At 71.7% G+C, this 229,205-nt stretch carries 219 protein-coding genes, 3 tRNA genes and 6 pseudogenes (2 of these 228 running past the window's edge); 108 read left to right on the top strand and 120 right to left on the bottom strand.

Translation table 11 applies throughout. The annotated features are described in order from the left end of the window. Positions 1-912: the 5' portion of a type III PLP-dependent enzyme gene (locus O7615_RS02815; protein WP_278175609.1), read on the bottom strand. 381 nt of this gene lie to the left of the window's left edge; only the first 912 of its 1,293 coding nucleotides appear in the window; it begins with the start codon at positions 910-912; its stop codon lies off the left edge, out of view. A 188-nt stretch (positions 913-1,100) separates the two neighbouring features. Between O7615_RS02815 and O7615_RS02810 the strand changes: the two genes are divergently transcribed. Genes O7615_RS02810 through O7615_RS02775 form a run of 8 tightly spaced genes read left to right on the top strand, consistent with a single transcriptional unit; the run spans position 1,101 to position 9,749 of the window. Next, on the top strand, positions 1,101-1,466 hold the full coding sequence (locus O7615_RS02810; protein ID WP_278175608.1) for an acyl carrier protein: 366 nt from the start codon (positions 1,101-1,103) through the stop codon (positions 1,464-1,466). After that, positions 1,462-2,949 (top strand): fatty acid--CoA ligase family protein, encoded by a 1,488-nt coding sequence (locus O7615_RS02805; RefSeq protein ID WP_347405117.1) that lies wholly within the window; start codon positions 1,462-1,464, stop codon positions 2,947-2,949. Before O7615_RS02810 ends, O7615_RS02805 begins: the two co-directional genes overlap by 5 nt. Before the next feature lies 1 nt (position 2,950). Next, positions 2,951-4,294 (top strand): nucleotide sugar dehydrogenase, encoded by a 1,344-nt coding sequence (locus O7615_RS02800; RefSeq protein ID WP_278175606.1) that lies wholly within the window; start codon positions 2,951-2,953, stop codon positions 4,292-4,294. Then, positions 4,287-5,294, top strand: a complete 1,008-nt coding sequence (locus O7615_RS02795) for an NAD-dependent epimerase/dehydratase family protein (RefSeq protein WP_278175605.1) — start codon at positions 4,287-4,289, stop codon at positions 5,292-5,294. Before O7615_RS02800 ends, O7615_RS02795 begins: the two co-directional genes overlap by 8 nt. A gap of 14 nt (positions 5,295-5,308) precedes the next feature. Continuing rightward, positions 5,309-7,201, top strand: a complete 1,893-nt coding sequence (locus tag O7615_RS02790; RefSeq protein WP_278175604.1) for a beta-galactosidase trimerization domain-containing protein — start codon at positions 5,309-5,311, stop codon at positions 7,199-7,201. 49 nt (positions 7,202-7,250) lie between these two features. Beyond that, on the top strand, positions 7,251-8,291 hold the full coding sequence (locus tag O7615_RS02785; protein WP_278175603.1) for a methyltransferase: 1,041 nt from the start codon (positions 7,251-7,253) through the stop codon (positions 8,289-8,291). A 7-nt stretch (positions 8,292-8,298) separates the two neighbouring features. Continuing rightward, a complete protein-coding gene (locus tag O7615_RS02780) occupies positions 8,299-9,243 on the top strand; it encodes a hypothetical protein (protein ID WP_278175601.1) in 945 nt (314 codons plus the stop codon). Positions 9,244-9,293: 50 nt separating this feature from the next. Continuing rightward, complete coding sequence (locus O7615_RS02775; protein ID WP_278175599.1) at positions 9,294-9,749, top strand: MaoC family dehydratase; 456 nt, start codon at positions 9,294-9,296, stop codon at positions 9,747-9,749. Between the two features lie 49 nt (positions 9,750-9,798). On the opposite strand, the gene O7615_RS02770 is transcribed toward O7615_RS02775, so the two are convergent. From O7615_RS02770 to O7615_RS02745, 6 genes are all read right to left on the bottom strand, one after another. Next, positions 9,799-10,074 (bottom strand): phosphopantetheine-binding protein, encoded by a 276-nt coding sequence (locus O7615_RS02770; RefSeq protein WP_278175597.1) that lies wholly within the window; start codon positions 10,072-10,074, stop codon positions 9,799-9,801. Next, the gene (locus tag O7615_RS02765) at positions 10,071-11,267 is read right to left on the bottom strand and encodes a DegT/DnrJ/EryC1/StrS family aminotransferase (RefSeq protein ID WP_278175596.1); all 1,197 of its coding nucleotides are present in this window, start codon (positions 11,265-11,267) and stop codon (positions 10,071-10,073) included. The genes O7615_RS02770 and O7615_RS02765 overlap by 4 nt, the downstream gene beginning before the upstream one ends. 122 nt (positions 11,268-11,389) lie before the next feature. Next, positions 11,390-12,493, bottom strand: coding sequence for a glycosyltransferase family 4 protein (locus O7615_RS02760; protein ID WP_278175594.1), 1,104 nt, complete (start codon positions 12,491-12,493; stop codon positions 11,390-11,392). Further along, positions 12,484-13,287 carry a sugar phosphate nucleotidyltransferase gene (locus tag O7615_RS02755; protein ID WP_278175593.1) on the bottom strand — a complete coding sequence of 268 codons (804 nt, stop codon included), beginning with the start codon at positions 13,285-13,287 and terminating at the stop codon, positions 12,484-12,486. Before O7615_RS02755 ends, O7615_RS02760 begins: the two co-directional genes overlap by 10 nt. Before the next feature lie 72 nt (positions 13,288-13,359). Next, positions 13,360-14,262, bottom strand: coding sequence for a hypothetical protein (locus O7615_RS02750; protein WP_278175592.1), 903 nt, complete (start codon positions 14,260-14,262; stop codon positions 13,360-13,362). Positions 14,263-14,279: 17 nt separating this feature from the next. After that, positions 14,280-15,194 carry an SAM-dependent methyltransferase gene (locus tag O7615_RS02745; protein ID WP_278175591.1) on the bottom strand — a complete coding sequence of 305 codons (915 nt, stop codon included), beginning with the start codon at positions 15,192-15,194 and terminating at the stop codon, positions 14,280-14,282. 139 nt (positions 15,195-15,333) lie between these two features. Here O7615_RS02745 and O7615_RS02740 point away from each other — a divergent pair, with 139 nt between their 5' ends. From O7615_RS02740 to O7615_RS02725, 4 genes are all read left to right on the top strand, one after another. Next, complete coding sequence (locus tag O7615_RS02740) at positions 15,334-16,137, top strand: phosphotransferase (RefSeq protein WP_278175590.1); 804 nt, start codon at positions 15,334-15,336, stop codon at positions 16,135-16,137. A 265-nt stretch (positions 16,138-16,402) separates the two neighbouring features. Beyond that, positions 16,403-18,346 (top strand): ABC transporter ATP-binding protein, encoded by a 1,944-nt coding sequence (locus O7615_RS02735; protein WP_278175588.1) that lies wholly within the window; start codon positions 16,403-16,405, stop codon positions 18,344-18,346. Then, on the top strand, positions 18,343-20,118 hold the full coding sequence (locus O7615_RS02730; RefSeq protein WP_278175587.1) for an ABC transporter ATP-binding protein: 1,776 nt from the start codon (positions 18,343-18,345) through the stop codon (positions 20,116-20,118). Before O7615_RS02735 ends, O7615_RS02730 begins: the two co-directional genes overlap by 4 nt. Positions 20,119-20,207: 89 nt before the next feature. After that, positions 20,208-21,710, top strand: coding sequence for an alpha/beta fold hydrolase (locus tag O7615_RS02725; RefSeq protein WP_278175586.1), 1,503 nt, complete (start codon positions 20,208-20,210; stop codon positions 21,708-21,710). A gap of 15 nt (positions 21,711-21,725) precedes the next feature. Here the strand turns inward: O7615_RS02725 and O7615_RS02720 are convergent, their stop codons facing one another. Beyond that, positions 21,726-22,598, bottom strand: a complete 873-nt coding sequence (locus O7615_RS02720; protein WP_278175585.1) for a glycosyltransferase — start codon at positions 22,596-22,598, stop codon at positions 21,726-21,728. A gap of 283 nt (positions 22,599-22,881) precedes the next feature. Between O7615_RS02720 and O7615_RS02715 the strand changes: the two genes are divergently transcribed. After that, positions 22,882-23,352, top strand: coding sequence for a GyrI-like domain-containing protein (locus O7615_RS02715; protein WP_278175584.1), 471 nt, complete (start codon positions 22,882-22,884; stop codon positions 23,350-23,352). Here O7615_RS02715 and O7615_RS02710 read toward each other — a convergent pair. Beyond that, on the bottom strand, positions 23,345-24,232 hold the full coding sequence (locus O7615_RS02710; protein ID WP_278175583.1) for a glycosyltransferase: 888 nt from the start codon (positions 24,230-24,232) through the stop codon (positions 23,345-23,347). The genes O7615_RS02715 and O7615_RS02710 overlap by 8 nt on opposite strands. A gap of 237 nt (positions 24,233-24,469) precedes the next feature. Between O7615_RS02710 and O7615_RS02705 the strand changes: the two are divergent. From O7615_RS02705 to O7615_RS02675, 7 genes and pseudogenes are all read left to right on the top strand, one after another. Then, positions 24,470-24,643 (top strand): annotated as a pseudogene (locus tag O7615_RS02705) (aspartate aminotransferase family protein); the annotation flags it as partial. A 71-nt stretch (positions 24,644-24,714) separates the two neighbouring features. Beyond that, positions 24,715-25,908, top strand: a complete 1,194-nt coding sequence (locus tag O7615_RS02700) for an epoxide hydrolase family protein (RefSeq protein ID WP_278181957.1) — start codon at positions 24,715-24,717, stop codon at positions 25,906-25,908. Between the two features lie 406 nt (positions 25,909-26,314). Continuing rightward, positions 26,315-27,610: pseudogene (locus O7615_RS02695) on the top strand (FAD-dependent monooxygenase); the annotation flags it as partial. A 66-nt stretch (positions 27,611-27,676) separates the two neighbouring features. Then, a pseudogene (locus O7615_RS02690) lies at positions 27,677-28,972 on the top strand (FAD-dependent monooxygenase); the annotation flags it as partial. Between the two features lie 338 nt (positions 28,973-29,310). Next, a complete protein-coding gene (locus O7615_RS02685) occupies positions 29,311-30,462 on the top strand; it encodes an epoxide hydrolase family protein (RefSeq protein WP_278175581.1) in 1,152 nt (383 codons plus the stop codon). A 212-nt stretch (positions 30,463-30,674) separates the two neighbouring features. Then, positions 30,675-31,853 (top strand): acyl-CoA dehydrogenase family protein, encoded by a 1,179-nt coding sequence (locus O7615_RS02680; RefSeq protein ID WP_278181956.1) that lies wholly within the window; start codon positions 30,675-30,677, stop codon positions 31,851-31,853. Between the two features lie 59 nt (positions 31,854-31,912). Beyond that, the gene (locus O7615_RS02675) at positions 31,913-32,335 is read left to right on the top strand and encodes an SgcJ/EcaC family oxidoreductase (protein WP_278175580.1); all 423 of its coding nucleotides are present in this window, start codon (positions 31,913-31,915) and stop codon (positions 32,333-32,335) included. Between the two features lie 219 nt (positions 32,336-32,554). On the opposite strand, the gene O7615_RS02670 is transcribed toward O7615_RS02675, so the two are convergent. After that, positions 32,555-33,262, bottom strand: coding sequence for a 5-formyltetrahydrofolate cyclo-ligase (locus O7615_RS02670; protein ID WP_278175578.1), 708 nt, complete (start codon positions 33,260-33,262; stop codon positions 32,555-32,557). 32 nt (positions 33,263-33,294) lie between these two features. Between O7615_RS02670 and amcA the strand changes: the two genes are divergently transcribed. Both amcA and O7615_RS02665 read left to right on the top strand, forming a co-directional pair. Further along, positions 33,295-33,462 carry a multiple cyclophane-containing RiPP AmcA gene (gene amcA / locus O7615_RS34275; protein WP_347405064.1) on the top strand — a complete coding sequence of 56 codons (168 nt, stop codon included), beginning with the start codon at positions 33,295-33,297 and terminating at the stop codon, positions 33,460-33,462. Further along, positions 33,459-33,809, top strand: coding sequence for a hypothetical protein (locus O7615_RS02665; RefSeq protein ID WP_278175577.1), 351 nt, complete (start codon positions 33,459-33,461; stop codon positions 33,807-33,809). The genes amcA and O7615_RS02665 overlap by 4 nt, the downstream gene beginning before the upstream one ends. 98 nt (positions 33,810-33,907) lie before the next feature. Here the strand turns inward: O7615_RS02665 and O7615_RS02660 are convergent, their stop codons facing one another. Both O7615_RS02660 and O7615_RS02655 read right to left on the bottom strand, forming a co-directional pair. After that, positions 33,908-34,753, bottom strand: a complete 846-nt coding sequence (locus O7615_RS02660) for an alpha/beta hydrolase (protein ID WP_278175576.1) — start codon at positions 34,751-34,753, stop codon at positions 33,908-33,910. Then, on the bottom strand, positions 34,750-36,252 hold the full coding sequence (locus O7615_RS02655) for an FAD-dependent oxidoreductase (RefSeq protein WP_278175575.1): 1,503 nt from the start codon (positions 36,250-36,252) through the stop codon (positions 34,750-34,752). The genes O7615_RS02660 and O7615_RS02655 overlap by 4 nt, the downstream gene beginning before the upstream one ends. 169 nt (positions 36,253-36,421) lie before the next feature. On the opposite strand from O7615_RS02655, the gene O7615_RS02650 reads away from it, so the two are divergent. Genes O7615_RS02650 through tpx form a run of 3 tightly spaced genes read left to right on the top strand, consistent with a single transcriptional unit; the run spans position 36,422 to position 39,183 of the window. Beyond that, complete coding sequence (locus tag O7615_RS02650; RefSeq protein WP_278175574.1) at positions 36,422-36,607, top strand: hypothetical protein; 186 nt, start codon at positions 36,422-36,424, stop codon at positions 36,605-36,607. Beyond that, positions 36,604-38,625, top strand: a complete 2,022-nt coding sequence (locus O7615_RS02645) for an acyltransferase (protein WP_278175573.1) — start codon at positions 36,604-36,606, stop codon at positions 38,623-38,625. The genes O7615_RS02650 and O7615_RS02645 overlap by 4 nt, the downstream gene beginning before the upstream one ends. Before the next feature lie 36 nt (positions 38,626-38,661). Beyond that, positions 38,662-39,183, top strand: a complete 522-nt coding sequence (tpx, locus tag O7615_RS02640; protein WP_278175572.1) for a thiol peroxidase — start codon at positions 38,662-38,664, stop codon at positions 39,181-39,183. A 58-nt stretch (positions 39,184-39,241) separates the two neighbouring features. On the opposite strand, the gene O7615_RS02635 is transcribed toward tpx, so the two are convergent. The 6 genes from O7615_RS02635 to O7615_RS02610 all read right to left on the bottom strand — a co-directional run bounded on the left by O7615_RS02635 (position 39,242) and on the right by O7615_RS02610 (position 48,999). After that, positions 39,242-40,429 (bottom strand): acyl-CoA dehydrogenase family protein, encoded by a 1,188-nt coding sequence (locus tag O7615_RS02635; protein ID WP_278175571.1) that lies wholly within the window; start codon positions 40,427-40,429, stop codon positions 39,242-39,244. A gap of 24 nt (positions 40,430-40,453) precedes the next feature. Beyond that, positions 40,454-42,037 (bottom strand): GMC family oxidoreductase N-terminal domain-containing protein, encoded by a 1,584-nt coding sequence (locus O7615_RS02630; protein ID WP_278175570.1) that lies wholly within the window; start codon positions 42,035-42,037, stop codon positions 40,454-40,456. A gap of 104 nt (positions 42,038-42,141) precedes the next feature. Continuing rightward, positions 42,142-42,621, bottom strand: coding sequence for an SgcJ/EcaC family oxidoreductase (locus O7615_RS02625; protein WP_278175569.1), 480 nt, complete (start codon positions 42,619-42,621; stop codon positions 42,142-42,144). Positions 42,622-42,650: 29 nt separating this feature from the next. Next, positions 42,651-43,106, bottom strand: a complete 456-nt coding sequence (locus O7615_RS02620) for an SgcJ/EcaC family oxidoreductase (protein WP_278175568.1) — start codon at positions 43,104-43,106, stop codon at positions 42,651-42,653. A gap of 29 nt (positions 43,107-43,135) precedes the next feature. Further along, complete coding sequence (locus tag O7615_RS02615; protein ID WP_278175567.1) at positions 43,136-43,606, bottom strand: SgcJ/EcaC family oxidoreductase; 471 nt, start codon at positions 43,604-43,606, stop codon at positions 43,136-43,138. Between the two features lie 104 nt (positions 43,607-43,710). After that, the gene (locus tag O7615_RS02610) at positions 43,711-48,999 is read right to left on the bottom strand and encodes a type I polyketide synthase (protein ID WP_278175566.1); all 5,289 of its coding nucleotides are present in this window, start codon (positions 48,997-48,999) and stop codon (positions 43,711-43,713) included. Between the two features lie 245 nt (positions 49,000-49,244). Between O7615_RS02610 and O7615_RS02605 the strand changes: the two genes are divergently transcribed. Continuing rightward, positions 49,245-50,891, top strand: a complete 1,647-nt coding sequence (locus O7615_RS02605) for an AMP-binding protein (RefSeq protein WP_278181955.1) — start codon at positions 49,245-49,247, stop codon at positions 50,889-50,891. Between the two features lie 24 nt (positions 50,892-50,915). Here O7615_RS02605 and O7615_RS02600 read toward each other — a convergent pair whose 3' ends face one another. After that, on the bottom strand, positions 50,916-51,116 hold the full coding sequence (locus O7615_RS02600) for a ferredoxin (RefSeq protein ID WP_278175565.1): 201 nt from the start codon (positions 51,114-51,116) through the stop codon (positions 50,916-50,918). A gap of 11 nt (positions 51,117-51,127) precedes the next feature. Further along, a complete protein-coding gene (locus tag O7615_RS02595; protein ID WP_278175564.1) occupies positions 51,128-52,342 on the bottom strand; it encodes a cytochrome P450 in 1,215 nt (404 codons plus the stop codon). A gap of 223 nt (positions 52,343-52,565) precedes the next feature. Here O7615_RS02595 and O7615_RS02590 point away from each other — a divergent pair, with 223 nt between their 5' ends. The 3 genes from O7615_RS02590 (at position 52,566) to O7615_RS02580 (ending at position 56,087) form a co-directional block, all read left to right on the top strand. Next, entirely contained in the window at positions 52,566-53,447 is an 882-nt protein-coding gene (locus O7615_RS02590; RefSeq protein ID WP_278175563.1) for a glycosyltransferase domain-containing protein, read from the top strand. A gap of 63 nt (positions 53,448-53,510) precedes the next feature. Further along, positions 53,511-54,827, top strand: a complete 1,317-nt coding sequence (locus O7615_RS02585; protein ID WP_278175561.1) for a serine hydrolase domain-containing protein — start codon at positions 53,511-53,513, stop codon at positions 54,825-54,827. A 72-nt stretch (positions 54,828-54,899) separates the two neighbouring features. Continuing rightward, positions 54,900-56,087, top strand: a complete 1,188-nt coding sequence (locus O7615_RS02580) for a nucleotide disphospho-sugar-binding domain-containing protein (RefSeq protein ID WP_278175560.1) — start codon at positions 54,900-54,902, stop codon at positions 56,085-56,087. Positions 56,088-56,183: 96 nt separating this feature from the next. Here the strand turns inward: O7615_RS02580 and O7615_RS02575 are convergent, their stop codons facing one another. The 3 genes from O7615_RS02575 to O7615_RS02565 all read right to left on the bottom strand — a co-directional run bounded on the left by O7615_RS02575 (position 56,184) and on the right by O7615_RS02565 (position 58,750). Then, entirely contained in the window at positions 56,184-56,867 is a 684-nt protein-coding gene (locus tag O7615_RS02575) for a class I SAM-dependent methyltransferase (RefSeq protein WP_278175559.1), read from the bottom strand. 90 nt (positions 56,868-56,957) lie between these two features. Further along, positions 56,958-57,755, bottom strand: a complete 798-nt coding sequence (locus O7615_RS02570; RefSeq protein ID WP_278175557.1) for an ABC transporter permease — start codon at positions 57,753-57,755, stop codon at positions 56,958-56,960. Further along, a complete protein-coding gene (locus O7615_RS02565) occupies positions 57,752-58,750 on the bottom strand; it encodes an ABC transporter ATP-binding protein (protein ID WP_278175556.1) in 999 nt (332 codons plus the stop codon). The genes O7615_RS02570 and O7615_RS02565 overlap by 4 nt, the downstream gene beginning before the upstream one ends. Before the next feature lie 293 nt (positions 58,751-59,043). On the opposite strand from O7615_RS02565, the gene asnB reads away from it, so the two are divergent. The 9 genes from asnB (at position 59,044) to O7615_RS02520 (ending at position 69,859) form a co-directional block, all read left to right on the top strand. Continuing rightward, entirely contained in the window at positions 59,044-60,885 is a 1,842-nt protein-coding gene (asnB, locus tag O7615_RS02560) for an asparagine synthase (glutamine-hydrolyzing) (RefSeq protein WP_278175555.1), read from the top strand. Between the two features lie 63 nt (positions 60,886-60,948). Then, on the top strand, positions 60,949-61,392 hold the full coding sequence (locus tag O7615_RS02555) for a YciI family protein (protein ID WP_278181954.1): 444 nt from the start codon (positions 60,949-60,951) through the stop codon (positions 61,390-61,392). 10 nt (positions 61,393-61,402) lie between these two features. Beyond that, on the top strand, positions 61,403-62,677 hold the full coding sequence (locus O7615_RS02550) for an RNA polymerase sigma factor (protein WP_278175554.1): 1,275 nt from the start codon (positions 61,403-61,405) through the stop codon (positions 62,675-62,677). Positions 62,678-63,231: 554 nt separating this feature from the next. After that, a complete protein-coding gene (locus O7615_RS02545; protein ID WP_278175553.1) occupies positions 63,232-64,089 on the top strand; it encodes an ABC transporter substrate-binding protein in 858 nt (285 codons plus the stop codon). Continuing rightward, on the top strand, positions 64,086-65,204 hold the full coding sequence (locus tag O7615_RS02540; RefSeq protein WP_278175552.1) for an iron ABC transporter permease: 1,119 nt from the start codon (positions 64,086-64,088) through the stop codon (positions 65,202-65,204). Before O7615_RS02545 ends, O7615_RS02540 begins: the two co-directional genes overlap by 4 nt. Then, a complete protein-coding gene (locus tag O7615_RS02535) occupies positions 65,201-66,109 on the top strand; it encodes a heme ABC transporter ATP-binding protein (protein WP_278175551.1) in 909 nt (302 codons plus the stop codon). Before O7615_RS02540 ends, O7615_RS02535 begins: the two co-directional genes overlap by 4 nt. 13 nt (positions 66,110-66,122) lie before the next feature. Further along, a complete protein-coding gene (locus tag O7615_RS02530; protein WP_278175550.1) occupies positions 66,123-67,112 on the top strand; it encodes an LPXTG cell wall anchor domain-containing protein in 990 nt (329 codons plus the stop codon). A 14-nt stretch (positions 67,113-67,126) separates the two neighbouring features. Next, entirely contained in the window at positions 67,127-68,470 is a 1,344-nt protein-coding gene (locus O7615_RS02525) for a hypothetical protein (RefSeq protein WP_278175549.1), read from the top strand. Between the two features lie 144 nt (positions 68,471-68,614). Next, the gene (locus tag O7615_RS02520) at positions 68,615-69,859 is read left to right on the top strand and encodes a DUF916 domain-containing protein (RefSeq protein WP_278175548.1); all 1,245 of its coding nucleotides are present in this window, start codon (positions 68,615-68,617) and stop codon (positions 69,857-69,859) included. 50 nt (positions 69,860-69,909) lie between these two features. On the opposite strand, the gene O7615_RS02515 is transcribed toward O7615_RS02520, so the two are convergent. After that, the gene (locus O7615_RS02515) at positions 69,910-70,737 is read right to left on the bottom strand and encodes a DUF72 domain-containing protein (RefSeq protein WP_278181953.1); all 828 of its coding nucleotides are present in this window, start codon (positions 70,735-70,737) and stop codon (positions 69,910-69,912) included. A gap of 873 nt (positions 70,738-71,610) precedes the next feature. Between O7615_RS02515 and O7615_RS02510 the strand changes: the two genes are divergently transcribed. From O7615_RS02510 to O7615_RS02475, 8 genes are all read left to right on the top strand, one after another. Beyond that, the gene (locus O7615_RS02510) at positions 71,611-73,005 is read left to right on the top strand and encodes an ATP-grasp domain-containing protein (RefSeq protein ID WP_278175547.1); all 1,395 of its coding nucleotides are present in this window, start codon (positions 71,611-71,613) and stop codon (positions 73,003-73,005) included. Next, on the top strand, positions 73,002-74,699 hold the full coding sequence (locus O7615_RS02505; protein WP_278175546.1) for a carbamoyltransferase N-terminal domain-containing protein: 1,698 nt from the start codon (positions 73,002-73,004) through the stop codon (positions 74,697-74,699). Before O7615_RS02510 ends, O7615_RS02505 begins: the two co-directional genes overlap by 4 nt. A 52-nt stretch (positions 74,700-74,751) precedes the next feature. Further along, positions 74,752-76,488 carry a carbamoyltransferase C-terminal domain-containing protein gene (locus O7615_RS02500; RefSeq protein WP_278175545.1) on the top strand — a complete coding sequence of 579 codons (1,737 nt, stop codon included), beginning with the start codon at positions 74,752-74,754 and terminating at the stop codon, positions 76,486-76,488. A 77-nt stretch (positions 76,489-76,565) separates the two neighbouring features. Further along, positions 76,566-77,492: a diiron oxygenase gene (locus tag O7615_RS02495; protein ID WP_278175544.1), complete on the top strand. Its 927-nt coding sequence runs from the start codon at positions 76,566-76,568 to the stop codon at positions 77,490-77,492. A gap of 44 nt (positions 77,493-77,536) precedes the next feature. Next, positions 77,537-78,781 carry an ATP-grasp domain-containing protein gene (locus O7615_RS02490; RefSeq protein WP_278175543.1) on the top strand — a complete coding sequence of 415 codons (1,245 nt, stop codon included), beginning with the start codon at positions 77,537-77,539 and terminating at the stop codon, positions 78,779-78,781. Between the two features lie 26 nt (positions 78,782-78,807). After that, entirely contained in the window at positions 78,808-80,091 is a 1,284-nt protein-coding gene (locus O7615_RS02485; protein ID WP_278175541.1) for an MFS transporter, read from the top strand. A 135-nt stretch (positions 80,092-80,226) separates the two neighbouring features. After that, on the top strand, positions 80,227-80,499 hold the full coding sequence (locus O7615_RS02480; RefSeq protein ID WP_278175539.1) for a hypothetical protein: 273 nt from the start codon (positions 80,227-80,229) through the stop codon (positions 80,497-80,499). An 87-nt stretch (positions 80,500-80,586) separates the two neighbouring features. After that, the gene (locus tag O7615_RS02475) at positions 80,587-81,345 is read left to right on the top strand and encodes an alpha/beta hydrolase (RefSeq protein ID WP_278175537.1); all 759 of its coding nucleotides are present in this window, start codon (positions 80,587-80,589) and stop codon (positions 81,343-81,345) included. 103 nt (positions 81,346-81,448) lie between these two features. Here the strand turns inward: O7615_RS02475 and O7615_RS02470 are convergent, their stop codons facing one another. The 7 genes from O7615_RS02470 to O7615_RS02440 form a co-directional block, all read right to left on the bottom strand. Next, positions 81,449-82,195 (bottom strand): hypothetical protein, encoded by a 747-nt coding sequence (locus O7615_RS02470; RefSeq protein WP_278175536.1) that lies wholly within the window; start codon positions 82,193-82,195, stop codon positions 81,449-81,451. Between the two features lie 134 nt (positions 82,196-82,329). Next, positions 82,330-82,857, bottom strand: a complete 528-nt coding sequence (locus O7615_RS02465; RefSeq protein WP_278175535.1) for a ricin-type beta-trefoil lectin domain protein — start codon at positions 82,855-82,857, stop codon at positions 82,330-82,332. A gap of 192 nt (positions 82,858-83,049) precedes the next feature. Continuing rightward, positions 83,050-83,271: a hypothetical protein gene (locus O7615_RS02460; protein ID WP_278175534.1), complete on the bottom strand. Its 222-nt coding sequence runs from the start codon at positions 83,269-83,271 to the stop codon at positions 83,050-83,052. A 126-nt stretch (positions 83,272-83,397) separates the two neighbouring features. Beyond that, entirely contained in the window at positions 83,398-83,586 is a 189-nt protein-coding gene (locus tag O7615_RS02455; RefSeq protein ID WP_278175533.1) for a hypothetical protein, read from the bottom strand. Positions 83,587-83,652: 66 nt separating this feature from the next. Then, positions 83,653-84,516: a helix-turn-helix domain-containing protein gene (locus O7615_RS02450; protein WP_278175532.1), complete on the bottom strand. Its 864-nt coding sequence runs from the start codon at positions 84,514-84,516 to the stop codon at positions 83,653-83,655. A 153-nt stretch (positions 84,517-84,669) separates the two neighbouring features. After that, on the bottom strand, positions 84,670-85,182 hold the full coding sequence (locus O7615_RS02445) for a hypothetical protein (protein ID WP_278175531.1): 513 nt from the start codon (positions 85,180-85,182) through the stop codon (positions 84,670-84,672). A 14-nt stretch (positions 85,183-85,196) separates the two neighbouring features. Then, a complete protein-coding gene (locus O7615_RS02440; RefSeq protein WP_278175530.1) occupies positions 85,197-85,694 on the bottom strand; it encodes a hypothetical protein in 498 nt (165 codons plus the stop codon). Between the two features lie 225 nt (positions 85,695-85,919). Here O7615_RS02440 and O7615_RS02435 point away from each other — a divergent pair, with 225 nt between their 5' ends. Then, positions 85,920-87,116, top strand: a complete 1,197-nt coding sequence (locus O7615_RS02435; protein ID WP_278175529.1) for an IS110 family transposase — start codon at positions 85,920-85,922, stop codon at positions 87,114-87,116. 122 nt (positions 87,117-87,238) lie between these two features. Here the strand turns inward: O7615_RS02435 and O7615_RS02430 are convergent, their stop codons facing one another. The 46 genes from O7615_RS02430 to O7615_RS02205 all read right to left on the bottom strand — a co-directional run bounded on the left by O7615_RS02430 (position 87,239) and on the right by O7615_RS02205 (position 122,048). After that, positions 87,239-87,739, bottom strand: a complete 501-nt coding sequence (locus tag O7615_RS02430) for a SprT-like domain-containing protein (RefSeq protein WP_278175528.1) — start codon at positions 87,737-87,739, stop codon at positions 87,239-87,241. 370 nt (positions 87,740-88,109) lie between these two features. Beyond that, a complete protein-coding gene (locus tag O7615_RS02425; RefSeq protein ID WP_278175527.1) occupies positions 88,110-89,249 on the bottom strand; it encodes a DNA cytosine methyltransferase in 1,140 nt (379 codons plus the stop codon). Between the two features lie 77 nt (positions 89,250-89,326). Beyond that, on the bottom strand, positions 89,327-89,695 hold the full coding sequence (locus tag O7615_RS02420; RefSeq protein ID WP_278175525.1) for a hypothetical protein: 369 nt from the start codon (positions 89,693-89,695) through the stop codon (positions 89,327-89,329). Beyond that, positions 89,692-90,078: a hypothetical protein gene (locus O7615_RS02415; RefSeq protein WP_278175524.1), complete on the bottom strand. Its 387-nt coding sequence runs from the start codon at positions 90,076-90,078 to the stop codon at positions 89,692-89,694. Before O7615_RS02415 ends, O7615_RS02420 begins: the two co-directional genes overlap by 4 nt. Further along, the gene (locus O7615_RS02410) at positions 90,075-90,242 is read right to left on the bottom strand and encodes a hypothetical protein (protein ID WP_278175523.1); all 168 of its coding nucleotides are present in this window, start codon (positions 90,240-90,242) and stop codon (positions 90,075-90,077) included. Before O7615_RS02410 ends, O7615_RS02415 begins: the two co-directional genes overlap by 4 nt. 95 nt (positions 90,243-90,337) lie before the next feature. After that, positions 90,338-91,102: a hypothetical protein gene (locus O7615_RS02405; RefSeq protein WP_278175521.1), complete on the bottom strand. Its 765-nt coding sequence runs from the start codon at positions 91,100-91,102 to the stop codon at positions 90,338-90,340. Positions 91,103-91,334: 232 nt separating this feature from the next. Further along, entirely contained in the window at positions 91,335-91,694 is a 360-nt protein-coding gene (locus tag O7615_RS02400; protein WP_278175520.1) for a hypothetical protein, read from the bottom strand. A 402-nt stretch (positions 91,695-92,096) separates the two neighbouring features. Next, positions 92,097-93,926 carry a DNA polymerase gene (locus O7615_RS02395; RefSeq protein WP_278175519.1) on the bottom strand — a complete coding sequence of 610 codons (1,830 nt, stop codon included), beginning with the start codon at positions 93,924-93,926 and terminating at the stop codon, positions 92,097-92,099. A 513-nt stretch (positions 93,927-94,439) separates the two neighbouring features. Next, positions 94,440-95,093: a hypothetical protein gene (locus tag O7615_RS02390; protein ID WP_278175518.1), complete on the bottom strand. Its 654-nt coding sequence runs from the start codon at positions 95,091-95,093 to the stop codon at positions 94,440-94,442. After that, entirely contained in the window at positions 95,090-95,260 is a 171-nt protein-coding gene (locus O7615_RS02385; protein ID WP_278175517.1) for a hypothetical protein, read from the bottom strand. The genes O7615_RS02390 and O7615_RS02385 overlap by 4 nt, the downstream gene beginning before the upstream one ends. A 7-nt stretch (positions 95,261-95,267) precedes the next feature. Further along, entirely contained in the window at positions 95,268-97,763 is a 2,496-nt protein-coding gene (locus tag O7615_RS02380; protein WP_278175516.1) for a phage/plasmid primase, P4 family, read from the bottom strand. A gap of 131 nt (positions 97,764-97,894) precedes the next feature. Then, the gene (locus O7615_RS02375; protein ID WP_278175515.1) at positions 97,895-98,062 is read right to left on the bottom strand and encodes a histone-like nucleoid-structuring protein Lsr2; all 168 of its coding nucleotides are present in this window, start codon (positions 98,060-98,062) and stop codon (positions 97,895-97,897) included. A gap of 212 nt (positions 98,063-98,274) precedes the next feature. Next, on the bottom strand, positions 98,275-98,721 hold the full coding sequence (locus O7615_RS02370; RefSeq protein WP_278175514.1) for a hypothetical protein: 447 nt from the start codon (positions 98,719-98,721) through the stop codon (positions 98,275-98,277). Between the two features lie 91 nt (positions 98,722-98,812). Beyond that, positions 98,813-99,049: a hypothetical protein gene (locus O7615_RS02365; RefSeq protein WP_278175513.1), complete on the bottom strand. Its 237-nt coding sequence runs from the start codon at positions 99,047-99,049 to the stop codon at positions 98,813-98,815. Next, positions 99,046-99,453: a hypothetical protein gene (locus O7615_RS02360; RefSeq protein ID WP_278175512.1), complete on the bottom strand. Its 408-nt coding sequence runs from the start codon at positions 99,451-99,453 to the stop codon at positions 99,046-99,048. Before O7615_RS02360 ends, O7615_RS02365 begins: the two co-directional genes overlap by 4 nt. Beyond that, complete coding sequence (locus O7615_RS02355; protein WP_278175510.1) at positions 99,450-99,767, bottom strand: hypothetical protein; 318 nt, start codon at positions 99,765-99,767, stop codon at positions 99,450-99,452. Before O7615_RS02355 ends, O7615_RS02360 begins: the two co-directional genes overlap by 4 nt. Positions 99,768-99,867: 100 nt before the next feature. Then, positions 99,868-100,587 (bottom strand): hypothetical protein, encoded by a 720-nt coding sequence (locus tag O7615_RS02350; RefSeq protein WP_278175509.1) that lies wholly within the window; start codon positions 100,585-100,587, stop codon positions 99,868-99,870. 86 nt (positions 100,588-100,673) lie between these two features. Continuing rightward, positions 100,674-100,889: a hypothetical protein gene (locus O7615_RS02345; RefSeq protein ID WP_278175508.1), complete on the bottom strand. Its 216-nt coding sequence runs from the start codon at positions 100,887-100,889 to the stop codon at positions 100,674-100,676. Beyond that, the gene (locus O7615_RS02340; protein WP_278175507.1) at positions 100,886-101,257 is read right to left on the bottom strand and encodes a hypothetical protein; all 372 of its coding nucleotides are present in this window, start codon (positions 101,255-101,257) and stop codon (positions 100,886-100,888) included. Before O7615_RS02340 ends, O7615_RS02345 begins: the two co-directional genes overlap by 4 nt. Then, positions 101,254-101,442 (bottom strand): hypothetical protein, encoded by a 189-nt coding sequence (locus O7615_RS02335; protein WP_278175506.1) that lies wholly within the window; start codon positions 101,440-101,442, stop codon positions 101,254-101,256. Before O7615_RS02335 ends, O7615_RS02340 begins: the two co-directional genes overlap by 4 nt. Continuing rightward, entirely contained in the window at positions 101,439-102,248 is an 810-nt protein-coding gene (locus O7615_RS02330; RefSeq protein ID WP_278175505.1) for a hypothetical protein, read from the bottom strand. The genes O7615_RS02335 and O7615_RS02330 overlap by 4 nt, the downstream gene beginning before the upstream one ends. Before the next feature lie 225 nt (positions 102,249-102,473). Beyond that, complete coding sequence (locus O7615_RS02325; RefSeq protein WP_278175504.1) at positions 102,474-103,094, bottom strand: hypothetical protein; 621 nt, start codon at positions 103,092-103,094, stop codon at positions 102,474-102,476. A gap of 183 nt (positions 103,095-103,277) precedes the next feature. Beyond that, positions 103,278-103,889, bottom strand: a complete 612-nt coding sequence (locus tag O7615_RS02320; RefSeq protein ID WP_278175502.1) for a hypothetical protein — start codon at positions 103,887-103,889, stop codon at positions 103,278-103,280. Beyond that, entirely contained in the window at positions 103,886-104,230 is a 345-nt protein-coding gene (locus O7615_RS02315) for a hypothetical protein (protein ID WP_278175501.1), read from the bottom strand. The genes O7615_RS02320 and O7615_RS02315 overlap by 4 nt, the downstream gene beginning before the upstream one ends. Positions 104,231-104,268: 38 nt before the next feature. After that, complete coding sequence (locus O7615_RS02310) at positions 104,269-104,715, bottom strand: hypothetical protein (RefSeq protein ID WP_278175500.1); 447 nt, start codon at positions 104,713-104,715, stop codon at positions 104,269-104,271. 281 nt (positions 104,716-104,996) lie between these two features. After that, positions 104,997-105,311, bottom strand: a complete 315-nt coding sequence (locus tag O7615_RS02305; RefSeq protein WP_278175499.1) for a hypothetical protein — start codon at positions 105,309-105,311, stop codon at positions 104,997-104,999. A gap of 26 nt (positions 105,312-105,337) precedes the next feature. After that, the gene (locus O7615_RS02300; protein WP_278175498.1) at positions 105,338-105,673 is read right to left on the bottom strand and encodes a hypothetical protein; all 336 of its coding nucleotides are present in this window, start codon (positions 105,671-105,673) and stop codon (positions 105,338-105,340) included. 4 nt (positions 105,674-105,677) lie between these two features. Then, positions 105,678-106,631 carry a peptidoglycan-binding protein gene (locus O7615_RS02295; RefSeq protein WP_278175497.1) on the bottom strand — a complete coding sequence of 318 codons (954 nt, stop codon included), beginning with the start codon at positions 106,629-106,631 and terminating at the stop codon, positions 105,678-105,680. A gap of 70 nt (positions 106,632-106,701) precedes the next feature. Then, positions 106,702-108,078 (bottom strand): hypothetical protein, encoded by a 1,377-nt coding sequence (locus O7615_RS02290; RefSeq protein ID WP_278175496.1) that lies wholly within the window; start codon positions 108,076-108,078, stop codon positions 106,702-106,704. Next, entirely contained in the window at positions 108,075-109,511 is a 1,437-nt protein-coding gene (locus tag O7615_RS02285; protein ID WP_278175495.1) for a hypothetical protein, read from the bottom strand. The genes O7615_RS02290 and O7615_RS02285 overlap by 4 nt, the downstream gene beginning before the upstream one ends. Next, positions 109,508-110,461, bottom strand: a complete 954-nt coding sequence (locus O7615_RS02280) for a hypothetical protein (RefSeq protein ID WP_278175494.1) — start codon at positions 110,459-110,461, stop codon at positions 109,508-109,510. Before O7615_RS02280 ends, O7615_RS02285 begins: the two co-directional genes overlap by 4 nt. Before the next feature lie 14 nt (positions 110,462-110,475). Beyond that, positions 110,476-111,360, bottom strand: coding sequence for a hypothetical protein (locus tag O7615_RS02275; RefSeq protein ID WP_278175493.1), 885 nt, complete (start codon positions 111,358-111,360; stop codon positions 110,476-110,478). After that, positions 111,353-113,365: a hypothetical protein gene (locus tag O7615_RS02270; protein WP_278175492.1), complete on the bottom strand. Its 2,013-nt coding sequence runs from the start codon at positions 113,363-113,365 to the stop codon at positions 111,353-111,355. The genes O7615_RS02275 and O7615_RS02270 overlap by 8 nt, the downstream gene beginning before the upstream one ends. A 104-nt stretch (positions 113,366-113,469) precedes the next feature. Then, positions 113,470-113,652 carry a hypothetical protein gene (locus O7615_RS02265; protein ID WP_278175491.1) on the bottom strand — a complete coding sequence of 61 codons (183 nt, stop codon included), beginning with the start codon at positions 113,650-113,652 and terminating at the stop codon, positions 113,470-113,472. 179 nt (positions 113,653-113,831) lie between these two features. Further along, complete coding sequence (locus tag O7615_RS02260; protein ID WP_278175490.1) at positions 113,832-114,095, bottom strand: hypothetical protein; 264 nt, start codon at positions 114,093-114,095, stop codon at positions 113,832-113,834. Between the two features lie 109 nt (positions 114,096-114,204). Next, complete coding sequence (locus tag O7615_RS02255) at positions 114,205-114,747, bottom strand: hypothetical protein (protein ID WP_278175488.1); 543 nt, start codon at positions 114,745-114,747, stop codon at positions 114,205-114,207. A gap of 9 nt (positions 114,748-114,756) precedes the next feature. Continuing rightward, complete coding sequence (locus O7615_RS02250; RefSeq protein ID WP_278175487.1) at positions 114,757-115,155, bottom strand: hypothetical protein; 399 nt, start codon at positions 115,153-115,155, stop codon at positions 114,757-114,759. Then, complete coding sequence (locus O7615_RS02245; RefSeq protein ID WP_278175486.1) at positions 115,152-115,448, bottom strand: hypothetical protein; 297 nt, start codon at positions 115,446-115,448, stop codon at positions 115,152-115,154. The genes O7615_RS02250 and O7615_RS02245 overlap by 4 nt, the downstream gene beginning before the upstream one ends. 4 nt (positions 115,449-115,452) lie before the next feature. Then, complete coding sequence (locus O7615_RS02240; RefSeq protein ID WP_278175485.1) at positions 115,453-115,722, bottom strand: hypothetical protein; 270 nt, start codon at positions 115,720-115,722, stop codon at positions 115,453-115,455. Further along, positions 115,719-116,159, bottom strand: coding sequence for a hypothetical protein (locus O7615_RS02235; RefSeq protein WP_278175484.1), 441 nt, complete (start codon positions 116,157-116,159; stop codon positions 115,719-115,721). Before O7615_RS02235 ends, O7615_RS02240 begins: the two co-directional genes overlap by 4 nt. A 4-nt stretch (positions 116,160-116,163) precedes the next feature. Beyond that, on the bottom strand, positions 116,164-117,087 hold the full coding sequence (locus O7615_RS02230; RefSeq protein ID WP_278175482.1) for a P22 phage major capsid protein family protein: 924 nt from the start codon (positions 117,085-117,087) through the stop codon (positions 116,164-116,166). 16 nt (positions 117,088-117,103) lie between these two features. Then, positions 117,104-117,544 carry a DUF4355 domain-containing protein gene (locus O7615_RS02225; protein WP_278175480.1) on the bottom strand — a complete coding sequence of 147 codons (441 nt, stop codon included), beginning with the start codon at positions 117,542-117,544 and terminating at the stop codon, positions 117,104-117,106. Between the two features lie 149 nt (positions 117,545-117,693). Beyond that, positions 117,694-118,434, bottom strand: a complete 741-nt coding sequence (locus O7615_RS02220) for a hypothetical protein (protein ID WP_278175479.1) — start codon at positions 118,432-118,434, stop codon at positions 117,694-117,696. Next, positions 118,434-119,816 (bottom strand): phage portal protein, encoded by a 1,383-nt coding sequence (locus O7615_RS02215; protein WP_278175477.1) that lies wholly within the window; start codon positions 119,814-119,816, stop codon positions 118,434-118,436. Before O7615_RS02215 ends, O7615_RS02220 begins: the two co-directional genes overlap by 1 nt. 34 nt (positions 119,817-119,850) lie before the next feature. Beyond that, a complete protein-coding gene (locus O7615_RS02210) occupies positions 119,851-121,599 on the bottom strand; it encodes a terminase (protein WP_278175476.1) in 1,749 nt (582 codons plus the stop codon). Further along, complete coding sequence (locus O7615_RS02205; protein ID WP_278175475.1) at positions 121,596-122,048, bottom strand: hypothetical protein; 453 nt, start codon at positions 122,046-122,048, stop codon at positions 121,596-121,598. The genes O7615_RS02210 and O7615_RS02205 overlap by 4 nt, the downstream gene beginning before the upstream one ends. Positions 122,049-122,185: 137 nt before the next feature. On the opposite strand from O7615_RS02205, the gene O7615_RS02200 reads away from it, so the two are divergent. Next, complete coding sequence (locus tag O7615_RS02200) at positions 122,186-122,737, top strand: DUF4352 domain-containing protein (RefSeq protein WP_278175474.1); 552 nt, start codon at positions 122,186-122,188, stop codon at positions 122,735-122,737. 174 nt (positions 122,738-122,911) lie between these two features. On the opposite strand, the gene O7615_RS02195 is transcribed toward O7615_RS02200, so the two are convergent. The 9 genes from O7615_RS02195 to O7615_RS02155 all read right to left on the bottom strand — a co-directional run bounded on the left by O7615_RS02195 (position 122,912) and on the right by O7615_RS02155 (position 129,085). Next, positions 122,912-123,106 (bottom strand): hypothetical protein, encoded by a 195-nt coding sequence (locus O7615_RS02195; RefSeq protein WP_278175473.1) that lies wholly within the window; start codon positions 123,104-123,106, stop codon positions 122,912-122,914. Between the two features lie 857 nt (positions 123,107-123,963). Next, a complete protein-coding gene (locus O7615_RS02190) occupies positions 123,964-124,461 on the bottom strand; it encodes a hypothetical protein (RefSeq protein ID WP_278175472.1) in 498 nt (165 codons plus the stop codon). Positions 124,462-124,484: 23 nt separating this feature from the next. Continuing rightward, complete coding sequence (locus O7615_RS02185) at positions 124,485-124,901, bottom strand: hypothetical protein (protein WP_278175471.1); 417 nt, start codon at positions 124,899-124,901, stop codon at positions 124,485-124,487. Positions 124,902-125,013: 112 nt separating this feature from the next. Beyond that, complete coding sequence (locus tag O7615_RS02180) at positions 125,014-125,451, bottom strand: hypothetical protein (RefSeq protein WP_278175470.1); 438 nt, start codon at positions 125,449-125,451, stop codon at positions 125,014-125,016. Beyond that, positions 125,412-125,726 carry a hypothetical protein gene (locus tag O7615_RS02175; RefSeq protein WP_278175469.1) on the bottom strand — a complete coding sequence of 105 codons (315 nt, stop codon included), beginning with the start codon at positions 125,724-125,726 and terminating at the stop codon, positions 125,412-125,414. Before O7615_RS02175 ends, O7615_RS02180 begins: the two co-directional genes overlap by 40 nt. Continuing rightward, positions 125,726-126,595, bottom strand: coding sequence for a hypothetical protein (locus tag O7615_RS02170; protein ID WP_278175467.1), 870 nt, complete (start codon positions 126,593-126,595; stop codon positions 125,726-125,728). The genes O7615_RS02175 and O7615_RS02170 overlap by 1 nt, the downstream gene beginning before the upstream one ends. A 125-nt stretch (positions 126,596-126,720) precedes the next feature. Continuing rightward, a complete protein-coding gene (locus tag O7615_RS02165; RefSeq protein ID WP_278175466.1) occupies positions 126,721-127,812 on the bottom strand; it encodes a hypothetical protein in 1,092 nt (363 codons plus the stop codon). A gap of 67 nt (positions 127,813-127,879) precedes the next feature. Beyond that, positions 127,880-128,335 carry an HNH endonuclease signature motif containing protein gene (locus O7615_RS02160; RefSeq protein ID WP_278175465.1) on the bottom strand — a complete coding sequence of 152 codons (456 nt, stop codon included), beginning with the start codon at positions 128,333-128,335 and terminating at the stop codon, positions 127,880-127,882. A 342-nt stretch (positions 128,336-128,677) separates the two neighbouring features. Beyond that, on the bottom strand, positions 128,678-129,085 hold the full coding sequence (locus tag O7615_RS02155) for a hypothetical protein (protein ID WP_278175464.1): 408 nt from the start codon (positions 129,083-129,085) through the stop codon (positions 128,678-128,680). Between the two features lie 277 nt (positions 129,086-129,362). Between O7615_RS02155 and O7615_RS02150 the strand changes: the two genes are divergently transcribed. After that, positions 129,363-130,133, top strand: coding sequence for a DUF5753 domain-containing protein (locus tag O7615_RS02150; RefSeq protein WP_278175462.1), 771 nt, complete (start codon positions 129,363-129,365; stop codon positions 130,131-130,133). Beyond that, positions 130,130-130,315, top strand: coding sequence for a DUF397 domain-containing protein (locus O7615_RS02145; protein ID WP_278175461.1), 186 nt, complete (start codon positions 130,130-130,132; stop codon positions 130,313-130,315). Before O7615_RS02150 ends, O7615_RS02145 begins: the two co-directional genes overlap by 4 nt. 26 nt (positions 130,316-130,341) lie before the next feature. On the opposite strand, the gene O7615_RS02140 is transcribed toward O7615_RS02145, so the two are convergent. From O7615_RS02140 to O7615_RS02130, 3 genes are all read right to left on the bottom strand, one after another. Then, positions 130,342-130,944, bottom strand: a complete 603-nt coding sequence (locus tag O7615_RS02140; RefSeq protein ID WP_278175459.1) for a hypothetical protein — start codon at positions 130,942-130,944, stop codon at positions 130,342-130,344. Between the two features lie 244 nt (positions 130,945-131,188). Further along, positions 131,189-132,715, bottom strand: coding sequence for a recombinase family protein (locus O7615_RS02135; RefSeq protein ID WP_278175458.1), 1,527 nt, complete (start codon positions 132,713-132,715; stop codon positions 131,189-131,191). Between the two features lie 58 nt (positions 132,716-132,773). After that, positions 132,774-133,478 carry a glycoside hydrolase family 16 protein gene (locus O7615_RS02130; protein WP_278175456.1) on the bottom strand — a complete coding sequence of 235 codons (705 nt, stop codon included), beginning with the start codon at positions 133,476-133,478 and terminating at the stop codon, positions 132,774-132,776. Positions 133,479-133,637: 159 nt separating this feature from the next. Between O7615_RS02130 and O7615_RS02125 the strand changes: the two genes are divergently transcribed. Continuing rightward, the gene (locus O7615_RS02125; protein WP_278175455.1) at positions 133,638-134,366 is read left to right on the top strand and encodes a Clp protease N-terminal domain-containing protein; all 729 of its coding nucleotides are present in this window, start codon (positions 133,638-133,640) and stop codon (positions 134,364-134,366) included. A gap of 27 nt (positions 134,367-134,393) precedes the next feature. On the opposite strand, the pseudogene O7615_RS02120 reads toward O7615_RS02125, so the two are convergent. From O7615_RS02120 to O7615_RS02105, 4 genes and pseudogenes are all read right to left on the bottom strand, one after another. After that, a pseudogene (locus tag O7615_RS02120) lies at positions 134,394-134,714 on the bottom strand (hypothetical protein); the annotation flags it as partial. A 96-nt stretch (positions 134,715-134,810) separates the two neighbouring features. Next, positions 134,811-135,230, bottom strand: coding sequence for a PIN domain nuclease (locus tag O7615_RS02115; protein ID WP_278175454.1), 420 nt, complete (start codon positions 135,228-135,230; stop codon positions 134,811-134,813). After that, positions 135,230-135,484, bottom strand: a complete 255-nt coding sequence (locus tag O7615_RS02110; protein WP_278175453.1) for a type II toxin-antitoxin system VapB family antitoxin — start codon at positions 135,482-135,484, stop codon at positions 135,230-135,232. The genes O7615_RS02115 and O7615_RS02110 overlap by 1 nt, the downstream gene beginning before the upstream one ends. Before the next feature lie 63 nt (positions 135,485-135,547). Further along, the gene (locus O7615_RS02105) at positions 135,548-135,733 is read right to left on the bottom strand and encodes a hypothetical protein (protein ID WP_278181952.1); all 186 of its coding nucleotides are present in this window, start codon (positions 135,731-135,733) and stop codon (positions 135,548-135,550) included. Positions 135,734-135,909: 176 nt separating this feature from the next. Between O7615_RS02105 and O7615_RS02100 the strand changes: the two genes are divergently transcribed. Continuing rightward, a complete protein-coding gene (locus O7615_RS02100) occupies positions 135,910-136,569 on the top strand; it encodes a GNAT family N-acetyltransferase (protein ID WP_278175452.1) in 660 nt (219 codons plus the stop codon). Between the two features lie 214 nt (positions 136,570-136,783). Here the strand turns inward: O7615_RS02100 and O7615_RS02095 are convergent, their stop codons facing one another. After that, positions 136,784-138,244, bottom strand: coding sequence for a glycoside hydrolase family 3 N-terminal domain-containing protein (locus tag O7615_RS02095; RefSeq protein ID WP_278175451.1), 1,461 nt, complete (start codon positions 138,242-138,244; stop codon positions 136,784-136,786). 165 nt (positions 138,245-138,409) lie between these two features. On the opposite strand from O7615_RS02095, the gene O7615_RS02090 reads away from it, so the two are divergent. Continuing rightward, entirely contained in the window at positions 138,410-139,582 is a 1,173-nt protein-coding gene (locus O7615_RS02090) for an ROK family transcriptional regulator (protein WP_278175450.1), read from the top strand. Positions 139,583-139,635: 53 nt separating this feature from the next. On the opposite strand, the gene O7615_RS02085 is transcribed toward O7615_RS02090, so the two are convergent. Together O7615_RS02085 and O7615_RS02080 are read right to left on the bottom strand one after the other, a co-directional pair. Next, positions 139,636-140,649, bottom strand: a complete 1,014-nt coding sequence (locus O7615_RS02085; RefSeq protein ID WP_278175449.1) for an ABC transporter permease subunit — start codon at positions 140,647-140,649, stop codon at positions 139,636-139,638. Then, positions 140,646-141,659, bottom strand: a complete 1,014-nt coding sequence (locus O7615_RS02080; RefSeq protein WP_278175448.1) for an ATP-binding cassette domain-containing protein — start codon at positions 141,657-141,659, stop codon at positions 140,646-140,648. The genes O7615_RS02085 and O7615_RS02080 overlap by 4 nt, the downstream gene beginning before the upstream one ends. A gap of 134 nt (positions 141,660-141,793) precedes the next feature. Here O7615_RS02080 and O7615_RS02075 point away from each other — a divergent pair, with 134 nt between their 5' ends. Further along, the gene (locus O7615_RS02075) at positions 141,794-142,636 is read left to right on the top strand and encodes an ABC transporter ATP-binding protein (RefSeq protein ID WP_278175447.1); all 843 of its coding nucleotides are present in this window, start codon (positions 141,794-141,796) and stop codon (positions 142,634-142,636) included. Positions 142,637-142,700: 64 nt separating this feature from the next. Continuing rightward, positions 142,701-143,600 carry a ribokinase gene (locus O7615_RS02070; protein ID WP_278175446.1) on the top strand — a complete coding sequence of 300 codons (900 nt, stop codon included), beginning with the start codon at positions 142,701-142,703 and terminating at the stop codon, positions 143,598-143,600. A gap of 5 nt (positions 143,601-143,605) precedes the next feature. On the opposite strand, the gene O7615_RS02065 is transcribed toward O7615_RS02070, so the two are convergent. After that, entirely contained in the window at positions 143,606-144,586 is a 981-nt protein-coding gene (locus O7615_RS02065) for a helix-turn-helix domain-containing protein (RefSeq protein WP_278175444.1), read from the bottom strand. 72 nt (positions 144,587-144,658) lie between these two features. Here O7615_RS02065 and O7615_RS02060 point away from each other — a divergent pair, with 72 nt between their 5' ends. Beyond that, the gene (locus O7615_RS02060; protein ID WP_278175442.1) at positions 144,659-145,117 is read left to right on the top strand and encodes a rhodanese-like domain-containing protein; all 459 of its coding nucleotides are present in this window, start codon (positions 144,659-144,661) and stop codon (positions 145,115-145,117) included. Positions 145,118-145,179: 62 nt separating this feature from the next. Here the strand turns inward: O7615_RS02060 and O7615_RS02055 are convergent, their stop codons facing one another. From O7615_RS02055 to O7615_RS02045, 3 genes are all read right to left on the bottom strand, one after another. Then, entirely contained in the window at positions 145,180-145,851 is a 672-nt protein-coding gene (locus tag O7615_RS02055) for a hypothetical protein (RefSeq protein ID WP_278175441.1), read from the bottom strand. 38 nt (positions 145,852-145,889) lie between these two features. Beyond that, positions 145,890-146,369 (bottom strand): DUF6232 family protein, encoded by a 480-nt coding sequence (locus O7615_RS02050; protein ID WP_278175439.1) that lies wholly within the window; start codon positions 146,367-146,369, stop codon positions 145,890-145,892. A 61-nt stretch (positions 146,370-146,430) separates the two neighbouring features. Beyond that, positions 146,431-146,907 (bottom strand): DUF6232 family protein, encoded by a 477-nt coding sequence (locus O7615_RS02045; RefSeq protein WP_278181951.1) that lies wholly within the window; start codon positions 146,905-146,907, stop codon positions 146,431-146,433. A gap of 99 nt (positions 146,908-147,006) precedes the next feature. Here O7615_RS02045 and O7615_RS02040 point away from each other — a divergent pair, with 99 nt between their 5' ends. Next, complete coding sequence (locus O7615_RS02040) at positions 147,007-147,780, top strand: enoyl-CoA hydratase-related protein (protein WP_278175438.1); 774 nt, start codon at positions 147,007-147,009, stop codon at positions 147,778-147,780. 87 nt (positions 147,781-147,867) lie between these two features. Further along, on the top strand, positions 147,868-149,490 hold the full coding sequence (locus O7615_RS02035; protein WP_278175436.1) for an acetolactate synthase: 1,623 nt from the start codon (positions 147,868-147,870) through the stop codon (positions 149,488-149,490). Between the two features lie 11 nt (positions 149,491-149,501). Here the strand turns inward: O7615_RS02035 and O7615_RS02030 are convergent, their stop codons facing one another. Then, entirely contained in the window at positions 149,502-149,915 is a 414-nt protein-coding gene (locus O7615_RS02030; RefSeq protein WP_278175435.1) for a PLD nuclease N-terminal domain-containing protein, read from the bottom strand. Between the two features lie 107 nt (positions 149,916-150,022). Here O7615_RS02030 and O7615_RS02025 point away from each other — a divergent pair, with 107 nt between their 5' ends. The 15 genes and pseudogenes from O7615_RS02025 (at position 150,023) to O7615_RS01955 (ending at position 169,527) form a co-directional block, all read left to right on the top strand. After that, positions 150,023-150,430 (top strand): hypothetical protein, encoded by a 408-nt coding sequence (locus O7615_RS02025; RefSeq protein WP_278175434.1) that lies wholly within the window; start codon positions 150,023-150,025, stop codon positions 150,428-150,430. A gap of 137 nt (positions 150,431-150,567) precedes the next feature. Beyond that, the gene (locus O7615_RS02020; protein ID WP_278175433.1) at positions 150,568-151,347 is read left to right on the top strand and encodes an electron transfer flavoprotein subunit beta/FixA family protein; all 780 of its coding nucleotides are present in this window, start codon (positions 150,568-150,570) and stop codon (positions 151,345-151,347) included. A 12-nt stretch (positions 151,348-151,359) separates the two neighbouring features. Next, positions 151,360-152,319 carry an electron transfer flavoprotein subunit alpha/FixB family protein gene (locus O7615_RS02015; RefSeq protein WP_278175432.1) on the top strand — a complete coding sequence of 320 codons (960 nt, stop codon included), beginning with the start codon at positions 151,360-151,362 and terminating at the stop codon, positions 152,317-152,319. Between the two features lie 230 nt (positions 152,320-152,549). Further along, on the top strand, positions 152,550-153,725 hold the full coding sequence (locus tag O7615_RS02010; RefSeq protein ID WP_278175431.1) for a cysteine desulfurase family protein: 1,176 nt from the start codon (positions 152,550-152,552) through the stop codon (positions 153,723-153,725). Positions 153,726-153,822: 97 nt separating this feature from the next. Then, positions 153,823-154,896 (top strand): tRNA 2-thiouridine(34) synthase MnmA, encoded by a 1,074-nt coding sequence (mnmA, locus tag O7615_RS02005; protein WP_278175430.1) that lies wholly within the window; start codon positions 153,823-153,825, stop codon positions 154,894-154,896. Between the two features lie 58 nt (positions 154,897-154,954). Further along, the gene (locus O7615_RS02000; protein WP_278175429.1) at positions 154,955-155,956 is read left to right on the top strand and encodes a methionine synthase; all 1,002 of its coding nucleotides are present in this window, start codon (positions 154,955-154,957) and stop codon (positions 155,954-155,956) included. Between the two features lie 36 nt (positions 155,957-155,992). Next, complete coding sequence (locus O7615_RS01995; RefSeq protein WP_278175428.1) at positions 155,993-156,361, top strand: VOC family protein; 369 nt, start codon at positions 155,993-155,995, stop codon at positions 156,359-156,361. Between the two features lie 87 nt (positions 156,362-156,448). Continuing rightward, positions 156,449-157,140: pseudogene (locus O7615_RS01990) on the top strand (ADP-ribosylglycohydrolase family protein). 136 nt (positions 157,141-157,276) lie between these two features. Beyond that, positions 157,277-158,758: an ATP-binding protein gene (locus O7615_RS01985; RefSeq protein ID WP_278175427.1), complete on the top strand. Its 1,482-nt coding sequence runs from the start codon at positions 157,277-157,279 to the stop codon at positions 158,756-158,758. A 122-nt stretch (positions 158,759-158,880) separates the two neighbouring features. After that, a complete protein-coding gene (ligA, locus tag O7615_RS01980; RefSeq protein ID WP_278175426.1) occupies positions 158,881-161,016 on the top strand; it encodes an NAD-dependent DNA ligase LigA in 2,136 nt (711 codons plus the stop codon). Positions 161,017-161,165: 149 nt separating this feature from the next. Next, on the top strand, positions 161,166-163,673 hold the full coding sequence (locus tag O7615_RS01975) for an EAL domain-containing protein (RefSeq protein WP_278175425.1): 2,508 nt from the start codon (positions 161,166-161,168) through the stop codon (positions 163,671-163,673). A gap of 145 nt (positions 163,674-163,818) precedes the next feature. Beyond that, positions 163,819-164,124 (top strand): Asp-tRNA(Asn)/Glu-tRNA(Gln) amidotransferase subunit GatC, encoded by a 306-nt coding sequence (gene gatC / locus O7615_RS01970; RefSeq protein ID WP_278175424.1) that lies wholly within the window; start codon positions 163,819-163,821, stop codon positions 164,122-164,124. Further along, on the top strand, positions 164,121-165,596 hold the full coding sequence (gatA, locus tag O7615_RS01965; protein ID WP_278175423.1) for an Asp-tRNA(Asn)/Glu-tRNA(Gln) amidotransferase subunit GatA: 1,476 nt from the start codon (positions 164,121-164,123) through the stop codon (positions 165,594-165,596). Before gatC ends, gatA begins: the two co-directional genes overlap by 4 nt. A 14-nt stretch (positions 165,597-165,610) precedes the next feature. Further along, positions 165,611-167,104, top strand: coding sequence for an Asp-tRNA(Asn)/Glu-tRNA(Gln) amidotransferase subunit GatB (gatB, locus tag O7615_RS01960; protein ID WP_278175422.1), 1,494 nt, complete (start codon positions 165,611-165,613; stop codon positions 167,102-167,104). 66 nt (positions 167,105-167,170) lie between these two features. Next, positions 167,171-169,527 (top strand): annotated as a pseudogene (locus O7615_RS01955) (pyruvate dehydrogenase). Between the two features lie 33 nt (positions 169,528-169,560). On the opposite strand, the gene O7615_RS01950 reads toward O7615_RS01955, so the two are convergent. Beyond that, on the bottom strand, positions 169,561-171,168 hold the full coding sequence (locus O7615_RS01950; protein WP_278175421.1) for a metallophosphoesterase: 1,608 nt from the start codon (positions 171,166-171,168) through the stop codon (positions 169,561-169,563). Between the two features lie 65 nt (positions 171,169-171,233). Continuing rightward, a complete protein-coding gene (locus tag O7615_RS01945; protein WP_278175420.1) occupies positions 171,234-172,457 on the bottom strand; it encodes a PQQ-dependent sugar dehydrogenase in 1,224 nt (407 codons plus the stop codon). 38 nt (positions 172,458-172,495) lie between these two features. Here O7615_RS01945 and O7615_RS01940 point away from each other — a divergent pair, with 38 nt between their 5' ends. Beyond that, positions 172,496-173,422 carry a 2-hydroxyacid dehydrogenase gene (locus tag O7615_RS01940; protein ID WP_278175419.1) on the top strand — a complete coding sequence of 309 codons (927 nt, stop codon included), beginning with the start codon at positions 172,496-172,498 and terminating at the stop codon, positions 173,420-173,422. Here the strand turns inward: O7615_RS01940 and O7615_RS01935 are convergent. Further along, on the bottom strand, positions 173,416-173,793 hold the full coding sequence (locus O7615_RS01935) for a PH domain-containing protein (RefSeq protein ID WP_278175418.1): 378 nt from the start codon (positions 173,791-173,793) through the stop codon (positions 173,416-173,418). The genes O7615_RS01940 and O7615_RS01935 overlap by 7 nt on opposite strands. Positions 173,794-174,004: 211 nt before the next feature. On the opposite strand from O7615_RS01935, the gene O7615_RS01930 reads away from it, so the two are divergent. Beyond that, entirely contained in the window at positions 174,005-176,290 is a 2,286-nt protein-coding gene (locus O7615_RS01930) for a bifunctional diguanylate cyclase/phosphodiesterase (protein ID WP_278175417.1), read from the top strand. Between the two features lie 22 nt (positions 176,291-176,312). On the opposite strand, the gene O7615_RS01925 is transcribed toward O7615_RS01930, so the two are convergent. Continuing rightward, positions 176,313-177,329, bottom strand: a complete 1,017-nt coding sequence (locus O7615_RS01925; protein WP_278175416.1) for a LacI family DNA-binding transcriptional regulator — start codon at positions 177,327-177,329, stop codon at positions 176,313-176,315. 382 nt (positions 177,330-177,711) lie between these two features. Here O7615_RS01925 and O7615_RS01920 point away from each other — a divergent pair, with 382 nt between their 5' ends. The 6 genes from O7615_RS01920 to O7615_RS01895 all read left to right on the top strand — a co-directional run bounded on the left by O7615_RS01920 (position 177,712) and on the right by O7615_RS01895 (position 184,455). Then, positions 177,712-178,989 carry an extracellular solute-binding protein gene (locus tag O7615_RS01920; RefSeq protein WP_278175415.1) on the top strand — a complete coding sequence of 426 codons (1,278 nt, stop codon included), beginning with the start codon at positions 177,712-177,714 and terminating at the stop codon, positions 178,987-178,989. A 90-nt stretch (positions 178,990-179,079) separates the two neighbouring features. Beyond that, the gene (locus O7615_RS01915) at positions 179,080-180,072 is read left to right on the top strand and encodes a sugar ABC transporter permease (protein WP_278175413.1); all 993 of its coding nucleotides are present in this window, start codon (positions 179,080-179,082) and stop codon (positions 180,070-180,072) included. Next, the gene (locus O7615_RS01910; RefSeq protein WP_278175412.1) at positions 180,069-180,980 is read left to right on the top strand and encodes a carbohydrate ABC transporter permease; all 912 of its coding nucleotides are present in this window, start codon (positions 180,069-180,071) and stop codon (positions 180,978-180,980) included. The genes O7615_RS01915 and O7615_RS01910 overlap by 4 nt, the downstream gene beginning before the upstream one ends. Further along, complete coding sequence (locus tag O7615_RS01905) at positions 180,977-183,442, top strand: glycoside hydrolase family 2 protein (protein ID WP_278175411.1); 2,466 nt, start codon at positions 180,977-180,979, stop codon at positions 183,440-183,442. The genes O7615_RS01910 and O7615_RS01905 overlap by 4 nt, the downstream gene beginning before the upstream one ends. A gap of 153 nt (positions 183,443-183,595) precedes the next feature. After that, positions 183,596-184,000, top strand: a complete 405-nt coding sequence (locus O7615_RS01900; RefSeq protein WP_278175409.1) for an AraC family transcriptional regulator — start codon at positions 183,596-183,598, stop codon at positions 183,998-184,000. Between the two features lie 35 nt (positions 184,001-184,035). Beyond that, positions 184,036-184,455: a VOC family protein gene (locus O7615_RS01895; RefSeq protein WP_278175408.1), complete on the top strand. Its 420-nt coding sequence runs from the start codon at positions 184,036-184,038 to the stop codon at positions 184,453-184,455. A gap of 6 nt (positions 184,456-184,461) precedes the next feature. On the opposite strand, the gene O7615_RS01890 is transcribed toward O7615_RS01895, so the two are convergent. Beyond that, positions 184,462-185,706, bottom strand: a complete 1,245-nt coding sequence (locus O7615_RS01890; protein ID WP_278175407.1) for an endonuclease/exonuclease/phosphatase family protein — start codon at positions 185,704-185,706, stop codon at positions 184,462-184,464. 141 nt (positions 185,707-185,847) lie between these two features. Next, on the bottom strand, positions 185,848-186,630 hold the full coding sequence (locus O7615_RS01885; RefSeq protein WP_278175406.1) for a hypothetical protein: 783 nt from the start codon (positions 186,628-186,630) through the stop codon (positions 185,848-185,850). Positions 186,631-186,828: 198 nt separating this feature from the next. On the opposite strand from O7615_RS01885, the gene O7615_RS01880 reads away from it, so the two are divergent. Further along, positions 186,829-187,167 carry a metalloregulator ArsR/SmtB family transcription factor gene (locus tag O7615_RS01880; protein ID WP_278175405.1) on the top strand — a complete coding sequence of 113 codons (339 nt, stop codon included), beginning with the start codon at positions 186,829-186,831 and terminating at the stop codon, positions 187,165-187,167. 41 nt (positions 187,168-187,208) lie between these two features. Continuing rightward, positions 187,209-188,921: a SulP family inorganic anion transporter gene (locus O7615_RS01875; protein WP_278181950.1), complete on the top strand. Its 1,713-nt coding sequence runs from the start codon at positions 187,209-187,211 to the stop codon at positions 188,919-188,921. Positions 188,922-188,925: 4 nt separating this feature from the next. Here O7615_RS01875 and ilvD read toward each other — a convergent pair whose 3' ends face one another. Beyond that, positions 188,926-190,773, bottom strand: coding sequence for a dihydroxy-acid dehydratase (ilvD, locus tag O7615_RS01870; protein WP_278175404.1), 1,848 nt, complete (start codon positions 190,771-190,773; stop codon positions 188,926-188,928). 110 nt (positions 190,774-190,883) lie between these two features. On the opposite strand from ilvD, the gene O7615_RS01865 reads away from it, so the two are divergent. The 5 genes from O7615_RS01865 to serA all read left to right on the top strand — a co-directional run bounded on the left by O7615_RS01865 (position 190,884) and on the right by serA (position 198,897). After that, on the top strand, positions 190,884-193,244 hold the full coding sequence (locus O7615_RS01865) for a bifunctional diguanylate cyclase/phosphodiesterase (RefSeq protein WP_278175403.1): 2,361 nt from the start codon (positions 190,884-190,886) through the stop codon (positions 193,242-193,244). A 234-nt stretch (positions 193,245-193,478) separates the two neighbouring features. Further along, positions 193,479-195,353, top strand: a complete 1,875-nt coding sequence (locus tag O7615_RS01860) for an acetolactate synthase large subunit (RefSeq protein WP_278175402.1) — start codon at positions 193,479-193,481, stop codon at positions 195,351-195,353. Between the two features lie 58 nt (positions 195,354-195,411). After that, positions 195,412-195,927: an acetolactate synthase small subunit gene (ilvN, locus tag O7615_RS01855; RefSeq protein WP_137777000.1), complete on the top strand. Its 516-nt coding sequence runs from the start codon at positions 195,412-195,414 to the stop codon at positions 195,925-195,927. An 84-nt stretch (positions 195,928-196,011) separates the two neighbouring features. Continuing rightward, complete coding sequence (gene ilvC, locus O7615_RS01850; protein WP_278175401.1) at positions 196,012-197,025, top strand: ketol-acid reductoisomerase; 1,014 nt, start codon at positions 196,012-196,014, stop codon at positions 197,023-197,025. A 273-nt stretch (positions 197,026-197,298) separates the two neighbouring features. After that, complete coding sequence (gene serA / locus O7615_RS01845; RefSeq protein WP_278175399.1) at positions 197,299-198,897, top strand: phosphoglycerate dehydrogenase; 1,599 nt, start codon at positions 197,299-197,301, stop codon at positions 198,895-198,897. Between the two features lie 98 nt (positions 198,898-198,995). Here serA and O7615_RS01840 read toward each other — a convergent pair whose 3' ends face one another. Continuing rightward, positions 198,996-199,355: a hypothetical protein gene (locus tag O7615_RS01840; RefSeq protein WP_278175397.1), complete on the bottom strand. Its 360-nt coding sequence runs from the start codon at positions 199,353-199,355 to the stop codon at positions 198,996-198,998. Positions 199,356-199,665: 310 nt separating this feature from the next. Beyond that, positions 199,666-200,508, bottom strand: a complete 843-nt coding sequence (locus tag O7615_RS01835; RefSeq protein ID WP_278175395.1) for an FAD:protein FMN transferase — start codon at positions 200,506-200,508, stop codon at positions 199,666-199,668. 216 nt (positions 200,509-200,724) lie between these two features. On the opposite strand from O7615_RS01835, the gene O7615_RS01830 reads away from it, so the two are divergent. The 3 genes from O7615_RS01830 (at position 200,725) to O7615_RS01820 (ending at position 203,610) form a co-directional block, all read left to right on the top strand. After that, complete coding sequence (locus tag O7615_RS01830; protein ID WP_278175394.1) at positions 200,725-201,756, top strand: 3-isopropylmalate dehydrogenase; 1,032 nt, start codon at positions 200,725-200,727, stop codon at positions 201,754-201,756. A 166-nt stretch (positions 201,757-201,922) separates the two neighbouring features. Next, positions 201,923-203,020, top strand: coding sequence for a branched-chain amino acid aminotransferase (locus O7615_RS01825; protein ID WP_278175393.1), 1,098 nt, complete (start codon positions 201,923-201,925; stop codon positions 203,018-203,020). A gap of 113 nt (positions 203,021-203,133) precedes the next feature. Continuing rightward, entirely contained in the window at positions 203,134-203,610 is a 477-nt protein-coding gene (locus O7615_RS01820) for a hypothetical protein (RefSeq protein WP_278175391.1), read from the top strand. Between the two features lie 36 nt (positions 203,611-203,646). Here O7615_RS01820 and O7615_RS01815 read toward each other — a convergent pair whose 3' ends face one another. Then, positions 203,647-204,387, bottom strand: coding sequence for a tyrosine-protein phosphatase (locus O7615_RS01815; protein ID WP_278175390.1), 741 nt, complete (start codon positions 204,385-204,387; stop codon positions 203,647-203,649). A 71-nt stretch (positions 204,388-204,458) separates the two neighbouring features. Then, entirely contained in the window at positions 204,459-204,920 is a 462-nt protein-coding gene (locus tag O7615_RS01810) for a PRC-barrel domain-containing protein (RefSeq protein WP_278175388.1), read from the bottom strand. A gap of 340 nt (positions 204,921-205,260) precedes the next feature. Between O7615_RS01810 and cimA the strand changes: the two genes are divergently transcribed. Beyond that, positions 205,261-206,844, top strand: a complete 1,584-nt coding sequence (gene cimA / locus O7615_RS01805) for a citramalate synthase (RefSeq protein ID WP_278175387.1) — start codon at positions 205,261-205,263, stop codon at positions 206,842-206,844. 15 nt (positions 206,845-206,859) lie between these two features. Here the strand turns inward: cimA and O7615_RS01800 are convergent, their stop codons facing one another. Beyond that, positions 206,860-207,804, bottom strand: coding sequence for an endonuclease/exonuclease/phosphatase family protein (locus O7615_RS01800; protein WP_278181949.1), 945 nt, complete (start codon positions 207,802-207,804; stop codon positions 206,860-206,862). A 426-nt stretch (positions 207,805-208,230) separates the two neighbouring features. Between O7615_RS01800 and O7615_RS01795 the strand changes: the two genes are divergently transcribed. The 7 genes from O7615_RS01795 to arfB all read left to right on the top strand — a co-directional run bounded on the left by O7615_RS01795 (position 208,231) and on the right by arfB (position 213,740). Then, on the top strand, positions 208,231-208,725 hold the full coding sequence (locus O7615_RS01795) for a hypothetical protein (RefSeq protein ID WP_278175386.1): 495 nt from the start codon (positions 208,231-208,233) through the stop codon (positions 208,723-208,725). Positions 208,726-208,913: 188 nt separating this feature from the next. Continuing rightward, a complete protein-coding gene (locus tag O7615_RS01790) occupies positions 208,914-209,963 on the top strand; it encodes a MoxR family ATPase (RefSeq protein ID WP_278175385.1) in 1,050 nt (349 codons plus the stop codon). Between the two features lie 26 nt (positions 209,964-209,989). Beyond that, positions 209,990-210,997: a DUF58 domain-containing protein gene (locus O7615_RS01785; RefSeq protein ID WP_278181948.1), complete on the top strand. Its 1,008-nt coding sequence runs from the start codon at positions 209,990-209,992 to the stop codon at positions 210,995-210,997. After that, positions 210,994-211,953: a VWA domain-containing protein gene (locus O7615_RS01780; protein ID WP_278175384.1), complete on the top strand. Its 960-nt coding sequence runs from the start codon at positions 210,994-210,996 to the stop codon at positions 211,951-211,953. Before O7615_RS01785 ends, O7615_RS01780 begins: the two co-directional genes overlap by 4 nt. An 82-nt stretch (positions 211,954-212,035) precedes the next feature. Further along, the gene (locus O7615_RS01775) at positions 212,036-212,899 is read left to right on the top strand and encodes a trypsin-like peptidase domain-containing protein (RefSeq protein WP_278175383.1); all 864 of its coding nucleotides are present in this window, start codon (positions 212,036-212,038) and stop codon (positions 212,897-212,899) included. A 109-nt stretch (positions 212,900-213,008) separates the two neighbouring features. Next, entirely contained in the window at positions 213,009-213,305 is a 297-nt protein-coding gene (locus O7615_RS01770) for a hypothetical protein (protein WP_278175382.1), read from the top strand. 9 nt (positions 213,306-213,314) lie between these two features. After that, positions 213,315-213,740 (top strand): alternative ribosome rescue aminoacyl-tRNA hydrolase ArfB, encoded by a 426-nt coding sequence (gene arfB, locus O7615_RS01765; RefSeq protein WP_278175381.1) that lies wholly within the window; start codon positions 213,315-213,317, stop codon positions 213,738-213,740. Between the two features lie 128 nt (positions 213,741-213,868). Here the strand turns inward: arfB and O7615_RS01760 are convergent, their stop codons facing one another. Further along, positions 213,869-214,651 carry an aminoglycoside phosphotransferase gene (locus tag O7615_RS01760; RefSeq protein WP_278175379.1) on the bottom strand — a complete coding sequence of 261 codons (783 nt, stop codon included), beginning with the start codon at positions 214,649-214,651 and terminating at the stop codon, positions 213,869-213,871. Between the two features lie 15 nt (positions 214,652-214,666). After that, complete coding sequence (locus O7615_RS01755) at positions 214,667-215,161, bottom strand: hypothetical protein (RefSeq protein WP_278175377.1); 495 nt, start codon at positions 215,159-215,161, stop codon at positions 214,667-214,669. A 676-nt stretch (positions 215,162-215,837) separates the two neighbouring features. Between O7615_RS01755 and O7615_RS01750 the strand changes: the two genes are divergently transcribed. Beyond that, entirely contained in the window at positions 215,838-216,761 is a 924-nt protein-coding gene (locus tag O7615_RS01750) for a helix-turn-helix transcriptional regulator (protein WP_278175375.1), read from the top strand. A gap of 536 nt (positions 216,762-217,297) precedes the next feature. Here O7615_RS01750 and O7615_RS01745 read toward each other — a convergent pair. Further along, the gene (locus O7615_RS01745) at positions 217,298-218,677 is read right to left on the bottom strand and encodes a hypothetical protein (RefSeq protein WP_278175373.1); all 1,380 of its coding nucleotides are present in this window, start codon (positions 218,675-218,677) and stop codon (positions 217,298-217,300) included. Positions 218,678-218,845: 168 nt separating this feature from the next. Between O7615_RS01745 and O7615_RS01740 the strand changes: the two genes are divergently transcribed. The 4 genes from O7615_RS01740 to O7615_RS01725 all read left to right on the top strand — a co-directional run bounded on the left by O7615_RS01740 (position 218,846) and on the right by O7615_RS01725 (position 220,358). Then, positions 218,846-219,649 carry a fumarylacetoacetate hydrolase family protein gene (locus tag O7615_RS01740; protein WP_278175371.1) on the top strand — a complete coding sequence of 268 codons (804 nt, stop codon included), beginning with the start codon at positions 218,846-218,848 and terminating at the stop codon, positions 219,647-219,649. A 96-nt stretch (positions 219,650-219,745) separates the two neighbouring features. Further along, positions 219,746-219,817: transfer RNA gene (locus O7615_RS01735), tRNA-Gln, on the top strand. Positions 219,818-219,955: 138 nt separating this feature from the next. Beyond that, positions 219,956-220,028, top strand: a tRNA-Glu gene (locus tag O7615_RS01730). A 254-nt stretch (positions 220,029-220,282) separates the two neighbouring features. Further along, positions 220,283-220,358, top strand: a tRNA-Glu gene (locus O7615_RS01725). 123 nt (positions 220,359-220,481) lie between these two features. On the opposite strand, the gene O7615_RS01720 is transcribed toward O7615_RS01725, so the two are convergent. Continuing rightward, entirely contained in the window at positions 220,482-221,168 is a 687-nt protein-coding gene (locus O7615_RS01720; protein WP_278175368.1) for an IclR family transcriptional regulator, read from the bottom strand. A gap of 49 nt (positions 221,169-221,217) precedes the next feature. Between O7615_RS01720 and leuC the strand changes: the two genes are divergently transcribed. The 4 genes from leuC (at position 221,218) to O7615_RS01700 (ending at position 226,234) form a co-directional block, all read left to right on the top strand. Beyond that, a complete protein-coding gene (gene leuC / locus O7615_RS01715; protein WP_278175367.1) occupies positions 221,218-222,663 on the top strand; it encodes a 3-isopropylmalate dehydratase large subunit in 1,446 nt (481 codons plus the stop codon). 13 nt (positions 222,664-222,676) lie between these two features. Then, positions 222,677-223,264, top strand: coding sequence for a 3-isopropylmalate dehydratase small subunit (gene leuD / locus O7615_RS01710; protein WP_278175365.1), 588 nt, complete (start codon positions 222,677-222,679; stop codon positions 223,262-223,264). 172 nt (positions 223,265-223,436) lie between these two features. After that, the gene (locus O7615_RS01705; protein WP_347405063.1) at positions 223,437-224,063 is read left to right on the top strand and encodes an HU family DNA-binding protein; all 627 of its coding nucleotides are present in this window, start codon (positions 223,437-223,439) and stop codon (positions 224,061-224,063) included. A 146-nt stretch (positions 224,064-224,209) separates the two neighbouring features. Beyond that, entirely contained in the window at positions 224,210-226,234 is a 2,025-nt protein-coding gene (locus O7615_RS01700) for an endonuclease/exonuclease/phosphatase family protein (RefSeq protein WP_278175362.1), read from the top strand. Positions 226,235-226,317: 83 nt separating this feature from the next. Here the strand turns inward: O7615_RS01700 and O7615_RS01695 are convergent, their stop codons facing one another. The 3 genes in view from O7615_RS01695 to O7615_RS01685 are tightly spaced (at most 23 nt apart) and all read right to left on the bottom strand, a layout consistent with a single transcriptional unit that may run on beyond the window. Beyond that, positions 226,318-227,196, bottom strand: a complete 879-nt coding sequence (locus O7615_RS01695; protein ID WP_278175360.1) for an NUDIX hydrolase — start codon at positions 227,194-227,196, stop codon at positions 226,318-226,320. Further along, positions 227,184-228,716: a CYTH and CHAD domain-containing protein gene (locus O7615_RS01690; RefSeq protein ID WP_278175359.1), complete on the bottom strand. Its 1,533-nt coding sequence runs from the start codon at positions 228,714-228,716 to the stop codon at positions 227,184-227,186. The genes O7615_RS01695 and O7615_RS01690 overlap by 13 nt, the downstream gene beginning before the upstream one ends. Positions 228,717-228,739: 23 nt before the next feature. After that, positions 228,740-229,205, bottom strand: partial view of an RNA degradosome polyphosphate kinase gene (locus tag O7615_RS01685; protein ID WP_278175358.1) — the final stretch only. Its footprint extends 1,826 nt past the window's final position; only the last 466 of its 2,292 coding nucleotides appear in the window; its start codon lies beyond the right edge, outside the window; its stop codon occupies positions 228,740-228,742.

Raw genomic sequence — 229,205 nt, 5'->3', positions numbered from 1 at the left:
GCCGTCGGTGACCGCGAACCGTTGACCGACCGAGGTCTTGAGGTAGCGGACCCGGACCACGTAGATGCCGCCCGGGGCGGTCAGGTAACGCCCCAGCTCCATCACCAGCCGGGTACGGGGGTGCCGGGCCCGGAACTCGCCGAGCACCGGGTTGAGCCGCGCGGCGAGCGTGTCGACGTCGAGGTCCCGTTCGTTGTCGAAGTACGCGACTCCCAGACCACCGCCGACGTCGACCAGTTCCAGCGGGAAGTCGAGCCGGGTGGAGAGCCGCTGGGCCAGCTCGAAGATGCGCCGGCTGTTGTCGGCGACCACCCCCGGGTCGAGGATGCGGGTGCCCATGTAGACGTGCACACCCATCAGCCGGACACCGGCGTAGCGGCTGCCCAGCCCGGTCTGCCGCATCAGCTCGTCCTCGTCGATGCCGAACTGCCGGGGCCGCCCTCCCATGGTCAGGCCCGAACCCTTGACGGTGAAGTTCGGATTGACCCGTAGCGCCACCGGCGCGATCGTGCCCGCCGCCCGGGCCAGGCTGTCGATGAGCTGCAGCTCACCGAGGGACTCGCAGACGATCGCGTAGATCCGCTGGGCCAGGCATGCCTGCAACTCCTCGGCACTCTTTCCCGGGCCGAGGAAGATGATGTTCTCCGGGCGTACCCCGGCCCGGCGGGCGGTGAGCAGCTCCGTCAGGGACGAGACCTCGGCGTGGGCGCCGAGGCCGGCGAGGCGGGCGCAGATCGCCACATTGGGGTTTGCCTTCAGTGAGAAGAAGAACTCCAGTCGGGGATCCAGCGCCTCCCGGAGCCGGCTGAACTGGGCCCCCAGCACCGCCGAGTCGTACACATACAGCGGGGTGCCGTACCGCGCCGCGAGTTCCTCGAACCGCACGCCCTGCACGCCGACGTCGCCTGCCATGCCACCGCCTCCCGATTCTGCCGTCCCTGGCAATTCTTGGCGCTGCACAGCGCAGGACAAGCCGCCAACGGGCGCTCCGACGGTCAGGGCGGGCAGCTACCGGAACACCGGTCGACGCCCTGCGCCATACCCGTTCGCGCAGGGCACTGGCGCGCTCGGTCGCGCCTTCTGCCCTGGCCCGGCTCCGGGTGAACCTTGGTGGCACGGCGCACCGTGGCGGCCACCCACCACACGAACTGATCGGGGACGAGATGCGCAACGGACAATCCGACGTCAGCGCCACGATTGGTGAGCTTATGGGCGAGGCGCTGCTGCGCGGCCCGCTCGCCCCCAACGAGGACTTCTTCGACTGCGGCGGCGACTCGGTCCGCGCCGTCGACGTGCTGCAACGGCTCGTCGACATCTGTCGACCCACCGGGCCGGAGGCCGCCGAGGCGCTGCGATCCACCCTTCTGGAGACCATCTTCGAGGACGCGACCCCGGACGGGTTGGCGGCAGTCTGCGCCGCCCACGCGACGGTGCCGGGTCCGGTCGGCGGAGGGCAGCGTCATTGACGGCACCGGCGCGCCGCCCGGTGGGCTGCTGACCGAGCTGCGCCGACGCCGCGACGAGCACCCCGACGCGGTAGCCCTGCGGACCGCGACGGCGACGGGCGGCCAGCTGGTCACCTGGGCGCAGCTGCACGACACCGCGTGCGCCGTGCGGACCTTCGCCGCGACGCTGGAGCCGGACGCCCCGGTGCTGCTGATCGTGGACAACACCCCGGCCAGCGCGGCGGCCCTGATCGGGCTGACCACCGCCGGGGTGGACGTCCTGCCGGTCGAGGAGGTCAACTCCCACCTGACCGACCTCCTCGCGCCGACCCGCAACCCGGGCGTACGCACCGTCGTCGGCCCGGCCCGCGCGGCCGGCACCGAGCCCGCAGGGATCGCCTTCCTCAGCTACGAGCGATGCCGGGCCCATCCCACCGGGGCCGGCGGACACCCCGCGCGCCGGCTCGGTGAGGTGCTCCAACTGACCTCCGGTTCGGTCGGCGAACCCAAGATCGTTCGTCATTCGCTGGCCAACGTCTGGCGTGGCGGAGACACCTACCGCCAGATCCTCGACCTGACCCCGGCCGACGTGGTCGTCGCCGCGGTGCCGTTGGCGCACTCGTTCGGCCTGGTCGGCGCGCTCACCGCCGCGGTCGTCTCCGGCGCCGAACTCCGGACCACCCGGCGGTTCCAGCCGGGTCGCGTCGCCGACGCGCTCGCCGACGACGCGACCATCCTGTTCGGCACCCCGCAGGTGTACCGGCTGCTCACCTCGGTGCTGCACAACCGCCCGACGCCGGCCCGGCTGCGGGCCGCCGTGTCGTCGGGCGGACCACTACCCGCCGAACTCGGCGCCCAGGCGCGCGCGGCGCTCGGCGTGCCGGTGCGCCAGTTCTACGGCAGCACCGAGACCGGCCTGATCAGCTATCAGCGGGACCTCGGCGGCGAACTGCCCGACCTGTCGGTCGGGGTGCCGGCGCCCGGTGTGCGGCTGCGGCTGACCCGCCCAGAGCGGGGCGGCCCGGCCGGAGTCGGCCAGCTGTCGGTGTACACGCCGACACTGTTCCACGGCTATCTCGGCGCGTCCGGGCCGGTGTGCACGCCGGAGGGGTTCTACGACACCGGCGACCTGGCCCGCCTCGACGCCAGCGGTCGGCTGCACCTGCTCGGCCGCAAGAACACCTTCGTCAACGTCGGCGGCCGCAAGGTCAACCCGACCCGGGTGACGAGGGTCCTCGGCGAGCACCCCGGGGTGCGGGAGGCCTTCGTGTTCGGCCTGACCGACGCCGGTGGCGAGCAGCGGGTGCACGCGGCGGTGGTGCTCGTGCCCGGTACCGGACTGGCGGACCTCGCCGCACACTGCCGAGCGCGTGGTCTCGCTCCGTACGAGGTGCCGCACGAACTCCACCCGTTGGACCGGCTGCCCCGTACCGCGATGGGCAAGGTCGACCGGCGGGCCGTGATCGCCGCCGTGGCTGCCGTACCGACCGGAAGCGAGGTTTGAGATGACCCACCCCGCGTCCCCACGACCGTCGACTCCCGCCGACGGGCCGGACGGCCCCGTCGCCGTCATCGGCCTCGGGTACGTCGGCCTGACCCTGGCGGTGAGCCTCGCCCGGGCGGGCGTGTCCGTCGTCGGAGTGGAGGCCGACCCGGGCACCCGCGCGGCGCTGCGGGCCGGCACACCGGCACTGTTCGAACCCGGTGTCGACGAACTGCTGCGCAGCCTGCCCGCGGACCGGCTGACCGTCACCGGCACGCTCGACGGCGTCACGCCGTCCGCGATCGTCATCTGCGTCGGCACCCCGCTCGATGCCGGCACCGGCCGGCCGGACCTGCGCCACTTCACGGCCGCCGCCGAGACCGCTGCTGCCGCCACCACCTCGGACACCCTCGTCGTGGTGCGCAGCACCGTCCCGGTCGGGACGACCCGGCGCGTCCTGCTGCCGCTGCTGCGCGCACGGGTGGACGAGCCGCTGCTCGCCTTCTGCCCCGAACGCACCATCCAGGGCCGTGCGCTGGCCGAACTCACCAGCCTTCCGCAGGTCGTCGGCGGTTTGGACGACCGCTCCACCGATCGGGCCCGGCGGCTGTTCGCCCAGCTCACCCCGGAGCAGGTCGGCACCGCCAACCTGGAGACGGCCGAGCTGGTCAAGCTGGCCTGCAACGCACACACGGACCTGCTGTACGGCTTCGGCAACGAGCTGGCGATGATCGCCGAGGCGGTCGGCGTGGACGCCACCGAGGTCATCGCCGCCGCGAACCTGGGCTACCCCCGGCCCGACCTGGCCCGGCCCGGTTTCGTCGGCGGCAGCTGCCTGACCAAGGACCCGTACCTGCTGATGTACTCGGCCGCAACGGCGGGGTACCACCCACCGCTGGTGGCCGCCGCCCGCGCCGTCAACGAGCAGGTGCCGCACCTGGTGACCGAGCGGGTCCTCAAGGCACTGGCCGCCACCGGCCGGGTGCCGGCCGACGCGAAGGTCCTGGTCTGCGGGATGGCCTACAAGGGCCGGCCGGAGACCGACGACGTCCGGGGTTCCGCCGCCACGGTGGTCGCGGACGGTCTGCGCGAGCGGGTCCGGCTGCTGGCCGGCCACGACTACCTGGTCTCCGCCGCCGTCACCGCCCGCCTCGGGTACGTCCCGGCGTCCCTCGCCGAGGGTCTGGCCGGCGCCGACGCCCTGGTACTCCTGGTGGACCACCCGCGCTACCGCGCCGACCTCGACGCGGCGCTGCTGCGCCGCACCATGAACCGTCCCGCCCTGGTGGTCGACGTCTGGGGCGACCTGGCGCCGGCACTCTCCGGGGTGGCCGAGGTGGACTACCGGGGGCTGGGCCGTGGCTGATCGGATCCTGATCACCGGCGGCGCCGGGTTCGTCGGCCTGCACCTGGCCCGCCGTCTGCTGCGTGACGGGGCGGACGTGACCCTGCTCGACGACCTGTCCCGTGGCCGGGCCGACCGGGATCTCGACGAGGTCCGCACCGAGGCCCGGCTGGTCCGGCACGACCTGACCGCCCCGATCCCGGCGGACCTGCTCGTCGGCGACTTCGACGAGGTCTACCACCTGGCCGCGGTCGTCGGCGTACGGCAGAACAGCGAGAACCCGTCCCTGGCACTCAACGTGAACCTGCGCGCCGTGCTGAACCTGCTCGACTGGTGTCGGCGTCGCCCACCGGGGCGGGTCTACCTCAGTTCCACCAGCGAGGTCGCCGACGGTGCCGCCCGCCTCGGGCTGGCGCCGTTCCCGGTGCCGGAGGACGTGCCCTTCGTGCTGCCCGACCCGTCGCTGCCTCGGGCCTCCTACGGGCTCAGCAAGATCGTCGCCGAGACGCTGCTGCGCCAGTGTGCCGACCTGTTCCCGGTGCGCATCGGCCGCTACCACAACATCTACGGTCCCCGGATGGGTCACGACCACGTGATACCCCACTTCGTGGCCAGGGCCCTGGCCCGCCAGGACCCCTTCCCCATCTACGGGGCGACCCAGACCCGCGCGTTCTGTCACATCGACGACGCCGTCGACGCGACCGTCGGCCTGACCCGCCTGCCCGGCGCCGAGCCGGTGGTGGCCAACATCGGCAACGACACCGAGGAGATCGTGATCCGGGAACTCGCCGAGCGGGTCACCCGGCTGGGCGGCTACGCCCCCACCTTCGAGGTCTTCGACCCCCCGCCCGGCTCCCCGGACCGGCGGCTGCCCGACCTCGGCCGGCTGCGGCGCACGCTCGGCTACGCACCCTGCGTCGACCTGGACCGAGGGCTGCGGCAGACCTTCGACTGGTACGCCACCGCCCTCGCCGACGACCCGGCCACCACCCCGCCGCCGCTCATCAGGGGCCGCACATGAGCGAGCGTGCGCGAGTGAATCATCGGCTCAGTTTCGAGGTCCGCGACGGTGGGCTGTGGCGGGACGGCACGCCGTTCCCCGTCGCCGGGGTCGACTACCACCCGTCGGCGGCCGGCTGCCGGATCTGGACCGACTGGGATCCGTCGGCCCTGCGCCGCGACTTCCGGGCGATGGCCGACACGGGTCTGAACACCGTACGGATCTTCCTGTTCTGGCGGGACTTCGAACCGACGGCCGGCCAGCACGACCCGGTCGTGTTCGACCGGCTGCGCACCGCCGTCGACCTGGCCGCCGAAGCGGGGCTGGCCTGCGTGCTCTCCCTGCTGACGATCTGGATGAACGGGCAGCGCCTGGATCTGCCCTGGCGACGGGGCCGCGGCCTCTTCGACGACGCGGAACTGCTGGAGCGGCAACGGGCCTACGCCCGGCGGGTGGCCGTCGCGTTACACGGGGCCGGCAACGTGCTGGCCGTGGATCTCGGTGACGAGATCGCCAACGTCGACCCCGGGGCCGCCCGGCTGCCCCGGGACACCGTCGCCGCCTGGCAGACCGGGCTGGCCGAGGCGCTGCGCGAGGAGCTTCCCGGGCTGCTGGTGACGCAGGCCAACGACGCGTCCGGCGTGCTCGGCGCCGCGCCGTTCGGTCCGGACAACGCCTCCGGGCTGGACCTGATCGCGCTGCACGGCTTTCCCACCTGGGCCCCGGTGTCGATCGAGTCGACCAGCTCCTACAAGGCGAGCAACCTGGTGCCGTTCCTGGTCCGCTACGCGCGGGCGTTCGGGGTGCCCCTCGTCGACGAGCTGACCAGCTACGGCACCGACGAGGCCACCACGGCGGCCTACCTGCGCGCCGCCACGGCCTCCGCCCTGGGCAACGGCGCCGCCGGAGTGCTGGCCTGGTGCTGGCAGGACATCGCCTCCACCGAGGAGCCCTACCAGCAGCGCCCCGGTGAGCGCTTCGTGGGCCTGCACCGACTCGACGGGACACCCCGGCCGGCGATGGCCGGGCTGCGTGAGGCGCTGCGGGCGGCTCCCCGGCTGCGACCGGGCCCAGGCCGGGCTCCGGTCGCGCTCTACCTGCCGGAACGGGCCCGCATCGACGGTGGCTCGTACCTCGACACCGGGGTCGGGACGGTGGCCACCTTCTACGCCTACCTTCTGCTCAAACGCGCACACCTGGACGTCGACATCGTCGCCGGTGACCCGACCGGCTACCGGCTGGTGGTCTGCCCGTCGGTCGGCCACGTCACCCTGACCGACCTGGACCGGCTCGGTCGCGCGGCCCGACACGGAGCGACCGTCTACTACTCGATGGCCGATCACCTGCACGGCTTTCCGGGGTCCGCGCTGGCCGGTGCCGAACCGGTCGACTACACCCTGCTCGCCGCCGGACGCGAGCACGTCGAGTGGGACGCCGACCGGTGGGCGATCGACTGGGCCGCCGCCCGGGTCCGGCCCTCGGTGCTGGCGGTGACCACCGGGCAGGTGCTCGGCCGGTATCCCGACGGCACCCCGGCCCTGGTGCGTAACCCGGTCGGTGCCGGGCAGGTGGTCTTCTGCGCGGCTCCGTTCGAGCGCCAGCTCGACGTGCCCGGTCGGCTCACCGCCGCCGCCTGGGAGGGCCTGTACCGGCGGGTCGCCGCCCTGGCGGGGCTGGCCCCCGAGGTCGAGTGTGCCGACCCGGACGTGGAGATCCTGCCCGGACGGGCCGCCGACCCGCACGAGGTGCTGCTGGTCAACCACGCGCCGACCGTGCGCCGCGTCCAGCTGCGCTGGCGGACGCCCGCCGGCCGACCGGTGTGCCAGGAGGTGGTCCTCGACGGCAAGGACTGGCGGCTGCTCGCCCGACCGCCCGAGCAGCGGCACGACGAGGCGCCATCCCACCACGAACAGCCGGTCCCGCACTGACCCGCGTCCGCCGTCGCCGATCGGCGATGCCCATCGATTGGAGAGCAGCATGCCCATCACCGTCCCGGGCGAGCGGTCCCTGACCGGAGCCGACAACGCCGTGCCCGCCTTCATGTTCGACATGCTCTCGGCCTGGGGTTTCCGGGCCGTCACCCTGGCCTTCCGCACCGGCGTGCTGGCGGCGCTCGCGGACGAGGAGCTGACCGCCGAGCAGGTGGCCGGCAAGACGGACCTCGATCCCCGCGGTACGGCGTTCCTGCTCGACTGTCTCGACTGCCTGGGCTACCTCTCCCGGGTCGGTGACCGGTACGCGGCCACCGACACCACCAAGGAACTGCTGCCGATGATCACCATGGGCATCCCGTACTTCGAGAAGATCGTCTTCACCGACTGGGCGAACCTGGAGGGCCGGCTGCGCGGCGACCTGACCCTCCCGTTCGGGCCGGACCAGCCGCGTACGCCGCGCTGGCTGGCCAAGGAGTGGCGGGTGTTCCAGGACGGCATGGTGGCCCTCACCAACATGAACATCGACGAGGTGCTCGAGCGGGTGCCGGTGCCGGATCCGTCCGGGCACCTGCTGGATCTCGGCGGTGGCTACGGCCTCTACAGCATCGCGCTCTGCCGCCGGCACCCACAGCTGCGCGCGACCATCTTCGAGATCCCGGAGATGCAGCGGCTCGCCGACCGGGCCATCGCCGAGAACGACATGACCGACCGGATCGACTTCCGGGCCGGCGACTTCTTCACCGACGATCTGGGCAGCACGTCGATGGCGCTGCTGTTCAACGTCATCCACTCCAAGAGCCACGTCCAGAACCGGGAACTGGTCGCCCGCACCGCCGCCGCCCTGCGGCCCGGCGGCCTGCTGGTGATCCTCGACCAGTTCCCCGCCCCGGAGCTGGGCCCGATCGGGCGCGCCTTCGGCGCCATGATGGCGCTGAGCATGTTCAACAGCGTCGGCCAGCAGACCTACCCGCTCGACGAGGTACACGACTGGCTCACCGACGCCGGGCTGGTCGACGTGGAGTTCCAGGCGGTGCGCAGTGCTCCGGGCAACGGCTTGTTCCTCGCCCGTAAGCCCGGCCGGTAGGACGTCGATGTCCACGCCCACGCCGGCCACCGGGTCGACGACGATCGAGGCCCTGGTGCGGCAGGTCAGCCTGGTGCCCGACGGCCACCGGTCCTTCGACACGTCGCTGGAGCACGCGACCCGGTTCCACCGGCTGTCCCGGGCCTGCCTGGAGCAACTGGTCGAGCTGGGGCTCCCGCACTCCTCGAACGCCGAGGGCCTGCTGTTCGACCGCTACGACCTGCGCAACGCGGCGCTTGCGCTGGACGTGCGGTCACCGCAGCGGTCGACGTACGAGGCGATGGCGGCGGCCCTCCGCGTCGGCGGGGCCGAAACGGCCGCGCGGCGTACGGTGATCGTGCGGGCGTACTGCCCGGCGCGGGACCGCTGCGCCGGCTGCACCTTCGTCCTCGACCCGGCGGTGACGTCCGCGCCGCAGGTCGTGGCGGCCCGGCGACCCGAGGCGTCCCGCTTCGAGGTGGACATCCAGCTCGAACCGGCCGCCGCACCGACGGCGCTCACCCCCGAGCAGCGGCGTCTGGTCGACGAGGCGGCGGGGCTACGGTTCCACCTGCTGCCGCCGGGACTCACCACCGACCTCGGATTCCTGCGGGAGACCGGCCTGGCCGACTGCACCCTCGCGGTGCGTCACCTGGTGTCCCGGGGCGGCGAACTCGGTACGCCGGTCCGGGCGGCCACCGGACTGTGCCTGTCGCGCCCCTTCGCCAACCGGCATCACTGGCTGGAGCTGCGTGACGCCGAGGGCCGCTGGTGGCCGGCCGACCCGTTCTTCCTCCGCACCCTGGTCGGGTGGGGACTGCTCGACGACGACTGGCCCGCGCACCGTAGCCCCGCTGGCGCGTACTGGCGGGTGGACGTGGGACTGGACGTCCCGTTCCTGCGCCACCTGGGCGCGACCGCCGGCGCATCGGCGCCGGAGCGGCTGGGGCCGGCCTACTTCCTCGTCCAGTGACCCGGTGACCCCTGGCCGTCCGATCACCGTCAGCACGAGAAGGGGGCAACATGATCGTTGTCGGTACCGAGGTCGAACCCCTGCGTGCCCTGGTGGGGCGCCACCTCGGCTTCAGTGAGTGGATGTCGATCGATCAGGAGCAGGTGGACAGCTTCGCCGAGGCGATCGGCGACTACCAGTGGATCCACGTCGATCCGAAGCGGGCGGCCGACGGCCCGTTCGGCGGCACGGTCGTCCACGGCTTCCTCATCCTCGCCCTGACCTCGCGGGTGCTGGAGCAGGTGCTCGTCGCCGAGGGCGTACGCCTGAAGGTGAACTACGGCTGCGACCGGGTCCGCTTCCTGTCGCCCGTGCTGGTCGGTTCCCGGATCCGGGCGGGTGTCCGGCTGCGGGAGGTCCGGCCGCTCCGGGGCGGCGTTCAGCTGGTCCTGAGCCTGACCTACGAGGTGGAACGGCGACGGGTGCCGGTCTGCGTCGCGCAGGTGCTGGTGCACAACTACGCGTGAGGACTCGCCGTGGTGCCGGCCCCGGCGGCCGGGGCCGGCACCACCCAACTCAGGATCGGGATGCGGCGCCGCCCTGTCGTCCGGCGACGAACCCGGCCAGGTCGGCGATGGTCTCCATGCGCAACCAGTCCACCCGATCGACCATCGGCTGGCCGAGTTCCTCCTCCAACCGCATCAACAGTTCGAGGATCCTGGCCGACGTCAGGCCGAGTTCCATGAAGATCCTGGTGTCGTCGGTCAGCGACGCCGGGTCGATACCGGTCATCTCGGTCAGCAGTCGGATGATGGTCGCCCCGACCGTGGCGGCGGTTGGTGGGGAGATCATGATGTGCTCCGTCCAGTCGATGAGGGGGTGGTGCGGTCCGGCCGCAGACAGCGCAGCAGCGCCCGGGCGGCCAGCACGGCGTCGTCGTCGGACATCCGGCTGTGTAGCGGCAGGGACAGCAGACGCGGTGCCACCGCGTCGGTCACGGTCAGTGCCGAACGACTCGCGCCCGCGCTGCCCCGGTAGGCCGACAGGTGGTGCACCGGCGGATAGTGCACCGAGGTCTGTACGCCGGCGGCGGCGAGTCCCTCGCGTACCGCGCCCCGGTCGGTCCCGTCGGGCAGCACGACCGGCATCAGGTGCAGCGCGGAGTCGCCGGTCCGACCGGCGAACGGCAGCACCAGCTCGGGTGCCGCGGCGAGCACCTCCCGGTACGTGGCGACCAGTTCGCGGCGCCGCTGCCGGTCCCGTCCGAGCCGGCCCAACTGGACGCGCCCCAACGCGGCGGAGACCTCCGTCGGCCGGTAGTTCAGCCCGATCCCGGCGACGTCGTAGCTGGCGTCGCCCGAGCTGAGCCGGTCCCAGGTGGAGGTGGTCAGGTGGTGTGAGCGGGCCAGCCGGATCCGTTCCCGTACCGCCTGATCGCGGGCGAGCACCATCCCGCCCTCACCGGTGGTGACGTTCTTGGTGGCGAAGAAACTGAAACAGCCGATGTCACCATGCGTGCCGAGCATCCGCCCGTCGTGCTCGACGACGGGGGCGTGTGCGGCGTCCTCGACCAGGACCGCGCCGTGCCCGTCGCTGACCGTACGCAGCGCGGCCAGGTCCGCCGGGTAGCCGGCGTAGTGCATCGCGACGACCGCCCGGGTCCGCGGGGTGACCAGCCGCGCCACGTCCACCGGGTCCACGGTGAGGTCGTCCGGGGCGCGCACGTCGGCGAGGACCGGGGTGGCGCCGGCCAGCGCCACCACCGCGGCGGAGGCCACGAACGTCAGCGCCGGCATGATCACCTCGTCGCCCGGCCCCAGGTCGAGGGCCAACATCGCCAGGTGCAGGGCGGCCGTGCCACTGCTGACCGCGACCGCGTCGTCGGCGCCGAGCCGGTCGGCGAACTCCCGCTCGAAGGCGGCGGTCTGTGCGCCGGCCGAGAGCCAGCGCGAGCGCAGGACCTCGGTGACCGCGGCGATCTCCTGCTCGTCGACGGTGTTGTCGGCCAGGGTGACCCGCCAACGCGGGGCGGCCAGTGCGCTCATGACGCCACTCCGCTTCGCTGCGTGCCGCCCTGAGGCACCACCGCGCTGTGTCGATGATTCACTCGCTCACGCTCGCTCATCCGTGCGTCCTTTCGGGCGGTGGGCAGGAGGTCGGGTGCGGCTCACCGTGGTAGCGCGGTCGGTGCGGCCGGGCTGGGCGCGGGCGCGTAGCTCGATTCGTAGGCGTCGAGGACCCGATCCCAGCCGAACGACCGCTCGGCGCGCCGCCGCCCCGCCGCCCCGAGTTGCCTCCGTCGAACGTCGTCGCCGAGCAGCTCGATCAGCCCGGCGGCCAGGCGCGCCGGGCCGGGCGGGACGACAAGTCCGTCCACGCCCTGCCGCACCACCTCGTACGCGCCGGCGAACGCGCCGCTGACCACCGGCCGGCCGCACGTCCAGGCCTCGACGAAGACCAGCGGAAACACGTCCGCGACGCTGGGCAGGCAGACCAGTTCGCAGGCGGCGATCGCGTCGTGTTTGGTCTGCTCGTCGACCGTGCCCAGGTCGTGCAGGCGCGGATCGGCGTGGGCGGCGAAGTGGGCGGGCGCGTCCGGATCGACGTCCGGTCCGATGAAGACGAACCGGCTGGCGGGCAACCGCCGCCACACCGTGGCCATCGCCTCCAGCAGCGTCCGGTACCCCTTGCTGGCCATCCGACGCCCGACGAAGAGTACGAACGGCCCGTCGATCCCGTGGCGGCGTCGGAACCCGGCGGTGTCGACCGGCCCGGTGAGGTCCGACGCGGACGGCAGGCGGCGGATCCGAGCGTCCCGCACACCCAGGTCGCCCAGCGCGGTCTCCTCCGCGGCGGTCAGGGCGAAGACCACGTCGGCGGCCCGACAGACCTCGCCGGCCCGGACCGGGTCGGGCCACACCTCCGGTGCCGAGCAGGGGGTCAGCACCAGTTGGGCGCGGTACCGACGGGCCAGTCGCACCGCCTCGGCCGGCGCGTCGGGGCGGGCCAGGTCGAAGGCGTGCACCACCGACGGGGCGAAGTCCGGGCGGGCCCGGAGCAGCTGAGCGGCGTCGGTGCACAGCGGCACACCGGCGGAGCGCAGGCTGGCGACGGTGTCCGGATGAGCGTCGGTCACCAGCGCCGTCACCCGCCGCGATCGTGCGGCCAGGCCCGCCGCCGCGCGTACCGCCATCCGCTCCGCCCCCGCCCGCGCTTGCCCGTAGCCGGCGAAGACCACGAGGACGTCGCCGGTGCCGCCGCTCACGTCCACGTCTCGATCGTGGCGCCGCCCGTCACCGGTTCGTCGAGGAAGACGACGTCGAGTTCCGGGCGGGACCGACCCGCCGTTGGCGCGGAGGGCACCAACCGCAGGTAGCGGTCCGGATCCGCCAGGAAGTCGGCCCGCGCCTGCTCGTAGCGGGCCGGCGTGCCCACGTCGTGCCAGGACTCGTCGAAGGCATGACCGTTGACCGGCCTGCCGGCGTCGGTCAGCGCGTTGATGAGGGCCGGCATGTCGGTAGGCTCGCCGGCACGGATGTACGACCGGACGTCCGGGTCGGCCACATAGATGCCGCAGCAGACGTTCCACGCGAAGGTCGGCTTCTCGTGCACCCGTCGAATCCGGTCACCGTCGGTGCGCAGCAGCCCGACCCCGGTGGAGATCCAGTACCGCTGGTACGCCACGGTCAACCCGGCGCCGCTGGCCACGTGTCGGCGATGCAGGTTCCCGAAGTCGAGTGACGTCAGCAGGTCGCCGTTCATCACCACCGCGGGCCCGGTCCAGTCCGGCACGAGCAGCAGCGGCGCGGCCGTCCCCATCGGACGTTCGTCGACGCAGTAGTCCACCCGCAGACCGAGCTGGGATCCGTCGCCGATCGCGGACCGGATCATCGAACCCAGGTGCGAGATGCACAGCGTCGCCCGGGTGAATCCGCAGGCCCGCAGCCGGCGCAGGCTGATCTCCAGCAGGGAGTGTCGTCCCATCGGCATCAGCGCCTTGGGGCGGTTGCTGGTGTGTGGCATGAGGCGGGTGCCCCGGCCCCCCACGAGCAGGATGGCGTGCATCGGGTCAGCCTCCCGTTCCTCGGACGAGGGCCCCGTCCGCCTGCGAACGTGGCCCTGCCGGGTAGCCGTGCCTCACGCCCGAACCGCCGCCCGCAACTCGGTCTCCAACTGGGCGAACGTGGGCGTGAGCTTGCGCATCGTCGCCGCAGCGGCGGCGTAGTCCCCGGCCACCAGCGGGTACTCCATCGACCCGATCAGCCGGGCCTGCTGGTCCAGCACCTCCGCCACCCGGGTGTAGCCGTACCGGGCGAGCACCACGGCCGCGTCGTTGCGCCGCCGTGCGCCCACGCACACCATGAAGTCGGCCAGGTGGAAGAAGAGGAAGGTGCTCAGCCCGCCGTCGAGCACCTTCGCCGCGCCCTCGGATGCCTCCGCGGAGGCATCCGGTACGACCATGTCGGCGGCGATCGGCAGCAGCCGGCGCACCGCCTCGGCGGTGTCGACCTCGCGTACCCGCCGGAAACCGGTGCGCAGGTTGAAGTCCGGGACGGTGTAGGACAGCGTCTCGGTGCGCCAGGCGGCGAGCAGCTTCTGCACCGGCAGCACGGTGTACGGGTGAGCGCGCGGGTCGTGGATCACCACGTTCTCCCCGTCGAAGCCGACGATCACCAGATAGTGATCGGCCCCGATGGGCTGACCCAGCCCCGGGTGGTGCGGGAGCAGTCCCATCTCCACCGGGCCGGCCACCGCCCGGTGCTGGTCGTCCACCTTCTCCAGCGCCCGGACCACCTCGTCGAGGGAGCCGCCGGTCCGCTCGCACGTCCACCCGAGCAGGTCCAGCATGCTCTCGATGCCCTTCTCCGGGTTCCAGCCGATCGGGGCGAAGAACGGGCGTCCGTCGTGGTGCAGGTACATGCCGAAGGCCGACCCGGTCAGCACCTCGACCACGGTCTCGCCGGGGCCCTCGTCGCCGAAGGCCATCTGAAGGGAGTCCGAGAAACAGCCATGTGTCTCTCCGGAGAACTGAACGGGCATCGGGGTCGACTCCTGTCTCAGCGATGGGCATCCGACGCCGCAGCGGCGCCGTCGGGTGTGGGGCCAGGACCGCCGGCGCTCCGGCCGGCGGTGACGAGATAGCTGCGGGGGAGGTTCGGGAAGTCCACCGGTGGCGCGCCCTGCGGCCAGCGCCCGTAGTCGGTCCCGGCCGCGCCGGGCTCGGTGACCTGCTCGACCTCCCAGCCGGCCTGCCGAAGGAACTCGGCCGGGGTGTCCGTGCCGAATCGCCACGGGCTGCCGGCGTCGGCCAGCTTGTCGAGGAACCGACGCATGTAGCGCAGCCGGAAGATCCCCGTACCGATGAGATCCACCGCGATCCGGCTGCCCGGAGCGGAGAGCCCGAAAGCCTGGGCGGCCACCGCAGCGGCCACCGGCGCCGGCAGGTAGAACAGCAGCCCCTCGGCGAACCACACGGTCCGCGCCGTCGGGTCGAAACCCGCGTCGAGCAGCGCCGGCCCCCACCCACCCGTGAAGTCGGTCGCGACGGTCCGGCGCTCGCACCGCGGCACGTTGGCGACCCAGGAGAGCCGCTCCCGCTTGTACGTCAGCACGGTGGCCTGGTCCACCTCGAACACCACCACCCCCGACGGCCAGTCCAGCCGGTACGCACGGGTGTCCAGTCCCGCGCCCAGACCGACCACCTGGCACCCGGGGGTGACGCTGCCGCGCAGGAAGTCGTCGAACCACCGGGTGCGGATGGGCAGCACCGGGTTGCCATCGGGAGCGGCCCGTTCGGTGTGGAAGTGCCGCAGCAGGGCGTCGCCGTCGGTGCCCGCGAGCAGGGTGGCGAACGGGTCGTCGAAGAGTCGGTCTGGGCGTGCCGTCTCCCGCGCCCGTGCTGCCGCGGTCCAGCGGGCGGTCCGGGCGACGCCGGACAGGTCGGTGTCCCAAGCGGCCGCCTCGATACTCATGCCCTCAGTGTTTCCATCGACGCGGGCGAGGGACACCTGTCCGTGCGGGCGTACCCATGCGGGCAGCACCAGCGTCGCCCCAACCGGCGGGGTCGCGGCCCGGCCGCCGCCCGGTCCTGCTCGGTTAGCCTGGGCCGTTATGGGCGACGACGACGTGGGTGGCGGTGTGGACGACTCTGCTCGCGGCAAGGGATGGAGCGCGCTCGCGGCGTGGGCCGGCGTGCAGCTGGTCCGCCCACTGACCGGCGGGCACCGCAACGAGGTGATGCTCGCCGAGCGGGCCGGGGTGCCGCTGGTGGTCCGCCGCTCGATCCGGCCCCGCGCCGCCCTGGAGTGGGAGCTGGACCTGCTGGAGCATCTGCGTGACCGCGGGGTGACGGCACCGGAGCCGGTGCCCACCGACGACGGGCGCCGGCACGTGGACGGGTTGCTGATCAGCGAATTCGTCCCCGGCCGGTATCCGGCCGAACCCGCCGACTGGCGGCGGGTCGCCGACCAGCTCGCGGTGCTGCACGCGGCGACGACCGGCTGGCCGCAGCGCCCCGGGTTCGCCGCCAGCGGGGTGCTGCTCGACGCGGGGCGGGGCGGTGACGTGCGGCTGGACGCGATGCCCGCGTCGGCCGCCGGGATGGTGCGATCTGCCTGGCTGCCGGTGCAGCAGGGACCGCGTTGCGTGGTGCACGGTGACGTCGGCCCCACCAACGTGCTGGTCGACGGCGCCCGGGTCACCCTGCTGGATTGGGACGAGGCACGGGTGGACGTGCCCTGGTTCGACTACGCCCTCCTGCCCGACGAGGTGACGACGCCGTGGCCGGGCGACCGGGCGCAGCTGCGCGCCGCCGGCGTCGCCTGGGAGACGGCGACCTGCTGGCGGGCCGAGCCGGTGTACGCCCGCCGCCGGTTGGCCGAGCTGCACCGCCATCGGCGGCACGCCGGCGCCTGACGGTCGGCGCGACCGGACCGGCGCATCTTGGAAGATGCGAGCCCGGGCACCCCCCGTCCAGCATGGACGCGAAGCTCGGTCCCACCCGCTCCGCATGCCGTCACCGGCGCGGCGGTCAGGGCGCCGCCGGGCTCCAGGTGACGCCGACCCCGGCGACGACGGCTGACCGGATTCGCGTCCGGTCGGCCGCGTCCGCTCGCCGTCCGGCGCACCACCGCACCCGCGCCGCGGGTGCGGGGTGAACCAGGACCGAGCTGGAGGTGTGGTGAGCGATCACCGTCGGGATCTCCCGGTCGAGGTGCCGTTGAACGAGAGCCCCGACGCGATGGCCAGCAATCCGGCCAACCTGCTGCGCGCCCGCTGGCAGACCGTGCGCCTGCTGCGTCGGGGCGGGGCCGGCCTGGTCACCACCCTGGTCGTGATCAACCTGCTCCTGGGTGTGCTGCCCGTACTGTTCATCGTGGCGACCAGCGTCCTGCTCGGGCGGGTGCCGGCGGCCGTCAGCGACGGTCTGGGCTCCCCGGCCTGGGACTCGCTGGTGACTGTCTTCGTCGGAGCGGCCCTGGCCTTTGTCGCGCAGCAGGTGCTCACGCCGCTGCGGTCCTCGCTCGGGGATCTGGTGGGCCGCCGGGTCGATCAGCAGGTGCACGACGAGCTGATGGCGGCGTCGCTGTCCCCGGTGGGCATCGCGCCCCTGGAGGACGAGGAGAACCAGGACCGGCTGCGGGTGGCGGCGCTGAAGCTGCAGTTCGCCGTGCAGACGCCGGGCGACGCGTGTGCCGGCCTGCTCGCCCTGCTGGCCCGGTACACCCAGCTCCTTGCGTACGCCGTGGTGATCGGTGTGGCGTTCTCCTGGCTTGTGGCGGCCGGCCTGCTGCTGTCGGTGCTGCTGGTGCGGCACAGCACCCGGGGCGGGCTGAGCCGCTATGCCGAGGCGCGGCAGCGGTTGAGCCGGGCCGAGCGCCGGGTGCACTACCTGCGGGGGCTCGCCGTGGAACCCGTCGCCGGCAAGGAGATCCGGGTGTTCGGGCTCGTCGGCTGGCTGACTGCCACGTACCGCCGGGTGTACCTGATGTGGCTGCGGCCGATGTGGGCCTACCGTCGGCGGATCCTGCTCTGGCGGTACCTGATCTTCGCTGGGCCGAGCCTGGCGGTGGGCGTCGCGGTGTTCGCGGCGGTGGGCGTGGCCGCCCCCGCGACGCTGACGCTCACGCAGTTCGCCCTCGTGGTGCAGGCGACGCTGGGCGCGATCGCGCTGGGCGGCTACTACGCCGAGGCCGACGTGCAGACCGCCGTCGGCATCTCCGCCTACCAGGACGTACGCCGCTTCGTGGGCCGCCTGGTGGCGACCGTGCCCGCCACCCCGCCGGTGCCGCCGCGCCCGCTGCCGCCGCTGCGCAAGGAACTGCACTTCGACCGGGTGAGCTTCCGCTACCCCGGCCAGGACCGCACCGTGCTCGACGAACTGGACCTGCGGATCCCGGTCGGCAAGTGTACGGCGATCGTCGGCGTCAACGGTGCCGGCAAGACCACGCTGGTCAAGCTCCTGGCCCGGCTCTACGAGCCGACCGGTGGCGTGATCCGGGCCGACGGGGTGGACATCCGCTCGTTTCCCGTCCCCGAGTGGCGCGCCGCGATCGGCATCATCTTCCAGGACTTCCTGCGGTACGAGACCTCGGTCGCCGACAACATCGCCTTCGGCGCGGTGCACCACCGCGACGACCGGGCCGGGGTGCGTACGGCCGTCGCGTCCGTCGGGCTGACCGACTCCCTGGACCGGCTCTCCGCCGGCCTGGACACCCCGCTGGCGCGTCACGTCGCCGGCGGAGCGGAGCTTTCCGGCGGCCAATGGCAGCGGGTGGCGCTGGCCCGGGCGCTCTTCGCGGTCCAGCACGGCGCGCCGATCGTGGTCCTTGACGAGCCCACCGCGAACCTCGACGTGCGCGCCGAGGCACGCTTCTTCGACCAGTTCGCCGAGCTGACCCGGGGCGTCACCAGCCTGCTGATCTCCCATCGATTCTCCACCGTCCGGCATGCCGACGTGATCGTCGTCCTGGAGCACGGCCGGGTGGTCGAGCGGGGCAGCCACGAGGAGCTGATGGCGATCGACGGCCGGTACGCGCGGCTGTTCCGGATGCAGGCCGACCGGGTGCTGGGCCCGGAGGAGAGTCCGTCGGACGACGCCGATGCCCGGGAGGTGCTCAGGTGAGCGCGACGTTCGCCGGCAGTTGGCGGATGCTCGCCACGGCGTGGCGGATGCATCGCGGCAAGACGGCCACCGCGCTCTTCTTCGTCGTGGCGGGCGCGTCGGCGGCGCCACTGCTCGCGCTGGTGCTGGGCTGGATGACCGACGCGGTGGTCGCCGGGGACAAGGGTGTGGTGCTGCTGGCCGGGCTGCTCGCCGGTGTCCTCGCGTTCGCCACCGTCACCTTCGGCCACTTCGCCCACCTCGCCTACTTCGAGCTGGCCGAACTGGCCGAACTCGACTTCGACGAGCAGCTCATCGCCCTCTCCAACGGCTCGGTCGGGATCGCGCACCACGAGCAGGCGGCGACCAGCGATACGGTGACCGTGCTGCAACGCGAGATCCGGCAGTTCGGCCGAGGGCTGGAGGCGCTACTCAACGGGCTCGGCCTGGTGATCGCCGTGGGCATCACCGTGGTGCTGCTCGTACGGCTGCATCCGCTCCTGCTGCTGTTGCCGCTGGCGGCGGTGCCGTCGCTCTACCTCAGCCGGCGGGCCGAGCAGCTCGTGGACGGCGCCAAGACGGACACGGCGGAGACCACCCGCACCGCGCTGCACCTGTTCAACCTGACCACTCAACTGCCCTCGGCGAGCGAACTGCGGGTGTTCGGGCTCGCCGACGAACTGCGCCGCCGGCACGCCGGACTCTGGTCGGACGTGACGGCCCGGCTGTTCCGGGTCGACCTGCGCGCGGCCGTGCTCCGTACCGCCGGTCAGGTGACGTTCGCGCTGGCCTACGTCGGCTCCGTGCTGCTGCTGGTCCGGGCCGCCGTCGACGGCCGGCGCGGCGTCGGCGACGTCATCCTGGTCGTGGTCCTCGCCGCTCAGATCAGCCAACAGGTGGCCGCCACCGTCACCCTCCTGCGCGACCTGCAACGGATGGCCGCGCTCTACGGGCGGATGGCGCAGCTGCGCGGCGCCGTCACGGACGCCGACCCCGGCGACCTGCCCCCGCCGGACCGGCTGCGGCACGGCATCGCCCTGGAGGACGTCTCGTTCAGCTACCCCGGCACCGACCGGCCGGTGCTGCGCGACGTCACCGTGACGTTGCCGGCCGGCAGCACGGTGGCGGTGGTGGGGGAGAACGGCGCCGGCAAGTCCACCCTGGTGAAGCTGCTCTGCGGGTTGTACCGCCCGAGCAGCGGTCGCATCCTGCTCGACGGCAGGGACCTGCACCGGTTCCAGCCCGACCGGTGGCGCGAGCGCATCTCCGTCGCCTTCCAGGACGCGGTGCGCTACGAGTTCCGGACCCGCCACGCCGTCGGGATCGGCGACCTGGACGGCGGCTTCGCCGATCAGCCGGTACGTGACGCGCTGCGGCTGGCTCGCGCCGACGACGTGCTGCGCCAGCTGCCCGACGGCCTGGACACGGTGCTCGGCAAGGGTGGCAGCGGCGCCGAACTGTCCGGCGGGCAGTGGCAGAAGGTCGCCCTGGCCCGCGCGCTGGCTCGTCGGGCGCCGATGCTGCTGGTGCTCGACGAGCCGACGACGGCGCTGGACCCGGAAGCCGAGCTGGCCATGTTCGAGCACTACGCGGAGCAGGCGGCCCGGGTGGGTCGGCAGACCGGGGCGATCACCCTGCTGGTCTCTCACCGGTTCTCCACCGTCCGCACGGCCGACCTCATCATCGTGGTCCGCGACGGACGGGTCGTCGAGGCCGGCGATCACGCGACGCTCAGCGCCGGGTTCGGTCCCTACGCCGAACTCGTCGCCATCAACGCCCGAGCCTACCGGTGATCGGTGGCCGGGCGACCGACCCAGATGACTCCCCGGAGTGTCGCGGCGCCGCCGCTGACCGACCCGTGGGTCCAGACAGGAGGAACCAGATGACCCGTTGGAGATCCGTGCTCGGTGCCGCGTTGACCGCGGTGCTGCTGGGCGCGGCCCTGCCGGCACCGGCGTCGGCCGCCCCGGGCACCGCAGCCCAGCCGCCAGCGCAGCGACTGAAGTGGGGCGCCTGCGCTGGCAGCAGCGGCCCCGAGCTGCGCTGCGCCCGCGTGAAGGTGCCGCTGGACCACCGTAACCCGCGGGGCCGGAAGATCGAGGTGATGATCTCGCGGTTGCCGGCCACCGACCCGGGCCAGCGGCGCGGCGTGCTGCTCAGCGCCCGTGGCGGACCGGGCCAGCACGGCGGGGTGTACCTGCCCGAGGACTACACGAACCTGATGACGCCCGAGGTGCGGGCCCGCTACGACCTGATCGGGTTCGACGTGCGCTTCCTGGAGCAGAGCACCCCGATCACCTGTGGGTATCCGATGGAGGAGCCGGAGGGGTTCTGGAATCGGGGCGCCCAGTCCCGGTCCGAGTTCGAGCTGCATGTGGTCGAGGCACGCCAGTACGCCCGGGACTGCCAGAAGCACGCCGGCTGGGCGCTGCCGCACGCCACCCTGGCGAACATCGCCCGGGACATGGACGTCATCCGGATCGCCCTCGGGGAACGGCGGATCAGCTTCCTCGGTGCGGACGCCCTGGGCACGGTCGGCGCCATCTACGCCACCCTCTTCCCGCGCCAGACCGACCGGTTCGTGCTGGACAACCCCCTCGACCCGAGCAAGCTGTGGCAGCCGTCCCGGCTTGAGCGGATCGCGCTGATGGAGAGCGGTCTCGACGAGTTCGCCGCCTGGATCGCCGACCGCGACGACGAGTTCGGTCTGGGCGACACGGCGGCGCAGGTCGAGCGGAACGTGTCGGACATGTGGAAGAACGCTCCCTGGCACGCCGGCGGCCGCGAGTGGACGGGAGACGAACTGGTCTACTACACCATCCTCGGCGTGTTCTTCGATGCCTTCGCGTGGCCGATGGCGGCCAATCTGGCCGCGATCCGCAGTGGCGATGCGCCGCCCGCGCCGTGGCCGCTCTATCCCTCCGTCCGTCCCGGCGTGTCGGGGGTGCCGGTGGACAACCACACCGCCGTGAGCACCGCGTACATGTGCGCCGAGAGCCCCTGGCGGACCAACGTCGAGTCGTACTGGCGGGACCTGCAGAGGTACGTGCCGCCGTTCCCGAACTTCGGCGTCGCCGCCGCCAACATCTTCCCCTGCGCGTTCTGGTCGTCGCGCAAGGACAACCGGGTGACGGTCGGCGGTCGGCACACCCCGCCGGCGCTGGTTCTCGGTGCGACCGGCAACTCGATCGTCCCACTGTCGAATGCCCGGGCGGTCGCCACCGCGCTGCGCGGCTCCCGGCTCGTCGTCGACGACCTCCGGGGCCACGAGCTCTATCCGTTCTATGGCAGCGACTGCCTGAAGGATCGGGCGAACCGTTACCTGATCTCCGGTGAACTGCCGCGTGGCAACGTGCGGTGCCCGGCGCCGGTGCCGGCCGGCTGAGGGCGGACCGAGCGCTCAGATCGCCGCGGCGGCCAACTCGTTGAAGTCGAGGAACCGCCGCGGCGGCAGCTCGGCCAGGATCCGCATCACTGGCGAGCCGTACTTCTCCGCCATGTAGTGGTAGTTGCGCGTGGCGGCGCGCATCGACTGATCGAAGGCCTTCTCGTGCGGTATGTGTACTGCTTTGGCTTGTCGGTTGAAGATGAAGGTGGCGCCGTTGAGGTGGAGTCGGTAGCCGAGGTCGAGGTCTTCGCCGCCCCAGGTGCGGAACTGTTCGTCGAAGCCGCCGACGGCGCGTAGTTGGGTGGTTTGGGCGGAGACGTTGCCGGTCCAGAAGATTTGCCAGGGGGCGGGGATGCGGGTGAGGTCTTCGCCGTAGCGGTCGTAGAAGAGTTCGCGGATGTCGCGGCATTCCCGTTTGGCCTGCATTCGTGCGATGCTGCCGTCGAGATCGTCCACGTCGAGGCGTTCCCTGACCACGTCGATGTTCGTGTCATCGCTGGAGAAACCGTAGATGTACGCCACCACGGCGGTCGGGCCGGTGGTGCTCTGATGGCTGGCGACGTGCTGGTTCAGGTTGTCGGCGTGCAGCATGATGCCGGAGTCGGTGAAGACGCAGATGGGGGAGCGGGCGTCGGCGATGCCGATGTTGCGGGCGGCGGCGGCGCGGAATCCTTCGTCGGGTTGGTAGTGGTAGCGCAGGTCCAGGCGGTCCTGGAAGCTGGTGGCGACGTCTGCGGTGTCGTCGGTGGAGCCGTCGTCGACGACGATTACCTCGAACTGGTTGGCGGGCATCCGTTGCCGGGTCAGCGAGTCCAGGCTGTGCCGCAGCAGTTCCGAACGGTTGTAGGTCGGTATGACGACGGTGCATCTCAGCGCGTCGGACACGGTTTCTCCCTGTGGACTCGGGGGCACGGTGCGCGGCTCACGTCACGGCGTGCGACGCCTGGGACAGGTCGCGGGTACCGGGGCTGCGACGGCCGGGCCGTCCGGCCGCACTGCAGGCATCCTGGCCCGGGAACAACTGGCCGGGCATCTCGTTGATTGCCCTTTCACGCCCGCCCTGACCAGCTAATCCACCACATCGGAAGCAATCGACGCTAGGCTATAGTTGTCGATGGCCCGGTATGCCCCGCGCCGGCGATCTCGTATCAACCCATCGGAGGTTCGGATGTTCCGGATAGAGCGGCGTGAGGTGGCGGAGCAGCTGGTGCTCTGCGAACTTCACGAGCGGTTGAGTCAGGCTGAGTTGGCCGACCACCTGCGCGCGACCATGGAACGGTTGACGGAACTCGCCGAACAGCACGGTGGGGTGGCGGGCCCGACGTTCACGATCTACCGGGATGACGAGTTCGACCCGGAGAACATCACGGTGGAGACCTGCATGCCGATCCACCGGGAGCCGGCGGTGCCGGTGGCCGCGACCGTACGTCGCGAACCGGCGCACCATGAGGTGTTCGTGCGGCTGACGAAGTCGCAGGCGGTGCCGCCGCAGGTCGGTGAGGCCTTCGCGGCGGTGGCGGAGTATCTGGAGCAGCACGGCCTGGTGGAGGCGGACGCGGCACGCGAGGTGTACTTCACCGACTTCGTCGCGGCCGGCCCGGACGACCTCGTGATGGATGTCGCGTTCGTCATCAAGTAGTGGGCTGTGCCGGCAGACCGGCGACGAGTTCGTTGAAGTCGAAGTATCGCTCCATCGGCAGGTCGGCGAGCAGGTCGATGACCGGCGTCCGATACTTCTCGGCCATGTAGCGGTGGCTGCGCTCGCCGCTCTCGATCACCGTGTGCAGCACCCTCTCGTGCGGTATGTGTACTGCTTTGGCTTGTCGGTTGAAGATGAAGGTGGCGCCGTTGAGGTGGAGTCGGTAGCCGAGGTCGAGGTCTTCGCCGCCCCAGGTGCGGAACTGTTCGTCGAAGCCGCCGACGGCGCGTAGTTGGGTGGTTTGGGCGGAGACGTTGCCGGTCCAGAAGATTTGCCAGGGGGCGGGGATGCGGGTGAGGTCTTCGCCGTAGCGGTCGTAGAAGAGTTCGCGGATGTCGCGGCATTCCCGTTTGGCCTGCATTCGTGCGATGCTGCCGTCGAGATCGTCCACATCGAGGCATTCCGCGACCAGCCTGCTGTACTCCCCGGTGTCCGTGCAGCCGTAGACGTACGCCAGCACGGCCGCCGGGCCGGTGGTGCTCTGATGGCTGGCGACGTGCTGGTTCAGGTTGTCGGCGTGCAGCATGACGCCGGAGTCGGTGAAGACGCAGATCGGAGAACGGGCGTCGGCGATGCCGATGTTGCGGGCGGCGGCGGCGCGGAATCCTTCGTCGGGTTGGTAGTGGTAGCGCAGGTCCAGGCGGTCCTGGAAGCTGGTGGCGACGTCTGCGGTGTCGTCGGTGGAGCCGTCGTCGACGACGATTACCTCGAACTGGTTGGCGGGCATCCGTTGCCGGGTCAGCGAGTCCAGGCTGTGCCGCAGCAGTTCCGAACGGTTGTAGGTCGGTATGACGACGGTGCATCTCAGCGCGTCGGACATGGCCCCTCCCTCACAGGGTCACGGCGCGGCCCGCCGCAAGCCCGACCACGCGGCTTGAGACCGCGCCGGCGCCGCCCGGAAACCGGACGAGCGGCAGACCGCACCCAGGGCATCGTGGCATTGGTACGACCCTGCGGCATCTCGCGGATTGCGCTCGCCGGCACCGCAATGTGAGAGGTGCGACCGGTGCGAGCCGTGGCCAAGCATGGCCCTAACCCCGGCCCGAAGGAGAGCTTCATGCCGATCGTCAACGATCTTCCGGCGGTGAACCGGCCCGCCCAGGAACTGGAGGAGCTCGATCGTCGGATGCTCCTGCACCCGCACCAGAGCGGGGCACGCCGGGAGCGCTGCGTCATCGTGCGGGGACCCGGTTGCACGGTGTGGGGCGCCCACGGCACGGAGCTGCTCGACGTGGTCTTTCGGCTCGACGCCGACGGCGCGCTGGCGGGGCGGTCCCGGTGACGGGGCCGGTGGACGAGGCGATCCGACCGTTCCGCATCGAGATCCCGCAGCACAGCCTCGACGACCTGCACCGCCGGATCGCGGCCACCCGCTGGCCGGCCGAGCCGTACGGGGGCGGCTGGGCTCGCGGCGTGCCGGGGGCGTACCTGCGGGAGCTGGCCGACTACTGGCGTACCGGCTTCGACTGGCGGGCCGCCGAGACCCGGCTCAACCGGTACCCGCAGTTCACCACGACCATCGATGGGGCGACCGTGCACTTCCTGCACGTACGCTCGCCGGAGCCGGACGCACTGCCGATGGTGCTGACGCACGGCTGGCCCGGGTCGGTGGCGGGGTTCCTGAAGGTGATCGGCCCGCTGACCGATCCCCGCGCGTACGGCGGCGACCCGGCCGACGCCTTCCACCTGGTCATCCCGTCGCTGCCCGGGTACGGGTTCTCCAGCCTGCCCGGCACCGGCTGGGACACCATGCGCATCGCCCGGGCCTGGGCCGAGCTGATGCGCCGCCTCGGCTACGACCGGTACGTCGCGCAGGGCGGCGACTTCGGCTCCGCGGTCTCCCTCGACCTCGGCGACGTCGACCCGGAGCACGTGCTGGGTGTGCACGTCAACATGCTGCTCACCGGCCCGTCGGAGCCGGGTGAACTGGCCGAGCTGGACGAGGCGGATCAGGCGCGGATGGCGCTGGTGCCGCGCTTCAACGCCGACCTCGTCGGCTACATGAAGGTCCAGGCCACCCGGCCGCAGACCGTGGCGTACGCGCTGACCGACTCGCCGGTCGGCCAACTCGCCTGGATCGTGGAGAAGTACCGCGAGTGGGCCGACTCCGCCGACGTACCCGAGGAGGCGGTCGACCGCGACCAGTTGTTGACCACGGTCGCCATCTACTGGTTCACCGCGACGGCGGGCTCCTCCGCCCAGCTCTACCGGGAGCTGGTCGAGCTGCTGCCCTGCACGGCGGTCGGCGCCCGGCCGTACCCGAACCCGGTGCCGCTGGCCGTCGCGGTGTTCGGGCACGACATGTTCCTGCCGGTCCGCCGGTTCGCTGATCGCGACTTCCCGAACATCCAGCAGTGGACCGAGTACGAGCGTGGCGGCCACTTCCCCGCCATGGAACAGCCGGATCTGCTGGTGGCCGACATCCGCCGGTTCTGCCGGGGCAGACGGACCCGGCCGATGGCCGGGCGGGCCCTCGACGCCGCCGGTCTGAGCTGACCGCCACCTGCGTCGGCGCCGCCGGTCTGAGCTGACCGCCACCTGCGTCGGCGCCGCCGGGCGCCGCGCCACACCACCCGCATCGACGAGCATCCCGACGCCCCAGCCGCACGTCAGGGGCGACGACGGCCCACGTCCCGGCGTACCCGCAGAGAGGAAGCAGATGGGCGACGAGCAGCTGGGCACGGCGAGGCAGGGCGGCCCTGAGTACCCGCGCGATCGGACCGGTCCTCGATAGCTGGCCGCGGTGCGGTGCGCACGACAAGAGGTGCGGCGCCCGGAGCCGCTGCCGACCATAGGAGATATACGCCGAGTCCGCGGATTTGAGCGGTTTCTCGCCCTTTGCATCAATGCCGCGCTGTCCGACCGGACAGGCGTTCCCGCTGCACAGTGGAGGTAACCCGGGATGCGTGAACAGCCAGGCACGCGAGCCGTCGTGCTCGGTGGTGGAATGGCCGGGCTGCTCGCGGCTCGGGTGCTGGCAGACCGGTACGACGAGGTCGTCCTGGTCGAACGCGACACGATCGTCGACGTCACCGAAGCACGGCGTGGTGTTCCCCAGGCCCATCACGCCCACGCGCTGCTGGCGCGTGGGCACGAGGTGATCGAGGATCTTCTGCCCGGCCTTCAGGCCGAGCTGACCGCACACGGAGTGCAGACCTGCGATCTCTCCGGGGATCTGCGGTGGTACTTCAACGGTCGGCCGCTCCAACAGGCGTACTCCGGGTTGTTCAGCGTCAACGCGAACCGGCCGACGCTGGAGGCGCACGTCCGGGCCCGCGTCCTGGGCCTGCCCAACGTGCGGCTGCGCGAGGGTACGGCCGTGCAGGGCCTCACCGTCACCCCGGATCGCAGCCAGGTCACTGGCGTGCAGCTCAGCGGTGAGCAGGGGCAGTCGTCACCGGAGTCGCTCACCGCCGACCTGGTCGTCGACGCCACCGGGCGGGGCAGCCGCACGCCGGTCTGGTTGGCCGAGCTGGGATACCAGCGACCGGAGGAGGAACGGGTCAAGATCGACCTGGCCTACGTGTCGCGCTACTTCCGGCTCAACAGCAACCCGTTCGGCACCGATCTGGCCATCAACTCGGTCGCCTCGCCGGCCAATCCCCGAGGAGCGTTCTTCGGCCGGTTCCCGGACAACATCGCCCTGCTCTCGCTGACCGGGATGCTCGGTGACCACCCGCCCCGAGACCCGGAGGGTTTCCTTGAGTACGCCCGGACGCTGGACGCGCCGGAGATTTACCAGGCGGTCCGCAACGCCGAACCGCTGGGCGAGATCAACGGGTTCAAGATCCCGGCCAGCATCCGTCGCCGCTACGACAAACTGACCCGGTTTCCCCAGGGGCTCCTGGTCATCGGCGACGGGGTGTGCTCGTTCAACCCCGTCTACGGCCAGGGCATGACGGTGGCCGCCATGGAGGCCGCCGCCCTCGGCGAGCACCTCGACGCCGGCCCGGTACGACCGATCGAGTACTTCAAGGCGATCCGTCCCATCATCGACGGCCCCTGGGAGACCTCCGTCGGCGCCGACCTGGCCTTCCCCGGGGTCGAGGGACCTCGGACCGTCAAGGACCGGCTCGGCGGCGCCTTCATGGGGCGCCTGCACACCGCGGCCCAGCGCGACGGCCGCTTCACCAGCGCGTTCTTCCGGGTGGCCGGACTGGTCGACCCGCCGACCGCGCTCATGAAGCCCGGCATCATCCTCGGCGCGCTGCGCACCGCCCGGAAGGCCGACGCCGACGCGGTGCCGGCGAACGCCGCCGGTCCGGTGGTCGGTCAGCGTGCGGTCGTGCTCGGCGGCAGCATGGCCGGCACCCTCGCGGCCAGAGTCCTGGCCGACCACTACCGCGAGGTCGTCGTGGTGGAGCGCGACGAGGTGCTCGGCGTCGATCAGCCGCGCCGTGGCGCCCCGCACACCGGGCATGCCCACGGTCTGCACGGTCGCGGCTACCTCATCCTCACCGAGCTCTTTCCCGGGCTGCGCGGTGACCTCCAGGCCCGGGGGTTCCCGGTGGGCGACATGGGGGAGATGCGCTGGTTCTTCGACGGTCGTCGACTCCAACCGGCCCGTACCGGCCTGCTGTCGATCACCGCACCCCGCCCGGTGCTGGAGGAGTACCTGCGTGGCCGGGTCGCGGCGCTGCCGAACGTCACCTACCGGCAACTCACCGAACTGACCGGGCTGCGCGCCGTCCCCGACAACAGCCGGGTGACCGGGGTGTCGCTACGGGACGTGGCGACGGGCCAGGAGAGCGTCCTCGACGCGGACCTCGTGGTCGACGTCACCGGACGTGGCTCCCGTCTCCCGGTCTGGCTGCAAGAGCTGGGCTACGACCGGCCGGTCGAGGAGAAGATGAAGATCGGTCTGACGTACACCACCCGGATGTACCGCAGCCGGCCGGAGATGTTCGACGGCGTGCAGTCGATCAACCCGGTCGCCTCACCCGCCCACCCCCGGGGCGCGTTCTTCGGCCAGGTCGGGCCGGACGAGTGCATCGTGTCGCTGACCGGCATACTGGGCGACCAGCCGCCGACCGACCCGGACGGCTTCCTCGACTTCGTCCGCTCGCTGCCGGTGCCGGACGTCTACGACGGCATCCGCGACGCCGAGCCGCTCACCGACCCGGTGGCCTTCACCTTCCCCGCCAGCGTGCGCCGCCACTACGAACGACTGACCCGGTTCCCGGAACGGCTGCTGGTGCTCGGGGACGCGGTATGCAGCTTCAACCCGGTCTACGGCCAGGGTATGTCGGTCGCGGCGATCGAGGTGATGGCGCTGCGTCGCCTGCTGCTGCGCGGCACTCCGCCCGACTCCAAGGCGTTCCTGCGCGACATCGCGCGGGTGGTGGACACGCCCTGGCAGATCTCCACCGGCGGTGACCTCGACTTCCCCGACGTGCCCGGTGACCGGCCGGTGAAGGTGCGGCTGGGCAACGCCTACCTCAGCCGGGTGCAGTACGCGGCGACCAAGGACCCGGCAGTGACCTCGGCGTTCATGCGGGTGGCCGGTCTTGTCGAACCGCCGAGCGCACTCATGCGCCCGAGCATGGTGCGTCGGGTGCTGCGACTGTCCCGGGACCGGCAGTCGGCGCGACCGCCGGCACCGGCTGCACCCAAGACGCCGACCTCGACGTCGGCCGGCACCGCGCCGAAGCCAACCCCGACGTCGGCCAGCACGGAGCCGACGCCGACCTCGGCCTCGGCCACCACGACGCCGACGCAGGCCGGGGCCCGGTCCCGTCGCAGGGTCTCGGGCCGCGACGGCGCCTGATCCGGCGTCGGCGGCCCGGCACCGTGGCCGGGCCGCCGACGCCGGGACGCACCACGACGCGTCGCGGGCCGAATCAGTGGTCCGCCGAACCACTCCGAGTCCGACATGTCAACCCCGGAAAGGGCCTGCCCATGCGACCGTACCGAATCGACATCCCTCAGGCCGACCTCGACGATCTGGCCCGCCGGCTGGCCGAGACCCGTTGGCCGGCCGCGCTCGCCGACGACGGGTGGGACCGTGGCGTACCGGTGAGCTACCTGCGTGAGCTGGCCGAGTACTGGCGCACGACGTACGACTGGCGCGCCGCCGAAGCCGAGCTCAACCGATACCCCCAGTTCGTCACCGAGATCGACGGTGCGAACGTGCACTTCCTGCACGCACGGTCGCCGGAGCCGGACGCTCGTCCCATGATCATCTCGCATGGCTGGCCCGGTTCGGTCGCCGAGTTCCTGGACGTCATCGGCCCGCTGACCGATCCCCGCTCGCACGGTGGTGATCCGGCCGACGCCTTCCACCTGGTCATTCCCAGCCTGCCCGGCTTCGGGTTCTCCGGGCCCGCCGCCCCCGGCTGGAGGCCGGCCCGGATCGCCCGCGCCTGGGCGGAGCTGATGCGCCGGCTGGGCTACGACCGCTACCTGGTCCAGGGTGGCGACGCCGGCGCTGTCATCTCCATGGAACTCGGCCGGGTCGATCCCGAGCACGCCGCCGGCGTCCACGTCAACATGCTCATGACGTTCCCTTCGGGTGACCCGGAGGAGCTGACCGGGCTCAACGAGTCCGACCAGGAACGGCTCGGTCGGATGGCGCGCTTCGACGCTGAACTCTCCGGCTACATGAAGCTGCAGGCGACCAGGCCCCAGACGCTCGCCTACGGGCTCACCGACTCCCCGGTCGGGCAGCTCGCCTGGATCGTGGAGAAGTTCAAGGAGTGGACCGATTCCGCCAAGGTGCCCGAGGACGCCGTGTCGCGGGACCGGCTGCTGACCCTGGTCTCGATCTACTGGCTCACCGCCACGGCCGGCACCTCCGCCGCGCTGTACTACGAGGACGCCGCCGGGCTGCGCGATATCACCACCGGCGTCGCACCGGCCCCGGTGACGGTTCCGATCGGGGTGGCCGTCTTCCCGCAGGACATCTTCCTGCCGCTGCGCCGCCTCGCCGACCGGGACCTGCCGACCATCGTCCACTGGAACGAGTTCGACCGCGGCGGGCACTTCGCCGCGCTGGAGGAGCCGGATCTCTACACCTCCGACGTACGGGCGTTCGCTCGCGCCGTCGGCTGATCGCGGACCCGGGTCCGCGCCAGCGCCGCACGCCCGAAGATGCGCCGTCGCGGTGGTGGCTGCGATCGTCGATGGGGGCGGTGGGTCACCCGCCCTGTGGTGCGGCACCCGAACACCAGTGAGCACCGCCGGAGTCGCCAGCGCCCGTGCCGCCGGCACGAACCACCCAGATCGCGGCTGCGGTCCGACCAATCCCCGAGGAGACAATCGTGTTGCAGACCGCCGTTCCCACCCGGGAACAACTCGTCCAGCGGGCAGTCGATCTGCTGCCGGTGCTGCGCCGCAACGCGGAGTGGGCCGAGCAGCACCGGCGGCTGCCCGACGAGACGATCGAGGCGCTGGCCGAGGCCGGCTTCTTCAAACTCAGGACTCCGCTGCGGTACGGCGGTTACGAGTCCGACACCCGGACCCTGGTGGAGGTGGCCGCCGAGCTGGGGCGCGGCGACGGCGCCACCTCCTGGACCACGTCGGTGTACTGGATCCCCACCTGGATGGCCTGCCAGTTCCCGGACGAGGTGCAGGACGAGGTCTTCGCCACCCCCGACGTGCGGATCTGCGGCACGCTCAGCCCGACCGCGATGGCCACCCCCACGGCCGGTGGGATCGTGGTCAACGGCAAGTGGGGCTTCATCAGCGGCGCCCTGCACAGCCACTGGCAGGAGATCATCGCCGTGCTCGTCGACGGTGACAAGGAGCCGATGCCGATCATGGCCCTGGTGCCGATGTCGGACCTGCACGTGGTGGACGATTGGCACACCTCGGGCCTGCGGGGCACGGGCAGCGTCAGCACCGTCGCCGAGGAGGTCTTCGTCCCCGCCGCGCGGGTGATGCCCCTGGGCGCCGTCGTACAGGGCCAGTCCGCGTCACAGCGCAACGCCGAATCGGCCATCTATCGGCCGCCGCTGCTGCCGGTGGCGGCCGCTTCATCGGTGGGCACCGTGCTCGGTCTGGCCCGGGCCGGGCAGGAGACCTTCCTGGAGCGGCTGCCCGACCGGAAGATCACCTACACCGACTACACCAGCCAGGGCGATGCCCCGCTGACCCACCTGCAACTGGCCGACGCCGTGATGCGCGCCGACGAGGCGGAGTTCCACGCCCTCCGGCTGGCCGACCTGGTCGACACGAAGGCGGCCGACGGCAGCGACTGGACCCTGCTGGAGCGGACCCGGGCCCGAGCGGACATCGGCGCGGCCTGCCGGCGGGCCCGGGAGTCGGTGGAGATCCTCGCCGCCGCCTCCGGCGGATCCTCCATCTACAGCTCGGTGCCCATGCGGCGGATCCTGCACGACGCGCAGGCGGTCAACCTGCACGCGCTGATGAACCCCGACACCAACGCGGAGCTGTACGGGCGGGTGCTGGCCGGACTCGCCCCCAACACGCTCTACCTCTGACCAGCCCCGCCCTTCGGGCCGTCCACCCGGGCCGCCCGCCAGTGCAGAAGGAGCACTCGATGTCCCCGTCCAGCACGTCGGCAGTTGCCCAGCCCACCGCCGAGGATCAGGCGGCCGTTGCCGCCATTTCCCAACAGATCGTCGCGGCCTGGCAGCGGCACGACGCCGACGCCTTCGCCAACGTGTTCACCCCGGATGGCACCATGATCCTGCCCGGCATCTTCCTCCGGGGCCGCGACGAGATCCGGGACTTCATGGCCACCGGGTTCGCCGGCCCCTACCAGGGAACCCAGGTCACCGGCCAGCCCTTCCAGGTGACCTTTTTCAGCGCCGACACGGCTCTGGTGCTGACCAAGGGTGGTGTGCTGGCGCCGGGTGAGGACACCGTCAGCGAGGAGCGCGAGATCCGCGCCTCCTGGCTGCTCACCAAGCGCGACGGTCGCTGGCTGCTCGCGGCGTACCAGAACACTCCCGCACACTGACACCCTCGGTGGCCGGGCGAACCGCGCCCGGACGCCACCCCGCACGGACACGACGGCCGGCACCGGACGGTGCCGGCCGTCAACGCGCGGCCGTCGCAGCACGATGGGCCGGCGCCGGTACGGCCCTCGGAGGCCCTTCGCGTACGCCATCGTTGCCTGAGCGGTCGGCGGCCGTTGGATCGGGGCGGCCGGCGGTGGACGCGGGGGTACGGCGGATAATCAGCGCAGGACGGGGATGTTGTCGAGTTGTTCGGGGCGGAGGTGCTCTCTGAGGATGCCGGACGGTCGCTCCCGGCCAGGCTCGCATGCGACGACCTCTGCGGGGGTGATCGCGTAGTCGACGCTGAAGTCGTGATCGGCGTGGGGCAGTTCCTCGTCGAGGAGTTGGCTCTGGTGGACAGTGGTGGCAATGGTGGTGTCCTTGGTCACGAGCCCGGCTTCGGTGAGGAGTGCGATCTCCAGGTCGGAGTAGCCGGCTCCCTTGCCGACCCGTACGCCGTTACGTCGGCCGATCGCGACGCTGCCGCACACGATCAGGTCCACCGGCTGCATCTCGTCGGGGCCGACTGTGGGGGCGATCTCGGGCGCGCCTGTGCTCGTGGCGGCAGTCTCGTACGGGGCTGTCAGCACCGCCGGGTCGAGCAGGTAGAAGGGCTTCGGTGTGGCGAGTCGTGGGACTGCCATGTAGAGCAGTTTGCCCTCTTGGAGTGCGCGTACCCGGACGGGTAGCTGGGCGCGGTCGGGATTGCACTTGATGACGCGTGCCTTCTTCCATGCCTCCAGTTCTGCGAGTCGGGCCGCTGCGTCTTTCTTGCCGGTGAAGTCGGGGATGTGGCCGTGGACCCCGGGCGGTGCGGCGCCTTCGCGTTCTAAGAGGTCCCAGACGCGTCGCCGAACGGACTGTTTGGCGTCGTCGGTGCTTGTCACGCTGCTGCTCCTATGGATTATGAGGGTGAGGCATGACGGTGTACGTCTCGCGGCATGTGAGAGCTGACCGCTTCTGGCGACAGACGTTGATCAGCGAGGGCGCCGCGCCGCAGACGACTCGGCCGGCTGATCCACCGTTGCTCACCTACGGGTGGCGTCAGCTGTTCGAGCGGCAGGTCCGGGACGTTGGTCGCCGATGACGGGGGATCGGGACCAGGGACCTGTTCGAGCGGGTGGTGCAGCGCTGTTCCGGCAGGAGCATCTGCCGACGCGTCCGCTGTGGCTTTGCCGGCGGTGCGGTCATCCGTGGCCCTGCGGTGCGGCGAAGCTCGCGCTCGTGGCCGAGTACCAGGACAGCCCGGTGAGCCTGTTTCTCTACCTGGCCAGCTGCCTGCACGACGCGATCGAGGATCTGCACCGGCTCGATCCCACCGAGACGGGTGGCGCCGCCTTCCTGTTCGACCGGTTCCTCGGCTGGCCCGCCCGCACTCGGGCTTACCGCGCCAATACCGCCACGGCGGTCAGAGACGAGGAGGCATCGCCGTGAGCGCCATCGGCCTTATCCATGCCCATGGCCAGCCGGCGATCGCCCGCAGCGAGTCGACCAGCCTGGAGCCCGGGGCAGCCCGCCGGGGACGGGCACCGTCACGAGTCGGCGTACCTCGCGAGGTGCTCCAGCACGGCGGCACTGAGCTGGTCGCCGGCCTCCTCCGGCACCCAGTGCGAGATGCCCTCCAGGATCTCGAAGCGATAGTCCCCGCCGACCCACTCCTTGGTGCCGACCGCCGCCGTCGAACCGACGCCGGCATCCTGGGTGCTCCAGACGTACAGCGTCGGCACCGTGATGAGTCCGGCGGTGACCTCGTCCGGCCGGGTGGCCCGATACCAGCTCAGCGCCGCGGCGAGCGCGCCGGGCTCGGCGAGTCGCGCCACGTAGGCGTCCACCCGCTCCGGTGGCAGCGCCCCGCGCCACATCCCGCGGAGGGCGGCCGCGCCGTCGGCGAGCAGCATCCGCTCCGCCGCCGCCGGATCCTGGAACATCCGCAGGTAGCCCGATCGCCGCTGCTGGTCCTCGTCGCCGCGCAGCGCCGCCACGAACGCCTGCGGGTGGGGCACCGAGACCGCCGTCAGCGTGCGGATCCGGTCCTGGTGCTGGTCGGCCAGGACCCAGGCCAGCACGGCTCCCCAGTCGTGACCGACCACGTCGAAGCGAGGCCAGCCGAGCGCGTCGGCGATCCGCAGCGTGTCGCGGACGAGTTCGTCGACCCGGTACTCGGCGGCCTCGCTTGGCCGCACCTGCGGTGAATAGCCCCGCAGGTCGGGCGCGACGGCTCGATATCCGCTGCCGGCCAGCGCCGCGAGCTGGTGTTCCCACTCCAGGCCGCCCTGCGGGAAGCCGTGCAGGAGCAGCACGGCGCGACCGTCCGCTGGGCCGGCGGCGAGCGCGTCGAAGACACCTACCTCGGTCGAGATCCGCACCTTCTCGATCATCGTGTCGATCCTCCCGATTGGGCCGCGGCTGCGGTGGTGGTCTCCGGTCGCGCACCGGCCGGTAGCGCCGTGCCCGGCTGATCTGTCGGCGGCGTGCGCACCTCGGTCGACGGCGTGCGTACCGTGGGTGGCGGCGGTGAACCCGGCCAGTCGCGCGCGTGCCACAACACGCGAGCCACCAGACCGGGCCGCCAGAGCCGGCGCGGGCGGTGGACCAGCCCGGCCACCCGCATGAACGCGGCGGTGACCTGCGGATCCTTGCTCATCGCATACTGCAACCGGGTGAAGTACCCGTTGCGCACCCGCACCCAGAGCGACCGGCGCGCGGTCACGCCGGGGAAGTCGAGATCGCCCGTGGTCGACAGCCGCCACGGGTCCGTGATGATCCGCGCGATCTGCCTCGCGATCTGTCGCGGCGCCGGCTCGGGGTGGCGGGCCAGCTGGTCCCGTAGCGCCATCACCTGCATCGCCGCGACCGACATGCCTTGGCCGTACACCGGGTTGAAGCTGGCAGCCGCGTCGCCGAGCACCACCAGGCCCCGAGGTAGCCGGCGGAGCCGCTCGTAGTGGCGCCAGAGACTGGCCGGGAAGGCGAACGCCGTCGGCTCACCGGTGCGCTCGGCGTCGACCACCGCCTGGTAGATGTCGGGCACCGGCAGGGACCGGACGTACGCCATGAAGCCGTCCGGGTCCGTCGGCGGCCGGTCACCGCTGATCCCGGTCAGTGACAGTCGACAGTCGCCGGTGGCGGTCTGTCCGAAGAACGCCCCGCGCGGGTGCGCCGGGGAGGCCACCGGGTTGATCGCGGTCGGACCGTCGAACGTGCCCGGTCTGCGCCGGAACGTACACGTGGTGTAGGTCAGGCCGATCTTCAGGCGCTCCTCCGGCGGGCGCTCGTAGCCCAGCTCCGCCAGCCAGGCCGGGGTGCGTGAGCCGCGGCCCGTCGCGTCGATCACCAGATCCGCGGCGATCTGGTACGCGCCGGAGGCCGCGTCGCTGTTTCGCAGGCGCACCCCCGTCACCCGGCTGCCGTCCGCGCTCCAGGACAGCCCGAGCACCTCGGTGGACTCGCGGTAGCGCACGTTGGGCAGCGCGTTGACCCGGCTCCGGATGAGGTTCTCCAGGATCGGCCGCGATCCCGCGATGGACAGCAGGCCGGTGTCCGCCGGCCGGATCGGTCGGGCATCGAAGTACCAGCGCATCTTTCCGACGTCGCGCACCGGCAGGCCCACCGAGCGGGCCTCGTCGAGCAGGCCGGGGAAGAGCTCGGACAGGATGAGGTAGCCCCGCGCGTGCAGACCGTGGGCATGCACCGTGTGCGGGGTGCTCCGCCGGATGTCGGTCACGCCCAGCACCTTGTCGCGGTCCACCACGAGGACCTCGCGAAACGAGTCGGCAAGTACCCGGGCCGCCAGGGTGCCGGCGATGCTTCCGCCCAGCACCACGGCGCGATCGCGGGCCGCCGTGTCGGCCGCCGTTCGACGCAGTATCCATCGCATAGCGACAATGCCAGCACACGGGCGGTTCGTTGCACGCCTTCAATCGTGCCCGTTGTCGGGGAACCCCCGCGCATTCTCGAAGATGCCACCACCACTCGGCCGCCGCGATCATCAGTCCGGAAAGGATTGGGTTCCGAGCCCCGGTACGACGAGAGAAGGCGGTGCCGCCATGCCCCACATCATCGAGAACCCGGACGGCACAAAAACGTTCGCGATCACCTCCACGGAGGTACGCGAGATCGGCGACCGACTCGTCGAACAGATCCCCGAGATCAAGCGGGTGTTTGAGCTCGCCGACGGGGCGTGGGCCCGGACGACCTCGGAGTTCCTCAAGTCGACCTTCCTGTCACGATGAACGCCGTCGCGGACAGGCCGGGTCGGGCGCTGGTCCACCCCGGCGGCGGCGAGTCCTCCCGGGCGATATTCGGAATCCGCGGTGTGGCGGCCCTGGCGCTGCTTACCGTCCACGTCGCGATGTTCTCGGGTCTGCTGGGTACGAAGGCATTCGGCACGTTTCGGCCGCCGACGAATTTTGTTGGCGCGTTCTTCGTCAGTGGCCTTCCCTCGTTCATCGGCGTCTTCTTCGTACTCCCCGCGCTTTTTCTTTATCTGCCGCTGGCGAAGGCGGTGATCGCCGGCGGGACACCGCCCCGGGCGGGCGGTGTCCTGCTGCGCCGCGTGGCCCGCCTCCTGCCGGCCTACTACGTCATGTACCTGGTCGTGCTGCTGGCGTTGAACCGGCACGCCATCGATGGCGTGTGGTACGTGTTGCGACCGATCCTGCTGCTGCAGGTGTACCTGCCCAGTCCGTTCGTGCCGACGCTGATGAACGGCATGGAGATCACCTGGACCGTGCCGAGCATGATCCAGTGGTACGCGGCGCTGCCGCTGATCCTGTGGGCAACCCACCGCTTCGCCGCCCGGGGCGCGACACCGGCACAGCGGGCGCGCCGGCTGATGCTGCCGGTGCCCCTCCTGATCGCGGTCGGCATCGGTTGGCTCTTCTTCGTCAAGGCCAACGGCTGGGACAATCGGATCGTCTTCTGGTGGCCACAGGGCTTTGCGCCCACCATCGCCATCGGCATGGCGCTGGCCATCCGGCTGGCGCTGGTGCAGGTGTCGCCCGGCGACCGCTCGGGCATCCTGGCGGCCGCGGCACGGCACCCGAACCGGTTCTGGTTCGCCGCCGCCGTGGTCTACCTGGTCAACTGCTTCCGCCCGTTCAGCGTCATCGGCATGGACGCCATCTACTCGGTCAGCGGCCTCCTGGTCACCTACCTGATGGTGGCCCTGTTCGGGCTGTTCGCCTCGCTGCCACTGATCGCCCCCGGCACCCGGCGGCACACGATCGGCACGCTCCTCGGGACCGCGCCGCTCGCCTATCTGGGTCGAGTCTCCTACGGCATCTACCTGTGGCACTTCGCGGTGATGCACTTCTACCTCCAGCCCGAGCGGGTCTTCGACGGGCCGGCCAAGCCGATCCGGGAGCTGTACGGCTCCTCGGGCTTCTGGCGGCTGGAGTTGGTCACCGTCCTCGGCGCCGTGCTGCTGGCCGCGCTCAGCTACCACCTGCTGGAACAGCCCGTGGCCGACCGGGTCAAGCGGCACCTCGCCCGCAGACGGGACCGCGACGGCACCCCGGGCCGGGTAGCTGCGCTGGTGGCCGCGCCCGCCGCGCCTCCAGCAGGACCCACCGCGGTCGACGACATCCCCCCGGTCACCGACCTGCTGACCCAGCGCGACGTGATCCGTGCGAACCTGGTGGATCTGGAGGGCAGCGCCGGCCCGCTGCTCACCCAGGCATCGTTGACCGGTCGCACCGCCGACCGATGGACCACCGCCAGCGTCGATCTGGCCGAGCTGTGGAAGCTGTTCGACGCCTACAGCCGGGTTGTCGACGCGGCCGTCCAGATCGCGTCGGACCGCCAGCCGGTCGAGCAGCGGATGGCCCGCGTCACGGCACTGCTGGCCGCACCCTCCGTCGTCGTGTCCGCCACGCCGCCACCGTTGGACCAGCGGCACATCACCGACGACGGTCGCCAGCGACTCGCGGTGGAGGCCGCGGTGGCCCGCATGAACGACCTCTTCGCCCGCTGCGCCGCGCTGACCAGCATGGCGGAGGCAGTGTGGCGGGAGGGGGCACGGCGGCTGGTCGCCTTCGAGGCCCAGCTGGCAGCGCTCGACCAAAGCGCCGCGCCGTCGGCCGAGGTGGCCCGTGCGATGGCGGAGGCCGAAGCCGAGCTGAGCCGGCTGCGGGTCGTGCTCGGCACCGACCCGCTGAGCCTGTGGCGCGACGGCCAGCTGGACGAGGCCCAGTGGGACCGGCTCCGGCGCAGCCTCGCCGCGGCCGGCGCCGGCGCCGCCACCGACTGACCGTCGCCGTCATCCCCACACCCGTTTGGAGACTCCATGACCGCAACGTCCCGCAGTGACGCGATCACGTTCCAGGGCCGGCCGGTGACCCTGCTAGGCCCGCCGGCGATCGCCGGCGCCCCCGCGCCGGCCTTCACCGTCCTGGCCGCCGACTTCTCGCCGGTGACGCTGGACTCGTCGGCCGGCCAGGTCCGCATCCTGTCGGCGGTGCCCTCCCTGGACACCCCGGTCTGCGACCAGCAGACCCGGCGCTTCCACCAGGAGGCGTCGACCATCGACGGGGTCACCGTGCTCACCATCTCCGCCGACCTGCCGTTCGCCCAGCGCCGGTGGTGCGCCGCCGCCGACCTGCCCGGGGTGCAGACCCTGTCGGATCATCGCGACCTCTCGTTTGGGCACGCCTACGGGCTGGTCATCGCGGAGTTCCGGCTGCTCGCCCGCGCCGTCTTCGTGGTGGACGCCGACGACCAACTGACCCATGTCCAGTACGTTCCGGAGGTGGGCCAGGAGCCGGACTACGAGGCCGCGCTCGGCGCGGCGCGCAAGGCGGCAGGCTGAGCGTACGCACACAGCGAGGCGGCCGGTGCCCTCGGGCACCGGCCGCCTCGTCGCTCGGTCAGATGTAGGCGGTGTTCGGCTCAAGCCCACACAGGATCCTGCCGTACAGCTCGAAGTTCGTCTCGGGGACCATCAGGGCATGCAGGGCGACCGCGTGCATGTCCCGGACGATCCGCTGCATCGGTGCCGCCGAGTAGATGGACGAGCCACCACTCGCGCGGCTGAGAATGTCGACCGCCGCTCGCCCGAGTTCGCACACGGCACCCATGTCGGCCCGGGTCCGGGCCCGCTCCTCCAGGGTCCACGGTTCGCCGCTGGCGCCCTTCGCGTCGACCAGCTCGGTCGCCCGGCCGGCGTGGAACTCCGCCTGGTCGATCTTCATGACCGCGGCGGCGACCTGCAGGTGGGTGACGGGTGCCTCGGCCTGGTGGGCGTATTCCGTGTAGGTGATCGGCCGCTTGCCGAGTCGCTCGAAGAAGACCTCCCGGGCGGCCGTGGCGAGCCCGACGACGGTTCCCATGGACGAGGCGTTGGCGACACCCAGCAGCGGGTTGCGGTACATCGGCAGCGCGGCGTTGCCGACCGAGGCGGTCTGACCCTGCAGCACGAGCGGCAGCGGCATGATCCGCGCGTTCGGCACGAACACGTTGGTCGCCACGGTGGTGACGCTGCCCGACCCGGCCAGCCCCGACGTGTACCAGTCGTCGACCACGGTGAGGTCGGACATCGGGACCAGCGCCGCCACCGGCCACTGCGCCTTGCCGTCCGGAGTCGGTGCCATCACGACGATCTGCTGCCAGTGGCTGTGCAGGGCACCGCTGATGAAGCTCCACCGGCCGTTGACGACCAGGCCACTGTCGGTGGGCGTGCCGGTTCCGGCGGGACTCAGGGTGCCGCAGACCCGCACGTTCGGCGTCGAGTACACCTCGTCCTGGACCTCGTCGGGGAACATGCCGACCATCCAGCCGGGAATGGTCCACACCGACGCCGTCCAGGCCGCCGCGCCATCCCCGCGACCGAGCTGGACCATGACGTCGTTGAGGGTCCGGGTGTCCACCTCGTAACCGCCGTACCGGGCGGGCACCCGCAACCGGAAGACACCGGCGTCGGCCAGGGCCTCGATGGTCTCGTCGTGCAGTCGGCGATGCTGCTCCTGCCACGCGGCGTTCTTGCGCAGCAGCGGGACCACCTGTTCGGATCGCCGGACCAACTCCTGCCGGGAGGGTGCGGCAACGGTGTCGCTCATCTCGTCTCCAATGGTCGTGGCGAGTCAGTGGGCTGCCGCGACAGCGCGGGGCTGCCGCGCGACGGCCCCGCTGATGAGGTCGGCCGCCTTCTCCGCGATCGCGATCGTGGCGGCGTTCGGGTTGCCGCGGATGATGGTCGGCATGACCGATGCGTCCACGACCCGCAGCGCGTCGACGCCGGTCACCCGCAGCTCGGGATCGACGACGGCACCGATGGCGCAGGTGCCGGCCGGGTGGAAGATCGAGTGCGCGTAGCTGCGGACGAACTCCCGCACGTCCCGGTCGGAATCCGAGGCCGGAGTCCGGAACCATCCCTCGGTGTACGCACCGAGCGCCTTCTGCCGGGCGATGTGCAGCCCGATCCGGGTGGCCTCGACCGCCACGTCGAGATCCGCCGGGTCGCTGAAGTAGTTGTGCGAGATCCACGGCTTCGCGGTCGGATCGTCCGAAGCCAGCCCGACCTGTCCCCGGCTGGCGGGGGTCAGCATGGAGGGCCCGTAGGAGAGGGCGTGCGCGGTCGGCATGCCGAGCCCGCTGTCGATGAACATCACCGGCGCGGCAAGGAACTCCACGTCAGGCGCAGGCAGTGCGTCATGGGTACGCACGAACCCGCCCGCCTCCGGCCCGTTGGCGGTCATCGGACCCCGGCCGTCCTCGATGAACTGCTGGATGTGCTCGGGCTGGCCGGCGGCGATCAGGCTGATCGGTTGGGAGTGGGTGAAGACCAGCGGCACCAGGAGATGGTCCTGGAGGTTCTGCCCCACCAGCGGGTTGTCGGCCGCGACCGGTATCCCGAGCGCGGTCAACTGGGCGGCCGGCCCGACCCCGGAGCGCATCAGCAGTTGCGGTGAGTTGTACGCGCCCGCGCACACGATGACCTCGCGCGTCGCCCGGATCGTGCGCAGCTCGTCGAGCCAGTTGCCGACGACTCCCACCGCCCGCCCGTTCTCGATCAACACTCGGTGCACGTGCACGTCGGTCTGCACGGTCAGGTTCGGTCGGTCGAGTGCCGGGTGCAGGAAGGCGGTCGCGCTGCTGCACCGTCGCCCATCCCGCTGGTTGACCTGGAACAGGCCGAAGCCGTCCTGGGTCGCACCGTTGAAGTCGTCGTTGGTGGGATACCCGGCCTGCGTCGCGGCCTCGACGAAGGCCGCCGACATGGGATTGTTGGAACGACCCTCGGAGACCGCCAGCGGCCCGCCGGTCGCGTGGTACTCGGACTCGCCGCGCTCGTTGTCCTCGGAACGCTTGAAGTACGGCAGCAGGTCGTCGTAGCCCCAGCCCGGTTGGCCCCAGCCGTCGAAGTCGGCCCGGTTGCCGCGGATGTAGACCATCGTGTTGATCGAGCTGGTCCCGCCCAGCACCCGCCCGCGCGGCAGGTACACCCGACGGCGGTGCAGTTCCCCCTCCTCGTGGGTGCTGTAGTCCCAGTCGAACTGGGTACGGAACAGCCGGCCGAACGCCACCGGGACGTGGATGTTCTCTGCGGTGTCGGCCGGCCCGGCCTCGATCAGGCAGACGTTGACGGCGGGGTCCTGCGACAGCCGGGCCGCCAGCACGCAGCCGGCGGATCCCGCACCGACAATGACGTAGTCGTATTCGTACACCCCTGGTCCTCTCTCATGGATCGGTGCGGCCCGCACCTGACCGGCGTGCGATCGCTGGCCATCGGCCAGCACCGGCGGTCGTGACGGCGCCGCGAGGCCACGCGTCAGCTCTTGATCGGGCTGCTCTGGTGCGAGACGAGCTGGTGTCGCCCATCCGGCTGCCGCCGGATCACCCAGGTCGCCCGGATGGCGTTCTCCGGCGCGACGGCCGCCTCTCCTGGCCGTCGGATGCCGCCCTCGGTGATCACCACCGCCACGTCCTGGCTCAGGAACCGGACCTCGATCGGCCATCCCTTGACGGAGGCGCCGTGCAGCGGACCGGCGAAGGCGTCGGTCATGTACGCGAGGATCTCCGCCCGACTGCGCAACTGCTCGTCACCGAGCAGCAGGCTGCCGTTGTCCGCGAAGGTGCCGGCGAACGCCTGCGGGTCGTTGGCAGCCCAGGCCGCCTGGATCCGCATCGGGACCGTGAGGGCCGCCTTCTCGTCTGGTCGGGTGAACTCCCGGTAGTAGGTGGTGTCCTCGGAGACGCTCGCGGAGGCGAGGATCGTCGAGGCGTCTCCCCACCCGTTCGTAGTGGTCATGACGCTCCTGTCGGTCGATCGGACCTGACTCACCCGCGCAGCGGGCTGCTCTGGTAGGAGAAGACCCGCCAGTCACCGTCGTCGCGGACGATGACCCACAGCCCTCGGGCCTCGTCCTCCGACAGCACCCGTTCCGCTCCGGCACGGATCAGGCCACCGCGCGAGACGACGACCGCGATCGACCCGGACAGCAGCCGTACCTCCTGCGGTTCCTCGGTGAAACGGGTGCCCTTGAAGCCACCCGCAAAGGCGTCCGCGAGATACGACCGGATTTCCGTTCGGCTGACCAGTTGGTTGTCGCCGATGAGGAGACTGCCGTTCTCCACGAACATGTCGGCAATCCCGTCCGCGTCACTGGCATTCCAGGCCGCGTGCACCCGCAGCGCCGCGGTGAGCGCTGCCCCTTCCGCGCCGTTGGCGTAATCTCCGTAGCGGCCGGCCCACTCTTTCGCGCCCGCGACGAGCGATTTTGCTGGTGTCGTCACTTCCTTTTCCTTCCGTTACGTCCGGCACGTCACCAGCGCAGGGTGGCGCCAGCGCCACGAGGGCTGTTCTGGTAACCGGAAAGCAGCCACTCGTCGCCCTGTTTCACCGTGATCCAGGTGGATCGGACGGCCAATTCCGGCGATATCTCCGTCTCCCCGGGCGCGAGGATCCCGCCATGCGTACGCAGCAGGGCCACCTCGTCGGAGACGAACCGCACGTCCACCGGCCGACCGGTCACCCGGCTGCCCTTGAAGGGCCCGGCGTACGCCGCGGCCATGAAGGCGCGGATCTCCTCCCGGCCCTTCTTGTAGACATCACCGGGAAGGATGAGGATCCCGTCCTCGGTGAACACGTTCGCCACCCCGGCCGCGTCGTTGGTCGCCCACGCGCTCACCAAGCGGAGGGGCACACTCAGCACCTCCTTTTCCCGGGCACTGGTGAACTCGCCGTAATAGGCATCCAATTGACTCTGGTCAAGCACCGCCGATGCTTTGTTCATGGCAGAAGTTTCCTTTCTCAGGGATGGCAATACTGTATGGCGGAAGCCTCAATGCCGTACGGCCAAGCTCCGCGACATCATTCTGATGTGACTGGATCTCCGGCTCATCTTTCCGAGTGCGCATCTTCAGTGACGGGGCGGAGATTCTCCATGAGGTGCTGCGCGAGTGCACCGACCGTCGGGCTGCTCCACAGGATGTTCGGGGGCAGGTCCAGGCCGTACCGGCGCTGCAACCGCACCCGTAGCGCGACCGTCATGACCGAGTCGATGCCCAACTCGACCAACGGCCTGCGCAGCTCGATGTTCTCGGCGGCCAGGTTCAGCTCGGCCGCGACCTGCTCCCGGACGTCCGCCGTCAGCAACTCCCGCACGGCGGTCTCCGGCAACGCCCAGTCGATCGTCAGTTCCTGGCTGGCGGCGACGTCGGCACCGTCACCGCCGGTCGCCCGTAGTTCCCGCAGCATGGGCAGCCGGGGACGGTTCGACGGTGTCGGCAGTACCCGCAGCACCGCCTGGTAGGAGGAGCGGAACCGCTCTCCGAAGGACCAGGCCCGCAGCGCCTCGGCGGCGGTCACCGCCTCCAGGCCACGGGCGTTCGCCTCCATCATGGTGGTGCCGATGGACTCGGACATCCCCAGGCCGCGCCAGGCCGTCCAGCCGATGCTGGTCGTGTCATGGTGGCCGCTGGCGTTGCGGTGCGCCGCGAGGGTGTCGAGGAACGAGTTCGCCGCCGCGTACGTCGCCTGACCGGTCAGCCGGGCGAACTGGCCGCACGAGGAGAACAGCACGAAGAAGTCCAGCGTCCCCGGCGGGAACAGCCGACTCAACACCATCGCGCCGTCGGCCTTCGGCGCCATCACGTCGTGCAGGGCCTCGCGGCTAACCTTGTCCACCATGGCGTCGCGCACGACGCCGGCGGCATGGACGATGCCCCGGATCGGGGGCAGCCCGTGACTGGTCGGGTCGAGCGCGGCGCGTACCTGATCCTCGTCGGTGATGTCGAAGGACAGGACCCGGACCGTGACGCCCATCATCTCCAGGTCGAGAATCCCCTGGATCTGCCGGCGCAGCACCGGGTCCTCGATCCCGGCCCACTGGCTGCGCGGCGGAAGTCCCCGACGTTGCAGGAGGAGCAGCCGGCGGGCACCGCGCTCGGCGAGCCGGCGGGCAACCAGCAGGCTGAGCGCGCCGAGCCCACCGGTGATCAGATAGGTGTGTGTCGGCCGGCACCGCAGCGACGCGACCTCCGCCGGGCGCTCGATGGGCGCCAACCGGGCGACGGTGACCTCCCCGGCCCGGACCGCGACGACATCCTCCTGGCCGGCGGCACTGCCGAGCACGAGCGGGACCGCGGCGCCCGTCGTCTGGTCCAGCTCCGCGACGTCGATCACCCCACCCCACAGTTCGGGGTGCTCACCGGCGATGACCCGGGAGACTCCCCAGAGCGGCGACTGGGCGAGCGCCGCTTCATCGCTCGCCTCGCGTACCCCGTGGGTGACAATCCACAGCCGAGGCTGCCGCGACCCGCCCCGGGGGGTGGTGCCGTCGCCCGCATGCGCGTCGACGAGGTGCTGTGCCGTGCGGATCAGCGCCCAGGCGTGCTCCTCGGCGGTCTGCTCGGGCGTCTGACCCGCCGCGACTCCGCCGGGAGCCAGTAGTACCGCGTCGACCTCCGTCGCGGTCAGCAGGGCCGGGTCATCGGGGGAGTCGACCCGGAGGCACTCCGTTCCCGCCGCCGCCAGGTGCTCGGTGAGCCAGCCGGCGAGGGCGCCCTCCCCGACGACCGCCGCGGTACGCGGCAGCGCGCCGGCGAGTCCACCGTCGTCCAGCGGCATCGGCCGCCACGCCAGCTCGTACACGAGGTCCCGAGGGGCGGCGACAACGCCCTCCTCGCTCTGGATCGCCGAGAAGGTCAGCCCGCGTACCTCGCAGACGACAGTCCCGTGTTCGTCGGTCACCAGGACATCGACGGTGTCCTGGGGGGACCGCGCCGAGCGCACCGAATGGACGACGATCCGGGCCGGTGGTTCACCCCGGAAGACGACCGAGTCGATGTGCGACGACATCCACTGGTGCTTGGCGTACTCGGGGGTCACCAGCACGGCGCTGATGGTCAGGGCGCCGTCGATGACGTGCGCCCAGGAGGATGCCCGTTCCGCGGGCGGCGCCTCGATGGTCAACGACGCCAGTTGTTCGACATCGTTGCGGCGCAGCTCGTCGACATCCCAGGGGAACGCGTACCCGCCGACCCCCATCCGCCGGAACATCTCGTCAACCCGGACCCACGACCACGTCTCCGGGCACCTGGCGCGGATGAGGTCCGCCGGCACCGCCGTCAGCGACGGTTCCACCGTCCAGTCTACGGTCGCCATCGAGTGGGTGATCCACTCGTACTCCTCGTCCGCTACCGGGTCGTCGTCGGCGATCCGGGTGGCGAGCTGGATCCCACCGCCGGAGAGCACGATCTGCACGATCCGGGGCGGGTTCACCGCGAGCGGGGTACGGAGTACGACATCGGCGAGCCCGGGCAGTTGCCCGTCCTGCGCGGCCGCGGCCGCGAAACTGTTGATGATGACGGCCGCCGGCGTGATCTCGACTCCCACCACCTCGTGGTCCTGGGGGTACGGGCGGGTGGAGAGGTCCAGCCGGGTCTGCCAGACCTGGCGTGCCGGCGTGCCGCTGACCGTCATCCGGCCGCCGAGCAGGTGGTGCGCCGCCGGGTCGTGCCCGGCGCCGAGCGCCGCCCCGCTGGCCGACTCGGGAAAGATCCAGTAGGGACGGTGCTGCCAGGCCATGGCCGGCAGCTCGACGAGTTCACCGTCCGGGTACAGGGCCGGCCAGTCCACGGTGACGCCGTGACAGTGCAACTGCGCCAGCCCGTTCAGCAGAGATTCGATCTCCGCGCGGTCGCGCCGCAGTGAGCCGACCGTCGCGGCCTCCTCGATTCCGGCCTCCGCTGCGGTCTCGGCCACCGATTGCAGCACCACCGGATGCGATGACACCTCGAGAAAGACACGGTGACCATCCGCGAGAGCGGCCTGCACGGCGTCCACGAACCGCACCGGCTCACGGAGGTTGGTGACCCAGTAGCCGGCGTCGCGCCTCGCCGCCGATCGCGGGTCCGGCAGGGCCGTCGTGTAGAGCGGGACGGTGGGCGCCCGGGAGACCAGCTCGCCGGCGGCCGCCGCGACCTCGTCGACGACCCGCTCGACCTGCGGGCTGTGGAACGCGATGTCGGTCGCCACCCGCCACACGCCCAGGCCCTCGTCCCGCCACTGCGCGGCCAGCTGGTCGACCGCCGCCGCGTCACCCGAGACCACCGTGGAGGTCGGGCCGGCCGCGATCGCCGCCACGACATCGTGTCGCCCGGCGAGCCGGCGCTCGACATCGGCGCTGGAGAGGCCGACCATCGCCATCGCGCCCTGCCCCTCCAGCCGACCAAGCGCGGCGGCGCGGCGGCACGCGAACCTGGCCGCGGCCACCGGGTCCAGGCAGCCGGCGGCGACCGCGGCGGCGAGTTCGCCGACCGAGTGGCCGATCACCGCCGCAGGCCGGATGCCGCGGGCCCGCCAGGCCTCGATGAGGCCGATCTGCATCGCGAAGGTCAGCGCCTGCACCTGGTGGCTCGACCACGGGTCGTCCCGGCCCAGCATCTCGCGCGGTGTCCAGCCGAGTTCGGCCTGGAAAACGTCGGCCAGCCCGTCCAGGGCCGCGGCGAATGCCGGCTCCTCCCGGAGCAGCTGCCGCCCCATGCCCGGCCACTGGCTGCCGTGCCCGGAGAACACCCACACCGGCCCCGGCTGCTGGCCCGAGCCGGTACGCGCCGTGCTGACCCCGGCCGTCTGCTCGCCCCGCGCCAACCCGTCCAGGCGGCTCAGCAGCTCGGCCGGCGAGCCGGCGACCACGCCGGCCCGAGCGGCCAGGTGCGACCGCCGGCGCGCCAGGCTGTAACCGACCGAACCCAGCTCGACATCCGGGTGCGCGCGGAGCCACTCTGCGGTAGTGGCGGCGAGTGCACGGACTCCGGCCTCGGACATGGACGAGAGTGGAAACAGCCAGGGACCCGGGCGGGATGCGGCCGGTTCGGCGGGGCGTGGGCGGTGGTCGGCCGGCGACTCCTCGACGATGATGTGCGCGATCGAACCACCCACGCCGTAGCTGGAGACACCCGCGCGCCGCGGCCGGCCGTTGGCGGTCCAGGGGGACCGCTCGCCAATGAGCCGGAGCCCGCCGCCGTCCCAGTCGATCTCGGGGTTGGGGGCCTGGTGCAGGCTCGGCGGCAGCTCCCGGTGCCGCATGGCGAGCACCACCTTGATCAGGCCGGCGATGCCCGAACCCGCCTCCACGTGGCCGATGTTCGGCTTGATCGAACCGATCAGGCAGGGGTCGGCGAGCGGCCGGCCGGCGCCGAACACGCGCGCCAGGGCCTGCGCCTCCGCACGGTCTCCGGCCGAGGTCCCGGTGCCGTGCGCCTCGACGTAGTCGACCTGGTCGGGGGAGATGCCGGCGCGCTCGTAGACGGTCTGCAGCATGTGCTCCTGGGCCTCGTCATTCGGCGCCATCATCCCGTCGGAACGGCCATCCTGGAACACGCCGCTGCCGCGGACCAGGGCCAGCACCCGGTCGCCGTCGCGCTGGGCGTCCACCCACCGCTTGAGGACGACGACACCGGCACCTTCGCCTCGGCCGTAGCCGTCGGCGTCGCGGTCGAAGGCCTTGCTGCGCCCATCGGGTGCGGTGGCCCCGGCCGCGTCCAGCGCGACGAACAGGCTCGGGCTGGCCATGACATTCACGCCGCCGACGATGGCCAGGGGGCTTTCCCCGGTGCGAAGGCTCTGGCAGGCGACGTGCAGCGCGGTCAGCGACCCGGCGCACGCGGTGTCCACCGCCATGCTCGGTCCGCGCAGGTCCAGGTAGTAGGAGATCCGGTTCGCGATGCCGTAATAGGTCGTGCCGTTCACCGCCCAGGCGTCCGTGCGGGTCAGATCCTCCAGCAGACGCCGGCCGTAGTCGTTGGAGTTCGCCGCGACGAACACGCCGGCGTCGGTGCCCTGCAGTGAGTGCGGCGGCACGCCCGCGTCCACCAACGCTTCCCAGGCCAGTTCCAGGGTGATCCGCTGCTGCGGGTCGAGAAAATCGGCCTCGCGGGGCGAGATCCCGAAAAAGTCGGCGTCGAACCCCTCGATGTCGCGCAGGAAGGAGCCGAGACGGGTGGTGCGGCGCAATATCGCGGTTGCCTGTGGACTTGTCGTCGCATAAGGATCCCACCGCTTGCCGGGCATTTCACTCACCGCGCTGCGGCCATCGACGAGATACGTCCAGAGCTTGTCAACGGTGTCGAGATCCGGGGCGAATCGGCAACTCATGCCGATGACGGCCACGGCATCAGCCAAGGTTTCTTCCTGCTCCACGGTTATGCCCCTCTCCGCCCGACACGTGATGCCGGCCTGGGCCACATAGTCGGCTGTGCCGGAGAGGAGGGGCACCTTCCCACGTGCGAAGCACGGACGGTCGCGGACGGCGATGGGTCGCCCAGCAATACAGAAGACGTCAGATCAGAACCGGGCTTTCTAGTCTTTCGGTGATCGCTGTTTCCGGGGGTCGGGAACCGCTGCACGGCTAGGAGGACGACGTGGCGATGCACCTCGCGCAGCCAAGCGTGGCGGGTACGGTGCCCTGGCCCGCCGACCTGGCGGCCGGGTACCGCCGCGACGGGTACTGGGAGGGCAGGCCGCTGGTCAGTTACCTGCAGGCGGCGGCGGATGCCACGCCGGACGCGGTGTGCCTGGTCGACGGCGAGCTGCGGCTGTCCTACCGCGAGCTGATGGCCCGGGTGGACGGAGCCGCGCTGCGGCTGCGCGACCTGGGGCTTCGCCCGGACGATCGGATCGTGCTCCAGCTCCCGAACTGCTGGGAGTTCATCGTCCTGACCTTGGCCTGCGCGCGACTGGGCCTGCTACCGGTGATGGCCCTGTCGGCGTACCGCCAGCAGGAGATCTCGACCCTGGTCGAGATCGCGCAGGCGAGAGCGGTCGCGGTGGCGCGTACGGTCAAGGGCTTCGACCACGAGGCGATGGCGCATGACATCGCCGGGACCGCCACCACGCTCAGCCACGTCCTGGTGATCGATCCGGTCCGCCGAGACAGCGTCGACCTGCGGGAGCTGGTCACACCGGCCGGGCAGGCGACGCAGGCCCGGGCCGAACTCGACGCCGGTGCCCCGGACTCCTCAGCCGTGGCCCTGTTCCTCCTCTCCGGCGGGACGACCGGACTGCCCAAGCTCATTCCTCGTACTCACGACGACTTTGCCTACATGGCCCGGCGGGCCGCCCGGCTCTGCGGGCTCGGACCGGAGACCACCTACCTCGCGGTGCTGCCCCTCGGCCACGGTTACCCGATGTCCGGGCCCGGGGTGCTCGGCACGCTGATGTCCGGCGGTCGGGTGGTCCTGGCCGAGTCACCGGAACCGAGCCGCGCCTTCGCCCTGATCGAGCAGGAGCGGATCACCATGACCTCGCTCGTGCCGGCGGTGGTGCAACGCTGGCTAGAACACCGCGCCGCCGACCAGTCCGCGGATCTCCGAACGCTGCGCCTGGTGCAGGTCGCCGGCTCCCGGCTACCCGACGAGGTGGCCGCCAGGATCGCGCCTGCCCTGGGGTGCACGTTGCAGCAGGTCTACGGGATGGCCGAGGGTCTGCTGTGCCTCACCCGGCTGGACGATCCTGCGGAGGTGCGCTGCCACACCCAGGGCCGGCCGATCTCCCCTGGCGACGAACTCCTCGTCGTGGACGAGGACGGCGTCCCCGTGCCGGCCGGGCGGCCCGGAGAGCTGCTCACCCGTGGCCCGTACACGCCCCGGGGCTATTACCGTGACCCGCAGCGCAATGCTCAGGCGTTCACTCCGGACGGCTGGTACCGCACGGGCGACGTGGTGCGGATCCGACCGGACGGCAACCTGGTCATCGAGGGGCGGACCAAGGATCTGATCAACCGGGGCGGCGAGAAGATCTCCGCGGAGGAGGTGGAGGGCTACGCCTACCAGCTCGCGACGGTCAGTCTGGCAGCCGCGGTGGCCATGCCGGACCCGGAACTGGGCGAGCGGGTCTGCCTCTACGTGGTGCCACACTCCGGCGCCGAGGTGGCCCTCGACGACGTCCGCCAGGTGATGCGCGAGGCCGGGGTCGCCCCCTTCAAACTGCCCGAGCGAATCGTGCTCGTCGACTCGCTACCCACCACCGCCGTCGGCAAGATCGACAAGAAGAACCTCCGGGCGCGACTCGCCTGACGGCGGTGTGTCCGCCCGTTCCCGTCACGCCTCGTCGGTCAGGCGCAGCGCGCCGGACGGACACAGCCGCACCACGACCCGTACCACGTCGAGCAGTTCGTCGGCGGCGGGCTCGCGCCGGACCACCACCTGGCCGTCCAGCGCGCTCTGGTCGAACAGGTCCGGCGCCGAGAGCACACACTGGGCGGCTCCCAGGCACCGCTGCCGGTCCACGATCAGTCGCATCGGTACCTCCGTCACCAGGTGACCGGAAGGGCGTCCACCCCGTAGAGGTTGGAGTCCCTCTTGAACGGCAACTGCGCTAGCGGCACCGCCAGCCGGAGCCCGGGAACCCGGGTGAACAGGGTCCGGAACACGATCTCCAGCTCGGCGCGGGCCAGGTTCTGCCCGATGCACTGGTGGATGCCGTAGCCGAAGGCCAGGTGGTGGCGGGCACCTCGGCGCAGGTCCAAGGTCGAGGCGGCCGGAAAGACCTCGTCGTCCCAGTTCGCGGAGGCGAAGGAGAGCAGGACTCCGTCACCCCGGCGGATCGTGACGCCGCCGATCTCGATGTCCTCCCGGGCGATGCGCGGCAGCGCGTCGGCGACGCTGAAGTACCGCAGCATCTCCTCCACCGCGGCCGTGGTGGCCTCGGGCGTGGCGACCACGTCGGAGACCGGCCGGGGGCCGGTCAGCAGACCCGCCACACCCAGCGCGATCATGCTGACCGTGCTCTCGAAGCCGGCGACCATCAGCACCTGGACCAGGCCGACCATCTGGTCGTGATCGTAGAGACCGGTCCTGCGGTTGGTGACGACCAAACGGCCGAGCAGATCCTCGGTGGGCTCGGCCTCCTTGGCCGTGACCAGCCTGTCGATGTAGGCACGCATCTCGGCCCCGGTGCGCTGCCGTTCCTGCGGGGAGACGCTACGTCGGAGCATCGCGGTGGCGGCGCGCTCGATCAGGTCCCGATCGTCGTACGGCATGCCGAGCAACTCGGTGAGGGTCCGTGCCGGAAGCGGCTCGGCCAGCACCGGCACGAGGTCGACCGGCCGGGGTCGGGACAGCAGGTCGTCGACGCAGGCGTCGACGATCTGCTGGATGTGCGGTCGCAGGTCGTTGATGCGGCGCACGGTGAACTCGGTGATCAGCATCCGGCGGCGCGGGCCATGCTCGGGATGGTCCAGGCCGATCAGGGACCGGCCCGCGGCGGCGATGTTGCGCCGGCTCTGCGGCGTGACCTCCTCGGTCAACGGGAAGTTCGGGTGGGTCCGGTCGGAGCTGATCCGCGGATCCGTCAACAACTCACGCACGTCCCGGTGACGGGTGACGAGCCAGGCCAACTGACCGTTCGGCACCCGCACCTGGATGATGGACCGCTGCCGCCGCAACTGCGCGTACTCCGTCGGCGGGTCGAACGGACAGGTCCGCTGCATCGGGAAGTCGGGCGGTTCGGTGCTGGCCGAGTTCATCCGATTGCCTCCTGTCCGGCTCGTACTGAGTCTCGCTGCACCACGGTCGACTGATCCGGCGGACGGTCCCCAGTCTGGCGGCGCCGGCCGGAGCCGGTCACCTTCGCAATTGCCCGGTTTCACCGTCGGATGGTGGTCCGTCGACCTGGCAACGATCTCCGCAATTTCGAAGAATTCCGGGCCTATCCCGGCCTCGGTTTCCTGTGGCAAGATTCCCGTACCCATGATCATGCCCAGACAAGGGGAGGCGTTTGCGGTGAAGGTTGTCACCATCGCCACAGATCTGGACAATCGGTTCCTGCAACAGATTCTGGTCCAGTCCTGCCGGGCACTGGAGCTTGACCTCATCATTCTCCGGTCGAACAAGTCACCATTCCGCCTCGCCGACAAACGCGAGACGCTCGTGGAATATCTCGCACAACTGCCCGACCGCGACGAACTGATCCTGTTTACCGATGGATACGATGCCCTGTTCATCAAGGGAGAGAACCATCTCGTCGAGGCGTACGGGCGCTTTCCCCAACCAGTGATCTTCAGTGCCGAAATGAACTGTTGGCCACTCGGAGTCGCCGGGCTCGCACTACACGACACCCCGCCCGCCGGCCGCTATCCCTACCTGAACAGCGGCGGTTACATCGGTCCCGCCGGCGTCCTCCACGAGCTTCTCGACCGCTATCCCGAGGCGCCGAGCGACCGATTCGAGACGCTACGCCGGCTGCGCGCACACGGATACGACACCGACCGCTTGTTCCAGTGGAGCGACCAGTACCGCTGGGTCCTGGTCCAGCTACTCGAAACCGGGACGATCGGGCTCGACCACGATGGGCAGCTGTTCGAGTGCTACTCGCCGCCGGCGCCCAGCCTGAACTTCCTCGAGATCAGGCGGAGTGTGGAGCAGTTCCAGGCGCACGGCCGGGAGTCCGAGGCGTACCAGCAGGAACGCACCCGCCTGGTGGAACGACTACGGGTGCCGAGCGAGGCCGCGCACATCCACTTCGCCAGTCCGGTCACCAAGGCCGTGGCCCTGGACCTCCTCGACGAGGGGCGGTGGCCGGACTGGCTCACCGCCGCACTTCCGCACGCGGCCCACGCTGCGCGCCCGTGAGCCTCCGGTCGATTCGTCTCCGCCCACGACTGACCTGCCAATCCCTCTAGTTAGGAGATAGTCATGCATCGACGAACGGTGCTCACCGGCCTGTCCAGCCTGGCGTTGGCCGGCACCGGCGCCCTCGGCCTCTCGTCGGCGCCGGCCGCCGGCGTCGGACTGACCCGCCCCCGGACGGACAGCCGCACCAGGGAACTGACGACCCTGCTGGCGACCGAGGTCGCCAGCGGCATGCCGGGCACGTACGCGGAGGTCCGGGAGGCGGGCAAGACGCTCCGGGTGGCCGCCGGTGTCGCCGACGTCACCACCGGGCGGCCCGCCCATCAGGGTGGCTACCACCGGATCGGCGGTGCGACCAAGACCTTCGTCGCGGTGGCCGTGCTCCAGCTCGTGGCCCAGCGCCGGATCGACCTCGACAAGCCGATCGGTTGGTATCTCCCGGACGTGATACCGGGCGAGCGAGGACGGCAGATCACCGTCCGGATGTTGCTGAACCACACCAGCGGTCTGGCCGAGTTCACCCGGCTCTCCCTGGCCGAGGAGGGTGAGACCGTTCCGCGCGGTGTGCTCTTCGGCAGCCTCGCGAGCATCGCGGACACGGCCGGACGCTGGTACCCACCCCGCGAGCTGGCCCGCATCGGTCTGGCCCTGCCGTCGGTGGCGGCCCCCGGAACGATCTGGTCGTATTCCAACACGGGCTACGTGCTGCTGGGTCTGCTGCTCGAACGGGTCACCTGGTCCAGCTACGAGGACGTGCTGACCCGGCAGGTGCTGGGCCCACTGGGGTTGCGGCAGAGTTTCCTGCCCCGGCGGCAACGGCGGCTTCCGGGGCCGCATCTGACGGCGTACGTGCCGTGGTCCGACGACCGACTGCGCCCCTTCACCACCTACGACATGTCGTGGGCGTGGGCGAACTGTGACCTGGTCTCCACCGCGAGTGACCTGAACCGGTTCTACCGGGCGCTGCTCAGCGGCCAGATCCTGGCCCCGACCCTGCTGGCGGAGATGATGACGACGGTTCCGATGTCGCCGTTGTTCCCCGACTCCGCCGGCTACGGTCTCGGTCTGCACTGGATTCGCGGGCAGTGCGGGCCCGCCTGGGGGCACGACGGTTTCGTGATCGGGCACAACACGTTCGTGCGGCTCACCCCGGACGGCACGACGGCGCAGTTCACCCTCACCGAGAATCTCAACTTCTATCCCGGAATGTCGACGATGATGCCCGCGAACCCCATCGATCTGGCCCGAGCGCAGTTCATGACCTCGGCGATGTCGGGCTGCGCGACCGGGACCACCGGGTTGGCCAGCCGGGCCGACGCGCCGACCGAGCTCATCGCGCACCCGGGCTGGCTGCACCGGATCAGCGCCCTGGCCAACTGAGCCCGCCGCTGGCCGTGACCGGCCGCCAAGGACCCGGAAGGGGGACCAGGCATGCGCGTACTTTTCCTACCGATGACGATACATTCGCACGTGTTCAGTATGGTGCCGCTCGCGTGGGCGTGCCGGGCCGCCGGTCACGAGGTCCGGTTCGCCGCCCAGCCACGGGTGGTCGACACCATCGTGCGGGCGGGGCTGGCGGCGGTGCCGGTGGGTGGGGCCACCGACTTCCAGGATGACCTGGCCGAACACCTGCGTAGCCTGCCGCCGAGCTGGCCGGAGACCCCCAACATCGTCGATCCTTTGATCACGACCGCGCGCAACTGCGCGGCGGACGCCATCGCCTTCGGCCGGTCGTGGCGACCGGACCTGGTGGTCACCGACCCGCTGGCGTACGGAGGCCCGCTGGTCGCCGAGGCACTCGGGGTGCCGTTCGTCCGGCTGCTGTTCGGCCCGGACTGGCCCAGGTTCGGCTTCGGTTTCGGCGGGTACGTGGCCGGACAGCGGCAGACGAACTGGCCGGCGTCGCTGACCGAACTGTACGAGTCCTACGGTGTCCCGACCGGCGTCGACCTCGCCATCGGCACCCTGGATCTGGCACCGCCGAGCCTGCAGGTCCCCGGCCTGGTGAACCGGGTGTCGATGCGACCCGTCCCGTACTGCGGCTCGGCGCCGGAGCCGGCCTGGCTGGCCACGCCGCCGACGAAGCCACGTGTCTGTCTCACCTGGGGCACGAACACCACTCTCGTGATGGGGGACCGTAGCTTCCTGGTGCCCGAGATCCTCGCCGGTGTGCAGGACCTGGACATCGAGCTGGTTCTTGCCATGTCGGGGCCCAACCTGATGTTCTCCGGACTGGATCGGCGCCGGCTGGGCAGCCCGCCGCCGAATGCCCGACTCGTCGAGCACCTCCCGCTGGATCTGGTGCTGCCCTCCTGCGCCGCGCTGGTCAGCCAGGGCGGGGCCGGGGCGTTGCTGGCCGCGGCCGGCTACGGCGTACCGCAGGTGACCGTCCCGGTCATGGCGGATCAGCCGACCAACGCCCGGCTGCTGGCGGCCACCGGCGCCGGGATCAGCGTACGGGCCGACCCGCTCGACCCGGCCGAGGTACGGGCGGCGGTGGCCGCCGTCGCGTTCGACGCGGGGCCGCGCGCCGCGGCGGAGCGGCTCCGAGAGGAGATCCAGGCGATGCCCCTGCCGGCACAGGTGGTCTCGCAACTCGAAGAGATGGCCGCCACCGGGCGCCACGCGTCGGTGTCGTAGCACCGAGGGCCAACGCAGCCGAACCACAATCGGGGCCGGGACGAGAGCTTGCCTCGTCCCGGCCCCGGTGCCGCGATGACCGGTCCGGCGCCCGACTCAGATCGAGAACGACGGCCGCGACCGACCGATTCCGACTCGACCATCGGTGAAACGACGGTCGAAGGTGATCCCGAGTTCGTCCTCCCAGCGGTCCATGATGTCCAACTCGCCGCGCCGGTCGATGTCGTCGAGAATCACCGCGTAGTCGCCGGCGAGCATCGGGTCCAGCACGGGAATCGCCGGATACCGGGCGTGGTACCGGCCCTTCTGGTAGGCCGGCGGACCATCGACGATGAGCAGGTCGATGGGCTCCGTGCCGATGCCGGCCAGCAGCGGGCCCCGCTCGTACCAGCCGGGCTCTTCGTCCGGCCAGGCCGGGTGGTCGGGGCCCAGCGGCGCCCGCACGACGGTGACCACCTTGTCCAGGCCCTCGCGCGCCAGATCCCGCTCCAACTGGTCGGCCCAGCGCTCGTCGTGCTCGACGGTGCAGAGACTGCCACCCCGCTGGGCGAGAAGCCGGCCGACGTAGAAGGTCGAGACACCGCTGCCGAGCTCGACGACGCGCCGGCGCTGATGTACGACGATCTCGTTCAGAATGATCCGCACCCCACTGGGGCGCATCGAGCTCACCGTCCACGGCAGATAGCTCGACGACAGCGGCGCCAACGCCTGCAGCGCCAGCAGGTCCTTGATGTCGCGCACGGAGGGCAGGCGCTCCTCGTGCCCCTGGTGATGGAACATGGCCGTGTTCACGTTCGCATTTCCCGACATGCCGATCCCCACTCTCTGTCGTGTCCCTGAGTCCCCGGCTGCGCTCGCACGTGTGATCCATCAGTCGATCGCGCGACGCAGAAAGCCCTTGATCCCGATCGTGCTGAACAGCGTTCCCGCAGCGAGGAGGGCGGCGATGCAGATCCAGGGGGCGATGTGCGGGATGTCCGGCACCACCGCGGACCGTGCCCCCTCGGCGAGGTACGTCAACGGGTTGATCCCCGTCACCAACTGGAACCACGGCATGGCCGACAACGACTGCCACGGGTACTGGATCGCGCCGGTGAACATCAGCGGGGTCAGCACCAGCGCGAACACGATGTTGATCTGGCTCGGCATCATGACCGTGCCCATCGTCAGGCCGATCGCACTGCCCACCCAACCGCCGACCACCAGGAACACCACGAGCATGGGGATCCCGGCGGTCCGCCACGGTGCCGAGGTGAGCATCAGCATGCCGATCGGCACCGTGATGATCGTCGTACCTATGCCCTTGATCGTCCCGACCAGCATCTTCTCCACCGCCACCAGATAGGTGGGCAGTGGCGCGAGGAGGCGGTCCTCGATCTCCTTGGTCGCACCGAGGTCGAGGGAGAGCGGGAACGCGACGGACTGTAGGGCGGTGAGGAAGGTGGTGATCGCCAGGATGCCCGGCAACAGCACGCGGCCGTAGTCGGCCGACACATACCCGATCCGCCCCAGCACCTCGCCGAAGATGAAGAGCATGAGCAGCGGCTGGATGGCGTTCTGGGCAAAGAAGACGCCCAACCCACGACCGGTGACGTAGAGGTCGCGCCCGAGGATGCTGACGAACGTCCGGCTGACCGAGGGCCGCACGGTGCGGCCGGTCGTGGTCACCGCAGCCCTCTTCCGGTGAGTTCGATGAAGACGTCCTCCAGGCTGGCCTGCCCGACGTGCACCTCGGACAGCCGCACGTGGCGCCGGTCGAGCACGGCGACCAGCGGTGCCAGCGCCGCGGCCGGCTCGGTGTCCAGATGCAGCCGAAGCCGCCGCGTCCCGTTGGCCGAGACCGTCGCGGAGGGCGCCGGTTCGGATGCCACCCACTCGCCGCGGGCGACTCCGGCGACCGTGGTCAACGCGGCCAGGACCGCCGGGGCGTCGCCCGTGCCGTTCAGGACGACCGACAGGTCCAGCACCGCTCGCTCGGCCAGGCTGCGGGTCAGCCCGGCCGGGGTGTCCAGCGCGAGTAGCCGGCCCCGATCCATGATGCCCACTCGGTCGGCGAGGTCAGCGGCCTCCTCCATGGCATGGGTGGTCAGCACGACGGTGACCCCGTGCTGGCGCAACTCGCGTACGCGATCCCACAGGAAGAGCCGGGACTGTGGATCCAGTCCGGTGGTGGGCTCGTCCAGGAACAGCACCCGTGGCTGATGCATCAGCGCCCGGGCGATCATGAGTCGCCGTACCATGCCACCGGACAGGGTCTCGATCCGCGCGTTGGCCCGCTCCGCCAACCCGAAGGCGTCGAGCAACTCGGCGGCCCGAGCCTTGCGTACCCGGGACGGCACGCCGTGGTAGGCCGCGTGAAAGAGCAGGTTTCGCCGCGGGGTGAGGCTGCGATCCACATTGGTGTGCTGTGGCACCGTCGCGAGGACCCGCCGGGCGCCGACCGGGTCACGGCATGCATCCACCCCGCCGACCACCACGTGTCCACTGGTCGCCCTGGCCCGGGTCGTCAACACGCCGATCGTGGTGGACTTGCCAGCACCGTTCGGGCCGAGCAGCCCGAAGATCTCCCCGGCGTCCGCGGTGAACGATATTCCGTCGACCGCGTTGACGCGGGCCTTCGGGTACCGCTTGACGAGATCCCTGACCTCCAACGCTACGGTCACGACCCTCCTCCCCGCCCGCGCCACGGTGGCCGCGAGGCGCTGCCTCCGCTGTCGTCGCCGCGTTCGCCGCAGACCCGCCGCCAGCATGCCGGCTCACCGCTCGCGAGGCACCTTTCCGCGTGCGGAATCCGACGCCGACGACGACGCACCGAGTACATCTGATCGCACACAGCAAGATGACCCTGCTCGCGCCCGCAGCGAGGATGTGCAGGACCAACGTCGTCGGCGGCACCCGTCGGCGTCGCCGCCGCCACCGCAGAACCGGCGGGTGGCCGAAGAAGGGGCAATCGGCCATGTGCGGCATCACTGGCTGGCTGGATTTCGGCCGGGATCTGACCTGTGCGGCCAAGGCGGTACAGGCCATGACCGACACCATGGCGTGCCGCGGCCCGGATGCCGAGGGCGTGTGGCTCGACCGGCACGTGGCGCTCGGCCATCGCCGCCTTGCCGTGATCGACATCGAGGGCGGCCGGCAGCCGATGGCGGCCGAAGCCGGCGGCCGGTCCACGGTGCTGACCTACAGCGGCGAGATCTACAACTATCAGGAGCTTCGCGCCGAACTGCGCGGCCTCGGTCACCGGTTTCGCACCCGGAGCGACACCGAGGTCGTCCTCCGGGCCTACCTCGCATGGGGCGACGGCCTCGTCGACCACCTGAACGGCATGTACGCGTTCGCGATCTGGGACGGACACCGGCAGGAGCTGCTGCTGGTCCGCGACCGGCTGGGCATCAAGCCGCTGTACTACTACCCGCTGCCCGACGGCGTACTGTTCGGCTCGGAGCCCAAGGCGATCCTGGCCAACCCCCTCGTCGAGCCCGTCGTCGACCTCGACGGCCTGCGGGAGAGCATGGCCCAGGTCAAGACGCCGGAAGTCACGATCTTCCGCGGCATGTACGAGGTCCGGCCGGGCCACCTGGTGCGCGTTCATCGTGGCGGCATGAGCCGGCGCCGGTACTGGGCCCTTGAGGCTCGGGAGCACACCGACGACCTTGCGAAGACCATCAGCACGGTGCGGGACCTGCTCGGTGACATCGTCACCCGGCAACTCGTCGCCGACGTGCCGATCTGCGCCCAGTTGTCCGGCGGCCTGGACTCCAGTGCGCTCACCGCCCTGGCCGCACGGTCGCTGCGGGAGCAGGGGCTGGGCAGCATCCGCTCCTTCACGGTCGACTACCCCGGATACACCGAGAACCTCCGGCCCAACGTGACCGTATCCACCCCGGACCAGCCCTACGCCCGGCAGTTGGCCCGGCACGTCGGCACCGAGCACCACGAGATCGTGCTGGACACCCCAGCCCTGGCGGACCCGGCGATCCGCGCGGCCACGATCAGGGCGACCGACACCCCGAGCGGCTCCGGCGACTTCAACGGCTCGCTCTACCTGCTGTTTCGGGCCATCAAGGAGCACTCGACGGTGGCGTTGTCGGGCGAGTCGGCCGACGAGGTGTTCGGCGGATATCCGTGGATGTTCAGCCCTCCGGCACTGGCCGCCGACACGTTCGCCTGGCTGGCATTCCTCCGCCCTGGCGATCCACTCTGCGCACTGCTCGATCCCGGCCTGACGGCGCGGCTGGACCTCGACGGCTACCGGGCGCAACGGTTCCGGGACGCCGTCGCCGAGGCGCCCCGCCTGACCGGCGAGGATGAGGACGAGGCCCGACTGCGGGTCGGCAACTACCTCAATCTGACCCGCTTCCTCCAGGGGATGCTCGACCGCAAGGACCGGATGAGCATGGCGGCCGGACTGGAGGTGCGGGTGCCGTTCTGCGACCACCGGCTGGTCGAGTACCTGTTCAACGTGCCGTGGGCGATGAAGACCTACGACGGCCAGGAGAAGAGCCTGCTCCGCGCCGCGGTACGGGACCTGCTGCCGGTCGAGATCGCCGAACGCCGCAAGGCGACGTACCCCACCACCCAGGACCCGGCGTACGAGGCGGCGCTGCGGGCCCAACTCGAACAGATGCTGGCCGATCCGGACGCCCCGGTGCGTCCGCTGCTCGACCTGACCAAGGCCCGCCGGTTGCTGGCCGAGCCACTGCCGGAGGTGTCCGTCTGGATCAACCGCGCCGGGATCGAGATGGCGCTCCAGCTCAACGTCTGGCTGGGCCGGTACGGCGTGCGCCTGGTGGAGTGATCCGCGCTCGCGGCCGGGTTCGTGGCGCCCTGCCCCGCGCGGTGCCAAGATTTCACCGTGGGGATGTCGATCTGCCCGGCGGCCGTTCGTATAAGGGGTGACAAGAGCCGCCGGTATCGCGCCGGCGACACCGACCAGGAGGTGCCAGACATGCCGCAGTACCTGCTCAGCATCTACCATGGCGAGGGCCCCCCACCGGATCCGGAGGTGCTGGCTCCGATCAGGAAGAACCTGGCGGTGCTGAACCAGGAGATGAAGGACGCTGGTGCCTGGGTCTTCGCCCGTCCACTGCACCCGCCGAGCACCGCCACCGTGCTGCGAAGCGACGGCGGCGAGGTGTTGATGACCGATGGACCGTACACCGAGGGCAAGGAACATCTCGGCGGCATCACCATCATCGAGGCCCCCGACCTCGACGCGGCGTTGGAGTGGGGCAGCAAGCTCGCCCGCGTCCTCGGTGGGCTACCGATCGAGGTACGGCCACTGGCCGAGGCGGCGGAAGGCTGAGACTCGGGCCGTGCCTGATCGTGCGCGCCGTCCGGCGGACGTCACCGAGGTCGAGCGGGTGTTCCGCGCCGAATACGGTCGGGCGGTCGCCGTCCTGATCCGCGTCTTCGGCGACATCGACGTCGCCGAAGACGCGGTGCAGGAGGCATTCGTCACGGCGATCCGGCGCTGGCCGGTCGACGGCGCACCGCCGAGCCCGGCCGGCTGGATCATCACCACCGCCCGGAACCGGGCCATCGACCGGCTCCGTCGGGAGGCGTCCCGGGCGGAACGCCACTCCCGCGCCGCCCGATCGCACACCCGCGACCCGGCAGCGCCGTACCCCGGCAGCGAACCAGCGGAGGAGGGCCCCGTGCGGGACGAGCGACTGCGTCTGATCTTCACCTGCTGCCACCCGGCGCTCGCTCCCGCCGCTCGGGTCGCTCTGACGCTGCGCCTGCTCGGCGGGCTCAGCACCGCACAGATCGCCGCCGCCTTCCTGGTCCCCGAACCGACCATGGCGCAGCGCCTCGTACGCGCCAAGGGCAAGATCCGCGACGCCCGGATCCCGTACCGGGTGCCGAACGAGGCCGACCTGCCGGACCGGCTGCAGGCGGTCCTCGCCGTGCTGTACCTGATCTTCAACGAGGGGTACACCGCGAGCGCGGGCGACCAGCTCGGCCGGGCGGACCTCGCCGCCGAGGCGGTACGGCTCGGCCGGGTGCTCGCCGACCTGATGCCCGACGAGCCGGAGGCGCTGGGCCTGCTCGCCCTGATGCTGCTGGTCGAGTCCCGTCGGCCCAGCCGCACCGGCCCGCACGGCGAGCTGGTGCGACTCTCCGAACAGGACCGTAGTCGGTGGGACCGGCAGCTCATCGCCGAAGGGCAGGAACTCGTCCGGCGCTGCCTGCGGCGCGACCGTCCGGGGCCGTACCAGATCCAGGCCGCGATCAACGCGGTGCACAGCGACGCGGAGACCGCCGCCGGCACCGACTGGCGCCAGATCCTGCGACTCTACGACCATCTGCTGGCGCTCGCGCCGACCTCGGTCGTCGCGCTGAATCGGGCGGTCGCGGTCGGCGAGGTCGCCGGGCCGGCTCGGGCACTCGCCCTCGTCGACGACCTCGATCTCCACGGCTACCACCTCTTCCACGCGATCCGGGCCGACCTGCTGCGTCGGCTCGACCGCACCGCGGAGGCCGGGCAGGCGTACGCGAGAGCTGAGGCACTGGCCCAGAACACGGTGGAGCGGGACTTTCTGCGCCGCGGTCGTGAGGCGATGGGGTACGACCACCTCCCGAGGTAGGGGGGCGCGATGCGGGTCAGCCACCGGGACGGATCGAGTGATGAGCCGATGACGTCCGACGATTGACCTGTGTCGTCGACCGCGTTGCCCATTCGCCGGCACCACGTCGCGCGCGTCAGCGGTTGCTTGGAGATCATCCGTCCGGTCACGTCCCGTCGGCCGCTCGGTCAGCGCGGATGCCGGCGGGTGTGAGCTACCAACCAGCGTCTTGACGCATCCGAGGGACTCGGGAATCCTCTGGGTCAGGTAAGCCTTACCTAACTTTCCACTCGCGGTTGGCCGCTCGCGGTCCCGACGGTGTGGTCCAACCTTAGCTATCGGCGGTGATGGGTCGAGTGGGGGAAACGTCAAGGCCGGCAAGGACGGCACGGCTGGCGGCGCGAGCGTGCGGCGGACTGCTGTCACTGGCACTGGTCACGGCGTGTTCGGCCGCCCCGGCCACCTCGGGCCGGTCGACGGCGGGCGACGGGAGGCCGGGATGTGGCGGCCCGGCGACGGCCCGGTCGGAGCCCAGCGTCGAGCCGATCGCGACCGATCCGCAGCCGCAGCTCCCGGTGACCTACACGGACCTCACCGGGAAGCCGGTGACGATCACCGACACCAGCCGAATCCTGGCGCTCGACACGTACGGCACCCTGGCCACCACCGTCTACGCCCTTGGGCTGGGCGACCGGCTCGTGGGGCGCGACGTGTCGACCGGCATTCCCGAGTTGAAGCACCTGCCGTTGGTCACCCACAACGGTCACGAACTCAACGGCGAGGCCATCCTGGACCTGCGGCCGTCGGTGGTGCTGACCGACTACAGCATCGGCCCGTTGGAGGTGCAGCTTCAGCTGCGGGACTCCGGCATACCCGTGGTCATCATGAGCGACCGGCGCTCCCGCGACCAGATCGGTCCGCAGATCGAGGCGGTCGCCGAGGCGCTCGGGGTGCCGCAGCAGGGTGAGCGGCTCGCCGCGCGGGTGCACGACGACACCGAGGCGGCCAGGGCCCGGGTCGCCGAGCTCGTGCCGGCGGACCCGGCGCACCGGCTGCGCATGGTGTTCCTCTACGTCCGGGGCAACGCCGGGGTCTACTACTGGTTCGGCGAGGGCTCGGGCGCGGACGGCCTGATCCAGGACCTCGGTGGGGTCGACGTGGCCAGCGAGGCCGGCCTGAAGGGGATGCGGCCGCTCAATGCCGAGGGGCTGGTCCGGGCCGCGCCCGACATCTACCTGATGATGACGCATGGGCTGACGTCGGTCGGTGGCATCGACGGGCTGCTGACGCTGCCGGGCATCGCGGACACTCCCGCCGGCGCGCGCTCGTGCGTGGTCGACATGAGCGACTACCAGATCCTCAGCTTCGGGCCGCAGTTTCCCGCCACCCTCGACGCACTCGCCGACGCCGTCTACCATGTGGCGGCCCCGTGAGCACGGTGGCGGCTGCCCGGTCGATCGAGCGGCGGCCGGGACGGGTCGCCCCGGCGGATGAGTTCGTGCTCGCCCCGGCCCGCACCGCGCGGGCGACGGCGGTGATAGCGGCGTTGCTGGTCGCGCTCGGCGTGATGTTGTTGGTCTCCGCGGGAGCGGGCCAGTTGCACGTCCCCGCCAACGAGGTACTGGGCTCGGTGCTGCACCGGATCGGGATCCCGCTCGGCGACCTGCCGACGCACCCCAACGGCGAGGCGGCACTGTGGAACATCCGCTTTCCACGCCTGGTGATGGGGCTGCTGGTCGGGGCGGCGCTGGGGGTGGCCGGCGCGGTGATGCAGGGCATCTTCGGCAACCCGCTGGCCGAACCAGGGGTGATCGGCGTCTCCGCCGGTGCCGGTGTCGGTGCCTGCGCGGTGATCGTGTTCGGTTGGACGTTCCTCGGGCCGATGACCATTCCCGCCGTCGCCTTCGTCACCGCCCTGGTCACCACGATCATCGTCTACGGGCTGGCTCGGCGGGGTGGCCGCACCGAGGTCGTCACCCTCGTGTTGATGGGCATCGCCGTCAACGCGGTGGCCAGCGCACTGATCGCGTACCTCGTGTTCCTGGGCGACACCGCCGCCCGCGAGCAGATCGTGTTCTGGCAGCTCGGCAGCCTCAACGGCAGTCGCTGGGTCCAGGTGCAGGTGGTGGCCCCGCTGGTGCTCGTCGGGTTGCTCGCGGCGTGGACGCTCGCCGGCCGCCTGGACCTGCTCGCGCTGGGCGAGCGGGCCGCCCGGCACCTCGGCGTCCACGTCGAACGCCTCCGGCTGACCGCGATCCTGCTCACCACGCTGATCGTGGCCGCGGGTGTGGCGTTCGCCGGGATCATCGCCTTCGTCGGGCTCGTCGTACCGCACCTGATCCGGATGGCGATCGGCCCGTCCCACCGCTCGCTGCTGCCGGGCAGCGCGGTGGGCGGCGCCCTGGTGCTCACCGTGGCCGATCTGGTGGCCCGCACCGCGGTCGACTACGCCGACCTGCCGATCGGGATGCTCACCGCGCTGGTCGGCGGCCCGTTCTTCTTCTGGCTCCTGATGCGCGCCCGCTCCCGCGCCGGAGGTTGGGCATGACCATCATCGACGCGTTGTGGCGGCGCCCGGCACGGGTGCCCGCGTCGCCGCCCGAGGGCACCGTCCTGATCGAGGCCCGGGGTGTGTCGCTGTCGCTGGGCGGCGCGCCGGTGCTGCGCGAGGTCGACCTCGCCCTCCGGGCCGGGGAGGTGCTGGCGGTCGTGGGCCCCAACGGCGCCGGCAAGTCTACCCTGCTCGGCGTGTTGGCCGGGGACCACCAGCCGGAGAGCGGCACGGTCGCCGTGGGCGGGGCTCCGCTGCACTCGTGGTCCGCCACCGAGCTGGCCTTCCGGCGTGGCGTACTGCTGCAACGCGTGGAGGTGTCGTTTCCGTTCACGGTCACCCAGGTGGTCCGGATGGGCCGGGCGCCCTGGGCGGGGACTCCGGCCGAGGACTGGGACGAGGAGGTCATCGCCACCGCGCTCGCCGAGACCGACGTCGCCGGCCTCGCCGACCGGGTCTACACCTCGCTCTCCGGCGGGGAACGCGCCCGGGCGGCACTCGCCCGGGTGCTGGCCCAGGAGCCCGTCGCGCTGTTGCTCGACGAGCCGACCGCCTCGCTCGACATCGGGCACCAGGAACGCATCCTCGGGATGGCCCGCCAGCGCGCCGCCCGTGGTGACGCCGTCCTGCTGGTGCTGCACGACCTCGGACTGGCCGCGGCGTACGCCGACCGGGTGGCGGTGCTCTCCGCCGGGCGGGTGGTCGCCGTCGGTCCACCCACCGACGTGCTCACCGCGGAGCGGCTCACCGAGGTCTACCAGTACCCGATCGAGGTGCTGCGCCATCCCCGCACCGGTGCCGTGCTCGTCATCCCGCAGCGCGACGGTCCGGGCGATGGTCCGGGCACCGCGAACCTGCCCGATCTGGCTGCGACGGACACCGCCGTCGCGTCGACCACCTGAGATGGGAGCAGCCATGACGTACGTCGCTGCCCGCGCCGTGTCCGTCCTCGCGGTCACTCTGGCGCTGACGGTAACTCCGGTTGCCGGCGCCCACGCCGCGCAGGGGCGCGCCGCCGCGCCTTCGCTGACCGTGTCGCCCGGCACGCTCTCGGCCGACCGGGTCACCACCGTCACCATCACCGGCCGGAACTACCTCGTGCCACCGCACGCGCCGGGCGTCGACGTGTTCGGCGGTGTGTACGTCTTCTTCGGCTGGGTCGCCGACCCCGCCCGGTTCGGGCCCAGCATCCGTAACTCCACGAACAACAACGGCACCGTCGGCGTCACGTACGCCTATCCGGGCAACGCGGGCGACGGCGCGACCCGCGACGACGGCAGCGGCGTCATGCGGCTGGTCTCGTTCACCGCCGGTGGTGCCTCCGGTGAGGCGACCGACTTCCACATGGACGACAACGGCAACTGGACCACCACCATGCGGATCTTCGGTTCCACCTTCACGACCACCACCCCCGACGGCAAGACACACACCTATGACTGCCGGAAGGTCCGGTGCGGTGTGTTCACCATCGGCGCGCACGGCGTCTCCAGTGCCACCAACGAGAAGTTCGCTCCGGTCACGTTCCGGGCCGGCGCGGCGCCTGCCGCCCCGTCGCCGACCGGGCGCAATGCCCCACCACCGACGAGTAGCGCTCCCGCACCGACCGCCGGCGGCGGTTCCCGGTCAGCGGCGGCCCCGTCGGACGGTACGGCTGCCGTGGACGGTCAGGCAGGCCCGGAGGATTCCGGCGATATCGCCGCGGCCCCGGATGGCGACGACGAGTCGGACCGCCTGGCCGTGACCACCCGGTCGGTCCGCAGCACCGGCGGGGTGAGCGGATCGGCCCTCGCCATCGCCGCGGGACTCGTCGTGGTCTTCCTGGTCGGCGGCGGGCTCTGGCGCCGGCGCCGCCGGCGCTCGCCCCGCCCCAGCGACCCCAATTCCCCCGTATCACCAGCACAATGAGGAGGTACCCGTCCATGACAACCCTCGAACACCCGGTGCGGCCACCGGGCGTCGGCCGGCGACTCGCGGCGCTCGCCGTGGCCGGCACGGTCGTCGTCGGCACCGTCACCGTAGGCGCCGCGCCCGCGTCGGCGGCTCCGCAGGCGATCGACGGCGCCACCCTGACCTGGGGGCTGAGCACCGAGATGCAGTCCGCGCCACCCTTCGGCGGTTGCAACTACCTGTCCGCCGGTGCGTCCGACGGTACCCAGGCCAGCTACCAGACCAGTGCCGGCGACGTGACCGTCCTGAAGGACGGCGCGGCACCGACCTGGGCGAACAAGTGCACCGGCGCGCCCAGCAAGGCGGTCAACCAGGAGGTGGTCTGGAGCGGCGGTACCGGCACGGTGGATCCGGCCAGCGGCGAGGTGGAGCTGAACTTCACCGGCCGGCTGTCGGTCAACTTCTACGGCGGGCTGGTGCCGTTCACCATCGAGAACCCGGTGGTCACGGTCGGCGCCGACGGCCGCGGCCGGGTGGTGGCCACGCTGTTCGGCTACGGCTCCTCCATCGAGAATCCGAACGTCAAGGTCCCGCTGGACCCGGTGGACGGGGTGGTGGTCGCCGATCTGTCCGATGTGGACGCGGGCAGCGACACCGGCTTCACCGTCACGCCGGACTACGCGGGGGTCGAGTACGAGCCGCCGGCCGGCTCCGGTGGCACGCCGCAGAACCGCACCGGTGCGGGCTGGGGTTCCTGGCCGAGCAGCTGGGTCGACTTCCACTACGAGACCGGGCTGACCTCGTACTGGTACAGCAGCGGCGGCGCCGCTGACCCGTACAAGGCGCCGAGCGCGCTGACCATCAGCTACCAGGGTGGGAGCGGCGGGGGCGACCCGGTGCCGAGCGAGGGCCAGCAGTCCATCAGCGTCACCGTGCCGGAGACCGCCGAGCCGGGCGAGTTCCTGTGGAGCATCGACGGCGACCAGGCGGTGAACCTGGGCGAGACCACCGACCAGGGCACCCACCTCCAGGCCACCGGCGCCATCGACCCGATCTCGGTCACCGACACCCGCGCGGGCGGCCCCGAGTGGTCGATCTCCGGACAGGTGTCCGACTTCACCGGTGGCCTCTCCGGCGGCTACCTCGGCTGGAACCCGCGCGTCCTGACGGCGGGTGCCGGTGCGGTGGCCGGTGACGCCGTTACCTCCAGCATCACCGGCGGAGCCGGGCTGTCCGAGTCGTCGGCCCTGGCCACGGCACCCAACGGGCACGCCAGCGGTACGGCCAGCATCGGTGCCGATCTCGACCTGCGTCTGCCGGTCGACACCGCGCCCGGCAGCTACACCACCATCCTCACCATCACCGCGCTCTCGTAGCGCATGGACGCAGCCGGGATCCGATGGCCCGGATCCCGGCTGCCCGCCCCTCACCAACTGCTCACCAGTCATGACAGGACAGATCCGAGTATGTCACCCTTCACCCCGCCGACCGGTCGGCCCGTCGCCGGTCCGGTCCTCCGGATGCGCGCGTCCGCCGCCGCGCCCGCGGCACCCCGATGGCGCAGCCGGCGGTGGACGGTGAACGGCCTCGGCCGGCGTACGGGGCGAACGCTGCTCGCCCTGGCGCTCGCCGTGGCCGGCCCGCTCGCGTCTGCCGGACCGGTGGCCGCCGCGCCGATCCAGGTCAGGGCCGACGAGCCGACCCTGACCTGGTCGGTGCGGCCCACCCCGACCGACGACGATCCGCAGCGACCGAACTTCTCCTACGACCTGGTTCCCGGCCAGCGGATCGAGGACAGCATCCGGGTACGCAACTTCGGCGCGGAGCCGCTGACGCTGGCGGTGTACGCGAGCGACGCGCGGACCACCTCCAGCGGCGCACTCGACCTGCTGCCCGCCGGTGCGGAACCCACCGACGTGGGCAAGTGGATCGTGCTCGACACCAACGTCATCAAGGTGCCACCGAAGAAGTTCGTCGACGTCCCGTTCACCATGGTCGTGCCGGCCGGCGTGGAGAACGGCGATCACACCGGCGGCATCGTCACCTCGTACCGCTCGCCGGGCTTCGACCGGGAGGGCCGGGCCGTCGTCCTGGACAGCCGCCTCGGGAGCCGGATGTACGTCCGGGTCGGCGGCGAGCTGCGACCGGAGCTGCAGATCTCGGACATCAGGATCAGCTACGCGGGTACGAACAACCCGCTGCGGCCCGGTAAGGCCCGAGTCACCTACACCGTGACCAACACCGGCAACGTCCGCCTCGCTGCCGAACAGCTCGTCATCGTGCCCGGACGGCTCGGTTTCCCGGGACGCGAGGCCGTCCTGGATCCGATGCCGGAACTGCTGCCGTCGAATTCGCTGACCTTCTCGGTCGAGATCACGGACGTATGGCCCTCGTTCCGTACGGCCGGCAGCGTCGAGCTGCGCCCGGTTCCGACCCGGGACGGGGACGTGTTCGCCCCGGATACCCCGGTGGCGACCGGCTCGGCCGCCACGTGGTCCATCCCGTGGTTCCAGCTGGTGGTGCTGCTGATGCTGGCCCTCACCGTGCTGTTGGTGGTGCGGCGCGTCCGGCGGCGGCAGCGGCAGCTGGCCGAGGCGGACCAGCAGGCCACCCAGATCGCCACCATCGTCAGGGAGACGGTGCAGGCGGTACTCGCCGCCAGCGAGACGCGACCCGCCGCCGGAGTCGGTGCCGGCACGGTGGAGGACGGCGGTGCCGCTGACGGACCCGACGGTACGGGGGATCGGAGAGGTGACCCCACCTGATCGGTGCCCGTAGCGCGAGCCCGCACGGGCGGTGGAAGGTCGTGCGCCGGTCAGAAGAGGGTGGTGGGCTCGACCGGGATCGGCTCGGGCAGCGGTGCCAGTCCGGGCACCCGGGCGCGTACCTCGTCGTGGAAGCGGCGGGCGAGCGTCGGCGCGTCGGCGTTGTCCGGGGTGTGGACGAACACGGTCGGCGAGCGGCCCTCGTGCAGCCACCCGGCAACGATGTCGACCCAGCGCTGCCAGCCCTCGACGGTGCGCGCCGGGTCGTCGCGGCCGAGGTACCGGACGATCGGCCGGTCGGTCAGCGCGACCGTACGCAACGGCATCCTGGGCTTCTTGGCCCAGGCGTCCCGCTCGGCGTCGCTGGTGGGCGGGCCGGTGAAGAACGCGGTGGTGTCGAACGGGATCCACTCGACGTCCGCCTCGGCGAGCGCCGCCGCCAGGAGCCGGGCCTCGCGGGCGTCGGTGAAGAAGGCGGGATGGCGTACCTCGACGGCGGGCCGGTGGGCCTCGGGCAGGCGGCGCAGGAAGCGGGCGAGCGTCGGTACGTCGTCCGGGGCGAACGAGCCGGGCAGCTGGATCCAGAGGGCATGGGCCCGGGGGCCGAGCGGCTCGATCGCGTCGAGGAAGGCGCGCATCGGCGCCTCGACGTCGGTGAGGCGGCGTTCGTGGGTGACGACCTTGGGCAGTTTGACCACGAGGCGGAATTCGGGATCGGTCTGCTGCGCCCAGGAGGCGACGGTCTCCCGGGCCGGGATGGCGTAGAAGGTGGTGTTGCCCTCGACCGCGTTGCACCAGCCGGCGTAGTGCCGTAGCCGCTCGTGCGCCGGCAGGGGATGGGCCAGCAGCCGCCCCTGCCACGACCTGTGCGTCCACATGGCACACCCGACGTGCAGCCGCACCGCGACTCCTCCCGTGACCCGGTCGCCGACCGCGCGCCCGCCGCCGGGCCGCCGCGACGGCCCGCCCCCGCACCGGCCCGACGTACCGTATCCGGACGCCGGCGACCGGCGGCGACCCGGTCCGGCGGCGCAGACGATTCCGCTTGACAGGCGGTGACCTCCTTATCCCGATCCGCTCGGATCGGCGGGCTACTCGGAATCCCCTAAAAGGGGCAGAAGCCAATCTTGTAGAGGTCCCGGACCAAGTCCGGCTCGGCCCACCAATGGTGGTTGCCGTATTGGGAATCCCGACGAATTCCGGTCCACAAGATCCTTAAACCGTATGCCAAGGCATGTCGCATTGTGTGCGTATTGTGTCCATTGCTCGGCATCTAGTGGCGTGATACCTTGTTCGCGCTGGGTCACCGTCGCCTCTGCTAAACCTTTCAACCTGCCCTAACGGTCCGAAGGACCGTGATGCGGCACCCGGTGTAGGGGCACCTGCGATTGGGTTGAGAGGTTTTCGTGGGGTGGCATGCCAGACGGGGGAAGGGATAGCGGCTTTTGGGGAGAGCGTCGTCACGGCCATTGCTCGGTCGATCAACGCAGCGGCGAATCGCGCTGACCTGCGCCGATGTAGCCGGTATGCCCGGTGCGGGCGGCTATTCGGTGAACTGGACGTAGCGCGAGTGGTTTCGTAGCGCGCCGGGCCAACAGCATTCTGGCCGAGGTTAATAAGAATTATTCTACCGCGCCGGGATGCCGGCAAGTTTCATTCGTGTTAATTGTGCTGGCGCCGTGGATCGGTCACGTCGTGCCGTCGCTGACGCGCGCCCTGGCCCAGGTGGCCGCCAAGAGTGAGGAGAAGATATGGCCAAGTCCCTCCTGCTTGTCTACTGCCGCGGTGGCGCACCCTTGGAGTTCGCGATTCCGCGACTCGCCCAGCGGGCCCAGGTGCACGTTCTGGCGTTGCAGCAGATGCCGCAGCGGACCGCGCCGCTGTGGCAGGGTCACTGCGCCCAGATCATACCCGCGTGGGACGAGCGCCGGTCGGGCCGGGAACTCGTCACCCTCATTGTCGAGGCTGCCCGGACGGTCGGCGCCGACGCGGTCTTCACGCTCTCCGAGTTCGCCGTGATGGCGGTCGCCGAGGCCGCCGAGGAGCTGGGTCTGCGCGGCGTCGGCCCGAACGCGGCGAATTCGCGCGACAAGCGGCTGATGCGGGCGGTCTGGGAGAAGGCCGGCGTGCCCAGCCCACGGTTCCGGCGGGTCTCGTCCGAGGCCGATCTGCGGACCGCGTTCGAGGAGCTGAACCCGCCACTGCTGCTCAAGTCGGCCTGGGGCGCCGGCTCGGTGGGACAGCAGGTGGTCAGCACGCCGGACGACCTGGCCCCGGCCTGGGCGGAGACCTCGGCGGCGGTGGCACATGCCCTGTCGACGGGTTTCATGGAACTGCAACAGGTGGGTGCCGAACGCGACTTCCTTGCCGAGGAAATCATCCCCGGCTCCACCCGTACCTGGTGGCCCGAGGGCAGCGGGTACGGCGACTACCTGAGCGTCGAGGGAATCGTCGCCGACGGCGTGTACCACCCGCTCTGCATCACCTCACGCATCCCGACCATCCCGCCCTTCACCGAGCTGAGCAACCTGGCCCCGTGCGAGCTGCCGGAGCGGCTCCAGCGCCGGATCGAGGAGGTGTCCCGGGCGGCGGTGGACGCCCTGGAACTGGGCACCTGCGGCACGCACACCGAGCTCAAGCTGATGGACGACGGCGAGGTGTCCGTGATCGAGTCGGCGGCGCGGCTCGGCGGCGTGATGGTGGCCGCCGAGCTTGAGCATGTCTTCGGGTACGAGCCGATCGGAATGCTCGTCGACGCCCTGCTCGGTCACGACGTGACGTTCCCGCCGCGGATGCTCACCGACCGCGACGCGCGGGCCGCCGCCGGATCCCTGTCGCTGATCGCCACCGACGCGGCGGGCCGGCCGTGGTCGCGGGACCTCGCCTGGGACGAGTCGAAGGTCGACTGGTCGACCATCCTGAGCCCGGGCAGCCGCATCGAGGCGGTCCCCGGCCTGAGCATCCCGCCCGGGACACCGCTGCCCCGGTACGACGTGACCAGCGGCGCGCTCGGCTACGGCGGCATCTTCTTCCTGCGTACGAGGGACGCCCAGACGCTGGTCCGGGATTCGTACGCGGTGCTCGACAACCTGGAGGCGGCCTTGGCCAAGGGTTGGGAGAACGACCGGCACCAGGGTGCATCATGATTGTCTGTGGCCTGAAGCTCACGCACGATGGCGCGGTCGCACTGGTCGACGACGGCCGGCTCGTCTTCAGCGTCGAGATGGAGAAGATCGACAACGCGCCGCGGTACAGCCAGGTACCCGACCTGTCGATCGTCGTGTCGCTGCTGCACGAGTTCGGTTACCAGGTGTCGGATGTCGACCGTTGGGTCGTCGACGGCTGGGACGGCAGCAAGGTCGGTCACGTCAGCCTGGCGGACCATGGCGTGCCGGTCGAACTCGACCTCGCCCCCTACCGGGAGACCGAGGAGGCGCCGGACGTCTTCCAACCGGCGCTGACCGGCACGTTCCCGCTGGCCGGTGAGAGCAAGCCGTTCACCAGCCACGTCCACATCGCCGGTCACATCTCCAGCGCGTACTGCACGAGCCCGTTCGCCGAGCGCGGCGAGCCGTCGCTCGTGTTGATCTGGGACGGCGGCCTCTTCCCCCGCCTGTACTGGCTCGATCCCGCCGAGGGGGTGGCGAACGGCGGGGCGCTGTTCCCGCTCATCGGGCACACGTACGCCACCGCCGCGCACCACTTCGGACCCTTCCGGCGCACCGACGAGGCGGCCACCGTCGACGACCTCTCGGTCGCCGGCAAGCTGATGGCGTACATCGCGCTCGGCACGGCCCGCGACGACGTCGTCCGGGTGCTGCGGGCCGTCTTCGCGGAGCGGTTCGAGTCCGACGCCGAGGCCGCGGTCGTCTTCCGGGCCGAGGTGGGCGGGTTCGGCAGTACGTCCGAGCCGTCGATGGCGCACGTCAACGCCTACTTCCGGGCGGTCGCGGAGCAACTGCCCCCCGGGGTGCCGGACGAGGACGTCCTCGCCAGCGTCCACGTGTTCCTGGAGGACCTGCTGATCGAGCGGCTGGTGGCGAAGGTGCTCGACTGGAAGGGCGCCGGACCGTGGAACCTCTGCTTCGCCGGTGGCTGTGCCCTGAACATCAAGTGGAACAGCGCGCTGCGCCGCCAGTCGATCTTCACGGACGTCTGGGTGCCGCCCTTCCCCAACGACTCCGGCTCGGCCATCGGCTCGGCGGCCCTCGGCGTGATCACTGCGGACCGGGTCCGGGCGCTGGCCTGGCACCCGCGCCTCGGGCCGGAGCTGCGCCCGACGCCCACCGTGCCGCCGGACTGGACCACCGCCGACTGCAGCCCGGAGGAGTTGGCCCGGCTGCTGCACGAGAGCGGTGCGGCGGTGGTGGTGCTCAACGGCCGCGCCGAACTGGGCCCCCGCGCGCTGGGCAATCGCAGCATCCTCGCCGCGCCGGTCCGGCCGGAGATGAAGGAGCTGCTCAACCGGGTCAAGAAGCGAGAGTCGTACCGCCCGGTGGCGCCGATCTGCCTCGCGGAGCAGGCGCCCGAGGTCTTCTCGCCGGGCAGCCCGGATCCGCACATGCTGTTCGACCACGTCGTCCGGCCGCCGTGGCGGGACCGCATCCCGGCGGTGCTGCACCTGGACGGTACGGCCCGGCTACAGACCGTCGGGCCGGACGACGATCCGGTGCTCCGGCGCGTCCTGCTGGCCTACTACGCGCTCAGCGGCGTGCCGGTGCTCTGCAACACCAGCGCCAACCTCAACGGAAGCGGCTTCTTTCCCGACGTCACCTCGGCGATCAGATGGGGCCAACTGCCCACCATCTGGAGCGAGGGCGTCCTCTACCGCCGCCGGTAGCCGCGCCGTCCCGTCGATTCGCGCCGTCCCATCCAGACAAAAGAGGAACGACATGAGCTACGTTCTCGGCCTCAACCTGAGTCACGATCGCTCCGCCGCACTCGTCGAGGACGGCAAGGTCCTGGTCGCCATCGAGGAGGAGCGCCTGGACCGGATCAAGCACTCCGAGGGCTTCCTCGTACAGGGCTACTTCGAGCGACTGACCAAGACGCTGCCGATGAAGGCGGTGGCGTACTGCCTCGACCACGCCGGCATCGGCATCGACGAGGTGGATCTGGTGGTGGGCAACCGTCCACTGGGTGACGGCGCGGTGTGGCGGATCCTCCGCGAACTGCCGATCAAGGACAAGAGCAGGGTCCACGCGATCCCGCTCCCGTCGCACCACCTGGCGCACGCGGCCACGACGTTCTACACCTCGCCGTTCGAGGAGGCGGCCATCCTGGTCGTCGACCAGGCGGGTAGCCGCAGCCGGGAGGGCCTGATCGAGAAGCACACCGCGTTCGTCGGTGCCGGCACCGAGATCCGCCCGGTCGCCAGCACCACCTACCCGGTCGACTACTCGGACCTGAGCCTGGGCTGCTTCTACGACTTCTTCACCACGAAGCTGAACTTCATCACCCGCTACGGCACCCCGGACTGGGGCCTGTTCGAGTGCGGTGGATACCCGGAGGCGGGCAAGACGATGGGGCTGGCGCCGTACGGCCGGCCCCGACCGGAGTGGGGCGACTGGCTCACCTTCGACGGCTTCGACATCACCGTCTCGCAGGAGTCGCTGGAGCAGATCTGGAAGGAGATCTCCAGCGCCGCCGGCGAGGGATACGAGCCCAAGGCGCCGGGTTCCTGGCAGCACCAGTTCGCCAAGGACGTGGCCTTCAAGGTCCAGGACGAACTGGAACGGGCGATGCTGCACCTGGCCCGGACGACGTACGAGCTGACCGGCAAGAGGCAGCTCTGCCTGGCCGGCGGCATCATGCTCAACTCGGTCGCGAACCAGCGGATCCGGTCCGAGGGGCCGTTCGAGGAGATCTTCATCCCGGCACCGGCCGGCGACTCCGGTAACGCCATCGGCACCGCCCTCTACGGCTGGCACCAACTGCTCGGGGGCGCGCAGCGTCACACCCTGCGCACCGCCGCGCTCGGCCGCCGCTACTCCCCGGAGCGGGTCGACCGGGCGCTGGAGTGCTACCGGGGCCGGCTCGAATGGCGGGAGACCACGGTCGAGGAGGTCGCCGGGCTGCTGGCCGAGCATCACTTCGTCGGCTGGTACCAGGGCTCGTCGGAGATGGGACCACGGGCGCTGGGCCACCGCAGCATCCTGGCCGACCCGCGTCACCCGCGTACCCGGGACTACCTCAACACCACCATCAAGCACCGGGAGGTGTTCCGGCCGTACGCGCCCTCGGTGCTGGCCGAGCAGGTCTCCGAGTGGTTCGACTTCGTCGGGGAGAGCCCGTTCATGCTGCTCGTTCCGGACGTACTGGCGGAGCGTCGGGACGAGGTGCCGGCGATCACCCACGTCGACGGCACGGCCCGGGTGCAGACCGTGCACGCGGACCTGGACCCCGAGTACCACGCGCTGATCAGTGCCTTCGCGGCGCGGACCGGCGTACCGCTGCTGCTCAACACGTCCTACAACGACAACGGTGAGCCGATCGTGGAGACGCCCGAGGACGCGCTCCGGACGTTTCACCGCACCGAACTCGACTTCCTCTATCTGGAAGGGCGGTTGGTCAGCAAGCCAGGCCGGACGCTGCCCGACGGCCACCCACGGGAGACGCCGTTGCCGTGACGTACGGCGGCCGACCGCGCCGCCGGCGGCGCCACGGCCCTGCCCGAAAGGATGCCATGTCCACCCCTCACCAACCCATGCCAGAGGTCAAGGCCTTCGAGCACTGGTACGAGCGTGCCGGCGTCCGGATGGATCCGCGACGGCTGATCGATGTCGACGACGACATCCACAAGGCATTCTTTCCGGAACACCTCGTGCCGCACCTCAACCACCCGCTGGTCGGGCCGGACGACTACGAGCTGCGGCGCTATCTGACCGCCCAGCACCTGTACCAGTGGCTCAACTTCACCATGCACTTCGAGGTCGCCGTGGTGTGCCGGGCGACGCAGCAGATCGCGGACGGCAGCACCGGCCTCGCGCTCACCCCGCAGTCCAGGATGGACGCCTACCGGATCGTGGTCGACGAGGGCTACCACTCGCTGTACAGCCTCGACGTGCAGCACCAGTTGGAGGCCCGCTCCGGCATCCTGGGCCTGCCGTACGACTTCGGTCCGTTCATCACGGGCCTCGACGCGGTCGGCGAGGACATGCCCCAGCACCGCAGGCTGGTGCAGCTGCTCCAGGTGGTGGTCTTCGAGACGCTGATCACCTCGATCCTGTCGGACATTCCGAAGGACGAGAGCGTGGTCGACGTGGTCCGGGCGATCGTGCGTGACCACGCCATCGACGAGGGTCGGCACCACGCCTTCTTCGCCAACTTCTTCCGGCACCTCTGGGGACAGCTGGACGCGCCCACCCGGAAGCTGGTGGCCGAGTACCTTCCGCACCTGGTCGTGCGGTCCCTGCAACCGGCCACCCGACCCGCCTACGCCGCGTTGACCGCCTCGGGCTTCAGCGAGGCGCGGGCGCGCGAGATCGTGGCCGAGTCGTACAACCCGGAAAGCGTGCTCAAGGGCATCCGGCACTCGGCGGCGAAGACCATCAACCTGTTCGAACAGGTCGGCGTGCTCGACCTACCGGGTACCCGCGACGGGTTCCGGACGGCCGGTCTGATCGTCGAGTAGGGCCACGCCGGAACCACCAGCTCTGTCACGGCAAAGGAGAAACGATGTCAGCCAGCGAGGGCGTACTCCTCGTCATGGGCAGTGGCCACCAGCAGTTCCGCGAGTACCTGCTGCGGGCCGCCGCCGAACACAGCAGGCTGTGGCTGTTCGACCCGGAGGAGCCCAGCTGGCAGCGTCGGTACGTCACCGGGGCCACGGCGCTGGATGTGTTCGACCCGGCAGCCGCCGTGCGGGCGGCCCGGGACCTGGTCGGCGACGGGGTCACGATCTCCGGCGTCTACTGCTATCACGAGGCGGTCATCGCCGCGGCGGCCCACGTCGCGGCCGACCTCGGCCTGCCCGGCCCGACCCCGGACGCGGTCCGTACGGTGCGGGACAAGGCGCTCACCCGGGCCCGGCTCACCCAGGCAGGGCTGGCCCAACCCCGGTACGCCGTGGTCGGCCCCGCCGACGACGTGGCGACGGCGGCGGCCGGAATCGGCTTCCCGCTGGTCGCCAAGCCCCGCACGCTCGGGGCGAGCCAGGGGGTGGTCAAGGTGAACGGTGCGGGCGAGGTCGGCTGGGCGCTCGGGGTGAGTCGCTCCGCGACCCAGCTCGGCATGGTCAACCCCGAGGAGGTGCTGCTGGAGGAGTACCTGAACGGGCCCGAGATCAGCATCGACGCCGCCGTGCTGGACGGCGAGTACCTGCCCTACCTGCTGGCCCGTAAGCGGATCGGCGGTGAGCCGTACTTCGAGGAGACGGGGCACACCATCGACGCCGCCGACCCGCTGCTGGCGGACGACGACCTGATCGACATGCTGGGCGCCGCGCACCGGGCGGTGGGGTGGCGGACCGGGATGACGCACACCGAGGTGAAGCTGACCCCGACCGGGCCGGTGCTCGTCGAGATCAACGGGCGGCTGGGCGGCGACCTCATCCCGTACGTGGGCCAGTTGGCCAACGGCATCGACTCGGGGCGGGTGGCCGCCGACGTCGCGCTCGGCGTACGGCCCAAGCTGGATCCGGGACGCGAGTCGGCGACGGCCATCCGTTTCCTCTGCCCGCCGGTCAGCTGTGTGGCGACCGCTGTCGAACTGCCGCCGCCGGATCCCGGCTCCGGCCTGTACGAGTCGACCGTGCTGACCGGGCCGGGCTCGACCCTGCTCATGCCGCCCGACGGGTACATCGCCCGGTACGGCTACCTGATCGCGCGGGCGGACACCGTCGAGCGCTGCCAGGCCGTGCTGGACGAGGCCGAGCGGCAGGTCGTCTTCCGGTACGACCCGCTCCCGTCCGGTCAGCGGTGACGCCGCCAGTGTCCAGCGGAGACAGCGTGAGCGACAAGACTCCCGAGCGCCCCCTCGGCCCCCTGCAGACCCTGCGGACGCTGCCCCGTCCGGTGGTCGTGCTGCTCGCCGGCATCGCGATCAACCGGATGGGCCACTTCATCTCGATCTTCCTCGTGCTGTACCTGATCGAGCTGGGTTTCCGGCCGGCCGCCGCCGGCGTCGTGCTCACCACGCTCGGCATCGGATCGATCATCGGTGTCTTCCTCGGTGGCCTGGCGACGGACCGATGGGGTCCGAGGCGGGTCATCATCGGCTCGATGCTGCTGTCCAGCGTGGCGATCGGCGTGATCGCCTTCGAGCGGGACTACGTCGTCCTGCTGGTGACGAGCTTCGTGGCCGGGCTGGCGATGCAGAGCTACCGGCCGGCGGCGTCGGCGATGCTGGCCGAGCTGACCCCGCCGGAGCGGCTGGTGATGACCACGGCCGCGGCCCGGCTGGGGCTCAACATCGGTGCGACCATCGGGCCACTGGTCGGGGCCTGGCTCGCCACCTACTCGTACCCGATGGTGTTCCTGGTCGACGCCGCGACGGCCCTGGCCTTCGGCATGGTGGTCCTGTTCGTGCTCCCCGACACCCGGCCCGCCCGCCCGGCGGCCACCGAACGCGATCGCCCGGCGCCGAAGCGGGACGGGATGCTGGCCGACCGGCGCTTCCTGCTCGTGCTCGGGGCGATGTTCGCCACCGCGCTCGCCGAGGTCCAGTACCAGGCTATGTTGCCGATCCAGCTTCAGTCCGACGGTTTCCCCGTGGCGCTGTACGGGACGATCGTCGCGCTCAACGGAGCGCTGGTCATCCTGCTGGAACTGCCGCTGACCCGGTTCGTGCAACGCCTGCCGATCCGGACGGTGATCGCCGGCGGGTCGCTCCTCATCGGGCTCGGCCTCTCCCTGTTCGGCATCAACGCCGGGATCTGGATCCTCTTCGTCGGGGCCATCGTGTGGACGATGGGCGAGATCATCAGCGCACCGTCGATCAGCGCGTACCCCGCCCTCGCCGCGCCGCCCTACCTGCGCGGCCGGTACATCGGAGCGTTGAACACCTGCCAGACCACCGGGTATGCCCTCGGCCCCATCATCGGCACCAGCCTCCTGGACTACGCGGGCAGCACGGCCTGGCTGCTCTGCGCGGTGCTCGGCGTGATCGCGGCGGCCGGCATGTGGGCGGGGATCAGGAACGACGTGGGGGGCGCGGCACCGGACCGCGAGGTGGCGCCACCACCCGCCCGGCGAGAGGAGAACCAGGTGAGCACCGAACCGTCGTCGACCTGAACCGCGCGGCGCTCAGGTGCCGCCTCCGACGGCGCGGTGCGGCGGCTCGTAAGGGGAGGTTGACGAAGGTTCACCGAGGCGACCCAGTCAGACCTGGCCACCACCACCCCGCGTACGGAAGGACACCGACCCGCCATGACCGAGCCTGCCCGTCAGGTGACCGTGCCTGTCGTCGTGGAAGAGGCGCCGGAACACCGGACGCTGGACGAGCTGATCGACGAACTGCGCCACCGGCCCGGCACCGAGCAGACGGACATCGTCCTCTCGCTCCTGGAGACCGCACGGACACTGTTGCCCGCGGCGACGCTCGGCAAGCCGATCTCCGAGGCCGACCTCGACGACGTCCGGGGATGCCTGCGGGCACTGTCCGTGTCGATGCGGGTCCACCTGTGGCGGCAGCGGGAGTGACCCGACCGCCGGCGGGATTCCGATGCCCCGAGCGACATACCGCGTGTTCCTCTGGATAAGAGGCTGCTTCTGGCAAACTGCTAGCCCGTGCTGCCTGTCGTCTTCGTGCACGGCCTGATCGGATCCTTCGGTATCGAGCGCTGGCCGACACCGCCGGATGCGCCGCCGTCACTGAGCCCGGACCTCATCGGCTACGGGGTCCGGTCCGGCGCCGACCCGGCCGCGATCACCATCGACGCCCAGGTGGGCCACCTGCTTGCCGAGGTGGACCGGGCGATGCCCGGCGGCCGGGTCCATCTGGTGGGCCACTCGGTCGGCGGGGTGATCGCCATGGCGTTCGCGCACCGCCATCCGGGCCGGGTGGCGAGCGTGGTCAACGTCGAGGGAAACTTCGCGCCCGCCGACGCGTTCTGGTCGAGCCAACTCGCCGCGCAGACGCCGGCCGAGGTGGCGGAGTTCCTTCGCGGATGCCGCCGCGACCCGGTGCGGTGGCTGCGCGACGGCGGCATCCGGCCCACCGAGGACCGGGTGCGTCGGGCCGGCCGCGCGCTGGCCTTCCAACCGGCGAGCACCCTTCACGCGACCGCCCGGGCGGTCGTCGAATTCACCACGGGTGACGCGTACCAGCGAATGCTCCGCGAGGTCTTCGGTCGTACGGCGGTGCACCTGGTGGCCGGGCGGCGATCCCGTGCCGGGTGGCACGTCCCCGGCTGGGCGCTGGACGCCGCCGCGAGCTACCACGAGGTGCCGGACGCCGGTCACATGATCGCGCTGGAGGCGCCGGAGAGGTTCGGGCGGACGCTCGACGCGGTGCTCCGCCACCCCGGCATGGCGTTGCGCCGCTGACGACCGGCACTCCCCAGCCGCCGCTGCCGGCGTCGGGAACCCGCGCGCGACGGACGGCTCGTGGCCGCTGATCGGCTGCCGCCGAACCGCCGCCCATCGGTGGTCAGCCGCTGGCCTCGGTGCGCTCGACGGTGAGGGTGGAGACGCCGGCGGTCGCGTCGATGTCGTAGCGGTCCGTCGCGGAGTCCCACTCGGGCGGGGTGATGGTGGTGCCGCCGGCCACGCCGGACCGGGTGGCACCGTCGACGGTGACCGAGCCGGCGCCGCCGCCGGCGCGTACCTGCACGGGTGCGTTCGCGGCCAGGCGGACGACGACCTGGCTCGCCCCGCCACTGAGCACGGTGCGCTGCGTCCCCTCCGGCGGCGGCAGGGTCAGCTCGATCCGGTTGGCGCCGGCGGTGAACTCGATGGTGCCGATCCGCGCGTCGCGCAGGTCGAGGTGCTGTTCCTTGGCGCCGCCGCTGAGCCGGATGTGCCAGCGCACCGACTCGCCCAGCACCACGTCCACCACCGCCGGGCCGTCCCGGTCGGTGCCGCGCAGGCTGGTCAGCAGGCTCCCGTCGGTGAGGGAGGCCGCGGGTCGGACGCTGGCGTCGCGCGGTGTCGAGATCCGGTAGGCGTCGTCACCCAGGTCGGCGGTGCGCAGCCGGACCACGTCGGCGCCGTCGAGCAGCACGAAGGTGGCCTCCCGCAGGTCGCCGGCGGCGCCGGAGACGACGTGCCCGCTCCGGCCGTCGCCGCGGACCGTCACCCACGTCCAACTGGCGACCAGCACCACCACGACGACCAGCAGCGCGGCGCCGAGCCACCACCACAACCGCCGCCCGCCAACAATCCGAGCGTTCTCCACGTCGCCTCCCGTACCTCGGTGACCGCACGGGCTACTACCCACCGCGCCCGTCACCGACTCTTACGCGCGTAGAGCCGCTCGGGCTCACCGCCGTCGACGGCGGTGAGCCCGAGTGTGTGCGGTGGGCGACGGGATCAGGCGCGGGACCATTTCTGGTTGGGGGTGCCGGCGCAGTCCCAGAGCTGCAACCGGCCGCCGTTGTTCGGGTTGTTCTCGCGTACGTCGACGCAGCGGTTCGCGTTGAGGTTGACCAGGTCACCGGCGCCGTTGAGGGTGAAGCGCTGGGCCGGGTTGCCGTTGCAGGTGACGAGGTTGACCTCGGTGCCGTTGGCCGTGCCGGCCCAGGCCGGGTCCATGCACTTGCCCATCGCGCGGATGGTGCCGTCGGCGGCGAAGGTCCATGCCTGTGCGGCGGTCGTGTTGCAGTCCCAGATCTGCAGGGGCGCGCCGTCGACCGGGTTCGCGCTGGGGATGTCGATGCACCGGCCGCTCTGCTGACCCCGGATCCGGGTGGTGCCGGTGTTGCCGTCCGGAACGTAGCCGTAGACCCGGACGTAGTCGACGAGCATCTGCTGCGGGAACTGGGTGCTGCCGTCGGGGTAGCCGGGCCAGTTGCCGCCGACCGCCACGTTGAGGATCATGAAGAAGGGGTGGTCGAACACCCAGCGGTTGCCGCCGAGCCGGCTCGGGTCGATCCGGAAGAACTCCGTACCGTCGGCTATGCCGTCAGACTCACATCAGAAGCCAGGTAGCGGCCCGCCGCTTAAACGCGAAACGCCCCGCGCCCGGGGGTCCGGGGCGGGGCGCTTCAGCGGTGGGTCAGTCGCGGCCGAGCGGGTATACGTGCTCGGCGGCTAGGTCACCCGCCGAAGTTGGGTGATCCGCACGTCAGTTTGGTGAATCTGGTCGGACGCCGGGCGGTGGGCGGGCGTCGCCTCCTGCCAGCGGATCGCGAGGGTAGCGGTCGTCTCGCTGGTCGGCGCCAGCGTGACCGAGACGAGACGGTATCCCGCAGCGGTACCGACCTCGGCGGCCCGCGCGATCCGCTCGAAGTTCTCATCGATGGCAGAGACCAAGTCAGTCCCTTGCACAGCGAGCGGCGCCTGAGTGCTGTGCGACCCGGCGGCCCAGCTTCGGAGAGCGTTAGCGGTGGGTTGCGTAGTCATGCGGTCCTCCTGAAATCGATTGGAGCCTGTTTAGGGTCAGTACCCGGCTTCACGAGCGCGCCGGGCAACTTCGGTCCGTTGCTCGTCCAGTGTGTGCGGGCCGGGTGGTACACGCTGGTATGTAGCTTCGTGCTCGCGGCGGACGCGCTCGGTTTCGGCCTCGAACGCTTCGAGATCGGCGACGACCCGGCGAAGATACCGGGCAATCGACTGGTCTTCGGTCACGGGCATCTCCTCAGGGTCCAGATAAGCGTAAGGCCCGCCCCGGACATCCCAGGGCGGGCCGTTACGTCAGCTCGGCTGTGTGGTCAGCACCCGCAGCTTCGGCGGGTCGACCGGCTTCGGGGCGGTCGCGGCGAGGGCGTCGCGGAGGGTCCGGCGCGGAACGCCGATCAGGTCCGCGATGTTCTGCTGCGACCGGCTGGCGTCCTCCGCGTTGAGCGCTTCGGCCCGGCGGCGGATCTCGGGGTACCGAGCTGCGTCGCCCGGCTCCGGCAGGGGGCCGAAGGTCAGCGCGGTCACCATGCGCGGGTCGGCGGGGGCGTCGGCCTGCTCGGCGTCCTCCGGCCCGCTGTGCGAGTTGCTGACGGCCTCGACGGGCTCGGGGGTGTGCTTGGTCGGGGCAGGTGCTGCGGCAGGCTGAGCAATCGCCACAGCCTGCGGGGGGGCCGCGCTCAACTCGTCGGCCCACGCCCTGAACTCGGCGTCAAGGTCGGCCTGCGCGGGGGCGGGCGGGGCCTCTTCGGTCCGGGCGCGCTTCTGCGCGGTCAGGATCAGGGCGGCCGAGCAGACCGCGAGGAGGCCGTCAATCGCGATCGGGCCGTACGTGACGGTCACGGCGTCAGCGCCGTAGTGCTCGAACAGGCCCGACATGTGCTTGTAGCTCACGATCGCGGCGACCAGGGCGACGCCGCCCACACCGACGAAGCGCAGCAGGGCGTAGCCGAAGCCCTTCGGGAAGGCGACCCGGGCCAGCACTTCGATACCGACGAAGAGCAGCACGGGCCAGGCGACCGAGAAGACGACCTGAAGAACTGGCGGGTTGTCGTTGCCGATGAAGGAGTGCTCGACGTTCGCGGCGATGCTCAGCGCGCCGCCGAGGACGGCGCCCAGGTAGGCCCAGCCGCGGCCGGTGGGGGCGGGGGAGCGGGACATGGTATGTGAGTCCTTCCGGAGGGGGGCAAGTCGGCGAGCCGGTCGGCGGTGGGTACCGGGCTAAGTAAGACCCTACCTCCGCTAACCGGTTAGCGCAAGTGTAAACGCCCCCTGCCCGTGTAATACCAGGTCAGGGGGCGTGTACGGGGTTGATCAGCGGCGCGCGAGGTGCCGGCGCTCGGCCGGAGTCAGCACCATCGGCGGGCGGGGCAGGTCTGGGTGCATCACCGAGATGCGCTTGCGCTGGTGGGGTAGTGCGTGCACGTGGCCGAACTCGTGCACCAGGAGCCACTTCCGGTCGGCCTGGCTGTACCGCAGGCGCTTCGCCTTCGCGGGGTCGATGACGACGATTGAGGTCCGGTGCGTGGCGCCCGTCTTCGCGCGGATCGGACTCGCCCACCCGACGTTCCGGCCCGAGAGCTTGCCGGTCTGGACGGTCACGCAGTCGCGCTTGGCCGGGCAGCGCTTGACCAGCCGGAACGTGCTCTTGCCCGTGTAAACGTCCAGCCACCGGAGCGCGCTCTTGACCGGCCAGTCCGACGGCATGTCGAGCTTCTGAACGTAGATCACCTTCTGCGGCGCCGCCTCGGCCGGAGCCGGGAGGGCCGCGGGGAGGAGGGACAGGGTCAGCGCGGCGACGAGGCCGGCGGCGGTGCTCTTGCGCATGATCTCTCCCGGGCTCACTGGGCGGGTTGCGGATGGGCGGGGCGGACCGGGCACACGGCCCGGCCCTCGGCGTCGACCGACCAGCGGCCGACCGGCTCGTACCCCAGCTCGGCCAGGGCGGCACGCAGCCGGGACGGTGCGTCCGGGGCGGACTCCGGCTTGACCACGATCGCCCGGTCGCCGATCGCGACCACGCTCGTCGAGGTCAGCCGGCCCGCGGCGTCGAGGTCGACCGAGGCGGTCACGATGCCGGCCGGGGGCGGGACCGGGTCGGCGTCGGCGGCGTGCTCCGGCTCGGCGGGCGGGGCGAGGATGACCTTCGTCGTCACGCCGACCTCGAACACTCCCCGGTCGGTCTCGATCCGCGTACGCCGGCCGACCTTCAGCGGGGCGGCGGTCACGGTCACGACCTGGGCGCCTTCGGTCGACTTCGCGAACTCCGGGCCGGCGTTGGTCAGGGCCGCGTACGCGCGAGCGCCCTCGGTCAGCTTGCCAGCGGTGGTCGTGTTCATCGGGGTCCTACCTTCTTGATCGTGATGACCGCCCAGTTCGTAGGGTTGGCTCATCCGGGGGTGCTGGGTGTGGCTTTCATCGGGTTGCCGTTGATGGCTCAGGAGACCTGGCCGCCCAGCACCCCGCGACGACTCGGCCGCCGATTGGGAGTTGCGAGTAGATCGCTGTGTAGGACCATGCCGGCGAGGTCGTCTGCGGACCGACTCACCAACGAACTTGTGGAGGTGACCGTGCCCAAGGTGTGGGCCGGCGTAGATATCGGCAAGGCGCATCACCACTGTGTGGTGGTCGACCAGAACGGCGACCGGCTGCTGTCGCGGCGAGTGGCCAACGAGGAAGCGGAGTTGCTGACGCTGCTGGCCGATGTGCTGGCACTGAGCGACGAGGTCACGTGGGCGGTCGACGTGGCCGACGGCGGCGCGGCTCTGCTGATCGCCTTGCTGATCAACCATGAGCAGCGGCTGGTCTATATCTCTGGTCTCGCGGTGAACCGGGCCGCCGCCGGTTACCGCGGAACCGGCAAGACCGATGCCCGCGACGCCGCAGTGATCGCCGACCAGGCACGTATGCGCCGTGACCTCAACCCGGTGCGCCCGGGAGACGAGGCGGCCGTCGAGTTGAAGATCCTCACCGCCCGCCGCAGCGACCTGGTCGCCGACCGGACCCGCACCATCAACCGACTGCGCGAGCAGTTGCTGAACATCTTCCCCGCGCTGGAACGTGCCCTCGACCTGACCAACCACGGCCCGCTGGTGCTGCTGACCGGCTATCAGACCCCCGCAGCTCTTCGCCGTGTCGGCGTCGCGCGGTTGCAGACCTGGCTGCGTAACCGCAAAGTCCGCTCGGCCGGCACCATCGCCGCCGCCGCTGTCGAGGCCGCCGACCGGCAACGCACCACGCTGCCCGGCGAGAAGCTCACCGCCCAGATGGTTCACACCCTCGCCAAGGAGGTGATCGCCCTCAACGAGAAGGTCAGCGAGATCGACAAGCTCATCGAGGGCCGGTTTCATGAGCACGAACTCGCCGAAGTGATCTCCAGCATGCCCGGCATCGGCGCGCTGCTCGGCGCTGAGTTCCTGGCCGCCACCGGCGGCGACCTCGACGCCTTCGGCACCCCGGACCGGCTGGCCGGCTTCGCCGGCCTGGCTCCCTCGCCCCGCGATTCCGGACGCGTCAGCGGCAACCTGCACCGCCCACGCCGCTACCACCGGGGCCTCCAGCGCGTCTTCTACACCTCCGCGCTGATCAGCATCCAACGATGCACCGAGTCGCGGCGCTTCTACGACCGCAAACGCGGCGAGGGCAAACGGCACACCCAGGCCGTACTCGCACTCGCCCGCCGCCGAATCAACGTCCTGTGGGCACTCCTGCGTGACAGACGGTGCTACCAACCCGTACCGCCTGCCGCTACCGCGGCTTGACAACGTCATTGGGAGGTCTCCATTCAGGATCGGCGGGCGCCGCGGGTGACGAGCAGGCCCAAGGCGAACGCGGCGAGGATGATGCCGGGCAGGATCAGGGCTTCCATGTCGGATCCTTTCGGTCAGGCGTAGACGGGCATCTCGGTCCGGCAGCGCGGGCAGATCGGCGCGCCGACCTCGTCCAGCCACTTGCGCGAGGTCCGGGCCAGGTAGCCGCAGGTGCACTCGCACTTGATCATTCGGGTGGTCTGCTTCTTCTCGCCCTGCCCGTCGCGCGTCGCGGTCGACAGCCGGGCGTGTGGGTACTCGCCGAGCTGGTCGGCGATCTCGTCCAGGCGGGCCTTCAGCTCGTCGCCCGCGACGGTCGCGGTCATCTTGCCGGTCAGGCCGATCCGCCGGGCGAGCTTCGCGAAGTCGCCCCGGTGCCCGCTCTTGCAGTCATCCCAGGCGTGAATCAGCTCGTGCGCCAGGGTTTCGAGCACCTGCCCGGCGTCGGCCAGTACGGGCGAGACGAACACCTGCGGCGTCTTGTCCGCCGTGGTGTGCGAGGCCCAGCACTGCCCGATGACCTTGTTCAGTCGCTTCCGGCTCGACACCCCCGGCCAGCCGACCGAGACCCGCACGGCCGGCAGGGTGGCGCCCTGCTCGGCGAAGATCGGGCGCAGGGCGTCGATCGCGCCGACGAGCCAGGCTTCCCGGGTGGCCGTGGCTGCGGGGGTCAGCTCGGGGGCGTTGGTCGGAGACGAGGTTGGCAGAGGCGGGGGCGGTGTTCAGCCGCTCGGCCGCTGCCTCGGCGTGCGCCATCGCGTCCGGGCCGGTGAACGCCTCGGCGTTGTCGCCCGTCTGGCGGTCCTCGACCACTGCGAAGCCGTGCCGGCCCTTCGCGTACTGCACGGCTGCGAAGCGCGGAGTGTCGGCGGTGATCTTTCCTGCGGCGGTCATCTTTTCTCCTCGTCTCGGCGGGTGTGTAAACACTCTACCTCCGCTAACCGGTTAGCGCAACTGCCGCAACACGGCAGCCCCGAGGCCCGGTGGGACCGCGTTCCCGACCTGCAAGAACTGCTTCGTCCGCGAGCCCTGAAGCGGGAAGTCCGCCGGGAAGGTCTGAAGGACTAGCGCCTCTTCGATCGCGAGTGGGCGCTTCTCTCCGGCGGCCCCGTCCCACTCAGGCCGGGACTTGCCGAAGGCCAACGTCGGTGCCGGGGCAGTGCCCGGACGGTGGGCGGTGTTCGGGCGGTCGTTGGTGACCCGAAGGTGCCACTCGACCGCGTTCAGCCGCGCGCCGAAGAACAGCGTCCCGGCGGGCTGGTCGGTCGTGCGCTCGCACGCCTTCGCCTGGTTGCCATTGCGGAGGACCCAGCTTCGCGACTTGCTGGTCACGGTGGGGCTCGGGGCGTGGCCGGGCCGGTCCCTCGGCTTGTTGTAACCGCCATCGCCTACGGACGAGCGGACGGCGAGGTCAGATTGCCAGCCCAGCGCCTCAGCCATACTTACCCACGGCAGCACCTCGCCGTCCAGCCTGTCCGGCGTACGCGAGTAGTACCGCGAGTGAGTCGGTGTCGGCAGGGCGGCCGGCTGGCCGTCGCGCCGGGCGAGCAGGAACGCTCGCTTGCGCGTCTGCGGCACGCCGTATTGCTCGGCGCTCAGGTTGCCGGTCGCGACGGCGTACCCGGCCGCGCACAGCACCTCGGCGCAGGCTTCCCAGACCGGAAGGACCGGCGGGACCTGTTCCCAGGCGATGAACACCGGGCGCGAAGCGAGCGCGACTCGCAGCGGTTCGAGGACGAGCGCCGTCCGCTCGTCACCGGTCAGCGCGGCCAGCTCGGCGTAAGTCGGCCGGACCCCCCCCTGACCGAATAAGCGCACCCCGTGGAGCACGGCGTCCAGCGCACGCCGCCCGGTGCCCGAGCCCGCCGCACTAAAGGTCTGGCACGGGGGAGAGGCAATCAGCGCGTCGTACTCGCCCGGGACCGGGTCGACGTCGCGGACGTCGTCGGCGACGGTCTTCAGCCCGGCCGCCGCGCGAGTGGCGCGAGCCTCGGGCATGATCTCGACGCCGTCAGCGTCCCAGCCAAGCGCGTGCGCGGGGATGTCCCAGCCGCCAGCGCCCGCGAAGAGGTCAAGTGCTTTCATATCTGCTCCCTGAGGAAAGGTCTCAACACGCCGAGACCCGCCCAACCGGATCGGTGAGCGGGTCTCGGGGAAGTGGGTCAGTAGTCGCGGAGAAAGCCCCACGGCTCGGCCCGCCATTGGCGATTGGAGTGCCGGCCGTGCTCGCGGTAGTACGCCGCGAAGTCGAGGAGATATCCCGTGTCCGCGGCCGGCTGCGAGCCGTCCCGGCGGGGCTCGTAGCCCTCGGTCTGCTCGTCGCGCTCGCCGTCGGCAGCGTGCCGCGGGCGGTAGGGGCCGGGCTCCGGCAGCGTGCGCGGGCGGACCTGCTCGCGCTCGGCCGTCTGCTCGCGCACGATCCGAGCCAGCTCGGCCGCCGCCTCGGGCGTGCTCCACCCGGCCGGGACCTGGGCAGCCTCGCGGCGCTCGGCGAGGTAGCGCCGGATGCAGGCGACCACCCGGCGCGTCACCGGGCACCCGCGAAGTTCCACGGGTGGATCGACCCGCGCGGCACGCCGACCTGCCCAGGTCGCGTCTTCGCGCCGTAGGTCTTCAGCACCTCGCCCGCGAACCGCTCGATGCTCGGCCAGTGCCAGGCGTGGCAGTGCGACCGGTTGTGTTCGCGGTTGGCGGGGTTGCTCGTGCGCGAGTGCGTCTCTGGCTTCGGGCAGGGGATCACCGTGCCCTCGCGGCACTCATCACGTCCGCAGGCCGTCAGCGTCGCCCGGTAGCCGGACGAGGTGGTGATCTCGAAGCGCAGCGGGATGGTTCCGCCAGAGCGAAGCGGGGCCGCGACCTCGCGGATCAGCGCAGAGGCGAAACCCTTCGGGTGGTCGATGCGCTTCTCTGTCATCGCCGCGTCCCCGGGCGGGCCGGGAGGCCGGTCAGCGCCGCGCGCAGGTCGTCGGCGTGCTCAGCGTCGAGCTGGTCGCGGTCCTCGAAGGGCAGCAGCTCGTATAGGTCGCTCGCCTCGGGGGCGTCCGGGAGGCGAACGGGGTCGGTCTCGAAGAGGTCCATTGGTGTCCTGTCTGGTCGTTGCTGTCGGGGGGCGCCTGGCCTATGCGCCAGGCGGGGGCCGGGTGTTCACGGATTCCGGCCCCCGGGCAGATCCGTTAACCGGTTAGCGCGCCAAGGGCACGACGCATGGTGGCGAGGGCGCGCGTGCGCGTGCGCTGGATCTTCAGCCGGGAGTAGCCCCCGAGCCGGTGACCGATCTCAGCGTCCGGCTGCGGGTCGAAGTCGCTGAAGCCGTACGCCAGCGCGACCACGTCGCGGGCGAAGTCGTCGACCGACCGGAGCGCGAGATCGCAGAGGATGCGGTCCTCCGTGTCGGCGATCTCTCGCGGGGCGATGATCGGGGACAGCCCGCCGTCGCCGTGCGCCTCGATCGCGTCGTCGAGCGAGGTTGAGGCCGTAACCGCCGCGTGCACGGCCCAGAAGGTCTCCGGCGTCATCGAGTGCGCCGGGGCGAGCGCGGCGGCCTGGGCGGGGTCACCGTCCGCCGCAGCCAGGATGCCGAAGAACCGTGCGACCGTCCGGCTCGGCACGGTGAAGCCCGCCCCGGCCTCCTGTGCGGCCTCGCTCAGCGCCTCAGCGGTGTGCTCGCGCAGGATCGAGGCGAGCCGGGTCGAGCGAGCCGGGTCGAACGCGCGGCACGCGGCGACCAGACCGAGCCAGGCGGCCTGCCGGGCGTCGTCGAGCGGCAGCACGCGGACGTAGGGCGCCAGCACCCGCCGGAGGACGGGCACGTACGCGACGAAGAGGCGAAGCTGGGCGGCGGAGTTGCCGGCCGCGGCTGCGGCGATCAGCTCGGCCTCAACGGCGTCGAGCGCGATCGGCTCGGCGGGGGTGTCCCAGAGCTGGGCGAATGCGGACATGGTGGACCCTCCCAGGGCGTGACGGGGTAGCCGGGCGGCCGGATGCGGCTCGAACGGCTGTGCGAGTTGCGGTACGTGGCCGACGCTACTCCGCTAACCGGTTAGCGGAGGTACTTAAGACTCTCTTAAAGCTGAGTAGCTGGTCAGCACTGGCCGTACGGATGATCACCGGTCAGCCGGAATACGGCGAGAGGCCCCGAGGAGACCCCGGGGCCTCTTGTCGCAGGTGGCGCTAGGCGGACAGCAGCCGCGGCGCGGGATTGACCGGCATGAGCCGAAGACCGAGCGCCTCGGCCATCGCGTACTCCCACAGCCGTTCGGCCCCCGGCAGCACCGCGATGACGTCCGCCGAGAGCAGCGCGTCTAGATCATCGTCAACTACGGACAGTAGATGGTCGGCGTCATCAGTGCTCTGCGAGGCCCGGCCCGGGGCGACGACCTCGAACCCTTCCGCTGCGAGGGCGTCGAACGCCGGAGCGAAGCGGCGCGCACGCTCGGCGGCCGAGCCATGCGACGGGCCGAGGAGGTACGCCCGCAGGCGGGGGAGTCCTGTTGACGGGACCGGCTCGCGGCCGTGCATGCTACTGACCATCCTCGGACCTTTCCCCGTGCCAAGGCGCAAGCGCCGCAACCAGCGCCCGCCGCACATCCCGTACGGCTTGCGTCCCGCCGTGGAGTACGTGGGCAGAGCGTACAACCTGCGAGCGCAGGCGCAACCGGTCGTCATCAAGCACGATGGCCCCGGTGGGGTCTACCCGAACGTTTTTCACCCGTTCGGCTGTGTCCTCTCTCGGCCGCGCGACGGGCGCCGCCGCCCATTGCGCGTCCATGGCAGCCGGGAGGATGGCTTCCAAGGCGCTCAATTCGTCCCGTAGGCGTGACATTAAGTCGATCATGCGAGTTACGTCACGATCGGTGTCAAGATCGGCAGGTTTCATCGGTGCCCCGCTCTCTGCAAGGTCAGTATCGTACAGGTGTTCGAGACGGAGCGGGGTCACTCCGGGGCGCCGTATCCGTGGCCCCAGCTCGGGCCGTAGACCTCCGGGTCGGACTCGATCCGGACGCCGTAGAAAGTGCTCTCCATGACCCGACCAATCTCCCGGATCACCTCCTCGGCGCTCTCCGTCGGCGCCTGGGCGATCAGCTCGTCATGCACGGGCAGTAACAGGTGGTCGCCGAGACCCGCCGCGAAGATGTCCGCGATGGCCTGGGCGAGCAGGTCGCGAGCGGTGCTCTGCACGACGTAGTTTGTCGCGGCGTACAACCTGTCCCTGTCCAACGGCAGGTGACGACCGGACGGCGTCGTAACCTCGCGCTTGCCGAACTGGGCGCGCTCCATGAGGCGCCGCGAGTAGCGCTTGATCCCCGGGAAGGTCGCGTCGTACGCCGCGAGGGCGGTCTTCACGCTGGCGAGGTCGGCGCCGGTCTGCCGGGTGATCGTCGCCGCGCCACCGCCGTAGACCTTCCCGAAGCCGACGGCCTTCGCGATCTTCCGGTGTGCCTTCGTGAAGTCCGGCCCGAAGACCCGCTCGGCCGTGAAGCTGTGCAGGTCTACGCCGTCCGCAATGGCCTTCTTCATCGTGGCGTCCTCGCTCAGCGCCGCGAGAACCCGCATCTCGACCGCCTGATAGTCGGCCGCGATGATGGCCTGCCCCGGGTCCGCGATGAACGCCCGTCGCACCCGCCAGTCCGACGACGGAAGCTGTTGCAGCGGCGGCCGGCTGATCGACATGCGGGCGGTCCGGGCCTGAAGCGCGCCGATCGACGGGTGAAGCCGATCGTCGGCGTCCTTCAGGTCGAGGAACGCCTGCGCGTAGGCGGTCGCCCACTTCTCGGACCTCTTGCTGCGCAGCACCGCATCGGCGAGCGGGTTGGGCTCGCGCACGTCGAGGCGTTCCCATCCCAGCGAGAGATCCGCCAGCGGGAGCAGTACGCCTTTGTCGACCTTCGTTGCGCCGGACGCCGTCCGCTCGGTCAGGGTCTCGCCCATCGCGTCGAGTGCGGTCGCCACCTGGGCCGTGCTGTTGACGTTCTCGACGCCGTACCGCCGGGAGACCGTCCGGAACCGCTCGGCCTCGGCGAGCAGGTCGGCCTTCAGGCGCTCGACGTAGGGTACGTCGAGGCGGAAGCCCTTTCGCTGAAGGATCGCGAGCAGCACCTGAAGGTGATGTTCGAACTTGCTCAGGTGGTCGAGGCCGATCTCTCGGACCAGCGGGCCCAGCTCGCGGAAGAGGCGGTGCGTCAGGATCACGTCGAGGCCGGCATACCTGACGTAGGTCTCGTTGTCGATCGGGATGCCGGCCCAGCCGGTCGCCTTCGTCAGCCCGAGCGACCGGAAGACCGCCGTCAGGCCCTCTTGCGTGTCCGGGGCGTCCGGGTCGACGTAGACCGCCGAGAGCGGCTTCAGGCCCAGGCCGATCCCGCCCTCCTGCGGGGCCCGCGGGTCGAGGAGGTGCCCCAACACGCGCGTGTCATAAGTGCGCGGGCCGAGGTCTTCGAGCTTGACGCCGAGGTGCCGATCAACGACGAGGAGGTCATACGGCGCGTTATGGGCGACGAACGGGCGCGGCTGGCGCAGCGCGGCGACGATCTCCTCGGCGAAGAGGTCGGCGCGCAGCACCCACGCTTCCCGGCCGTTACCGAACTGAGCGAGTCGAAGCCGATGGGTACCCGTGTAAACGTCCAAGCCGGTCGTCTCGGTGTCGAAGGCAAGCACCTTGTCACCGCCCGCCAGGAACGCGCGGAAGCCGTCGAGGTCTTCGCGCCGCTCGGGGAAGTGGATTCCCACAGTCGATCCGGCCACAGTGTGCACCAGGGACTTCATGCTCTAGCCCCCTTCCGGGCTCGGCTGTTGAGGTCGTGGCTGCGCTGGCACGTACGGCACACGCGCTTGCCGTCCTTAGTTCGCCGCGTGTTCGCTGCGTCGTACGGGTGACCGCTCGGACACTCGGTCTTAGCCGCGCTTCGTGCTCCCGCTAGTGCGGGGGCCGAGCTGCGCCGGACGTTCTCAGCTCGGGTCACTGATTCGAGGTGGGCGGGCGCTACGCAGTTGCGGATGCCGCACAAGTGGTCGACCTCAAGCCCGGCAGGGACCCTGCCGTTTGCCCAGGCGAACGCGAACCGATGGGCGAAGACGGGGCGAGACCCGTCCCAGAACCTCCCGTAGCCGTTTGGCTGGGTCGATCCCAGCCACCGCGCACACCCGTTCTCATCCGGAACGGCGACCTTCGCCCAGAAACGGGCCTCGGGGTGCTGTCTCATGGAAGCTCCACTAGGTACGGCTGAAGGGGCCAGCCCTCCTCATGGGAGAGCCAGCCCCTTCAGCGGGTCGGCTAGATCAGCAGGGAGCGGCGCACCCACCCCCGCAGCACCCCGCGCCGTCCGGGCGAGGCTCGGCCGGGTCGACGTCGGGGGCGTCGGGGTCGACGGTCGGGACCTTCGCCACGGTCGAGCCCATCGCACGGCGAAGGAACTCGGCACGCGTGATCGGCACGGTCCATGGCTTGTCGGCCCAGCCGTCGGCGTCGAGGACGACCAGCCCTTGACGCTCGCACCACTCGTCCGGCGTGCGCAGGTCCGGCCCGGCCAGTACCCCCGCCGCCTCAGCGACGGCGGTCAGGTCGTCGGCCGGCGAGGCGGCCCAGCCGCAGGCGTAGTCGCCCGCGGCGAGCGGTTCCGGCACCAGCTCGACGAGCGCCACACCATTGACGACCTCCCACGCCTGCGGCACGTACCCGCGCCGTAGGAACGCTGCGGCCATCGCCGCGTACGGGTCGCCCCGGTCGGTCGTGGTGCCGTCGGCGCGGACGGCGAATCGGGCCGGGCGCGGAGCCGGCGGGCGGACCTCGTCCGGCGCGCCGCCGAGGAAATCGGCCTCGGCCCACATGCCGGGTAGCTCGCTCGGCGCCGGGTCGCCGCACACGTTCGCGGCGAACAGCGGGCACGCCCCGCACCCGCCCGTCACGCCGCAGTCGTCGGCGGGGGTGGTCACGCGGCCTCCTCGACGTGCATCGTAGGCGTGGTCGCGCCGCCCCCGTCGTTGAGCTGTTCGGCGACGAAGCGGAAGGCGTCCGCCTCGTTCTCGCTCAGCTCGACCACGGTCTGAGTCATGTCGTCCTCGAAGCCGATCAGGCTGATTCGGTACGGCTTGCGGTCCATGGCGCTCCTATGCAAAGACGTCGTCGAGACTCGGCCCGGCGGTAGGGGTGCTGTCGCCTTGCCTATGCGCCAGCGGGCTAGCGACTGTTCGCGCTTCGCCCGGGTTTTCTTCGGCCGCCTGGTCGGTCGGCCGGGCGAGCCGGATGCCATCGAAGACCACGCCCGTGTTCGCCCGCTTCTTCACCGCTCCGCGCTCTTCCAGCGCCGCGAAGAACGCCCGCCGGGTCCAGCGCTCCTTGGCCGGTAGCGCCTCGTCCTCACACCACTGGCGGTACGCGTCCCACGCGATCCGGGCCTGCACCTTGCCGCCCTCTTCGAGCGTGAACACGCCCGGGATCAGGCCGGCGAGGGCGTCGGAGGTCGCCCGGTACTCCCGCGTGGCGTCCTTGATCGCCGCCGGGTCGCCGAGCCCGTCGCGGTACCACTCGACCGCGCCGCGGACCGCCCAGGCGAGGATGCCGGGGGCCTCGGCGAGCAGCTTTGCGCCCAGCTTGTGATCGCGCTCGGCCGGGGCGAAGTACCGCTCCCAGGGGACGAGCTTGACCCGGCGCCAGAGCCCTTCGTCCTGCCCGCGGAACTGGGGTTTGAAGTTGGTCGCGAGTTGCAGGAGGAACGTCGGGCGGAACTCGAAGAACTCCTTCCGCATGAACCGGGCGCTGATGCTGTCCCGGCCGGTGACCCGCTTCAGCACCGCTTCAGCCATCGGCCGTCCCTGCTCGCCCTCGGCCGCGAAGACGAACCTGGCGCCCTTCAGCGCGGCGAGGTCGTTGGGGATGCCCCCGGACGGCTTCTCCTCGAAGGTGGCGAACGGGGTCGTCACGGTCAGCTCGCGGAAGACCTCCGTCAACGTGTCCGTGTAGACGCTCTTGCCGTTGGCGCCCTTACCCCAGAGCACCACGAAGCACTGCTCGCCGGTCTCGCCCGTGATCCCGTAGCCAACCAGGCGCCGCATGTACGCGGGCAAGCCTGCGTGCCGCTCGTACGGGAAGACCTCGCGAAGGAACGCCTCCCACCTCGGGGCGGTCGCTTCGGGGTCGTAGTCGAGGTCGACCATCCGGGTCAGCAACAGCTCCGGGTCGTGCGGGCGCAGCTCGCCCGTACGCAGATCGATCACGCCGTTCCGGGTCGCGAGCAGGTGATGGTGCCGGTCGAACTGGTCGAGGTCAGCGGCCACGCCGCGCAGGGCGCGCAGCTCGCGCACCATCGCGTCAATACCCTTCGAGCTGTTCGCGGCCTTCGCGAACGCCTTCAGCTTCCCGACCCGGGCGCCCAGCTCCTTCGCCTCGGCCTTGTCGCCGTCGCGGGCGACCTCCTTCAGCGCCTCGGCCAGCTCGAACGCCTCAGCCCAGATCGACGCCGCTACGTCCTGCGCTGCGGTCCGGACCTCGTCGAGCTTGTCGGCCCGCCACACGCCGCCCCGCAGAATGAAGAAGCCGGCCTCGGGGGAGTAGCGCACGCCGGACCCGGCCGCCTCGAAGTGGTCCTTCAGCCGGCGGGCCGAGGCGACCTCGGTCAGGTCGGCGTCCGTCCATGCGTCGAGACGGGCCTTCAGCGCGCCGGGGTCCTCGGCGCTGACGACCGCCCGGATGAACTCCGTGCTGAAGCCCTCCGGGTGTCGGCCGCGCCAGTCGGTCAGGTCGTCGCCGTCGACCGGCGGACGGACCGACCGCGCGGACAGGCCGCGCTTCGCCAGCTCGGCGCACAGGGTACGCGCGAACTTGTCGCCGGACGGGTCAGCGTCGCCGCACACCACGACCGGGCGGCCGTCGGCGAGCTGGGCGACCTCGTCCGCCACGCTCGCGGCCAGACCAGCGCCGCGCACGAAGGCGACGTCGTACCCGGTCGCGCACGCGGTCAGGCCGTCGCCGGGGCCCTCGGTCACGACCAGCTCGGCCCAGCCAGCCTCGCCCGGGAGGTAGCCGACGCGTGCCCAGCTCTCGCCCTGCGGGCTCTTCGCGCCGAGCCACCGGACCTTGGCCCGGGGGTCGAGCGCGCGGGCCTGGTAGCCGCGCGGGACGCCGTCGCGGTCACGGAACGGGACGACGAGGCGGGGGCCGCCGCCCAGGTCGACGGCGTATCCGAGCCCTAGCCGGTCCCAGTCGGTCGAGCTGATCCCGAACCGGTCGGCCGCGTAGCGGTACGCCTCGTCACCGCCGGGCGTGTGCGAGTCGTTAACCCACCCATCGAGCTGCGCCGCCAGCGCCGCCACCGCAGCCGGGCTCGCCGGGGTCGAGGTCGACCGGGCGCGCGTCGGGGCGTCGGTAGTGTCGATGTTGTGCAGCTCGGCCACGGACATGCCGAGCGCCAACAGCACCGCGCCGGGGCGCAGCCGGCCGGGCTCGCCGTCCACGGTCGAGCACCCGGCCCGGCACTTCAGCAGCACCGCGCCGGACTCGCCGACTGCGATCCGCAGGGACGGCCGGGAGTCCGCGTGCGCCGGGCAGACGGCGAGCCAGCCGTCAGCGTCGTCGGCCGCGCCGAGGCGGTCGAGGAAATCGGTCAACTTCACAGGGTGGCCCTTCGTCGTCGAGCAGGACGAAGGGCCAATGCGCCAGGCGGGGGAGGGGTGTTCAAGGGCCGGAAACGCGAAAGAGCCCCCGGCCGAAGCCGAGGGCTCTTTGCTGTGCGGGTGGGTCAGGCGGCCTTGCGGCCGGTGGCGGTCTCGAAGGCGGTCCGGACGTCGCCGGACAGCCGGCCGCGCTGACCGACGGCGATCCCCCGCTCCCGCGCCCAGGTCCGGATCTCGGTCACGGTCGCCGGGGCCTGCGGCGCGGTGTTCGCGGTCTCGATGGTCTCGTTCACGCTGTGCTCCCTTGTCGTCGAGGGTGCCCGTGCGGGCGGTCAAAGTGCTTATGCGCCAGGGGCGGCCGAGCTGTTCAGCCTGCGCCGAAGTCGCTCAACGATCTGCGCCCGGGTCGGCTCGGTCCAGGCATGCCACTTCACGAGCGGGTGCCAACGCCGGGCGTGGTCGCGCTCCGGGTGGCCGCAGTACCGACAGCCGAGAGAGACGATCTTCACTCGGCCTCCCGCTCTGTGCCCTTCGGGAACGGCTGCGCCAGCTCGATAGCCACCAACCGCATGTGCTGCTCGAACGCGGCGGGCGCCCGCTCGGCGAGCAGTGCTTCCGCCCGCCGCAGCCGGGCGTAGACCCGCGCCCAGGTGGCGAACGTCTGCACGGCGTAGCTCTCGCCGACGGACCGGCGGACCCGCTTGACGAAGGCGACACCATACGACTCGCCCGCGTGTAAACGCTGCTTCTCTGCACCGTCGAGACCGAGCCGGATCGCCTCCTCCCACGATCGGTACGCCTTGCACTGCCCGACCCACGGGGACAGGCCGTGCAGGTCGCCCGTGTCGGCGAAGCCCTCTTGCGCGACCCGCCGGGCGTCGATGCCGAAGAGGCGCAGGGCGCGGACGCAGAGGGTTTCGTACGCGGTGCCTTTGGCCTTCGCGGCGCTCACCGCTGGCACCAACAACGGCCGAGGTACACCGCGCTCGGCGAGTGCAAGCCGAGCAGGTGCCCGAACCAGGTCGCGCGCCACGGCCGCCGCCTCACAGCGCCGCCCCGCACGCCGGGCACGCCGCGAATGCCCCGCCCGGGTGGGCCGGGTCGAGCGTGCCGTGAGGGAAGTTGCAGACCACCTGACCTTGCCGGCGGGCTGCGGCGCGTTGCAGCGTCGCGAGGGTGTCGAAGTTGGCAGCACGCGTCGCCACGGCGAGAGCGCGGGCCAGTCGCTCAGCGACGGTACGCATTGCGTCGGCGAAGCGCGAAAGGTCTTCGGGGGTCATTCGCTGCACCTCCGGTCGCTCGCCGCGCGCCACGTCAGCCCGCACCGCGCACACTTGTCGTCGGCACTTATGAAGGCCGGTAGGTCGTGGGTCTCTCGGTTGGCGGCCCACTCGGCGTACCGACGGTCCCGCGCAGCACGCACCTCGGCGGCGGTCAGCTTGCTGGTCGTCGGCAGCGCAGAGACGACCGTCAGCCGGTCGGCGCCGACGTGGACGCGGTCACGGCCGCTACCCGTGTACGACCGCCGGATGACGTCGAGCCAGATGCGGCCGGACGGGCTCAGCATCGGGTCGCTGACCCGCGCCTCGACCAGCTCGACGGAGCGACCGACGGTCGCGCCGTACACGACCAGGGCGCCCGGGGCGATCTCGGTACCGCGCCAGTCGCGCGGGGTGTCACTCACCGCAGCCCCATACCGTGAAGGCGCTCGACCAGCCGGGCTGTGTCTTCCGAGCGGTCGTAGTAGTTGCCCCCGGTCCGCTTCGTCAGGTGGGCGTGGAATTCGCTCAATGACTCGACCGGCATCAGATCGTCTACGCCGACGCTCTCGAACGGCGATGGGCAAGAGCACCCGGAGTCCTCGGCAAAGAAGAACGCCCCATCAGACTTTCGACGCCACACCACCGTTAGGTCGAACTCGTAGCTACCGCTCGACCAATCGACCTCGCCGACGGTTTCGAGGCCGAACTTCTCAGGGCTGCCGTAAAGCTCGTACACGTTGGACCCTCCAAAACAGAAGGCCCCGAGGCCGGTAGCCCTTTGGCGGTACCGGCCCCGGGGCCAAGGATGTGCTGTGCGTTAACCGGTTAGCGGATCATCAGTACGGAGGTTCGTCGTCCTCGCGCTTCGGGGCGGCCCCGATCACATCGACGACGGGCTTCGTGAAGGACTTCGTCTTGCCGATCTTCTTGTCCTCGTACGACACGACTTCCAGGCTCAGCCAGGCGTACGCCGGACCGTCGATCTCGCCGAGCGCCTTCTCCGTGGTCACGATGTCGCGGACGAGTGACCACGACCCGCTGTTGAACTTGAACCGGCCCAGTTCGGGCGAGTCCGCCAGCGTGAAGAAGATCGTCGTCGAGGGCTGGCACCCCCGCCCGGCCCGCGCGGCGTCCTTCCTGTCCTGGAAGGAGGCCGGGCACTCGCACGGCTGACCCTTCGCCGGGTCGTCGGCGTCCGTGCCGGTCTGATCGACGCCGTCACAGCGCCGGATCGCACCGGAGCGGCCCCACAGGACCATCTCCTGCCGGATCGCCTTCGGGCCGTCGAGGATGATCTTCACCCGCTCGGCCCCGGTGAACACCTCCAGGTTGTCTTCGCCCTTGGTCTCCCAGCTCTGCGCCTTGTCACCACCGAACAGGCCCCGGATGGCCTCGGCCACCTCGGGGTCGCCGGTCGTGATCCGCCACTTTTCCAAGCTGGCCGGACGGCCGTTGACCTGATAACCGGACCGGAACCGGCCGACCAGGTCCCGCGCGAAGTTCTGGCGGGGTTTCGGCTCGGCCTCGGGGTCGGTCTCCCAAATTCGCAAGCCCACGTACGGGCTCCTTCCGTTGCTGGCGCGGGGATCAGCCGCGCCGGGATGCTGTCGAGGGGCTTATGCGCCAGCGGGGCGCGAGCTGTTCAGGCAAAGACGAGCGCAGCGAGGTGACTCATGAAGAGCACGACCACGGCGGCGGTCGCCACCAAGGCAGCCCGCGTCGCCGAGGACGCCAATCGGGCCGACTCTGCGGCGTTGGTGAGCGCCCGATCGGCGTAGTACCGGGCGAGCCGGACGTGATACCGCGCGCACTGCATGCGGGTCAGGCCCCAGTACCGGCAGTCCTCGTGTTCGGTCACGCGGGCCCCAGCGGCAGACCAGGCGGCCGGCTGATCGAGACCGGGACCTTCGAGGTCTTCGGCGAGTGCCCCAGTACCTCAGCGATCTTGGCCGAGCGGCGTGCGCCCATGTGCGGGAGGACCGCGCGCATGATCGCCTCGGCCTTCGGGCCCTGGACCTCGGCGTGCCACATCGCCTTATGCGGGCGGCCCTTCAGCGCGAGACGGACCGACACGCCGAACAGCGTCGCGGCACGGCCGATCACGTCGCGGTCGACCATCGCGACCCGCACGCGGGGGTAGGTGCCCCGTTGCAGGTCGAAGGCGCCTTCCCCTTCGAGCAGGCCGGCGAGCCAGATCACGTCTTCACGGGTGGCTTGTTCGATCACTGCGCCTCCCCGGCGAGCGCGGCCTTCAGGTGGTCGGCGAAGCGGCGGACGCCCTTCGCGTTGTTGAAGTAGCGACGGCGCTTCATCCGGGCCTCGAACTCCTCAGCCTCAGCGAGCACCCGGCGCAGCATGTCGGCCTGGCCCGCCGCGAAGACGTCGGCCTCGGCCAGCTCGTCCGGCGTCATGCAGCCCTCCGCGGGGCGGCGGTCCGGCGGGCCGGCATCGACGAGGGCTTCGCGTTGATCGGCATACCGACCACGGCCTCTTTCACCTCGCGGTCCCAGGTGAAGACCTGCCGGAGGACCTTGAAATACTCGAAGGTCTCCTCGTCGGCCCGCACCGGGTAGAAGCCCCAGCCCTCCGGGCGGACGTGCAGCACGCCGCCGCCGGTCGAGCTGGGCTGCGGGACGCGCGAGCCGTCCGGGCGGATGATGAAGTCGGCGAAGCGGTACGCGGCGAGCTGAAGCGCCACCTCGGGGTGAACGCCACTGCGGGTCGTCTTCCAGTCGAGGAAAACCCGCTCGCCGTCGATGACCGCGTAGGCGTCGAATGAACCTGCGTAGTCGAACTCCTCGGACCAGACGGTCTCTTCGAGGAACACGAACTCGGGCTCGAACTCCCGCGTGAACGCCTCAAAGTGCTCGACGAACGGCCGGTAGTCCGGGTGCACGCGTCCGATGGGCTCGCCCTTGGCCAGCTTCTCGAAGAGGTCGTGCACGGCGGTCCCGGTCTCGGCAGCGGCGCCGGTCGAGCGGCGCGGGGCGCCCTTCAGGAAGTCGATGACGCCCTGACGCTCGCCGTTGAGCCGGAGCCCGACCAGCTCGCCGAGGTTGTCGGTCGCGTACTCGGCGACGACCTTTGCTGCCCAGTGCTGTAGGAACGGTTTCGGCAGCATGCCGAGAATCGAGGTTACGCCCGGGGCTTTCTTGCCGGTCTCGGGCGAGACGTAGAACCGGGAGCCACCCCGGGAAATGGTATGGATCTTTGGCACGCTGGTCTCCCTTGTGCGCGCGATGCGGACAAGGGGCCTATGCGCCAGGGAGGGCCTAGCTGTTCACCTGCGGAGACGCGGAAGCCCGCCGGGTGCGGGCCGAGCCGGCGGGCGGGGCTGCGTGTAGAAGTGACCCCAGTTTCTGCACTTCTATATTTCTTCTTCTAGGAGGAGAAGAAGCTCTAGAAGAAGAAATAAGGGAGTGTAGAAACTGGGGTCACTTCGTCACTCCTCCGGCGTCACCGCCTCGCGCAGCTCTTCCGCGCGGCGCACGAGCCGGGAGAGCACCGTCCGCGCCTGGGTCCGCGCGGTGCCGTGCAGCTCGGCGACCTCAGCGACGGACACCCGCTGAAGCACGACCAGCGCGCCCGCTATCGCTCGGCTGACGTCGGGGCTGCTGGCGGCGTTGCGCACGGCGTCCAGTTCGGCGAGGGTCGCCTGACGGGCCTCACGCTTGCGCTCGACGTAGCCGCCGGGGGTTAGGCCCAGCTCGGTTACCGTCGCCGCGCCGAGGCGGTCGCGGACGAGCCGGCCGAGGTGGTACCGGACGGCTACCTGTACGGTTGCGGCGTCCTCGCGGCTGTACCCCGCGCGGTCGTATAGGTCGCGTAGGTGAGCTTTGTAGGCGCCGGTCCGGCCCGACCAATCCGGCTCGTTCTCGGCGGTTAGGAAATACTCACGCAGATCGAATGCCCACTGTGCTGCCTCGCGATACAGGGCTGTCCGGCGGGCGGTTAGATCGTCGGGGACCTCACGGCCAGCGCGCTCGATTGCCGCAGCGGTCCGGCGCAGCGCACGCAGCGTCTTCACTAGCGTTTCGCTTAGCTCGTCGCGTGCGTCGCTCATGATCTGCCGTCCTGCTCGTCGATGTCTGGGGCCAGCGTAAGGCCCGTTAGCCGGTTAGCGCAGCCCTTCAGGCTTAGGTAGCCCTTAATTCTTCAGGTCGTAACAAACGAAGGCCCCCGCCGCGAGCCAGCGTAAGCCGGCAAGCGACGGGGGCCTAGGGTCTTGATCGAGACGTGACCTCAGTTACAGACGTGACGCCAGTCTGTCAACCTCTTTCAGCAGAGAGTGAAGATCCGACCTGTTGTGTAGCGCTGCGTGCGCCGGGCGACCACTCAACGCGGTCTCGCTGATGTGCTGGTCGGACTCGTCCTGACCAGGGCGGGTGACCCGCCAGAGCACGCCCCCGGCGGCCTCGATCGCATCCGCCTCGTTGGGGAAGCGGACGTCCGTGATCACCACGGGCTGTGACCTGTGCGCGACCTCGTCCATGACCACGCGGACCCAGAAGTGCGGGTCGAGGTGGCGCACGCTGACACCAAACTGTTGCAGGGTACGCCGCACCTCGCGGTGGGCCTTCGCCTCCTCCCAGCCGACCGCCGAGACCACATCGGACAGCCGCAGGGACCGCCCGACCGTGTCCAGCGGCGTCACGATCGGATCGGCGATCAGCGCGCACTCCCGGAGCGCGTCCGCGAAGGCGTACTGGCGGAAACCGTGGGCCTCGACGAGGCGTGCGGCGATCGTGTCCTTTCCGGCGCGCTTCTTCCCCATCACGCCGATGAGAGGTGGGCGGGCCGGGCGACGGGAGAAGGTGGCCTCGATCAGCTCGGTAACGGCCTCACCCGGGTAGGTCACGCGGCCTCCTTCAACGTGTGTGGCCTCTCGTCGGCGGCCCGGCCGCAGTGTCGACACCGGGCGATCACTGCGGCAACCCGCGCGGCGTACGCCTCGTCCGTCTCGATCGGACCGCCCATCGTGGAGACACGCCACGGCCCCGGCGGCGGGGGGCATGGCTCGAAGTCGTGCGCGTACTGAGCACGGAACTCGCTCGGCGTCGCGACCATCGGGTCAACGCCGAGCGTTTCGGCCAGTCGCCGCAGTGCTTCGACCTCTTCCGTGTCGAGGAATCCGCTACCGAAGTCGAGCGAGTTACACACGGCGTCGAAGAGGATGCGGAGGTCTTCCGTGCCGACCACCGACTGATCCGCGAAGACGAATTCCTCTTGCCCCTCGGTCACAGCCGGCCCCCGTCGAACGGCTCGCCGCCGGCCTGAAGGACCGGCGTCGCGCGACCTTCGTCGACCTGCACGGTCATCCACTCGTCGGTCTTCGGCGTGCGGCCCTTCTCGACCAGCCATCCGCCGTTGCCGCGGACGTAGGTGTAGGGGTTACCACGCGGGCCGTAGCGGACAACGACCACGTCACCCGGGCGCCAGGCCGGAGCCGGCCGCCGTAGGGCGTGGTTGCTGATGACGAAGTCCTTCGCGCTGTTGTCCGGGCGGACCTGATACAGCCCGACCCCGTGCCGGGCGATGATCCGTACGGTCCCCCCGCCCAGGTCGTCGCGCAGCCGGGCGCGGGTGCCGGGCGGGAACGGGTCTCGCGCGGCGGCCGGCTCCCGGCGTTCTTCCGGGTCGCGGTCCCACGGCGAGCCGTAAACGTCGTGATAACTGAGCCCCATCGGGCCTCCCTGCGTCGGGGTGAATCGGACGCACGGCCAATGCGCCAGGCCGAGGACGCCTGTTCACGGGAGTTTCCCGCCCGTCTCGTCGCCGGGACTCGGGCGTCCCGCCAATCGCCGCCGGACGCACTTCGCCGCAGGCACGCCCACGCCCGCCCAACCGCCCGCCAGCTCCCGGGCGACCGCCGAACGCTCGCCCGGCGAACCGACCCCGGAAACGCCGAAACGCCCCGCTCCCCGGGCGAGCCGGAGGGCGGGGCGCTGGCGGTGCAGAGCGGAACTCAGGCGGTCAGCTCGTCGTCGAGGTCGTCCGCCTCGGGCGAGAACGAGCCCGCCCCGAACCCGCCATCGGCGCTGTCACCAGGGGCGACAGCCGGGACGAGGGGCGAGCCGTCGGCGTCGCGCGGGTCGGCGACCGGCGTGACGTGGCCGCGGCCCCAGTACGCCAGGGCGATCGGGATCACCGCCAGGGCGAAGGGCTCGACCGCGTCGGCTATGGCGGGCGGGAGGATAACGCCGAAGTGGGCGAGGGTGGCGTAGAGCAGGCCCAGGCCGGCGATGATCGCGGCGCGGGTGAGGAGTGGCTGGCGGGACATGGCGTCCTTTCGGGCGGGACGGGCGGTCAGGTGGCGAGGTTGATTACGACGCCCGCCGCACCGATGGCGAGGGCGCCCACGGTGCCGACGGCCGCCCAGACCGCTCGGGGCGTGACCACCGGGCGGGACTCGACCGCCCGGAGCCGGGCGTCGACTTCGGGCGCGGTGGAGGGGCGGGCCTCCTCGGCGCGAAGGCGGGTCTCGACGTCGCCCAGGCGCCGGGCGTGCTCGTCGAGCTTCGCGCCGTGCTGGGCGGTCACCACGTCGACCTTGCCTTCGAGTCGGGCGAGGATGATCAGCATGGAGGCGGTCCCGCTCGGGTCGACGGGGTCGGTCGTCGTGGTGGTGACGTGGACGGTCACGAGGTCACTTCCGGAGTGCTGTGATGGTCTGCTTGCCGGCGATCCCGTCGACCTTCAGTTTCCGGGCACGCTGGAAGGCGGTCGTAGCGGCCTTCGTCTTCGGCCCGAACTCGCCATCGGCGTCGACCTTGAAGCCGTGCCGGGTGAGCCGCCGCTGAAGCTCGGCCACGTCCGACCCGGCGTTGCCGGCCCGCAGCACGCGCCGGCCGAAGCCGGTTCGGATCGCGGGTAGGGTCAACCCGCCAACCTCGCCGTTCGGGTTGAGCATGTGCAGACGTTGGAATGCCTTGACGGCGTTCTCGGTCTTCGGGCCGAACTCACCGTCTACGGCCAACTTCGCGCCGCGGGCGTTGAGCATCGTCTGAAGCTCGCGGACGTCGTCGCCGGACATGCCCCGCTTGAGCTGGCGCGAGCCCAGCTTCGTGACCGGCTTCGGGGCGGGCTTCGGTGCCGGCTGCGGCTTGCCCTCGACGATCGCGAGGTACCGGCGGAAGAGCGGCGAGAGGTCCCGCCCGGCCTTCGTGGCGTCGCGGAAGAAGCTGATGTGCGTGTGGGTCAGGTGGGACTTGTCGCCGGAGCTGCGCCGGCCGAGCCGGTCCCAGCGCTTCACGGTCGCGCCGTCGGGCGAGTAGATGACCTCGCGGATGTCGAGCGTGTCCGGAGCGCCCTTCGCGCACTCGGCGACCAGCCAGACCGAGAACGTCCGGAGGTTGTGCCCGTTGCGGAAGAACTGGCCGATATCGAGCGCACTCGCGTTGATCGTCAGCCCGGCCTTGTCCCGGGCGCTCTCGTGAACGCTGTAGTCGTTGGTCACGACGCGGTCCGAGCCGCAGTGGTACCCGCCGCGGTGGGCAGCGTCGCCGACGATGCCGACGCTCAGCGGATGCAGGCCGTACGGCTGAAGGGCGTCGAGGAGGAGGGTCCGTACGGTGCGGAGATTCTGAGGGGCCGCAGTCACGCGGGCTCCTTTCGGGCACGCCGAAGAGCCCGCCCCGAGGCACGGGACGGGCTCTCAGCGGATGGAGGGGTTACAGCTCGGTAGCGATGACGCTCACACCGGTCGCCGTGCCGTTGATCCTGGTGATCCACACGTCGCAGCCGGTCGTGCTGATGTTGGTTGCGGAGCACCCGGTGACCGTCGTGCCCGGGGCATTCGTCAGGGGGCTGACGGTCACCGCGATGTTCGCCGAGGTGGTGAAGAACCCGGCAGGGAAGTTGACCCTGAGCATCGTCGGAGTGTTGGCGACGGGCGTGATAGTGACGCGGGTTGACCAGGTGCGCTGACGGAATCCTCCGGTCCGGAGCTGCCCGGCCGTGAGCACTCCGGCGACATCAGCAGACCCGGCAGAGAGACTGCCGGCCACCTCGGCGTCACCGGTAACCGTCAGGTCGTCGACCTCGGCGCGGTCGTACACCTTCAGCTCGTCGGCCTCGACCACGCCGTACACGTCCAGGGCCGGGCCGTCTTCGTCGTCGTGCCCGTTGCCGAGCACGGCGGAGGGAGCGGTCAGCTTGCCTCCATTGGCGACGTGGAAGCGCACCTCCCACGTTCCCGGGTCGTCCGGGTCCGGGTACGCGATCTCCCAGTCGCCGTCAACCGCCCAGGTCACGCCGTTCGTTGCGTTGAGCCAGAAGTGGCCACTCTCGATGCTGACCGTCCCGCCGTGCTCATCGCTGGACATGTGCATCGACGCCGACCCGTTCCCGTTAATGTTCGGGCCGACCAGCGCGGCCGACACCTCGTCGGTGTTCGGGTCGGTGGCCGAGCGCAGCACGGCCGGCAGGATCACAGCGTCGCCGGAATCCTGCGGGCGCAGCTCGACGACGGCGCCGGCCTCCGGGTCGTTCAGGATGCGCACCCGCGAGCCATCCGGGCCGGGCACGATCAGCGTGGCGCCCGTGATGGTCTTGCCGTCGATCGCGGTCGCGGCGACCTTGTCCGCCGTGATCGCGTTCGCGGCGATCTTGTCGGCGGTCACGGCCTGGGCGACCAGCTTGTCCGTGGCGATCGAGCCGGCCGCGATGTGCCCGGCCTGGATCGCGCCAGCGACGATCTTCGGTGAGCTGATCGCGTCGTCGGCGATCTTTGTTTCCGTCACGGCGCCGACCGCGAGCATGGCTTCCGTCACGGACTCCTCGGCCAGTTCGAGATCACCGGCGATCTCGTCCAGCAGCTCTTGCGGGACCGTGTTGGCGTGGACCGCGGCGTCGTTGTAGCCGACCACACCGTACGTGCCGTCGCCGAGGTCGCCCATGACGATCGCGGGCAGCCCGTCGGGTCGGTTGATCGTCAGCGATCCGCCCTCGATCGAGGTGTGCGGGGCCTGGGCGGTGCGCTCGACGGCCGCCAGGCGGCGCTTGATGTCGGCGAGGGTGCGGGCGATTTCTTCGTCAGCAGTGGTCACTGTGTGGTGAACCCTCCATCGGGGGTGGCCGCGTAGATGAATGAGTCGGAGCGCCGTAGCTGAAGCTGCGCGCGGCTCTCGCCGAGCAGCGACCAGCCCACGATTCGGTGCCAGATCGCGATGTCGCCCAGCCACGGGATGCGAGCGCGGACCTCGATGTCGTCGCCCAGCGCCCACGACCCGATCGGGGCATGCGGGTGGTCGACGACCTCGATTGCCTCGACCGCGGCGGTGTCACGGCTGTTCAGCATTACGGCGCGAGTGAAGCTGTCCATGCGGGCGCGGTTGGTCACGGCCTTGTCCGTGTAAACAGCCGTGCGGCGCAGGCGCCCGTCCCGGATCGCGGCGTGCGAGGCGATCGTCTTCGATCCCTCACCCGCCCCGATGCCGAAGACGGCGTTGGCGTACTGGCCACCGTCGCGGCTGACCGGCACTACCGACACGATGTTGACGCCCTGCTCGAAGGCGAGATCGTCACGTCGTCGGCCGAGGCGCGGGTAGCCGATGCGGATACGGTGGGCGATCTCGTCGCCGGCCCAGCGGTGCTCTTCGGCGTAGTCGAACGGCGTTTCCTGCGCGAGCTTGTCCAACTCGCTACCGCAGTCCGGGGTGTCCCACCACGCGAGTTGATACGGCTCGGCCGGCACTGCGGCCTTCGTGCGCTCCGGCGTACCGGCGTGGTTGACGTACGTGCCCTTGTTGTGGCCGGTGGCGTCCGACGACCCGACGCCGCGGGTCAGGCCGGTCAGCTTCAGGCCCGTCCGCCCGTTGACACGGATGGTCTCGTTCCCGACGGTTACGTTGTACGGCGGGTCGAGCTGGCCGAAAGCGGCCAGGGTCGCGAGGTCCAACGTGGTCTGAGACGCCGTCATGGCGTTCTTCAGCTTCGCCCGAGTGGTCGGGAGGATCTGGTGTGCCGGCACGTCGCTCCGTCGGCGCCACACCCCGCCGATCTGCACTTCCTTGTAGGCCGGGATGCCGGGGATGCCGAGCCGGACCGGCGTTGTCGTCCCGTCGACCGCCACACTGAGGTTCCCGTCTGGCTGCGACTGGACGTGCGACCAGACGTGGCGGAAGGCGGTAGCCGGGTCGACGCCGACCACGGAATACTGTCCGGTGTAGGGGATGCCGTGCGGGTAGCTCGCGAAGCCAGACGCTTCGAGCTGCCAGCTACCGGACTCGAAGGCGCTCTTCGTCAGGATGCCGCCCCAGCGGATCTGGCCGTCGGCCTCGGCGTAGAGCAGCGTGCCCCACTCGGTGAGGATCGGCTGTCCGTCCGGGCCGCGCAGGGTGGCGTACTCCGGGCTGATCGTGCCGCGGAGCGACCCGGGGCCGGACAGCGCCCAGGTCAGCTCATCGCGGCGTAGGGGTACGTCCCAGTCGACCCACGCGCGGGTGAGCGCGTGCTGTGCGATGTACCGCCAGCGGGTCACTCGGGGACCTCGTACCACTCGACGTCGACCGTGATGGTCGTGCCTGCGTCGACCTGAAGCTGTCCGGAGCCGGTCTCGCGCGTCCCCATGAACCGGATGACCTGGTTCGTACCTCGGATCCCCGCAGGTACCGCCAGTTCCCCGCCGCACAGGTATGTGCTGCGGCTCGCGTTGCCGGTCCAGTTTTCATCGAAGGTCGTCCGCTCCGACACCGCGTGTCCCGAACCGATCTCGCAGCGCACATACCCGAAGGTGTTGGCCGCGTTCAGGCGCATGCCCGAGGACGTCACGACGACCCGCGCGTACGTCGCCCACGAAGGGACGGCGAGCGGCCTCGACGTGGCAAGCTGTTGGTAGCTCGCCGAGGTAATCGAGATGGTTGACGCTGGGTAGATCAGGTCAAGATGCCGTTCCCTGCGCGGGTTGGCGATCTTCCGGACGTCCTTGACCATCGCCTGCGTGATCGTGCCCGTGCTCGCGGGAATGTCGATCCGCGCGAGCGCGATAGCGCTGTAGCCAAGGCCGAGCTGGGCAACCGTGGTCGTCGAGGACGGCACGTTGGAGATCACGCGATAATGGATGTAGGGACCGACCTTGACATCCGAAGGGTTGCCCCAGGGCTCGCCCGGCATGAAGGGGTCCTCGACACGAGCCACGATCAGATCGGAGCGTGCGCTACCGCCGGTAGGGGCGATCGCTAGGGTCGTCTCGCTCGGCGACCGGCCTGCGTACGACTGATACGCCCCGCCCGCCGCCCGGCACGTGATCGCGCACGCGCCGGGGGCGATCCGAACGGAGGTACCGGGCACCGCCAGGGCGCGTACGAGCATGTCCCCCGCGCCCATGATGCCCTCGTTACCGCGCAGCGCGGCGTAGGCGACCATCCGGGCGACCTCGGGGGAGTGCTCAGCGCCGCCGCCCACGAACCACGGGACAGGGTCAAGAGCCACCGTTTACACGCTCCTTACGGGGATGCGTGCGCGTCGCGCCAGGCGATCCGCACGGAAGAGGTGCCGGTCTCGTCGGTGCCACGGAAGGCGACCTCGTGACGGCCAGGAGGAATGGTCATGTCGGCGAGGCGAGGCGAGGTGCGCGTGAGAGCGCCAGCTACCGACCCGCCGCCGTTGAGCAGCACCGACCGCGACCAGGGGCGAGGGTCAACCGTCACCGTGCGACCGACGGCGATCGTCGTGCGCAACTCCACCCGCCAGCGGCCAAGGATCTCGACGACCGGGTTGGTGATCGGCCCGCGGATCTGTAGCACGGGCCACGCAGGCAGCTCGCCGCCCACGTCGAGCACCGCCGACCGGTCCGACGTCGCGGTGGTCGTCAGCGGGGAGCCGAGGACGCCGGTCAGTCCGCCGCCTAGGGGCGGTGCGAGGGTCACGGTCCGGACGGTCTCGGTGGTTGCGTAGAAGAGGTCGTCGACCGTCTCGAAGGTCGCGCCGACCAGCAGCACGCCCTCTTGCGCTTCGTTTTCCTCGACGGCGAACCGCCGCGGACGGCCGAAGACGGCTCGCTCTCGGCCTGCGTTGCGCGTGCGCAGCTCGGCGGCCACCCGGGGCGTGCGGCGGATCGTGTCGCCTCGCCACGCCCGCGACAGCCCCGCGAGGGTCGTGCGGGCGGCGGCCTCGGTGGCGCCGAAGACGCCCAGCTCTAGCGTGACCACACGGTTGCCCCGGTAGTCGTCGCCCATCATCACGCCGTCCTCGCGCGGGCGGGGCTCGTCCTCCGACCGGATCTCGACGTCGCCCCAGTCCGGGGGACCGACCGTCACGATGGGCAGATCGGCCGGTCCCCAGGTGATGTCCGTGCCGCTGTAGAGCAGCCGCATCTCTCCGTCACGCATAGACGCCTCCCCGTTGGATGCGCCGCAGCGCCCACGTGACCTCGTCGAGCTGGTCGCGGACGGACTCGCCGGACGGCGCGAGCGTGAGCTGACCAATCAGCGGCGATCCGGACGAGCGGCCCCGGGCTGCGGCCGTGACCGTGCCGACGTTGACAGTCGAGGCGTCCGGGATGCGGGCCAGCGCGGCGACCGCCTTCGTCACGGCGCCGGCCTTCTGGCTGATGCCGCGGGCCATGCCCTCCGACACGTGCCGGCCGAGGCCCATGAAAACCCGGCTCGGCGAGTGGATGCCGAGCGCCTTTTTGACGTAGGCGGGCAGGCTGTTGGTGATCGCCGAGCGAACCGCCGAGATGATCCGACCAGCGCCAGCACGGATGCCGTTGATGAAGCCGGAGATCACGTCGCCAGCGATCGAGCGGAAGCGCCCGACCAGCTCACGCATCGGCGCGGTCACGCGCGATGCCAGATTTCGCGCCGCGCCTAGGATTCGGCCTGCGCCAGCGGTCCACGCGGACAAGCCGCGCGACATCATCGAGGTGAAGAACCCGACCACGCGCGAGACGAGGCCGGAGACCGTGCTGAGCAGCCGCGAGCGCAGCAGCAGCCCACGGGCGAGCAGGGTGTTTACCCAGGTCAGCGCCCAGCCGCTGATCTTGCCGAACATGCCGGAGAACCAGCCGCCGAGCTTGCCGAGCAGGCCCTTTGCCAGGCCGCCGAGGCGGCCGATCATGAGGATCTGGAAGGCGCCTACGATGATCTTCCAGGCACCAGAGGCTATGGTCTTCAGGCCATCCCACATCCGCGACCAGTCACCCGTGAAGATGCCGGCGAGCAGCGTGAACAGCCCTCGGATAATGCGGATGTTGCCGGTGACCACATCGACGATGCCGCCAAAGACAGACTTGATAGTGCCGAGCACGACCGAGCCGATACCGAGCTTCGTCCAGAGGAAATCGAAGACCCGCGAGGCGCCGTCGACGATCGGCGAGAGATCCGTCAGGACGGACCGAATGGTCTCGCCCCACTCGCGGAACATCGGCGCGGCCCGCTCGCCCAGCTCGGCGAAGAACGGCCGTAGCTGCGTGGTCCATATCTTGGCGAACCGCCCGCCGACCGTGCGGAACGTCTCGCCGAGCGTCGCCAGCGGGGCGCGCAGGGTGTCGAAGTATCCGCGCAGGCGGCCGAGCGCGTCGCTGCCCTCGACAGCACCGAAGAGCCGGGCGACGGTCGCGCGGACGCGCTCGATCGCGGGGCCGACGGCCGCGTGGATCTGGCGCCCGACCGCGACCATGCGGAAGAACCGCTCGGTCAGGGAGACGAGGTGCCGGCCGAGCGCCGGGAGCCAGCGCTCCATGCCTCCGAAGAGGCCCTGAAGGAACCGCCCGGCCAGGGGTGCGCCTTCGGCGAGGATTACGAACATGTCGCCCAGGCCGCGGCCGAGCGCGCCGAAGTCCAGGCCGTCGATGACCGGGGCCAGCCCCTTAACGGCCGTGGTCAGGCGGGGTACCAGGCCGGTCACCATGTCGGCCAGCGAGCCGGCGAGGCCATCGACCAGTGGGGCGCTGTCCTTACCGAGCGCGCCCAGGTCGATCTTCCCGAGCGCCTTCCGGAACGTGCCGGCGGCGCGGATCATCGGCGCCTCGAACGGCTTCGCGAACTGTTTGAGGGCTTTCTTGCCGTCGTCGACGAAGCCGGACCACGCCCGTTTCACCGCTGGCGCGCGGATGGAGGCGGCCACACCTGCGGCGATCACGCCCAGGCCGAGCGCCGCGAGCAACGTGGCGTGCAGGGTGGCGCCGAGCACGGCCCAGGCCGCTGCGCCAGCTGCGGCCACGATCGCGATCAGCGGCCCCCACTTGAAGGCCATCTTGAAGGACGAGAGAACGCCGGAGGTCAGCGTCTCGCCGAGGCCCGCAACGAGGTTCCGGGCTGCGCGGAGCCCGCCGCCGCGAGTGCTCCGGTCGGCCGAGTCGTTGAAGGACCGGCCGAAGACGAGGCCACTCATCTTCCCGGTCTCGCGCAGGTGAGGCTCGATCTCACGGCGAGTGTGCTTCCCGAAGCCCCTCGCCGACGGGATTAGCTGAATAGTCGCCCAGCCGACGCGGGTACTCATGGGATCTCGCCTCTCTGTCGCGCGATCCGCTCGCGCTGCGCCTTCAGGCGGTCGATGACGCTGGGCTTGTTCGCCGCGGGCTTCGCAACGGGAGCTGGGCGCATGGGGTGGGGCTCGCCGGTCAGGGCGCCGTAGATGTCGGCGAGGAGGGCGACCGTCGGGTCAGCTCCGTACGTCACGCCGTGGTCCGCAGCCCAGGTCGCCGAGCCCGGCGGAAGGTGCTCGACGTAGATACTCAGCTCGCGCCAAGACAGCCCGCCGCGCCATAGGTCCGTGAGCCGGACGCCGTAGTACCGACGGAGGTCAGCTTCCAGCGCCCGGCGGCGGTCACGGTCACGGATCAGCGCGGCGAGCTGCGTCAGTTTGGGACGTCGGCCGCGTTCTGGATCGCGTCGAAGATGTCGCGCAGGTCGCCAACGGTGCGCTTCGTGCCCCGCGGCTTGAACTGCTCGAACTGCGCGGGGCCAAGCAGCAGCTTGACGCAGGTCACGATGTTGCCCAGCTCGTACGCCTCCATGGCGTCGAGGTCCCACTGAGCGGTAGGCGGCACGGTGTAGCTCTGGCCGGCGTGCTCGAAGGTGACCGGCTGGCCGGTGGCCTCGGCCTTGGCGGGGTTGGACATGGGGTCTCCTCGGGGAGTCGGCGCGGAGGGCGCGGAAGAAGGGCCCCGAGACCGTCCGCGCGGCGGTCCCGGGGCCGGGGTGTTGCGTTGACCGGTTAGCGCGACGAGGTCAGTCGATCTCGCCGGACAGCTCGGTGTAGAGGTCGCCGTTCGCCTCGGGGTAGAGGGTCACGAGGAAACTGGTCGCGGTCAGCTCGTTCTCGGATTCCTTGACCTCGCCGTCCACGTCGGCGGTCGCGCGCTTGATAATCCGGCGCTTGACCTTGTTGCCGTCGCGCAGCTCCATACCGATCGCGAAGTCCGCCGAGAGCGGCACCCGCACGATGGACGTGGTCACGCCGTCGGCCGTGGTGCGCGAGCTGCCCGGGTTGGCCAGTTCGAAGGTGACCTCGTTGTCTTCGAGGGCAACGAACTTCACGGTGCGCTTGTGCTTCGAGCGCGTCTTCCGGACGAGGATGCCGCCCCATGCGAAGTGCTCGGCCTCCTCCATGTCGCGCTCCCAGGTGAAGCCCTCCTCACCGTCGAGGAGCCCGGCCACCTCCCAGTCGACTCCCCAGGGAGTCGTCAGGTCGGTCGGGCCGGCGGTGCCCACCGGGGCCACGAAGACATCGGCGCCGGCCCACTGGCCGGCATTGGTCGGGTCGCCCGCCATCGGGCCTCCTTACGCGGCGCGCGGACGCATCCGCGCAGAAACGGTGAAAGAACAGAGGGGCTGCCCGGTATCCGGGTCGCCCGTGGGAAGCGGTCCGGTCTGCGGGCCGAAGCCGCGCACGTCCGGGCCGCCCTCATAGGCGAGTAGTGCGGCGTGCGTGCGGGCCGAGAGGTCGCAGCCTCCGGCGTCGGTCTCGCCCCAGACGGCCACGCGGACGGTCGCGGAGAGGCCGACCCGCTGGCGGACGAAGGTCCCGTCGCACGAGACGCGTGCGTACGGCAGCGCCGGCACGTCGCCCGCGGCGAAGTCTTCGAGGCGCTTCGTGCCGAAGGTGACCTCGGGGAACCGCTCGCGCAGGATCGCTAGCACAGCCGCGCGGGGGTCGGCGTGCATGATCAGGGTCGTCACACGCCGTCGGCCTTCCGCTCGGTCACTTCGAGCCCGACCGACGCCGCCGCCTGAATCAGCGCGCCGTACTTCGCCTCGACCGCCAGCCCGCCCGCGTGGGCGATCGTCACCGCGCCGGCCTCACGGTCGGTCTGGTAGCGGTCCGACTCAACCGGCATCCGGTGGCGCACCACCGACTGATGCGCGGCGACCTGCGCGTGTACCGCGGCGGTCGCGCCGTCGATCAGCACGCCCACGCCCGCGCTCTTCAGGATGGTCCGGATACCGTCATAGTCGATCTTGACTTTGCGCACCGGATCACCTCCGTCTGAGTTGGACAGCAACGCGGGTCATGACCTCGCGCGAGGGCGAGCGCAGCCGCTTCGGGTCGTCGGGCACGTCGTACGTGTCCTCGCCGATCGTGAGGCGGTCGCCGCGCTCGACGTCGGCGCCGGGCGGCATGAAGACGGCCGAGCCGGTCAGGAACCCGGCCAGCTCGCCGACGGGCGCGTGTGGCCCGGACCCCGGGTTGCCATACTCGTCGGCGGTCGTCTGTCGGAGCACGATCACTGTGTCGGGGTACCTCACGCGACCACCCCCGGCATCGGGTCCGGCTCACCCGGACCTCCGTACGCGCTCGGCGTGCGGACCGTGTAAACACCCGAGCCCGGGAGCTTGCCGGCTGCGCGGAGCACGATCGTGCGCTCCGCCGACGTCAGGTAGCCCGACGTCGACTCGCGTGCGTATTGGTAGGAGTAGTCGCCGACGGACTCACCGGAGTACCCGTCAGGGTTGCGGTAGGCCCGCAGGGCGGCACCGAGGACGACCGTCACGATCACGGCCGGGGCCGTGACCGTCGTACCGTCCTCGGCGACCCAGTCCCGTCCGGCCTCAGCCCGGACGAGCGTGGACGCGTCTTCCAGCGCCACACCCGCCCGGACGAGGTCAGATCCGGACAGCGACCCCGGGGCCTGCCCCAGCCGCCGCTCTAGCTCGGCGACCGGGGCGAGCGGGGGCAGGGGCATGGAGTCAGTCCTCGTCCGGCTCGGTGCCGGTCAGCACGCGCAGCGCCGGAGTGACCAGCGAGGTCGTGCCGCTCTTGTCCAGCCGCTTGACCTGCATGGCCTTGGTACCGATGTAGGTCTGGAAGACCGACCGGTCCTTCAAGACCTGGCTGTCGTAGTCCTTGACCCAGGTCATCGCGAAGCCGTTTGCCGAATCGCTCGCGGAGAACGCAGCGCCGTCCGGCGGGAAGGGCGCGCGGATGGCCAGGGTGAAGGAGTCGCGGCCGTAGAAGACCACCTCGTCATCAGCCAGCCGGTTGTTCTCGACGGTGTTGAAGCTCCGCACCCGGCCGACGTTCGCGTTGCGCAGTGCCTCGGCAGAGCCGGACTCGGACACGCTGGTGAACGCGTTCGCGTCAACCAGATCGGCGTAGACGCCGGTACCGCACGCGGCCCACAGGCCATCGGCGGACAGGCCCAGGTCTCGCAGGATCTTCCGGGCGCGGGTGAACAGCAGGTGGGGCTTCTCCGGGTCGTACGGCAGGCCGACGCTCTCGGGGAGCGCCTGCAAGGTCTCGACAGCGAAGTTCTCGATGTCCTCGACGATGCCCCGGACCTGTGGCACGACCACCTGCCGGGCGAAGGACTCGATGTCCATACGCATCTGGACGTCCGAGACGTCCACGGCGCTGTAGACGTGGTGGGTCATCGCGACCGGAACGGTGTCCTCTTCGATCGTGTCGACCGTGATCGGAGTACCGTCGGCCGACAGCAGCCGACGCCGGGCCTTCAGGGTCGCCGGGACGCGGACGTTCACGACGGTGCCCTTACCCCCGCCGAAGTTGTCCTCGTAGTCGCGATTGAAGGTGCCGGCGGTGCCCAGGTCGTCGCGGACCAGGGCGATAGCGGTCCGGAGCACCTGCTCCGGAATGACGAAGTCGTGCGGCATTTACCTCTCCCAGAGGTCAGTAGCGCCGCGCCGCGCGGGCGACGGCGTCAGGGTCGAAAGCGGGGGCGGCATCGGCCGGAGCGCGGCCCGAGACGGGCGCGGGCCGCGGCAGGGCGCGGGGAGGCGTGACCGGGGCGGGCTCGGCGGGGCCGAAGTCCTTCGCGACCTGCTCGGCGCTCGCCTTGATCTCCTCGGCGGTCTTGCCGGTGACGTAGCCCGCGAGGTGGGCCGGCACCTTGGCCTCAGCAATGGCCGCGCGCTTCGCGGCTTCGAGGGCCTGAGCCTGCGTCTGCGCCATCTGCGCCGTGATCGCGTCGAGTTGGGTCTTCAGCTCGGCGACCTCGGGGGACGGGCCGGAGCGCTTCGCCTTCTCCGCGGCCAGCTCGGCACGGAGATTGGCGATCAAGGCCATTCCACGCGCCTCGTCGTACGGGCCGTCGAGCTTGACAGCGGGCACGGCCGGAGCCGGGGCGGGCGGGGTTGCCGGGGGCGCCGCCGGAGCGGGCGCAGGCGGGGTGACGGGAGCCTCTTCGGGCACGGGGGATCGACCTCCTGGGTCGGTAGAGAGCGCGGGGCCTGCCCGCGTGAGGGCTCGCAGGGCGCGAGCTAGGAGCGCGCTTCCATCGCGCGCCGGAAGGCGTTGATTGCGTCCGGCCCGGACAGGCCGGCGGTCGCGCCCTTCCAGATCGCCGCGTACTCCCGGGCCGCTCCCGGCCAGGGGTCGCTACGGCGGTAGACCGGGGCGACTACACAGCCACATCCGTCGTGGTAGGGGTCGTCGGCACCTGCGGTCTTCGCGCTCTTGTAGATCGGCCCGCGGCTCGCGAGCATCGCGCAGAAGTAGCAGGGATCGCCGTCGGTGACCCGGGCGAAGCCGAGCGCCAGCCGGTCACGACGGGAGGTGTCCCGGATCGTCTCGCGGCCGGCGTTGGTGACGTGCCGGATCGTGGCTCGCGCGGTCGCGGACCGACCTCGCGCCGCCGCCTGGGCGGGTGAGTCGCCGTCCGCAGTCGCCCGCTTGACCGTCACGGGGCCGGTCACGAGCAGGGACGTAGCGAGCCGGGCGTACGGGATGTCTCCCGCGTACGCCAGCGCCGGGACCTCGTCGACCACCCGCAGCGACTCGCGGTGGGTGAGGTAGAAGGCTCCGGCGGTCAGGGCCGATACCCACCGTGCGTCGGCGACGATCTCGGCCACCACGCGGGCGTACGCCGGGAAGGTCGCGTCGAGGCGCTGCGGGTCCAGCAGGGTTTCGTAGGCGAGGGTCACCCGGGCCGCCGCGTCGGCGCTGAGCTGCGACTGAAGGCGCCGGTACTCATCCGCGACCTGCGCGGCGGTCGGCACCATCAGGCGGCCTCGGGCGTCGCCTCGGTGCTCGGGGTGGCCTCAGACCGGCGGGCGAGCTGAGCGGCGAGCTGGGTAAGCCCGTCGCTGGACTTCGCCATCTCGCGCCATCGCTTGATGTCCTGATCAGTCACGCCCGGGATGCGCTCCCACGCGGCCTCAGCAGGCACCGAGAGCATCTGCACCATCTTGCCCAGGGCGTCGACCGTCGCGGCCATGCTGCGGGCCTCGGTGTCCCGCCAGCGGATCTGTGCCGAGTCATCGTTGGCCGATTCGGTGTCGCCGTCCGCCAGCGCGGCCAGCAGTAGCACCTGCTCCCACGACTCACCGAAGATCGTCTCGTACTCGCCGATCTTGCGCTGCGTGCTGGCCTCGGCCGCCGCGAGCGCGTCAGCACTCAGGTTGACCAGGTCGCCGAGGAGGACGTGAGGGCTGAGCTGGGCGATAGCCGCGAGCGTCCGGACGCCGGACCCGTAGGTTTCGAGGTGTCCGGACACGTCGGTCTGGTCGAAGCTGCCGAACTTGGCTTCGTGGTTGTCGGTGACCCAGAGCCGATCTACGGCCGCCTGGAATGGCTCGACGGGCTGGCCGAAGAGCGGGGAGTCGGGGTCCTCGACCGTTGGGATGGCCAGGCCGGTCGCCCAGCGCTGCCTGAACGACGCGTACTGAAGCGCGATCAGCAGCGAGAAGACAGCCTCGTTGATCCGGTCCTGAAGGGTCAGCAGCGGCGTGATGATGCCCCGGTTCTCGCCGTCGAGGCGGTCGCGGAAGCGGACCAGCGGCGTCACGCCGAGCCCATGCGCGGCGGACGAGACGACCCTCAGCGTCCCGCCGCCCTTCGGCATGGCGAGCCGGTGCACGGCCGTGGCGTCGTACAGGTCGTAGAGCTGGTCGCCGTCGGTCGACTTGCCCAGGATGTGAATCCCGTGGAGCGGCCAGTCGTCACCGTCGTCTTCGAACTGCGCAAACGTGCTCAGCGCGGGCAGGGGGCGGATGCTGGGCGCCTTCGGAGCCCTCAGGACGCGCACGTAGCTCGCGCCGTATTCCAGCGCGCCGCGGGTGGCGATCGTCTGCCGGGCGTCGAGCCGGTTCGCCTGCCAGTACGCCCAGGGGCGGGCGTTCTCGTGGCTGTTGCCGGCCCGGAAGCCGTCCACGAACAGGCCCTTGACGTACGTCTCGCTGATCAGCGGGAGCCAGTTCGTGACGCTCTTGCGCGCGATCTCGCGGTACTCCGCACGGGCGCCGCGCGGGGCGTACGGTAGGTCGTGCTCGCCGCGCAGGTACCGAGCGACCTTCCCGGCGCCCTTGTGCGGGTTGCCGGTCTCGGTCGCGTGCTCCCCGATCAGCTCTTCGGCGAGGCCGACTATCACGCCGTCTGCGGGCACAAGCGGCCTCCCTTCGAGGCGTGTAAACGGGGGGTCAGAAGCCGTAGAGGCGCCCGGTCGGCTTGCGCCGCTTCGCGAGCGCGCCGTCAGCGATCACGCGCTGGCGGGCCATCACGGCGAGGAGGAGAGCGGCGAGCGCGTCGACCTTCTTCAGCGACTCCCGGGTTTCCTTCCCGAAGCCGACGCCGTACTGATTCGGCCTGCGACGGGCGTTCAGGACGTGGCGCCGGAGCCGCTGGTCGCCGTCGTGAGGGACCTCGCTGTCGACGAAGGCCCGGTGAAGGGCCTCGATCGCACGGACGGTCTCGGCGCGGTGGCCGCGCATGTCCCAGGCGACCGTGTGTCGGGTGGTCGCCTTGACTAGCAGGCGTTCCCCGTACAGCTCGCGCCAGCGGTCGACGTCGGTCTCCCAGTAGGCGACGTCCGAGAAGAACGCGATCACGTCGAGGGTCGCGAAGGCGTGATCGACCACGCCGCGGACGTCGTCCTGATTGACCTCCCAGCCGACGCCCGTCGGACCCTCGGGCTTCTCCCAGAGGCCCAACAGGAACGCCGCGCCGTCGGACATGCGGACCGCGACCAGCGCGGTCGCGTCGTCCGTGCGCGAGCCGTCGAAGCCCAGGCAGACCGTGTCGGCCGTGCGCCACTTGCCGGGCTCGGCGACCTTCAGCGGGGCGAGGTCGTCGCGTTCGTTCGCGTCGTACTCGTGCGGGGCGATCCACGAATCAGCGGCGGCCACGATTTGGTTTAGGTAGAAGCGCCGGGCCTCCTCCGGCGGCGTCGCCGGGTCGTACACCTCTTCGGCGATGCGTTCGAGGTCGACCCATAGCGAGTCGCCGTAGGCCATCGCGAGCCCGTCCATGAGGGCGTCGCGATCGGCGAGGTCGATGTGACCGGGTGCCTCGCGGCTGTCGTACAGGATGCCGGTCGCGCGGGTGCGCTTCTCCTTCATCGCGAGGTACGCGAGATAGCTGATCTCGGCGACGCTGTCCTGCCCAGGCGCGTGGGCGTTGGTCGTCTCGATCGCGCGGGCCATGCCGTCGCGGGACTTCGCCAGGTTGCGCCGGATCACCCGGGCGAGGGCGTAACCACCGTTCGACTCCGTCCAGTGGTGCGTCTCGTCCATGATCGCGAAGGACGGCCTAGCACCTTCCTGGGTGCTACTGGACGCGGTAACCGGCATGATCTTTCCGCCGGAAGGCGTGAAGATCCGAGTCTTGCCGATGTCCAGGCCCTCAGCCTCGACGAGCGGCGACTGCTCGACCATGGCGCGGATCGCGGCCATGGTGTTCTCGGTCTGCGTCTCGCTGACGCCCGCGATTACGACCCAGGGCGCCGGGTGCGGCTTGCCGACGGGCTCGAAGTCCCGGCGGGGGTCTTCGTTGCGGCCGGTGGGCTCCCAGTGGGAGAACCGGACCGGCCCGCACAGCTCGGCCAGCGCCAGCGCGCCGAGGAACGGGGACTTACCCCAGCCCTTCGCACGGCGCAGCACGGCGCGGCGGTAGGTAAAGCGCCCGCGGTCGTCGACCGCGTAGAACCAGAGGACGAAGTTGAGCTGTTCGCGCGTCAGCCGGTAGGGCTCGCCCGCCTCGTCGCCGTCGGGCTGAAGTAGCCACTCCTCGACCCAGTCGATGACACCCCAACCGAGCGTCTTCACGCTGCCGTCGAGCGGAAACGCCTCGATCGTGGTTAGGGCGTGCTGGGCGATTGCCTTACGCGCTTCGAGCGCGGCGAGGCGCTTCAGCTCTTCAAGGTCGGCGTTCCGGGCGTCCTCGGCGGTCACGCGAGCCGGTCGCGCAGCCCCGCGCGACGCTCGGTCAGGGAGGTCACCCCGGCGGGAAGGTCGCCCTCGGCGGCCTCAGCGTCGGACTCGATCCGCATCCGGGCGCGCATCCGGTCGACGACCGTGGCGCCTAGGCGCTCTTCGTTCATTCGGATCTCGGAGAGCGCGGCGGCCGAGGGACGGCGCCAGTAGGCATCGACGATCGGCGCGAGGGTCGCCAGGCGCCGCCAGTCGGTCCGCTCGAAGATGGCGGCCTGCGGGGAGCGGCGCCAGTCGTCGAACCAGGCGACGGTCTCGGCGCGAAACTCGCGGCCGGCGGTCAGCTCGGCCAGCTCGGGGCCGCGGAGTGTGCCGTCGTCCGCCGGAAGGACGGTCTCGCCGTGCGTGGGGGCGTTGCGCCGACGGCGCTGACCCTCGGGCTTCGGAGCGTGCATGGTGCCGCGGGCCACGGGCGGACCTCCTTTCAGGGCGTGTAAACGGGGGTCCGTACGGGGTCGGAAAGCCGACCTAACGGCCCGTCGCGGTGCGGGGACGGGCCGTGCAACGATGCACGTCGACCTTCGTCCACTTAAGGGAGACTTAAGGAATGCGTAACAAGCGGTGGTCCGCACTGGCCTTCGTCGTCGCCGGTCTGGTGGCGCTGGGCTGCGGCGGGGGAGGCAGCGACACGGGCACGGTCAGCGAGGGCAACGCGAAGCCCGACAGCGCGACGAGCAGCGAGGCGACGACGAAGAAGGTCGCCACGATGGGCAAGGACTCCGTGACGCTCGACGGGGGCGTGGTCGTGACCGTCAGCAAGCCGGCGAAGTTCACACCGTCGGGATCGGCGGCCGGGCACCAGCGCGGAAACACGGCGCTGCTGTTCTCGATCACGGTCGAGAACCAGGGCGACGAGCCACTAGACCTGAGCCTTGCGATCGTGACTGCGGCGTTTGGCGCGGAGGGCACGCAGGCTGAAGCGGTCTTCGACAGCTCGAAGAACATCAACAGCCTGTTTGAGTCGACGGTGGCGCCCGGGAAGAAGCGCACCGCGAAGTACGTCTTCAGCGCGCCGACGAAGGACACGAGCGAGATCGCGATGACCGTGCAGCCCGCGCCCTTCGAGGACTCGACGGCCCTGTTCGAGGGCTCGCTGTAGGTGCCGCTCGACGCCCGCTGTTCGGCTGCGTGCCGGCGGCGGGCGTTGTGCTGTGCGGGCGCCTCTCCCACCTCGGCGGGAACGCACCTCCGGCCCTGGTCGGCCGTTTCTCCCGCTGCGCCGGGGCGGTTCCGGCCGTGCGGTTTCCCGGTGGTCGAAGCGAGGCGCCCGAGGTCAGTCAGTGACGCGGACGGCGTAGCAGTAGCGGCCGAAGGTGCCGACGGCTACGCCGCGGGCGGTCCGGAAGGGGTAGCGACGGTCCTCGAAGACTGGCGAGACGTACAGCGGTAGCCAGCGCCACCAGCCGTGAAGGCGAGAATGGCCGAAGATCATCGTTTCCAGCTCCCGGCGCAGCTCAGTAGCGCGCATCGATAGGTGCGGATGGTTACTTAGCGCGAATGCTGACCCTCAGTCACGACCTCTACGCCCGTACAGAGCCCGAGGCGCTATGCCGCTTCGGTAGAGGGGAGGAGAGGGGAGGGGGCCTCCCCCCAGGGGTGACAGAGCGTCACAGCTCCCCAGGGTGACGCTCGGCTTCGCGCGCTTGCTTCGGTCGCGGTTGTCGTGCTTGTGCTGCTTCAGCAGCGGTCTTCACGCCGTGGCAATACACACACAGCGCTTGAAGATTGTCCTCGTCGTGGTTGTCGCCACGCTCGATGTGGTCGACCTGCGATGCAGGTGCACCACACAGCGCGCCTGTGCTGAAGCGCTGCCTACAGCGGTAGCCGTCACGCCGTAGCACCCTCACACGACGGAGGGCCCAGTCATGCGGAAGGCGGGCCCTTCGGTCTGACCCCTCCCAGGTCAAGGTCCACCCCCAGGTAAAAGAAGACGCCCCCAGGTCGCTCGACCCCCCGCGCTTGCGAGCAGCACCCCGCGGTAGGCGGGGGCTCGCGCGCGTGGGGAGGGCGCCTCCGGGGGCGTTGGTCTGTGTGTTGGTGGGGGCCGTTATCGGCGTGCTACCGGCTGTCCCAAGACCCTGATGCGGCCGACGTCATGCCGGCATGGCCGAGGGTCGCCCGTGCGCGTCCGCACCCTGCGTCCAGCGCAGGCAGCGTCAATACCCGAAGGCAGAGGACCGAGGGGGCACCTAGTCAAAGGCGCATACGCCCCGCTCCCGAGCCTGTCCCGAGGGGCTCACAGGTCGTCGGAAGAGCGGGGCCGTAGCGGGTTCGAGGGCGGACGCTGTCCTTCCCTCTACAGTGCCTATGCGCCAAGGTCCGGTGTCACGGATCTTCGGCCGGCGAGCCGGGCGGCGTTGCATTCGCGGCACGTCCGCTGAAGGCCGTCACCTGCGGCGGTGTCCTCAGCGAAGGCCAGCGCGGGAAGCTCCCGGGCACAGCGAGAGCAGCGCTTGAACGGCTGCGCGCCGCGAGCTGCCCGCCGGGCGAGCTGGCGCCGGACGCGCGCCGCGAGGTCGTCCGGGTCGAGGGCGTGTGCGGCGGCAACCTCGCGGGCCAGCTCGCCGAGCGGATCGGGCACGTCGTCTCCTGGATACAGCGAAGGCCCGCCCAGCGCGGGTGCCGGACGGGCCTTCGGTGGGGGTGGGTCAGTCGGACTTGCGGGACGGTCCGCCGCGCATCAACGAGGATGGCCGAGCCGTAGCCGATTGTCGGCAGGCCGGCCAGCCACTCACCCCGGATGATCCCGACGGTCAGCATGAACAACCAGCCTTGCAGTGCGACGGCTCCGAGCGCCAGCACGGCGAGGCCGAGGAACTTCATGAACGACTCCACAGGGGTGCCTTTCAACTCGGGGTGGGAAGGTCGTCGAGGCCGAACATCAGCCGGCCCGCCCCGCCGTCCGCCTCGTCGGCGGCGTCGAGCAGGCCAGCAGCGAAGCGCCGGGCGTCGTCCGGCGTCAGGATCACTAGCCCGCCGCCGTTCGGCCCGTGCACGCTGAGCCGGACCGCCGGGCCGTGTGCGGTCGACATCCCGCCCTGCACCGTGGCCTTGTCCGCCGGGGTGTCCGCGCAGGAGACTGTGCGCTTCGGTCCGAGCGGGCCGGGCTCCGGGTCGTCGGCGGGTGCCGGGGTGTCGTAATCCAGTAGGAACGTGGCGACTTCGAGCGCCCGGCTGGCGTGCTCGCTCGGGTCGCCGAAGGGGCCAAACCTCGCGACGTACTCGCGGCCCTTCGTCAGTGCCTCTTCAGGGGTCAGGCTCACAACGCGCTCCAAACTGCCGTGACGAGCCCGCCCAGGGCGAGCAGGGGAAGGACGCGCAGCACGGCCGCAGGGCCGGCACAGCCGTTGTTGCCCCATTCGTTGTCGCGTCGGGTCACTCGGACTTCCCTTCGAGCTTGTCGGCGAAGGCCGCGAAGGCCCGGCCCGCGAAGGTGATCAGCCCGACCTCCTCGGCCACCTCCCGCGCCGCCTGGGCGACGTTCGGGGCGGCAGGCCGCGGAGCGTCATCGAGCGGCACGAGGTACCGGCCGAGGACGAACCGCGTGATATCGCCGGGGTCGCCGACCGTCCGCCCGTCCAGCGGCATCACGAGGTAGTCGCCGTCGTCGTCGGCGTCCTCCACCACCCGGACGCGGGTCGTACCCTCCTCGGGCAAGTCCGACCGGTCCGCGCTAAAGCGAGCGGTCGGCAGCAACCGGTACTCCCGCCCAACCTCGATCGTCGGCGAGGGCGCGTCCTCGGTCGGCTTCGGCCCGTCGCCGAGGACGGCGGTCAGAACAGCCCCCCAGTCAGAAAGTGCAAGGTCAGCCACGCCATGAAGGCGAGCAGCACGAACCGCCGAAGCCGCGTCCACCCGGTCACCGGGCGGAACGGGTCGGCCGGGTGGCGCTTCGTGCCGAACCACATCCACACGTGCTCGCTCAACGTGTCGCCGTCGCGCGAGTTGAACAGCGCCGCCAGCTCGACGACACCGAAGTACAGGAACCAGACCAGCCACGCGGCGGCCCAGTTGCCCAGCCCGAAGGCCAGGCCCCCGACGGCGCCGAGGAGGGCACCGCCGAGGACGAAGGGGAAGAGGCGCTTCACTACGCGTCCCCGATCAGGAACTCAGCCACGGCGAGGAGGGCTTCCAGGTCGACGCTCGCGCCGTCGTCGCCGAGGATCGCCATGGCCTCACGGACCGCGGCGACGCGCGCCGGGTCGAGCTGGCCGGCGGTCGTCGTGCCGAAGAAGGCGTGTGCCTCGTCGTGGACCGTGAACGTCGGCGCCACGCCCAGCCGTTCGCGCAGGGCCTCGACCGCCTCGTCGGTCGCCAGCGAGCCGAGCGGCGCGAGGTCGTCCGCGTGGACATACCAATCCGTCACTCCGTCGGCGTGCTGGCACAGCCAGCCACGAGGATTGCCCTGGTGGCTGCCGTAGTTGTCGCCCCGCCCAACCAGGGTCACCACGTCGCCAGCCTTGAAGCCGTGACCCCAGCTCGCCGTGTCGCCCGTCACGCGCGCCCGGTCGCCGGGAGCGAGCGGGGGCGTGCCCTGCGTCAGCTCGTCGAGCGGGGCGAGGTACTTCGGCTGGACGATGTAGGCCCGCTCGGAGCGCGCGCCGTCCAGGCCCTCAACCTCCCAGTCACCGTCGCTGCCCCAGCGGCGCTTCACGCGCACGCGGGTCACGCCGTCCTCGACGGCAGTGGACGCGTGGGTGCCTGACTGCAATGTGTACCGCGCGCCGGGCAGTAGCCGGTACTCCTCGCCGACCTCGACCACCTCGGCCGGGGCGTCGCTGTCGCGGCGGGTACCGTACGGCTTCAGGGCGTCGCGCAGGCGGTCGACGTCGGCGGGGGCGAGAATCACTCCCACATGCGCGGCGGTGCTGTTCCGGACGATCAGGTCGTCCTCGCCGCCGGTTTCGACGGTCATTCGGTCGGCGCAGGGGTCGACGTGCTCGAAAATCTGCGTCACAGGCCCTCCCAGGCTCGTGTCTCGTTCGGACACAGCGCCTATGTGCCAGGTGGGGCCCGGGTGTTCACGGCCCGGAGACACGAAAAAGCCCGCCCCCGAGGTGGGGACGGGCTCTCTCGATGGTGTTACGGGCGGCGCAGCACGTCGGTACGAAGGGCCCAGTCCTCGGCGGGGCGCGCGATCGACGTGGCGCGCACCACGTCGGTACCGCCGCTGACCGAGGGGGCGACCCTGCTGATCCGGACCCGCTCGCCCGTGCGGAAGCGGTCGGCGTACTTCCCGCCCTCCGTCACGATCGCCTCGTCGCCGACGGCCCAGGGCCGACCGGCCTCGACCACGCGGCGCAGCCGGCGGGCGAAGACGCTGGGGCCGTCCTGCTCGCCGTCCAGCCACGCGCCCCGGATCAGCGGCCCGTCCTCCGGGTCGTACGGGGCCTCGGCCTCGGTCACGCGGATGCGGTCGCCGGGCTTGTGAAGCATGTAGTGCTCGGTCAGCTCGCCGACGTCGCCGACCTGCCAGGGCCGTTCGGTGCCGGTGCTCGTCTCCGGCTCCGGCTCGGCCGGCATCGACAGGGCGACGTCGCCGGGACGGACCGAGACCGCCGTCAGCGCGCCGTCGCGCATGGCCTTGACGACGTATCCACGCAGGGCGTCGAACACCCGTGCCGACTCGACGATCACGGCCGGCGTGCCCTTCGGCAGCCTGGCCGGCGTGCCCGACCAGCCCTGCGCGTCGTCGGTCACGATCACGACCGGCGTACCGTCGGCGTGCTCTCCGGCGGGCTCCGGCGTCCCGTCGGCCGGGAGGACCGCGTCGGCGTGGGCAACGAACCGCGGGAGCATGTAGACGAGGCAGCCCTGAAGGGTGCCGTTGAGGAGCTTCACCCGGATATCGCCGTCGCGGTCGACGCCCTCGACCACCTCACCCCGCGTCGCGCCGCCGGTCGAGACTGTGTCGCCTTCGTAGTCCTCGGCGTCCGGCAGGATGCGAACCTCGTCGCCCTCCTTCGGCGTCCAGCTCGGCAGGGCGTACCGCTCGACCAGCCACGCGCCCAGCTCGCGGGCGGCGGCGGGGGAGAAGTGCGAGTAGAACGGGCTGGGATACCCCGCGCGGGTGCCCAGGTACAGCCCGCCCGCAACGCGCACCGACGCTGCAACGTGGAGGGTCGCGGGGGTGCCGCTCGGGTTGCTTGCCTCGATCGTGATGGGTTCGGTCACGCTGGCCTCCTCGGGCCTCGTGTCGTGTTCGGACACGGGGCCTATGCGCCAGCGGCGGTCCGGGTGTTCAGTCGAACTCGACAACCCTCACGGGCCATTCAGCGACCAGCGCGAGCAGGTCGGCGGGAATGAAGTCTTCGACGGGGCGGGCGTTCTTCGACAGGTTGCAATCAGCGCACGCGGGGACGAGGTTTTGCGGGTGGTCGGGACCGCCCTCGGACGACGCCCAGACGTGGTCGACGTGCTCAAACGGGGCGCCGCAGTAGACACAGGCGTGAAGGTCTTCGTCGGACCAGCGGGGAGCAGCGATGCGGAGAAGCCTGGAGCTGTCACAGACGCGGCAGACCCCATGAAGTCCGTCGGGCCTGCTCCGGTCGGACGTGAACGCGCTCAGGGCGACCAGTTGGCAGCACCTACGGCAGCGCTTCAGCCCGTCAGGTCGCAGCCGCGACTGAGAGGCCGAGATTTGCTCGTCAGTCCGCGCGGTGTAGCGAGCAAAGACCGCACGCTGACCTGCCAGCACCCTGTCTCGATCCGCTCGGCGGCGAGATAGAACTTTGTCGCGGTTCGCGGCGTAGTACGCGGCAGCTCGCGCCTTCTGCGCGTCACGGCTGAGGGTGTAGCGAGCACGCGAGCACCTAAGGCATTCCGTAGCGTGCCCGTCCCGCTTGCGTGCGTGGCGCACCATCTCACTCAGCCGCGCCTCGCCGCAGTACCGGCACTCTCGCCCCGGTCGCACGCGCCAGCGGACCGCGATCTCTCGTGTCATGTGCAGCATATGCGCCAGCGGTGCCACAGGTGTTCACGCAAAGACCCGCCCCGGGCGCGGCAACGGGGGATAGCCGCAGCGACCGGGGCGGGCGTCTTACTTCGAGGGGTCGGCCGGAATCCAGTCTGTGAACCGGACGTGCAGGTCCGCCGGAGGGGTGCCCGAGTCCAGCTCGGCGAGCTGGTCGGCGGCCTCTTGGCGGAGCTTCACCAGGTAGACCATGAGCCCCGGCATGTTGCCCTTGTACGCCGCGAGCAGGCGCAGCTTCGCAGGCTGGCACGGCCACGGTGCGCCGCACCCCCGACAGCGCCACGTCGGGCGGGCCGGGGTGTGGATGTCGAGGTCGCCGCTCACCCGGTCACGCTCGCGGCGCCGGATCGCAGCCGGGAGGGACGCGCGGCGAAGTGGGCGGACCCGCGGGCCGCAGCCGGTCGCGAGGATCGCGGGGACGCTGCCCGGCGCGAGGGGCACGCGTTGGGGCAGGTCCGGCGGCTCACCGGGCATGGCAACGGTTGTGCCGGTCGGACCAGCGCGACGCCGGGACGGCGTTCGCGGGCTTCTGCTGGGACACGGCGGGCCCTCCTCCGTCGATGTTGGAAGGGGCCGCCCCGGTGCTCGCCGGAAGAGGGGGCGGCCCCTGGACGTTGCCGCCGGGGGCACCCCCTTGGCCTCCTGCCGGCAGCTCCGTCACACCAACCACCCTGCCAACCGTTGCCAGGCGCTCACACCCCGTAGCACAATGGAATATCAACGCCCCATGGACGTCCAGGAAGGACCAGGAATGAACCGTGCCATTGTCGCCGCCATGGCCGAGGCTGGCGAAACCGCTGAAAGTCTCGCGGCTCAGGTCGGGGTCGACCCGAAGACCGCCGCGCGGTGGGCAAGCCACGGGCGCATTCCGCGGCCAAAGACCCGGAAGCGGGTCGCTGCGGCACTCAGCCGCGAGGTGGCGGACCTCTGGCCGGACGTTCTCAAACGTCAGGAACCGACCTGGTTCCGGCGGTGGGCGGACATCGAGCGTGTAGCCGTGTCGCTGCGCGCCTTTCAGCTCGCCTGGATCCCGGGTCTACTGCAAACCGAGGAGTACGCACGGGCGACGCTCGCCGGAGAGAAGCTGACCGCCGAGGAGGCCGACCAGCTCGCCGAAGCGCGCGTACAGCGGCAAGCGGTGCTGGACCGGGACGACGCGCCGGTACTCGTCGTGGTGATGGACGAGATGGTCCTGCGCCGGGACGCGTACGGCGATCGCGTGCTCATGTACGAGCAGTGCGCGCACATCGAGATGTGTGCCCGGCGGCCCTCGATCTCCGTGCACGTCGTGCCGGCGAGCGTCGGCATGTACCCGGGCCTCGGCGGGCCGTTCACGCTGGCTGAGCTGGGAGACGGGAGCGTGCTCGGGAACGTCGACAGTCAGGCGCGGTCGCAGATTGTCGACCAGCCGACCGAGGTTGCTACGCTTAATCGACGGTGGGAGCGAATCCGCGGCGACGCCCTGTCGCGGAAGCAGTCCCTCGACCTCATCAGGGAAGCGACAGCATCATGGGAAGAATGACCGGTGCGCAGTGGCGCAAGAGCAGCAAGAGCGGCAACAACGGTGGCGACTGCGTCGAGGTCGCCGACAACCTCGCGGGCGTTGTCCTCGTCCGCGACACCAAGGACCGTGACGGCGGGACGCTGGCCTTTGAGCCCGCCGCGTGGCGTGGCTTCGTCGAGCTGGCGAAGCGCAGCGCCTGACCCGACCCGTACGCGGAAGCCCTCGGCTAGCTGGCCGGGGGCTTCTCGCTGTCCGGGCGCCGGAACGGGATCACGCGGGCGGCCTCGGCGGGGCGGGTGCGCGCGTCCGCGCGGCCCAGCTCGTACGCAGCCTCCCACTGCGCCGCGGACAACGGAGCAGGCGCCGGGGTGGGCTTCGGGCGGCGGGAGCGCCAGGCGAGCCAGCCCACCGGCAGCGCCAGCGCGGCGAAGCCGACGACATACACGCGGTCGTCATCGTCGTCGGCAGGCACGGGCGCCCAGGCAACGCCCCGCGCCGCCTCGGGCGGGACCGCCCCGGACGAACTAGGGCTTGCGGTGGGCGCTGGCTCGCGGACGGCGTCGGAGCGCGGTGCGGGGGCCAGCTCGGGGAGCTGGGCGGGGCCGGGGGTCGAGGGGGCCGGCTCGGTGGGCGGTGTTCGGGCCGGGCTCGGGGGCGTTGTCGGGGCGGGCTCGGGGGAGCGGGTCGGCGTCGCGCTCGGGCCGGTCCCGAGGAGGTCGTCAACGGTGGTGGTGACGCCCTCGACGACGCGCCCGAGCAACCCGGGGTCGTCGGACGGGGCGGGGCTCGGGGTCAGGGCGAGGGTCAGGGCCAGGGCGGCGGTGCGCATCTTCGAGACCTCCGGCGGGCGGGGTGAGTAGTCGAGGGCGGTCGGGTGAGTAACCCTAGCCGTACCCTGCGTGCCCTGTGAATATGCAGGTGAGTGTAGAAGTGACCCCAGTTGCTACACTCCTATATTTCTCTCTCTAGAAGAAGAAGAAGCTCTAGAAGAAGAAATAAGGGAGTGTAGCTACTGGGGTCACTCCGTCACTCCCGCGTCGCGCTCCGGCGCTCCCCGGCGGGTGTTTACACGCTCAGTCGTCCGGGTCGTGCTCACCCTCGGCGGGGATCACCAACAGGCGGCCCGGGTCAAACCCGTGTCTCCCGCGCTTTCCGGGGCCCAGCCGGAGCACAGCGTACGCGTCCGTCAGCATCTCACGCCGCCCCTCGATGTCCTGGTCGTGCCACTCCTCCGCTAGTGTCCGGCCGGTGAGCACTTTGACGATGGTCGGTTCGCGCGGTGCGGCGCTGAGCGTGTCCCGTTCAGCCTGTAGCCGTTGAAGCTCCGCAAACCCCTCGGGGGTTGCGCTCTGGGCGAGCCGGGCCACGCACAGGGCTAGCTCCTCCTCGATTTCGGCCAACCGGGCGTCGTCAGGCATCATAACCTTGTGCTCCACAAGGGGGGACCGGCCGAACTCGCGGAGGTACATCTCCTCTAGGTGCGCCTCGAATGGCAGGGCGGACACTGCTACGGGCTGCGAGCAGGTTCGGCCCTCCGCGCGCCGCTGGCACCGGTACGTGATCAGGTCTCCGCGCGGGCGCCGGGCGGGCTTGCCGGGAGGGGCCGGGCGTCCAGACCGCCAGGCAACCGTCAAGTAGTTCCCGCAGCCGTCGCACTCGATGATCTTTGACCCGAGTCGTGCGGGGTGCCGGCCCCTCGGAACGTACTCTTCGTCGGACGCGAGCACTTTCCGCAGGGCCAGGACCGTAGGGAGATCGAGTACGGCCGGGAACGGCGTTACGGGTCGGCCCTTCTCATCTCGCTGCACCACCCCATTAGACACCACCCGACCGAGGATGTGATCCCCGGTGAGTACCTGCTTCAGCGTGGCTCGGGACCACTCAGCAGCCCTGCGCGGCTTTGGACCGTTGCGGTTGAGCCACCGGACCGTGCGCCCGAGCTTGTGACCGATGAGGATGCGCCCTGCGCACTCTCGGACGAAGTCGGTCTCCTTCTGGCACAGCGCCAGCGTCTTTCCTTTGCCGTCGGGCGAAGGAACGATCTCGTACCCAAACGGGGGCGTGCCGCCGGGCCAGCGGCCAGCGAGCCGTAACCGCAGTGATCGGCCAGCGACGCGCTGCTTAGCGCGCTCGCGCTCCTCCCGGGCAGTCTCGGCCTTGATCAGGAACAGGATGCGGAAGGCGACGCCGTTGTTGGAATCGAGCCCTTTTGTGTCGATCAGACGAACAGGCGGGCGGATGATCCGGCCCGTAGCGGGGTCTTTCCCCTCCTGTACGTCGAGGATCATCGCGGCTACGTTCAGGCCCTCGCGGGTCATCCGGTCGACGTGGTGAGCAACCAGCACGTCGGCCCGTTGGTGCCGGGCGTCGTCAAGCCAGGCGATGAACTCGGGCCGGTCACGCACGCCACCGGTGATTCCGTCGTCGATGTGGAGGGCGGCCTCCGCGAAGTCCTCAGCGGCGCAGACCGCTCGGCACTCCGCGATCATGTTCTCAAGCGACGTGTTCGCCTCGTCCGCCGCGTTGGACAACCGCACATAGATGCTGGCGCGCAACCGGCGGCGGCCGAGGGGTGGGCCGGTAAGGGGGAGTTGCGACATGTGGTTAGCGTACATGCGCTAGCCGGTTAGCGCATGTACCGTTGGCCGGTTAGCGCAACTAGTTCAGATGTGAGTCTGAAGGTATGCCGGTGCCGTCGAGGTACCAGCGGATGATGTTCGGTTCCCAGTCGACCCGGTAGGTGTGGAACGCGTCGGCCAGCGGTTGCCCGATGGTGCGGCTGCCACCGATCCCGCCGCCGCCGGAGTAGCCCGGCCCGTGGACGGTGCCGTGCACGGTGTTGGGCTCCCGGCCGATGTTCTCCATGATGTCGATCTCGCCGGAGGCCGGCCAGCCGACGCTGCCGAAGTTGTTGCCGAGCATCCAGAAGGCGGGCCAGATGCCCTGACCTCGGGGAATCTTGATGCGCGCCTCGAACCGACCGTACGCCTGGCTGAAGGTGGCGGCGGTCAGCAGCCGTGCCGAGGTGTACTCGCACCGGCCGTAGTGGCACTGGTAGTTGGCCGGATTGTCCCGGCGGGCGGTGATGACCAGGTTGCCCTGCCCGTCGTGCACCGCGTTGCTGGTGCTGTTGGTGTAGTACTGCCGTTCGTTGTTGCCCCAGCCGTGGCCGCCGATGTCGAAGCGCCACTTGGACTGGTCGACCGGCGTACCGGAGGGCGCGTTGAACTCGTCCTGCCAGGTGAGGCCGCCGATCGCGGCGGTGGCGGGCGCGGAGTTCACGGGTAGGACGAGCACGCTGGCGACGACGGCCGCGGCGAGGCCGGCGGCGGCCCGCCGGAGCCTGCGGGAGAAGGCGTACACGATGACTCCTTGGGGTTGGTGGCGGCGGGGAGAGCGCTCTCTCTATCGCAGTCTGTCGATATGGACGGCTTTAGTCAAGGTTGTTAACAACGATCTTCACCTGAATATGACCGTCAACGCATGGTTGACGATCGCGTGTCGTCAACTTAGAGTTGACGCATGACGAACCCAGTTCAGATGAACAACCCCGTCCGCCTCGACGAGTTGATCGAGGCCATCAAGAAGGCCCACACCGACGCGCTCGACCAGCTCACCGATGCGGTCATGGTGGCCGACCACATCGGTGAGATCGCCGACCACCTGATCGGCCACTTCGTCGACCAGGCCCGACGATCCGGCGCCTCCTGGACCGAGATCGGCCGCAGCATGGGGGTGAGCAAGCAGGCCGCGCAGAAGCGTTTCGTGCCCCGGTCCGACGCCGCGCCACTGGATCTGCAGCAGGGGTTCAACCGCTTCACCCCGCGCGCCCGCAACGTCGTGATGGCCTCGCAGAACGAGGCCCGCAACGCCGGGAACGCCGAGATCGGTCCGGCGCACCTGGTGCTCGGCCTGCTGGCCGAGCCGGACGGGCTGGCCGTGAAGGCGCTCGCCGCCGGCGGTGTGTCGGCCGAGGCGCTCCGCGAGGCCGCGACCGCGGTGCTGCCGCCGGCGTCGGGTGAGATCCCCGAGCTGATCCCGTACGACGCGGCCGGCAAGAAGGCGCTGGAGCTGACCTTCCGCGAGGCGTTGCGCCTCGGGCACAACTACATCGGCACCGAGCACATCCTGCTGGCGCTGCTGGAGCAGGAGGACGGCGAGGGAGTGCTCACCGGTCTCGGCGTGGACAAGGCCGCCGTGGAGGCGAACTTCCTCGCGGCCCTCGGCGAGATCCAGGACTCGCGGAAGTAGTCCCCGTCAGGACGTGGTGGAAGGGCGTCGGCGGGCCTTCGGCGGGCGTATCCGTTCGGCGGTCCGCAGCAGCTGCGCCATCGGCACGTCGGTGGCCATGGCGTCGAACTCGCTCGCGGTCAGCACCACCCGGCGCGGCTCACCGTGGCCGTGCCGGTCGTGGATCTCGACCACCGCCACATCCAGGGCGGCATCGTCGATGCTCTCCACCTCGACCGGGGTCGCGTCCAGTTGCACGGGCCCGGCCACCAGATCAGGGTGCTCGAGAACGACGACGCGGGCGGCCTCGTCGTCGGTACCCAGCACCGTGCCGCTGAAGTCGGAGACGTGGATCGTCTTCTTGCCCATGGATGCGCCAGCTCCTGTCATGCCCGGTCGAAGGACCAGCAGACGTTACCCGACAGGTGTGCGAAAGCCCGCGCTGGCTCGCTGTCGCGCGCGGTGTCAGAGGCTTCCCTTCGGAGCGATCCACTCGGTCGGCTGGCCGGTGAGCGCCGCGATCCGGTCGTAGTCACTGTCGTAGTGCAGCACCGTCGCGCCGTGCACCTCCGCTGTCGCCGCGATGATCAGATCGGGCAACCGGAAGTTGCGGTGCTGGCTGTCCGCAGCCAGCATGCGGTGCACCGCGAGGGCTCGGTCCATCGCCTCCGATGTCACATCGATCCACCGGTGGCCGCGCAGCGCCCGCCACAGGATCTCGTAACCCTTCGGGTGTGGAGCGTTGTTGAGGAACTCCAGAGCGGCCATGTGGCAGGCCGCCAGGCGACCTTCCGCCAGCAGCGTCTCGAAGCGACGCCGGACCGCCGAATGCCTGCCCTGGAGCACGAACACCGAGGTGTCGGCGAGGTACACCGCCCCTGCCATCACGCGGCTTCAGCGTCGCGCGCGTCCTCGGCGAGTCGGCTGAGATTCCGACCTCCGCCGTAGCGCCATGCCTCATCGGAGCCGGTGAAGTCCATCTCCACCTGGTCGAAGGCCGCGATGATCTCCCGCGCCTGGCGGCGAACCGCGAAGGCGTGCAGGGCGGCATTGATGGTTGCCACCTTGGTGTCGGTGCCCAGCACCTCCCGCGCGGCATCGAGCCATTCGTCGTTGACGTCAACCGTGATGCGCGTCATGTGCTCGATGATACACCATCTTGCTGCTGTCATGCGCACCAAGATGTATGTGATCTTGGTGCGTCAGTGGGTGTTGAGGTGGTTCCGGGCGGAGGCGCCCGCCGGGAGCCGGTCCAGCTCGGACCAGGAGAGCGCGCCGACACGAGCGCGGCGACCGCGGTGCGGCGGCTGGGCCGGAAACTGCCCGGCCGTCAGGTGCGCGCCCCAGGTCCGCTCGCTGCCCTGCTGGTAACGGTCGTTCGGCTGCATCGGCATGACTTCCACCATTCCAGAGAAACTTGTCCATGTGTGGAAATGGGTATGACGGCTGATCAATGGACAGGGTTCCCCGTTTGAAGCGATCATCACCAGATCGGGCGCGCCGGATAGCGCCGCCCGTCGTACCGTGAGCCGTCGAGGCGGCAGCGACCGGCGGGAGGTGGGCGATGCTCGACCGTCGACTCCACCTGCACCTGGCGCGCTGGCTGGGGCAGTGGCCGGCCGGCCCCGGCCTGCATGTGGTCGGATCCGGGCGGCGAGCCCGCCCCGCCTGGGACGGCCGGCTGCGCCCCGCCGTCGCCGTCACCGCCGGCGCGAGCACCGTACTCTCCGTGGCGCCGGATCGGGTCGCGGCCGTACGCGAACTGGCGCGGCAACCGGGTCGCCTGCCAGCCGCGTTGCCGGCGGCGGTCGGCCACCCCGGCTGGGCGGTCCACGACGATGTGTTCCGGTGGAGCCTCCTGCCGGCGCCCCTGCCGGACGTCGGCGAGTGGGTGCCGTCCGTTAGCGCCGGGCTGCCCTCCTGGCTGCGCCTGTTCGACCGGTCGGTGCTCGTCGTCCGGGACGATCGGGGCCGCTACCTGGCCGGTGTGGGGATCAAGCGGCACGACCGGCACGGGCACGAGCTGGCGGTGGGCACGGTGCCCGCCGCGCGGGGGAGAGGGCTGGCCCGGCGGCTGGTGGCCCAGGCCGCCCGCCGGGTGCTCGACGACGGCGCCGTGCCCACCTACCTGCACGACCGGCGCAACGTGGCCTCGGCGCGGGTGGCGGAGGCGGCCGGCTTCCCGGACCGGGGCTGGCGGTCCTACGGCGTCTACCCCAGCTGAGAGACGACGGCACGGCGCGGACCGTGGATCCCGGGCCGGATCCACGGTCCGCAGCCTCCCCCCAGATCCGTGTGCGGCTCAGTGCCGATCACGCTACGTATCCAGGCGGCTCTCGGCAAGCCGCCGCCACCGTCTCAGTGCTGTCCAATAGTGGACTTGACCTGGCACGACGCGCCGCGCGTCGGCCGCTCCGGCCAGTGACGCAGGGTGCGAGTCAGGGTGCGGAGGCGGCCAGGCCCAGCGCCTCGGCGGCGGCGCGACCGTTGGCGTGGCTCGCGCCGTACGTGGTGACGAAGGCCCGGACGCCCGCGGGTCGCCAGGTGGCCGGCCAGCCCATCTCCACCACGGTCACCGGATGTGTGGCGGCCAGCGCGGTGGCCAGCTCCGGACCACCGGGCAGCCGGTGCAGGTGGCGGCCCACCAGCACGATCGGGCGGGCACCCGCGCGCTGGCGCAGGTCGGCCGGGTCCGCCTCGGCGGCCACCACCCGGATCTGCTCGGCGCCCAGCAGGTGCGGGCCGAGCCCCCACGGCACCCGCCCCTCGGCGATGGTGGACGTCGCGTGCAACTGCACCACCAGCGGGTGGTCCAGCCCGTCCAGCACACCCTCCACCCGGACCGCGCGGCGGGCCGCCGCGTACCCCAGGTCGGTGGGGGTGACCGTGGCACCGCCGGCAGCCCGGGTCCAGGCGGCGAGGTCCGCGGCGCGGCCGGCGGCCTGCTCGACGCGGGTCCGCTCCAGCCGGCCGTCGTCGAGCGCCGCCACGATCTCGGCGGCGACCCGTTCGACCAGGTCGGCGTCGACCTTGGCGCCGATGCAGAGCAGGTCGGCGCCGGCGGCCAGGGCGCGTACGGCACCGGGTGCGATGCCACCGGCGGCGAGGGCGGCACCCTGCATCTCCAGCGCGTCGGTGATCACCGCGCCGTCGAAGCCGTACTCCTCGCGCAGCAGGTCCACCAGCACGGCGCGGCTGAACGTGGCCGGTCCGTCGCCGGTCAGCGCGGGCACCCGGATGTGGGCGGTCATCACGGCTTTCGCCCCGGCGGCGACCACCGCGGCGAACGGCGGCAGGTCGCGCTGGCGCAGCACGTCCGGCGCGACGTCCACGGTGGGCAGTTCGTGGTGGGAGTCGGCCACCGTCGCGCCGTGGCCGGGGAAGTGCTTGGCGCAGGCCGCCACCCCGGCGGCCTGGAGGCCGGCGGTCGCGGCGGCGGCGTGCGCGGCGACCTCGACCGGGTCGGCGCCGAACGAGCGGGTGCCGATGACCGGATTGTCGTCGGCGGTGTTGACGTCGACGGTGGGCGCCAGGTTGACCGTGATGCCCAGGCTGGCCAGCTCGGCGCCGATGGCCTGGTAGACCCGGCGGGTGAGCGTCACGTCACCGATCGCGCCGAGCGCGGCGTTGCCCGGGTACGGGCTGCCGGTGGCGTGCGCCAGCCGGGTGACGTCGCCGCCCTCCTCGTCGATGGCGATCAGTACGTCGCTCCGGCCGGTGCGCAGCGCGGCCGTGCTGGCCGACACCTGCGCCGGTTCGTGGATGTTCGTGCCGAAGAGGGTGTGCCCGGCCAGCCCGTCGGCGACCAGGTCGACCGCCCAGTCGGGCGGGACCGGTCCCGGATAGGCGGCCAGCAGGGTGCCGAGCGCCAGCCGGCGCAGTCCTGGATCCAGCCCCACGTGTTCTCTCCTCTCGGTGCCCGCCGTGCGCGGATGTCGTACCGGGTCGGCGGAGAGCCGCGCTCCCACGTGGCCGATACGCTACGGCTACCCGTTCGCAGGTCGGTTTACAGTTACTTAAAAGCTAAAAGGTTAGCAAAGTTTACTATTAATTGGGGACATGGCATGAGTTCGACCCGGCTGCCCGGCACCCCGCGCCTGTTGCGGGCCCTCAACGACCGCGCGGCGTTGGAGCTGCTGCTGGAGCAGGGACCACTGACCCGGGCCCGGCTCGGCGAGCTGACCGGCCTGTCCAAGGTCACCGCCTCGCAGCTGGTGGAGCGGCTGGAGGAGCGCGGGCTGGTCACCCGCGTCGGCGAGCAGGCCGGCGGTCGCGGGCCGAACGCCCAGCTCTACGCGGTACGGCCGGGCAGTGCGCACGTGGTCGGCGTCGACGTGGGCCCGGAGCGGGTGGTGGCCGCCTGCGCCGACATCACCGGTGCGGTGATCGGCCGGGTCGAGCAGTCCACCCGGGACACCGACGACCCGGTCGGCGTGGTGCACAACGCGGTGGTCCGGGTGGCCGGCAGCGCCGGCGCGCAGCTGTCGAGCGTACGCCGGATCGTGCTCGGCACCCCCGGCCTGGTCGACCCGGGCACCGGGGACATCACCTTCGCGTTCAACCTGCCCCGCTGGCACCGTGGCCTGCTCGCCGCGCTCCGCGACGACCTGGACACCCCGGTCGTCTTCGAGAACGACGTCAACCTGGCCGCGGTGGCCGAGGCGCAGTCCGGCGCCGCCCAGGGGCTGTCGGACTTCGTGCTGGTCTGGGTCGGTGCCGGCGTCGGGCTGGCGATCGTGCTGGGCGGGCGGCTGCACCACGGCAGCAGCGGCGCCGCCGGCGAGATCGGCTACCTGCCGGTGCCCGGCGCGCCCATCCCGCGCGACGTCTCCCGCCGGGCCAAGCCGGCCTTCCAGCAGCTGGCCGGCGCGGACGCGATCCGCGCCCTGGCCCGCGACCACGGCTACCCGGACGCCGCCGCCGAGGCGGTGCGGGCCGCGACCGCCGCCGGCGCCGCGGGTGAACCGTTGCTCGACGAGGTGGCCCGCCGGCTCGCCCTCGGCGTGGCCAGCACCTGCGTGGTGCTGGACCCGCCGCTGGTGGTGCTCGCCGGCGAGGTGGGCCAGGCCGGCGGCGCGGCACTGGCCGAACGGGTGCAGCGGGAGGTGGCCGCGATCACGCTGGTGCGCCCCCGGGTGGTGCCGACCGGGCTGACCGAGGAGCCGATCCTGCACGGGGCGCTGCGCACGGCGCTGAACGCGGTCCGGGACGAGGTCTTCGGCTCCACGGTCGGCTGACCCGGGCCCGGCCCGCGCGCCGGCCCGTCGCACCGACCCCGCCATGTTCACGGTCAGATCAGGTCACGACGCCGGAACAGGGCGAAGGCCGCCGCGACGAGCCCCGCGGTGAGCAGCAACAGCACGGCCATCGCCGGTTGCCAGGTCACCGTGTATTGGCCGTCGCAGTAGCCATAGGTCAACGGCCGGCAGGCGCTGGCGTCCCAGTGCGTGACCTCCCCGGCCAGCCACGCGCCGACGTAGGTGGAGAGCATGAGCTGATCCGGCCGGGCCGCCTCGACGATCTGCAGCACGATCCGCCCACCCAGCTCCCACACCACCAGGTACGCGGCCACCGCGCCGAGCGCCGCCGAGGTGTGCCGGCCCATCGTCGCGATGGAGAAGCCGGCCGCCGCGGCGAGCAGCACCAGCGTCAGGCCACGGCCCCAGATCGCGCCCAGCTCCGCCCAGAACGCCGCGTCGGTCGGGCCCGGATAGCCGCCGACCTGTGCGATGACCCAGAAGGTGACGAGGTAGGCCAGTGAGGCGAGCACCGACAGCGCCAGCACCGCCCCGAGCAGGGTGCCGAGCTTGGTGCCGAGCACGGTCAGCCGGCGTGGTCGCCACAGCAGCAGGTTGACCACGCCGCCGGAGTTCAGATCGGCGCCGATGTAGGACGCACCGACCAGGAAACCGAAGAGCACCAGGTACGCCACGAGGAAGTAGAGCAGCGGCTCGGCCTGCCGGGTGAAGGTGAACACCCCGGTCAGGTAGTCGGCGGCCACCGGCAACCGGTCCCGCAGGGCCGGGTCCAGCTCGCTACAGTCCGGCGGCAGGTAGATGTGGTCGTCGTTGACCGGCGGCTCGCCCCGATCCCGGGCCAGGCACCGTTCGTGGACCAGCTCCAGGTCGCGCCGCTCGGAGAGGGCCTGCCGTTGCGCCTCGGCCAGTTCGGTGGCGCTGGGCTGGTGCGAGCCGGCGAGCGTGGTCGCCGCGGTCACCCCGAACGCCAGCAACAGCAGCACGACCATCAGCTGCACGAAGCGGCGCGCGCCCAACCGCTCCACCTCGGCACGGATCAGGTTCACGCGTCCACTCCCCGGATGTCGAGGTCGATCTCCCGGCCGGTGGCCGGCTCGTGGTGCGGTGCCGAACCGTCCACCTGCCGGGGAACCGTCGGGTGCCCCGGTGTGCCGGTCAGCTCCAGGAAGACGCTCTCCAGATCCGGCCGCAGCGGGGTCAGCTCGCGTACCCAGACACCCTGCTCGCCCAGCGTCCGGCTCACCGTGGTCGGATCCGGCAGGTCGCTGACCACCAGATGGTCGGCGTGCCCGGTGACCGAGAGCCCGGCGGCCAGCAGCAACTCCTCGGCCCGGGCCAGGTCGTCGGCGCGGACCAGGTGCTCGTGGCGGTCGAAGCCGGCGAGCACCTCGGCCACCGGCCCGGCCGCCACCCGCCGACCCCGCGAGATGATCGTGACGTGGTCGCAGATCAGCTGGATCTCGGCCAGGATGTGGCTGGAGACCAGCACCGTGACCCCGTTGAGGGCCAGCGCGCGCACCAGGTCGCGCATCTCCCGGATGCCCGCCGGGTCGAGCCCGTTCGCCGGCTCGTCGAGTATCAGCAGCTCGGGCCGCTTGAGCAGGGCCGAGGCCACCGCGAGGCGCTGCTTCATGCCCAGCGAGTAGCCCTTGACCCGCTCGTGACCCCGATCGGCCAGCCCGACCTGTTCCAGCACCTCGTCGACCCGGCCGACCGGTACGCCACCGGCCAGGGCGAGCAGCCGCAGCGTGCGGTACGCGGTGAAGTTGCCGTAGAACTGCGGACTCTCCACGATCGCCCCGACCCGGCCGGCGACCTGGGGCAGCTGCCCCGGCGCACGGGCGCCGAGCACCCGCATCCGCCCGTCGTCGGCGCGTACCAGCCCGAGCAGCGCGCGCAGGGTCGTCGTCTTGCCCGACCCGTTGGGCCCGAGGAAACCGTGCACCTGGCCGGCCTCGACCAGCAGGTCGAAGCCGTCGACGGCGACCCGTCGCCCCCGCCGCAGACTGTGGAAGGTCTTGCGCAGACCCTCGATCTCGATGACCCCACTGCTCATGCCGCCCTACCTTCCATCGCGAGCCCGGTGGTGGGCGGTCCTCCGGGTGGGGTGAGCAATGACACGGCGCCTCACCCTACGGCCGCGACGCCCGCCCGTGGGGGCGGCCCGGCGGTGCGTGGTTGGATGGGCTGGTGACTGGTGACCTGATCCCCGGCGCCGCCGGTGCCGCACCCGCCCCCTCGCCCGTGGACGCGGATCTGGTGGTCAGCCTCGACGGCGTCGCCGTACGCCGGTCCGGCACCGCCCTGCTGCACGACGTCGACTGGCGCGTGGAGCTGGACGAGCGCTGGGTGGTGCTGGGGCCCAACGGCGCCGGCAAGACCACCCTGCTCAACCTGGCCGCCGGGCGGCTGCACCCCACCACCGGCACCGCGCACGTGCTGGGCGAGCGGATCGGCCGCACCGACGTCACCGAGCTGCGTACCCGCATCGGACTCTCCACCGCGGCGCTCGCCGAGCGGCTGCCCGCCGAGGAACGGGTCGGCGACGTGGTGATGACCGCGGCCTGGTCGGTGGTCGGCCGGTGGCGCGAGGACTACGACCCGGCCGACGAGGCCCGGGCCCGGGCGCTGCTGGGCCAGCTGGGCGTCGGCGCGTTGGCCGACCGGGCGTACGGGACTCTCTCGGAGGGGGAGCGTAAGCGGGTGCAGATCGCCCGGGCGCTGATGACCGACCCGGAACTGCTGCTGCTCGACGAGCCGGCGGCCGGGCTGGACCTGGGCGGCCGGGAGGACCTGGTGGCCCGCCTCGCCGAGCTGGCGCAGGACCCGGACGCCCCGGCGCTGGTGCTGGTCACCCACCACGTGGAGGAGATCCCGCCCGGCTTCACCCACGCGCTGCTGCTCCGCGAGGGCGCGGTGACGGCGCAGGGGCTGCTGGCGGACACCCTCACCGCCGACAACCTCACCAAGACCTTCGGCCTGCCGCTGCTCGTCGAGCGCACCGGCGACCGCTACACCGCCCGCGCCGCCTGAGGTGTAAGGAAGGGCCCCTGAGCAGGGGCCTCCTGTCGACAGCCGCGACCGCAGGGAGGCAGCCGTGCCCCAGACCCGGGTGGTCGTGGTGGGCAGCGCGAACATGGATTTGGTGGCCACCGCCGAGGCGCTGCCCCGGCCGGGGGAGACCCTGCTCGGCACCGACTTCGTCACCGTGCCCGGCGGCAAGGGGGCCAACCAGGCCATCGCCGCCGCCCGGGCGGGTGCCGCCAGCGCCTTCCTCGGCGCGATCGGCTCGGACGCGTTCGGAGTGACCCTGCGGGCCCGGATCACCGCCGCCGGGGTCGACACCAGCCAGGTGCGGACCACCTACGGTTCCTCCGGGGTGGCCCTGGTCATGGTCAACGCCGAGGGCGAGAACGCGATCCTGGTGACACCGGGGGCGAACGCGTCACTGACCGAGCTGACCGAGACCGAGCTTGCCGCCGTACGCGAGGCCGACGTGCTGGTCGCGCAGCTGGAGATCCCGGTGGAGACGGTGACCGAGGCGGCGGTGGCCGCGCGGGCCGCCGGCACCCGCGTGGTGCTCAACGCGGCGCCGGCCGTCCCGCTCCCGCCGGAGCTGCTCGCCGCCGTGGACCTGCTGGTGGTCAACGAGAACGAGGCGCAGGCGTACACCGGCCGGGGTCGGGAGGGTCCGCACGCGCTGCTGGACCTGGCGCCCCGGGCGGTGCTGACCCTCGGGGCGGAGGGCGCCTGGTACGGCGACCGGGACGGCATCACCGCGCAGGTGCCCGCCGTGCCGGTGGACACGGTGGACTCGACGGCGGCCGGTGACGCGTTCACCGGGGCGCTCGCCGTGGCCTGGGGTGAGGGCCGGGACCTGGTCGACGCGGTGCGCTGGGCGGCGGCGGCCGGTGCCGCCTGCGTACGCCGGCTCGGCGCCAGCGTGTCGCTGCCGCACCGGCACGAGATCGACCAGCTGTACGCGCCGGCGGGCTGACCGGTTCAGGACCTCGCCGCGTCCGCGTCGGTACGGAACGCGCGGCGGTACGCCGACGGCGACGTCCGCATCGACCGGGCGAAGTGGTGCCGGTACGTCACCGGGGCGTCGAAGCCGACCGCCGTCGCGATCCGTGCGACCGGTGCGTCGGTGGTCTCCAGCAGCGGCAGGCTGGCCCGGACGCGCTGCTCGACCAGCCACCGGATCGGGCTGGTGCCGGTGGCCCGGGCGAAGTGCCGCAGATAGGTGCGGGGTGACATGTGCGCCTGCCGGGCGAGCCGGGCCACCGTGAGCGGCTCCGCCAGGTGGGCCAGCGCCCAGGCGATGCTGCCGGCGATCCGGTCGTCGTCCGGGCCCGCCGTCACCGGCGCCTCGATGAACTGCGCCTGGCCGCCGTCGCGGTGTGGCGGAATCACCAGCCGGCGGGCCACCGCGTTGGCGATCGCCGCGCCGTGGTCGCGCCGTACCACGTGCACGCACAGGTCGAGACCGGCGGCGCTGCCGGCGCTGGTGAGGATGTCCCCGTCGTCCAGGTACAGCACGTCGGGATCCACCCGCACCCGTGGGTACCGGCGGGCCAGCAGCTCCGCGTACCGCCAGTGGGTGGTGGCCCGTCGGCCGTCGAGCAGGCCCGCGCCGGCCAGCGCGAACGCGCCCGAGCAGATGGAGAGGACCCGGGCGCCGGCCCGGTGCGCCCGGCGCAGGGCGGCGACCAACTCCGGCGACGGCGTCCCGTGCACGTCGGGCACCCCGGGGACGACGACGGTCGCGGCGGAGGCCAGCGTCTCCAGGCCGTACGGGCTGTGCAGGCTGGCCCCGCCGATCACCGGGGTCGGGCCGGGCCGCTCGGCGCAGAGCCGCAGGTCGTACCAGGGCACGCCGAGTTCGGGCCGGGGCAGGCCGAAGACCTCGGTGACGATCCCGGTCTCGAAGACCGACATGCCGGGGTACGCGAGCACGGCCACGCTGCGGTCGACCGGAGCCATGGCCGGATATTAGCGGAGTACGTCGTGACCGCCACTCGCCCGGCCGGCCGTCGTCGGTCGAGGATCGGTGTCATGAGCCGAACCTTCGCCGTACCGGCCGCCGACCCGGCCGCCGCCGTCACCCACTTCCTCGCCCGGCTGGGGGTCGAGACCGACGTGGCGGACGTGCACGCCGACCTGACCGCCGAGGTGCCCGCCCTCGTGGTGGTCGACTCGCGCGGCGACGCCGCCTGGGATCAGGGCCATCTGCCCGGCGCCGTGCACCTGCCCACCGCGCTGATCGCCGAGCGGGCCGCCGGGGTGGTGCCGCCCGGCGCCCGGGTCGTCACCTACTGCTGGGGCCCCGGCTGCGACGGCGCCACCCGGGCCGCGCTGGAGTTCGCCCGGCTCGGCTACCCGGTCAAGGAGATGCGCGGCGGGTACGAGTACTGGGTCCGGGAGGGCCTGCCCGTGGTCACCGCCACGGGACGGACCCACCGGCCGGTGGACGACCTGACCGCGCCCCGGCCCGCCGCCGGCTGCGACTGCTGACGGACGTCGGCTGTCCGCCGCATGCGTACGGCCCGCGCCGGAACGGGGGCGCGGGCCGTACCTCAGTCGGTGTCGTCGTTCAGCTTCTCGCCGCGTCGGCGCAGCATCGCCAGACCGGGGATGCCCGCCACGGCGAGCTTGAGGTCCCGGGTCACGTCGAGCAGGTCGTGCAGGTCCGGGCCGACCCGGTCCAGGGTGGCCAGGATCGGCAGCACGTCGGAGGTGAGGTGTTGCCGCAGTCTCGGCAGCTCGTCGACGAGGCGTACCGCCGCGGTGACCTCCTCGTGGCTGAGCTGCTCGACGAAGTGGTTCGCCATCGGGGCGGCCCGCCGCAGCGCCGGCTCGTACGCCGCCAGCAACTCGGCCGCGGTGGCCGCGGCCTCGGCCGCCGTGCCCACGGTCGCGGCGGCCCGCGTGGCCACCGATCGCGCCGCGTCCACCACGACGCTCGCCGCGCCCGCGACCTCGGTGGCCCGCTCCACGGCGGCGGTGGCGGCGGCGCTGATCACGGCCACCTCGCGGACCGCCACCTCGGCATCGGTGACCATCCGGTCGGTCCGGTCCAGGGTCTCTTCGACCCGGTCCACCACCCCGTTGATCCGGGTCAGCAGCGCCTCCACGCCGTCCAGCACCGCGAACGCGCGGGCCGGGATCGCGGCGAAGGACGCGGCCGAGTCGAGGGCGGAGCGGGTGAGACCGACGACCGCGGTCGGCCGGGGGAAGGGGAGCGCCATGGGATCAAGTGTGCGCCGGGCGGGTCGCGGATGCCGGCTCAGTGGTAACCCTGCTGTTCGACGGCGCGCTGCACCGCCCGGTAGATCTGCCCGAAGCGCAGCGCGTCCGGCGTGCGCAGCACCATGACCTCCTGCCGGTGGTACTGCACCCACAGCTCGTGCACGCGGTTGCCGCGCTCGTAGGAGCGGTCCAGCCAGCCGAGCGGGATCTCCAGGAACGGCACCAGCGCCAGCGGGATCACCACGCAGGCCGCGAGCACGACCAGCGCCGGCAGCCACTCGCCCCGGTCCTGCGCCGACCAGGCCAGCGAGACGACGCAGACCAGCCCCACCAGCGGGGGCAGGGACAACAGCAGGACCAGTACGCCGCGACCGAGCACCCGGCCGCGCACGGCGAGGGTGGTGCGGCCCTTCGCGTGCCAGACGTAGGTGATCTCGGCGATCGGGATGACGTGCCCTCCGGCCCGGATCGACTCGGAGGTCACCTGCACCGCGTCGTCCCGGTAATAGAGCGCCATCACTAAGCCTAACCACCTCCGGGCAAACCCGGGCTGTCGTGTTGGCGCGGGAAGGGGCTGGTCAGCGTCGGCGGGGCGGCATCGGCTGGCCGGCCTCCATGGCGCGCTGCACCGCGCGGTAGATCTGCCCGAAGCGCAGTGCGTCCGGCGTGCGCAGCAGCCGCACCGGGTGGCCACGCCAGCGGATCCAGACCTCCCGCTGGCGGCTGCCCCGGGCGTACGAGCGGTCGAGGTACTCGAAGAGCTGGTCGGCGACCGGTCCGGCGGCCAGTCCGATCAGGATGGAGACGCCGATGATGGCGACCGTGACGGTCGCCGACCGGTCGAGCCAGACGCCGATGGCGACCCCGATGACGGCGGCCACCAGCGGGCCGACCATCGCCGCGCCGATCGCGCCCCGGCCGGCGAGGACCCGCCACGAGAGGCTGCCCCGGTGGTGCCAGACCTCGGTGATCTCGGTCAGCGGGTAGACGTGGTCGTCGACGGTGACGGCGGCGGAGGTGACCTGCACGGACCTGTCGTCGTAGTACGTGACCATCACGGGAACTCCGGGTCGCGGGACTGGCAGCCAGAATACGTGCCGCAGGGGCGGGCCGTAAGGTTGGCACGCGACTTCGACGAGGAAGTGAGGCTCAGCGTGGGCGAGTTCGTGCGGCTGGAGAGCAAGGACGGCATCGGCACCATCCGGCTGGAGCGGCCGCCGATGAACGCCCTCAACACCCAGGTGCAGGAGGAGTTGCGCGCCGCCGCGACGGCGGCCACCACCGATCCGTCGGTCCGCGCGGTCATCGTGTACGGCGGGGAGAAGGTCTTCGCGGCCGGCGCGGACATCAAGGAGATGGCCGACATGTCCTATGTGGACATGGCCGACCGGGCCGCCGACCTGTCCAGCGCGCTCGGCGCGATCGCCCGGATCCCGAAGCCAGTCGTCGCCGCGATCACCGGCTACGCCCTCGGCGGCGGCTGCGAGCTGGCGCTGGCCTGTGACTGGCGGGTGGTGGCCGAGGACGCCAAGCTCGGCCAGCCCGAGATCAAGCTCGGCATCATCCCCGGCGCCGGTGGCACCCAGCGGCTGGCCCGGCTGGTCGGCCCGGCCCGCGCCAAGGATCTGATCATGTCGGGCCGGATGGTGGACGCGCAGGAGGCGCTGCGCATCGGCCTGGCCGACCGGGTCGCACCGGCCGCCGAGGTCTACGACACAGCGGTGGCGCTGGTGCGGCCGTACCTCACCGGGCCGGTGCAGGCGCTGCGCGCGGCGAAGCTGGCCGTGGACGGCGGCCTGGACATGGACCTGACCTCGGGCCTGGCCTGGGAGAGCCAACTCTTCGCCGCGCTGTTCGCCACCGACGACCGGCGCGAGGGGATGGCGGCGTTCGTGGCGAAGCGGAAGCCGGACTTTACCGGCCGCTGAGCGGCCGTCGAGCACGCGAGGGTGGTTCACATTCCTCCTACCGGCCAGTAGCGTGTGACTCCGGTCAGCCGACGAGAGGGAGCGGGAATGACGGAGCGGATCGAAGGCCACGGCGGGGAACTCGCGCTCGCGGCGCTGCGCGCGTACGGGGTGCGGGAGATGTTCACCCTCTCCGGCGGGCACGTGTTCCCGCTCTACGACGCCGCGCACCGGACCGGCTTCCCGATCTACGACGTGCGGCACGAGCAGTCCGCCGTCTTCGCCGCCGAGGCGGTGGCCAAGCTCCAGCGTCGCCCCGGTCTGGCCGTGCTCACCGCCGGCCCCGGCGTGACCAACGGGATCTCGGGCCTGACCAGCGCGTACTTCAACGCCTCGCCGGTGCTGGTGCTGGGCGGCCGGGCGCCGCAGTTCCGCTGGGGCTCGGGCAGCCTGCAGGAGATGGACCACCTGCCGCTGGTCGCCCCGGTCACCAAGCACGCGGAGACGGTGTTCAGCGCCGACGACATCCCCCGGGCGGTGGCCGCCGCGCTGACCAGCGCGCTCACCCCGCACCGCGGTCCGGTCTTCCTCGACTTCCCTCTCGAAGCGATCTTCTCCGTGGGGGACGCGGAGCTGCCGGCCGGCCCGGAGATCGCCCCGCTCGACGCCGACCCCGACGAGGTGGCCACGGCCGCCCGCCTGATCGCGGGCGCGGCCCGCCCGGTGATCATCGCCGGTTCCGACGTCTACACCGGCGACGCGGTCGACGCCCTGCGCGCCGCGGCCGAGGCGCTCACCGTGCCGGTCTTCACCAACGGCATGGGCCGGGGCGCCCTGCCGCCGGAGCACTCGCTGGCCTTCGCCAAGGCCCGCCGGGCGGCCCTCTCCGGTGCCGACGTGGTCGTGGTCGTGGGCACCCCGCTGGACTTCCGGCTCTCCTTCGGCGACTTCGGCGACGCCACGGTGGTGCACATCGTCGACGCACCCGGCCAGCGCGCCGGGCACGTGCAGCCCGCCGCCGCCCCCGCCGGTGACCTGCGCGGCATCCTCACCGCCCTGGCGAACCACTCCGGCGACCGGGTCGACCACGGCGACTGGGTCGCGCAACTGCGTACCGCCGAGGACGCCGCGAAGGCCCGGGACGCCGAGGAGATGGCCGCCGAGACCGACCCGATCCGCCCCGCCCGGGTCTACGGCGAGCTGCGCCGGGTCCTCGCCCGCGACGCGGTCACCATCGGCGACGGCGGCGACTTCGTCTCGTACGCCGGGCGCTACCTGGAGCCGGCCCAGCCCGGCACCTGGCTCGACCCCGGCCCGTACGGCTGCCTCGGCACCGGCATGGGCTACGCGATGGGCGCCCGGGTCACCCATCCGGACCGGCAGGTCTGCGTGCTGATGGGCGACGGCGCGGCCGGCTTCTCACTGATGGACGTGGAGTCCCTGGTCCGGCAGAAGCTGCCGGTGGTCATCGTGGTCGGCAACAACGGCATCTGGGGTCTGGAGAAGCACCCGATGCGGGCCATGTACGGCTATGACGTCGCCGCCGACCTCCAGCCCGAGCTGCGCTACGACCGGGTGGTCAGCGCGCTCGGCGGGGCGGGCGAGACGGTCGCCAAGGCCGCCGAGCTGGGACCGGCGCTCCAGCGCGCGTTCGACGCCGGGGTGCCGTACCTGGTGAACGTGCTCACCGACCCGGCCGACGCGTACCCCCGCTCCTCGAACCTGGCCTGAACCCGGCGCCGTCACACCTCGGGGCGGGGTTCCTCGCGCGGCGGCTCGCCCTCGCGCTTGCGCAGGTCGTCCTCGCGCTTGCGCAGGTCCTCCTCCCAGCGGCGGAAGAGCTCCTGATCCTCCTTGCGGGACCGTTCCTCGATCGAGCGGAGGAACTCGGGATCGTCGTCCGGGGCGGGCGGGCGGGCGCGTTCGGCCGGGCGGCCACCCGTCGCCCAGGGGGTCGACCCGCCGGTGGTCGTGCGGTCGCGCCCGGCGACGAACCAGGCGATCGCGCCGACCAACGGGAAGAACAGGATGATCAGCAGCCAGGCGATCCTGGGGAGGTGGCGGATGCCGTCCTCCTCGGCGGAGAGGCAGCTGATCAGGGCGCAGACGGCGAGGACGACCTGCACCAGGAAGAGGAGAATGTACAGCCGGGCCATGTAACCATCATGGCCTACCCGGGACGGAGGTCACAGCCCGCGCGGTATCCGTCCGGTCGGCTTGGCGTGCTCACCACCACCACGCCGTACGTCTACACTCGGTGATCATGACCCAGCGGCTGACGGACGACGAGAAACTGACCCTCAAGACGGGCGCCTTCGGTGCGGTGTTCATGGTCTCGAACGCCGATCCGGGTGTGCTCGCCCTGTTCCGGGAGAGCTTCGCCGCCTCCGGGGCGATGGCCGACGCCAGCGGGGTGGTGAAGGAGGCGCTGACCAGCGGTCCGTTGCCGAAACTGCCGCGTGATTCCGCGCTGGAGGTCGAGGCGGTGGTGCTGCCGGCGCTGCGTCGGGGGATCGAGATCCTGGCCGCGAAGGAGCCGCAGGACGTCCCGGTCTACCGGGCGGTGGTGCTAACGGCGGCCGATCGCACGGCGCGCGCCCACGACGGCGTCAGCCCGGCCGAGGCCGAGGTCATCGAACGGATCAAGGACGCGCTGGGCGAGTCCGGCTGAGGCGGATTCCGGGGCGGCGGGCGCCGGACAGGGACAATGCCGGTGAGCTGTGTCACCCCGGGTGCCGCCAAAGCACATGCTACTGACAGGTAACCTAGAGCATCACATCACCACGGCAGGAGGGTCGTCGAAGCGCGATGAACATCGTCGTACTCGTCAAGCAGGTGCCCGATTCGGGCGCGGACCGCAACCTGCGTACTGACGACAACACCGTCGACCGCGGTTCGGCGAACAACGTCATCAACGAGATGGACGAGTACGCCATCGAGGAGGCGTTGAAGATCAAGGAGGCGCACGGCGGCGAGGTGACGATCCTGACCATGGGTCCGGACCGGGCGACCGAGTCGATCCGCAAGGCGCTGTCGATGGGCCCGGACAAGGCGGTGCACGTGGTGGACGACGCCCTGCACGGGTCCTGCGCCGTGGCCACCTCGAAGGTGCTCGCCGCCGCGCTGGGTCAGCTCGACGCCGACCTGGTGCTCTGCGGCTCGGAGTCGACCGACGGCCGGGTGCAGGTGCTGCCGCACATGCTCGCCGAGCGGCTGGGCATCGCGGCGCTGACCGGCGCCCGCAAGCTCACGGTCGACGGGGCCACGCTGACCGTGGAGCGACAGACGGAGGAGGGCTACGAGGTGGTCACCGCCTCCACCCCCGCCATCGTCTCCGTGTGGGACACGATCAACGAGCCCCGGTACCCGTCGTTCAAGGGCATCATGGCCGCCAAGAAGAAGCCGGTGCAGACCCTCGCCCTGGCCGACCTGGGCGTGGCCGCGAACGAGGTCGGCTTCGACGGCGCGACCAGCGCCGTGGTGGAGCACAGCAAGCGTCCGCCGCGTTCGGGTGGCGCGAAGGTCACCGACGAGGGCTCCGGCGGCGTGCAGCTCGTCGAGTTCCTCGCCACCGAGAAGTTCGTGTGAGGGGTGTGGGACATGTCTGAGGTTCTCGTCGTCGTCGAAGCCACCCGGGAGTTCGGCGTCAAGAAGGTCACCCTGGAGATGCTCACCCTCGCCCGCGAGCTGGGCACCCCGTCGGCGGTGGTGCTCGGGGGTGCCGGTGCCGCCGAGGCCCTCGCCGGGAAGCTGGGCGAGTACGGCGCGGAGAAGATCTACGCGGCCGAGGGTGAGCAGATCGACGGCTACCTGGTGGCGCCGAAGGCCACCGTGGTCGCCGACCTGGTCCGGCGGGTGCAGCCGGCCGCCGTGCTGCTCGCCTCCTCCCAGGAGGGCAAGGAGATCGCCGCCCGGCTGGCGGTCAAGCTGGACAACGGCATCCTGACCGACGTGGTCGCCCTGGCCGCCGACGGCACCGCCACCCAGGTGGCCTTCGCCGGGTCGACCATCGTGAAGTCCAAGGTCACCCGTGGCCTGCCGCTGGTCACCCTCCGGCCGAACTCGGTCAACCCGACGCCGGCCGCGGCCACCCCGGCGGTCGAGCAGCTGACCGTCACCGTCACCGACACCGACACGCTGGCCAAGGTGGTCGACCGGGTGGCCGAGCAGAAGGGCTCCCGCCCCGAGCTCACCGAGGCCGGCGTGGTCGTCTCCGGCGGTCGCGGCGTCGGCAACGCGGACAACTTCAAGCTGGTCGAGGAGCTGGCCGACCTGCTCGGCGGTGCCGTCGGCGCCTCCCGGGCCGCGGTCGACTCCGGCTTCTACCCGCACCAGTTCCAGGTCGGTCAGACCGGCAAGACCGTCTCCCCGCAGCTCTACGTCGCGCTCGGCATCTCCGGCGCGATCCAGCACCGGGCCGGCATGCAGACCTCGAAGACCATCGTCGCGGTCAACAAGGACGGCGAGGCGCCGATCTTCGAGCTGGCCGACTTCGGCGTGGTCGGCGACCTGTTCAAGGTCGTCCCGCAGGCCGCCGAGGAGATCCGTAAGCGCAAGTGAGGCCGGGAGCTGATCGGCGGGCCAGGGAGCTGAACCGGCCCGCCGATCAGCCCGTCCGGGAGCCCTCGACGGGCGGTTGCCGTGGCTGTCGCTCGTCGGCAACCACTCGGCGGAGACATCGTGGGTAGTACCCCGGTACGGCCGGGAGATTCGCCGTACGCGGCTGCGCCTCCCCTCCCGGGCAATCCGGTCTGCGGTCAACGCGGGCGCGGTCGTTAGGCTGAACCGTGATGGCTTACCTGGATCATGCCGCGACCACTCCGATGCTCGACGAGGCATTGGCGGCGTACGTCGCGACCGCCCGCGAGGTAGGAAACGCGTCCTCCCTGCACGCGTCCGGCCGGCGGGCCCGCCGGCGGGTCGAGGAGTCGCGGGAGCGGGTGGCCGCCGCGCTGGGTGCCCGGCCCTCCGAGGTGATCTTTACCGGTGGCGGCACCGAAAGCGACAACCTCGCGGTCAAGGGCATCTTCTGGGCCCGCCGGGGCGCCGACGCCGCACGGACCAGGGTGGTCTGCAGCGCGGTCGAACATCACGCCGTGCTCGACGCGGTGGACTGGCTGGGCCGCCACGAGGGCGCCCAGGTGGGCTGGCTGCCGGCCGACGGCGGCGGGCGGCTGCATCCCGACGCGCTCCGTACCGAGCTGGCCGAGCACGGTGACCGGGCGGCGCTCGTCACCGCCATGTGGGCCAACAACGAGGTCGGCACCGTCCAGCGGATCGGCGAGTTGGCCGCCGTGGCCGCCGAACACGGCGTGCCGTTCCACACCGACGCCATCCAGGCGGTCGGCCAGGTGCCGGTCGACTTCGCCGCCAGCGGTGTCGCCGCGCTCACCGTGACCGGTCACAAGCTCGGCGGCCCGGTCGGGGTCGGTGCGCTGGTGCTGGCCCGGGAGGTCGCGGCCGTGCCACTGCTGCACGGCGGCGGCCAGGAGCGCGACATACGCTCCGGCACCCTCGACGCCGCCGGCATCGTCGCCTTCGCGGTCTCCGTCGAGGCCGCGGTCAAGGGCCAGCAGGAGTACGCCGCCCGGGTGGCCGCGCTCCGCGACGACCTGGTGCGGCGGGTCCGGCAGGCGGTACCCGAGGTCGTCTTCAACGGCGACCCGACCGACCGGCTGCCCGGCAACGCGCACTTCTCGTTCCCCGGCTGCGAGGGCGATGCCCTGCTGCTCCTGCTGGATGCCCAGGGCATCGCCTGCTCGACCGGTTCGGCCTGCTCGGCGGGGGTGGCCCAGCCCTCGCACGTGCTGCTGGCGATGGGCGCGGACGACGACCGCGCCCGCTCCTCGCTGCGCTTCTCCCTCGGCCACACCAGCACCTCGGCCGACGTCGACGCGCTCATCGCCGCCCTGCCGGGAGCCGTCGACCGGGCCCGGCGGGCGGCTGCCCTGCGTACCCCCCGGTGACCCGGCGGTTGGCACCCCCGCTGAGCCGACGGTCGGCACCTCGCGCAGCGGGCGGCGGGCTCGGGGATAGGCTCGATGGGAAGGGAGAGTGGTCCGGGTGAGGGTGTTGGCGGCGATGTCCGGCGGCGTGGATTCCGCCGTGGCGGCGGCGCGGGCGGTGCAGGCCGGGCACGACGTCACCGGCGTGCACCTGGCGCTGGCCCGTAACCCGCAGACCTACCGCACCGGGGCGCGGGGCTGCTGCACCCTGGAGGACTCCCGCGACGCCCGGCGCGCGGCCGACGTGATCGGCATCCCGTTCTACGTCTGGGACATGGCCGACCGCTTCCACGCCGACGTGGTCGACGACTTCGTCGCCGAGTACGCGGCGGGGCGTACCCCGAACCCCTGCCTCCGCTGCAACGAGAAGATCAAGTTCGCCGCGGTGCTGGACCGGGCGGTGGCCCTGGGCTTCGACGCCGTGGTCACCGGCCACCACGCGCGGCTCGGCCCGGACGGCCTGCTGCGCCGCAGCGTCGACGAGGCCAAGGACCAGTCGTACGTGCTGGCCGTGCTCACCCGAGAGCAGCTGGACCGGTCGATCTTCCCGCTCGGCGGGTCCACCAAGGCGCAGGTCCGGCAGGAGGCGGCCGATCGAGGCCTCGCCGTCGCCGACAAGCCGGACTCGCACGACATCTGCTTCATCGCCGACGGCGACACCCGGGGCTTCCTGGCCCAGCGCCTCGGTGAGACGCCCGGCGACGTGGTTGACGCGACCACCGGGGCCGTGGTGGGCCGGCACGCCGGAGCGTACGCGTACACCGTCGGCCAGCGACGTGGTCTGCACCTGGACCGTCCCGCTCCGGACGGCCGCCCCCGCTACGTGCTCTCCATCACGCCCAAGACCAACACGGTGACCGTCGGCCCGGCCGAGGCGCTGGAGGTCGCCACGGTCCGCGCCACCCGGCCGATCTGGACCGGTGCCCCGCGCCCCGACGGGCCGATCGAGTGCGAGGTGCAGCTGCGCGCGCACGGCGTGGTGGTGCCCGCCGCCGTCACGGTCGACGGCGACGGCCTGCACGCCGAGCTGCGTCGCCCGGTGCGCGGCGTGGCCGCCGGCCAGGCGATCGTGGCCTACCGCCCCGACCCGGCCGGTGACATCGTCCTCGGCTCCGCCACCATCACCGCCTGACCGTGCCGCCGGCGCGACAGTCCCGAGCGGTGACCGGGGCGGGAGGTACCCTGCGGCGGTGAGTGATCAGGCGTGGCCGTGGCCGGCGGGAGCGGCGACCGGCATCGGTTCGCTGCCCGGCACCGACATCGCCGAGGCGCAGCGGATCGTCCTCGGCGAGCTACCCGCCCTGCCCCATCTGCCGGAGCTGCCGGCCCGTGGCCCGGGCGCCGACGTGCTCGGCCGCACCGCCGGCCTGCTGGTCGAGCTACCGATGGAGCTGTACGCCGCGCGGTGGCGGGTGGCGCCGCGCCCCGGCCGGGATCTGCGCCGGGCGCGCGACCTGATGGAACGCGACCTCGACCAGCTCGCCGAGCAGGCCGAGGAGTACGCCGGCCCGATCAAGGTCCAGGTGGCCGGCCCGTTCACCCTGGCCGCGTCGGTGGAGCTGCCGATCGGCGGCCGGATGGTGCGCGACCCCGGTGCCGTACGCGATCTGGCCGGTTCGCTCGCCGAAGGGCTGCGCGGGCACGTCGCGGCGGTGGCCCGCCGGCTGCCCCGCGCGTCGGTGCTGCTCCAGCTCGACGAGCCGGCGCTGCCGGCGGTGCTCGCCGGCCGGGTACCCACCGAGAGTGGCCTCGGCACCTACCGGGCGGTCGAGCCGGGCGACGCCCGCGCACTGCTGGCCATGTTGGTCGAGGCCGCCGGGGTACCGACGGTGGTGCACTGCTGCGCGCCGGACGTGCCGCTGGAGCTGATCCGGTCCACCGGCGCGGTCGGCGTCGCGCTCGACCTGAGCCTGGTGACCGACCTCGACCCGCTGGGCGAGGCGCTCGACGCCGGGCTCGGGCTGCTGGCCGGCGCCGCGCCGACATCGTCGCCGGTCGGTCGCGCGCCGACCTCGGCCGAGGTCGCCGACCGGGTACGCACCCTCTGGGATCGCCTCGGCTTCCCGCGCCGTCGCCTCGCCGAGCAGGTCGTGGTCACCCCCGCGTGTGGCCTGGCGGGAGCCACCCCGGCGTACGCCCGCGCGGTGCTGGCCGCCTGCCGGGACGCCGGCCGCCGGTTGTCCGAGGAGTGAGGTTTCCCGTCGTACCCACCGGGCAGGATGGCGGGCATGATTGGACAGCTGCGTTCCACGGTGATCGACTGCCCCGACCCTCGGGCGCTGGCCGCTTTCTGTGCTGAGCTGCTCGGCCTGCCGCTGGTCGAGGAGGACTCCGAGGGCGACGAGTGGGTGGTGCTCGGTGGCCATCCCGGGCACCAGCCGCGGCTCGCCTTCCAACGGGCGCCGGAGCTGCGCGCGCCGGTCTGGCCCGACCCGGAGCGTCCCCAGCAGTTCCACCTCGATGTCACGGTCGACGACATCGACACGGCGGAGAAGGCGGCCCTGGCCCTGGGCGCCCGGCGGCTGCCCGGCCAGGGCGACGGCTTCCGGGTCTACGCCGACCCGGCCGGCCACCCATTCTGCCTCTGCTGGGGCTGACCGCCGGCCTCCGGCGGCCGGTGCGGGAGGGGCGGTGGGCTGATCGGGCACTGGCCGGGGCTTGCGGCCGGCGGCATCATCACCTTCATGATCGCCCCCTCGCCCCGGCGGGCCGCCGGCTCGCTCTTCGGTCTCGCCTACGGTGACGCCCTGGGCAAGCCCACCGAGTTCCTCAGCGTCGCCGAGATCAACCGCCGGTACGGTCCGACCGGCCCCCGGGAGCTGGTCGGTGATCCGGCGCTGGTCACCGACGACACCCAGATGGCCCTGGCGGTGGGCTGGGCGCTGCACGGCGCGCCCGGATACACCGCCGAGGCGGTCGAGCCGCTGCTGCGGCGGCGCTTCCTCGACTGGGCGGCCAGTCCGGAGAACAATCGCGCACCGGGGATGACCTGCCTGCGGGCCTGCGCCGAGCTGTCCCGGGGGCTGCCCTGGCAGCAGGCAACCCAGGCCGGCTCGAAGGGCTGCGGGGCGAACATGCGGCGCTCGCCGCGCCGGACGACGGCGGCGACCCGTGCCGGCTGACCGGTGAGGGCTGGGTCGCCGAGGAGGCCCTGGCCACCGCCGTGCTCTGCGCGCTGCGGCACGTCGACGACCCGGTGGCCGCGCTGGCGCGCGGCGCCACCACCGCCGGTGACTCCGACTCGATCGCCGCCCTTGCCGGAGCCTTCGTCGGTGCCGCCCACGGGATGGCCGGCTGGCCGGCGCCGTGGGCCACCCGGATCGAGTACGCCGATCAACTCGCCGCGCTCGCCGCCGCTTGGGAACGCAGGCCCTAGCGCTGGAATGCCGGGGAACCGCGGCTGCCGTGCCAGCTGGAGTGGCGGGGGAGTCGGCGGAGTGTCCCACGGGCCGGATACCGTGCCGGGGAATAGCCAGTCGTTGGTGGCGCAACATCAAATGTAACTTAAGAGCTTGAAATGTAACGCCAGCGTAGTTACATTTCGTGTCATGGCCGACGACCTGGACGACCTGATACAGACGCTGCGTGCCTCGGGCGGGGACACGACCAACGTCGAGGTCAAGGCCGCCGCAGGCGGGCTGCCTGTCTCGCTAACCGCCTCGTTGAGTGCCCTGGCAAACCTTCCCGGTGGTGGGACGATCATCCTGGGCTTGGACGAACGTACCGGTTTCCGTCCGGTGCCCCTGGCCGATCTGCAAACCCTCAAGCAGGGTCTCGCCACGAAGGCACGCGCGTACACACCACCGGTGCGCCTCTCCATCGACGACGGCATCGTTGATGGACAGCCGGTGATCGTCGCCCGGGTGCACGAATGCGATCCGTCGGCGAAACCGTGCCGGGTCACCGCCACGGGCGCCGCGTACCTTCGCGGCTACGACGGCGACTTCCCGCTCTCCGACCTGGAGACGCAAGGGTTTCTTGCCGCCCGGCGGCCACCGCTGTTCGACCGCCGGCCCGTCGACGGTGCCAGCTTGGACGATCTCGATCCAGACCTGGTCGCCTCATACCTGGCGACGGTACGCGAGCGGGACGCCACGGGGCTGGGTCGCTTCACCGACGACGCCGAGTTGTTGCGCCGGGCCGGCGTGACCGTGAGTGGCGGGCAACCCACCACGGCTGGCCTTCTCACCCTCGGCGTCCATCCGCAACAGTTCTTCCCCCGCTATGTCATCCAGGCCGCCGCCGAACCTCTGCCTCATGATCCACCCGCCGCACGAGCGCGCAACCAGATCACGATCACCGGGCCTATTCCTCGCATGCTCGACACGGCACTGGACTGGGCCCGCCGCACGTTCGACACGGTCATCGTCGCCAACCCCGATGGCACTGTCGCCGATCGACCCGCGTACCCCCTGGTCGCGTTTCGGGAAATCATCGCCAACGCACTCATCCACCGCGACCTCGACCACTGGTCGCAGGCCTTCGCCATCGAGGTACGGCTACGCCGCGACCGGCTCGTCATCACCAACCCCGGTGGCCTGTACGGCATCACCGTCGACCGCCTCGGCCACGACGCCGTCACCTCCGCCCGCAATGGGCTCCTCGTGGCCATCTGCCAACACGTCCGCTCGGCCGCCACCGGCGGGCGGGTCATCGAGGCCCTCGCCAGCGGCATCCCCACCATCGCTCACGAGCTGTCAGACCATGCCCTACCACCAGCGCAGTACATCGACACCAACATCAGGTTCACCGTGCTGCTCCGCGGCCCCGCAAGCACGCCGACGAGCCCGGCCCTCAACGCCACCGAGCTACGGATCTACGACGCGCTCGCACCCGGACCGAGGACTGTCGCCCAACTCGAAACCATGCTCCACCTGACCGGACCCAACATCCGCAAGGCCCTCCGAAGTCTGCGTAATCGCGGCCTCGTCCACCAGGACGGCGGCAAGGGACGTCCCACCACATACCGACAGACTCTCGTTCCACACCACTGAGGATCTTTGATTGCGAGGTCTCGAACAACGGCCGCCGTACCAGCTGGAATGCCGGGGGAGTCGGCGGAGTGTCCCACGGGCCGGATACCGTGCCGGGGTACCGAGTCACAGGAGGTCGCGGGGTGTCCGAGGAAGCCATCGGCCAGCAGGTCAGTGCGGCGCAGGAGGCGGCGGCCGGCGCCGAGCCGACCCCGCAGGCGCGGGAGCGGCACGCCACGCTGAGCCAGGAGCTGACCGATCACCAGTACCGCTACTACGTGCTCGACGCGCCGACCGTCTCCGACGCCGAGTTCGACCGGCAGCTCCGCGAGCTGGCAGCGCTGGAGGAGGAGTTCCCCGCGCTGCGCACCCCCGACTCGCCGACCCAGCGCGTCGGCGGCACCTTCTCCACCGACTTCACCCCGGTCGCCCACGCGGAACGGATGATGTCGCTGGACAATGCCTTCGCCGACGAGGAGTTGGCCGCCTGGGCGGAGCGGGTCGAGCGGGACGCCGGCGGCCCGGTGCCCTACCTGTGCGAGCTGAAGGTCGACGGGCTGGCGATCAACCTGACGTACGAGGGCGGCCGGTTGGTCCGGGCGGCCACCCGGGGCGACGGTCGCACCGGCGAGGACGTCACCGCCAACGTCCGCAGCATCCGGGACGTGCCCAGCCGGCTGACCGACTCGGCGGAGTTCGGCCCGGCCCCCGAGTTCATCGAGGTGCGCGGCGAGATCTACTTCCCGGTCGCGGGCTTCGCCGACCTCAACGCCGGCCTGGTCGAGCAGGGCAAGGCGCCCTTCGCCAATCCGCGCAACGCCGCCGCCGGCAGCCTGCGACAGAAGGATCCGCGGATCACCGCGTCCCGGCCGCTGCGCCTGGTGGTGCACGGCATCGGCGCCCGGCGCGGCTTCCAGCCGGCCACCCAGTCCGAGTCGTACAGCGCGCTGAAGGCGTGGGGGCTGCCCACCAGCGACCGCTGGCGGGTGGTGCCCGACCTGACCGGCGTACGGGACTACATCGCGCACTACGCGGCGCACCGGCACGACGTCGAGCACGAGATCGACGGGGTGGTGGTGAAGATCGACCCGGTGCCGATCCAGGGTCGGCTCGGCTCGACCAGCCGGGCGCCCCGCTGGGCGATCGCCTTCAAGTACCCGCCGGAGGAGGTCAACACCACGCTGCTCGACATCGACGTGCAGGTCGGGCGCACCGGGCGGGTCACCCCGCAGGCCGTGCTCCAACCGGTCAAGGTGGCCGGCTCCACCGTCGCGTACGCGACCCTGCACAACGCGCGCGAGGTCGAGCGCAAGGGGGTGCTGATCGGTGACACGGTGGTGATCCGCAAGGCCGGCGACGTGATCCCCGAGGTGCTCGGCCCGGTGGTCGACCTGCGCCCGCCGGACGCCCGGCCGTTCGTCATGCCCACCAGCTGCCCGGTCTGCGGCACCCCGCTCGCCCCGGCCAAGGAGGGTGACGTGGACATCCGCTGCCCCAACTCGCGCAGCTGCCCGGCGCAGCTGCGCGAGCGGGTGTTCCACCTGGCCGGGCGCGGCACCTTCGACATCGAGGCGCTCGGCTACAAGAGCGGCGCCGCGCTGCTCGACGCGCAGATCATCACCGACGAGGGCGACCTGTTCTCGCTCGACGCCGAGCAGCTGGCCCGCTCGCCCTTCTTCGTCAACAAGGACGGCAGCCTCGGCAGCAACGCCGTCAAGCTGCTCGACAACCTCGCCGTGGCCAGGGAGCGCGACCTGTGGCGGGTGCTGGTGGCCCTCTCCATCCGGCACGTCGGGCCGACCGCCGCACAGGCGCTGGCCCGGCACTTCCGCTCGGTCGAGGCGATCGACGGGGCCACCGAGGAGGAACTGTCCTCGGTCGACGGTGTCGGCCCGACCATCGCCGCCAGCATCCGCGAGTGGTTCGCCGTGGACTGGCACCGCGAGGTGGTCCGCAAGTGGGCCGAGGCGGGCGTACGGATGGCCGAGGAGGCGGTGGCGGAGGGGCCGCGCCCGCTCGAAGGGGTGACCGTGGTGGTGACGGGCACCCTCGCCGGGTTCTCCCGGGACCAGGCCGCGGAGGCGATCCAGTCGCGGGGCGGGAAGGTCAGCGGCTCGGTGTCGAAGAAGACCGGCTTCGTGGTGGTGGGCGACAACCCCGGCTCCAAGGCGGACAAGGCGGCCAGCCTGAAGGTGCCCGTGCTCGACGAGGAGGGTCTCCGGGTGTTGCTCGACTCCGGTCCGGACGCCGCCCGCCAGGTGGCCCGGGTCGAGGAATGACGATCTTGGGAGCGTACGCCCGGATACCAACTTAATCACGACTACGACCGATTCGTGACTGTCGCGGCGGGAAATCGGGTGGTGGGGGCGTTTCATGGGGGCGCGGCGCGTGAAACCCACGGGCCGTCCGTCTCGTGCCGGGAGGTGTGATGGAGTCGCCCGACCCGCGTAACCTCGTCCCACCCGGACGGACCGCGCAGTTCGCCACGTTCGTCGCCGCGGTGCTGGCGGTGGCCGTGCTGGTCTCGGCCGACGGACTGGCGTCGCTCGCCACCACCCTGCCGGAGCTGCCGGCGGCGTTCTGGACGATGGCGGTGCTCGCCGTGGCCTGCGACGCGCGCCCCTTCCTTCCGCCCGGCCGGGGCCAGTCCTCCTCGGCGGTCTTTCCGTCGACCTGTTTCACCTTCGCGATCCTGCTCGGCTGGGGGCTCGGCCCGGCGGTCGCGGTGCAGGCGGTCGCCGTGGTGGTGTCCGGGGTCCGGATGCGGCACGCACCCTGGCGGACGGCCTTCAACGCCGGCCAGTACGCCTGCTCGCTGGCCGCCGCGTACGCGGTCACCCGGTGGGGACCGGGCGGCGTCTTCGACGGCGGAGCGCTGGGCGGGGCCGACATCGCCGCGATCGGCGGCGCCGGCATCGCCTGGTTCGTGGTCAACTACGGGCTGGTCACCGCCGCCGTGCGGCTGCGGTTCGGCGAGCGGTGGTGGCCCAACGCCTGGCACGGCCTGCCCTTCGAGCTGCTCTCCACCGGGTCGCTGCTGCTGCTCGCGCCGGTGCTGGTCACCGCCGCGAGAGCCAGCGCGGCCCTGGTCCCGCTGGTGCTGGTGCCGCTGTTCGCGGTGTACCGGATGGCCCGGCTCACCGTCGAACAGCACCAACTGGCCGCACTCGACCCGCTCACCGGGCTGCCCAACCGCAAGGCGTTGCTGGCCGAGGTCAACGAGCAGGTGTACCGGCACGCCGAGCGCGCGGCCCGGGGTGAGTCCGGTGCCCGGCTGGCCCTGCTGCTGATCGACCTGGACCGCTTCAAGAACGTCAACGACGCGCTCGGTCACGCGGTGGGCGACCGGCTGCTGGTCGAGGTGAGTGCCCGGCTGACCGATGCGGTCGAGCCGCCGCAGATGGTCGCCCGTCTCGGCGGTGACGAGTTCGCGATCGTCATGACCGGGCTCACCAACGCCGGCGAGGCCCGATCCCTGGCCGACCAGGTCGTGCAGGCCCTCGCCGAGCCGGTGCCGCTGGACGGGTTGCCGCTCGACGTCGGCGGTTCCATCGGCATCGCCCTCTACCCGGAGCACGGCGAGGACTTCGCCACCCTGATGCGCCACGCCGACGTGGCGATGTACGACGCGAAGCACCGCAACGACACGGTCGCCGTCTACACCGCCGAGTCCGACCACAACTCCCCGGAGCGGCTGGGCCTGCTGGCCGACCTCCGTCGGGTGCTGGAGGTGGGATCGCCGGGCCGGCCCGGCCAGGGCGACGCACCGGCCGACGTGCCGACGGTCCGCGGCGGGGACGGTGCGGTGCTGCCCGCCTCCCCGCCGGCCGACGAGCGTCCCGGCGCCCGGTGGTGGAGCCGGCGGCGACGCCGCCCTCGGGCGGTGGACCACGACGACGAGCTGATCGCCCGGATCGTGACCGGCGCGGACCCGACACTGCGTCGGGCGGACCGGATGGATCGGGCGGACGGATCCGCCCGGCCGGTCGGGCCCACGGCGACCAGCGGTGCGGTGGCGGCCGACACCGGGGCCGCCCGTCAGGCCGAGGTGTGGTCGGCGCCGACGCACTCAACCGACCGGTCGGGCCCGGCACCGGGCGGCGGGCAACCCGACGTGGCGCCGCCGGCCGACGGCACGGAACCGGCCGGTGACGCCGGCGAGATCATGATGTATTACCAGCCGCAGATCGCCATCGCCACCGGCGAGGTGGTCGGGGTGGAGGCGCTGCTGCGCTGGCGGCATCCGCGCCGGGGGATGGTCGACCCGGAGGAGCTGATCCGGGTCGCCGAGCAGAGCGCGGTGATGCGCCTGCTCACCCGCCGGGTCGTCGACGACGTGGTGGAGCAGCTCGCCAAGTGGTCGGCGGCGGGCCTCGGGCTGCGGGCGGCGGTCAACGTCAGCGTCCGCGACCTGCACACCGGCGAGATCGCCGACCAGATCGCCGACCGGCTCGCCCGCTACGGCGTCGCACCGGACCGGCTGCAACTGGAGATCACCGAGGGTGCGCTGATGGCCGACCCGCGCCGGGTGCTGACCACCATCACCCGGCTGCACCGGATCGGGGTGGGCATCGCGCTGGACGACTTCGGCACCGGGTACTCCTCCCTCCAGCACCTGCGCCGGCTGCCGCTGGTGGAGGTGAAGGTCGACCGCTCGTTCGTGCTCGGCATGGCCGAGGACACCGACGACGCGGCGATCGTCCGCTCCACGATCGAGCTGGCCAAGGCGTTGGGCCTGCGGGTGGTGGCCGAGGGGGTGGAGGACGAGCGGACCTGGCGGATGCTGCACGCGGCCGGCTGCGACGCCGCCCAGGGCTGGTTCTACGCCCGGCCGATGCCGGCCGAGGAACTGGTCGCCTGGCTGGCCCGGTACCGTCCGCTGCGCCCGCTCGGCGGCCACGACGAGGCGGAGGTGCCCCGCCGGCACGCCCGGTGACCCGGCGGTGCCGGGCGGCCCGGGGAGCCGGCAGCGGCCCGCCCGGCGCGGAACAATAGACTCGGTGCCGTCACCGCGCGTCGCGTACCGGGCGCCAGCGCGGCGCACGTCAGGCAGACGCAGCACAGCCACGAAGGGGGCACCGATGGCCGCCATCTCCCGCGAGGAGGTCGCGCACCTGGCGCGACTGTCGCGGCTCGCCGTGACGGAGGAGGAACTGGACACCTTCGCCGGCCAGCTCGACGTGATCCTCCAAGCGGTCGCCCAGGTGGGCGAGGTCGCCGCCGCGGACATCCCGCCGACCTCGCACTCGGTGCCACTGACCAACGTGCTCCGGGCGGACGTCGTGACGCCGGGCCTGACGCCCGAGGAGGCGCTGTCGGGTGCGCCCGACGCGGAGGAGCAGCGGTTCCGCGTACCGCGGATCCTGGACGAGGATGTGGCCTCATGACCGACGTCACCAGATTGACCGCGACCCAGATCGCGGGACTCGTCGCCGCCGGTGAGACCTCCGCGGTCGAGATCACCCAGGCCCACCTGGACCGGATCGCCGCCGTCGACGACCGGGTCAACGCCTTCCTGCACGTCGACACCGAGGGCGCGCTGGCCGCCGCCCGCGCCGTCGACGCCCGCCGCGCCACCGGCGCGGAGCTGGGCCCGCTGGCCGGCGTGCCGGTGGCGGTCAAGGACGTGCTGACCACCAGGGGCGTGCCGACCACCGTCGGGTCGAAGATCCTGGAGGGTTGGCGCCCGCCGTACGACTCGACCATCGTGGAGCGGCTGCGCGCCGCCGGCACGGTGATGCTCGGCAAGACCAACATGGACGAGTTCGCGATGGGCTCCTCCACGGAATACTCCGCGTACGGGCCGACCCGCAACCCGTGGGACACCGACCGCATCCCCGGCGGTTCCGGTGGGGGGAGCGCCGCGGCGCTGGCCGCGTACGAGGCGCCGCTGGCGATCGGCTCGGACACCGGCGGCTCGATCCGCCAGCCGGGCGCGGTCACCGGCACCGTCGGCGCGAAGCCGACGTACGGCGGCACCTCCCGGTACGGCCTGGTGGCGTTCTCCTCCTCGCTGGACACACCCGGCCCGTGCGCGCGTACGGTGCTGGACGCCGCGCTGCTGCACGCCGCGATCGGCGGGCACGACCCGCGCGACTCCACCTCCATCCCGGCGCCGGTGCCGGACGTGGTGGCCGCGGCGAAGCTCGGCGCCACCGGCGACCTGAGCGGGGTGCGGCTGGGCATCGTCACCGAGTTCGGCGGCGAGGGCGCCGAACCGGGGGTGACGGCCGCCTTCGACGAGGCCGTCGACACGTTGACGAAGCTCGGCGCGGAGATCGTCGAAATCTCCTGCCCGCACTTCCGGTACGCGCTGCCCGCGTACTACCTGATCGCGCCCAGCGAGTGCTCCTCCAACCTGGCCCGCTTCGACGGCGTTCGGTTCGGGCTGCGGGCCGGTGACGACGGCAACCGGTCGCTGGAGGAGGTCATGTCGCTGACCCGGGAGGCCGGGTTCGGCGCCGAGGTCAAGCGACGCATCATGATCGGCACGTACGCGCTCTCCTCGGGCTACTACGACGCCTACTACGGGCAGGCGCAGAAGGTGCGTACGCTGATCACCCGCGACTTCACCGCGGCGTTCGAGCGGGTCGACGCGCTGATCTCGCCGACCACCCCGTTCGTGGCGTTCCCGCTGGGCGCGCGCACCGCCGACCCGTACCAGATGTACCTGGCCGACCTGTTCACCATCCCGACCAACCTCTACGGCGGGCCGGGCATCTCGGTGCCGTGCGGGCTCTCCGACGGGCTGCCGGTCGGTCTTCAGGTGATGGCCCCGACGATGGCCGACGACCGGATGTACCGGGTCGCCGCCGCGCTGGAGAGCGCCGTCGGCACGTTCACTCCACCGGCACTGTGAGGCAGGGAGCACCGATGACGACGACACTGCCCGCGTACGACGAGGTCGTCGCGCGCTACGAGCCGGTGATCGGCCTGGAGACCCACGTCGAGCTGGGCACGAACACGAAGATGTTCTGCGGCTGCCCGACCGACTTCGGTGGCGAGCCGAACACCCGGGTCTGCCCGGTCTGCCTGGGCCTGCCCGGCTCGCTGCCGGTGGCCAACTCCGCGGCCATCGAGGCGACCATCCGGATCGGCCTGGCCCTGAGCTGCTCCATCGCGACGTGGTGCCGGTTCGCCCGGAAGAACTACTTCTACCCGGACATGCCGAAGAACTTCCAGATCAGCCAGTACGACGAGCCGCTCTGCGTCGACGGTTACCTGGACGTCGAGGTGAACGGTGAGATGGTGCGGATCGGCATCGAGCGGGTGCACCTGGAGGAGGACACCGGCAAGACGCTGCACGTCGGCGGCGCCACCGGCCGCATCCACGGCGCGACCGAGTCGCTGGTCGACTACAACCGGGCCGGCATCCCGCTGGTCGAGATCGTCACCAAGCCGATCCCCGGCACCGCCGCGCTCGCCCCCGAGGTGGCCCGCGCGTACGTCACCGAACTGCGCGACGTGCTCCGCTCGCTCGGCGTCTCCGACGTACGCATGGAGGAGGGCTCGCTGCGCTGCGACGTGAACACCTCGCTGAACCTGCCCGGCGAGGAGTGGGGCACCCGCACCGAGACGAAGAACGTCAACTCGCTGCGGTCGGTGGAGCGGGCGGTCCGCTCGGAGATGCTGCGCCAGGCGTCGGTGCTCGACGCGGGCGGGCGGATCACCCAGGAGACCCGGCACTTCCACGAGGACACCGGGGACACCACCCCCGGCCGGTCCAAGGAGACCGCCACCGACTACCGGTACTTCCCCGAGCCGGACCTGGTGCCGCTCGCGCCGGACCCGGCCTGGGTGGCCGAGCTGAAGGCCGCCCTGCCGGAGCTGCCCCGGCTGCACCGCCGCCGGCTCCAGCAGGCGTGGGGGCTCTCCGACGCGGACATGCAGTCGGTGCTCAACGCCGGCGCGGTCGAGCTGATCGAGGCCACGGTGGCCGCCGGTGCGACCCCGGCGGCGGCCCGCAAGTGGTGGCTCGGCGAGCTGTCCCGGCGGGCCAACGAGACGGGCGTGGAGCTGGCCGACATCGGGGCCACCCCGACGCAGGTCGCCGAGCTGCAGGGCCTGGTCGACGCCGGCAAGCTCAACGACAAGCTGGCCCGTACGGTGCTGGAGGGCGTGGTCGCCGGGGAGGGCTCCCCGACCGAGATCATGACCAACCGCAACCTGGAGGTCGTCTCCGACACCGGCGCGCTGACCGCCGCCGTGGACGAGGCGATCGCCGCCAACCCGGCCATCGCCGACAAGGTGCGCAGCGGCAAGGTCGCCGCGGCCGGCGCCCTGGTCGGCGCGGTCATGAAGACCACCCGCGGCCAGGCCGACGCCAAGACCGTCCGCGAACTGATCCTGGCGCGCCTCGGCGCCTGAGTCGCCAGCACCACCCACCCCCGAACCGGGCGTCAACGACGACGTGCCGGAGCCCTGGAGTCCACCGTGAACCAGCACGACCTCGATGTCCTCGACGAGATCCAGCGGCGGGTGTTGTGGCTCGCCACCCGGATCGTGGACGCGGCTAACCACGAGCGCGGCGCCGGGGACGGGGTGAAGGTCGGCGGGCACCAGGCGTCCAGCGCCTCGCTGGTCACCGCGATGACCGCGCTCTGGTTCGCCCACCTGGCCGCCGAGGACCGGGTCGCGGTCAAGCCGCACGCCTCCCCGGTCTTCCACGCCATCCAGTACCTGCTGGGCAACCTCGACCGGTCGTACCTGACCCGGCTGCGGGCGCGCGGCGGTCTCCAGTCGTACCCGTCGCGGACGAAGGACCCGGACGAGGTCGACTTCTCCACCGGCTCGGTCGGCCTCGGCGCCGCCGCGCCGCTGTTCGCCGCGGTGACCCGGCGCTACGTCGACGCGCACTTCGGCGACCGGCCGCACTCCCGGTTCGTCGCGCTGATCGGCGACGCCGAGCTGGACGAGGGCAACATCTGGGAGCGGTCGCCGACCCGGCCACCACCGGGCTCGGCAACGTGATGTGGGTGGTCGACTTCAACCGGCAGTCGCTGGACCGGGTCGTCCCCGGGGTGCGGATCGACCAGTGGCGCGGCCAGTTCGAGGCCGCTGGCTGGCACGTGGTCGAGGTGAAGTACGGCCGCCGGCTCGCGCAGGCGTACGCCCGGCCGGGCGGGGAGGCGCTGCGCGACTGGATCGACGCCATGCCGAACGAGCAGTACCAGTCGCTGTTCGGGCTGGCCGGGCCGGCGCTGCGCAAGCAGTTCCTGGACGGCGCGCCGGACGGCATCGCGGCGTTCATCGCCGACATCGCCGACGAGGAGCTGGGCCCGCTCGTCACCGACCTGGGCGGGCACGACCTCGCGGCGCTGCTCGACGCGTACGCCCAGTGCGACGCGGTGACCGACCGGCCGAGCGTGGTGTTCGCGTACACCGTCAAGGGTTGGGGTCTGCCGATCGCCGGCAATCCGCGCAACCACTCGGCGCTGCTCACCGGCGAGCAGGTCGACGCGTTGCGGACGGCGCACCGGTTGACCCGGGACACCGAGTGGGACCGCCTCGACCCGGCGTCACCGGCCGGCATCCGGGCCGGGCAGCGCCGGGAGTCGCTGTCCCGCGCGCCCCGCGAGCGGGCGCTCGGGGTCACCGTCCCGCAGACCACGAGGGTACGCGCGAACAAGCCGATCTCCACCCAGGAGGTCTTCGGTCGGGTGCTGGTCGACCTGGCCCGCGACCCGCAGGTGGGGAAGTACCTGGTCACCACCGCGCCGGACGTGGCCACCTCGACCAACCTCGCCGGGTTCATCAACAAGACCGGCGTGTTCGCCCCGACCGAGCGGCGTTCCTGGTCGGAGGACCGGATGCTGCGCTGGACGGAGAGCCCCGGCGGGCAGCACATCGAGCTGGGCATCTCCGAGATGAACCTGTTCCTGCTGCTCGGCCAGCTCGGCCTGGCGTGGGACCTGTCCGGGCAGCCGCTGCTGCCGGTCGGCACCGTCTACGACCCGTTCGTGCTGCGCGGTCTGGACGCCTTCCTCTACGGCACCTACTCCGGCTCCCGGTTCGTCGTCGCGGGCACCCCGTCCGGCATCACGCTGGCCCCGGAGGGCGGCGCCCACCAGTCCACCATCACCGCGAGCGTGGGCCTGGAACTGCCCGGGGTGACCTTCGTCGAGCCCGCGTACGCGGGCAGCCTCGACTGGCTGCTCTGCGACGCGCTCGGCCAGATCGCCGGTGCGGCGCAGCCGACGCCGACGGCCGCGCCGGCCGAGGACGGGGCGTACTACTTCCGGCTCAGCACCCGTCCGGTCGACCAGACGCCGTTCGAGGCGGCCCGCGCCCGGCTCGGCGACGCGGTGCTGCGCCGGCAGGTGCTCGCCGGGGCGTACCGGCTGGTCGACGCCCACCAGGCGTACCCGCACCTGGCCGACGCGCCGACGGTGCAGCTGGCCGCCTCGGGCGCGGTGCTGCCCGAGGTGCTGGCCGCGGCGGCGGAGCTGGCGGACGAGGGCGTCGCCGCCCACGTCGTCGACGTGACCAGCCTGGACCGGCTCTACCGCGCCTGGCAGCGCACCCTGCGGCAGGGCGTCCGCACGGCCACCGTGCCCAGCGTGCCCGGTGCGCTGCGGTCCGCCTTCGCCGACCGGGTGCCGGTGGTCACCGTGCACGACGCCGCCTCGCACGCCATGGCCTGGCTCGGCTCGGCGGTGGGCGCGCCCGCGGTGCCGCTCGGCGTGGACGAGTTCGGCCAGTCCGGCACCGTGCACGACCTATACGAGCTGCACGACCTGCTCCCCGGCAGCATCGTCAACGCCGCCCTGGCCGCCCTCGCTCTCCGCTGACCGGCGGCGGGCGGGGCACCGGTCGCGCCCTCGTCAGCGGGTCGGCGTGGGGGTGGGCGTGATGGCGGGAGTGGGCGTGGTGGCGAGCGGCCCGTTCGCCGGTGGCTCGATCACGGTGCGTTCGAGGTTAACCTGCGCCTGGCCGGTGCCGCCGACGGTGATGTTGTCGTACGCCTGGAGTTGCTTCTCCTGGTCGAAGTAGAGCACGGTCATCGCCAGCGGTGTCGGCTCCTCGCCCTCCAGCCCGCGCAGCCCGGCACCGCCGGTGGAACCCTGCACCATCAGCGTGGTGGGCTGCTGGCCCGGCACCTCCGGCAGCGTGTTGACCTGCCGGCTGTGCGTGTGCCCGGCGAGCACCAGCGGGCAGGTGCCGGAGAGCGGGCCGGCGGCGGCCGGATCGTGCACCAGCGCGATGTTCACCGGCCGGGGCGAACTACGGATCGTGGCGGCCAGCCTCTCGCCGGTGTCGATCAGCTCGTTGGCGGTGGACTGGGTCAGCCCGCCACTGGCCGGTGAGGTGCTCTTGTCCGGGGTGAAGCGGGGGTCGCCGATGCCCGCGATGGTCAGCCCGGCGACGGTCCTGGTCGTGTTGTCCAGCACGATCGCGTTCGGCTGGCGGGCCACCGCGGCGGCCGTACGCCCCGAGTCGTGGTTGCCCCGGATGTAGACGTACGGCTTGCGGAGCAGGCTGATCGAGCCGACGTAGGACGCCTCCGGCTCGGTGCCCCAGTCGGTGATGTCGCCGGTGTCGATCACCACGTCGATGCCGAACTGCTCGGTCACGGTCCGGATGAGCTGCCAGGCGGCCGGGTTGAGGTGCAGGTCGGAGATGTGCAGCACCCGGGTGGTGCCCGGCTCCGGCTCGTACAACGGCAGCGCCGAGACCGTGGTGTAGAGCTGGGTGACGTTGCCGATGAGCCGCTGGAGCTGCTCGCCGTACCGGGTGTAGTCGTCGGCGATCCGGCGCACGTCGCCCACGATCGCCGGGGCGTTGACCAGCAGCCCTTCGTACCGGGGTTCCTCGATCGCCTGCGGGCGCATGGTCGCCGCGGCGGTGCCCAGGCTGCCCGCGGTGATCACCAGGGCCAGCGCGCCGGCCCAGGCCGCCCGCCGGGTGTCCCGGAAGACCAGCAGGGCCAGCACCAGGGTCGCCAGTACGGCGGAGCCGAGCGTCCGCAGGCCGAGCCGCAGCACGCCCTCCTGGATGTCGTCGACCGCCGACTGGGTGGCCCGGTTGAGGCTCGCGGGATCGTCGAAGAGCGCCTCCGTGCGGCCCTGGTCCAGCGCGCCCAACTCCACCGTCAGGCGGGTCGGCCCGTCGTGGCTGTCCAGCAGCAGCGAGCCCAGCGGCGGGATGTCGACCGTGGTGCTGCCCTCGGCCGCCGGCGCGACCGACAGCCGGGCGTGGAACGGGCCGATGTCGGTGCCCACCTGCCCGCCGGCGAGAACCCCGAGCAGCACCCCGGCGAGCGTGACGACCAGGACGGCCAGGGCGACGGCCGTGCGACGTACGGCGGTGCGGCGCCCGGCCGCGCGTGCGTCGGCGGCGGCCCGCCCCAGCGGGGGGAGGCGGCGCGGGCGACCGGCGGGCGTACCCCCGTCCCGGTCGCGGCGCGGCTCCTCGTTCTGCTGACCGTCCATGCTGAGATTCTGACCTGCCCGGCGAAGGATCTTGGCAAACCTGGCTGATGCGGCGTGTGCCGGCCTCAGCTGCGGCCGGCACCGCCACCGGCGAAGACGAGCCGCAGCAGCCGGTCGTCCTCCGGCGCCGGCCGGCCCCGCCCGTCGTGGTTGGAGGTGCTGACCCAGAGCGAGCCGTCCGGTGCGGCGGCGATCGCGCGCAGCCGCCCGTACCGCTCGGTCAGCAGCGCCTGCGGCTGACCGAGCACCGTGCCGGTCTCGGTCAGCTCGACCAGCCAGAGACGCTGGCCGCGCAGGCACGCGGTGGCGAGCATCCGTTCCTGCGCGGCTAGGCCGGAGCAGGACGCCTCGTCGGTCGACCACTGCACGATCGGGTCGACGTACTTCTCGTCGTCGCCGCGCCCCTCGACCTCGGGCCAGCCGTAGTTCTTGCCCTTGGTGATCTCGTTGATCTCGTCCCAGGTGTTCTGGCCGAACTCGACGGCGTACATCCGGTCGCCGTCCCAGGCGATGCCCTGCACGTTGCGGTGGCCCAGCGACCAGACCGGGGAGTTCGGGAAGGGGTTGCCGGGTGCCGGCTTCCCCTCCGGCGTGATCCGCAGGATCTTGCCGCCGAGCTGCTTCACGTCCTGCGACTGGTCGGTGTCCCCGGCGTCGCCGGTGCTGGCGTAGAGCTGCCCGTCGGGCCCGAACGCGAGGCCGCCGCCGTTGTGGATGCCCGCCTTGGGGATGCCGGTCAGGATCGGCGTGGGCTCCTCGCCGAGCCGCAGCCGGGCGATCCGGTTGTCCCGCTCGGCGGTGTAGTAGACGAAGACCGTCCGGTCCTGCGCGAACTCCGGCGACACCGCGATCCCCAGCAGACCACCCTCGCCCGAGGCGACCGCGTCGTCGATGGTCTGCACCTCGGTGACCTTCAGGCCGTCCGCGTTCGACTCCGGACCGACCTGGACGATCCGGCCGCTGTCACGCTCGGTGACCAGGGCGCCGCCGTCGGGCAGGAACGCGATGCCCCACGGCACGCGCAGCCCCTGCGCGAGCATGGTGGCGACGAGTTCCCGGTCGCCGTTGCCCGCCGTGGCCGAGGGGGTGGGCAGGTTCGGTGGTTCGCCGGCCGGATCCGGCTCCGGTTCACCGAGGCTGCAACCGCCGGCGGCGAGCAGCAGTGTCGCGCAGGACGCCGCGAGGGCGGTACGGACCTGACGGGCGCGGAGGTACGGGGGAGCGCTCACCCGGCCCAGCGTAGCCCGGTGTGGCCGCCGCCGCGCACGTCCACGCGACCGACCCCCCATCGGCTGGTGCGGCGTGCGGGGGCCTATCGTCGGCGAACGTGAAGGTATGGATCCCGCACGAGGCCGGTCACGCCCTGCTCGGCGAGCTGCCGCCGGAGGTCACCGTCGAGACGATGGACGATCCGGCCGCGCTGCCCTCGCCGGTGGCCGGCGTCCGGTTCTGGGTGCCACCCTTCCTCGCCGGGGTGAACGCCACGGCCCTGCTGCACGAGCTGCCCGACCTGGCGGTGGTGCAGCTGCTCTCGGCCGGCGCGGACGCCTGGGTCGACCGGGTGCCGCCGGGGGTCACGCTCTGCGACGCCCGGGGAGTGCACGACCCCTCCACCGCGGAGTGGGTGGTCGCGGCGATCCTGTCCCAGCTGCGCGCCTTCCCGGCGATGGCCCGCGCCCAGGCCGACCGGCGGTGGGCGTACGACGAGGTGACCCCCACCGACGAGCTGGCCGGCAAGCGGGTGTTGATCGTCGGCGCGGGTTCGATCGGCACCGCGCTGCGGGACCGCCTCGCGCCGTTCGAGGTGGAGTTCACCCTGGTGGCCCGCACCGCCCGGGCGGATCAGGGGGTGCGCGGCGTCGCCGAGCTGCCGCAGCTGCTGCCACACGCCGACGTCGTGGTGCTGCTGGTGCCGCTGACCGCGCAGACCCGGGGGCTGGTCGACGAGAAGTTCCTGGCCGCGATGCGCGACGGCGCGCTGCTGGTGAACGCCGCCCGGGGGCCGGTGGCCCGGACCGACGCGCTGGTCGCCGAGCTGGCCACCGGCCGCATCTCCGCCGCCCTGGACGTGACGGATCCCGAGCCGCTGCCCGCCGGGCATCCGCTCTGGGAGATGCCGAACGTGCTGCTCACCCCGCACGTGGCCGGTTCGGTGCGGGGCCTGCTGCCACGGGCGTACCGCCTGGTCGGTCAGCAGATCCGGCGGTTCGCGGCCGGGGAGACGCCGCGCAACGTGGTGGTGGACGGCTACTGAGCCGGCTCGGTGCCGCCGCGCCCGGCCGCGGCCACCAGCCGCGGCAGGTCCTCGCGGCGGACGGCCGGCAGCACCAACCGCCGGCCGTCGTCGAGCCGGGCGACCGCCCGGCCGCGCGGGTCCGACCCCAGCTCGACCACCTGGTCCCAGGGGATGCGGCGCTGCCCGGCGAGCGCGCGCACCCGCAGCCCCCGGACGTCGGCGTCGGTGCCGGCGCGCCAGGCCCAGACGGCCACCGTCAGTGGCGCCAGCAGCACCGGCAGCAGGTACGCGCGAGCACCGGCCAGCGGCAGGGCGCCGATGAGGGCGACGATCGCCGCGACCAGGATGGCCTGGTGGTGCCGGAACCGGGCGGTGTCGGAGCGGGACATGCCCCGATGATTCCACCCCCTCGGTGGCGCGCCCGGAGCGGGCTGTCACGGCCGTCCGCCCGCGTCGCCGACCGGGTCCGTGATATCGCTCACGGTCGATCGGCCGCAACTTCTCGCCGGCCGACTCGTTCACCGGTGGTGGACGGCGGACCATCTCCGCCGGCCACGCACCGCCGCACCGCCCCCGTGCCCCCTCACGAAGGCGAACGTCGTGCCCGTCCCGTCTGTGTTCCGTGCCGCCCCGTCCCGTGCCGCGTACCGTCCGATCCTGCCGGAGATCTGCGTCCTCGCGGTGACCGCCGTGCTGGTGGTCCTCGGTGCGACCGGTCACGTGCCGGCCCTCGCCGTGGTGGCGCTCGCCGGTGCCGCCGCCTCCACGCTGGCCGGCGTACGCCTGTCCCGGCTGACCCTCGGTCCCGACTCGCCGGCCGCCGGCCCGCCCGCCGGGCGGATGGCCCGCCGCGCGGCGGCCCGCCCTCGCCGAGCCGCCGCCCTGCTGCACGCCGCGGTGGTGACCGCCGGCCTGACCGCGGCGGTGCTGCCGCTGGCCTCCGCCGGGTACCGACCGGCGGCGACCGTCGCCGGGCTCGCCGGCACCACCGCGCTGCTCGGCGGCGGCCTGCTCAGCCTGCCCCGACGGCCGCGTCCGCCGGCCCGGAGGTGGCCGCGCCAGCTGCTCGACGGCGCGCCACCCGGCCTCTGCCTGGTGCTCGCCGCCTGGCTGCTGCTGCCGTACGCCGGTGTCCCGGCACCAGTGCGGCTGGTCGTCGCGGTCGCCGTGGGCGTGCTCGCCGTCGACGCGTTGACGGTGCTGACCGGGGCGCGCCGCCGCTCCGGCGTCGCCCGGTGCCGGGCCGGAGCGGCGCTGACCCTGCTCGCCCTGGTGCTGCTGGCCGCGCTGCCCGCCGGCCCCGCCGCCGGGCGGGCCGCGCTGCTGGTCGTGCCGTCACTGGTGGCCGGTGTGCTGCTGGTCGCCGCCGGGGTACGGGGGGTGGTGCGGGGCGACGCGTCCCGGCAGGCCCCGTGGGTCTGGCCGAGGGCGGTGGTTCCGGCGGTGGCGGTGGTGCTGGCCATCGTCCACCAGTTGCAGGCCGGTCTGCTGCCGGACCGGACCGCGGTGCTGCTCGCGCTCGCCGCGGTGCCGTCGCTGGTGGCCCGCGAACTGCTCGGCGGCGCCGGGTCGGCGCCGGCGGCCGCGCCGGACCCGCCGGCGGCACCGCCCCCGGTGGCGGGGACGGTCGCGCCGGCTCCGGCGCTCGCCGACGTCGGCGTACCGGCCGGCCGTGCCGCCCTGCTGCGCGCCCTGGCGGAGCGGCCCGAACCCGCCTCCGGCACGCTGCTCGTGGTCGACCTGCACCTCACCGAGTTGCCCGGTCCGGTCGTGCGCGACGACGTGGGCGCCGAGGCCGTCCGCCGGGCCCGGGCCGTGGCCGCCGAAGGGGACGAGGTGTTCGACCTGACCGGCAGCGGGCTCGCGGTGGTCACCGGGGTCGGGCCGGTGCTGGCCTACGCGCTGGGCACCCGACTGCTCACCGCACTGGGCCGGCCGTACGAGGTGTCGGGGGCGGCGCTGCGGTCGCGACCCAGCATCGGGCTCGCCGAGCTGACCCGTGGCCGGCCGGAGGACGTGCTCCGGCAGGCGGATCTGGCCCGGCGGCGCGCGGCCCAGCTCGGGCGGGACCGGGTCGAGTGGTACGACGCCTACCTGGAGGAGCAACTGGTCCGCCGGCTGGACCTGGAGCGGGAGCTGCCCGGCGCGGTCGCCCGGGGCGAGCTGGATCTGGTCTACCAGCCGGTGCTCGCGCTGGCCGACCGGTCGCCGGTCGGCACGGAGGCGCTGCTGCGCTGGCGCAACCCCGCGCTCGGCACCGTGTTCCCGGCGGAGCTGCTGCCGGTGGCCGAGGATCTCGACATCGTCGGCGAGCTGGGCGCCTGGGTGTTGGATCGGGCCTGCCGCCAGCTGGCCGACTGGTCGGTCGGCCGTCGGGGGCTCTGGATGGCGGTCAACGTCACCGCCCGCGAACTCACCTCACCGGACTTCGTGCCCCGGACGGCGGCCGTCCTGGAGGCGTACGGGGTGGGGCCGGACCAGCTGGTGGTCGAGGTCGCCGAGCCCCGGGTCGCCGCGGAGCTGCCGACGGTGGTGGCCCGACTGGCCGGGTTGCGCTCGATGGGCATCCGCACCGCGCTGGACGACTTCCGGGCCGAGCACGCCTCCCTCGCCCAGCTCCGGCGGCTGCCGATCGACCTGCTCAAGGTCGGGCCGGAGGCGTCGGTCGCGGGCGGCGATCCGCACCGCCCGCTGCTGGACGTGGTGGTCACCGTGGCCGACCGGTTGGGCCTGGAGGTGGTGGCCGAGGAACTGGAGTCCGCCCACCAGGTCGAGGGGGCGCACCGGGCCGGCTGCCGTTACGGCCAGGGGTTCGAGCTGGCCCGCCCGGCGACCGCGGAGCGGGTCGAGGCGTACTTCGAGGAGTTTCCGTCCACGTCCCGATGACCGCCGGGAGCGCTTAACCGTTTCACCTGGGCGCCGGGCCGGTGCTGCCGCGCGGGGTCAGATGGGCCGTCTCGTCCTCCAGCCCGACCGTCGGTGCTCCCTCGATCATCTGCAACAACTGACGCGCGGCGTGCGCGCCGTAGGCCGGGATGTCCCGGCCGAGCGCCGTGAGCGGCGGGTGCACCAGCCGGCACAGCGGCGAGTCGTCCCAGGCCACGATGGACAGGTCGGCGGGGACCGCGAGCCCCATCTCCTGGGCGACCGAGAGCCCGGCGACCGCCATGACGTCGTTGTCGTAGATCACCGCGGTGGGGCGGACGCGGGAGCTGAGCAGCCGCCGGGTGGCCCGGGCGCCCTCCTCCCCGGTGTAGTCGGAGGAGGCGGTGACCGCCTCGGCGAGGCCGAGGCGCCGGCACACCTCGGTGAAGGCGTCGGTGCGGATCGCGGTGTGCAGCAGCTCGGGCAGGCCGCCGACCCGGGCGATCCGCCGGTGGCCCAGGGCGTAGAGGTATTCCACGGTCTCCACCAGCGCCGCCGCGTCGTTCGACCAGACGCTGGGCAGCCCGCCGGTGCCCGCCGGCCCGCCGATCACCACGGCCGGCAGGCCGAGCTCCTCCAGCACCGGCACCCGCCCGTCGTTGGTACGCAGGTCGCAGACCAGCACGCCGTCCACCCGCCGCTCGCCCCACCAGCGCCGGTAGACCGCGATCTCCGCGCTCTGGTCGGCCACCACCTGAAGGGTCAGCGCGTACGACCGGGCGGACAGTTCCGCCTCCACGCCGCTGATCAGCTCCATGAAGAAGGGCTCGATGCCGAGGGTCCGCGCCGGCCGGGCGAGGATCAGCCCGATCGCCCGGGCGGTCGCACCGGAGAGGGCACGGGCGGCGCTGCTCGGGCTGAACCCGATCTCGGCGGCGATGGCGAGGATGCGCTGCCGGGTCGCCTCGGAGACGCCCGGCTGGCCGTTCAGCGCGTACGACACCGCGCCCTTGGAAACCCCCGCCCGCCGGGCGACATCCGCGATGGTGGGCCGCTTCACCGGCGACTTCCTCCTGAACCAGTCCGTCCTGCCGGCACCACGCCGGTGGCGCGGGCGGCGCTGGACACGCTACCCGGCGGCCCGCTCGTGACCCGGCGCGGGTCAGGTGACCGCGAGCGCCGGTCGGGGCGCCGGAACTTGTTCGGTTCAGTCTAGGACGGAACGCCGCACGATCATCGCGTCGCCCGTATCGAGCTGCGTAGGACAGCGGTCTATCAGGCTGTTTCGCGCAGGCGATCGGGGTGCTCAGGTTACGGGTTGGCCACGCCGTTAACCCGTCGTTGACACTGTGGGAGCGCGCCCGTACGGTGGCCTCACTTATCCGGTTCAGTCAACGCATCTCGATCTCGGGAGCGTTCCCAATGGTCTCGGAGGATGGGTCATGAGACGGTCTACGCCTCGTTGGCTGCGGGTCGCAGCCGTGGGTCTGGTGGTCGGATCCCTGGTCGTCGCGTGCAGCGGGCGCAGCACCACAGGTGGCTCCGGTGGTGATGGCGCGGTAACGCTGACAATCAACTTCTGGGGCGACTTCGGCCTGCAGGATCTGAAGGCGAAGTACGAGGCGGAGAACCAGAACGTCAAGATCGCTCTCAACTCGGGCGAGTACAACGCCCAGCACGAGGACCTGCAGAAGAAGCTGATCGCCGGTTCGGGCGCGCCCGACATCGCGGCCATCGACGAGGGGTTCATCGTCCAGTTCCGCAGCCAGGCCGACCAGTTCGTCAACCTGCTCGACAAGGGCGCCGGCAAGTACGAGAGCAACTACCTGCCGTGGAAGTGGAAGCAGTCGCTCTCGGCCGACGGCAACACCCAGATCGGTCTCGGCACCGACGTCGGCGGGCTGGCCATGTGCTACCGCACCGACCTGTTCGCCGCCGCTGACCTGCCCACCGAGCGCGACCAGGTGTCCGCGCTCTGGCCCACCTGGGAGCAGTTCCTCCAGGTCGGCCAGCAGTACACCGCCAAGACGAAGAAGAAGTTCATCGACAACGCCACCAACCTGTTCAACCCGATCCTGGGTCAGCAGCCGGCCGGCTTCTACGACGAGAACGAACAGCTCCAGATGGAGGGTGGCCCCAAGGTCGCCTTCGACTACGCGGTGCAGGCGGCCGACGCCGGCCTCTCGGCGAACCTCACCAGCTTCCAGGCCGACTGGGACAAGGGCTTCACCAGCGGGGCCTTCGCGGTGCTGCCCTGCCCGGCGTGGATGCTCGGGCACATCCAGAACACCGCGCCCGGCACCAAGGGCAAGTGGGACATCGCCGCGGTGCCCGGCGGCGGCGGAAACTGGGGTGGCTCCTTCCTCACCGTCCCCAAGCAGGGCAAGAACGTCGACGAGGCGTACCGGTTCCTGGAGTGGCTGATCCAGCCGGAGCAGCAGATCGAGGTCTTCAAGACGGTCGGCAACCTGCCCTCGCAGCCGGGGCTCTACACCGACGCGGCGATCGCGGACTTCAAGAACGAGTTCTTCAGCGACGCGCCGGTCGGCCAGATCTTCCCGAAGATGGCGGAGGGCCTGACGCCGCAGTACCTGGGCCGGAAGAACGGCCCGACCCGGGTCGCGGTGGAGAACGTGATCAACCGGGTGCAGAACGGCACGCTCGCGCCGGGCGCGGCCTGGGCCGAGGCGATCAAGGAAGCCGAGAAGGCCAGCAAGTAGCGCGATCGGGGGTGGCACGGGCGCGTGGGCGCCCGCGCCACCCCTCGCCACGGTCTCCGTCCCCCTCGCCCCCGCACCTGGAGTGTCCCCATGTCCACCACGCGCGCGGCCCCCGAACCGGCCACCCGCCGCCCCCGGCCAGCTCCCGGCCGGTCGTTGACCTGGCGTGACCGCCTGCACCGCTTCGACGTGCGGTACATGCCGTACCTGTTGATCGCGCCCTTCTTCCTGCTTTTCTTCGTCTTCGGGCTCTTCCCGATGATCTTCAACGGGGTGGTGGCGCTGCGGCACTGGCGCCTCGACGACCCGGAGCTGACCGGCTGGGCCGGCGCCGAGAACTTCCGGCGGCTCTTCACCGACGGCGACTTCGGCAACGCGCTCTACAACACCTTCGGCATCTTCCTGCTCTCCACCGTCCCGCAGCTGCTGCTCGCGCTGATCATCGCGTCGATGCTCAACCGCCGGCTGCGGGCGCAGACCTGGTGGCGGGTCAGCGCCCTGCTGCCCTACATCACCCCGATCACCGCCTCCACGCTGGTCTTCAACGTCTTCTTCTCCCGCGACTTCGGGATGGCGAACTGGGCACTCGGCCTGATCGGCATCGGCACGGAGAACCCGATCGACTGGCGGGCCGACAAGCTGCACTCCTGGATCGCCATCGCCACCATGGTCAACTGGAAGTGGATCGGCTACAACGCGCTGCTCTACCTGGCCGCGATGCAGTCGATCCCGCGCGACGTCTACGAGGCGTCCGCGCTCGACGGGGCCGGCCCCTGGCGCCAGCTCTGGCGGATCACCGTGCCGATGATCCGGCCGGTGGTCATCTTCACGGTGGTGCTCTCCACCATCGGTGGGTTGCAGCTGTTCACCGAGCCGATGCTGTTCGACCTGAACGCACAGACGGCCCGGGGTGGTGCCGGCGGCGAGTGGCAGACCGTCGCGCAGCTGATCTACAAGGTGGGCTGGAAGGACCTCAACCTCGGGTACGCCGCCGCGATGTCCTGGGCGCTGTTCCTCATCATCCTCGTGGTCGCCGCCCTGAACACCCTGTTGACCAACCGCCTGTCGGGGGGACGCAAATGAGCCTTCTGGAACGGCCCCGGGACACGGCGCCCCCGCCCAGCAGCGGGCGTAAGCGCGCCCTCCTGCTGGGCCGCGCCCCGCAGGACACCCCGGCCGGGGTCTGGACCTACCTGCTCCTGTCGGTGACCGCGTTGTTCGCGGCCTTCCCGCTGTACTGGATGTTCGTCATCTCCACCAGCACCGACGAGGCGACCGCCCAGCTGCCACCGGTGGTTATCCCGGGCGACCGGTTCCTGGTGAACCTGGAGGAGGTCTTCTCCCTCCAGGACGTCTACTTCGCCGCCTCCCTGGTGAACAGCGTCATCGTCTCGACGGTGGTGACCGCGTCGGTGCTGTTCTTCTGCTCGCTGGCCGGGTTCGCCTTCGCCAAGCTGCGGTTCAGGGGCAGCAAGCCGTTGCTGCTCTTCGTGATCCTCACGCTGACCGTGCCGAACCAGCTCGGCGTGGTCGCGCTCTACATCGTGATGGGCAAGCTGGGTTGGAACGGCACCCTGCTGGCGGTGATCGTGCCGGGCATGGTCACCGCGTTCGGGGTCTTCTACATGCGACAGTTCATCGTCAACACGGTGCCCGACGAGCTGGTCGAGTCGGCCCGGGTCGACGGCGCCAACACCATGCGGGTCTACTGGAGCATCGCGCTGCCGGCCGTCCGCCCGGCCCTGGCGGTGCTCGGTCTGCTCACCTTCGTGGCCACCTGGAACGACTTCCAGTGGCCCCTGATCACCCTGAGTGGCACCGACTACCCCACCTCGATGGTGGCCATCTCCGACCTGGCCAGCGGCAACTACGTCATCTACCGCCGGGTGCTGGCTGGTGCGTTCGTGGCCACCGTGCCACTGTTGATCATGCTGGTCATCGGCGGCCGGCAGATCGTCCGAGGAATCATGGAAGGCGCGGTGAAGTCTTGAGCGACGCACGGGGGGCCGGTAGCCACCGGCAGGCGCTGCACGACGGCTGGACCCTGCGGGCGGTGCCCGGCCCTCAGGTCCCGGCCGAGATCGACGGCCGGGCGATCCCGGCCACCGTGCCGGGCTGCGTGCACACGGACCTGCTCGCGGCCGGGCTGATCCCCGACCCCTACCGGGACGACAACGAGACCGCCCTGGCGTGGATCGGGCGCACCGACTGGGTCTACGAGACCACCTTCGACCGACCCGGCGGCGACCACCAGCGCGTCGAACTGGTCTGCGCCGGGCTGGACACGGTGGCCACGGTCACCGTCAACGGCGTCGAGGTCGGCCGCACCGAGAACATGCACCGCGGCTACCGCTTCGACGTCACGTCGCTGTCCCGGGCCGAGGGCAACACCCTGGCCGTACGCTTCGACTCCGCATACCGCTACGCCGAGGCGCACCGCGACCGGCTCGGCGACCGGCCCAACGCCTACCCGGAGCCGTTCCAGTTCATCCGCAAGATGGCCTGCAACTTCGGCTGGGACTGGGGGCCGACGCTGGTCACCGCCGGCATCTGGCAGGAGATCGGCCTGCACGGCTGGTCGGTCGCCCGGCTCGGCACCGTCCGTCCCCTGGTCACCGTGACCGACGGCGCCGGTCGGGTGGAACTGCCCGTCGAGGTGGACCGGGTCGCGGACGTGCCGCTCACCCTGCGGGCGGAGGTGGCGGGGCAGACCGCCGAGGTGACCATCCCGGCGGGGGAGCGTACGGCGGTGCTGACCCTCGTCGTCGACCGGCCGGAACTCTGGTGGCCCCGGGGGTACGGCGGGCAGCACCGCTACGAGCTGACGGTGACCCTGCACGGCCCCGGCGGCGACCCCCTCGACGAATGGCGCCGGCGGATCGGCTTCCGGTCGGTGCGGCTGGACACCACCCCCGACGCGCACGGTGCCTCCTTTGCCCTGCACGTCAACGAGGTGCCGGTCTTCGTCCGGGGGGTCAACTGGATCCCCGACGACGCCTTCCCCCCCCGCGTCACCCGGGAACGCCTGGCGCACCGCTTCGACCAGGCCGAGGGGGCGAACATCAACCTGCTGCGGGTCTGGGGCGGTGGCCGGTACGAGTCGGAGGACTTCTACGACCTGGCCGACGAGCGCGGACTGCTGGTGCAGCAGGACTTCCTCTTCGCCTGCGCCGCGTACCCGGAGGAGGCGCCGTTCGCCGCCGAGGTGACCGCCGAGGCGACGGAGCAGGTGACCCGGCTGGCCGGCCACCCGTCGCTGCTGCTCTGGACAGGCAACAACGAGAACATCTGGGGCTGGCACGACTGGGACTGGCAGCAGCCGCTGGCCGGGCGCAGTTGGGGCCGCGGCTACTACCTGAAGATGCTGCCCCGGATCGTCGCCGAGTTGGACCCGACCCGCCCGTACTGGCCGGGCAGCCCGTACTCGGGCAGCGAGGAGATCCACCCCAACGACCCGGCGTACGGCACCACGCACATCTGGGACGTCTGGAACACCGACGACTACACCCGGTACCGCGATTACGTGCCCCGGTTCGTCGCCGAGTTCGGCTACCAGGCGCCACCGGCGTACGCGACGCTGCGTCGCGCCCTCTCCGACGAGCCGCTCGCGCCCGACTCGCCCGGCATGGCGCACCACCAGAAGGCCGCCGACGGCGACCTGAAGCTACGCCGAGGGCTGGACGCGCACCTGCCCGAGCCGCGCGACTTCGACGACTGGCACTACCTCACCCAGCTCAACCAGGCCCGGGCCATCCAACTCGGGGTGGAGCACTTCCGGTCGCACCGGGGCGTGTGCATGGGCACCATCGTCTGGCAGCTCAACGACTGCTGGCCGGTCACCTCCTGGGCCGCCGTCGACGGCGACGGTCGCCGCAAGCCGCTGTGGTACGCGCTGCGCCGGTCGTACGCGGATCGGCTGCTCACCGTCGCGCCCCGCGACGGCGGGCTGGCCCTGGTGGCGGTCAACGACAGCGGGCAGCCGTGGCGGGCGTCCGCGACGGTCACCCGGCTGACCGTGGCCGGGGATCCCCGGGCGAAGACCACGCTGGAGCTGGAGGTGCCCGCGTACGCCACGGTGACGGCGCCGCTGCCGGCGGAGCTGGCGCGGCCCGACGATCCCCGGGCCGAGTTGCTGGTCGCCGAGGCGGGTGACCCGGCCGGGCGGGCATGGTGGTTCTTCGCCGAGGACCGCGACGTGCGGTGGCCGGCGGCGGCGCTGGACGCGGTGGTCGAGCCGGTCGAGGGCGGTCAGCGGGTCCGGGTGACCGCCCGCACGATCCTGCGCGACCTGACCCTGTTCCCGGACCGGCTCGATCCCTCCGCCCAGGTCGACGAGGCGCTGGTGACCCTGCTCCCCGGCGAGTCGGCGACCTTCACCGTGCACGCCGACACCCCGCTCGACCCCGCAGCCCTCACCACCCACCCCGTGCTCCGCTGCGTCAACGACATCTGACCCGCGAGCCCTGCTCGGCTTCTTTGGGTGCATCTGTGGTCGCCATCGCGACAACAGATGCACCCAAACCCCCGGTGCTTCCCAAGGCGTGATCCAGGCGGTGCTGGACGGGGGTGGCCTGGCGTGGCACCGTGTCGCGGTGAGGAGGGCCGGGTGAGCAGGGCGGTCGAGCAGACGAACCGGGCGATGCTGCGCGCTCGGGACGCGATGGACCGGGCGTACGCGGAGCCCCTCGACATCCGCACGCTGGCGAAGATCGCGCACGTCTCCGAGGCGCACTTCATCCGGACCTTCCGGGCGACCTTCGGTGAGACCCCGCACCGATACCTGCAGCGGCGCCGGGTGGAGCGGGCGATGGACCTGCTACTGCACACCGAGCAGGACGTCACGGAGGTCTGCTACGCGGTCGGGTTCGCCAGCCTCGGCACGTTCAGCCGCACCTTCCGGCAGATCGTCGGGGAGTCGCCCACCGACTACCGTAAGCGGCGCCCGCCGCCCGCCGCGCCGGTGCCGAGCTGCTTCACCAAGGCCTGGACCAGGCCAAGCAGTTTTGGATAAGCAGCAGGTCAGGGCGTTCTACTAGCGTTCCGGGCATGACGATGAACGCGATCAGCCGCTCCCAGATCTACGTCCTCGACCAGGACGAGGCGCTCGACTTCTACCTCGGCAAGCTCGGCCTGGAGCTGAACACGGACCAGGATCTCGGCTTCATGCGCTGGCTCACGGTCAACATTCCCGGTGACCGCCAGCGCGAGATCCTGCTGGAAAAGCCCGGCCCGCCCAACCTCGACCCGGCCACCGCCGAGCAGGTCCGCGAGCTGCTCACCAAGGGCGCCGCGGGTGGCTTCCTCTTCATGACCACCGACGACGCCCACAAGACGTACGAGGAACTGGTCGCCAAGGGCGTCGACATCACCGACGAGCCGACGGAACGGCCGTACGGGATCGACTTCGGCATCCGCGACCCGTTCGGCAACCGGATCCGGATCGGGCAGATGTTCGACCAGGGCTGAGACGTCTCAGCGGCGTAGGTCGAGCCAGACCAGCCGGTGGTCGGAGGTCGGGAAGCCGCCCGGCAGCGCGGGGTCGTAGTCGCCGACCAGCCGGAACAGCGGGTCGCCCGGCACCGGCCAGAAGATCCCGGCCGTGCGGACCGGCAAACCCCGGCTGGGCAGCACGTAGTCCACCCGGAGGTTGCCCGGGTCGGTGTCGGCGAAGTCGGCGGTGTCGAAGCGGGGAGCGCCACGGTGGTCGAGGTTCGCGCCACCCTGCCGCCGCGCCGCGGCGACACCGCCGGGGCTGGCCGGCACGGTCCGGTCGTTCACCCGGGGGTGGTGGAGCACCTGCTGCGCCGCGCCGGGCACGCTGTCGCCGTCGTACGGGTCGGCGTTGAGGTCCCCGGCGATCACGAAGGCCGCGCCGGGTCGCAGCCCGCCGCGCCGCCCGGTGTCGTCGTAGATGTAGCCGGCGCGGCCGGGGGAGACGTAGTCGGCCCAGAAGCGGATCTCGTCGTGGTTGCGGCGGCCGTTGCGGTCCTCCGGGCCGTCGAAGACCGGTGGCGTGGGGTGGCTGGCGAGCAGGTGCACCGTGCGGCCGGGCAGCCGGATCGGCAGGTCCCAGTGGCTCTTGGAGGACAGTCGCAGGTCGGCCAGTTCCGCCGGGGAGTACCAGTCGGCCGGCTCGGGGGTGGCCGGGTCGTCGGGCAGCAGCGCCCCGGGCATGTCCCGCCACCGGAACAACTGGAACGTACGGACCTTGGCCAGGTCGATCGGGTATGCGGAGTAGACGGCCATGCCGTACTGGCCGGGGAAGAGGCCGAAGCCGAACGCGTCGTCGGGCCCGCCGACGGTGCCGTCGTTGTTGAGATCGTGGCCGGAGGGGACGCCGGTGTTCGACGGGGCGGCGTAGCGGTACGGGTAGCGGATCGCCCGGGTGCCGTTACGCGGCACCGAGAGGTAGTTGTCCTGGAACAGCGCGAGCGCCCGGCCGCCCGGGTCGTGGTCGAACTCGTTGATCAACAGCACGTCGGGGCGTACCCGCTGGATCACCTCGGCGACGTTGGCGGCCTGGGCGTTGTCCCGGCGGGACAGGTCGGCGACCAGGCCACCGGCGGTGTCCCGGTTCAGTGAGGCGTTGAAGGTCGCCACCCGCAGCGGGCCGGATCGCTGGCCACCGGCGCCGGCCGGAGCCGCCACCGCGACCGTCGCCGTCGCGGCGAGCAGCACCGCCGTGAACCCGGCGCAGACCGTCCGCTTCGCACCCATCGACACCCTCCCGATTCACGATCAACGATCGCCACGCTACCGGGACCGGCATGACGGCCGGGTGAACCGTGGTCGACAGGTTGCCACCGCCGGCCGGTGCGCTGCACCCGTGGCCGGACCCGCACGCCGGCTGACCCCGGCTCACCAGACGACGACGTCGAAGGTGATCGTCTCGCTGGGGGCGTACCGCTTCACCGTGATCCAGGCCCACCGCCGCTCGCTGGTGTGGATGCAGAACGACTGGCCGACGCGGATCTGTTCTGAGTTCACACCCCGTTGCCGGGTGACCGCGTTCTGACACCTGGCCTGCTCCGGTGCGCCATCGATGACCACCACGTCGCCGAAGGTGAAGAGCCGGCCGCTGCCCAACGACAGGTCCGTGCCCCCGTAGATGCCGTTGAGTTCGACGTTCCAGTTCTCCGCCTCCGAGTCGAGATCGAGGGCGTAGCGGTACGAGAGGGTGACGTCCTTCTCGCTGCGGGTCGGCTCGCTCGACACCTCGGCAGGTGGCGGCACCGGCGGCGTGGGGGACGGGCTCGGCGGCGGGCCGGTGGTCGCCGGGGGCGTGGCCGAGGGGGTCTCCGTGGGCAGGTCGTTTCCGACGCGGGCCTGCTCTCCCGTCGGGTCGGCGTTGGCGGCCGACTCGGTCGGGCGACCGACGATGCGGTCCGTCGCGGCGCCGGTCACCGCCGCGATGGCGACCAGCAGGACGACCACCGCCGTGGCGAGGACGGCGCGGCGCTGCAGCCAGAGCCAGGCCAGCGCCCAGCACGCGGCGGCCAGGCCGATCACGCCGACCGCGACCACCGCCCAGGCGCCAGCGCTGGTCAGCCACTGCATGACGCCGGCGATCGCGCCCACCACGCCGGCGATGGTCGAGATGAGCAGGACCCGCCGGTCCGAGGGCGGGCTCTGCTGGTTCATCCGGCCCGTCCCGGCGTCCGGCCGGCGCCCACGAGATCAGGAGTCATCCGCCTATTCGATGGGGTGACCCACCCGCCGTGCCACCGAGTGTAGGAATCCCGACATCCAACCGGCGCGGGCGAAACCCGCTCGGATTGAAGAATTCTGCAAATGCTAAACTCTTCATCGTTGCGGTCGGTGTGGGGGAGGGAGCGCGGCATGTCCGTGCCGCTGTACCAGGCGAAGGCGGAGCTGTTCCGCACGCTCGGCCATCCCGTCCGGATCCGCGTGCTGGAGCTGCTCCAGGACGGGCCCAAACCGGTGCGCGACCTGCTGGCCGCCATCGACGTCGAGGCGTCCAACCTCTCCCAGCAACTCGCGGTGCTGCGCCGGGCCGGCATGGTCACCTCCTACCGCGACGGCGCCCTGGTGATGTACGCGCTCAGCACCCCCGACGTCGCGGACCTGCTCGCCGCCGGCCGGCGCATCCTCGGCGCGGTGCTCACCGACCGGGACGCCCTGCTCGACGAGCTGCGCGCCGGCGGACCGGAGCGGTGACGGCCACCCAGACCAGGTCCGCCGGCGCCCCCGGGCCGACCCTGGCCGCCGCCTGGCGCCGCGTCCGCGACCTGCTGCCGGGCCGCGCCGACTGGCAGGCGGTACGCCGCTCACCCCGGCGGGACCTGGTCGCCGGGCTCACCGTGGCCATCGTCGCCCTGCCGCTGGCGCTCGCCTTCGGCGTCACCTCCGGCCTCGGCGCGGAGGCCGGGCTGATCACCGCCGTGATCGCGGGCGCGGTGGCCGCGGTCTTCGGCGGATCGAACCTTCAGGTCTCCGGCCCGACCGGCGCGATGACCGTGGTGCTGGTGCCGGTCGTGGCGCAGTTCGGCCCGACCGGCGTGCTGATGGTCGGCGTGCTGGCCGGGCTGATCCTGATCGCCCTGGCCCTCGCCCGACTCGGCCGCTACGTGCGCTACCTTCCGGTGCCGGTGATCGAGGGCTTCACCGCCGGCATCGCCGTGGTGATCGCCCTGCAACAGGTGCCAGCGGCGCTCGGCGTCACCGACGCGCGCGGCGACCGGGTCTGGGCGGTGGCCGCCGACGCGGTCGTACGCTTCGTCGAACAGCCCCGGCCGGCCGCCATCGCGGTGGCCCTCGGTGTCGCGACGGTGATGCTGGTCGGCGCCCGGTGGCGCCCGGGAGTGCCGTTCTCGCTGTTCGCGGTGGCCGCCGCCACCGCGCTGGCGGCACTTCTGCCGGTCGACCTGATCCGGATCGGCGCGCTGCCGCAGGGGCTGCCCGCGCCGTCGCTGGACTTCCTCGACCTCGGCGCGGTCGGTGTCCTGCTGCCCGCCGCGCTCGCCGTGGCGGCGCTGGCCGCGCTGGAGAGCCTGCTCTCGGCCACCGTCGCCGACGGGATGACCGTCGGTCAGCGCCACGACCCGGATCGGGAACTGTTCGGCCAGGGCCTGGCCAACGTGGCGTCCCCGCTGTTCGGCGGCATCCCGGCCACCGCGGCCATCGCGCGTACCGCCGTCAACGTCCGGGCCGGCGCGGCGTCCAAGCTGGCCGCGTTGACCCACGCGGTGGCCCTCGCCGGGATCGTCCTGGTCGCCGCGCCGCTGGTCGGTCGCATCCCGCTGGCCGCCCTGGCCGGCGTGCTGCTGGCCACCACCGTGCGCATGGTCGAGGCCGCCTCGCTCTGGGCGCTGGCCCGCGCCACCCGGGGCGACGCGCTGGTGCTCGTGCTCACCTTCGCCGTCACCGTCATCTGGGACCTGGTCACCGCCGTGGCCGTCGGCGTCGGCGTGGCCATCGTCGTGGCGCTGCGCGCCGTCGCCCGCACCGCCCGGCTCGAACAGGTCCCCCTCGACTCCGGCGAACACACCGCCGAGGAACAAGCCCTGCTCGCCGAGCACATCGTGGCCTACCGGCTCGACGGGCCGCTCTTCTTCGCCGCCGCGCACAACTTCCTGCTCCGGCTCTCCGACGTCGCCGACGTCCGGGCGGTCATCCTGCGGATGTCCCGGGTCTCCACCATCGACGCGACCGGTGCCCAGGTGCTCGGCGACGCGATCCGGCGGCTCCAGGGACGCGGCATCACCGTGCTGCTCTCCGGCATCGTCCCCGGCCACGACGAGGTGCTCGACGCCCTCGGCGTGGCCGACCAGCTGCGCCGCGACGGCCTGGTCTTCGCGGACACCCCGTCCGCCATCGCGCACGCCCGAAGCCTCGTGGTCGACGAGAACGCCCCCCGGGTCTTGGCGCGGAACAGCCCGCCCGGGGGCGGTTCCGCACCAGGACCCAGCTGAACGTCTACTCGGGCACGCGGCGGTAGGCGCCGTCGCTGGCCGAGGTGGCCATCGAGGCGTACGCGCGCAGCGCCGCGGAGACCGGGCGCTGGCGGTCGAGCGGGGTGTAGGGGCGGTCCCGCTTCTCCTGGGCGACCCGGCGGGCGTCCAGCACGTCGGCCGGCACGTGCAACTCGATCGAGCGCGCCGGGATGTCGATGGCGATCTCGTCGCCCGGCTCGACCAGCGCGATCAGCCCACCGGAGGCGGCCTCGGGGGAGACGTGCCCGATGGACAGCCCCGAGGTGCCACCGGAGAACCGCCCGTCGGTGAGCAGCGCGCAGGCCCGACCCAGCCCGCGGCCCTTGAGGAACGAGGTGGGATAGAGCATCTCCTGCATGCCGGGGCCGCCCTTCGGTCCCTCGTAGCGGATCACGACCACGTCCCCGGCGACGATCTCCTTGGCCAGGATGGCGGTCACCGCGTCGTCCTGCGACTCGTAGACCTTCGCCGGGCCGCGGAAGGTCAGGCACTCCTCGGGCACCCCGGCGGTCTTCACCACGCAGCCGTCCGGCGCCAGGTTGCCGCGCAGGATCGCCAGCCCGCCGTCGGCGGTGTACGCGTGCTCGCGGTCGCGCACGCAGCCGGCGGCGGCGTCGGTGTCCAGCGATGACCAGCGGTTGCTGGTGGAGAACGGCTCGGTGGTGCGCACCCCGCCCGGTGCGGCGTGGAACAGCTCGATCGCCTCGGGGACGGCGCCGCCGCCGCGCACGTCCCAGTCGGCCAGCCAGCGCTGCAGCGAGGGGGAGTGCACCGCGTGCACGTCGCGGTGCAGCAGGCCGGCGCGATCCAGTTCGCCGAGGATGGCCGGGATGCCGCCGGCCCGGTGCACGTCCTCCATGTGGTACTGCGGCGAGTTCGGGGCGACCTTGGCCAGGCACGGCACCCGGCGGGAGATCTCGTCGATGTCGGCGACGGTGAAGTCCAGCTCGGCCTCGCGGGCGGCGGCCAGCAGGTGCAGGATCGTGTTCGTCGACCCGCCCATCGCCACGTCCAGCGCCACGGCGTTCTCGAACGCGGCCCGGGAGGCCACCACCCGGGGCAGCACCGAGGCGTCGTCGTCGTCGTACCACCGCTTGGCGATCTCCACGGCGGTGCGGCCGGCCTCGACGAAGAGCGACCGGCGCGCGGCGTGGGTGGCCAGCGTCGAGCCGTTGCCCGGCAGCGCCAGCCCGATCGCCTCGGTGAGGCAGTTCATCGAGTTCGCGGTGAACATGCCGGAGCAGGAACCGCAGGTCGGGCAGGCGGAGCGCTCGATGGCACCGAGCTGGTCGTCGGTGACGGCCTCGTTCGAGGAGGCGATCATCGCGTCGATCAGGTCGATCTTGGAGTGGACGACTCCCTCGATCGCCACCGTCTTGCCGGCCTCCATGGGGCCGCCGGAGACGAACACGGTCGGGATGTTCAGCCGCAGCGCGGCCAGCAGCATGCCCGGAGTGATCTTGTCGCAGTTGGAGATGCAGACCAGGGCGTCCGCGCAGTGCGCGTTGACCATGTATTCCACCGCGTCGGCGATCAGCTCCCGGCTGGGCAGGGAGTAGAGCATGCCGCCGTGGCCCATGGCGATGCCGTCGTCGACCGCGATCGTGTTGAACTCCCGGCCCACCCCGCCGGCCTCGGCCACCGCGTCGGCGACTAGGCCGCCGAGGTCCTTGAGGTGTACGTGGCCCGGCACGAACTGGGTGAAACTGTTCGCGATGGCGACGATCGGCTTGCCGAAATCGTCGTCGGTCATCCCGGTGGCCCGCCAGAGGGCCCGGGCGCCGGCCATCGTCCGACCGTGCGTGGAGGTCTTCGACCGCAGCTCAGGCATGCCTACCAGTCTGGCACCGCCGGGCCGGCAGCGGACGGGCGCACGCACCGTATCCCAACAGATGCACACCCGACCCCCACGGCTGGCACCGATCCGGCAGAGTTGAGGGTGTGCACACACCCCCGGCCATGATCGGCGTTGCGGTGCTGAGTGCGCTGATCGCGCTCGCGGCCGGCGTGCTGCTGGCGGCCGCCGTCCGGCGCCGGGCCACCCCCCACCGCCAGGCGTACGCGGTGCTCGCCGCCGGTGGCGCGGTGGCGCTGGTGACCATGCTGGTCGGGTTGGCCGTCGTGCTGGCCACGAACGCGCACTGGGCCCAGGAGCAGCAGCAGCGCACTGGCTGGGCGACCCTGGTGGCGCTCGGCACGGCCGTCGGCGGCCTGCTCTTCTGCGGCGGCCTGCTCCGCCTGCCCGGGGTGACCGGTTCGGCGCCCTCGGCCGCCCGGCTCGCCCTGGACGGCGTGATCGTGGGCGCCGCGCTGTGGTTCGTCGGCTGGGTGCTGCTCTCCGAGCCGACCCGGCTGCTCGGCGACGCGACGCCGAGCGCCTGCCCGTCGATCCTGCTCGCCTCGGTCAGCGCGGCGTTGAGCGTCGGCCTCGCCGTCATCATGGTCCTTCGTGCTCCCGCACCCCGGCGCGGCCTCGCCCTGCTGGGCACCGGGATCACCGCCTCGTCCGTCGGTGGGCTGGGCGTCGCGGCCGGGCTCTGCCAGGCCGGGCCGGTCCTGGCACTGACCGGTGCGGCGGTGCTCGCCGTGGGGCTGCTGGTCGCCGCGGTGGCGGCCTACCGGATCGACCCGCCGGGCCAGCTCGCCATCGACGTGATCCGCCGCGACGGGGAGTACGCTTTCGTGCCGATGGTGGCGATCGCCGCCTCGGCGATGTATCACCTCCTTCAGGACGGCCGGTTCGACGCGCTGGGCATCGTCGCCGGCAGCGTCGAGGGGTTCGCCCTGGTGGCCCGGCAGTACCTCACCCTGCACGACGTCCGGGCCTACGCCCGGCGGCTCGCCGACCGGGAGGCGCACTTCCGGCAGCTCGCGCACACCGACGCGCTCACCGGCCTGGACAACCGGCGCGGGCTGCTGCAGGCGCTGCACCGCGGCGCCGAGGCCCGGGTGCCCTGTGTCCTGCTCGGCCTGGACCTGGACGGCTTCAAGAACGTCAACGACATGCGTGGGCACGACGTCGGTGACGCGGTGCTGGCCGAGGTTGGCCGGCGGCTGCGCGGCAACCTGCGCCCCGGCGACCTCGCGGCCCGGCTCGGCGGTGACGAGTTCGCGGTGCTCATGCACGGCGGCCCGGCCGAGGCGGGGGTCGTCGCCGAGCGGCTGCTGAGGGTGCTCGGCGCCGCCTACGAGCAGGCCGAGGGGCCGGTCTTCCTCTCGGTCAGCATCGGGTTGGCGGCCTGGGCCGACGAGCCCGACGTCGAGCTGTTGCTGCGGCACGCGGATCTCGCGCTGCGCTACGCCAAGCAGCGCGGCAAGAACCGGATCGAGCGCTACGACGGCGCGTACGACCGGTTGCTGCGCCGGCGCACCACGCTGGAGCACGAGCTGCGTGGCGCGATCGAGCGTGACGAGCTGCGGTTGGTCTTCCAGCCGGTGGCCTCGCTGCCCTCGGTACGCCCGGTCGGCGCGGAGGCGCTGCTGCGCTGGCGCCATCCCGAGCTGGGCAACGTCCGCCCGGACGAGTTCATCCCGCTCGCGGAGGAGAACGGGATGATCGCCAAGCTCGGCGCCTGGGTGCTGCACCAGGCCTGCTACCAGCTGTCCCGTTGGCTGGCCGAGGGGCACGACGTCTGGGTGTCGGTCAACGTCTCCCCGCGCGAGCTGCACGCCCCCGAGTACGTGGTACAGGTCGCCGAGGCGCTGCGCGCGCACCACGTCCCGCCGCAGCGGCTGGTGCTGGAGGTCACCGAGCACGCGGTCGCCACCGACCTCGACGAGCTGATCCGGCGGCTGACCGCGCTGCGGCTGACCGGGGTGCGGATCGCGCTGGACGATTTCGGTGCCGGCTACTCCTCGCTGGGTCAGCTCCGGCGGCTCCCGATCGACATCCTCAAGATCGACCATGGTCTGGTGGCGGAGCACGAGCCCGTCCGGCCGGTCGGGCGCGACGGCCCGGCCTTCGCCCCGATGGTCGACATCGTCATGCGGCTGGGCCACCAGTTCGGCCTGGAGGTCATCGCCGAGGGGGTCACCACGCCGGCGGAGCTGGCCGCGGTGGTGGCCGCCGGTTGCCGGTTCGGCCAGGGCGCGTTGTTCGGGTGGGGCGTACCGGCGGAGCATCTGGAGGCGATGCTGGACGCGGCGACGTCACCGGGCGCGCGCCCGGCCCGTCCCGTGCCCCCGGGCGACCCGCTTCCGCGTCCCGTCGGGCCGCCCGGCCCGCGGCGGGGCGATGGCGCCTCCGAGCAGGTCACGGCGGATGCGACGGGCGCGTCGGGGAGTGACTCGCCGACTCCGTGAACCAAAATGTGGGATCAGTTGACTCATCGCGTGAGATGCGTCAGGCTTGGGCCCATGTCGTCGTACCGGTCGCTGCGAGTACTTACCTGAGCGCACTCTCCTGACTGAGAGTGCGCTGGCCCCGTGCATCTGGCACGCGGGCTTTTTTCTTGCCGTCGAACCCATCGGACGTTGGCGCCGCCCGCGTTCCACAGTGTGAGCAGCCCCACCCACTCCAGCCGAAGGCCAACCGCCATGACGAGACCCACGCCCGAGACCCTCGCCCACTCCGCCCGGCGGGCCCGCACCGCCGCAGAGGCCCCGGGCACCGTCGACCACGACCGCGCCGTCGCCACACCGGCAGCCCCGGCGGTACGCCCCGCCCCGGCCCCGGTCTCTGGCGCCGGCTCGCTGGTGCGCTCCCTGGAGGCGCTCGGCGTCGACGTCGTCTTCGGCATTCCGGGCGGCGCGATCCTGCCGGCGTACGACCCGCTCTACGACTCGACCGTCCGGCACATCCTGGTCCGGCACGAGCAGGGCGCCGGCCACGCCGCCACCGGCTACGCCCAGGCCACCGGCCGGGTCGGGGTGTGCATCGCCACCTCCGGCCCGGGCGCGACGAACCTGGTCACCCCGATCGCCGACGCGTACATGGACTCGGTGCCGCTGGTGGCGATCACCGGCCAGGTGGCCCGCCCGGCGATCGGCACCGACGCCTTCCAGGAGGCGGACATCCAGGGCATCACGCTGCCGATCACCAAGCACAACTTCCTGGTGCAGGAGGCGAGCGAGATCCCGCGGGTGCTGGCCGAGGCGTTCCACCTGGCCTCGACGGGCCGGCCCGGCCCGGTCCTGGTGGACATCCCCAAGGACGTCCTCCAGGCGTCGACGACCTTCGCCTGGCCGCCCACCCTGGACCTGCCCGGCTACCGGCCCACCCTGCACCCGCACGGCAAGCAGATCCGGGAGGCGGCGCGGCTGATGAGCACCGCGCGCCGGCCGGTGCTCTACGTCGGTGGCGGGGTGCTCAAGGCCGGCGCCACCGAGGGCCTGCGCCGGCTGGCCGAGCTGACCGGCATCCCGGTGGTCACCACGCTGATGGCGCTCGGCGCCTTCCCCGACTCGCACCGGCAGCACCTGGGCATGCCCGGCATGCACGGCACCGTCGCCGCGGTCTACGGGCTGCAGAAGGCCGACCTGATCGTGGCGCTCGGCGCCCGGTTCGACGACCGGGTCACCGGCAAGCTGGACTCCTTCGCCCCGGACGCGACGGTGGTGCACGCCGACATCGACCCCGCCGAGATCGGCAAGAACCGGCACGCGGACGTGCCGATCGTCGGCGACGCCCGGCACGTCATCGACGAACTGCTCGCGGCGGTCACCGCCGAGCGGGCGGCGGGGCGCACCACCGACCTCGCCGACTGGTGGACGCAGCTGGATGACCTGCGCGAACGCTACCCGCTGGGCTACGAGGAGCCGTCCGACGGCACCCTCTCCCCGCAGTACGTGATCAAGCGGCTGGGCGAGATCGCCGGGCCGGACGCGATCTATGTCGCCGGTGTCGGCCAGCACCAGATGTGGGCCTCCCAGTTCATCTCGTACGAGAAGCCGCAGACCTGGCTCAACTCCGGCGGCCTCGGCACGATGGGCTACGCGGTGCCGGCGGCGATGGGCGCCAAGGTGGGCCGGCCGGACACCGTGGTCTGGGCCGTCGACGGCGACGGCTGCTTCCAGATGACCAATCAGGAGCTGGCCACCTGCGCGCTGGAGGGCATCCCGGTCAAGATTGCCGTGATCAACAACGGCAACCTCGGCATGGTCCGCCAGTGGCAGACGCTCTTCTACGACGAGCGCTACTCCAACACCGACCTCGGCACCCACAAGCACCGCATCCCGGACTTCGTCAAGCTCGCCGAGGCGCTCGGCTGCGTCGGGCTGCGCTGCGAGAACGCCGAGGACGTGGACCGGACCATCGAGGCGGCGATGTCCATCAACGACGCGCCGGTGGTCGTCGACTTCGTGGTCGGCAAGGACGCCATGGTCTGGCCGATGGTCGCCGCCGGCACCAGCAACGACGAGATCATGTTCGCCCGGGGCGTTCGCCCGGTCTTCGACGAGGATGACATCTAGTCATGGCCGATCGCACCGAGCGAAGCGAGGGCCGTGCGGACATGAGGAAGGCGGCTCTGTGACTATGCATACGCTGTCCGTGTTGGTGGAGAACAAGCCGGGCGTGCTGGCCCGGGTCTCGGGGCTGTTCTCCCGGCGCGGGTTCAACATCGACAGTCTCGCCGTCGGCGAGACGGAGAACCCGGACGTCTCGCGCATCACCATCGTGGTCAACGCGGAGTCCTCCCCGCTGGAGCAGGTCACCAAGCAGCTCAACAAGCTGGTGAACGTGCTCAAGATCGTGGAGCTGGATCCGTCGACCTCGGTGGCCCGCGAGTTGCTGCTGGTGAAGGTGCGGGCGGACCGCAACGCCCGGGCCCAGGTCCTGGAGACCGTCAACCTGTTCCGCGCCCGGGTGGTCGACGTGGCTGCCGACACGCTCACCATCGAGGCGACCGGCACCCCCGACAAGCTCGACGCGCTCCTGCGTGACCTTGAGCCCTTCGGCATCAAGGAGATGGTCCAGTCGGGCCTGGTGGCGATCGGGCGCGGCTCCCGCGCCATCACCGCCGGTCCGGCCCTGCGGGCCGCCTGATCCGAACTGTCCACCGGCCCCTACCGGGCCGCCCGATCACTGAGCCACCACGGGCCGCTGCGGCCGCCGTACGAAAGGGAAGTCATGAGCGTTGAGGTGTACTACGACGACGACGCCGACCTGGGCCTGATCCAGGCGAAGAAGGTCGCCGTGATCGGGTACGGCAGTCAGGGCCACGCCCACGCGCTGTCGCTGCGCGATTCCGGCGTCGACATCGTGATCGGCCTGCCGGAGGGCTCGAAGAGCCGGGCGAAGGCCGAGGAGCAGGGCCTGCGGGTGCTCACCCCGGCCGAGGCGTCCGCCGAGGCCGACGTGATCATGGTGCTGGCACCGGACACCGCCCAGCGCAAGATCTACGCGGAGTCGATCGCGCCGAACCTGACCCCCGGCAAGGCGTTGTTCTTCGGGCACGGCTTCAACATCCGCTACGGGCTGATCACGCCGCCGGCCGAGGTGGCCGTGGCGATGGTCGCTCCGAAGGGCCCCGGCCACCTGGTCCGCCGGCAGTACGTCGACGGCAAGGGCGTGCCCTGCCTGGTCGCCGTCGAGCAGGACGCCGGCGGCGACGCCCTCGCGCTCGCGCTGTCGTACGCCAAGGGGATCGGCGGGACCAGGGCCGGCGCGATCCGGACCACCTTCACCGAGGAGACCGAGACCGACCTCTTCGGCGAGCAGGCGGTGCTCTGCGGCGGCGCGGCGGCGCTGGTGCAGACCGGTTTCGAGGTGCTCACCGAGGCCGGCTACGCCCCCGAGGTGGCCTACTTCGAGTGCCTGCACGAGCTGAAGCTCATCGTGGACCTGATGTACGAGGGCGGCATCGCCCGGATGCGCTACAGCGTCTCCGACACCGCCGAGTACGGCGACCTGTCCCGGGGCCCGCGGATCGTGGACAGCCGGGTCAAGGAGGAGATGCGCAGGATCCTCGGCGAGATCCAGTCCGGCGAGTTCGCCCGCGAGTGGGTGGCCGAGGACGACGCCGGCCGGCCGAACTTCACCAAGTGGCGGGCCGAGGGCGCGGCGCACCCGATCGAGGAGACCGGCCGCAAGCTGCGCGGGATGATGAGCTGGGTGGACCGCCCGATCACCGAGACCGCCTGAGTTCGCGTCGCGGGTTGCGGCATGCCGGGCCTTCCTGGGTCTGCGCACACCGCCGGCTGCCGCAACCCGCGGTACCCCCACGGGTCACCCGCAGGTCACGTCCGGTTTGTGAGGGCACTCACCTCGCGCACCGAGGCGCGTCGGGCGGCCCGGCGCCTACGATCGCGGGTAGGTGCGTATTCGGCACCTGACGGCCATGGCCCGGAAACGCGCCGGGCGCAACGCAGCGTCCACCGCCCCGGCCGACCGCTCTGACGACATCTACGAGGACCAATGACTCCTGTCGTACTGATCGCCGAAGAACTCGCTCCCGCCGCCATCGAGGTGCTCGCCCACGACTTCGACGTCCGGCACGTGGACGGCACCGACCGCCCGGCCCTGCTCTCGGCGCTCTCCGAGGCCGACGCCGTCATCGTCCGCAGCGCCACCCAGATCGACGCCGAGGCGATCGCCGCCGCGCCCCGGCTCAAGGTCGTGGCCCGGGCCGGCGTCGGTCTGGACAACGTCGAGGTGCCGGCCGCCACCGCGCGGGGAGTCATGGTCGTCAACGCGCCCACCTCCAACATCGTCTCCGCCGCCGAGCAGGCCGTCGCGCTGCTGCTCGCGGTCGCGCGCAACACCGCCAGCGCCAGCGCGGCGCTCAAGGCGGGGGAGTGGAAGCGGTCGAAGTACACCGGCGTGGAGATCCAGGGCAAGACCGTCGGCGTGGTCGGCCTCGGTCGCATCGGTGTCCTCTTCGCGTCCCGGATCGCGGCGTTCGGCACCCGGCTCATCGCGTACGACCCGTACATCCAGCCGGCCCGGGCCGCGCAGTTGGGCGTACGCCTGGTCGGCCTGGAGGAGCTGCTGCGGGAGAGCGACTTCATCTCGATCCACCTGCCGAAGACCCCGGAGACCGTGGGCCTGATCGGCGAGAAGGAACTCTCCATCGTCAAGCCGGGGGTGCGGATCGTCAACGCCGCCCGGGGCGGGCTGGTCGACGAGCAGGCGCTGGCCAACGCGCTGGCCGAGGGCCGGGTCGGCGGTGCCGGCGTGGACGTCTACGCCAAGGAGCCGTGCACCTCCTCGCCGCTGTTCGCCTTCGACAACGTGGTGGCCACCCCGCACCTGGGTGCCTCCACCGCCGAGGCGCAGGACAAGGCCGGCCTGGCCGTGGCGAAGAGCGTGAAGCTGGCCCTGCAGGGCGAGTTCGTGCCGGACGCGGTCAACGTGCAGGCCGGTGGGGTGGTCGCCGAGGACGTCCGCCCGCTGCTGCCGCTGGCCGAGAAGCTCGGCCGCGCCTTCACCGCGGTGGCCGGCGGGGTCGCCGCCAGCGTCACCGTCGAGGTACGCGGCGAGATCGTCGACCACGACGTCTCGGTGCTCAAGCTCGCCGCCACCAAGGGCCTGTTCAGCTCGGTGGTCGAGGAGCAGGTGACCTACGTCAACGCGCCGCACCTGGCCGCCCAGCGCGGCGTGGAGGTGACGCTGGCCACCCAGACCGAGACCGTCGACCACCCGGTGCTGGTCACCGTGCGCGGCGCGCTGCCCGACGGCCGTACGGTCAGCGTCTCCGGGACCGTGACCCAGGCCGGCGCCCGGGACGTCATCAAGCTGACCGAGGTCGACGGCTTCGACGTGGAGATCGGCGCCGAGGGCATCCTGCTCTTCCTCCGCTACGCCGACCGGCCGGGCGTGGTCGGCACCGTCGGCACCCTGCTCGGTCAGTCCGGCATCAACATCGCGGCGATGCAGGTGGCCCGCCGGGAGGCCGGCGGTGAGACGCTGATGACGTTGACGGTCGACCAGGCGCTCGGCGCCGACCTGCTCACCTCGGCCGCCGACTCGATCGGCGCGACCGCGGCCAGCGCCGCCGACCTGCGCGACGAGTAGCCCACGCACGCGACGGGTGGTCTCCGCACGACGAGCAGTCCTCGCCGGCGGCGACAGGGGCCCGGCCTTCGGCCGGGCCCCGCGTCGTGCGGGGTCGGTCAGCCGGGCAGCCGGGCCGCCGGTGGCGGGTAGACCGAGCCGTCCTGGGCGTCGAAGAGCATCAGTCGATGCTCGCCGGCCAGCCGTTCGATGTCGAGGAGCACCTGGTCGGTGCAGGCCGGGTCCAGGTTCAGCTCCACGTGGTCGGCCGCGGTGTGCAGCGGCGCGACCGCCCACGGGGTGCCCGGGCCGGCCGGCCGGTCGGGGTAGCGGGCGGTGATCGCCCGGTAGAAGGCGACCAGCCGTGGGTCCGGTTGGCGCTCGCTGTGCCGGCCGTTGCGGCACTGCTGCACCGCGGCTCGCACGTCGTCAGGCGTCGCCCCGTCCGCCAGGGCCCACACGCTCAGATCGAAACTCACGGCGAACAGGGTGCCATCTGCGATTCACCTTGTCGAAAACGACCCGTCCCCGGGCCGAATGGGGCTACCCGGATCGCCCGAACACTCCCCTGTGGAGCCCTTGCCGCGAAACGCGTCAATTCGATAGCGTACGGGTGCGGTGACCTGCCGAGCTTGTGGCGCCGGCCCGTCTTCGGGTGGCGAGGTTGACGTCCGGCCGACCGGCCCGCACCCCTCGATTGCGCGAGCCACGCGCACTCGTCGTCGACCGGCCTCCACGGTCGTTGCCGCGACCGTGGAGGCCGATCGCTGTCGCACCGGGGTCACGTGTTCAGCGGCGGGCGGCGAAGAGCACCCGGTAGTCCCCGGCACGGAACCAGGCCAGCCCGGCCGGTCCCGCCGCGTACAGCGCGGTGGCGTAGGCGTCGGCCACCGCGAGATCGGGGCCCACCACCGTCGCGGCGACCAGGTGCCCGGCCGGCTCGCCGGTGTGCGGATCCACCACGTGCCCCTGCCGCCCGGTCACCCCGGAGGTGCCGATCGCGCCCGCCGTCATCTCCAGCACCAGCGGTGCCCGGTGCCGGTCGGCCGGGTGGTGCACCGCGACGCGCCACGGGCCGCCGTGTCCGGCGTGGCCGCGTACCACCAGGTCGGCGCCGCTGAGCACGGCGTAGTCATGGATGCCCGCGGCGCGCAACCGGGCAGCGGCCCGCTCGACCGCCCACCCACCGAGCAGGCCGCCCGGATCGAAGCCGCCGGGCACCGCCCAGGCGTCGAACCAGCCGTCCGTGGCCGCGCGCATCGCGGCGCACCGGTCCACCAGATCCGCCAGCGGCGGGTACGACTCGGGGCTGATCTCGCCCCGGCGCAACCGGGACACCAGGCTCTCCGGGCGGTTCGGCCCGTACGTGAGGTCGATCGCCCGCAGCTCGGCCACGGCGTCCCGCAACGCCGCGCCGGCCCCGCGCCGGCCCAGCCACTCGGGCGCGTTCAGCAGCAGGGTGTACTCCGCCGTCGAGGTGCGTACGGTGTGCCGGACGGCGATCCGGTCCCCGGCGACCAGACCGGACCGGTCCGGCCGCTGCTGCCGGGCGCCGAGCCGTAGGTCGGGCCGGCGGAAGCGGAAGGTCTCCGGATCCGCCCACCGGGTTCGTGGCTGCTCGTCGGTCCACATCGCGCCTGCCCCCTCCTCGACGCCCGCCGCCTGGGTCGCGGCGGCCGCCCGGGCGCACGGCCCGTCACGCTCACGTTAGGCAGCGCAGATGACCGCACCATGAATGCCTGCTGGAAAGCTCCTGTGCGTGCTGATATCCCGATAAGTGGAACATTCGTACCGGGGGGCGGGACGGCAGCGTACCGTCGAGCCATTCGAGCGAAGGAGCTGGCGGACGTGACACGGATCGCGGTGGTGGCCGGGGACGGGATCGGCCCCGAGGTGGTCGCGGAGGCCCGCAAGGTCATCGACGCGGTGTTGCCCGGCGTCGAGGCGACCGAGTACGACCTCGGTGCGGCACGTTACCACCGCACCGGCGAGGTCCTGCCCGACTCGGTGCTGAGCGAGCTGGCCGGGCACGACGCGATCCTGCTCGGCGCGGTCGGTGACCCCACCGTGCCGCCCGGCGTGCTGGAGCGCGGCCTGCTGCTGAGGCTGCGCTTCGCCTTCGACCAGTACGTCAACCTGCGCCCGTCCCGGCTCTGGCCCGGCGTGGCCAGCCCGCTGGCGGCGGTCAAGCCGGGCGAGGTCGACCTGGTGGTCGTCCGCGAGGGCACCGAGGGGCTGTACGCCGGCGCCGGCGGCACGCTGCACCGGGGCGGCCCGGCAGAGGTCGCCACCGAGGAGAGCCTGAACACCCGGCACGGCGTGGAGCGGGTGATCCGTGACGCCTTCGCCCGCGCCGCACGGCGCGAGCGTCGCAAGGTGACCCTGGTGCACAAGACCAACGTGCTCACCCACGCCGGCTCGCTGTGGTCCCGCACCTTCGAGGCGGTGGCCGCCGAGCACCCCGACGTCACCACCGAGTATCAGCACGTCGACGCCGCCGCGATGTTCCTGGTCACCCAGCCACAGCGCTACGACGTGGTGGTCACCGACAACCTCTTCGGCGACATCCTCACCGACATCGCCGCCGCGGTGACCGGAGGGATCGGCCTCGCCGCCAGCGGCTGCATCAACCCCGACGGGACGTACCCGTCGATGTTCGAGCCGGTGCACGGCTCCGCGCCGGACATCGCCGGTCGCGGTGTGGCCGACCCGGTCGCCGCCGTACTCTCGGCGGCCCTGCTGCTCGACCAGCTCGGCCACGGCGACGCCGCCGCGCGGATCACCGCAGCGGTCAGCGCGGAGCTGGCCGGCCGCGGCGCGGACGTAACCCTGCGCACCGCCGAGGTGGGCGACCGGATCGCGGCGCAGGCGGCCGCCTGAGCCGCCCGCCCTCCAGGCTCGGGTCGCCCGGCGTCTCCGGCCGGTAGCGTGCCACCTGTCCAGCGGTGGACCTACCCGCTGAACGACCGTTCGGGGTAGGTTTCTGGCACACAGATGTTTCGGGCGTGCGGTCGGCGCATGCCGTCGTCCCAGGGAGGTCAGCGCGATGAGCGGTGGTGACAAGATCGACTTCGAGATCCGTCCGAACCCCGCGCCGGTATCCGCCACCGACCGGGCTGCGCTGCTGGCCAACCCCGGGTTCGGCCGGGTGTTCACCGACCACATGGTCACCATCCGCTACGCCGACGGCAAGGGCTGGTACGACGCCCGGCTCGAGGCGCGCGGGCCGATCCCGATGGATCCCGCGAGCGCCGTGCTGCACTACGCGCAGGAGATCTTCGAGGGCATGAAGGCCTACCGCGCCGCCGACGGCGGGGTCACGATGTTCCGCCCCTACGCCAACGCGTCCCGGTTCAACACCTCGGCCGCCCGGATGGCCATGCCACCGCTGCCGGAGGAGACCTTCGTGGACTCCCTGCACCGGCTGATCGAGATCGATCGGGAGTGGATCCCCGACGGCGAGGACGGCAGCCTCTACCTGAGACCGTTCATGTTCGCCAGCGAGGTCTTCCTCGGTGTTCGCCCCGCCAACGAGTACCTCTACTCGGTGATCGCGTCACCGGTGGGCGCCTACTTCGCCGGCGGGGTCAAGCCGGTGACGGTCTGGGTCTCGCCCGACTACACCCGGGCGGCGCCCGGCGGCACCGGGGCGGCCAAGTGCGGCGGCAACTACGCCGCCTCGCTGGCCGCCCAGGCCGAGGCGCTTGAGCACGGCTGTGACCAGGTGGTCTTCCTGGACGCGGTGGAGCGTCGCTTCGTCGACGAGCTGGGTGGCATGAACGTCTTCTTCGTCTACGCCGACGGATCGATCGCCACACCGCCGCTGACCGGCACGATCCTGCCCGGCATCACCCGCGAGTCGGTGCTCACGCTGGCGTCGACGGCCGGACACCGGGTCGAGGAACGGCCGGTGACCTTCGACGAATGGCAGGCGGACGCCGCCAGCGGCCGGCTGCGCGAGGTCTTCGCCTGCGGCACCGCGGCGGTGATCACGCCGATCGGGCGGGTGCGCTTCCCCGACGGGGAGTTCACCGTCGCCGGCGGTGAGCCCGGCACGGTCACCATGGCGCTGCGCCAGCAGTTGGTGGACCTCCAGCGCGGCAAGGCCGCCGACCCGCACAACTGGGTCCACCGCGTGTGGTGAGCCTGAGCGCCGGTCGACCTGGGCGGGGCGGTGGGTGCGTCTGCCACTTCACCGTCCCGGGATGCCCGACGGGCGTGACGGCGTGTGGTGCGCCCGGTCGTTGGCGTTGAGTGGTGACCTCGGACGCCCCTGATCGGCGAGTCGGCGTGCTGGCGCGGGTCCGGGCCTCCTGGCGTGCCAAAGGGACCGAAGGAGTTCTCCTCCTGCTGGTCGTCCTGGCTCCGTTCTGGTGCTGCTCCGGGTGGTTGCTCTCCGGCGCCGTCGAAGGGGCGATGGCTCGGTACCGTGGCGTCGCCGGCACCGCGACGATCACGGAATGCCGGTTCTCCCAGCCACGGTGGGGTAGCGGTGGCTGGGGCTGCAGCGGAGACTTCGTCTCGGACGACGGGTCACTTCGCATCCACGACCTCGACATCCAGTCGAAGCTGGGCTCCGGTTCGCCCGGGTCGTTGCCGGCCCGGGTCAGTGGCCCTCGGGCTACGCAGATCTATGTGCAGGAGCGTCCGGACAGTTGGCATGTGCCCTTGTTCGGGGGCCTGTTCTTCGCCGGGTTCGGCGTCTACGTGGCCCGTCTGGTGTGGAGGGACTGAGTCGGCGACCGACCAGGGGTGGCACCAGCCGGGAGGTCACCGGAGTAGATGCACGCGCAGGGCGGCGAGTTGGTCGTCGGTGACCCCGGCGTGGCGCAGGTAGTCGTCGACCGAGCCGTGACCCTCGCGGATCTCGGCGAGGAACAGCAGCATCGCCTCGGCCGGCGAGGACAGGAACGGCGCCGGCAACTCGGCGACACCCGGGAACGTGGCGGCGGCCCAGGCGGTGAAGCGCTGCGAGGCCTCGGTGCTCAGCGCGTAGTCGGCCGCGATCTCGGCATCGTCCACGCCGAGGACGGCGAGGGTCAGCCCGCAGACGATGCCGGTGCGGTCCTTACCCGCCACGCAGTGCACCACCACCGGCGCGTTGGCACCCTCGGCGATCAGGCCGATCGCCTCGGCCAGCCCGGCGGTGCCGGTGCGGGCGAGGTCGGCGTACCGGTCGGCGAGGTAGCGGGCCAGGTCGGCGCCGGGCTGGTACGACTTCTCGCCCCACTCCGCGTGATCGGGGTGGATGTGCCGGTAGGTGAGCCCGTCGAAGTCGGGCACCCGGCCGTCGCGCTCGACCTCGTACGGGCGACGCAGGTCGATGACGGTCCGCACGCCGAGCGCCGCGAAGGCGTCCCGGTCGCCGTCGCCGATGCGGTGCAGGGAGTCGGAGCGGTAGAACCGGCGGGTCCGGACCGTGCGGCCGTCGCGGTTGCGGTAGCCGCCCACGTCCCGGAAGTTGAAGGCGGTGGTGAACGGAATCCTGCGGTTGACCTCGATGGAGTCCACCCCTGACACGGTAGACGGCCGGTGGGACGCTGCCCACCGGCCGTCAGGCGTCTCCGCCCGCCCGGATCGTCCTACCGCAGGCCGCCCGGCGGGATGGGACCGTACGTGTCGTTGTAGTAGCCGCCGAGCTTCTCCCGGTACGTCGGGTCGGTGGCCGTCTCGTTGTACTCCGGCGCCGCCTTGATCTGGTCCTTGTTGCGGTCGACGTAGACCTTCTGCTCCTCGTGGTCGACGTGATTGACCGTCCCGGCCGGGAGCATGACCTTCTTGCCGAAGATCCACGGCCCGGTGTCGACCACCAGGTAGCTGGCGTTGACCTCGGCGCTGTCACTGTCGATCTTGCCGATCGAGCCGTCCGTGGCCTCGACCTTGTAACCGACCAGGTTGGCGCCGGCCACCCCGGCGTCGTCCCGGTAGCTCCAGGGGTCGAAGGCGCCCGCGGGGGTGCCGCCGGCGACGACGCTCTGGTCGACGGCGCGCAGCGCCGGGTCCGGCGTGGCGGACGTGCTGGTGTCTCGGTCGAGCCTGTCCATGGGACCTCTCCTGCCTCGACTGTGCAGTCGTCTCGGAGGAACGTGTTCCGTTGTCCCGAAAACTCCTACCCTCTGCGCGGCGCTCTACACCCGCCCCACGGAACCCGCCAACCACATCCGGCCCGGCGGGCAGCTGCGGGGCCGACACCGCCCGGCGTCCCGGCATGTGGATTCTGCCTCCCAAAACCCGTCGAGAGTGGCAGACTACCCACCGTGACACGCACCGCCCGCATTATTGGCAACTAGCGCGCCGGCCGCCCCACTCGCCGAGCGCGCAGACCTCCCGCATCCGCGGGGGGTCTTTTTGTTGCGCGGTCAGTGCCGGACGAAGGGATCCCCCATGACGTTCCAGGTCTACGACACCACCCTGCGCGATGGTGCCCAGCGCGAAGGGCTCAGCTACTCGGTGGTCGACAAGCTCGCGGTGGCCCGGCTGCTCGACGAGTTCGGTGTCGGGTTCATCGAGGGCGGGTGGCCGGGCGCGGTGCCGAAGGACACCGAGTTCTTCCGCCGGGCGCGTACCGAACTCGACCTTCGGCACGCGGTGCTGGTCGCCTTCGGCGCGACCCGCCGGGCCGGTGCGGTCGCCGCCGACGACCCGCAGGTGCGTGGCCTGCTCGACGCGCAGACCCCGGCGATCGCCCTGGTCGCCAAGGCCGACCTGCGGCACGTGGAGCGGGCGCTGCGCACCACGGCGAAGGAGAACCTGGCGATGATCCACGACACGGTGACCCATCTGGTCGCCGAGGGGCGCCGCGTCTTCGTTGACGGCGAGCACTTCTACGACGGCTACCGCCACGACTCCGGGTACACCGCCTCGGTGGTGGAGACCGCGCTGGCGGCGGGTGCCGAGCGGTTCGTGCTCTGCGACACCAACGGCGGGATGCTGCCGTCCCAGGTGACCGCGGCCATCGTCGATCTCACCGACCGGATCGGCGTCGCTCCCGAGGTGCTCGGGATGCACGCCCAGAACGACACCGCCTGCGCGGTCGCCAACACCATCGCCGCCGTCGAGGCCGGGGTCCGGCACGTGCAGGGCACCGCCAACGGGTACGGCGAGCGGCCCGGCAACGCCGACCTCTTCGCGGTCGTCGCGAACCTTCAGCTCAAGCTCGGGCTGCCGGTCCTACCGGAGGGCTGCCTGGAGCAGATGGTGCGGGTCTCCCACGCCATCGCCGAGATCGCCAACATCGCCCCCGACACCCACCAGGCGTACGCCGGGGCCGCCGCCTTCGCCCACAAGGCGGGGCTGCACGCGAGCGCGATCAAGGTGGATCCGCTGCTCTACAACCACGTCGAACCGGAGGTGGTGGGCAACGACATGCGGATCCTGGTCACCGAGATGGCCGGCCGGGCCAGCATCGAGCTGAAGAGCCGCGAGCTGGGACTGGACCTGGCCGGCCATCCGGAGACGCTGTCCCGGGTCACCAACCGGGTCAAGGAGTTGGAGGCCGGCGGCTGGTCGTTCGAGGCGGCGGACGCCTCGTTCGAGCTGCTGGTCCGCTCCGAGTTGCCGGACGCCGCACCGGTGCGGCCGTTCGCGCTGGAGTCGTACCGGGTGCTGGTCGAGCACCGTGAGGATGGCGCGGTGGTCTCCGAGGCCACCGTGAAGATCCGGGTACGCGGCGAACGGGTGATCGCGACGGCGGAGGGCAACGGGCCGGTCAACGCGCTGGACGAGGCGCTGCGGGTCGGCCTCGGCCGACACTACCCGCAGTTGCGGGACTTCGAGCTGGCCGACTACAAGGTGCGCATCCTGGAGGGCAGCCACGGCACCGGCGCGGTGACCCGGGTGCTGGTCGAGACGGCCGATGGCCGGGGCGGCGGCTGGACCACCGTCGGCGTGCACCCGAACGTGGTCGAGGCGAGCTGGCACGCCCTGGTCGACGCGCTCACCTACGGCCTCGACCGAGCCCGCGTGTAGCGCGGGCAACCCCGCTCATCCGTCCGCACCCGGCAGCCGCAGCTCGGCCAGGACCATGCGGTGGTCGCTGCCGGGCAGCGGGTGCACCGACACGGCGCGTACGGCGATGCGCCGGTCGACCAGCACGTGGTCGATCACCACGGGCGGGATCGGATCACCGTCGTACGGTCCCCAGGTGCCGGTGAGCCCGGCGCCGACCGAGGCGGCGGCGTCGGCGTAGCCGGTGGCGAGCAGGGCGCGCAGCGGGCCGTGGTCGAGGGTGGCGTTGAAGTCCCCGGCGAGGATGCTCAGTGGCCCGTCCGGAGTGGCCGCCGGCTGGGCCGCCAGGTCGGCGCGCCACGAGCCCACCTGGTCCACCGCGTACGGGGCGGCCGGGTGTGCCGACTCGACGCGCACCGGGGGCGCGCCGGGCACCGCCACGGTCGCGTACGCCTGCGTGAAGCCCCACCCGCCGCGCAGCTGGCGGATGCCGCCGCCGCTGATCGGGTGGCGGGCGTACAGCCCGGAGCCGGGGGTGCCGACGACCGGGTTGAGCTGCCGGTACGGCAGCAGCTGGTCGAGACCGAGACGGTCCAGCGCGGCCTCGGCGCCGGGGGTGAACTCCTGCACGACGAGCACGTCGACCCGTTCGGCGCGGGCCAGCTCGACCACCGTCCGCGGGTCGGCGGCGCCGGCGAGGAGGTTGGCGGTGAGTATCCGCAGCACCGGCCCGGCGGTCGACGGTTGCGGTGTCGGCAGGGCGCGGGGAGCCACCAGCGCGAGCAGGACCACCGTGGCCAGCGCCGCGACGACCGCCGGCCAGCGGCACCGCAGGGCGAGCGCGAGCACCAGCGGGGCCAGGCTCCCCAGCATCGCGTACGGCGTGAACGCCAGCGCCTGCACCAGGGGCCCCCGGTCCAGGCCCACCAGCCGGGCCAGCGCCCAGGCGGCACCCGGTGTGACGGCCAGCCAGCAGAGCACGGTGCGCCCCGGCAGCGCCAGGGACCGGCGGCCGACGATGATCTCCACGACAGGCAGGCTAGCCGCTCCCAGCCGCCCGCCGGTGACGTCGGCGTGCCCCGCCGAATTGTCGAATGCCTTTCGTGAATGGTTTACGAGTTCACTTCTCACCATTCCTGTGGCGTTGATCCGACGACCCATAAACCGCGATCCGCTGTTGACCGGCGGCATTTTACGATGCTACGTTCCAGCTGGTCGGGCGGCTGCTTCCGAGGGCATAACGCCAGCTCATGACGCTTGTAGGTCGCCTAGGTAGTCGACTGTGGGCGCGATCCTAAATGGGGCGCGCCAACGGTTCGTGCGCAATGTCGCCCGGCCCGGAAAAGGCACTATCCGTCCCGCGTGCCGCGGGTCGGCCGTATCCCCGGTCACCAAGGGAGACCTGTCATGACCAGATTTTTCCGACGTAAGGCGGCCGCGGTGACGATCGCGGCCCTGGCCCTGGCGCTGGCTGGCGGCGGGATCGCCGCCGCGAAGACCACGGTCGAGGCGGCCCAGCCCACCGCCCGCACCGCGCAGCAGCCGGCGGTCACCACAGCCTCACTGAACAGCGCGCGGGCGGCGCTCGCCAAGGGGGAGACCTCCATCGCCGCGGCCACCGGCTTCTACGCCACGGTGGTCAACGCCAACGGCACCAAGGCCCGTGGCGACGGCGTCGTCATCAAGTACGGCGTCGGGCAGTACGAGGTGCAGTTCGGCAGCAACGTCACCACCGCCGTCTACGTGGCGACGATCGGCCGGCCGGACTCGTGCTGCATCCCGCCGGGCGGCGAGGTCTCGGTCGCGCCGCGGCTGCTCACTCCGAACGGGGTCTTCATCCAGACCCGCAACTCCGCCGGCGTCGCCGCCGACCTGCCCTTCCACCTTCTCGTGCACCGCTGATCCGTCCGTCGGCGTCGGCCCCCGTCCCGGGACGGGGGCCGACGCCGTGCATGGGGCCGGGTGCGGTGCCGGGCGATCCGGGTGCGGTGCCGCGATCCAGGGGCATAACGGCTCCCCTGCGCCGTCTGGTGCCTCGAAGGCGGAAAATTCCGACGTTTGTCCGGCGCTCGCCTCGGGAAGCAAGCACCGTGACGGACATCTCGGACACCATGGCCAGCGTGCCCAGCCCGGCCGATCCCGACGCGACCGCGGCCGAGCTGGACCAGACGCTCTTCGAGGTCAAACGCGTGATCGTCGGGCAGGATCGGCTCGTCGAACGGTTGCTCACCGCGCTGGTCGCCGACGGGCACTGCCTGCTGGAGGGCGTACCGGGGGTGGCCAAGACCCTCGCCGCACAGACCCTCGCGACGGTGGTCGGCGGGACCTTCTCCCGCATCCAGTTCACCCCCGACCTCGTTCCCTCCGACATCGTCGGCACCCGCATCTACCGCGCCTCGAAGGAGAGCTTCGACGTCGAACTCGGCCCGATCATGGCGAACCTGGTGTTGGCGGACGAGATCAACCGGGCACCGGCAAAGGTGCAGTCGGCGCTGCTGGAGGCCATGGCCGAGCGCCAGGTGTCGATCGGCGGGCGCAGCTATCGGGTGCCGGAGCCGTTCCTCGTGCTGGCCACCCAGAATCCGATCGAGTCCGAGGGGGTTTACCAGCTGCCCGAGGCGCAGCGGGACCGCTTCCTCATGAAGATCGTCGTCGACTATCCCGACGGCGCCGACGAGCTGGCCATCCTCTACCGGATGAGCGCCGAGCGTCCCCGGGCGCACCGGGTGCTCGACCCGGACCGGTTGCGCGAGTTCCAGCACCGGGCCCGGCAGGTCTTCGTCCATCACGCCATCGCCGAGTACGTGGTCCGGCTCATTCTCGCGACCCGAGACCCGGCCCGGTTCGGGCTGCCGGAGATCGCCGGGCTGCTCGCCTACGGCGCCAGCCCGCGCGCCACCCTCGGCCTGGTCGCCGCCGCCCGCGCGCAGGCCCTGCTCCGGGGCCGGGAGTACGTCCTGCCCGACGACGTCCGGGAGCTGTCCGTGGACGTGTTGGCGCACCGGCTGGTGCTCTCCTTCGACGCGGTGGCCGACGGGGTGAGCGCCGAGTGGGTCGTACGCCGGCTGGTCGAGGCGGTTCCACCGCCCCGCCTGGCGACCGGTCGACCGGAGTACGCGACCGACCTGGCAGCCGCCTGATGGGACGCCAGAGCGCACCGCCGCCCGTGGCGGCGGACCCGGTCCTGACCGACCTCACCCCCGACCAGCGGCTGCGCCGGCTGGAACTGACCGTGACCCGGCGGCTCGACGGCCTCTTGCACGGCGAGCGTCGCGGCCTGCTGCCCGGGCCGGGCAGCGAGGCGGCGGGCAGCCGGGAGTACCGCCCCGGTGAGGACGAGGTGCGCCGGATGGACTGGTCGGTCACCGCCCGCACCACCGTCCCGCACGTGCGGGAGGTGGACGCCGACCGGGAGCTGACCACCTGGCTGCTGGTCGACGCGAGCCCCAGCATGGAGTACGGCACCGCCGAGTTGGACAAGCGCGAGCTGTCCGTGGCCGCGGTCGCCACCATCGGCTTTCTCACCGCCGGGCCGGGCAACCGCCTCGGTGCGCAGATCCTCACGCCGTACGGGCTGCATCGGGTGCCGGCCCGTGGTGGGCGTACCCATCTGCTCGGGTTGCTGCGCGCGTTGCTGGCCGCGCCCCGGCTGGGTGGGCACGACACGGACGCCGCGTCGCGGGCTGCCCCGTCCGCCGTCCCGCAGGCCGCCGAGCTGGCCGACGCGCTGGCGGAGGTGCAGCGGGTGGCCCACCGGCGTGGCCTGGTGGTGGTGGTCTCCGACTTTTTCGACGGCCTGCCCGACGACGCCCGGCTCCCGGCCCGCTGGGAACGCCCGTTGCGCCGGCTGGCCGCGCGGCACCAGGTGCTCGCGGTGGAGGTCACCGACCCGCGTGAGCTGGAACTGCCGGACGTCGGACTGATCACGCTCGCCGATCCGGAGACCGGCGAGCGCCGCGAGGTGTGGACCGGCGACCGCCGGCTGCGGGAGCGGTACGCGGCGGCGGCGGCCGCCCAACGCGACCAGGTCCGGCACGCGCTGCGCCGGGCCGGCGCGACCCACCTGGCGCTGCGTACCGACCGGGACTGGGCGGCCGACATCGTGCGGCACGTGCACACGCAGCGCCGGCTGGCCACCGCCCCGGCCGGGCCGCGCCGGGGAGGTGCGGCGTGATCTGGCAGTCGCCCGTCCGGCTCTGGTTGCTGCTCGGCGTGGCGGCCGTGGCCGTGGCGTACCTCGTGGCGCAGCGGCGCCGCAGCCGGTACGCCGTCCGCTTCACCAACCTGCGGTTGCTCGACCGGGTGGCGCCCCGGCGCCCGACCTGGCGCCGGCACCTGCCGGCCGGGCTCTTCCTGGCCATGCTGGCCCTGCTCGTCGTCGGCTTCGCCCGCCCCACCGCCGAGGTGCGGGTGCCCCGGGAACGCGCCACCGTGATGGTGGCGGTGGACGTCTCCACCTCGATGCTCGCCGGTGACGTGGAGCCGGACCGGCTCAGCGCGGCCAAGAGCGCCGCCCGGCGGTTCGTCGACGGCCTGCCCGGTGAGTTCAACGTGGGACTGGTGGCGTTCGCCGGCAGCGCGGCGGTGCTCGTGCCACCGAGCACCGACCGGGAGGCGCTGCACGACGGGATCGAACGCCTCGCCGAGGGGGTGACCGGTGTGCAGGGCACCGCGATCGGCGAGGCCATCAGCACCTCGCTGGGTGCGGTGAAGGCGCTGGACCAGGCGGCCGCCACCCAGCCGCCGCCGGCCCGGATCATCGTGCTCTCCGACGGGGCGAACACCTCGGGCATGGATCCGATGGAGGCCGCCGCCGACGCGGTCGCCGTGGAGGTGCCGGTGCACACCATCTCGTTCGGCACGCCGAGCGGCTTCGTCGACCGTGGCGGGCGGCCGATCCAGGTGCCGGTGGACGGGGAGACGTTGCGGGCCGTCGCCGAGGAGACCGGGGGCGGCTTCCACGAGGCCGGCACGAGCGCCGAGCTGCGTGCCGTCTACGACGACATCGGCAGCTCGGTGGGGTGGCGCAAGGTACGGCAGGACATCTCGGCCCGGTTCATCGGGCTCGGGCTGGTGTTCGCGATGGGCGCGGCGTTCGGCTCGATGCGGTGGTTCTCCCGCCTGCCCTGACCTCGCCTGCCCTGACCCGGCCCCGGCCCAGCCCGACCGATCCGCAGCAGCGGCCCGAGCCGCCCACGTGAGGAGTGGACCTATGGCAGTGCAGACCGGACTGGGCGAGCCGCGCGGACCCTGGTTCGTCTCGCCCGACCTCGACCCGGACGGACGGGGCGGCCCGGGCGCGGCGGCGGAGGCACGGGACCGGGCCGCCTGGGGCTGGCGCCGCCGGCTGCTGGCGGGGCTGGCGGTGGTGGCGCTCTCCACCGGGTCGGGAGCGTTGGCCGGTGGCTGGGTGGCCGGTCGCGGCGGTGCCCCGGGGCCGGCCGCCGCCTCGGCCGCCCCGGTGCCGGCCGAACTGGTGACGGCCGCCGAGAAGACCGTGCCCGGCGTGGTGTCGGTGCTGGTCGGCGGCGCCGGTGGCGGGTCGGCGAACGGTTCCGGCTTCGCCGTGGACGCCGAGCAGCACATCATCACCAACGACCACATCCTCGCCAAGGGGCGCGGTGGGCCGGTGACGGTGGAGCTGCCGGACGGCCGGCGGTTCGCGGCGGAGGTGGTGGGCCGGGAGCCGGGCAGCGACCTCGCGGTGCTCAAGGTGCCACCGGCGGCGGGTCTGGCGTCGCTGCCGCTGGCCAGGCCGGGGTCGACGCGGGTGGGCGAGCCGGTGCTGGCCGTTGGGTCGCCGCTGGGACTGCCCGGCACGGTCACCGCCGGCATCGTCAGCGCGGTGGACCGCCAGGTGCGCCTCGGCGACAACCGGCACCGGGCGGTGCAGACCGATGCCTCGATCAACCCCGGCAACTCGGGTGGGCCGCTGGTCAACGCGCGGGGTGAGGTGGTCGGGGTGAACACGGCGATCGCCACCATCGACGGCAACGGCTCCATCGGCATCGGCTTCGCCATCCCGATCGAACAGGTGCAGCAGACCGCCGACACGATCATCGGCAAGGGCGGCTGATGTACGGATAGTCACTGACCGATTACGTCGAGTTCGGGGCAAGTGTCGGATTCCAGCGACGGCCGATCGGGGAATGGAAATATGCCGCTGGGTATGAATACTGGCGTGGGTGGAGCGTCCTCTCATCGCGGTCCTCCTGCTGGTGGGCCTCATCATCGGAAGTGGCGTCGGGTCGTCGTACGCGCGCGCCCGACGGGGCTGGAACGACTACCAGGCGGCGAAGAAGACCGTGCCCGGTGCACGTCGCGCTGCGTGGTTATTGATCAAGGTGGTCACCACGAAGGTGGGCGTGATCATGCTGCTCCTGATCGGGGCGGTCGCGTACGCCGCCGCCGGTGGGGGCGACGAGCCGGCCCCGGCGACGCCGAGTCCGAGCAGCACTCCGGACGAACGGCCCGCACGTTAGCCTCAGGGCGTGGACGACGGACTGCGGGTGACCGACCGGTGGGTCGTGCCCGCCGCTGAACTGCGGGAGCGGTTCTCCCGGTCGTCCGGGCCGGGTGGGCAGGGGGTCAACACCGCCGACTCCCGGGTCGAGCTGAGCTTCGACCTGGCCTGCTCGCCGAGCATCCCCGGGTCGCTGCGCGCCCGCGCGCTGGACCGGCTCGCCGGGCGGCTGGTCGACGGCGTGCTGACCATCGCCGCCAGCGAGCACCGGGCGCAACTGGCCAACCGGGAGGCGGCCCGCGAACGTCTGGTGTCGCTGCTGCGCGAGGCGGTCGCCCCGCCACCTCCGCCGCGCCGCCCGACCCGCCCGTCACGGGCGGCGAAGGAGCGGCGGCTGGCCGAGAAGAAGCGCCGCGGGCAGCGCAAGCGCGACCGCCGGGTGGACGGCGAATAGCGGTCTCCCGGCCCGCCGAGACGTCCGTAGGGCGTTGGAGAGGCCCGCCCCGGCCGCTCACCGTGGGGGAAGCACGCGACCGGGACGGGTGGTAGTCGCCCTTGCGGTGCCGGGCGAACGCATGGGCACTATCTACGGCTCCCGTGCCGATGGGCCACCCACTCGCCGGCCCAGGCCGCGAGGTCGTGTACCCACCTTTCCGCAGTTCCCCGAGACTTCGCCGACCACTTCGTGGCGTTTCTTGACGCGAAGTGGTCCACGACTTCACGGTCAACGTTGGTCCAGGCGGGGAACTGTGCCAACCACTCCTCCGCCTGCTCGGGGGTGTGGCCGCTGCCGATAAGCCACTGAACGAGCAGCGCCAGTTCGACCCACGGGGCGGCCTTGGACGCCCATGCCCAGTCGACAATCCGTAGGCCGCGTGCCGTCTTGATCAGATTGGCCGGATTGAGGTCGGAGTGGATGAGCATCCCGCCGTCCATCGCCGGATGCACGAACCCAAGCCGCGCTTCCGGGGTGAACCACCGCCCGCCCGGCGCAGGAGTCTCCTGAAGCCCCTTCAGGGCCACTGCAAGCAGGTCGAGATCCGCGCCGCCGGGCGACAGGTCGGGGTGGGGGCCGGCGAGATGCTCGACCCCCACCACCAACCAGCCGTCGCACTCGAAGTGCCAAAGGACTACCGGCGGGTGCCCGTCGATGGCCAGCGTTGCCGCCAGTTCGTAGCGCAGTGACCGGACGCTGAACTCTCCACCAGCCGCCTTGACGAAGACCCTGCCGGTTGAGCCGGTGACGGTCGACGCGATCTCCGCGTGGTCGCCGTTCGGAGCCGCGTGCACGTCGATGATGCCGCCGACGCGTACTGCTATCTCCGTCGTGACGGCTTTGGGTAGGACATTCCAGTCACTACGCATGACTCACCTTCGCTGTTACTGGCTGACGCCGGGCGTGGGCGGGTTGGGCGGGCAGCAGGACTCGGCCTCGCCGTGCCAGAACTCCATATCGACCCGGTAGCCGGTCTTGTGCAGCGCCGCGAGTGTGAAGGTCACGGCGGTCCCGTCCATCATCCCCTCGGTCAGGATGGGGATGTGGTGGACGAAGCTCCCGGCGATCTGCTCGCACGCGGCGACGTACGGCACGGTGTGCTGCAACACGGCGTGCCACACCGCGTCCACCGGGAGGGTCGGCACGACTCGGCCGATCGACCCATCCGGCAACGGCATTCCGAAGTCAGGGTTGTCGATGTTGTCGGCGTGCGCCTTCAAGAACACCAAGAACTGCTCGACGGCCCGCTCAGCGTAGACACGGGTGACGTGCCGGTCGGCGGCGAAGTAGTCGACCAGCTTGCCGAACGTCTCGGGGTCGACAAGGGTTCGGGGGTCGGCGGCGACCGTAGTCGCCCTGTCTGTGGCGGTGATAGTCACGATTCTCCTCTTAGCTGTGCGGTTAGCGGCGCTGAGTCCCGCGCCGACTACGGAGATGGGGGTGCCTCCGTGTCCGTGCCGTCCTTCGGTGAAGCGATCATGAAGCCGTGTGACTCGCGGGCGGGCCTGTGCCGGTGGCCCCCTCACCCGCTGCTCGGGTGGACGCGTCGACCTCACCCCCCTCCGATGGGTCGATGGGGCGATTGATCCACCGCATAAACTGGTCGTTCAGTGCGGCGAGATCGGGAGTGAAGCCAAGCTTGACTTTGTCGTCCACTGCTTCCCGCATCGAGAGTGCGAGATAGAAGACCAGCGCAAGCGTGTGTCCGGCGTACTCCCGGAGTAGGGCCAGTTTCGCTGGCTGGCATGGCCAGTGCGCGCCGCAGCTACGACAACGCCAATGAGGGCGGCCCGGGAGGTGCTCGCGCGTCAGCATCGCCGGCCCGCCTCCCGGGCCGCCTGACCAACGGTGCGCAGTTCCCCGGCCCGGTCCCAAATGATCTGTGTTGAGTCGTCCCCTGGCCGCCGGGATCGCCCAGCGGTCAGTTCGGGTGGGCGAGTCAACGTAAGGGGAGCGGTGGGGGACGCGCTGCCGGGCTGCACCGGGGAGTGCGGAGGGTTACACCTTTGACAGATGCACTTGTGCCCACGCCTACGCCGATGACGGCCCGACATCATGCCCCCTCGATTGGTTGAGGGAGGGGCCGCCCGGCCGGTCGCCCCTTGCCGTGCCTCCAACCGGTGCGGGGCGGCCCCTCGTCCGAACGCAACCGCCGGGCTATGCGCCTCCACCGGTCACGCCGTCCTGTGGGGAACACGTTGCCGCTACGCTGGGCCGTGTGTGGGTGGCGCGGCGTATTCAGGGGTATTCACTGTGGATCTGGGGCGGTTACTGAGGGGGGCTCGGCGGGACGCCGGGGTGAGCCTGGGCGCGATGGCTGCCCGAACCCACTTCAGTAAGGGCCATCTGGGCAACGTCGAGTCGGGTAGGCGTGTCGCCACTCCGGAAGTTGTCGCCGCGTACGAGCAGGCGCTAGGGGTGAAGATCCAAAGTCGCGTTGCCGAGCTGACGCGACTGCTCGACGGCGTTTCGGATGTGCCTCGCCCGTCCACGGCGGGAATGGGTGATGTAGTCGCCGTGGAGGCGGCAACGAACATGCTTACGGCGCTAGAGCTTGATCGTGGTGGTGGTTTGGCCTGTGAAATGGGAAAGGGCCAGCTCAGGTGGGCGATCGGTCTACTCGGCGCGAACATGAATGACAGTGTGCGGGAGCGATTGTCCGCCGTTGTCGCCACCTTGGCGAATCGAACGGGATTCAGTCTCTTTGACGCCGGAGATCCGGGATCGGCCGCGAAGCTGTCCCGGCTTGCGTTGAACGCCAGCGAGTCCGCCGGAGACACCGACTTGACTGCGCACATTCTTACGGACATGGCATCCCAGCTGGTCCACCTGGGCGACCCCGCCGGAGCGCTGCGAGTGATCGACATACCCGACCGTGGACTCTCGGCGGTGACCCGCTTCACGCTCCACGGGATGCGGGCGCAAGCACACGGCTCTCTGGGGGATGCCTCGGAGACGTGGCGCCATGCGGCTAGCTGAACGGGCTTACTCGACGGTGAATCCGGAGGATCTTCCGGCCTGTGTCCGGCCGTTCGCGGAAGGGCACGCGGCGCACGCTGATCGAGACACGGGGAACGCTTTGTTTGCGCTCTCCATGCATTCCGGCCGTGCCAGGAATGAAGCAAGCCAGCGCCTGAGCGCTGCTGTCCGCAGTTTTGGTCATGGACGCACCCGCGCCGTTGTGAGATCGCGCGCCCGGCTCGCCTTGTTGCTGGACGCCAGTGGCGAACGGGAAGAGGCGCAAGCGGAAGCGCGCCGGGCGATCACGGCTGGCCGAGCGCTGCGGTCCGCCCGGGTGTCGAGCGACCTGGCAAGGCTACGCAGCCTCGTTGGCGATCCACAAACGTAAAGAGCCCCGGACCTCCGCCTGGCTCTGCCGGTAGACCATCGCCCACCGTGCATCCCGAAACAGCCTCGTGGGCCTCGCGGCGGGCCCGCCAGTCGGCCGCGTCGAGGACGGCGGGGGCGAGGGCGGCGGTCACGGCCCAAGGGTACGACCGCGGCCCGGTCGCCGGTCAGGGCACGTCCACCCGGACCCCGGCGGAGAAGACCCCGCTGCGCAGCTCCAGGTGCTGCGGCGCCTCGCGCCCGTTGATCGTGAAGACCAGCGGCAGCACCATCCGGCTGCCCGCCGCCATCGGCTCGGCGAACACGTCCCGTCCCTGGTTCGCCCGTCGGGTGGCCGGCTCGTCGGTGGTGACCCAGTTGCCGTTGGCCAGGTAGGCCCGTTGCAGCTTGCTGTGCCAGCTCTGATGCTCCGGGGTGAGGTTGCGGACCCCGACGGTCGCCTGGCACTGCCGCGCGCCCCGGCCCGGCTCGCAGACCATCCGGAAGACGGTGAACTCGAACGCGTCCTCGCGCAGCGGCGTCCCCAGCTCACCCCTTGCTCCGCTGCCCTTCCAGGCGCCGTTGGTCGGCTGGCTGTCCGTGTCGATCGCGGCGACCTGCTGGGTGGCCGACCAGGCGGCCGCGCCGACCGTGCCGGCCAGCACCGTCGCGGCCACGGGCACCACCACCCACACCGGAGGCTTGCGCCGTCGGGCCGGCGGGCGGGGAGCGGACGGGCGGGGATAGACCGTGCCCGGCCCGTCCGAGGCCAGCGCGGCGGCCACCGGGCGACGACGGCGTCGCCAGGTGACCAGGCCCACGACGCCGAGCACCAGCACCGCGACCGCACCGATCAGCAGCGCGGGTGCCTGGCGACGCCATCCCGTCGGCTCCGGCCGCTCGGCGGCGGCGGCCCCCGGCGCCGTCCAGGTGGCCGTCGCGCAGTCGTACGGCTGCCGGCCGTCCTTGGCGAAGGCGCACGCCGGCGCGGTCACCGGCCGCTGGGGCGCGGCGGTGCTGAGCGTGGTGCCCAGCGTGGTGGTGCTGCGCGGCGGCAGTTTCAGCCGCCAGGTCACCTCGGTCGACCCCGACCCGCCGGGGCGCGTCTCCCGGCCCCCGTCGCTGATCGCGGTCGCGGAGAGGCCCTGGGGCAGTTCCTGGCGCACGGTGGTGTCCACCGGGGCATTGCCGCGGTTGTGGACCTTGATGCGGTACCCGGGTTCGGCGGTGTTCCGCGGCGTGACCGCCACGCTCACCTCCGGCCGGGCCGCCGGTGAGGCGACCCGCGTCGGGGTGGGCACCGCCGGTGGTGCCGCCGGCATGCTGACCCCGGGCGTGGCGGCCGCGTGGGGCCGTCCGGCCGCCGGTGCCGCCTGGGCGCCCGGTGCCGCCAGGGCCTTCGGTGCGGCCGGGGTGCCTGGGGCCGTGGCCGCCGGTGCGGTGGCCGCCTGGGCGACCGGTGCGATGGCCGGTGCGGTGGCCGCCGGCAGGACCGGCAGGGCGGTGAGGAGACCGACGCAGTGCACGATCGTTGCGAGGGTCCTGTGGTGTCGTCTCGATGCAGGCATACCAACGAACCTCCGCAGCCGACGGTAGGTGCGGGCGCCCGTCGGGCGGGTACGAAGCGGCGAATCCGGCCCGGCAGGTGATCGTCGCCGGTAGGCTGCGACGCCGGTCCGCCGGCGGGACTGGATCGGCCTGGCTGGTCCGGTCCGCGACCGGACTACATTGGGCTGGTGCGTATCGCTCGTTTCGCTCATGCCAAGGGAATGTCGTTCGGCGTCGTCGAGGGGGAGCCGGAGGCGGGCCCGCAGGGGCTCACCATCGCGGAGATCTCCGGCCACCCGTTCGGCCAGATCACGTTCAGCGGTGTCCGTTGGGCGTTGTCCGACGTCCGGCTGCTCTCGCCGATCCTGCCCAGCAAGGTGGTCTGCGTCGGGCGCAACTACGCCGAGCACGCCGCCGAACACGGCAACGAGGTGCCGAAGGAGCCGCTGCTGTTCCTCAAACCCTCGACCTCGGTCATCGGCCCCCGGGACGCGATCCGGCTGCCGGAGTTCAGCAAGCAGGTCGAGCACGAGGCCGAGTTGGCGGTGGTGATCGGCGCGCCGGGCGCCCGGCGCGCGGACCGGGCCGCGGCGGAGCGGGCCATCTTCGGCTACACCTGCGCGAACGACGTCACCGCTCGGGACCTCCAGCGCTCCGACAGCCAGTGGACCCGGGCCAAGGGGTTCGACTCGTTCTGCCCGATCGGGCCGTGGATCAGCACCGGGCTGGACGTCACCGACCTGGAGATCCGCTGCGAGGTGGGGCGCGACCCGGAGGAGATGGAGGTCCGTCAGCTGGGCCGCACCCGGGACATGGTCTTCGATGTGCCGGCGCTGGTGTCGTACGTCTCGCACGTGATGACGCTGCTGCCCGGTGACGTCGTGTTGACCGGTACGCCCGCGGGGGTTAGCCCGCTCACCGAGGGGGATACGGTGAGCGTCCGGATCGAGGGGATCGGCGAGTTGACCAACCCGGTCGTGTCTGCGACCTGATCCCCGTTTTCGCAGCTCAAGCGCCGTTTGGGGAAGTCGATTTGGCCTGCTGGTGCCGGGAGGGTAGAGTTTGATCCCGGCGCCGCAAGGGGCCAATGGGGTATGGGGTAATTGGCAGCCCGACTGATTCTGGTTCAGTTAGTCTAGGTTCGAGTCCTGGTACCCCAGCGCAGCCGAGATTCGTCAAGAATCGAGGTCGCTGGATTCTGGTGGGGTTTGGCGCCGATGCACCGCGAGGGGCTCGGTCGCGAGGTCTGGTAGAGTCCGGTGGCACCGCCTGACAGGTGGTGCCGCGATTTATGTTCTGGCCCCGTCGTCTAGCGGCCCAGGACGCCGCCCTCTCAAGGCGGTAGCGCCGGTTCGAATCCGGTCGGGGCTACAGATTCAGATAACGGCTCGTTCCCGCTCAGCGGGGCCGAGCCGTTTCGCTGTGTTGGCCGGCTCGCTCCCGCAGCCCGGTCCGCTGCCCCGCGTCGCTCGGCGCACCGGTTTCCCCGCACCGTTCACCCAATCGGGTGAACCGCCGCTGGCCTGGACGTGCGGCACCGGCCGACCCCCGGCCGTCGCGAGCCGAACGACGCCGCTAGACTACTGCCGCACCGCCCCCAGGGGCGGTGATCCAGGAAAGTGCCTGGCCCCGTCGTCTAGCGGCCCAGGACGCCGCCCTCTCAAGGCGGTAGCGCCGGTTCGAATCCGGTCGGGGCTACCACTCACCCTCCCCACCCCCTCGCGCTGACGCACGACCACCCTGTTGATCATGAAGTTAGCGGGTCGTTTGGAGATCAAAGCCCCCCGCTAACTTCATGATCAACATGGGTGAGGTCGGGCGGGGTTAGAGGCCGGAGAGGCGTTGGCCGGCTCGGACGACGGCCATGGCGTGGCGTTCTCCGGGGCGCCGGCCGAGGCGTTCGATGGGGCCGGAGATGCTGATGGCGGCGATGACGCGGCCGGTACGGTCGCGGATGGGGGCTGAGACACTCGCCACCCCGGGTTCGCGTTCGGCGGCACTCTGCGCCCAGCCCCGGCGGCGCACCTCGGCGAGGGTGCGGCCGGTGAACTTGGCCCGGGGCAACAGCGGCATCACCGCTTCGGGGGGCTCCCAGGCGAGCAGGATCTGCGCCGCCGAGCCGGCGGTCATCGGCAGCACCGAACCGACCGGAACGGTGTCCCGCAGCCCGCTGGCCCGCTCGGCGGCGGCCACGCAGATCCGCTCGTCCGCCCGGCGCAGGTAGAGCTGGGCGCTCTCGCCGGTGGCGTCCCGCAGGGCGGCCAGCAACGGCTCGGCCGCGGTCAGCAGCACGTCCGGCGCCGCGTTGGCCAGCTCGCCCAGGCGTGGACCGGGGCGCCAGCGGCCCTGGGTGTCCCGGACCAGCATCCGGTGGATCTCCAGCGCCTGCGCCAGCCGGTGCGCGGTGGCCCGGGGCAGCTTGGTGCGTTCAACGAGTTCAGCCAGGCTGGCGCCGTCGACACAGGCGGCCAGGATGACCACCGCCTTGTCGAGAACGCCGACACCGCTCATACTGTGTCCCACAAGCCGAAACTTACCTCCCAGAATTTAGGATGTCCAGATGGTGGGAGTCACTCCTGAGCCGAGGACCCTGGCCGAGAAGGTCTGGGACGCGCATGTCGTCCGGTCCGCCGATGGTGAGCCCGATCTGCTCTTCATCGACCTGCACCTGCTGCACGAGGTGACCAGCCCGCAGGCGTTCGACGGGCTGCGCATGGCCGGCCGCCGGGTGCGCCGGACCGATCTCACGCTCGCGACCGAGGATCACAACACCCCGACCGGGTACGCCGATCCCTCGTTCCAGCAGCGCCGTGGCGACCTGCTCACCATCGCCGACCCCACCTCCCGTACGCAGATCGAGACGCTGCGCCGCAACTGCGCCGAGTTCGGCGTGCGGCTGCACCCGCTCGGCGACGCCAACCAGGGGATCGTGCACGTCATCGGCCCGCAGCTCGGCCTCACCCAGCCCGGCATGACCATCGTCTGCGGCGACTCGCACACCGCCACCCACGGCGCGTTCGGTGCCCTGGCGTTCGGCATCGGCACGAGCGAGGTCGAGCACGTGCTCGCCACCCAGACGCTGCCGCAGGCCCGACCGAAGACGATGGCGGTCACCGTCGACGGCCGGCTCGGCCCCGGCGTCACCGCGAAGGATCTGGTGCTGGCCCTGATCGCCAAGGTCGGCACCGGCGGCGGGCGCGGGCACATCGTGGAGTACCGCGGCGAGGCGATCCGGGCGCTGTCCATGGAGGGGCGGATGACCATCGCCAACATGTCCATCGAATGGGGCGCCAAGGCCGGCATGATCGCGCCGGACGAGACCACCTTCGCGTACCTGAAGGGGCGACCCCACGCCCCCACGGGCGCGGACTGGGACGCGGCGCTCGCGTACTGGCGGACGCTGCCCACCGACGAGGGCGCCCGCTTCGATGCCGAGGTGACCCTGGACGCCGCCGAGATCACCCCGTTCGTCACCTGGGGCACCAACCCCGGGCAGGGCGCCCCGCTGGGCGGGACCGTGCCGGATCCGGAGGCGTTCGTCACCGAGCCGGAGCGGGCCGCCGCCCGCCGGGCCCTGGCGTACATGGACCTGCGTTCCGGCACCGCGCTGCGCGACCTTGCCGTCGACGTGGTCTTCGTCGGGTCGTGTACCAACGGGCGTCTGGAGGACCTCCGCGCCGCCGCCGACGTGCTGCGCGGCCACCAGGTCGCCGACGGGGTACGCATGCTGGTGGTGCCCGGCTCGGCCGCCGTACGCGAGGCCGCCGAGGCGGAAGGGCTGGACAAGGTCTTCACCGACGCCGGCGCGGAGTGGCGTTTCGCCGGCTGCTCCATGTGCCTGGGCATGAACCCCGACACGCTCTCCCCGGGGCAGCGCGCCGCCTCCACCTCCAACCGCAACTTCGAGGGCCGCCAGGGCCGGGGTGGGCGTACCCATTTGGTCAGCCCGCCGGTGGCCGCCGCGACCGCCGTCGTCGGCCGGTTGGCCGCCCCCGTCGACCTGTAGAAAGGGCTGCGACATGGACAAGTTCACCGTGCACACCGGCACCGCCGTGCCGCTGCGTAGGTCCGACGTGGACACCGATCAGATCATCCCCGCCGTGTACCTCAAGCGGGTGACCCGCACCGGATTCGCCGACGGGCTGTTCAGCGCGTGGCGCGAGGATCCGGGATTCGTACTCAACGATCAAGTTTATTCGGGTGCGTCGATTCTGGTGGCCGGTCCCGAGTTCGGCACCGGGTCGTCGCGGGAGCATGCCGTGTGGGCGCTGCGCGACTTCGGCTTCCGGGCGGTGATCTCGCCACGCTTCGGTGACATCTTCCGCGGCAACGCTCTCAAGGAAGGGTTGCTTCCGGTCGAGCTGGAATTGAAAGCCGTCGAAGAAATCTGGAACCTGGTCGAGGCGGATCCGACCACCCCGGTGACCGTCGACCTGACCTCCCGCGAGGTGCGGGCCGGCACCGCCACCTGGCCGTTCCCGCTCGACGACTTCAGCCGGTGGCGGCTGATCGAGGGCTTGGACGACATTGGACTCACCCTCCGGCACGAGGCGCGGATCAGCGCCTTCGAGGCCGAGCGGGCGGCCTTCCTCCCCCGGGTCGGGTAGCCGAACACCGCGATCCGCAGCCGATTCCGCCCCCACCGGTGCCACCGGTGGGGGCGAATCCGTTACGACACAAGGGCTTTTTTCCACCGAATGTTTGTGTCCGGCCAGCACAGGGCATACCGTGCGCGCAGAATGGCTCGCGTCGAGTCAGTTGCACAATCAGGAGGAAGTCGTGAACAAGGCCGAGCTCATCGAGGCGCTCGCCGTTCGCCTGGGGGACCGGAAGACGGCGACGGCCGCGCTCGACGCGGTCCTCGCTGAGGTCCAGGCGGCGGTCACCAAGGGCGAGAAGGTGGCGATCACCGGTTTCGGAGCGTTCGAGAAGCGTGTACGGGGCGCGCGAACAGCCCGCAACCCGCGTACGGGGGAGGCGGTGAAGGTCAAGAAGACCTCGGTGCCGACCTTCCGCCCGGGCGCCGGGTTCAAGGAGATGGTGGCCAGCGGCAAGGTGCCGAAGGCCACGGCGGCGGCGAAGAAGACCGCCGGAGCCACCGCCAGGACCAGCGGTGCCAAGGCCACCGGTGCGAAGAAGACGACCGCGGCGGCGAAGCAGACGACCGCGGCGAAGAGCACCGCAGCCAAGAAGACCACCGCGAGCAGGACCGCGGCGGCCAAGAAGACGACCACGACCAAGGCGACCACCAAGGCCGCCCCGGCGAAGAAGACCACCACGAAGAAGACCGCTCCGGCGAAGAAGACCGCCGGGGCGACCAAGGCGACGGCGGCCAAGAAGACCACGGCGGCCAAGAAGGCTCCGGCCAAGAAGGCGCCGGCCAGGAAGGCGACGACCCGGCGCTGAGCCGGCTGTACGACGAGGGCGCCCGCCGTCACGGCGGGCGCCCTCGCCACGTCTGCCCCACGAGGGCCCGGGAAACGCGGAGTCGTTGACCGCCACGGGGCGCGGCGCCCAGAATCGCCGCACCACCCCTTGGCGAAAGAAGAACCGTGCTAAGTCACCGTCGCCTCGGCACCGCCGCCCTGGCCCTGGGCCTCGTCGTCCTGACCGACGTGCTCCGGGTCTTCCTGCCCTCGGTCATCACCATCTTCGGGCAGGCCGCGTCGACCCCGGCCGAGTTGCTCGGGGCGTTCGCGCTCGGCTGGTTCGTGCTCGCGTTCGCCGCGCCCGCCCTCGTCGCCCGGGTCGGCGCCCGCTCCGTCGGCATGGTGGCGGCGGTGGTGCTCGGCGCCGCCCGGCTCGCCCTGACCGCCGCACCCGGCGGCAACGCCCAGCTCTGGCTGGCCACCGCCGGTCTGCTCGCCGGTCTGGTGTGGCTGGCCGCCACCGCCGCCCGGATCGAGCACCCGGTGCCCGGGTTGGCGCTGGGGCTGACCGCCGGTGCGCTCGGCCACGCCCTGCTCGGCACGTACGACCTGGTCTGGTGGGGGAGATGGGAGGCGTGGGTGGCCAGCGCGGCGGTGGTGACGTTGCTGCTGGCCGCCGAGACGGCGCTCGCCCGTCGCTCCGGCCCGGCCGCCCGATCCGTCGGCGTCGCCGACCCTGCGGTGGTCGCGCCGGACGGTCCCGCCGGTACCCCGGGTCATGGCCACTCGGCGCGGCCCGGTCGCGCCTGGCTGCTCGCCGGGCCGGCACTGCTGCTCGGCGGCATGGTCGCGCTGTCACCGGCGGTCGCGAGCACCGGCATGTCGTTCTGGTACGGCGAGGCCGGCACCGCCGCACCGCCGCCGTTCGCGTTGGCACCGCTGGGCGTCGCGGCGCCGCTGTTCCTGCTCGGTGCGCTGAGGCCGCTGGGTCGCCGGTGGCGTCCGCTGCCGCCGGTGCTGCTGCTGGCCGGTGCCCTGATGTTCGGGTACGGGCCGCCGACGCTGCTCGCCCTCGCCATGCTGCTCACCGCGGCGGGTCTGGGCGGCTGTCTCGCCCTGGCCGGCGCCCCACCGGCACCGGACACCACTGCGCCGGCCACCGCTGTGCCGGACGACGTCACCGGGCGGGAGGCTGGGCGCCGGGCGTACGCGGCGGTCGGCGGGATGCTCGTCTTCGCCGTCGCCGCAGTGGTGTACTACGCCGCCTACGACCTCGGCTACCCCAACGGATGGCTGCCCGCCGTGGTGGCGGCCCTCGCCGGGGTGGTCGCGCTGCGCGGCGTGGCAACGTCCGGAGGTCCCGGCCGCCCGCCGTTCGCCGGGGCGGCCCCGGACGGGCCGGTGGGGCTGCCCGTGGTGCGGCTGGCCGCGCTGGCCGCCGTCGTCGCCTTCGCCGCCGCCTGGCTGCACGGGCCGTGGCTGGTGTCGAGCAACCGGGACGGACCGCCGGAGCAGGTACGGCTGGTGGCGTACAACATCCGGATGGGCTTCGGCCTCGACGGACGCTTCGACCTGGCCGGCCTCGGCCGCGCGGTCGGCCGCGCCGACGTGGTGGTGCTCAGCGAGGTCGACCGGGGCTGGCTGCTCAACGGCGGCCACGACACCCTGGCCCTGCTCGCCGCCCGGCTGGGGATGCCGTACGTCTTCGCGCCGGCCGCCGACCCGCTCTGGGGAGACGCGGTGCTCAGCCGCTGGCCGGTGCAGCGGGCCCGGACCCGCCCGCTGCCCGCCGTGGGGGCGCCCACCGGAGCGCAGGCGCTGGGCGTCACGGTCGACTTCGGCGACGGCGTACGCCTGGCCGTGGTGAGCACCCACCTACAGCCACCGCCCGGCGCGGACCCGGTGGTCCAGGCCCGCGCCGTCGCCGACTTCGCCACGGGGTACGCCGACGGGGCGCCGCTGGTGGTTGCCGGTGACTTCAACACCGAGCCGGGCGATCCCGCGTTCGCCGCGCTCACCGGCGCCGGACTGGTCGACGCGTTCGCCCCCGTACGCCCGCTGCCGACCAGCCCGGCCGACGATCCGCGCACGCAGATCGATCACATCTTCGTCTCGCCCGACCTGGTCGCCACCGATCCCGTCGCGGTGCCGGGCACCGCCAGCGACCACCTGCCGGTCGCCGTCACCCTCACCCTGCCGACCCGGTAGCCCATGGCTTGCCCGGCGGCCCTTGCCCGGCACGCCGCCGATACCGACACTCCGCCGGTGTCGCCGACTACCGGCAGGCGCGGTCAGAGGCGGTCGGCGGCGAGCAGGCGATCACCGGTGAAGGCGAGCAGCCAGCCGCCGCCCTTGCTGGTGCGGTAGTCGCCGCACTGCCCGGCCAGCCGCTCCAGGGCGCCCGGGATCACCTTGCCCTGGCTGCACACCGCCACCGGCTCGCCGGCCGCCGCCAACGCGGCGAGCCGTCCCGCGGCGGCCAGTACGCACTCGTCGGGCTGCTGGCCGGCGAGTGGCTCGTTCAGGTCGCCGTCGACCTCGATCGGCAGGTCCAGCAGCGCGGCGGCCGGGTCGAGGGTCTGCACGCAGCGGCGCGGCGCGGCGGCGAGCAGCCGGGCCGGGTGGATCAGCGCGATCAGCGGTGCCAACGCGTGCGCCTCGGACCAGCCCCGGGCGTCGAGCGGTCGTCCCGCGTCCGGGCCGGGCCAGGTCAGCCGCTTACCGGCGTGGCCGTGCCGGACCAACACCATCGTCGCGCTGACCGGGGGCAGCGCCGCGAACGCGGCGAGCACCTCGGCGTCGTGCGGATAGCTGACCAGGCGTACCGCCTCGTCCACGGCCAGCCAACGCACCTCGTCGACCTCGGTGTCGGGCTGGAAACCGCCGGTGCCCACCGCCCGCATCGACCAGTAGTCGACCACCTTCGGCCGGCCCTCGCTGCGGTACCGCATGCTCGGCAGCCGGGACTCGGGCGCGGCCTGGACGTCGGCCTCCTCGGCCACCTCCCGCACGGCGGCCAGCAGCGCGTGTTCGCCGGGCTCCAGCTTGCCCTTCGGCAGCGTCCAGTCGCCGTAGCGGGGGCGATGCACCAGGCACACCTGCACACCACCGGCCGGCGCCGGCCGCCACACCACTCCGCCGGCCGCCCGGATTTCGGTCACGCCAGCCACCGGGTCCGGCGTCGCCGGGTGGCCCGCCGCCAGGCGTACGGAAAGTCCGCCCGGGCTCGACGGACCGCGGCCCGCTCGCGTTCCAGCAGCCGGCCGGCCGCCACCGCCAGCTCGTGGTCGGTGGGCCGTTCCTCGGCCACCGCCCGCCAGGTCTGCGCGGCCACGGCGGCGTCCTGATGCTCGCCGAGCAGGTTCTGCACCTTCGCCAGCGCCCGGGCCAGCTTCTTCGCGTCGCCGCCGAGCACGGGGGCGACGGCGGTGACCGCCGAACGGGCCTGCTTGCCCTGCTTGCGTACGGTGTGCCACTGCTCGTCGGGCCCGGCCGGATCGAGGCCGGCGACACCGCCCGGTTTCTTCGCGGTGCCGGCCAGTCGCCGCCACGGGCGGGCCACCAGCCGGGGCAGCACCCGGTGGGCCGGCGCCTCCGCGTGGGGGGTGAGCCGTGGCGCGCGAGCGGCCAGCACCAGCGCGTCGACCAGGGCGAGGTACCGGGGGGAGCGCAGTGCCTCGTCCACCGCGGCCAGCGCCTCCTCCTGCCAGCCGGCGAGCACCGCGTCCAGCCGGTCGACCGCCGCCGGATCGACCGGGCTGACCGGGTCGCTGGTCGCGGTGTGGCGTAGCCGGTCCCGTAGCACCTCCGCGTCCCGCGCGGCCCCCAGCGCGTCCGCCAGCCACTTCAGCTCCGCCCGCAGCGGTCGCGCCCACGCGGGGCGGACCAGCGGGCCGAACGTCTTCAGGTCGCTGCGTAGCCGCCGGCAGGCCACCCGCATCTGGTGTACGGCGGTGTCGTCGTCGCCCACCGGCGCGCGGAGCCGGACCAGCGGATCGTGGGCCAGCAGCCGGCCCGCCTCGCGGCGTACCGCCTCGGTGACGACCGCCGCGGCGGTGGGCCGCGCCGGCAGCTCGGCCGGGGCGACCAGATCCGGCTCGGCGGCGGCGTGGCGACCGAGAGCGCGGACGTGTTTGGGGGTGAAGTCCCCGCCCCGCGCACCGGCGTCGCGCAGCAGGTCGGTGAGCCGGTCGAGCAGGCCGGCGTCGCCTCCCTTGCGTTCCACCTCGACCTCGCGGAACCCGCCCGTGCCGGCGCCGTCGGCGTCCAGCAGGGTGACGTGGTCGTCGGCCACCTCGGCGAGCACGTCACCGGCGCGGTCGACGATCTCGTGGTTGTGCCGGACCGTACGCACCACCACCACCGGGGCCAGCGGCGCGCCCCGGTGGTGGACGGTGACCAGGTCGACCAGGTCGGCCAGCACCGCGTCGGTCGGGCCGGCCCGGGAGATCTCGTGCCGTACACCCGGGCTGTCGGTCGGCAGCTTCACCGTCCACGGCAGCTCGTCACCCTGGCGGTGGCGCAGCGAGACGCCGGCCCGGGCCAGCCGCAGGTCCACGGTGTCGAAGTACGTGGCGACGAGGGTCACCGGCGGCAGCGCGCGGACGCTCGCCCCGTCCGGGGCCGCCGGGGCCAGGTCGGGCAGGAGCCACTCGGGCTCCACCGCGAACTTCCGTTCCTCCTCGACCATCAGCTCAGCCTATTCCCACGCCCTCAGCCGGCCGTCCCGCCGACCCGACGCAGCAGCAGATCCTGCAGGTGGGTCAGGGGCACCTCCGGGGCGCCGGTCCGCCGGGTCCAGGTGCCGTCGCCGGCCAGCTCGAACGCGTCGACGTCGCTGTTCATCGCGGCGCCGAGGACGTAGTCCAGTTCGGCCCGGGCCACCGGGTCGCTGACCTGGACCAGCGCCTCCACCCGTCGGTCCAGGTTGCGGTGCATCAGGTCGGCCGAGCCGATCCAGAACTCGGCGTCGCCGTTGTTGCCGAAGCGGAAGACCCGGGAGTGCTCCAGGAAGCGGCCGAGGATCGAGCGGACCCGGATGTTCTCCGACAACCCGGGCACCCCGGGCCGCAGGGTGCACATCCCCCGGATGATCAGGTCGACGTGCACGCCGGCCTGTGAGGCCCGGTAGAGCGCGTCGGTGATCTCCTCGTCGACCAGCGAGTTCACCTTGAACTGC

The organism is Micromonospora sp. WMMD1082, assembly GCF_029626175.1.
In the GTDB taxonomy this organism is placed as follows: domain Bacteria; phylum Actinomycetota; class Actinomycetes; order Mycobacteriales; family Micromonosporaceae; genus Micromonospora.
Note: the sequence above shows the minus strand (reverse complement) of the source record. Positions and strands in the feature narration are given on the sequence as shown.

What these genes read in the sequence shown, in the direction of transcription:
- O7615_RS02505 (WP_278175546.1), top strand. Translation starts at nt 73,002, where the DNA reads ATGATTGTCTGTGGCCTGAAGCTCACGCACGATGGCGCGGTCGCACTG.
- O7615_RS02415 (WP_278175524.1), bottom strand. Translation starts at nt 90,078, where the DNA reads ATGACAGAGAAGCGCATCGACCACCCGAAGGGTTTCGCCTCTGCGCTG.
- O7615_RS01775 (WP_278175383.1), top strand. Translation starts at nt 212,036, where the DNA reads ATGGCAGTGCAGACCGGACTGGGCGAGCCGCGCGGACCCTGGTTCGTC.
- O7615_RS02105 (WP_278181952.1), bottom strand. Translation starts at nt 135,733, where the DNA reads ATGCAGCCGAACGACCGTTACCAGCAGGGCAGCGAGCGGACCTGGGGC.
- O7615_RS01795 (WP_278175386.1), top strand. Translation starts at nt 208,231, where the DNA reads ATGACCAGATTTTTCCGACGTAAGGCGGCCGCGGTGACGATCGCGGCC.
- leuD (WP_278175365.1), top strand. Translation starts at nt 222,677, where the DNA reads ATGGACAAGTTCACCGTGCACACCGGCACCGCCGTGCCGCTGCGTAGG.
- O7615_RS02365 (WP_278175513.1), bottom strand. Translation starts at nt 99,049, where the DNA reads ATGACCCCCGAAGACCTTTCGCGCTTCGCCGACGCAATGCGTACCGTC.
- O7615_RS02710 (WP_278175583.1), bottom strand. Translation starts at nt 24,232, where the DNA reads ATGTCCGACGCGCTGAGATGCACCGTCGTCATACCGACCTACAACCGT.
- O7615_RS01945 (WP_278175420.1), bottom strand. Translation starts at nt 172,457, where the DNA reads ATGGGGGGTCGGTCGCGTGGACGTGCGCGGCGGCGGCCACACCGGGCT.
- O7615_RS02780 (WP_278175601.1), top strand. Translation starts at nt 8,299, where the DNA reads ATGTCCACGCCCACGCCGGCCACCGGGTCGACGACGATCGAGGCCCTG.
- O7615_RS02615 (WP_278175567.1), bottom strand. Translation starts at nt 43,606, where the DNA reads ATGAACAAAGCATCGGCGGTGCTTGACCAGAGTCAATTGGATGCCTAT.
- O7615_RS02090 (WP_278175450.1), top strand. Translation starts at nt 138,410, where the DNA reads ATGAGTTCGACCCGGCTGCCCGGCACCCCGCGCCTGTTGCGGGCCCTC.
- O7615_RS02650 (WP_278175574.1), top strand. Translation starts at nt 36,422, where the DNA reads ATGCCCCACATCATCGAGAACCCGGACGGCACAAAAACGTTCGCGATC.
- O7615_RS02750 (WP_278175592.1), bottom strand. Translation starts at nt 14,262, where the DNA reads ATGCCCGTTCAGTTCTCCGGAGAGACACATGGCTGTTTCTCGGACTCC.
- O7615_RS01760 (WP_278175379.1), bottom strand. Translation starts at nt 214,651, where the DNA reads ATGCGTAGTGACTGGAATGTCCTACCCAAAGCCGTCACGACGGAGATA.
- O7615_RS01935 (WP_278175418.1), bottom strand. Translation starts at nt 173,793, where the DNA reads ATGTCCCGCTCCGACACCGCCCGGTTCCGGCACCACCAGGCCATCCTG.
- cimA (WP_278175387.1), top strand. Translation starts at nt 205,261, where the DNA reads ATGACGTTCCAGGTCTACGACACCACCCTGCGCGATGGTGCCCAGCGC.
- serA (WP_278175399.1), top strand. Translation starts at nt 197,299, where the DNA reads ATGACTCCTGTCGTACTGATCGCCGAAGAACTCGCTCCCGCCGCCATC.
- O7615_RS02385 (WP_278175517.1), bottom strand. Translation starts at nt 95,260, where the DNA reads ATGGACCGCAAGCCGTACCGAATCAGCCTGATCGGCTTCGAGGACGAC.
- O7615_RS02400 (WP_278175520.1), bottom strand. Translation starts at nt 91,694, where the DNA reads ATGGTCAGTAGCATGCACGGCCGCGAGCCGGTCCCGTCAACAGGACTC.
- O7615_RS01950 (WP_278175421.1), bottom strand. Translation starts at nt 171,168, where the DNA reads ATGGACGGTCAGCAGAACGAGGAGCCGCGCCGCGACCGGGACGGGGGT.
- O7615_RS02150 (WP_278175462.1), top strand. Translation starts at nt 129,363, where the DNA reads ATGAACCGTGCCATTGTCGCCGCCATGGCCGAGGCTGGCGAAACCGCT.
- O7615_RS02145 (WP_278175461.1), top strand. Translation starts at nt 130,130, where the DNA reads ATGACCGGTGCGCAGTGGCGCAAGAGCAGCAAGAGCGGCAACAACGGT.
- ilvD (WP_278175404.1), bottom strand. Translation starts at nt 190,773, where the DNA reads ATGCCTGAGCTGCGGTCGAAGACCTCCACGCACGGTCGGACGATGGCC.
- asnB (WP_278175555.1), top strand. Translation starts at nt 59,044, where the DNA reads ATGTGCGGCATCACTGGCTGGCTGGATTTCGGCCGGGATCTGACCTGT.
- O7615_RS02765 (WP_278175596.1), bottom strand. Translation starts at nt 11,267, where the DNA reads ATGAGCGCACTGGCCGCCCCGCGTTGGCGGGTCACCCTGGCCGACAAC.
- tpx (WP_278175572.1), top strand. Translation starts at nt 38,662, where the DNA reads ATGACCGCAACGTCCCGCAGTGACGCGATCACGTTCCAGGGCCGGCCG.
- O7615_RS02100 (WP_278175452.1), top strand. Translation starts at nt 135,910, where the DNA reads ATGCTCGACCGTCGACTCCACCTGCACCTGGCGCGCTGGCTGGGGCAG.
- O7615_RS01910 (WP_278175412.1), top strand. Translation starts at nt 180,069, where the DNA reads ATGAGCCTTCTGGAACGGCCCCGGGACACGGCGCCCCCGCCCAGCAGC.
- O7615_RS02635 (WP_278175571.1), bottom strand. Translation starts at nt 40,429, where the DNA reads ATGAGCGACACCGTTGCCGCACCCTCCCGGCAGGAGTTGGTCCGGCGA.
- O7615_RS01825 (WP_278175393.1), top strand. Translation starts at nt 201,923, where the DNA reads ATGAGCGGTGGTGACAAGATCGACTTCGAGATCCGTCCGAACCCCGCG.
- O7615_RS02305 (WP_278175499.1), bottom strand. Translation starts at nt 105,311, where the DNA reads ATGTCCCGCCAGCCACTCCTCACCCGCGCCGCGATCATCGCCGGCCTG.
- O7615_RS02655 (WP_278175575.1), bottom strand. Translation starts at nt 36,252, where the DNA reads ATGCGATGGATACTGCGTCGAACGGCGGCCGACACGGCGGCCCGCGAT.
- O7615_RS02715 (WP_278175584.1), top strand. Translation starts at nt 22,882, where the DNA reads ATGTTCCGGATAGAGCGGCGTGAGGTGGCGGAGCAGCTGGTGCTCTGC.
- O7615_RS02115 (WP_278175454.1), bottom strand. Translation starts at nt 135,230, where the DNA reads ATGGCAGGGGCGGTGTACCTCGCCGACACCTCGGTGTTCGTGCTCCAG.
- O7615_RS02770 (WP_278175597.1), bottom strand. Translation starts at nt 10,074, where the DNA reads ATGATCTCCCCACCAACCGCCGCCACGGTCGGGGCGACCATCATCCGA.
- O7615_RS02060 (WP_278175442.1), top strand. Translation starts at nt 144,659, where the DNA reads ATGAGCCGAACCTTCGCCGTACCGGCCGCCGACCCGGCCGCCGCCGTC.
- O7615_RS02135 (WP_278175458.1), bottom strand. Translation starts at nt 132,715, where the DNA reads ATGTCGCAACTCCCCCTTACCGGCCCACCCCTCGGCCGCCGCCGGTTG.
- O7615_RS02015 (WP_278175432.1), top strand. Translation starts at nt 151,360, where the DNA reads ATGTCTGAGGTTCTCGTCGTCGTCGAAGCCACCCGGGAGTTCGGCGTC.
- O7615_RS02050 (WP_278175439.1), bottom strand. Translation starts at nt 146,369, where the DNA reads ATGGCGCTCTATTACCGGGACGACGCGGTGCAGGTGACCTCCGAGTCG.
- O7615_RS02755 (WP_278175593.1), bottom strand. Translation starts at nt 13,287, where the DNA reads ATGCACGCCATCCTGCTCGTGGGGGGCCGGGGCACCCGCCTCATGCCA.
- gatC (WP_278175424.1), top strand. Translation starts at nt 163,819, where the DNA reads ATGGCCGCCATCTCCCGCGAGGAGGTCGCGCACCTGGCGCGACTGTCG.
- O7615_RS02725 (WP_278175586.1), top strand. Translation starts at nt 20,208, where the DNA reads ATGACCCGTTGGAGATCCGTGCTCGGTGCCGCGTTGACCGCGGTGCTG.
- O7615_RS02065 (WP_278175444.1), bottom strand. Translation starts at nt 144,586, where the DNA reads ATGGCTCCGGTCGACCGCAGCGTGGCCGTGCTCGCGTACCCCGGCATG.
- O7615_RS02785 (WP_278175603.1), top strand. Translation starts at nt 7,251, where the DNA reads ATGCCCATCACCGTCCCGGGCGAGCGGTCCCTGACCGGAGCCGACAAC.
- leuC (WP_278175367.1), top strand. Translation starts at nt 221,218, where the DNA reads ATGGTGGGAGTCACTCCTGAGCCGAGGACCCTGGCCGAGAAGGTCTGG.
- O7615_RS01885 (WP_278175406.1), bottom strand. Translation starts at nt 186,630, where the DNA reads ATGAACCAGCAGAGCCCGCCCTCGGACCGGCGGGTCCTGCTCATCTCG.
- O7615_RS02745 (WP_278175591.1), bottom strand. Translation starts at nt 15,194, where the DNA reads ATGAGTATCGAGGCGGCCGCTTGGGACACCGACCTGTCCGGCGTCGCC.
- O7615_RS02520 (WP_278175548.1), top strand. Translation starts at nt 68,615, where the DNA reads ATGCGCGCGTCCGCCGCCGCGCCCGCGGCACCCCGATGGCGCAGCCGG.
- O7615_RS02230 (WP_278175482.1), bottom strand. Translation starts at nt 117,087, where the DNA reads ATGCCGCACGACTTCGTCATTCCGGAGCAGGTGCTCCGGACCGCTATC.
- O7615_RS01860 (WP_278175402.1), top strand. Translation starts at nt 193,479, where the DNA reads ATGACGAGACCCACGCCCGAGACCCTCGCCCACTCCGCCCGGCGGGCC.
- O7615_RS01750 (WP_278175375.1), top strand. Translation starts at nt 215,838, where the DNA reads ATGCCCCCTCGATTGGTTGAGGGAGGGGCCGCCCGGCCGGTCGCCCCT.
- O7615_RS02035 (WP_278175436.1), top strand. Translation starts at nt 147,868, where the DNA reads ATGACGGAGCGGATCGAAGGCCACGGCGGGGAACTCGCGCTCGCGGCG.
- O7615_RS01690 (WP_278175359.1), bottom strand. Translation starts at nt 228,716, where the DNA reads ATGGTCGAGGAGGAACGGAAGTTCGCGGTGGAGCCCGAGTGGCTCCTG.
- O7615_RS01895 (WP_278175408.1), top strand. Translation starts at nt 184,036, where the DNA reads ATGACGATGAACGCGATCAGCCGCTCCCAGATCTACGTCCTCGACCAG.
- O7615_RS02480 (WP_278175539.1), top strand. Translation starts at nt 80,227, where the DNA reads ATGACCGAGCCTGCCCGTCAGGTGACCGTGCCTGTCGTCGTGGAAGAG.
- O7615_RS02580 (WP_278175560.1), top strand. Translation starts at nt 54,900, where the DNA reads ATGACGATACATTCGCACGTGTTCAGTATGGTGCCGCTCGCGTGGGCG.
- O7615_RS02025 (WP_278175434.1), top strand. Translation starts at nt 150,023, where the DNA reads ATGACCCAGCGGCTGACGGACGACGAGAAACTGACCCTCAAGACGGGC.
- O7615_RS02685 (WP_278175581.1), top strand. Translation starts at nt 29,311, where the DNA reads ATGCGACCGTACCGAATCGACATCCCTCAGGCCGACCTCGACGATCTG.
- O7615_RS02020 (WP_278175433.1), top strand. Translation starts at nt 150,568, where the DNA reads ATGAACATCGTCGTACTCGTCAAGCAGGTGCCCGATTCGGGCGCGGAC.
- O7615_RS02605 (WP_278181955.1), top strand. Translation starts at nt 49,245, where the DNA reads ATGCACCTCGCGCAGCCAAGCGTGGCGGGTACGGTGCCCTGGCCCGCC.
- O7615_RS02045 (WP_278181951.1), bottom strand. Translation starts at nt 146,907, where the DNA reads ATGGTCACGTACTACGACGACAGGTCCGTGCAGGTCACCTCCGCCGCC.
- O7615_RS02575 (WP_278175559.1), bottom strand. Translation starts at nt 56,867, where the DNA reads ATGTTCCATCACCAGGGGCACGAGGAGCGCCTGCCCTCCGTGCGCGAC.
- O7615_RS02310 (WP_278175500.1), bottom strand. Translation starts at nt 104,715, where the DNA reads ATGGGGCTCAGTTATCACGACGTTTACGGCTCGCCGTGGGACCGCGAC.
- amcA (WP_347405064.1), top strand. Translation starts at nt 33,295, where the DNA reads ATGACGGTGTACGTCTCGCGGCATGTGAGAGCTGACCGCTTCTGGCGA.
- O7615_RS02660 (WP_278175576.1), bottom strand. Translation starts at nt 34,753, where the DNA reads ATGATCGAGAAGGTGCGGATCTCGACCGAGGTAGGTGTCTTCGACGCG.
- O7615_RS02125 (WP_278175455.1), top strand. Translation starts at nt 133,638, where the DNA reads ATGACGAACCCAGTTCAGATGAACAACCCCGTCCGCCTCGACGAGTTG.
- O7615_RS02405 (WP_278175521.1), bottom strand. Translation starts at nt 91,102, where the DNA reads ATGTCCGCATTCGCCCAGCTCTGGGACACCCCCGCCGAGCCGATCGCG.
- O7615_RS02155 (WP_278175464.1), bottom strand. Translation starts at nt 129,085, where the DNA reads ATGCCCGGTGAGCCGCCGGACCTGCCCCAACGCGTGCCCCTCGCGCCG.
- O7615_RS02450 (WP_278175532.1), bottom strand. Translation starts at nt 84,516, where the DNA reads ATGTCCCGCTCCCCCGCCCCCACCGGCCGCGGCTGGGCCTACCTGGGC.
- O7615_RS02585 (WP_278175561.1), top strand. Translation starts at nt 53,511, where the DNA reads ATGCATCGACGAACGGTGCTCACCGGCCTGTCCAGCCTGGCGTTGGCC.
- O7615_RS01915 (WP_278175413.1), top strand. Translation starts at nt 179,080, where the DNA reads ATGTCCACCACGCGCGCGGCCCCCGAACCGGCCACCCGCCGCCCCCGG.
- O7615_RS02325 (WP_278175504.1), bottom strand. Translation starts at nt 103,094, where the DNA reads ATGAGCGACGCACGCGACGAGCTAAGCGAAACGCTAGTGAAGACGCTG.
- O7615_RS02440 (WP_278175530.1), bottom strand. Translation starts at nt 85,694, where the DNA reads ATGAACACGACCACCGCTGGCAAGCTGACCGAGGGCGCTCGCGCGTAC.
- O7615_RS02140 (WP_278175459.1), bottom strand. Translation starts at nt 130,944, where the DNA reads ATGCGCACCGCCGCCCTGGCCCTGACCCTCGCCCTGACCCCGAGCCCC.
- O7615_RS02260 (WP_278175490.1), bottom strand. Translation starts at nt 114,095, where the DNA reads ATGTCCAACCCCGCCAAGGCCGAGGCCACCGGCCAGCCGGTCACCTTC.
- O7615_RS02110 (WP_278175453.1), bottom strand. Translation starts at nt 135,484, where the DNA reads ATGACGCGCATCACGGTTGACGTCAACGACGAATGGCTCGATGCCGCG.
- O7615_RS02030 (WP_278175435.1), bottom strand. Translation starts at nt 149,915, where the DNA reads ATGGCCCGGCTGTACATTCTCCTCTTCCTGGTGCAGGTCGTCCTCGCC.
- O7615_RS02335 (WP_278175506.1), bottom strand. Translation starts at nt 101,442, where the DNA reads ATGACGCCGGACGAGCTGGCCGAGGCCGACGTCTTCGCGGCGGGCCAG.
- O7615_RS02625 (WP_278175569.1), bottom strand. Translation starts at nt 42,621, where the DNA reads ATGACCACTACGAACGGGTGGGGAGACGCCTCGACGATCCTCGCCTCC.
- O7615_RS02190 (WP_278175472.1), bottom strand. Translation starts at nt 124,461, where the DNA reads ATGAAGTTCCTCGGCCTCGCCGTGCTGGCGCTCGGAGCCGTCGCACTG.
- O7615_RS02410 (WP_278175523.1), bottom strand. Translation starts at nt 90,242, where the DNA reads ATGGACCTCTTCGAGACCGACCCCGTTCGCCTCCCGGACGCCCCCGAG.
- O7615_RS02425 (WP_278175527.1), bottom strand. Translation starts at nt 89,249, where the DNA reads ATGAAAGCACTTGACCTCTTCGCGGGCGCTGGCGGCTGGGACATCCCC.
- ilvC (WP_278175401.1), top strand. Translation starts at nt 196,012, where the DNA reads ATGAGCGTTGAGGTGTACTACGACGACGACGCCGACCTGGGCCTGATC.
- O7615_RS01890 (WP_278175407.1), bottom strand. Translation starts at nt 185,706, where the DNA reads ATGGGTGCGAAGCGGACGGTCTGCGCCGGGTTCACGGCGGTGCTGCTC.
- O7615_RS02010 (WP_278175431.1), top strand. Translation starts at nt 152,550, where the DNA reads ATGGCTTACCTGGATCATGCCGCGACCACTCCGATGCTCGACGAGGCA.
- gatA (WP_278175423.1), top strand. Translation starts at nt 164,121, where the DNA reads ATGACCGACGTCACCAGATTGACCGCGACCCAGATCGCGGGACTCGTC.
- O7615_RS02275 (WP_278175493.1), bottom strand. Translation starts at nt 111,360, where the DNA reads ATGCGTGACGGAGAGATGCGGCTGCTCTACAGCGGCACGGACATCACC.
- O7615_RS01720 (WP_278175368.1), bottom strand. Translation starts at nt 221,168, where the DNA reads ATGAGCGGTGTCGGCGTTCTCGACAAGGCGGTGGTCATCCTGGCCGCC.
- O7615_RS02080 (WP_278175448.1), bottom strand. Translation starts at nt 141,659, where the DNA reads ATGAGCAGTGGGGTCATCGAGATCGAGGGTCTGCGCAAGACCTTCCAC.
- O7615_RS02270 (WP_278175492.1), bottom strand. Translation starts at nt 113,365, where the DNA reads ATGAGTGGCCTCGTCTTCGGCCGGTCCTTCAACGACTCGGCCGACCGG.
- O7615_RS02495 (WP_278175544.1), top strand. Translation starts at nt 76,566, where the DNA reads ATGCCAGAGGTCAAGGCCTTCGAGCACTGGTACGAGCGTGCCGGCGTC.
- O7615_RS01880 (WP_278175405.1), top strand. Translation starts at nt 186,829, where the DNA reads ATGTCCGTGCCGCTGTACCAGGCGAAGGCGGAGCTGTTCCGCACGCTC.
- O7615_RS02590 (WP_278175563.1), top strand. Translation starts at nt 52,566, where the DNA reads ATGATCATGCCCAGACAAGGGGAGGCGTTTGCGGTGAAGGTTGTCACC.
- O7615_RS02220 (WP_278175479.1), bottom strand. Translation starts at nt 118,434, where the DNA reads ATGGTGCCGACCGCCGCGCAGGTCGCGGATGAGTACCGGCGCCTTCAG.
- O7615_RS02595 (WP_278175564.1), bottom strand. Translation starts at nt 52,342, where the DNA reads ATGAACTCGGCCAGCACCGAACCGCCCGACTTCCCGATGCAGCGGACC.
- O7615_RS02800 (WP_278175606.1), top strand. Translation starts at nt 2,951, where the DNA reads ATGACCCACCCCGCGTCCCCACGACCGTCGACTCCCGCCGACGGGCCG.
- O7615_RS02235 (WP_278175484.1), bottom strand. Translation starts at nt 116,159, where the DNA reads ATGCCCCTGCCCCCGCTCGCCCCGGTCGCCGAGCTAGAGCGGCGGCTG.
- O7615_RS02445 (WP_278175531.1), bottom strand. Translation starts at nt 85,182, where the DNA reads ATGCGCAAGAGCACCGCCGCCGGCCTCGTCGCCGCGCTGACCCTGTCC.
- O7615_RS01810 (WP_278175388.1), bottom strand. Translation starts at nt 204,920, where the DNA reads ATGGACAGGCTCGACCGAGACACCAGCACGTCCGCCACGCCGGACCCG.
- O7615_RS02490 (WP_278175543.1), top strand. Translation starts at nt 77,537, where the DNA reads ATGTCAGCCAGCGAGGGCGTACTCCTCGTCATGGGCAGTGGCCACCAG.
- O7615_RS02525 (WP_278175549.1), top strand. Translation starts at nt 67,127, where the DNA reads ATGACAACCCTCGAACACCCGGTGCGGCCACCGGGCGTCGGCCGGCGA.
- O7615_RS02675 (WP_278175580.1), top strand. Translation starts at nt 31,913, where the DNA reads ATGTCCCCGTCCAGCACGTCGGCAGTTGCCCAGCCCACCGCCGAGGAT.
- O7615_RS02645 (WP_278175573.1), top strand. Translation starts at nt 36,604, where the DNA reads ATGAACGCCGTCGCGGACAGGCCGGGTCGGGCGCTGGTCCACCCCGGC.
- O7615_RS02775 (WP_278175599.1), top strand. Translation starts at nt 9,294, where the DNA reads ATGATCGTTGTCGGTACCGAGGTCGAACCCCTGCGTGCCCTGGTGGGG.
- O7615_RS02200 (WP_278175474.1), top strand. Translation starts at nt 122,186, where the DNA reads ATGCGTAACAAGCGGTGGTCCGCACTGGCCTTCGTCGTCGCCGGTCTG.
- O7615_RS02535 (WP_278175551.1), top strand. Translation starts at nt 65,201, where the DNA reads ATGACCATCATCGACGCGTTGTGGCGGCGCCCGGCACGGGTGCCCGCG.
- O7615_RS01995 (WP_278175428.1), top strand. Translation starts at nt 155,993, where the DNA reads ATGATTGGACAGCTGCGTTCCACGGTGATCGACTGCCCCGACCCTCGG.
- O7615_RS01745 (WP_278175373.1), bottom strand. Translation starts at nt 218,677, where the DNA reads ATGCCTGCATCGAGACGACACCACAGGACCCTCGCAACGATCGTGCAC.
- O7615_RS01975 (WP_278175425.1), top strand. Translation starts at nt 161,166, where the DNA reads ATGGAGTCGCCCGACCCGCGTAACCTCGTCCCACCCGGACGGACCGCG.
- O7615_RS02055 (WP_278175441.1), bottom strand. Translation starts at nt 145,851, where the DNA reads ATGGCGCTCCCCTTCCCCCGGCCGACCGCGGTCGTCGGTCTCACCCGC.
- O7615_RS01920 (WP_278175415.1), top strand. Translation starts at nt 177,712, where the DNA reads ATGAGACGGTCTACGCCTCGTTGGCTGCGGGTCGCAGCCGTGGGTCTG.
- O7615_RS02255 (WP_278175488.1), bottom strand. Translation starts at nt 114,747, where the DNA reads ATGGCGGGCGACCCGACCAATGCCGGCCAGTGGGCCGGCGCCGATGTC.
- O7615_RS02500 (WP_278175545.1), top strand. Translation starts at nt 74,752, where the DNA reads ATGAGCTACGTTCTCGGCCTCAACCTGAGTCACGATCGCTCCGCCGCA.
- gatB (WP_278175422.1), top strand. Translation starts at nt 165,611, where the DNA reads ATGACGACGACACTGCCCGCGTACGACGAGGTCGTCGCGCGCTACGAG.
- O7615_RS02510 (WP_278175547.1), top strand. Translation starts at nt 71,611, where the DNA reads ATGGCCAAGTCCCTCCTGCTTGTCTACTGCCGCGGTGGCGCACCCTTG.
- O7615_RS02530 (WP_278175550.1), top strand. Translation starts at nt 66,123, where the DNA reads ATGACGTACGTCGCTGCCCGCGCCGTGTCCGTCCTCGCGGTCACTCTG.
- O7615_RS02515 (WP_278181953.1), bottom strand. Translation starts at nt 70,737, where the DNA reads ATGTGGACGCACAGGTCGTGGCAGGGGCGGCTGCTGGCCCATCCCCTG.
- O7615_RS02600 (WP_278175565.1), bottom strand. Translation starts at nt 51,116, where the DNA reads ATGCGACTGATCGTGGACCGGCAGCGGTGCCTGGGAGCCGCCCAGTGT.
- O7615_RS02195 (WP_278175473.1), bottom strand. Translation starts at nt 123,106, where the DNA reads ATGCGCGCTACTGAGCTGCGCCGGGAGCTGGAAACGATGATCTTCGGC.
- O7615_RS02740 (WP_278175590.1), top strand. Translation starts at nt 15,334, where the DNA reads ATGGGCGACGACGACGTGGGTGGCGGTGTGGACGACTCTGCTCGCGGC.
- O7615_RS02665 (WP_278175577.1), top strand. Translation starts at nt 33,459, where the DNA reads ATGACGGGGGATCGGGACCAGGGACCTGTTCGAGCGGGTGGTGCAGCG.
- O7615_RS02395 (WP_278175519.1), bottom strand. Translation starts at nt 93,926, where the DNA reads ATGAAGTCCCTGGTGCACACTGTGGCCGGATCGACTGTGGGAATCCAC.
- O7615_RS02555 (WP_278181954.1), top strand. Translation starts at nt 60,949, where the DNA reads ATGTCGATCTGCCCGGCGGCCGTTCGTATAAGGGGTGACAAGAGCCGC.
- O7615_RS01835 (WP_278175395.1), bottom strand. Translation starts at nt 200,508, where the DNA reads ATGTGGACCGACGAGCAGCCACGAACCCGGTGGGCGGATCCGGAGACC.